A 230,686-nucleotide genomic window follows, 5' to 3' on the forward strand; every position below is an offset into this window, starting at 1 on the left:
CCTCCGGCGTGAACGTTTACCGGAATCTGAAATTAACGAAGCAAGTGAAACACGTTAAGCACGGCCAGACGTTGAAAGTGACGGCCATCAAGCAATACCATTTGACGACCCGCTTCACGTTAAGCAATGGCCAGTACGTTACGGCCAATAAGAAGTTGGTCATGCGCGTGAAATAAAAAGAACACCAAACAGCGACGCAGAATCGACCTGATTGTCGAACCGGCGTCGCTGTTTTTGTGTCTAATCAGTTCTAAGCTAAGGGTTGGAGACAGAGATAACGCGTTGGCTTTTGAAATGGCAGGGCGTTGGTTACTAAGGTTAGTTAAGCCTGGGTGCGTTTCAGCCCATATTGGGCGTGACAGTGGGCGGCCAGTAAAGTCCCATCGTTTGTCGAATAGGGGGGGTAGCCTCGAGGCAGTATTTGACGTCGTGTTAGTGGTGATTGGTTTAGGACGTAGTGACTGTGAATTTTTGGTTTAATCTTGACTAACACAATTATCTTGATAATCACGAATTTACCGGAGGCAGCTAGGGTGGAGCTGGCTGTGTCGACCCAGTTAGCTGGCGTCTTTTGCCAGGTTACTGGGTGGGACGACTTGAGAGACTGGCGAACTTAGCCAGGCTTTCAAGCGAACCGGAAGACCGCTCTTCAGGCTGGAGGTGTTCCCCAGAGCAGGCGGAACCCTAGCTGACGTAGGGGCCTGGGTTGCCAATTTTAAGAGTGAGAACACTGTTTTTCAAGGCTTTTTTAAACCAAAAATCCCCCGTCGCGACCAACGACGGGGGAGACAGTTATTTCATTTATGAAGTGTGGAACTGTGGGTGAGACTTAATTATTCAACGTTACCTACGCGGGCGTAACCCACTGCGTGCCACCATGGGGCGTGAACGGCTTCCGTCACAACGCCACGGTTTTGAGAATCGATCATCCGACCGTTACCAACGTACAGCCCAACGTGAGAGATAGACCGCTTGGAACCACCGAAGAAGACCAAATCACCCTTCTTGATGTTCTTGTAGCTAACGTGCTTGTACTTGTTGTATTGTGCTTGAGCGGTCCGGGGAATCTTCTTGGAAGCACCCTTCTTGTAGACGTAGCTGGTAAAACCAGAGCAGTCGAAGCGGGAAGGACCAGTTGCGCCCCAACCGTAAGGCTTCCCTAATTGGGCCTTGGCAACCTTGTGGATCTTGTCGTAAGACATGGTAGCGGCACTGGCATCAGTTGGTTGCGTGATGGCAAAGCCGGCAATGGCAAAGGCCACAGTGGCCATCAAAGTTAAAATAATATCAGTCAACGTCTTCTTCATAAATGTAAACAAACTCCCTTTTTTCAAATAGTTTTTAGTAGTGATGATTTCGTCTTGCGTTTCAACATGACTAATACTATCAGGGAGTTGTTACAGAAATGTCTCAAAGAAATATCAATCGGATTAAAGGTAACTTTAAGCTTTGCAACATTTGACCTCAGTCAGCAGGATAGGCGTGCGGAAAATGCCGGTGGGCCGCCATTTCAGGGGTCAAGGTGATTTGTTGCAAGTGGTGGGTCGTGCGCGGAATGAAGTGGTAGGTGAGGCGGTCTAAATCAATCACGCCGCGATAATGGGTGTAATTGTGGTTGCCTTCATGCCGCCGCGTCGGGTCGTAGGGCAGCTGGACCTCCGCTAACCAGCGAAAAAGTTGGGTCACGGCCGCATCGCTGGTCGGTGCCAGTGGGGTGCCCCAGCGCCGCACCGCCGTGTGGACGAAGCGACGGGTGGGGACGGGACCGGCCGGCAGTGAAGCGCCACTGGCGATGTAGGCTTGAGCGGCACGCTGCGTGGCGGCGGTAAAGGTGGCGCCGGGAACCTGGAGGAAATCGTTGAGGTTTTGCAGGTGGGCGGCTAAGACTGGCGTGTTGGTCAAGACCCCCGCGGCGTTGACCTGGGCCGTCAGGGGGCCGCCGGTGGGTTCGATCACGAGCGTTTGTCCCTGCCGGTCACTTAAAATCCAGTGGAAGGGGTAGACGTAGCGGTCAGCCCCCCATTTGCGGCCTACCAAGGTAACGCGAGGCAGGTCGGCCACGACTTCAGCGAGGGTGGCGTGTTCACCCAGAACCCAGTTGATGAAGTCTTGCGGGGTCAAGTTGACGCGGCCGGCTACCGGGTCATCGACGTAATCCACGGCGCCGGGCAAATAGAGTTCGGCACACGTGATACCGGTTTCATTTACGCCGTCAGCCATGAGGTAGGCGCTGAAATCACTGGCGATCCGACCACCGCCCAGCAGTGCGTATTGTGTCGTCCGCGAATCCCCCAGTGCCGTGCGCCAGCGGTAATGACGCGGCAGAAAGACGGGGCGCCAGGGCGTGGTCGTCGGAAAATCCATCGTCCGGGCAAAAAAGTGGTGGCCTGATGCGGCCGTATAGGTTAGACTAGTACACACGAGGGTTTCCTCCTTTGAAAACTAAAATGGGGTAATTAACGTTGCAGAATATCCATTTAAGTATACCATTATGGTGGGAACCGGTTCAGTGGGTCCGTCCCGGTGAATCATCAGCGAAAATAAGTACCATAATTAAGAGAATTATTTTTGGAAGGGAACTGGGAAAATGAAATCGACATGGAACTTGGTCGGGATGGCACTTTGGTTGCTGGTCCTGGTAACGCTGGTCTGGATGGTCCACGACATGCGCGTGCGCCGCATCCGATTGATCGTGAAAGAACACCACAGTTTTTCGTGGCGGAACTTGACCATTTCAACGATTGAGCTAGTGGTTTGGCTGTTATTCTTCGGGGGCATGAGCTACACGACGTTCTTCCAAAACGTCAACCAGCTAGGCGACCGGGTCACCCAAACGACGCGCTACGAGCCGTTGGTCATCAATACCGGCGATGGCAACGGGTCGGCGTACTACGTGACCGTCAACAACAGCACGGGCAAGAAGCCGGTTCAGACCTATACATACCTGACCGAAGGGGAAAAATACCAGGTCAGCAGTACGGACGCCACGGTATCGGCGGGTAAGAAGGCCATCAACTTGCCGGCGTCGGCCTACAAGTGGGACACCAAGAAGGTCGCCAAGTACGATCAACGCCACCAACGCGCTTGGGTCGGCGTCATCGAAACGACCTACAAGAAGTCGTTCGTCAACGGCATCGGCCTGCACGCCGGCCGCTTGGCCAACCGTTTCACGCTGATTCGCATTCCGGATCACTCATTCATGCAAAACAACTAAAAAATCGCCTGGTACGCACAAACTGATTGCGCACCAGGCGATTTTTGGTTGTCAGAAATGGTATAAACCAGGGCCTCCGTCAGCGGCATCGGCGTTCCGCCTGCTATGGGGAACGCCTCCAGCCTGAGGGGCGGTCTTCCGGCTCGCTTGGCAGCCCCGCCAAAGTCGCGGGTCTCCCAAGTCGTCCCACCCAGTAACCTGGCTAAGAACGCCAGCTAACTGGGCCGACACAGCTGGCTCCGCGCCCATCCCGCTGCCTCCGGCGAGGGTAGTTCATGCAGACAACCGTGCGTTTAGGGTGTGACCAGTAACTTCAAAGACTGCTGTCTGGGCTAATTGGATGACTTTGATGAGCACCACCGTAGTTGGCGTTCACTAGAGATGAGTTCAGCCATAGAAATTTCATTAGCGGCGCGACTCATGGCGCTTAGGGGACCGTCAAGTTGAAGACGTGAATTATCGGTTCCAACTTGTCAGTCTCAGATTGTCCTTTGGCTTGGACCGACGCCCTTAGCATTCCAAATTATTTCTGACGAATGGTCAGGCGCCAATCCCAGACTAGAAGTCGTTGGGGTCCGCGGCGGCGGGGGCGTAATCGTCCATCTGGGTGTCACGGTAATCCCACCATTCGTTCTCGTAGCCGAAGAAGCCGGCCGCCTCCATAGCCTGGTTCAGGATCTGGTAGTGCTTCTCCTGGATGGCCGTGCGGGGGTGGTCGCGGTGAGCGGCGGTCGTGAAGTCGTCAAACGGCGTCTGCATTTCCAGTTCGTTGCCGTCGCTGTCGCACAGGGTCACGTCAAAGGTCACGCCTTTTTGGTGAGAAAAATTGGGGTTGGGTTTGGCCACGAACGACGGATCCGGGTAGACTTCGTAGAGTTTTTCTTGGGCGGGTACGGGACGATAGGCGTCCCACACCTTGAGCCGGTAGCCTTGTTCGCGCAACAAGGCGCTGGCTTGGGCGAGTTTTTTCGCCGTGCCAGTCCGCGCGATGGCGGTCGTGAAATCATAGATCACGTGATGGGTAAAGTTGTCAGTGGTGGCATAGCGCAGGTCGACTAAGATGCTGGGGTCCAGCGCTTGAACGTTGGTAAAGCCAGTTTCGAGTTGTGACATGGGGCACCTCCGAAGTGTATTGCACAATCGGCTAAAAAGCGCGATTGCACCTTACTTCTAGTATACCGGGTTTGTTTTAGGAAAGCTTGTGAAGTGCCTCGGCAAAGTGCGGGTCAAATTTGTCCCAGAAAAAACGACCAGCCGCGCTAGGCGGTCAGTCGTTAGTCGGGAAACACGAAAGTCACTCAGCTCTCGCAAATCCCATTTTACTCGTATCATGGTCTTTCTCTAAGTTAATTCTCGCGGTTGGTTAGGCGACCGTCCAATCACCGTGCGTGTTCCAGCCGGTCTTGGGCGTAAATGCCGATGTCGGCCACGTGAACGGTGCCGGCGTGTTGCTTGCCCACCGTCGTTAAGAGGCCAATCTTGTTGTAGGCCATGGTCGTGGTGGAGTCCGCCATCACGGCGACCCCGAGCACGTCGCCGGTGTCCGCATTGATGCCAGAAGGTACGTCGATGGCGACGGTCTTGGCATCGGCCGCGTTAATGGCATTGATGGCGTCCGCAAATTTGCCGGTGACCGCTCGCGACAGGCCCACGCCGAAGATGGCGTCGACAATCACGGTCGCGTTGACGATGTGGTTGAGGTCGCTGGTGATGGGAATGTTGTAGTAGTTGGCAATCTTGAGCTGTTGCGTCGTTTGCGGCGTGGCTTTGGCCGGATCACCCAGCAGATAAATTTCAACGTCGATGCCGCGAATCTTCAGAAGCCGCGCGACCGCAATTCCGTCGCCACCATTGTTCCCGGTTGCGGCGACGACCACCACGCGGGTCAGGTCGAAATCATCATTTAAAATGTTGTTGAAGGTGGCCAGTGCCGCCCGTTCCATGAGCACCAACGCCGGGATGCCAATCACGTCAATCGTGTGGGCGTCGTAGCGTTGGGCTTCGGCAATCGTAATGGCTTTACTCATACAAATCCCTCCTCGTGAAAAATCGGGCTAGTGACTCTCCGTTTGGTCACGCAAAACGCGTGAGGACAGCAGCTGCAGTTGCGCGGTAATACCGGCGTAGTCGAAGTCGGCATCGGTGGGCGTGACCTGTTGCCACCAGTCGTGTAACACGGTAATGGCCTGTTTCACCAGCGCTTGACCATCGGTAGTGAGCGTCAGTCGGCGATTGCGCCGGTCATCCGGGTCCGTTTCCTTTTGTAACAGTTTCAGGTCGACCAGGTGATGCACCATGCGGGCCATTAAGCCCTCGTCGACCGCCATGGTCCAAGCGGCCTTGCGTTGATTGAGTTGGCTGGTTTCGGAGACCAGCACTAGCAGGTAAAATTCTGTGATGTTGATGGGCATTTCGTCGGCTTCCAGAATTTGGTTCATTGCCCGCTGAAATTGCCGGTGGAGGATGGCCAAATTCGTGGTAAAGTCCAGTATCGAGTCTTCCATGAGTCGCCCCACCTCCTAAAGTCATAGTCGTTTACATACCCCTAGTTTACACCAGATTTGTGAGAAGGATAACGCTTTGCCTCTATTCTTTGCCGGAACGTGCTAGAATAGCAATAAAACTAATTATGGGAGGTACCATGATGTTTATTCAAGTACCAACAGATATGGATGAGGTACAGCTGCGCCAGTTACAGTTAAAGCAACACGGTGAAGACGTGACGGAGGACGCCATCATTCGCCAGGCCGTGCTGGACATTTTCCAAAATGTCTTGGACCAAATCGAAGACGGCCACTACGATACGGCGACCTGGGCGGGGGAACAGCTGACGGTCACCGACATCAACGGCGAACAAACTGCCACGGTAGCGCCTCAGGGCGACACGTTTATCGCCGATTTCCGGCAAAATGCGGACGCCACGGAAGATTATTTGGAGCAACAGGCCATCAAGGCATCGGGTGCACGGTAAGTGAAATTATTTGGTCATCGAACTAATATTGCGCTAAAATAAAGGCGTTGGGCGCCCTTAGTGTAATGGATAGCACATGAGATTTCGGTCCTCATGATCCGAGTTCGACTCTCGGGGGGCGCATAAATTGGATAGTGTTGGGGATGAGGTGCCGGTTGATGGGCACCTTTTCTTTTGGGATGAAAGATAGTCAAAAAATCCAGCGGCGCACCGAATTAAGGTGGCCGCTGGATTTTTGAGTTGAACCTATTTTACTAGTTTGACCGCATGCGTCGTGTAGACCACGTGCCAGCCCGTTGGTAAGCCGGTGACGTGGGTGAACTTTCCTTGATGATGCCGGAAAGTCAGTAGTTTAGCACCATTCTTCAGTTGGCCACCAGTTAGCTTTAATGTGCCGGCTAATTTGGCCGTCTTCTTAATGGTTAAGTGGGCATTCTTGGCCAGGGTCAATTGACCGCTCTTAGCCTGTTGGTAGCGGCCCTTGACGGTGACTTTTTGCGCGCACAACTGGAGCTGACCGCGATTGATCTGAACGTTGCCCTTACCAGCGGCCGTTGCCGAGGCCAATTGCAGGGTTCCCCCCGTGACGGTCGCGCCACCAGCGTAAGTGTTGTCGCCGCTCAATTGGAGTGCGCCACTACCGGCTTTGATCAAAGCCCCTTTACCGGAGATATCGTTACGCCAATTGTCTTGGGCATTGAAGCCACCCTTGGCAGCGTTCATCTTGACCGTTACGGCATCGTTGAATTTCCCATAACCACTGGCGGCGGAGAAAAGGTCTAAGCGGCCCCAACCTTCGGCGTCATCCATCAACGGATAGCCAGAAGGCATTCCCGTCGTAAAGAGAACATCACGACGTTGCGTGTCAGTCAGGTAAGGCAGTCGGGTAGCCAGCAAGGCTTCGGCCCCCTTGGGTACGTGCATATCAACGTTAGGGTTGCCGATTTGCTTGAAGCCGTAAGTCATGCGGTAACGGTAGTCTTCCCGGTTCTTTTGGTAATCGGCAAAGTCATCGTGGGCCGCTGAATCCTTGCTCCCTAGTAAGGCGTCGGAATGCGCGGCATCGTAGGCTTGCTTCATCATTTGTTGGTTGCTGGGGTTATTCAAGGCCGAGGCAACGACGGCGGTACCGGCCATTCGTCCGCCCATGACGGCAAGCGGGGAGTGGCGGCCGGCAATGACGCGGTCGAGGCCGATTTCCGAGGAACGTGTGAGGAGTTCTTGGAATCTTTCAGGGAAGGCGTAGGCTAGCGACAGGCCGTCCTCGAAGCCGGTGGTGGTGTGGCCGCTGGCAAAGTCAAAATCAGTGGCGGGTGCTGCGGCCATAATCTTTGACAGGGCGGGCAACGGTTTAACCTCGTTGCTCCAACGATAAGGCCGTTTGTAGCGAACGATACTCTTGACGATCCCGGTGTTGGAGTAGGCCGTGTAGGAGTTGTGGTTCATGAAAGCCACAATGGGGCCTAGCTTTGAGTATTCATCGGCCCAATTAACGTGGGCGTGCTTTTGGTTGACCGGTTCGGGTGTACTGGGCATGGTGTGGTAAGGCGTTTGGGCGCTTGCGTTTTTGATGAATGCGGGTGCATAGGGACCGAGGGCGTTGATAACGCTGTATCGGAGGTCACGACGGTCGGTTAAGTAGGAACGTTCTTCTTCTGCTGGGGTCCGTGTTTGCGTGATTTGGGCTGACTTGTCAATGTTTTCTTTCATTAACGCTTTGTTCAGATTTTTGCCATCGGCATAGTAGTTGGAAAATTCGGCGAGCATGCCAATCATGGGATTGTTGGCCGCCGTCTTGTAGGTCGAGACGTTTTGTTTATATGTATCCATAAAGTAGCCGTAGATTGCCCGTTGCGGCGCTAATTGTGCGGCCGTGCTGGCGTGGGCCACGTTGGTTGCCAGGGGGAGGGTGACGGCGACCAGTGAGATAATGGCCGCGGCACGTTTGGTCCAAGGACGTTGTCTGATTTTCATGGAAATTTTCCGCCTTTCACATTGAGAGGTATGATTTTCATTTCGTGTTGCAGATACCATCATACCTGACTTGCGGCGTGATATGGGCGGCTTAACCAAACCTGTACGTGAACGATACAAAATCGATACATACCGTTAAATATATTTATAACTGATTATTGTTGGATTAATAACAGGTGATATTCATTAAATTTCAAATAGTTTTAGGAAGTTCTTAGATGCTGGCGTATACTGATGGCATGGGAACAGAATGACGAAGTGCGAGATTGCGGAGGTCAGTGATCATTATGAGTAATACAATTGAATGCAAGGACCTGATTGCTTTTCACCCCGGAGCCTACGTGGAAGAAATTATTGATGCGTTAAATTTTACGCAATCGGAATTTGCCGAGCAACTTGGTGTTTCAGGTGAATTGATCAGTAGAATTATTGCTGGTCGAAACGGCATCAATACTTTAACTGCGGGAAAACTCGCAAAAGTAACGGGTGTTTCTAGGGAAACGTGGCTTAATCTACAAGCACAGTATGATGCCGAGATAGTTAAACTTCGGAATATTTAAGCGAATAGGTTTGACGCGACGCCAGTAACTCACTGGCGTCGTTTTTTATTTTAATGACGAAAAAACGCTGACAAATTTTTCCGAGCGACAAATGGTGACACCCCCACACGGTATACTGAATTTATTCAAGCGGAAATGGCAGTTACGAGCTGACAGCCGGGCCGTTTCGGCAACAATTTAGGAGGGTGACGATGAAGAGTCAAGAGCGTGTGATCAATATCTTACTTAAACTAATCAATGGTGAAAAAATTACGATTGATGCGGCCACCACGGACCATTACCAGGTCACGGAACGGACGCTACAACGCGACATCAAGGTGATTCGCGACGCAGTCAATGTAGGCGAGGCGGACTACCAGATGCAGCACGATACCACAACCGGTAGCTATCATTTGGCCAAGGGCAGTACGCTGGCGACCGAAGAAGTCCTGGCGCTGCTCAAGATGGTGATTGGCACGCGCTCGTTGACGACAACGGAGCTGCTGCGGGTCAAGGACCATTTGGTGGCACTGGTCACGGCCGACGATCAGCCGTTGGTGGAAAAACTGATCGATCAGACCTTGAAGGACTACACGCCGTTGTTTTCCAACGGTGACCGCGAAATCTTGCCACGGTTGCGGAGTTTTTCCAAATGGATCGCGCACCAAACACCGATTGCCTTCAGTTACCGCAGTAGCGTGCCCAATCGGCAGGGCGAAACGATTGCCCAGTCCGGCGCCGGGATTCCGTTGAGCGTGTACTTTGCTGATTTCTACTTTTACGTGGTGATGTATCTGCCGGACCGCGACAAGAGCCTGAACTATCGCTTGGATCGCTTTGAGGAGGCCCACGTGGCCCAGGATAGCGGCATGACAGCGCCGAATGCCCAACGGTTGGCGGCCGGTTCCTTGACGCACTTGCTGACCGGGACGACGGATACGCCGTACGAATTCCGGTACTGGGGCTACCCGCAAACGGCGCTGGATCAGCTGCCTAACGCGCGCATCACCAGCTGGGAAGATGACGGTAGCGTCATCATCAAGGGCGACCATCTGGCTTCACGGGGAACCTTGTTGTGGGTCATGAGCCAGGGCGCCCAGATTCAGGTCAAGGCGCCCCAGAAGCTGGCCTTGGCGGTGAAACGCGAGCTGGCGAAGGCGTTGCGGTATTATTAAACTAAAAATGGCACCGGCCAACCGCCAGTGTCATCAAGAAACGTTAGGGACTGAACACAATGTTCGGTCTCTTTTATTTAGGGACAGTAAGTTTATGGATAAAGTCAACGATCGCGCTAGTCTGAACGCCCTGGGCGTCGTGGCCCCAGAGGCTGACCAACGTGCCGGTCGTGGTGACGCGGGGTTCGTAGGTCCGGTCCTGGTTTTGGCCGGCGGCGTTGATTTCATTGAAAAAGTACGGGCGGTACGCATCACGCAGGTAGTCGATGAAGTACTGGTCGTTGGCCGCGTTGCCGATGAACTGCAGTTGGTAATAAGTCGCGTAGCTGTTGGCATTGACGATGGTCCGTTTGGCATTCAGAAGGTCGCTCACGGAAACGCGCTTGGTGCGGCGATTGGTGAGCGCCTTGGTCGTGGCGCGGTTGCCAGATTGCGACCAATAGTTGACCACGATGTTGCGGTTGAGCTTTTTGAGCTGGCTTTTGAGCAGCGAGTCGTTCCAGATGATGGTCGTGTAGCCGCGTTTATTCTGAAATTGATTGAGTTGATTGATAAATGTGGTCAGCTGCCGATACATGTTGTCCGTACCCGGTACTTCGTCGGCACCTAGCAACAGGGCCCGTTGGGGTTGATTTTTAAAACTGGTGTCGAGTTCCTGATAGAGCTTTTTGACCAGCGTGACGGTGGCCTTGTGGGTGTAGTCCAAGGATTGACTGTCGAGCTTGACGCGGCGGTAGATCTTGGGATGGGCCTTCTTCAGTTGCCGCAATAACGCCCCGGTGTGGGCGGGCACGTCTAGCGCCGGAATCAACTGAACGTGACGTGCGCTGGCGAATTTCACCAAGCGCTTGAGGGCCGCGGGCGACAGGACGGTTTTAGTCGCCTTATTTTTGAGGTATTTGGATTGAAAACTCAGGTGCTCGTTGTCGCTCAGGTGTAAAACGACGTAATGGAATTTTTGATCCGCCGCGGCCTGAATGACCCGCTGGAGGTCCGGTTCTGACAGCGGATGGCGCCCAAGGTCGATCAACAGCCCCTGCCGGTTGGCAAAGGCACTGGGATTAGCGGCAGCCTGGGCTTGCGTCGGTCGAGCGAAGACCAACAGAACGCTGAGCACCGCCACCAGCCAGATTCCGAAACGTAATTTGTTGTGCATGGTGAACCCCCTCCAAAGTGAATTTGATTGATGAGATTAGCATAGCTTTTTTAAGTACGCCAGGTCAACGAGATAGCTTGCCCACGGTCAGATTTCGAGGGGATGGCTTGGAAATTTGACCGGGGTGGTGGAAATGACTTGTCAGGGGGGTGGTTGGGTTGAATAATGGGAAGCTGAACGCAAAGCAAAAGCTATTCTCAAACCGATCCCGCCAATGGTATAATTTGACCAACTAATCAAACTGACAGGGGGACGCGCAACATGGCTGATTTAGACTATTCGCAGGTGATTCAGGAATTACGGGACTTTCGGCATCAACGGGGTTGGGAAAAGTACCATACGTTACCGGCCTTGGCCCGAGCGTTGTCAGTGGAAGTAGCAGAGGTCAACGAGTTATTTCTCTGGCAAGATAGTCGACAGACTTTCAGCGACCAGCAAATCGCTGACCTGAAGCTGGAGCTAGGGGATGTCCTGACCTACGCGTATTACATGTGTGACCAGCTCGGCGTCACGCCCAACGAGTTAGTCCAACAGAAACACGAGATCAACGTGCATCGCCATTGGAAATTTGACCAAGACTAGGGGTGGCAGTATGGCAAAGGTGGAAAGACCTGAAGTTCAAAAAGTTGATTTTGACGGACAGGTATCGACTGAGATTAAAAAGAAGGTCTCGGGTCAGCGGGTCGAACTGTTGTTGGAATACCCGACAGTCTACATCGTTTACGACAAGCAAAAAGCACACGACTATCAAGTTTACGTGGGGGAGACCAACGACATTGTGCAGCGGACTTGGCAACATCTGGAAATCGACCCAGCGACGCGTCAGGATTGGAAATATCTAGCGGAAAGTCCGAATTCGCAGCTAGTCGTCATCGGCCATCCGCATTTCAATAAATCACTGACCATGGATATCGAAAATAGCATGATGCTGTACATGTCAGGGGTGCCCAGCGTTAAACGCCTAAATAATCGGCGAGAAAACCAGCAAAATAAGTACTACACTGCCAACGAAAAGAACGCCATCTTCTCGGTAATTTGGCGGAAACTGCATGATTACGACGCCGACTTATTTCCGATTGAAGCCATCGTCCGGGATTCGGCACTGTTCAAAGCCTCGCCGTTTCATAGCCTGACGCGCGAACAAGACCATGCGCGTGAAAAAATCCTGCGCAAGATTCAGGCGGCCTTCAAAGCAACGCAGGGCCACCAGCTGATTTTGGTGGAAGGCGAGGCGGGGTCCGGCAAGACGGTCCTGCTGAGTTCGCTGTTCTATCAGCTCTGGCAGCTGGGGCAAGACCAGAATTACACGGCTTATCATGCCGCACAAAATTACCTACTGGTCAATCACGATGAGCAGGTCAAGGTTTACCAAAACATCGCGGAGAAACTTGGTATCCCGGTCACCCACGTCAGCAAGCCCACGACCTTCATCAATGATCCTAAAAATACCCAAGTCGATGTGGTCTTAGTCGACGAGGCACATCTCTTGTGGACACAAGGTAAGCAATCTTATCGTGGTAAGAATCAGTGGGACGACATTTTGTCGCGAGCTAAGGTGGTCGTGGCGGTCTTTGACAAGCGCCAGATTCTCAGTCGAGAAGGCTATATTTCGGCCGACCAGGTGCAGCAATTGGAGCGTCGCGCGGACCAGCAGGGCGGTCTTATCACCCTCAAACATCAATTACGCATGAACGCCAATCAGGCGACGCAGGACTGGTTGATCCATTTTGTACAAGATGGCGTCGTGGGTCCCGTGCCCGCGGACGAGAACTATGATTTGCAGGTGTTCACGGATCCCGTAGCCATGTATGACGCCATTCGAACCAAGGCTCAGGACCAAACGCACGGCCTGTCACGGATGCTGGCGACCTTTGATTGGCCGTACTCATCTACGAATAAGCAGATCGATTACGTGACGGTCGGTAAGTTGAAATTGCCGTGGAACAAACAACTCAAAGCGCCCAAGGGTCAGCCGCGGTGGACCAAGCATTTGGCCTGGGCGGAACAGGAACAGACGCTGGGCGAAGTCGGGTCAACGTTTACGATTCAAGGATTCGACCTGAACTACAGTGGCGTCATCATTGGGCCATCCGTGAAGTATCGCGACGGCCACGTGGTATTTGATCCGAGTGCCAGTCAAAATAGCAAAGTGACTAAGAAACGTACGGTGCAGGATGCCAACGGCCAGCAGCAAAAAATCTCCGTGGCCGACCAACTCTTGCCCCATGAGTTGAACGTCTTACTCACGCGGGGCGTCAATGGCTTGTATATTTATGCCGTCGATGAAGCTTTGCAGGCCGCGTTACTGGCTGCTCAGGCACAACGCTAGCTGTTACGCCCCAGCTTTAATAACTATCGGATTCCCCAAAAACAAGGTATCATGGACCTAAAAGGGAAGTGTTTCACGTGGAACAAGAGTCGCTATTTGCGAATAATCAGAACACGCCGCTGGCGAGTCGGGTGCGGCCGCGGACGCTGGACCAGTTCGTGGGGCAGACGCACTTGTTGGGGACCGGGAAGATTCTGCGGGAACTGATTGAAAATGACCAAGTCTCGTCGATGATCTTCTGGGGGCCGCCGGGTGTTGGCAAGACCACGTTGGCCGAGATCATTGCCCGGCAGACGCAGGCCAATTTTCTCAGTTTCAGTGCCGTTGATAGCAGCATCAGTAAGATCAAGAAGATCATGCACCAGGCCGAAAGCGACCGGGAGATCGGCGAGCAGACCATCGTCTTCGTCGACGAGATCCACCGCTTCAACAAGGCCCAACAGGACGCCTTTTTGCCGTACGTTGAGCGGGGGAGCATCATCCTAATAGGCGCCACGACCGAGAATCCGTCCTTTGAGGTCAATTCGGCGCTGTTGTCTCGCTGCAAGGTGTTCGTGCTCAAAGCCTTAGAGACCAGCGACATCGAGCAGCTATTGACCAACGCCCTCAACAATCCGGACGGGTTCGACGTCACCGTGAAGATTGGTGGCGACGAACTGCGGGCGATTGCGGAGTTTGCCAATGGAGATGCGCGCAACGCCTTGAACACGCTGGAAATGGCCGTGTTGAACGGGCAGAAGTCCGGCCAACAGGTCACCGTGACCATGGATGACTTAAAACAGCTGATTACGCAGAAATTCGTCCTCTACGACAAGACCGGCGAGGAACACTACAACATCATTTCCGCGCTACACAAGTCGATGCGCAACTCCGACGTGGACGCGGCCATTTACTGGCTGTCGCGGATGCTGGAAGGCGGCGAAGATCCACTGTACATTGCGCGGCGCCTGGTCCGCTTTGCCAGCGAAGACATTGGTCTGGCCGACACCAACGCGCTCAACGTGGCCGTCAACGTGTTTCAGGCCTGTCAATTTCTAGGGATGCCGGAGTGCGACGTTCATTTGACCGAGGCCGTAGCCTACCTATCGCTGGCGCCCAAGTCTAACGCCATTTACAAGGCGCGGCTGGCCGCCAAGAAGGACGTCAAGGAGACCCGCGACGAGCCGGTACCGCTACAGATTCGCAATGCGCCGACCAAGCTGATGAAGAACCTGGACTACGGTAAGGGCTACCAGTACGCCCACGATACCCAGGACAAATTGACCAACATGCAGACGATGCCGGACGATTTGCAGGGCCACGTGTACTACGAACCGACCGAACAGGGGCGTGAGGGTCGCTTCAAGGAACGGCTGGCCTATATCAAACGCTGGCATCAAGAACATCAAAGTTAAATAAAGGAGTGATCATCATGTCGCAACAACTTTACTTTCTGTGTACGGGCAATGCCTGTCGCAGCCAAATGGCAGAAGGCTTCGCTCGAGCGCTGGCACCCAGTGATTGGGTGATTGCCAGTGCGGGGGTGGAAACGCACGGATTAGATCCGCGGGCGGTCCAAGTCATGGCCGAGGTGGGCATCGACATTTCCCAACACACCTCGAAATTAATTGATCGCGCCTACCTGGACAGCAGCGACGTGGTAGTCACGCTGTGTGGGGATGCGCGCGATAAATGCCCCATGACGCCGCCCACCGTGGAGCGGCGTCACTGGCCGCTGGCCGATCCGGCGCAGGCGACCGGCGATGAGGCCGCGGTGTTGACCACTTTCCGGCAGGTCCGTGACGATATCCAGACCCGGGTGACGCACCTGCTTCGCGAATTGGGGGCGGCACCGCAATGACCGTGACCTTAAACAACGGCGTCACCATGCCCCAACTGGGTCTAGGCGTCTTTCAGGTCTGGGATTTGGCCGAAACGCAGGCCACCGTGGAGACCGCGCTGCAGCTGGGATACCGGCTGATCGACACGGCTGCGGCCTATCACAATGAGACCGCAGTCGGGGCCGCCATTCAAGCCAGCGGCGTGCCGCGCGAAGACCTCTTCGTGACCTCTAAGCTGTGGGTGCAGGACATGACGTACGACGGCGCACAGCGCGGCTTTCAAGATTCACTCGACAAGTTGGGGTTAGACTACCTGGACCTATACCTGATCCACCAGCCCATCGGCGACGTCTATGGCGCCTGGCGCGCCTTAGAGGAACTTTACGCGGCCGGAAAAATTCGGGCCATCGGCGTGTCCAATTTCACCCCGGCGTTGTTGGCGGCGTTTACCCACTTCAATCACGTGGTACCCGCGGTCAACCAGATTCCCATCAACGTCTTTCGCCAACAAACCGCCGCGGTCAGCTACCTGCAAGCCCACCAGATGCAACCGGAGGCCTGGGGACCGTTCGCGGAGGGACAAAACGGGTTGTTCACCAATCCGGTCTTGCAAAGGATTGGTCGCAAGTATGGCAAAACACCCGCGCAAATTGCCTTGCGTTGGCTCCTGCAGCGGGGCATCGTGGTGATTCCCAAGTCCACGCACGCCGACCGTCTGCAAGAAAACCTGGCCGTCAGAGACTTCGAGCTACTGCCGACCGACATGGTGGCCATTACGGCACTGGAAATGCACCAGGTGCCAGTGCAAACGGCCGCCGATGTGGACCGGATCTTACAGATTAAGGTGCATGATGATTAAGTGAATAGTTGTGGGGCCTGGGATGGGATAAACCTTCCTGGGCTCTTCGTTTTCCCTTCACATAGCCGAAACGTGCGCCAACAGGCAACTGGTTCCGCTTAACACTGCTAGGCAAATAATCCAGAACCGGGATTATCCGCCTAGCACCGTTAATGCTCGCCAGTTAACCGCCTGTTGGCGCACTCTTTTTCTGAGAAATTACCCAAAAACTGTTGAATTTTACGTTTCAGTAGGTGATACTGGAGTTGGTTGGTTCACTAAACCAGAGTAAGCGAAATGTTACCGCTTGCAAAACAGGCTAACGCTAGCTTGTTTTAAAAATCGGTTAGTTGGTTTAGTTAAACGTCCAACCAAATTAATCGTCTGACCTGAGGAGGGGACCACATGGTTCGTCGCAGTATGAATCGTAACGAGTTGCATGACCAGAATTTGAGCCTGGTGCTGCAACAAATTTTTAATAACCATCCCACCTCGCGGATCGCGATTTCTCACCAGTTAAACTTGAACAAGTCCACGATCTCATCACTGTACAACACCCTGATGGCCGCCGGTTACTTGACAGAGTTGGGGTTAGGTGAGGCGTCGACCGCGGGGGGCCGCAAGCCCACGTTGGTGGAAATCAACCGGGATTACGGGTTCACGTTAACGTTTGACCTGGGGTACCGGCATTTGCACGCGCTGGCAACCTTTTTGGACGGGCACGTCTGGAAATATGACCGCATCGAAACCAAAGGGCAGTCGATCCACGAGATGTTGGCCCAGATCAAGGCCTACATCGCCCAGCGTCAGCAAGAAGACCAGACCAGCCACGGCCTGTTGGGCATCTGCTTTTCCATTCACGGCATCGTGTTCAACAATCAGGTCCAAACGTCGCCATTCATCGATATGGACGGCATCGACCTGGAACAGACCTTTAGTGCGGCTTATCACGTTCCGGTGGTTTTGGAAAACGAAGCCAATCTGGCTGCCGTATACGAACGCGACTTCAACGGCGCGCGCGACCTCAATAGCACCGTGACCGTCAGCATTCACCGCGGGATTGGGGCCGGGATCATCTTACGGCGTGACCTGTTTCGTGGTGAACACGGCGATGCCGGCGAAATCGGCCAGACCGTCGTCAGCATTGCCATGGACGGCGCCGGCAACGCCCACCCGGTCCACGCCGAAGACATCAGTTCCGAAGATGCCATCATTCAGCAGATTGAAGACAAGAAGGGGCTGACCAACCTCGACCGCGCCGGCTTAGTCCAGCTGTATCAAGACCGCGACGTGGACACGGTGGTGGTCTTACGCCAATTCACCACGGCCATCGGCGGGCTGATCTACAACCTGATGCGCTCGCTCGATCCGGACGCCTTCTTCTTGAACTCACCTTTAGTAGAAGAAATTCCCGACCTGTTGACGCAGATTCGGGAGGTCTACCACAGTCTGGCGCAAAATGACCTGTCCATCGACGTGACGCAAAACGCCCGCCTGGCAACGTTATTGGGTGGCTGCTCGCTGATCACGCACCGGGTCTTACACCTGGATCATTATGAATTGAATTTTGAACGGCCGACTGCCGATGAAACTGACTAACAAAAAAATCCGACTCTCCGTTTGGGGGAGCCGGATTTTTTAATGGGCTTAGTGTTGCTTACGTTTCAGACCAAAGCCAATCAGCGTGCCCACCAGCAGGGCCAGGCCAATGAGTGGCGAGCGGGTCTGGTCGTTGGTTTGCGGCAGGGTAGTCTTGGCGGTGGATTGGGTGGGTGCCGGAGAAGTCGTCCCAGCAGGCGCGGTGCTGGTGGTCGTCACCTGGGCCGGCTGACCAGTGGTGGTCGTTAAATCGGCGATGGTAGCGCCTTGCCCGGCATGGCTGACGAGGGTGGCGACGTCAGCCACTTGCGGATTGACCTGCGCAGCCTGTTGCCCGGTCGTGGTGCCAGTGTCAGAGGTGGCGTTATCATCAGAGCTATCAGTAGTCGGCGCTGGCGTCGTTGGCTGGTCTGGGTCATCCAGCTGGTGGTAAACGTAGGTGACGACGACATCGGCCGTGCCCAAGGTTCCGCTAGCGTTGGCTGGCGTAGCGGTGAGCGTGTAGTTAGGAAGCGCTAAAGCCGCCGTGGTGTAGTGGTCGCCCGCTTGACCGGTTTGAATCTGGTCGGCGTGTAGTGACTGACCGTTTTGATCCACGTAATGCGTCGTCACGGTAACGGTCGTGGTTGGCGTCACAACCGGTGGCGTAACCGGGGTGACCGGCTTGGTGGCGTCCTTGGTTAAGTACAGGGAAATCGTCTGCGGCTCGGTGGTGTAAGCACCAGTCAGGTCGCCGCCGTCCACGTGGTCGTAGGTGTAGCCGGTAAGACTGGTGGTTTCCGCTGTTAGGTCGTAGGTGTCGCTGGTTAGTTTGCCAGTGATGACCTGGTCGGCTTGAATGGGGGTGCCGTCGATGTTGAGGTACTTGACGGTGAGGTCGCCGGCGGTTTGCAAATTGTCATAAGGGATGAATATTTTGAAGAAGGCATTCTGTGTTTTAGTGCTATTACTTGCAAGCGTGTATCTGAGAGATAAATCAGCCCGTAAATAGAATTTGTGATCCTGCTTAATAATTGCAACGGCAGGGAGGGTGTTGATTTCATAGTCATCGTTAGCATCTTTCCAGTCGTTTTCAGAGACTGTTCCGAAAGGTTCTTGCGAAAAAATGTCAGAGAATTGAATATTTCCGTTATCAAGTAATTGATAGTTAGCCATGGTTGTGCCAGATTGAAGGAATAGAACATTTCCAGTTAGACGGTTATTGTCATGAATTGTACTATTTTTCAGTTCAAGCAATTTGTCATAACTAGGATCTTGTTCGAACGTTTTGGTGAATTTCCCAACAAAATTTTGAGGGAGCTTAAGTGGTTGTGGCATAGTGAGTGTTGGATGTTGCGGATCAATGAATTGTGTGTCATTGGTCATGACGAGTTGGTCGTTAATCAGTAAGCTAGAAAATTGGGATGCGTCTAGCATTGAGAAATTTAAAATATTGTTGTTTTTTAAGTCCAATGTCTTTAGTTTCTTCAAGTTAGCTAATGGCGAAATGTCTGATATGCGGTTGTTGGCGAGTATGAGGGTTTGTAGATTAGTTAAGCCGGATAGAGCATCCAAGGAGGTGACATCCCCCCAGTGTGAACGGTTTCCTTCTGATAGGCCTACGTAGTCAACGCTTGGATCAAACGATAAATCCAAATAAGTCAGATTAGTCGCTAACTCTAACCCCGTAAGGTCAAAAGAGCTAGTGCCATCAACAAAGACATTGGGACTGTACTGCACGTGGGTAGCTTCAAGGCGGGTCAGACTGGTGATGTCTTCCTTAGTTAGGCTAGCAACATCCTTATGCAATTGGTTAGCGACCATTTGCTGCAGCGTCTTATTCGGCATCCAAGTATCAATCGACGCATCGCTAGCGGTAACGGGTGCAGCTTCTGGTACCGCAGCGGGTGTGGCGACGGGAGCTGGTGTAGTCGGCGCTGGCGTGGCGGGATTCTGTGGTGTCGGCGCCGCCATCTTAGCCAATCTGCCGGGATGCCTGGTCGGTGTCACCGGCGCAGTGGGTTCCGCAGTATGACCATCGTTGTCGACCGGGTCTTGATTTTGCGGATCATCCGTGGGTGCTGGCGATGTTGGGTCGTCGGGAACCGTATCCGGCGTAGTATCCGCGGCCGTGGGCGTCGTGTCGGGTTGTTGGTCATCAGGGGCGACATCGTCAGAGTTTGCAGCGCCTGGCAATGAAGCATCAGCCTTCGACGTATCGGTCACTGAACCGTCAGCTGGTGTCGGCTGTTTTTCCGCCATAACTTGTCCAGCCGGGTCGTCGGAAGTAGTCGGGGCAGTGTCCGCCGAAGCGGTAACGCCCCCAAAGCCCACTAGCAGACCGACCGAAACGATTCCGGCGAAAACCCAGGATTTACCACTCTTGTACATCTTATAATGCAGCGATTCGTTGTGCCCCTTAAACATGACGATTCCCCCTCAAATGGTTGATTAGCGATTGCTCAGTTTCTTAGTGTTGGGTGATAACTTGAAGTCTTACTCACGACGTATATTGTCATCAAGGTCTATTATAGCCGCCTGCTAGGCTAAAATCTATAAGATACGCAATAAAGTTAATAACCATAATTGTACGGTTATACTGTGAAACAACCATCACGTTGGTTGACCCTGATGATTAATCACCTGAAAGAACCGACAAATCAACGGCTCTGTAAAATTTCCCAACATTTTTAAAGAAAACGCTTGCAAAAACAGAAAAACCTTGTATACTGATATTTGTAAGTTGGTTGTCGCAACGAACTAACTAGGAGGGTATTATAAATTATGACTGAAGAATACTGGAAAGGCGTCGACAAGATTCAATACGTCGGCCATCAAGATAAAAAATCAGGTTTAGGTTTTCAATACTACAATCCAGAAGAAGTAATTGCTGGTAAAAAGATGAAGGACTGGTTACGGTTTGCCGTCGCTTACTGGCACACCTTCGATCAACGGTTGGTTGACCCCTTCGGTGATGGGACTGCGCAACGGCCATATGACAAGTACACGGATCCAATGGACCAAGCCTTAGCCAAGGTTGATGCTGCCTTTGAATTCTACAACAAATTAGGCGTTGACTACTTGTGCTTCCACGACCGCGACTTGGCACCAGAAGGCGACACGTTACGGGAAACCAACGCGAACCTCGACAAGGTGGTCGACAAGATTGTTGAAAACCAAAAGACTTCTGGCATGAAGGTGCTGTGGAACACGTCTAACATGTTCACCAACCCCCGTTTCGTTGAAGGGGCCGGCACTTCACCATACGCTGACATTTACGCTTACAGTGCTGCTCAACTCAAGCACAGCTTGGAAATTGGGAAGCGCGTTGGCTCTGAAAACTATGTCTTCTGGGGTGGCCGTGAAGGTTACGAATCACTCTGGAACACCAACATGAAGCAAGAACAAGAACACGCCGCTAAGTTGTTCCACATGGCCAAGGACTACGCCAACGAAATCGGCTTCGACGCTCAAATGCTGCTCGAACCAAAGCCTAAGGAACCAACGACGCACCAATACGACTTTGATGCTGCTACTACGATTGCCTTCATGAAGGAATACGACTTGGACAAAGACTTCAAGTTGAACTTGGAAGGTAACCACGCTAACTTGGCTGGCCACACTTACCAACACGAAATTCGCGTGGCCCGTGAAGCCGGCTTACTGGGTTCATTGGATGCCAACCAAGGCGACAAGCTGATTGGCTGGGACATCGACGAATACCCATCTAACTTATACGAAACCACGGCTGCAATGTACGAAGTCGTTGAAAACGGCAGCATTGGCCCTCGTGGTGGGTTGAACTTTGACGCCAAGCCACGTCGTTCCTCATTTGCCCCAGAAGACCTCTTCTTAGGCCACATCGTAGGGATGGATAGCTTCGCCGCTGGTTTGCGGGTTGCCGCAGCCATGAAGGCTGATGGGTTCTTAGATAACCTGAAGGCCGACCGTTACAGCTCATACCAGTCTGGTATCGGTGCCGACATCGAAAGCGGTAAGGCTGACTTGAAGTCACTGGAAGCCTACGCCATCGACAAGCCACAATCTGAATTGATCGCCGCAACGCATTCCGATCACTTGGAAGAAGTTAAGGACACGATCAACCATTACATCATCGAAACCCTTAGCAAGTAATCGTTTCGTGACGCGAAATAACTGACCAGCAAATGGCGGACGAACGGTGGGTTCGTCCGCCAATTTGCGTGGCCGTGAAACCGTGATTTACGGTAAACTAGAACAGAGAACATCTAGGAGGAATGACTGATGGGGAAGTACGTACTGGGCGTCGACCTGGGCACGAGTGCCGTGAAGGTGTCCGCCCTCGACCACAGCGGGCAGATTGTGGCCCAAGAAAGTTTTGACTACGATTTGATCCAAAAACAACCGGGCTACAATGAACAGAACCCAGAAGACTGGGTCTCCGGCACGACCGTCGCCATCGTGCGGCTGATCTTAAACGACCATCTGGCCGCCGAAGACATCGAGGGGCTGAGCTATTCCGGGCAAATGCACGGGTTGGTCTTGTTGGACGCCAACAAGAAGGTCTTGCGGCCGGCTATTTTGTGGAACGATACCCGAAGCACGCCGCAACGCGAAGAAATCGAGGCCAAGCTGGGCGACGAATTTATCGACATCACCCGCAACCAACCGCTGGAAGGCTTCACGCTGACCAAGCTGTTGTGGGTCAAGGAAAATGAACCCGACATCTGGGCTCAGGCCAAGTATTTCGTCTTGCCGAAAGACTACGTGCGTTACCGGATGACCGGCAACCTGGCCATGGACTACTCCGATGCTACCGGGACGGTCTTACTGGACGTCGCCAAGGGTGAATGGAGCGAAAAAATCTGTGACGCCTTCGACATTCCGTTGTCGATGTGCCCACCGCTGATCAAGTCGGTGGACTTCGCTGGGACGGTCACGGACGCTTACGCCGAATTCTCCGGTTTGACGCCCGCCACCAAGGTCTTTGGTGGCGCGGCTGATAACGCTGCGGGTGCCGTGGGAGCGGGTATTTTACAGCCCAACATGGTACTGTCCAGCATCGGGACGTCCGGTGTGGTTTTGAAATACGAAGACAACGCTGACGTCAATTATCACGGTGTTCTACAGTTCGAGGACCACGCGATTCCCGACAAGTTCTACTCCATGGGCGTTACGCTAGCGGCCGGCTATTCGCTGAGCTGGTTCAAGAAGACCTTCGCGCCTAGCGAGGACTTCACGGCCTTCGTGGCCAGCGCCGCCAACTCCACGGTCGGCGCCAACGGCCTGCTGTACACGCCGTACATCGTGGGCGAACGGGCACCGTATGCGGACGCCGACATCCGGGGGAGCTTTACCGGTGTCGATGGCACCCATCAACGCTACGACTTCGTGCGGGCCGTGCTGGAAGGCATCAGCTTCTCGTTCAGAGACCTCTTTGACATTTATGAGGAAAACGGCGCGGACTTTGACACCGTCGTTTCCATCGGTGGTGGGGCCAAGAGCCCGCTGTGGCTACAAATTCAGGCCGACATCTTTAACCGTAAAGTGGTCAGCCTGACCAACGAACAGGGACCAGGCATGGGTGCCGCCATGATTGCGGCCACCGGTCTGGGCTGGTTCGACTCGCTGCAGGACTGCGCCAAGACCTTCGTGCACTTCGGCAAGGCCTACGAACCAAACCCCGAGAACGTGAAGAAATACGCGAAAATGCACGCCATTTACAAGCAGGTCTACCAACAGACCAAGGGCATCAGTGCCCAGCTGTTAGCTTACCGGAAGGCGGAACTTTAGCCAGCCGGTCAACGTTGATTGGCAATGTTTTTGAAATACCTGAACTGACAACGGCGTCAGTTTGGGTATTTTGCGTGGGCGCAACTAGTGATATTTGAAAATAAAGGTAGTGCATTGATCGTCGTAATGACGGTGTTCTGTCCACTCAAGTTGGTAAAACCAGGCGCCTGCGTCAGCCAGGGTTCACCTGCTCTGGGGAACACCTCCAGCCTGCGAAAGGGTCTTCCGGCTCGCTTGGGAGCCTGGCAAAACCGGCCATGTAGGCTGAGAAAAAGCCTCAGCCAACACTGCCGACCCAGATGGGGCTATCCCTGGTTGATTCCGGCAAGGTTGATGTCTTTCAGCCTTTAGTAAGGTAAAACGATAAAGCTCGGTGCGCTCAGGAGTGCCGGTGAGTCGGGGCCTTTCAGAAACTAGACAAATTAACAAAAAAGTTCTATTTTTAAAGAAAACGCTTTCAAAATAATGACAATCGTGCTATCCTACTCTCAGGGTTGGTTTATCTGGCCAACCAACGTGAACAAAACCAACTTACACATTCAGCTATACTTCCACATATTTTGTCACACGTGAATTCTGGCGAAAGCCACATAAGGAGCGAGATCTATGCGAAAAGTTTCGACCGGATTTGTTTATTTCTTTGGGGCACTAGGGGGCCTACTCTTCGGTTACGATACCGGGGTCATCTCTGGCGCCATTTTGTTTATTCAAAAGCAGATGCACCTGGGTTCCTGGCAACAGGGCTGGGTCGTGAGTGCCGTGTTGCTCGGCGCGATTCTGGGGGCTGCCATCATTGGGCCATCGTCTGACCGGTATGGTCGGCGCAAATTGTTATTGTTATCTGCCATTATTTTCTTCGTCGGGGCCGTGGGGTCCGGGCTGGCACCGGAATTTTGGACGCTGATCATCTCACGGGTCGTCTTAGGGATGGCCGTGGGAGCCGCGTCAGCGCTGATCCCGACGTATTTAGCCGAGTTATCGCCCGCTGATAAACGGGGGACGGTCTCCAGTCTGTTCCAGCTGATGGTCATGACCGGGATCCTGTTGGCGTACGTGACCAACTATGCTTGGGCCGGCTTCTACACCGGCTGGCGCTGGATGCTCGGGTTCGCCGCGATTCCAGCCGCGCTGTTGTTCTTGGGTGGGTTGATTTTGCCCGAAAGTCCGCGGTTCCTGGTCAAGACCGGTCACGCCGACCAAGCGCGCGCCGTGTTAGACACCATGAACAAGCACGACACGGCGGCCGTTGAGACCGAATTGGCGCAAATCAAGGAACAGGCGCAAATGAAAAATGGCGGCTGGTCTGAATTATTTGGCAAGATGGTGCGGCCATCCCTGATCATTGGGATCGGGCTAGCCATTTTCCAACAGGTCATGGGTTGTAACACCGTGTTGTACTACGCCCCAACCATCTTCACCGACGTGGGCTTTGGCGTGAACGCCGCCTTATTGGCTCACATCGGGATCGGGGTGTTCAACGTGATCGTGACGGCGATTGCCGTGGCCATCATGGATAAGATCGACCGTAAGAAGATGTTGAATATCGGTGCCGTGGGGATGGGGATTTCTCTGTTCGTCATGAGCATTGGGATGAAATTCTCCGGTGGGTCGCAGGCCGCGGCTATCATTTCCGTGATTGCCCTGACCATCTACATTGCCTTCTTCTCCGCCACCTGGGGTCCCGTGATGTGGGTCATGATTGGGGAAGTCTTCCCATTGAACATTCGGGGCTTGGGCAACTCGTTTGCCAGTGTCATCAACTGGTCAGCCAACATGATCGTGTCCTTGACGTTCCCAACCCTGTTGAACTTCTTCGGGACCGGGAGCCTGTTCATCGGCTACGGTGTGCTGTGCTTTGCCTCCATCTGGTTCGTGCAAAAGAAGGTCTTCGAAACGCGGAACCGTTCGTTAGAAGACATCGAAGCCACGCTCCGGGCCAAGGCCGGCGAAACGGCTCAGGACTTGAGTACGGTGAAATAAGCATCAAATTAGTTAAGGTCGCTCCGGTGAGGGCGGCCTTTTCTAATAGACAAAATCCCGTTTGTGACGAAAACTGCAAGCCTGCTTTAGAAAACGCTTTCAAATGGCAGCTAAAAGTGTTAAAATAATTGTCATGGTTGGTTGCGACAATCAACCAACTGAAAGTACCAACTTACACTTATTCACATACACAGTGTGGACTGCCGAACTACCGAAGTCAAAAGCGTTCCTCTAGGTGGGGAACGACTCTTCTCATTCCTTAGCTGACGCCCACTCAGCCGGTTTCTGAATTTTAAAGTCTACGGCGCAGACCGTATAAGGAGCGAGAGTTATGCGAAAAGTTTCAACCGGATTTGTCTATTTCTTTGGCGCCCTCGGCGGCTTATTGTTTGGGTATGACACAGGGGTCATCTCAGGGGCCATCCTGTTCATCCAACGCCAAATGCACCTGGGGTCTTGGCAACAAGGCTGGGTCGTGAGTGCCGTGTTGCTCGGGGCCATTTTAGGGGCCGCTATCATTGGGCCATCGTCTGACCGGTTTGGTCGGCGTAAATTATTACTGTTATCTGCCATTATTTTCTTCGTGGGGGCCTTGGGGTCCGCGTTTTCACCGGAATTTTGGACGTTGATCATCTCCCGGATCATTTTGGGGATGGCCGTCGGGGCCGCTTCGGCCTTGATTCCGACGTACCTGGCCGAACTGGCGCCTGCCGATAAGCGGGGGACGGTCTCCAGCCTGTTCCAGTTGATGGTCATGACCGGTATTTTACTGGCCTACATCACCAACTACAGCTTCTCCGGGATGTACACCGGCTGGCGCTGGATGCTCGGGTTTGCCGCGATTCCAGCTGCCATGTTGTTCTTGGGCGGGCTGATCTTACCGGAAAGTCCCCGGTTCTTAGTCAAGTCGGGCCACATGGACCAGGCGCGGGCCGTACTGGAAACCATGAACAAGCACGATGAACAGGCGGTCAATCAAGAAGTTGCCGCGATTCAGGAATCTGCCAAAATCGTGAGCGGTGGCTGGTCCGAATTATTCGGTAAAATGGTGCGGCCATCCTTGATCATCGGGATTGGCTTAGCCATCTTCCAACAGGTCATGGGGTGCAACACGGTGCTTTACTATGCACCAACCATTTTCACCGACGTGGGCTTTGGTGTGAGTGCTGCTTTGCTGGCCCACATCGGTATCGGGATCTTTAACGTGATCGTCACGGCGGTAGCGGTGGCCATCATGGACAAGATCGACCGGAAAAAGATGTTGAACATTGGTGCTATCGGGATGGGGATCTCCTTGTTCGTCATGAGCTTTGGGATGAAATTCTCTGGCGGTTCCCAAACGGCAGCCATCATTTCCGTGATTGCCCTGACCGTCTACATCGCCTTCTTCTCCGCAACTTGGGGCCCCGTGATGTGGGTCATGATCGGGGAAGTCTTCCCGTTGAACATTCGGGGGTTAGGAAACTCCTTTGCCAGTGTCATCAACTGGACGGCGAACATGATCGTTTCCCTGACGTTCCCATCCTTGCTGGACTTCTTCGGAACTGGGAGCCTGTTCATCGGTTACGGTGTGCTGTGCTTCCTCTCCATCTGGTTCGTGCAAAAGAAGGTTTTCGAAACCCGGAACCGGTCATTGGAAGACATCGAAGCTACCTTACGGGAAAAGGCGGGGACCGAAGCCGCTTCTTCCTTGAGTACGATGAAGTAAGTTATTAATTGAAGATTTTTTCAGAAAAGGCTATCCGGAAAAGGGTGGTCTTTTTAGTGAGCAAACCACCATTTTCGCAAATGATTAAGGGGTCATAAACCTAATAGGCTGTAGTGTTGTCGCGGCCGGGGACCCAATCTTGTGATAAATGAACATTTTTTCACAAAATATGGGGTAATCGCTTTCTTTTTCATAATTTTTCCGTTATGATAGACACGTACCTGGAAATTTACTTATTCTGAAGGAGTGAATGGCACATGGCATCAAATGGAAAAGTAGCAATGGTTACTGGCGGCGGACAAGGAATTGGTGAAGCCATTTCCAAGCGCTTAGCTAGCGATGGATTCGCAGTTGCAATTGCTGATTTGAACTTAGATAATGCCAACAAGGTGGTTTCTGCTATCGAAGCTGATGGTGGGAAAGCCATTGCAGTCAAGACGGATGTCTCTGACCGCGACAGTGTCTTTGCGGCAGTTAACGAAGCTGCAGACAAGCTCGGCGGATTTGACGTAATCGTCAACAACGCCGGCCTTGGCCCAACTACCCCAATTGACACAATCACCCAAGAACAATTCGACACGGTTTACCACGTTAACGTTGGTGGTGTACTGTGGGGGATTCAAGCTGCTCACGCCAAATTCAAGGAACTCGGCCACGGTGGGAAGATCATTTCTGCAACTTCTCAAGCCGGGGTTGTCGGGAACCCGAACTTGGCACTCTACAGTGGGACTAAGTTTGCCATTCGGGGGGTTACGCAAGTTGCTGCCCGTGACTTAGCCGCTGAAGGTATCACGGTTAACGCCTATGCACCAGGAATCGTTAAGACGCCAATGATGTTTGACATTGCCCACAAGGTTGGTCAAAACGCTGGTAAGGACGACGAATGGGGTATGCAAACCTTTGCTAAGGACATCACCTTAGGCCGTCTGTCAGAACCAGAAGACGTCGCTAACGGGGTTGCCTTCTTAGCAGGCCCAGATTCAAATTACATCACCGGCCAAACGCTTGAAGTTGATGGCGGGATGCAATTCCACTAAACCTTAAACAATAATCATAGATTGATTGGTAGGTCGCCGCTCAGAGATGGGTGGCGATTTTTTTGCGTTCGCGCTATTAAAAAGATAAGCTGCCGAGAACCGAATTTAGAAATCGTGGGTAAACAAAAGCGCGTAGAAGCGGAGGGTAAGGACGTTTCTGCGTGCTCTTGGCACTACTTAGATTGGAGTTCTTGGACGGCGGCAGCTAGACTGGGACTGCCAAAGCCGACCAGGAGAAGGGACAACAAAACTAGGTTACTGAGATTGGGTGTGTTGCGTTGAGACATTGACGAGACCTCCTTAGGTTTCATCTTTGTCATTGTAGCAAGCGCGTTTATCAGTTTCGTATGGGTTACGTATCATTGTTGTAAAGGTCTGAAAAACCGCTGGAAAATGGTGCCCGTCATAAATACCAACGAAATTGCGCGCTGATTTGTCACCCCCATTTGCCAGTCTTTAGAAAATTTTAAGCGAGCGACGAACCGGCTCATTCAGGGGGTTCATGGTACAATGGGGGTAACGACATGAGCATGGGGTGATAAGATGATTACGGAATTCGAAAACTACTTGGCAAAAATTGATGACCCAGACCAGCAAATGCGCGTGCGGACGGTGCTGAACTGGGTCCAAGAGACCTTTCCGCAGCTCGAACAGCGCTACGCCTGGAACCAGCCGATGTTCACGGATCACGGCACCTTCATCATTGGCTTCAGCGTGGCCAAACCTCACATGGCCTTTGCCCCCGAAGGTCCGGCCATGGAACAGTTTGCCGATCAGATCGCGGCGAATAAATATAATCCGGGTAAGATGTACGCCCGCATCAAGTGGACCCAAGAAGTGGACTACGAGCTATTGCGGCAGATTATTGCCTTTAACATCGCTGACAAGGCTGACGTGACCACGTTTTGGCGGAAATAACGGCAATTTAAAGCGAGATTGTGACAGCCTCACAGTGAAAAGCCGCCGCCTTACCGTTCGCCAAATATGGGTTGGAACGCTGGGGCGGGTCGAGCCAAAAGCCGGTCTCGACACCTCGCTTTGAGCCGAAAAACACGTCTCAAAGTGGCCTCATAGCCGAAACGTGCGCCAACAGGCAACTGGTTCCGCTTAACACTGCTAGGCAAATAATCCAGGACCAGGATTATCCGCCTAGCACCGTTAATGCTCGCCAGTTAACCGCCTGTCGTCACACTCTTGTTAAGCGGCTGAACCCATATTTGGCGAACTCTCGGCTACGGTGGTGCATGCCAGTAACAATCGTCTTAACCCCAGGTAGTAGCTACACTGACAGCTATCATTAACACAGTGTTACTGATAGGCATCACTTTGCCGGAGGCAGCCAGGGATGGCCCCATCTGGGTCGGCGGTGTTGGCTGAGGTTTTGTCTCAGCCTACAGCGCGGGACGACTTGAGAGACTGACGGGCTTTGCCAGGCTTTCAAGCGAACTGGAAGACTGCTCCTCAGTCCGGAGGTGTTCCCCAGAGCTGGCCCCACCCTGGCTGACGCAAGCTCCTGGTTTCACCAATTTTAAGTGGTCAGCTCAATCTAGCAGAAGTATCATTAAACCAAAAGCATGGGACCCGCCATTTTCGGCAGGTCCCATGCTTTTTAAGCGACACAATTAAAAGAACTTCGGTTGATCCTTGTTTTCTGCGGCCATCTGACTGGCGTCGATTTGCTTGCCGTCTTCGTCAGTCCGGACCACGTAAACGTCGACGGCCGCCATCCGGCTAACGTAGGCCGTGACGGAGCCTTCTACCATTCGGGCCACGGCGCTCATCCCGGTGGCGCCCAGTACGATCAGATCGTTTTGGTGGTCGCGCACGAATTCGTGGGAAATGACAGTCTTGGGATTGCCGAACCGCACGTGAATGGCCATGTCCTTGAAGCCGGTGGCCGCCCGGGTCGTTTGGACCAGCGAGTCGAGGTATGACGTCGCATCTTGGGCCAAGTCATGGATCACACCGCCGGGCATCGAGCCGCTGACGTAAAAGCCGTAATGGTTGATGCGCAAGACATTCAGTAGGTCAACGTGGGCGTCATTTTGTTGCGCCACCGCGACCGCCTTTTTTAACGCTAATTCCGCTTGAACGGAGCCGTCCACGGGAACTAGGATGTTTGCATAGTTCTTTTCCATAATTAGCCTTCTTTTTTAGTTTAGACGCGACCACGCAGCGTAATCGTTGCGGTGTCTAAGACGTGACCGCTGATCTGATGCAGCAGGTCGTTGAGCCAAAAGCCGTCCTCTAAGTCGAGTTTGGTATTCAATGCGTAAACGGTCAGGCTGTAGTCGTGATCGGCGTTGGGTGGGAAGGGTCCCGTGTAATTTTGAAAGACCGCGGGATCCGTGTTGCCAATCAAGGAACCGGCATTACTGTTGCGGCCGTGAACGTGAGGAATGGCGTTGGTTCGTGATACGTCCGCGGTGATTTCGCGCGTGGTGCCCGGGAAATTGGCTGCTACCCAGTGGATCCACGGGAACCCGCTTACCGGCACGGCGTCAAAATCGATGAGGTTCAGCGCAATCGTCTGCGTTTTCTTGGGAATCTTCGACAGGCTAATGGGAAACGACTTCACGGGTTGGCCCGCATAAACGTCGTCGCCAGTCGCGTGTTTACTGTATTCGTCGGCCAAGTAGCCGTTGTCGGTTGGCACAAAAATTCTCATAAAATCCCTCCTATGATCAGTCCTTAACATTATTATACCGCAGGCGACCCCCATTCTGCGAATATTCATTAATAATGTATAAAAATACGTGTAAAATAGATATTCCTCATAAAATTGCAAAAAGTGGTTGCCTTTCTGATAAATGAGCGTATGATTAGAACCATTAAGTTTGTCACAAAGAAAGGATGACGCCCATGACGCCCCAAGATAAGATTGCAATTCTTCAACACCTGATTCAGATTCAGTCGGTCAATGCCAACGAGACGGCGGTCGCTGACTACATTGCCAGTTTATTTGCCCCGTACCCGCAGGCTGAGATCGTCAAGGTTCCCTTTGCGCCGGGCCGCGATAACTTAGTCGTCACGATTGGTAATCCGACCGGTCCCATGTTGGGGTTGTCGGGGCACATGGACGTCGTGGCCGCGGGGGATGCAGCCGCTTGGCACCACGATCCGTTTGGCGGTGAAGTGGTGGGCGACCAACTCTTTGGTCGGGGCGCCTCGGACATGAAGAGCGGGCTGGCCGCCATCGTCATCACCATGCTGGAGTTGCTGGAAGCCCAGACACCGCTGGCGGGGAGCATTCGGTTGCTGGCCACGGTGGGGGAAGAGACCGGCGAATACGGTGCGGCAACGCTGACCGATGCCGGGTATGCGGACCCGTTGGCCGGTCTGGTGATTGCCGAACCCAGTGGCTTGAACAACGTGGTCTACACGGCGCGGGGCGTCATCGACTACAAGGTCGTCTCGACCGGGAAGGCCAGTCACAGTGCCCGTCCGGAAAATGGCGTCAATGCGATTACGAATTTGATGAAATTTTATAATGCGGTCGGGCCGTTGATGGCCAAACACACCCAGGTCGATCCCGTGTTGGGGGGCCTGTTGCACAACGTGGATCTGATTTCTGGGGGCGAGCAGATCAATTCGATTCCCGCCCACGCCGAGCTGATGGCGAACATGCGGACGATTCCGGCCTACCCCAATCAGGTAATTTACGATGAATTGGCCGCGCTGATTGCCCAGTTAAATCAAGAAGACGGGGTACAGTTGGACCTGAGCTACAGCTATCCTGAAGAGGCGATCCCGGGCGATCCCCAGGCGCCGCTGGTTCAACTGGCCAAGCAGATCAGCGACCAAGTCTGCGGTCACGACACCCAAATCGTTGGGTCGGGCGGAGCCAACGATGGTGCGGAATTCCTGCGGGCGAAGGGCGAATTCACCAGCATTGAATTAGGACCGGGCAACGACTCGTCGCATCAGGTCGATGAGTACGTGTCCGTGACCGAGTATTTGCAAGCCATCACGGTCTACGAGGCCCTGGTACCGGCCTTCTTCGCGCAGGTGGCGGCCACGGTCGGTGAATAAGGGATTATAAATATAGCGTCTGAGCAGTGGTGTTGAAACTGTTCAGACGCTATTTGATTTGTTGGGGAATCAGGTTAGTGGCTAATGACGAATAGTTACATTTTGATATACAGGTGCTAGGCTGGTCGGGTATACTGAAACGATAGTGGCAGACATCAATTCTTAAGTTTCTGCCGCGATGCTTACTAAATCTCTAAAATTAACCATTAATCCTGGAAAAAATCGCAATTCTGACTATATTAGAAGGTAACTTATCAATTGGGGGAAGGGTAGTGTCATGGCCAAGCAATCTGCGGGCTTGATTGCCTATCACGTCGGGGTCACGACCCTCACGTTAGGCTCGGTTTTCAATGTGTGCTTGATTTTCTTAAAGGTGGGCAACCGGTCGTTAGAGTTGGGACTAGCCAACGGATTACTGGCGATCTTTGCCGTGGACTATTTGGTGCGCCTGCTGATCACCAAGAACCGGAAGATCTTTTTGATTCAATCGGCGTTTGACCTGCTGGGCATTATTCCGCTTCACCCGGTCTTTGCCTTTTTCCGGTTGGCGCGGCTGGTCCGGCTGATGCGGTTCCACCACCTTTTTTGGCGTTGGGGCATTGCCGGCAAATGGACGCAGGCGTACCACCGCTTTATTTATAAGACCGGTTTCATCTACCTATTTTCCATCAGTGTGGCCATCATCGTGCTCAGTGCGTTTCTCTTTTCGTTGACGGAAAAACAGAGCCTGGCCAATTCCTTGTGGTGGGCAATCACGACCGCAACGACCGTGGGGTATGGGGATGAGACACCCCACACCGCGGTGGGTAAGATCATCGCCAGTTTCCTGATGGTCGGCGGCGTGGGCTTCATTGGGTTGTTGACCAGTACGATCACGGACTTCGTGGCCAGCCGCACCGAACAGGCGACTACCACCCAAGAGGCGCAACAATTGGCCGATATGGCCCAGCTGTTGGCCAAGATCGATACGCTCACGGATAAGGTCGACCAACTCCAAACACAGGTCGACCGGTTGACACCCAAGCACGCCAAGCGAGACAACAAAAAACGGCCGTGACCGAGGTCGCGACCGTCTGGATAATACCATAAACGAAAAGTTAGCGGACAAACTGTAGGTTGTAATTGCCTTGTCCGTCAGAGGTGATGGTGTAGGTGGAGTAGCCGGCTTGCAACCACTGGTCTTTGGAAGCCTGGGCCCAGTTTTGGGCGTCGGCGACCGACGAAAAAGTGTGCGTGGTGGCGAAGGTTGAATCCGCGCTACTCTTGCTACTGGAACTAGCAGATTGACTCGAACTGGTGGCGCTTTGCTTGGTTTGGGCCTGGTCGAGCAACTTTTGCTCGCGGTCCTGCACGGCGTCATTCGATTCGTTGTTGATGATATTCTGTAATTTTTGCTTTTGCGTGACGGTTAACCCGTTATCATTATAGCTGCTGTACGTTGATTTGAAGCTCTCGAAAGCGGCCTGTTCCGAAGCCGATGAAGCCTTGGCCACGACAGAGGCACTGGTGCTCGATGAAGCGCTGGTGTCATTCCCAGAGTTGTTGTGATGGTTAATCGCTAAGACCAGCAAAATGGCGATTGCCAGCGTGATCAACGTCATCAGCCATGGCCACCACCGCCGCGGCTTACGTTGCCGACGACGGGTGGGTTGGTCCGATCCCTGGTTAAAGTTATACCGTTGTACGCGTGATTTTGGTTCTTGGTTGTTCAACTGAAAAACCTCCATGTCCAGAACGGTGTGAAAAAACAAGCTTGCCGCCGAGACGACAAACTACCACACCCTCCATAATACCGCAAAATGCCAACAGAAGAAAATTTTCACCCTGATTTTTACCATTTTCCAATCATTCTCATCACGAAATGGCGAAACCTATTGTATGATGGTAGTGGAACTAAGATTGAAAGGTGGTTTTACTTTTGCATAATGATATTCCCGAATTACCGTTAAACAACGGCAACCGGATTCCCCAACTGGGGTTAGGGGTCTTTCAAGTTGATAATGCATCAGATACCAAAAATGCCATCAAATGGGCGTTAGCTGCGGGTTACCGGCACATTGATACGGCCGCATACTACGGCAACGAGCAGTGGGTCGGCGAAGCAATTCGCGAAAGTGACGTCAAGCGCGAAGACGTTTTTGTCACATCGAAACTGTGGAACAGCGTGCGCGGGTATGATGAGACTAAGGCGGCGTTCCAAGCAACGCTCGACAAATTAGGCTTTGATTACCTGGACATGTACCTGATCCACTGGCCAGCTCCTGGTTATCTGGACAGCTGGCGGGCCATGGAAGACCTGTACAAGGCTGGCAAGATCAGAAACATTGGGGTCTCCAACTTCAATCAAAAGCAGATGGATGACATTTTGACCAACGGCACCATCAAACCCGTCGTTGACCAAATCGAAACCCACCCGTACTTCCAACAAGCTGAGATGCACGCCTACTTGGAAAGCAAGGGTATCTTGCACGAGGCCTGGAGCCCACTGGGTGGCGGCAATAACAACGCCTTATCCGACCCCGTCATCAACGAATTGGCCGCAGCCCACGATGTTAGTGCGGCCCAAATCATCTTACGGTGGCACGTACAACGCGAAGAAATCGTGATCCCTAAGTCGATTCACGAAGCCCGCGTTCAACAAAACCGCGACATCTTTGCCTTTGGTCTGGACGAAGATGAAATGAAGGCCATCGCCGACCTCGACGCTGGCAAACGCGTCGGTCCAGATCCCGACGATGCCGCCTGGTTAAAGAAGTCCCAGACGTACTCCAGCCGGAAATAACCACAGATAACCAACAAGACGTTCCCGCCCAATCCAACGGTGGCAACGCCTTGTTTTTTTTGTTTTGCGTAAACCAGTGCCTGCGTCCGCCAGAGGTTCCGCCTGCTATGGCACGCTGAATGGCAACGTGGTGCTAAGCTGGCCGCCTTACAGTTGGTGGGAGCACTATCTACTATACTGGACAAACCAGTTGCCTGCGGCTGCCAGGGGTTCCGCCTGCTATGGGGGACACCTCCAGCCAAAGTACGGGCTTCCGGTTCGCTTTGAAGCCTGGCACAAGTCGCCAGTCTCCAAAGTCGCCCCACGCTGTAGGCCGAGAAAAAACCTCGGCCAACACCGTCGACACAGCTGGCTCCACCCCTGTCCTCCTCCGGCATAGATGGCGAGGTCAGGCCACTTAGCGTTGAACCGCGATAAGCAATACCGTTAGCCATTGTTGGCCACAACGGCTCGCTTTTTCTGTCGTCTAGCGTCATAAGTATGGTTATTTCAGTACTGGCACACGTCGAGATTCCGGCTACCCTGGCGGTCACATCTGTACCACGGACGATTGCGAACCAACTCGACTGGCAACCACCACCGGAGCCGTGAGTTCGCTAGAGATGAGTTCAGCTGTGGGAGTTCCCTTAGCGGCGCGGTTTTCGGCGCTTAGGGAACTGGCAACTTGGAGACGCGGTCTTCCGGCTCCAAGTTGAGGGTCAAGACCGCATTTTGGCTTGGCCCGGCGCCCTCAGCGTTCCAACTCATCTCTAGCGAACGGTAAGGCGTCCAGCCCCCACTATGTCGTCAGCCAAGCCTACCGGTACAGCGGAATGCCGGCGTCTTTGGCCATGGGTACCAGCTTGTCGGTCAAGACGTTGACCACGTTGATGGGCACCTTGGCGAAGGGGCTGAAGAAGTCCGGATGATCCGGGTTGGGCACGTCTTGGGTCTCCTTTAAGTTGGGGACCATGGCCTTCAAGTCGTCCTGATGCAGGCCAAGTTGCGTGGCGTAGTAGACGACCTCGCGATAACTGACATTTTTAAAGTAAAAGTAGTAACACAAAGCGGCAACGACAAAATACCAGAAGATAGTCCATTGTAGACCAATTTGACTGGGGTCCAAGAAGCCAATCACGATGGCGGCCACCACAAAGATAATGTAGATGGCCACGGAAATGGCGGCCCAGCGCTGTTTGTGCGTCAAAATAGAGCACCTCGTTTTTCTTTTAGAGTTGTTCCCAGTGTACGGGGTTTTAGGGGCGAAATTCAAGCAATTTCTTTAAAATTGACGCGGAAGTTTCGACTTTTACGGCTAGTCGTGTATAATAACACGGTAATGTTGTCAATCGCTTAAGAAATGAGAGGTAGACGAAGTGAGTTTAAGTTTTGAAACGATCCAGCCTGAAGACTTCAAACAGGTAGACCAATTAGTTTCAGCGGCGTTTGCACCCGTCGAGGAAAGTGACGGCAGTGAGGTGGGGTTGATCCACCAGCTGCGGTCGACGTATGATTATCAGAGTAGCTTTGAGGTCGTCGCCAAGCCCAGCATTGACCAAGTGGTCGGTCACGGCCTATTGAGTCCCATCACGGTGCGCGGTGACCGTCACACCACGACCATCGTGGCCCTGGCGCCGCTGGCCGTTGCGCCAGATTGGCAGGGCCAAGGTGTGGGGAGTCAACTACTTAGTGAGTTAGAGACCCGCGCCCGCTTAGCCGGTTTTCCCGCCATCAGTGTGGTCGGCGACATGAACTACTACGGCAGCCGGGGCTACGTGATGGCCGAGGACTTTGCCATCCACAACAGCCTGCCAGTGCCGATGGGCAGTCACTTGATCAAGCCGCTGACGGCCGGGTCGCTGGCCCACGTGGGTGGGATGATCGAGTACCCGAACGCCTTTTACCGCGATTAGGTTGGTTAAGAATTGCTGAGTGGCCGGGTGATTTCACAAACTAAAAAAATGTGAAGGTTGCTGAAACGTTGATTTGGCAGTGATAGAGTCGCACGGCAAAAGATTAAAATTAAATTAGAGGTTGACGGGTACGCAGCAGCGTGCTAATATCAAAGTCAATCAAATACAGAACGCTAATTTCCATTACCAAGTAGCGTGTCATCTGGGTGTCAGAAAGTCGGTGGTTGCTGCGAACCGATCAGGGTGATTACGACGAAATACAGTGGAATGTCCTGGTACGCCAGGCGGAAAGACTAGAGCCGTTACCTTCTAGAGAGTGGAGTTACTGGGTCTAGAACCAGTGACCCAAGTTGGGTGGTACCACGGTTTAGTCTAAATCGTCCCTGTTGCAGAATTGCAGCAGGGGCGATTTTTTTATACATACTTGGCAAAATAAGAGGGAGCGATTTTTATGCAAGAACACACACCATCAGAAAAAAAGCCAATCAAGTTTGGCGAAGCGATGACCATCTTACTGGTCATGTTACTCATCATGGGCTTAGGCGTCATCAAATTTGGTCTGTCACCAACCACGCCGGTCCTGCTGGTGATTGCCTTGGTGATTTTGTGGGCGAAGGTTCGTGGCGCTGATTGGGACACCATCCACAGTGGCATCATTGACGGTATCAAGACCGGGATCATCCCCATCTTCATCTTCCTGTTGATTGGGGCCTTGATCAGTGTCTGGATCGCCGCCGGGATCATTCCATCCATGATGGTCTTCGGGTTTCATTTGATTTCTGCCAAATGGTTCGTGCCATCCGTCTTCTTGGTTTGCGCCATCGTCGGGACGTCCATCGGGAGTGCGTTTACCATCATCTCTACGATTGGGATCGCCCTGTTCGGGATGGGGACCACGATGGGCTTCAACCCCGCCTTGGTCGCTGGGGCCATCATCTCCGGAGCCATCTTCGGTGATAAGACTTCACCACTGTCTGACTCCACCAACCTGGCCTCGGCCATCGCGGAATCCGAATTATTTGCGCACATCAAAAACTTAATGTGGTCGACGATTCCCGCCTTCATCGTCTCGCTGATTCTCTACTTCTTCATGGGTACGGGCGCTTCCAATGCCAATGCTTTGAGCAAGATCAACAGTACGGTCGCCACGTTAAACGCCAACTTCTCCATTACTTGGTGGGCCGCCTTACCAATCATCGTGATGTTCGTCTGTGCTTGGCGGAAGATTCCGGCCATTGAAACCTTGTTGTTAAACGTAGGCTTGGGCATCGTGATGTTGTTCATCGAAAAGCCCAGCACCTCTGTCAGCAGCATTGCCACGATGATCGAATCCGGCTTCGTGTCTAAGACCGGCAACACTAGCGTCGATGCCTTACTGACGCGGGGCGGCATCAGTGCCATGATGGCCACGGTTTCTTTGATCATCTTGACCCTGACCTTAGGGGGCCTGTTGATGAAGTTCGACGTCATCCAAACCGCCATGGTGCCCCTGGCAAAACGCTTGAAGAGCACTGGTGCTCTGGTCACGGCCGCAATCCTGTCCGGGATTGGCGTCAACGTCTTCGTTGGGGAACAGTACCTTTCCGTCATCTTACCTGGGAAGGCCTTCAAACAGACCTTTAACCAACGGGGCCTGGACAACCTAGCCTTGAGTCGGGTCTTAGAAGATGGTGGGACCGTCATCAACTACTTGGTTCCTTGGGGAGTTGCCGCGGTCTTTGCCGCCAACACGCTGGGCGTTTCGACCCTGGCTTACCTGCCATTTTGTTTCTTCAGCCTCTTGTCCCCAGTCTTCTCCATCTTGAGTGGCTTCACCGGCGTCGGCTTGAAGCGCCTGCCATCATCTGACGACAGTAGCGCCACCGCAGCCACGATGGCCGCTGATGGGCGGTAGTCAGTCACAACGGTCAAACGATAGTCATAGAGAGCATCCCCGTGGGTGGCCGACAGCCTGTGTTGGCCGGGGGTGACACGATAAAATAAGACGTAAAAACGCGTGAACACTGGCCAAACGATGGCGGTGTTCACGCGTTTTTTGGTTAGCACCTGAAGGTTGAAAGACAAAAATCAACTGGAACTACTGTTAGCATGCGACTCATGGCGTCAAAGATAGTTGTTTACAGCCACACAATGCGAACTGGCCGCCTACCGTTCGCCAAATATGGGTTGGAACGCTGGGGCGGACGGGTCGAGCCAAAGGGTGGTCTCAAAGTGGCCTCATGGCCGAAACGTGCGCCAACAGGCAACTGGTTCCGCTTAACACTGCTAGACAAATAATCCAAGACCGGGATTATCCGCCTAGCACCGTTAATGCTCGCCAGTTAACCGCCTGTCGGCACACTCTTTTCAAGCGGCTGAACCCATATTTGGCGAACTCTCGGCTACAGAAGTGCTTACCAACAGCAATTGGCTTACCCCTTGGTAGTAACCAATTTGTCAGTTAGCTCTCAGCTAACACAATGTTACTGATAGCCGTCAACCTTGCCGGAGGCAGACAGGGTGGAGCCAGCTGTGTCGGTGGTGTTGGCTGAGGTTTTTTCTCAGCCTACAGCGCGGGGCGACTTTGGAGACTTACGGGATTTGTAAGGCTTCAAAGCGAACCGGAAGCCCGCTTCTCAGGCTGGAGGTGTCCCCCAGAGCAGGCGGAATCCTGGCTGATGTAGGCGCCTGGTTTCACCAATTTTAGGTGTCGGAACACCGTCGTTACAGCAATCAGCGCGTTAATTTTATGTTCAACCTTCAGTTAGCACTGAGAGGTTATCGATTAAGTCGAAATTAAAAAGGCAGTGGACCCGTTTGAGACAGGCCGGATCCGCTACCTTTAACTGACGCCAAATGGTTAGTTCTCAACGGGGACAACTACCGGCTCCGTGTACAAATAAGTCGCTACCAGCCCGTTGACCGTGATCTCGCGCTGGTCCGGTAGCTGGAGATACAGCAAGTGCAGCTCGTCGTCACGGGCGGTCACCGTGACCGGCGTGTCTAGCGGCAGGCACAGGTGCGTCACGTAGGCCACCAGGTTGGCCGTTTCCAGGTATCCACACAGCGTGACCGTCGTATTGACGGGAACGTCGCTGAGTCGGGTAACGCGGCTGTCATCGAGCATCAGATCCGGTTTCAAGGCGCCGCCGAACGGACTGCGTTGGGGATGGTCGAGGTAATCGGCCAACGCCGCCACGGTGGCTAGCGTCAGACTATCGGCCATTTGCCAGGCCTGATCTGGAATTTGGGCCAGGGGCAAATGCAGCTGGCGGTCCAAGAACACCTCGCACAACCGATAGGCGAACAGCAGTCGGCGCGCCTGGTCACGGCCTTGTTCAGTCAGCGTGACGCCCGTGTAGCGCCGGCGATTGACCAACCCTTGGGCCTGTAGCTGCCGGGTGGCCTCGGTCACGGTCGCTGGCGTTACGTTGGCAAAGTGAATGATCTGCTTATTACTGACGCGCGCACGGGCAAAACTACACTCGGCGATAATTTTTAAATACGTATTTTGATGATTCGACATCTAATCAACTCCCCAGAAAATGGTGCAATAGTTCAGCGCCCCTAAAAATTATTTTTTACGATTTAAATTCTACTGGTCTTGGCGACAGGTTGCAAATTTTTCTGACAATTAACATTTTGATAATCGTTTCATAAGGAAATTATAAAATAAAATGCCGACAAAAGGGCATTTTACCCGGCAAAGTTTTGTGGACCGAAAAAAGTTTCTGTATTTTTCACAAAATCAGTTCACCGCCGGCCAACCGATAAAACCAGGAATGAAACCGCTTTAGTTGTAGACAATTTTATTAATAAGTTCATATTTTAAAGTTAATTGCACCTAAAAATCTATTTGATTTAAGTGAACTTTAGGGTACAATGGGCCTTGTAGGAAACAGAAGGGGGTCTTGATTTTGAGTGATACACCAAAGAAACACAAACTCATTGAATATGCCAATGGGCGGTCACTTGAAGAAATTAACGGTACGGTTAGAGTACCAAAGGGGAAAGGGTTCTGGAAAACGTTATTCATGTATTCCGGTCCTGGCGCATTAGTTGCGGTCGGTTACATGGATCCAGGTAACTGGTCAACGTCCATCACGGGTGGGCAAAATTTCCAATACTTATTGATGTCGATTATCTTGATCTCAAGTTTGATTGCGATGTTACTGCAATACATGGCAGCTAAACTTGGTATCGTGAGCCAAATGGACTTAGCCCAGGCGATTCGGGCCCGGACCAGTAAGTCACTAGGCATCGTGTTGTGGATCCTAACGGAATTTGCCATTATGGCGACGGATATTGCGGAAGTTATCGGGGCAGCGATTGCCTTGTATTTGCTCTTCCACATTCCGTTGGTGATTGCCGTCTTCATTACGGTTTTAGATGTTCTGCTCTTATTGTTATTGACTAAGATTGGATTCCGTAAGATTGAAGCCATTGTGGTTTGCTTGATTTTAGTGATCTTGGCAGTCTTTGCCTACGAAGTTGCCTTATCTAACCCAGACTGGGGCGGCGTTTTCGGTGGCTTGATTCCAAGCGCCAAGACGATTGCCTCCACGCCTAAGATTGGTGGCCAAACGCCAATCAGTGGGGCCTTGGGGATTATCGGGGCCACGGTCATGCCCCATAACTTGTACCTGCATTCAGCGATTTCGCAAACGCGGGAAATTGACCACAACGATGAAGATGATGTGGCACGCACGGTGAAGTTCACCAGCTGGGACTCCAACATTCAATTAACGTTGGCCTTCTTCGTGAACGCCTTACTGTTGATCATGGGGGTTGCCGTCTTCAAGAGTGGGTCCGTTAAAGACCCTTCATTCTTCGGCTTGTTCCAAGCCTTGTCGGATACCAGCACCATGAGTAACGGTGTGTTGGCTGGCGTGGCCCGGACCGGGGTGCTGTCCACGCTGTTTGCGGTGGCCTTGTTAGCTTCAGGGCAAAACTCCACGATTACTGGGACTTTGACTGGGCAAGTCATCATGGAAGGCTTCGTGCACATGCGGATGCCGCTGTGGTTACGGCGGTTAGTCACCCGGCTGATCTCTGTGATTCCCGTGCTGATCTGTGTCATGTTGACCAGTGGTAAGAGTGCCATTGACGAACACGAAGCGTTGAATGATTTGATGAACAACTCGCAGGTCTTCTTGGCCTTTGCCTTACCGTTCTCCATGTTACCGTTGTTGATGATGACGGATAGTAAGGTAGAAATGGGCAAGCGGTTCAAGAACTCCATGTGGGTCAAGATTTTAGGTTGGATCTCTGTCTTAGCCTTGACCTACCTGAACCTGATCAACATGCCGACTTCCATCCAAGGCTTCTACGGGGATGGCATTACGGCCAGCCAAACGGCGATGGCCAATGGCATTGCCTACGTCTTAGATGCTGCCATCTTGATCTTATTAGCTTGGACGATTATTGAGCTCCACAAGGGAAGCAAGCGGTTGGAAGCACAACTGGCAGCGGACCATGCGGATAGCGCGATCGAAGACGAGGAGGCCTAGTCATGGCAACGACATTTAAACGAATTCTAGTAGGGGTCGATGACTCGGCCGACGCACTGTTGGCATTTGACTATGCCATTCACCAAGCCAAGCGCGACCAGGCGGAACTGATTATCGTGTCCGTCTTGGAACATGACGACATGAACGTGTACCAAGCTTTGGACAGCGACTACGTCCACGGGGAGCGCGACGAGTTGCGTGACCACGTGAAGAGCTACCAAAAGCAAGCCCAAGACGCCGGTGTGACCGACGTTAAACTGGTGATTGCGGAAGGTGAACCAGGGGAAACCATCGTGCGCGATGTGATTCCGCACGTGCAACCGGACCTGTTAGTCATCGGGTCGATTGCCAAAAAAGGCGTTAGCCGATACTTCGGGAGCCAAGCAGCCTACATGGCCAAATACGCCCCCATCTCGGTAATGGTCGTCCGGTAGGTTAGATTGTTAGGGGAAACTCGGTGCCGGTATTCTGACCGCTAAACTAGTGAAACCAGGGCCTGCGTCGGCCAGGGTTCCGCCTGCTATGGGGGACACCTCCAGCCAAAGTACAGGCTTCCGGTTCGCTTTGAAGCCTGGCACAACCCGCCAGTCTCCCAAGTCGCCCCACGCTGTAGGCCGAGAAACAACCTCGGCCAACACCGTCGACACAGCTGGCTCCACCCTGGCCGCCTCCGGCAAGTCGGTACTCATCAGTAATATTGCTTAGCCATCGGTTGACAATTGCGTGCTACCGAAGGCTAAGCAATATTATTGCCGACCAGTTCCGTAGCCGAGAGTTCGCCAAATATGGGTTCAGCCGCTGAACAGAGTGTGACGACAGGCGGTTAACTGGCGAGCATTAACGGTGCTAGGCGGATAATCCCGGTCTTGGATTATTTGCCTAGCAGTGTTAAGCGGAACCAGTTGCCTGTTGGCGCACGTTTCGGCTATGTGGCGGATATAGACGTGTTCTTCGGCTCAAAGCGAGGCGTCGAGACCGTTCTTTGGCTCGACCCGTCCGCCCCAGCGTTCCAACCCATATTTGGCGAACGGTAGGCGGACAGTTTCTACCATGAAGCGGTCAACAACGAAGCTTATCGCCATGAGACACGTGATAAGATGCAACGGGGAATGCAGTTAGATAGTAAAGTGAGATATGTGAAGTCGCTGGGCCGTGAAACTGCGGTCTGGCGGCTTTTTGCGTGGCTGGATTTTTTTGAAATCAGCCGTGTCGAACTTTTTGAGCCCTTTAGCGACAATGGCCGTGGTGATTGCCTTACACTGATGCTGGTCGGAGAATGCGACCAGAGGAGGGCGAGTCTATGGCTGACGAAAAGAAGCACAAGTTGATCGAATATGCGAATGGCCGGTCGCTAGAAGAGATTAATGGGTCAGTGAAGGTACCGAAAGATATTGGTTTTTGGAAAACGTTGTTTGCGTATTCGGGGCCTGGTGCGTTAGTCGCAGTGGGGTACATGGATCCCGGGAACTGGTCAACGTCAATTACCGGGGGGCAAAACTTCCAGTACCTTTTGATGTCTGTTATCTTGATGTCAAGTTTGATTGCGATGTTGTTGCAGTACATGGCAGCTAAACTTGGCATCGTGAGTCAGATGGATTTGGCCCAAGCGATTCGGGCCCGAACCAGTAAATCGTTGGGCGTGGTTTTGTGGCTCCTGACGGAACTGGCCATCATGGCCACGGATATTGCGGAAGTCATTGGGGCAGCGATTGCGTTATACCTGCTGTTCCACATTCCGTTGATCATCGCCGTTTTTATCACGGTCTTTGATGTCTTGTTACTGTTGTTACTGACGAAGGTCGGCTTCCGGAAGATCGAAGCCATCGTGGTCTGCTTGATCATGGTGATCCTGTTCGTCTTCGTTTACCAAGTCGCCTTGTCCGAACCTGATTGGGGCGGCGTGTTCAAGGGCTTGATCCCAACCGGTGAGACCTTCTCGACTAGTCACGCGGTTGCCGGCATGACACCATTGAACGGGGCCTTAGGTATCATTGGGGCCACGGTCATGCCGCACAATTTGTACCTGCACTCGGCGATTTCGCAAACGCGGGCCGTCGACCACAACGATGAAGAAGACGTGGCGCGGACGGTGAAGTTTGCCGGCCTGGATTCCAACATCCAACTGACCTTTGCCTTCTTCGTCAACGCCTTACTGTTGATCATGGGAGTTGCGGTGTTCAAGACCGGTGCGGTCAAGGACCCATCGTTCTTCGGGCTGTTCCACGCGCTGTCAGATACCAGCACCATGAGTAACGGTGTGCTGGCGGGCGTGGCGCGGACCGGGGTCTTGTCCACGCTGTTTGCGGTGGCCTTACTGGCTTCCGGGCAAAATTCCACGATCACCGGGACGCTGACCGGGCAAGTCATCATGGAAGGCTTCGTGCACATGCGGATGCCACTGTGGTTACGGCGGTTGGTCACTCGGCTGATCTCCGTGATTCCCGTGCTGATCTGTGTCATGTTGACGCGGGGCAAGAGTGCCATTGCGGAACACGAAGCGTTGAATGATTTGATGAACAACTCGCAAGTCTTCTTGGCGTTCGCCCTGCCATTTTCCATGTTGCCGTTGTTGATGATGACGGATAGCAAGCTGGAAATGGGCGCGCGGTTCAAGAACTCTTGGTGGGTCAAGATTCTCGGCTGGTTCTCCGTCATTGCGTTGACGGCGCTGAACCTGGAAGGCATGCCGGGTCAAGTCCAAGCCTTCTTCGGCGATAACGTTACCGGGGACAAATTGGTATTGGCTAACGGCATTGCGTACGGTTTGATCATCATCGTGTTGGCCCTCTTAGCCTGGACGGTCATCGAGTTACACCATGGCAACCAACGGCTAGCGAAGGAACTGGCCACCAAGTCTGAGGAGGCGACGTCCGATGAAAATGATCGCTAAAAAGATCCTCGTCGGGGTCGACGATTCGCCGGATGCCCTGTTGGCCTTTAAGTACGCGATTCATCAAGCGAAACGGGACCAGGCCACGCTGGTCATCGTCTCGATTCTGGAAAGCCAGAACATGAACGTATATCAAGTGCTGGACACGGATTTCGTGCACGGTGAATACGCTGCCCTGAAGGAACACCTGCGTGATTACCAAAAGCAAGCGCAAGACGCGGGCGTGTCGGACGTGCAGGTCGTGGTCAGCGAGGGCGAACCCGGTGAGACCATGGTCAAGGACGTGATTCCCCGGGTTAAACCGGATCTGTTGATCATCGGGTCAATCGCCAAGCAAGGCGTCAGCCGCCATTTCGGCAGCCAGGCCGCCTACATGGCGAAGTACGCGCCGATTTCGGTGCTGGTGGTGCGGTAAGTGACGGTAGTGTGTTAATGAGTCAGCACGTGAGAGTGGGACGAAAGGCGATTAGCCGGCGAGCATTAAGGCTGCTAACCGAATAATCCGGGTCTTGGATTGTTTGGCTAGCAGTTTTAAGCGAAGTCGGCTGCCTTTGGGCGCACGTTTCAGCGATGTAAAGGTAATGAAAACGGGCCTGGGATTTTTTCCAGGCTCGTTTTGTTTGGCCAATCGTTGAGTCAGTAAGGCAGGGTAACTATCGAAGCTAGCGCTTAGCGTTGCAAGCCCCAAGCCGTCTCGCCATAATGAAAGCGAGGAATCGTGAGCGGGTGGCCGCTCAATTTGCGAGTAAGGTTAGGGGGCGTCGTGATGAGCGATGACAAAGGATGTATTTACACCGTGGTCTTGCATGCCGAAGCGGGGCGGTATTGCGTGACCATTCCAGAAATCGGTCTCACTTGGGGAACGACAGCGGAAGCGGCCTTGGCAATGGCGGCTAAATTGATAGACACGCAATACCGGGTGAGCGCGAACGTCCCCGAGCCGCGGTCGTTTGCGGAAGTGACCGCACCCGCGGGTGATACCAAAATCAGCCTGCAAGTTGGCGGGCCGGCGGAACAACGACCAACGTCGAAGAAGCGGTCGCCGTGGTGGAGACGATTAAGCAGACTGGGGAAACGGCGGTTGGCCATTTCGTCAAAGGACGAATGACTTTCACGTCGATGCCTGAGGACCGCTAATTAATTGGGAACGAAGGATCAAGAGCCTGGGAGGGTGCCCCAGGCTCTTTACATAACTGAAACGTGTGCCCAAAGGGGGTCTCGATTCCGCTCATGGCTTCGGGTCTATATAACTGGTGAGGTGAGCGGCAAGTCATTATCAAAATCTGCTAGTTTCAGGCAGCGTTTCATCATATACTAGAAGATACGGAGGATGATACCCATGTCGGTTAATTACACCAATCGTGGCGAGTACCGCACTTATAAATTATTAAAAGAATTAAGCAATAAATATCCAGAAGATAAATTTCATATATTTGCCAATTTATATCTAGATTCAGATGACAGTCGGTTTCCCAACCGGCAAGTCGATCACCTGGTGATTTGTCGTAAGGGCATCTTCATGATTGAGACCAAATATTGGACGGGGACGGTCTACCATGATGTGCGGCTACGGGATCTGCTAAAAATGGTTGGTGGCAACGAAGCGGGTAAGACCCTGTTATCGCGGCTGTTACCGCAAGAGGTCATGAACCAAGGCAACCAGAGTTTTACGATGTGCATTAAGAGTCCAGAAAATGTTCAGGTATATACCGGGGATGAAAATCCGATTCGGCAGGTGGAACTGTCCGGGTTGAGCCTGAACAGTTTGATTCAAGATAAGTTAAACGAGTTAGGGATCAAGCCCTACATTCACGAATTTGTCTTTTATAACTATGTCAGTCGGGCGGTAGACGACCAGGTCGTGGACCCCAACGGCGTGTTGAATCGTCCCTACAGCAATAATTACAACGACTGGGGCGAGGGCTTCACCAAGCCACAACACTTCCGGGAGTTCTACGACGCCGTCCACGAGCGACTGCCCCGGCAGTTGGAACTCAGAGACGACCAGGTCGATGCGATTACCCGGCTGATCCACCGGACGATTTTGTTTGATTAGCGGGTTACCCAAAAGTCAGCGAGAAACATTGGTGTCAAAAATGGTCGTTTACAACCTCGCAATGCGAACTGGCCGCCTACCGTTCGCCAAATATGGGTTGGAACGCTGGGGCAGATGTACTAGCCAAAGAACGGTCTCGGCACCTCGCTTTGAGCCGAAGTTCGCGTCTCAAAGACGCCAGTTCCCTAAGCGCCATGAACCGTGTCGCTAAGGGAACTCCCACGGCTGAACCCATATTTAGCGAACTCTCGGCTACGGTAGTGCGTGTTAGTAACAGTTGCCTTAACCCCAGATAGTTGCTGTATTGAAGACTAGTCTTTGGTTATCACAATGTCACTGATAACCTCCACCTTTCCGGAGGCAGCCAGGGTGGAACCAGCTGTGTCGGCGGTGTTGGCTGAGGTCCTTTCTCAGCCTACAGCGCGGGACGACTTGAGAGACTGGCTGCTTTTGCCAGGCTTTCAAGCGAACCGGAAGACCGCTTCTCAGGCTGGAGGTGTTCCCCAGAGCAGGTGGAACCCTGGCTGACGCAGGCGTCTGGTTTCACCAATTTTAGGTGTCAGAACACCGTCATTACGGCAATCAGTGCGCTAATTGTACAGTTTTAGACACAAAACAGGCTTCAACTCACGTAAAAATGAGTTGAAGCCTGTTTATTTTAAGTCATCGTTAGTAATTGTCGCCATTCATGATGGAACTCTTCACGATCACGTAGTCCACAGTCCGAATGTCCAGCAGATTCCGGCCACCGGCGTAGGAGATTGAGGATTGCAAGTCTTCTTGCATGGCGTTTAATGTGTTGGCGATGTCGCCGCGGTAAGGGACCAGCATTTGCTTGCCCTCAACGTTACGGTAGGCGCCCTTTTGCTTCTCGGAGGCAGAACCCCAGTATTGCTTGAAGGTCCGCCCGTCGATGGTCAATTTGTTACCAGGAGATTGTTCGTGGCCCGCTAACATGGAGCCAATCATGACCATGCTGGCGCCGAAACGAACGGACTTGGCGATGTCACCGTTGTAGCGAATCCCGCCGTCCGCGATGATCGGCTTGCGAGCGGCCTTGGCGCAGAGGCGCACGGCGGCCAGTTGCCAACCCCCGGTCCCAAAACCGGTCTTGAGCTTGGTGATGCAGGCCTTACCCGGGCCAATGCCAACCTTGGTGGCGTCCGCACCGGCGTTTTCCAGTTCCCGCACGGCTTCGGGCGTACCGACGTTACCGGCGATCACAAAGCTATCCGGTAATTTGGTCTTGATCTGCTTGATCATCTGAATGACTGCGTCGCTGTGGCCGTGGGCGATGTCGATGGTGATGTATTCCGGCACCAATTTTGCGGCAGCCAGTTCGTCGATGAAGGCGTGTTCGTCTGGCTTGACGCCCACACTAATGGAAGCAAACAGCGATTTTTCGTGCATGCGTTCGATGAAACCGCGCCGTTCTTCCGGATGGAAGCGGTGCATGACGTAGAAATAGTCGTTTTGCGCTAACCAGACGGCGAGCGGTTCGTTGATGACCGTTTCCATGTTGGCGGGCACGACCGGAATCTTGAAGCGATGGGGGCCAAATGCGATGCTGGTATCGGCCTCACTGCGGCTGTCGATGATACATTTATTGGGAACGAGTTGAATATCTTCGTAATCAAATACTTCTGCGGGATGCATGAGCAGTCACTCCTTGTTCGTGGGGTTAGGCGTTCCAGACGTCACGTAAGATGTTCGTCTGTTCGCGGTCTGGGCCGACGGACAACGTGGCAATATCCACGCCGACCAGTTCGGCTAAGCGTTTAACGTAATTTTGGGCGTTGACGGGCAGTTCAGCGACCGAGTGGCAACCGGTGATGTCTTCCGTCCAACCGGGCAGTTCATCATAGATTGGTTGGCAGGCGTCCAGGTCGACCAGGCTAGCAGGGTAATGGTAAATGGTTTCCCCGTTCAGCGCGTAGGCCTTGCAAATCTTGACGGTCTTTAAGCCGGTCAACACGTCCAAGCAGTTCAGCGATAAGCTGGTCAAACCAGAAACACGCTTGGCGTGGCGTAACACGACGCTGTCGAACCAACCGATCCGCCGGGGCCGCTTGGTAACGGTGCCGTATTCGTGGCCCGTTTCGCGAATCGTGTCGCCAATTTCATCGAAGAGTTCCGTTGGGAAGGGACCATCACCCACACGAGAGGTGTAGGCCTTGCAGACCCCAACCACGTGGTCAATCTTAGTGGGACCTACCCCAGCACCGATGGTCACGCCACCAGCCACGGGGTTCGAGGAGGTGACAAACGGATAAGTGCCGTGGTCAATATCCAACATGACGCCTTGCGCGCCTTCGAAGAGGACGTTCTTGCCGGCATCGATGGCATCGTTGATGACCACCGACGTGTCGGTCACGTGTTGCTTGATCTGTTGGCCTAGGGCATAGTATTCGTTGAAAATCGTGTCGAAGTCTAATGGTTCAACACCGTAAAGTTTGGTTAAAACATTGTTCTTTTCAATTAAGTTCTGGCGTAATTTGTCCGCAAAGATATCATGATCCAATAAATCGGCAATGCGAATCCCGATTCGTTCGGCTTTATCCATGTAAGCCGGGCCGATACCCTTGTTGGTGGTCCCAATCTTGTTTTCCTTGGCCTTTTCTTGGGCTTGGTCCAACAAGATGTGGTAGGGCAAGATGACGTGTGCCCGGTCGGAAATCCGTAAATTATCCGTCGAAACGCCGTTGTCATGAAGATAAGTTAACTCTTCAATCAAAGACTTCGGGTTGACCACGACACCGTTGCCAATCACGCTCAATTTATCGGCGTAGAAGATCCCCGAAGGAATCAGGCGCAACTTGAACGTTTGACCATTGAAGACGATGGTGTGGCCGGCATTGTCACCACCTTGGTAGCGGGCAATGACATCAGCCTTCTCACTCAGAAAATCCGTGATCTTTCCTTTACCTTCATCGCCCCATTGACTACCAACTACTACTGTTGATGACATTGCAAACACCTCATCGTTATTTTTTACTAGGCCGAACACCCAGCAAGAATCATTGTATCAAGTTCGTAATTGAATTGCAAGCGAAAAGCGAACAATTATTTAAATATCCCGTATAAAAGTTCTTTTAATTATGGGTAGAAACTAATTAATAATGGATATAACGGTGAAATGTCTGGTAAAACTAGGATGTTCTATGCTAAAATAGATAGCAGAGCAAGAGACGAATTTTAAAAATAATGTTCGGATTTTACCTATTACTGAGGAGGAAACTTGATGTTAGAACGCTACACCCGACCAGAAATGGGCCAGATTTGGTCCCTGGAAAATCAGTATCAGTCTTGGCTTGCCGTTGAAGTGGCAATTGACGAAGCCTGGGCGAAATTAGGTGAGGTCCCCGTGGCAGATGCCCAGAAAATTCGGGAAAACGCCACGTTTGACGTCGACCGCATCGCCGAGATTGAAGCCGTGACGCACCACGATATGGTGGCCTTCACCCGCAACGTCTCGGAATCTCTGGGGGCCGAACGCAAGTGGATCCACTTTGGCGTCACCAGTACCGATGTCGTGGATACGGCGCAGGGGTACCGGCTGAAGCAGGCCAACGTGGTGATTCGGCAGAGCTTGGTGGCGTTGATTGCCACGCTCAAGGACCTGGCCTTAAAGTATAAGAAAACAGTCATGATTGGCCGGACGCACGGGGTGCAAGCCGAACCGACCACCTTTGGGTTGAAATTAGCGCGCTTCTACGCCGAAATGCAACGGAACCTGGAACGCTTCGACCGGGCCGCCGCTGGGGTGGAGACCGGGAAGATCAGTGGCGCAGTCGGTACCTTTGCCAATGTGCCGCCCGAGGTAGAAGCCTTCGTCTGCGACCAATTGGGCATCAGTGCGCAACCAATCGCCAGTCAGGTGTTGCCGCGAGACCTGCACGCCGACTACATTGCGACGCTGGCCTTGATTGGCACGGGCGTGGAAAACATTGCCACGGAGATCCGGAGCCTTCAGCGCTCGGAGATTCATGAGGTCGAAGAACATTTCAATCCCGGGCAAAAGGGCTCGTCGGCGATGCCGCACAAGCGCAACCCCATCGGCTCGGAAAACGTAACTGGCCTGGCCCGCGTCTTACGGGGCACCATGGTCACGGCCTACGAAAATGTCAGCCTCTGGCACGAACGCGATATTTCCCATTCATCGGCGGAACGGATGATCTTGCCAGAAAGCACAACGTTGTTGGACTACATGCTGCACCGCATTAACCGGATCCTCACCAATTTGGACGTATTCCCGGAAACCATGAAGGCCAACATGGGGCGCACTTACGGCTTGATCTACAGTCAACGACTCTTATTGAAGCTGATTGAGACCGGTTTAAGTCGTGAAGCTGCCTACGATTTGGTCCAACCACTGACGGCACAGGCTTGGGACCAACAGACCCAGTTCCGGCCATTGGTGGAAGCCAATGCGGAAATTACGGCCCGGTTAACGCCGGCGCAGATCGACGACGCGTTTGATTATCACTATCACTTACGCCGCGTGGACTTTATTTTTAAACGTCTAGGTTTGGACTAACACGCGAAAACTTGGGGGGAATGAACAATGGAAAAAGTGTATTCACCGGCTGATGCGCAGCAAAATCTCCAGCGTTTATTGCAAGAGGTCAAAGATGGTAAGGCAGTTCGCATTGAGGATCAAACCACGGATGCAATTTTGGTGAGTGAGCAACAGTGGGCAGCGGTGCAAAAACAATTGGCCGCGGCCGCCCAACACCAAACGGTCCAACAGCGCGAGGACCTGTATAAGGCTTGGCGCTGGCTGTAGAGTGTGCGGGTAAGTCAAGGGGTTCTAAAATGGCAGATTATCGTGCAACACCTACGGACGAACCCCTGTTGAAATTGTTGCGACAGGTGAACGCGAGTCATGAGCCGATGCACATTCAAGTGAACCGGAAGACCGCTCCTTAGGCTGGAGGTGTTCCCCAGAGCAGGCGTCTGGTTTCACCAATTTCAAATGTCAAAACACCGTCATTACGACAATTAGCGCGCTAATTTTAACTTTCAGCCCAAAACAAAAAAAGTTCGGCGTCACTCTCGGGGAAGAGCGATGCCGAACTTTTTTCATGAGGAGTACATTCACATTAGGGGGTGTAAATGTATTTTAGAGGAGTGGCTAGGCTTGAGGGAACCTAACCATGGGGATGATTCTCTTAGGGGGAGAGAATCAAAAGGGATTGGAATAGAATTTAGTAGTAATCGGTATTGGCTAATTACTATGGTTATTACTATACCCGGAGTTTGTGAATAGAATCGGGGCAAAGTCATGATGACTTTTTGATTAATTGGTAAAGAAAAACTAAAGTGTGAAGGAATTGCGATAGCCGGCCAAATGCCGTTAAGTTAAGCTTAAGGTTCACTCACCGTCGAAGTATGTTTGGAGAAATTCCGTCACGTGTTGCTGGTAACGGGCCGGGTTGATCCAAAAACTTTCGGCGTGCGACGCATTTTTCACAATCCACAATTGCTTGGGGGCATGGGTGGCCGCGTAATTTTCGTAGGCCATCCCCACCGGCACGTACACGTCCTTTTCCCCGTGAATGAAGAGAATGGGCCGCTTGTTTTTCTGCAACTGTTCCGTGGCGGTCACGTCGCCCAGATAATAGCCCAATCGGCGCTTGGAAATGGTGCTGACCAGCGGTTCGATGGGGTACTTGGGCAGGTGGAATTGGCGCTTCAACAGGTAGGTCAGCTCGGCCTCGATGCTGGAGTAGCCACAGTCGGCGATGATGGCCTTGACCTGGTCCGGCAACGTTTCCCCGGAGAGCATTTCCATCGTTGCGCCCCCCATGCTGACGCCGAACAGAAGGATCTTGACGTCGTTGTCCGCCCGGTCGATGACCTGTTGGATCCATTGTAAGTAGTCGAGGCGATCGAGCCAACCAAAGCTGATGTACTTGCCGGCGCTTTCGCCGTGGCCCCGGTCGTCCGGAAGCAAGACATTGAAGCCGAGGCGGTGATACATTTGGGCAAAGTTGGCCATGGTCTCGCCGTTGCCCTTGTAGCCGTGTGAAATGATAACGGTCTGGCGGCTGGGCGTTTCGGCGGGGATGTATTCAGCCACCATGCGGTTTTGCGGGTCGTGTTCGTGCAGATACCATTTTTCCTTAGGAATCTGCTGGTACCAGTCCACGTAGGCGTAATAGGCATCGGCGTATTTCTGCTTGTCCGCGGAGGTCTCCGGGACGTAGTTGACGCGCTTGAAGGCGAAATTAAAAAGGTGTTCGCTGGCGGCCAGTGAGGTCAGGGCGATTCCCGCCAGTGGCAAGGCCCAGGTCAGTGTTTTTTTCTTCATCTTATCCAGTCCTTTCCAGTTAAAAAACCAGACTACCCGTAAAGCGGTTAGCCTGGTAAGGAGTTCTAGTCCAAATAGAGTTTGCGTAAATTGGTTAAGTCAGTGTGCGACAAGTCCAAGACGTCGTGCAAGTAATCCTGCACCCCGCCGTACTGGGTGTTGATGACCTTGGTTGCGGCGGCGAGATAATCGGGATTGACGGTCGATAGCGCCCGGATGTTGGTGACAAACGCCTCCGAGTGACCGCTTTGTCGGGCCTGCTCGCTTTGCTTATCCACCAGCGGCATCACGTTGGCGTTGGTCAACAGGTAATCCTGCTGAATGGTTTGGGGGTCAACGTTTAGGGCATTCAAGGTCAAAAACGCGCCCATCCCGGTCCGGTCCTTGCCGGCGGTACAGTGGAACAACACGGATTTTTCCGTTTGTTCGTTGGTCAACAGCGTCGCGAAGAAGTCGTGGTAGGCGGCTTGGGCGCTGGGCAACGTCACCATTTTGCGGTAAACGTCGAGCATGTGCTGGTAGCCGGCCTGATCATTGCTGTTGAAGCGCTGTTCCAACTCTTCTTGGGTGGCGGAGGCGTCGGTCTCGTCGCCTTCAGGGAAGACCGGGAGAAAATGATACTTGACCCCGGCCGGAACCTTGTCGGGCGCTTGCTGGCGTTCGGCATTGGAACGGAAGTCAACGTCCGCTACGACCCCGTAGTCTTGCAGTAACGTCTGGTCATCCGGGGTAAGCCGTGCCAACCCGTCCGTCCGCAGTAACTTGTGCCACTTGACGGTGTGTCCGTCAACGGTTGAATAGCCACCTAGTTCCCGGAAATTCCAGCCGCCAGTCACGTTTAGTTTTCGGTTATTTGTCATTGGCTTTTTGCCACCCTTTCATCGCAATCGTTACGTCTTCTATTCTAACGGTTTTGGGGAAAATTACCTAGTAATTCACTCTAAGGGAGGCGTTTTTTCCCGAAACGCTGTATACTGGCAATATAAGTCGAGAGAATTTGATGAAGGCAAAAAGATAGGGTGATAGTCGTGAGTTTGCGTGGGAAATGGTTACTCTTCAAGACCCAGCATAGTCAGCTCAAACAGCAGATTCAACAAGCATTTTTACAGCCCAGTCGGCAAAACCGGGCCGTGGTGCCCGAGAAGTTTCCGGCTACCATCGTGACGAAGGAACGACAAGTCTTTGGTGGGCGTATTTTAACGGCGGCTTCGGGCGCACCGTTGCGGCAACACGTGTTGTTGTTTCACGGTGGGGCCTACACGATGCAGGGCATCGACAGCCACCGGGAATTGATGGAAACGCTGATCCAGCAGGCCAATCTGCGGGTCTCGTACGTCGATTATCCGCTGGTGCCGGAAGCCACGGTCGATGAAACCGTGATTTTCGCCATGAACGCCTATGATTACTTGCTGGCGCAGTATCCGGATGACCAGTTCTTCTTGATGGGCGATTCCGCGGGCGGCGGGCTGGCGTTAACGCTGCTGCAACAGCTGAAGATCCACCAAAAGCCATTGCCGGCGGGGTCCGTGTTGATCTCACCGTGGGCGGACCTGAGCATGATGAATCCCGATTTAAAGGCCGCCGCAAAAAATGACCCGTATTTGACGCTGGCGACCTTAAAAAAGATCGGCTTCGATTATGCCGGCGACCATCCGGTGACCGATCCGCTGGTCAGCCCCATTTACGGCGATTTCGACGACCTGGGGCCAATCCTGTTGTACTACGGCACCAACGAACTACTGGCGGCCGATGACCAACGGCTGGTCCAAAAGCTAGCCGAAGCCAGCGGCACCCCGTACAAGGCCCGCGAGGTCAAGTCGATGCTGCATGATTACATCTTATGGGGCAAGCTCCCCGAGACCAAACGGACGTTGAAGGAAATTAAGCAGTTTATCTTGACCCAAAATATCGAATCGTAAGTGATTGTGGGAGATGAGGCAGTGTGGCCTGGTCTCCTTTTTGGTTTGTCTTGGGAGTGGGCACGCTGGGTGTTTCGCTAAGGAAAAGACTTCGGCTGAGTGGTATTTAAAGATATTGTCGAATTTTTTGAGAGCACTGACTTCGGATAGAGTGGTCAGGGTAATTGACGAGTGGTTTGAACAAGGGGCGCTGTCAATCACTACCGTAGTCGATAGTTCGCCAAATATGAGTTCAGCTGTGGGAGTTTGCTTAGCGGCAAGACCGTCCTTTGGTCCGGCGCCCTCAGCGTTCCAACTCATATTTGGCGAATGGCAAGGCGACCAGTGCGGACTAGTTTGGCGGTTAGGAGGGTAACATCGATGATTGTATTGGGTAGTGGTCGACTGGCTAATCGGTGAGTGGCTTAAACAACAGTCGTTGATAGCCACTACCGTAGCCGAGAGTGGAGCGAAAGATGAGCTCAGCCGTGGGAGTTTGCTTAGCGGCACGGGCCTGGCCGCTTAGCAAACTGGCGCCTTTGAGACGTGGGTTTCGGCTCAAAGCGAGGTGCCGAGACCGCTTCTCAGGCTCGGCCCGTCCGCCCACAGCGAACCAGCTCATCTTTCGCGCAACGGCAGGCGGCCAGTCAAACACCAACGTAGACTGTGTTTAGCCACATCGCCGAAATTGCCCGACCGTTTACCCTAAGAACTACCACAACTACGGTCCGGTCCAACCATCCGTAACGGCAGCAGCGTGATTGGCCATCCCCTCGTTAGCGGGCACTTGATTCGGCCATTTAGTTATGTTGCTTAACGGAAGAATTGGGGCCACCGTTTGCCGAGACGACAGCGTATAATAATGCTAAATGGAGGGGATGTCCTATGAAGATTCGTTTTCTCGTGGCCGGCCTGATTGTGGGGCTGGGGGGCTTTGGTGGTCTGCAAGCCACCGCGGCCACTACCAGCACGGTCGCCACGCCGTATCGTGAAGGCCAATTGGCCGGATTAACCAATGTCAAACAAGTCTCATCTAGCAAGACGGTGACCTTAGATTTGGTCTTGAACACCCGGAATTCAGCGAAATTGACCCAGACAGCCTACGCCGTCAACACGGCGGGCAATCGGCAGTTCAAGTCCTACCTAACACCCAAACAGTTCCGCCAAAAGTTCGGTCAGTCCACGACCACAACCAAGCGGTTAGCCAAATATTTTAAAGCACATAAGTTTAAAGTAACGACCTTTAATGATGGCCTGATCATGCAGATCAAGGGGAGTGCCAGTGCGGTCGACAAGACCTTTGCCACCAAATTAAAGACGGCGCGCTACCACGGCACCAAGATTCAGTATTCCAAGAAGACACCGAAGCTGCCGAAGAACGTGGCCAAGCCCATCAAGGCCGTGGTCGGGATCACGAACTTAGTCAAGCTGTCCAGTCTCGCGGACACGGCCAGCACCACGACGGACGGTCCCACCAGCGATGGTGCACCGCAAAACTTCTTGAAGCAATATAATGCCACCGGCCTGACCAGTGGCAATAACGGTAGCGGGCAAACCATCGGTATCATCAGCTTTAGCAAGGTCAACAAGTCAGACATCACCCATTTCTGGTCCGCTGAAGGCGTGCCCGCTTCGGCTAATCGCATCAGTGTCAAGTCAACGGGTGGCATGAATATTTGGGGCAATGTCGATCCCGGCAATGCCGAAACGTCGCTGGACGTGGAACAGGCTGGGGCCTTAGCGCCCAAGGCCAAGATTCGTGTTTACACGGCTTCGTTGAGCGATGTTGGTTGGCTCAATGCCTTTGCGACCGCGTTTGGTGAAAATAAAGCCAGCACGTTGTCGTTGAGCTGGGGCTTGTCGGAAGGCGTGCTGCAAAGCCTCAATCAATATCACGTCTTGACCCCGCTATACGGCAGCATCATGAACACGTTGCTGGCACAAGGAGCCGTGCAAGGTGTCTCCACGTTTGCGGCCAGTGGTGACACCGGTGCTTACGGCGAAGAATTGGCTAAAAATGGGGATGTCGATGAGGGCATCTACGCCAATTTCCCCGCCAACAACCCGTGGGTCACGGCGACCGGGGGGACCACGTTGCCGGTTGAAGGCACGTTGGCCGATGGCGCCGAGGTCAAGATTACCAAGGAACGGACCTGGGGTGGCGACGCCTTATTTGACGCCTACGCCCAAGACCGGGCCTTCTTCCAAAAGAATTCTGATCTGATGAGCATGCTGCAGAGTGGTAGTGGCGGCGGAATTTCCACGCTGTATGCGACGCCACAATACCAAAAGGGCGTTTCCGGGGTGAACACCTACAACGCACGGCAGTATCTGAATAGCGACGGCCTGCCCCAGCTGAATGCCAGCCTGATCACGGGCAAGGCCAGTGGGCGGAATTATCCGGATGTCGTGGCCGATGCTGATCCGTTGACCGGTTATGACGACTACAACAGTAGCGACGGCTGGAGCACGGTCGGTGGGACCAGCGTGGTTGCGCCACAGTTTGCCGCCATGGCCGCCGTCATCAACAGTGACCGCAGCAAGCGCATGGGGCTGTGGAACCCGCAACTGTACGCGTTAGCCCAGACCAGTCAATCGCCGTTTACCAAATTGGATTCTGACACGAACAACGGCAATCTCTACTACGTTGGCCAACCCGGCAAGACTTACAATCAAGCCGCCGGACTGGGAACCGTGGACTTTGACCAGTTGGCCAAGGTCTTTAAGTAAAGACGTTAGCGACTGTGTGTTGACTCCAAACATCACCTAAAAAAGCAGTAGCCCCGACTTCTCAGTCGTTGCTACTGCTTTTGTTGTGGTTAAAGATCTGAAGGTTGAACCTAAAATTAAGACGCTGATTGCTGTAACGACGGTGTTCTGTCCACTCAAATTGGTGAAACCAGACGCCTGCGTCAGCCAGGGTTCCACCTGCTCTGGGGAACACCTCCAGCCTGAGGAGCGGTCTTCCGGTTCGCTTGAAAGCCTGGCAAAGACCGCCAGTCTCTCAAGTCGTCCCGCGCTGTAGGCTGAGACAAAACCTCAGCCAACACCGCCGACACAGCTGGCTCCACCCAGGCTGCCTCCGGCAAGGTTGACGGCTATCAGTAACACTGTGTTACTGAAAGACTAGTCGTCAGTTTAGCTACTACCTGGGGTTAAGGCAACTGTTACTTAACCACGCGCACCAAGTGCTTATTAGCGGTGATGTAGCCGCCCGCCACGTGGTACCGGAGGGTGTCGCGCTTATTGAAGTTGTTAGCGTTTGAGTAGGCCCAGCCGGTGACCTTGAGCGTCGTGTGATTGGCGATATGGCGATTCTTTCGGGTCAGGTTCGCCGTGGTGTAACGGTTGATGGCATGCTTGGTTTTGATCCGCTTCGGCATTTGGACCTTGCCGGCTTGGACCAGTTGCTTGTTGGCCGTGACGTAGCGGCCGTTAGTCAAGACGAAACGGGTCGTCAGGTTGTGGCGCACGATGCGTTTGACCTTCAGAACCTGGCCTTGCCGGTAGTGCGCCCGTTTCTGGGTGAGATTTTGTTTGGCATAGCCGTTGACCCCGGCCGGATTGATGACCGTGATCTTGGCGTGCTTCTTGGCGTAGTAAACCGGTGCGGTGTAGGCCCGTTTGGTCGTGACGTAGCCGGTCTTGCCAGCCGTCTTACTGTGGTGATTGACGTCCTTGACGTGGTAGCGTTTGACGCCGTTCTTGGATTTGGCGTAGCCGGTGACCACAAACATGGGCCGGTTTGTCCGCGACTTCTTGGCGTACCAGCGTTTTACCTGTTTCTTACTAAAGGTAGCCGTGCGGTAGAGACCGATCTTCTTGGTGGCGTAGATCACGGTTCCCTTAGGCGCAACCGGGTCGACGGTGGCGGCAGCGCTCCCAGTTTGCAGGGCTGGCTTGGCGTAAACGTAGGTTACCGTCTGAGCGTCACTGGTAAAGGTCCCCGTGGCGTTGGCGGGCGTTTTCGTCAGCGTGTAGTTGGGGATGTCTAAAGCGTCACTGTGGTAGCTCGCGCCCAGTTCGCCGGTCAACAGTTGGTCCGGTGCCAGCGTTTTTCCTTGTTCATCGACGTAGCGGACCGTTACCGGTTGTGCTTTTGCAGGCGTCGGAGTGGGAGTCGGCGTTGGCGTGACCTCGGGTGGTAGACCGGTGCTGATGAAGATGAACATATTTAATACGCTACCGCTTAGTCGGTAAGACCCATCTCGAAGTTTGGTGAGGTAATCGCTCATGGGAGCCAGTAGGAGTCTCTTTTGTTCAGCGACACTTTCCACCGGATCAATTTTATGAGCCTCCGCGGAAGACAACTCAGCCAAGGCAGGGAGTTGGGTAATAAGCTGATCATATTTTTGTTGGAAAACTAGCCAAATATGGGTTTCAAAGTCCTTTGCCGAGAATATTGCCGGGTTATAGGCGTTGATGATGGTTTCGGAAAGATTCAACCGTTTTAGTTCTGGAATCATGTTTTCTGCATAGTCTTGGGCCATCGCTGCTTGATCGATTGTTCCAGTTTGGCGGGTGATCATCACCATTTTGGTCATCCAAAGATCCATGAGTGTTCCAGTAGTAAGTGTGTCAACGTATTCGGTATCAGATACGGCAATGTTCTCTGCATCAAGCAGATTGGCAAGGAAAGACTTTTGTAAATCAAAACTGGACACCGATTCGGCCATAGTCAACATGCCGTCGCGGATGTCATTGAGATTTAATGTATCATCTATGGGATGACTAGCTTGCAGTTTTTGCATGTAGTCATCGTCTTTGAGCTGGTCAACCGTTAAACTCTCCGGCCAGCCCGTTAGCGTTGACAAGCGTTTGATGCCGCTAGTCGTACTGAAGTAAGCGTACGGTGTTTCGACCGCACTGATTTTGATAGCGCTTTCACTCTTGGCCTGTTTCGTCGTCGTGACAGTATCTGTCGTTGTATCTGCTTGTGCCAGTGCTGGCGCTGCGAGGCCGGTCAATAAAATTACCGTTAATCCGGCCGTCATCAGTTTGCTAATTACCCTAGTCATTTAGCACACCCCTTTTACTTTTAGTCCTCTAATTAGCTGTAGTATAGCATAATTATTGTTGTAAAAGCTACTCTAAATGGGATGATAACGGGATTTATCAATTTTCATTAATAGAGTGATAATTGAAAAATGCCGTTTACACAGATTTTAAAAAGTGACCCCATGGCAAGACGGTTTCAACCAGAAATGGTTACGCCAGAAAGTTTATTGAGCCAAAAAACTGGCGCTAAGCCGGTCTGACAAGGGTTGTCACCGACGGTAGTTGTCGGCGATTTTGTTCAGGGGGCGTTGGATGACGCCAGATTTAGACACAAAAACAGCGACTAGCTCCTGAAAACATGGAGCCACTCGCTGTGGTAATTGCTCATTAAATTTTAAACGTCGACGTGGTGTTTTAACCGCGGAAAGACGTGATAGTCGGCCCAGCCCATGACGATGCCCTGGGTGACCAAGGCCCAAATCGTCCCAAAACCAATGGCGTGCAGCTCACCGGTGAAGAGATAAGACAGGATGATGATCAACAGCGGCGGCGCGTAACTGGCCCACTGGGCGATGATGGCGGAGCCGCGGAGGTATTTGAACCGCAGAATGTACGCCAGGTCATCGTTGGGGTGCATGATGATGTTGCACCGGTTGTAAATGGACACGGCAAAGGCAACGCCGAACAAACCAATGATGTCGACGATGACGCGGCCAGTTAGGGACAGTTGTCCCACCCCTAGCCAGTTCCAGAAATAGCCGATCCATTCGACCAGGTAGCTGAAGGGGATGATGTACAGCAGGTTGGAGACGAACCGTCGCCGGTCGAATTGTCCCAGTAACAGTTGGTTCAACAGCGTAATGACGATGCCGTAGATAAACAGCGTCGTTCCTAGGGGTACGTGAATCCAGTTGGCCAGGTTCACGGACGACCCGGTCCACACGGCACTCCCCAGGTTGGTGGAGATGGTTAAGGCGTTGGCCGCCGAGTTCAGGACGATGGAGAAGCCTAAAAAACGCATCCGTTGCCCAAAGTCCTTCATTTTCGCCACGACCACACACCTCCTAGTTTTCTGTCACAAACTCTAGTGTAATGGAAGTGCCGGCCAATGAAAAGGCCCTTTACCAACTTTTTACATGCGGCTCGCCGCACGGTCGACGAAATTTTGGAAAATCTGGCGCGATTCGGCGTGGTGCTTGTACATGTTTTCCGGATGCCACTGGACACCCAGGATCTGATCATCGGCCTTGGATTCGAGCGCTTCAATGACCTGGTCGTCGGCGCTGGCGGTCACCCGCAGACTGGGGGCGACGTCCTTGATGGCCTGATGGTGGCGCGAATTGACGTAGGGCCGCTTGCCGGTCAGGGTGGCCAGCGTGCTGTCGGGCACGACCGTAACGTGGTGGCTAGGCTGATTGCCCATGGCGGCCTGGCTGTGTTTGAGCTGGGCCAGCGGATCTTCGCTCAGGTCTTGGTACAGCGTGCCGCCCAAGCCCACATTGATCAGCTGCAGGCCGCGGCAAATGCCCAAGATAGCCTTGTTGGCGGCGACGGCCTGTTTTAGCAGTTCGATTTCAAATAAATCCCGCTTGCGGTAGGTCTTGCCGAGTCGCATGTGGGGTTCCTCGCCAAAGAAGGTCGGATCCACGTCGGCCCCGCCGAGAAAGGCGACCCCATCAAATAGGGGCAGGTAGTCGGCCACGTCTTCCGGGTCGATGCTGGGTAAAATAATGGGTAGGCCGCCGGTTTTGACAATGGCTTCGACGGCCGGTCGCGGGGCAAAAGCCGCGTTTCTTTCGTTGATGATATTAGTGGCCTCGTCGAGTGTATCGGCGGGCAAAGCAATGCGAGGACGCATGGCGTCGCTTCCTTTCCCAAGTGCTTGTTGACCAGTATACCCATTTTAAAGGAAATTTGTCACCAGAACTAACGGAACTTGTAACGAAATAGTTAACAAATTTTCTAAATAACTTTACAATGAGGAAGTAGACTAAATTTAAGCGAGGTAAACATGATGACAGAACGGCAGTTGATTCAAGAAATTTTGAATTCCGAAGCGATTGAGTATCGTTTTGAAAACGTCGATGAGGATTCAAAGGAATACACGCTTTTATTGAAACGGCAAGACAAAGACGTGCGCGCCGTCGAGACAATCAACGATGAAATCAAGAAGTACTTCCAAAGCGCGAACTTCGATTACAAAGAGGAGCTGCACCCAGAAGGCACGGATGAAGATATCCGCTTGGTCATCAAGCGCAACAATGGTGCTAAATAAAGAGAAGCGTTAAGGGCTAGTCACGTATCGCGCGCGGCTAGCTTTTTTGACGGGTGGATAGGGGGAGCGCCTGCGGCTGACAGGGGTTCCGCCTGTTCTGGGGAACGCCTCCAGCCTGAGGGGCGGTCTGCCGGCTCGCTTCCAAGCCTCGCGCAAACGGCCAGGCGGCCAGCACGGACCGTGTCGCCCAAAACAACTTAACCATAAACAAGGAGGACACGCATGACGATTGAAGAACTGTACCACCGCATGGCCGCAGAAATGGGGCCGCAACCTTGGCTGAAACCGGGGACACCGTGGGCGGAGACGCCCGTGGAAATCATGCTGGGCGCCATCTTGGTCCAAAACACCAACTGGCGCAACGTGGAGCCTTCACTGATCAATTTGAAACGCGTCACGGGCTTTGACCCGGCCAAATTGCGGGCACTGACGCCGACAACCATCACGCCACTGATTCGCTCCAGCGGTTTCTACAATCGCAAGGGTCCCGCCATTTTGGCGCTGGCCACCTGGTTGGGGCAGGCCAATGATGATTTGGCCGCGCTCAAGCAACGTTCCGGCAGTAGTCTGCGCGCGGATCTCATGGCCATTACCGGTATCGGCAACGAAACGGCCGACTACATCTTGATGTACACGCTGGACCACGGCACCTTCATGGTCGATACCTACGCGCGCCGCCTGTTTGCCTGGCTCGGCGCGACCATGCCCAAGACGTACCCGGCTTTTCAAAAACAAGTTCTGCGCCAGTTTCCATTGGGCCTAGCCGATTGCCAAGAGTTCCACGCGCTGATCGACGAATTCGGCAAGCAAGTCAAAGACGACGCCGACTTTGCGCAGTCATTTTTGGCGGGGCAACGGTTGGTGGTGTAAAGCTGCCTGCTTCGATTTGATAGCCAAGACCGGCCCTCAGCGTGTCGACTCATAGTTGGCGAACGGCAAGGCGGTCAGACTCACCAGTTTCAAAAATGAGCGGCTGATTTCTTAAGAAAGTTTCAAACGCACCCGGCGCCGGGACAAACTCTGGCATTTTTCACAAGGGTCGTGCTATGATTAATGCAATTGAGTTGGAACCGCTTACTGTAACGCTAATTTTGGAGGGAGTTTTACATATGGCATTGAAGAAGCCGGAAAACTATCTGTTAGCCATTGACCAAGGGACCAGTAGCACGCGGGCACTGATCTTTGATCACACGGGGCGTAAGGTCATTGAGGGGTACAAGGAAGTGCCACAGTACTATCCGCATCCCGGTTGGGTCGAATCTGACGCCAACGAGATCTGGAACAGCGTGCTATCGGTGATTGCTAGCGCCCTGATCGACGCCTCGATTCACCCGGAAAACATCCAGGCCATCGGCATCAGTAGCCAACGGGAAACCACCATCGTGTGGGACAAGGTCACCGGCGAACCCATTTACCATGCCATTGGTTGGCAAAGTCAACAGACGGCCAGTCTCGCCAAGGAATTGGTCGCGGCCGGTCGGGCGGAAACGATTAAGGAAAAGACCGGACTGGTGGTCGACGCTTACTTCAGTGCCACCAAGGTACGCTGGATCTTAGATCACGTGCCCGGTGCCCAGGAACGCGCCGAAAAGGGCGAGCTGTTATTTGGGACGGTCGACAGTTGGCTGGCGTGGAAATTGTCGGGCGGCAACATTCACGTGACCGACTACAGTAACGCCAGCCGGACCATGTTGTTTAATATCCACACGCTCCAGTGGGATACGGACATTTTGAAATGGCTCAACATCCCGGCCGCCATGTTGCCAGAGGTCAAATCCAGTTCTGAGGTCTACGGCGTGACGCAGAATTTCCAATTCTATGGCGTCGAAGTGCCAATTGCGGGCATCGTCGGGGACCAATCCGCCGCGCTGCTGGGGCAGTTGGCGCTGGAACCCGGGACCGTCAAGAACACGTACGGTGACGGGGCCTTCGTCATGATGAATACCGGCCATGAGCCGCAATTGTCCAAACACAACCTGTTGACGACGATTGCCTATCAGCTGGACGGTCAGGTGACCTATGCGCTTGAAGGGTCCATCCTGGTGGCTGGTACCGCGCTGGCGTGGCTGCACGAGAGCATGAAGATCATCAGCAGTGTGCCGGAGTCGCGGCAGGCGGCCATGGCCTCGACCGATGAGGATGAAGTCTACGTGGTACCCGCCTTCAACGGCTTGGGTGCGCCGTACTGGGATCCCGACGCCAAGGGGGCCGTCTTTGGCCTGACGCGGGGAACTGACCGCAACGACTTCGTGAAGGCGACGTTACAGTCGATTGCCTACCAAACGCGCGACGTCTTGCGAACCATGAAGCAAGACACCGGCATCGACATCCCTGAATTAATGGCCGATGGCGGGGCGTCGCGGAACCGCTATTTGATGCAGTTTCAAGCGGACATCCTCAATATTCCCGTGCAACGGGCGGCTGATGAGGAAACCACTGCCATGGGGGCCGCCATCGCGGCGGGTCTGGCCGTGGGCTTCTGGCAAAGCCTGGACGAGATCAAGGAGATCCGCAATGCCGGCCGCGTCTTCACGCCGGACATGGCCGAAGACCGCCGTAACCACCTGTACGCCGGTTGGCAACAGGCCGTTGCCGCCACGCGGGCGTTTAAACCGAATCAAGACTAATTAAATGAGACGTAAAGAAGTCCCAGCCACCGGTAATTGATGGTTGGGACTTTTGTGTGGTTAAGTGAATTGAAGAATGACTTTTTTATTGACGGCGGCAGCAATTTCGCTTAATACTTTAACGGAGACGTTCATTTGGCCTTCTTCAATACGGGCAATTGTAGATTGAGGTTTACCAACTAATTTACCAAATTCACGTTGTGTTAACTGCTTCTCTTCACGAAGTTTACGAACGGCAACGGCAACTTCAAGATTGATTGCGGTTTGATTAGCCTGTGCTGCAAATTCAGCACTTTTAGCACTTTGCTGAGCGATGTACTCATCGATTTTACTAGTCATGTTGGTCACTCCTTTTTGTTGTGTAAAGCGTACGGCGATGGCGTCCTCGTTGAATTTCTCTTTGAGGAGTCTTTTGCGTTTTTTTAGTAAATCCGTGTGTAATGACATAATGATCATTTTCGAAATGAAAATAAATGACTCGCTGAATATTGTTAGCCTGGCGTGAACGGATTTCAAAAAGGTTATGTTCTAGTTCTCGCACCCATTTCTGTTTTCTTGAGTTGAGCATACCAAATTTTTGAATCTTAGATAAAGTTTCTGCTAACTGTGCAGCATCTTTTTTGGGTAAAGACGATAGAAATGATTGAAATTCTTCCCAATCGTAGTAACTGAATTCTAACACATTATCTCCTTTATTGATAGCGAATTCGCTATCAGAACAATTTTTTGTATTACATAGAATAACTACGCGAAGAAGTGAGGATTATTTTTTGAATCGAAATCTTTGCGCAAATCTTTGAAAGAAAATGTGTTTGTATGGGTTTAAGGCCAATAAAGTATCATCGAATTTCTTCGTTATCGACTGGAAGAATTGAATGCTTTTAGGTACCGTAACAGTAACCGCGGTAGCAAAAAACCGCCAGTAACGTTGACCGTTCCTGGCGGTTGAAGCGTGTCTATTTATATTTTTCTTCCAACCGGCTCATCCAAAACCCCAAGGCAGCGCCGGCCACCAGTGCCAATGCGCTCCAGACCAGCGTCACCCAGGTGGCCCCGGCGTACGAGATGCTTTCGGCGGCGTGGCTGTCGGGCACCAGGATCAAGATGGTGCTGGCGGTCACGATCCCCAAAATGAAGTGGTACACCCGCGAATGGAAGCGGTGGATGAGGTAGTCCATCCCCTTGGAAAAGAGCGCCATGGCCAACACGCCACCGATGGCGATGGGTAAGTAGACGCCCAGCAGGTCGAAATTTTTAAAGCCGGTCAGCATGGGCGTGAACAGGCCTAAAATCAACAAGAGATTCGACGGACTCAGGCCCGGCACCAATACGCCCAGGGCAATCAGGGCCCCGGCGACCACGAAGCCACCAAAGTTTGCCGGCAACGTGCCGAACAGGTCGCTCATGAAGTACAGCAGGCCGCCGCTGATCAGCAGGGTGCCCCAGAACCACAGGTGGTCGATGGCGTCACGCGGACTTTGGGCGATGGCCGTTTGGTTCAATGACGGCAACGTGCCCACGATGGCGCCGGCAAAGCCCCACAACACAATGACTTGCCAGCGGTCCAGCAGATATTCCAGCGGCGCGGACAACAGGGCGATCCCCACGATGCCACCCAGGCCGACCGGCACAAAGTACCAGAAGTCCCGTTTGAAATTTTGACGAAAATGGGCCATGAAGCCTAATAAGCGTTCGTAAATGCCTAAGATAGCGGCGAGAACCCCGCCGGAAACACCGGGTAAAATAAAGCCCAGGGCAATGATGACGCCTTTGAAGAAGCGTTTCACCGGGCTGTCAGGACGCGTCGTTTGCATAGATTTCTCCTTCGTCGTGCGGTTAGCGTTTTCCCTAAGATACCAGAATTAGGGGGAACGGGCAATCCGGTCGGGAAAAAGTACAGGATTATTTAAGAATTAATTTTAAAAAGAGGGGTCACGGTCCTTGACTTAGAGTCGCTCGAACCGCTTATACTGGCAACATTCATTTAAGAATAGGAGCGATTTTATTATGACTGTTAAAAACAAAGTAGTTGTGATCACGGGCGCCTCTTCGGGCATCGGTGCCGCGACCGCCAAGCTGTTGGCCAGCAATGGTGCCAAGGTCGTCTTGGGAGCCCGTCGTGCGGATCGGCTAGAAGCGTTGGTCACTGACATCACCAACGCCGGCGGCCAGGCCGTTTACCAGGTGACGGACGTGCGGGATGCTGCCGAGGTCCAAGGCTTAGTTGATTTGGCAAAGGCTAAATTTGGCGGCATCGACGTCATCTTCAACAACGCTGGCATCATGCCGACCTCGCCCATCAGTGCGCTGCACACGCAGGAATGGAACGATATGATCGACATCAACTTGCGTGGTGTACTCAATGGAGTGGCGGCCGTCATGCCTGATTTCACGACCCAAAAGCACGGTCAAATCATCACGACGTCTTCCGTTGCCGGCATCAAGAGCTTCCCCGGTGCCGGGGTGTATGGCGCCACCAAGTTCGCCGTTCGGAACCTAATGGAAGTCATCCGGACGGAAAGCGCCCAGGAAGGGACCAACATCCGCACGGCCACGCTGTATCCAGCAGCCATCAATACGGAATTATTGCACACCATCACCGATGAAGCCGCCAAGCAAGGCATGGACCAGTTGTACGATGCGGTCGGCATCACGCCAGACGCCATCGCCCGAGTCGTCAACTTCGCCATTGACCAACCGGCTGAAGTCAACGTTAATGAATTCACGATTTACCCCACGAAACAAGCCTAGTCTAACTGGCTTGACTAAAAAACCGCAACCACGGCCGACTGCCACTGGTTGCGGTTTTTGGCTTGGGAAAAGAGGCAACGATAAATAAAAGGGCAACTAAAAAGCCGACCAGCAACAACGGCCAGTCGACTCATGACTTATTCTTTTGGTTGTGACCAATAGTGGGCGCGCGCTAACAGGTCGCGGGACCGCTCATCGGCGGGGATGAACCCCTTATTGAACAGGTGTTTGAAGTACATCAGGTTGTACAGCGACCCCCACAGTAGGCCTTGAAGCAGTGGCCAAACGGAAATCGTGAATTGGGCGGTTTGGGCAGCGGGGACCGTCATCATCAGTAACATGGATGCGCCTAGGTCGACCCCTAAGATACACAGTAAGTTATACCAGTCGGCACGGAAGATGGCTGGAAATGGGGGGAAGAAGAACATGGTCCATGAGAACCCCACCTTAGCGATCCGCATGTTTCCCGTCTCGGGGTTCACGACGGTCGCGTAATTAGGCGGTAACGGCAGTCCTTGAGGGCCGTTACCATTTTGATTATTTTGATCATCGTCGTTGAAGCCCTTAAAAGGATCTTGCATGTCATTTGCCAACTTTCTAAAAAATTCGTTCGTCAATCGTTATCTAAAAGTCTAACACGAAAAGCAGTTGCTGCCTATTAATCTATTGACGGCGGCTTAGTTTAACCACTGCTTCACAGCGGGCGGTCTGCGGCATCATGTCCACGGACTGGATGTAATCGACCTGATAATCGTGGGTCAACTCGACTAAGTCCTTGGCCAGCGTCGAGGGGTTGCAGGAAATGTAGACGAACTTTTCGGGGCGGACGGCCAGGATGGTTTCAATCAAGGTCGCGTCCAAACCGGTGCGTGGTGGGTCGACCACGATGGCGTCCGGCCGGAATCCGGCCATGATCCACTTCGGCAACAGGTCTTCGGCGGTACCCACTTCATAATGGGCGTTGGTGATGCTGTTGGCGGCCGCATTGGCGTTGGCATCGGCGACGGCTTCGGGGATGACGTCCATCCCGCGGACCTCTTCGGCCACGTCGGCCAGCGACAGGCCGATCGTGCCGATCCCGGCATAGGCGTCGACCACCGTTTCGCCCGGTTGTAGGTCCAAGGCCTTCTTGGCTTCGGCGTACAACACGGTCATTTGTGCGGGGTTCAGTTGTAAGAAGGCCCGCGCGGAGAGCTTGAAGGCCAGGCCGTCAAGCTTTTCCGTGATGGCTTCGGCGCCAGCCAAATGGATCGTCTCGTCACCCCAGACCAGTGAGGTTTCACCGGGGTTGATGTTTTGCATGACGGAGGTCACCTGGGGCAGCTCGCTAGCGATGCGTTCGAGCAGTTCGCGTTTGTGCGGCAGCTTTTGGGAGTTGGTGATGAAGACCAACTGCACGTCGTCGGTATTGGCGGCCGCGCGCACGACCAGCGTTTTGACGATGCCGGACTTGGCTTCTTCGTCGTAGATGGGCATGTCCAAATCCTGAAGCATGGCCACCACGGCGCGCATGACCGTCATGGTAACGGGCATCTGCACGGAACAGGTGGCCAGGTCGACTAAATCATGGCTGCGTTCGGCGTACAGGCCGGCTTCAACTTGGCCAGCGGCGTTGCGGCGAACCTGAAATTGGGCCTTGTTGCGGTAGCCATAGGGATTGTCCATCCCCAGCGTCGGCCGCAAGTCGTAGTGGCGGAAGCCTTGGGGTTGGTAGCGCTCCAGCGATTGGGCCACGATGTCGCGTTTGAATTTTAATTGTTCGGGGTAGTCTAAATGTTCCAGCTCGAACCCGCCGACGGCATCGGCGTAGCTGTCTCGCGGTTCGACGCGGTGGGGGCTGGCCTTGCGGATGCGGTGGACCTTGGCCCGTAGGTAACGGGTGGCCACGCTAGTCACTTCGACGACGGCCTCTTCACCGGTCAAGGCACCGGGCACAAAGACGGCCATGCGCTTGTAATAGCCGATGCCTTCGCCGTTGATGCCCATGCGCTTGATGGTCAATGGGAAACGTTGGCCGACTTCCACGGTCACGCTCGGAGCTTCGCGTTCCTGCCGGCGGCGGTCATTGTAGCCGCGGCTGGTCGGGTGATTGCCGTGAGTGTTGCGGTGGCGGTCCCGGTAGCTGTGCCGGTCGTTACGGTCATTGTGGGCGTAGCGGTCGCGGCCGCCACGGTGATTCTGTGAGTCAAATTTTGCCATGTTTTCTCCTGTGATACGGGTCCCGGTCGCTACCAGACACCCGCGTCGTTCTTTAGAAATTCAGTCATTAAGCCCGTTAAGACTTACGGTCTAGAACATTATACCAAACTTTCGCGGTCGCCGGGGCCAGAGACCCTGACCAACCAAAATTAGAAGCCGTTTTCGTAGGCGATTGGCCGGGGTTTCGGTACAATGGAAGCAGATGTTTTTGGTGGTGGGTTGGCTGGCGCTTCGGGATGTTGGCTGGTGTTACGAGTTAATCCGATTTTAGGTGATTTTGTTAATTCAATCTGTGGTCACAGCCAGTCGTATTGCCGTTTGAGACTTTTTACGGATGATCAGTGGCATCCTTGTTGGCTGAAATTCGACTGGATGACGCTTGCATCAAACCGGTGACTACTTGAAGCTACCACTGTAGCCGATAGTCCGCCAAATAGGGGTTCAGCCGTGGGAGTTGCCTTAGCGGCGCGGTTCATGCCGCTTAGGCAACTGGCGTCTTTGAGACGTGAACTTCGGCTCAAAGCGAGGACCGAGACCGCTTTTCAGGCTCGGACCGGTCCGCCCACCGCGTTCCAATCCCTATTTGGTGGACGGCAAGGCGGCCAGCCTCATCGTCATTCAACGCCAACCACCACCCGCCAACCACCAAAACTAATTTCAGAAAGGAGCGACAGCATGAGTTTGATTGCACTCGAGCACGTGGGTTACCAGGTCGATGACACGGCGATTCTCACCGACATCAACCTGACGATTGACAAGGAGGAATGGGTGACGCTGACCGGGCCATCCGGCGGGGGCAAATCCACGCTGGTTCGCATCATCGCCTCGCTGCTCAGTAAGACCAGCGGGACCCTGACCTTTGCCGGGCAACCCATTGAAAGCTATGATCCGGTGGCTTACCGGCGGCGGGTGTCGTACAGTTTCCAACAGCCGACGCTCTTCGGTGAGACCGTCCGGGACAATTTACAATTTCCTTACCAGATTCGCCAGCGGCCGTTTGACCAGGACCGCGCCGTGGAAGGCCTCGAAGTCGTCGGGCTGGCGGCCAGTGATTTGGACAAGGCGGTGACGGACCTGTCCGGGGGTCAACGCCAGCGCGTGGCCTTACTGCGCAACGTGATGATCTACCCAGAAGTCTTGATCTTAGACGAGGTCACGGCCGGACTGGATGCCGAAAACAAGGCGTTCGTTTGGTCGCTCATCCAGCGTTTCAACCAGCAAGACCACCTGACCATCATCGCCATCACCCATGACCAAGCGGAAATCGACGCGGCCAGCCGGTTGGTCACCATCAAAGACGGCCGCATCGTGGGAGGTGCCAAATGAATTTAGCTGTGAATAATCAATCCTTGTTGTTGGCCCTCGGCCTGGTCGTGATTGCGTTAGCGATTGGCTGGAAGGAAAAATTGGGCATCGACCGCGACATGATCATCGGCGTCATCCGCGCCGTCGTTCAGCTGTTTGTAGTCGGGTATCTGTTGAAATACGTCTTTCGCGTCGACCACATTTGGCTGACGACCATTTTGATTTTAATCATTATTTTTAACGCCGGCTACAACGCCAAGCAGCGTAGTAACGGCATTCCGCGGGCTTTGCCAATTTCCATTGGCGCCATTCTCATCAGTACCGGCGTCACGCTGGGCGTTTTGATGTTGGCCGGCGCGATTAAATTCATCCCGTCGCAAATGATTCCGATTTCCGGGATGATTGCTTCCAATTCGATGGTCGCTATCGGCCTGTGTTATCGCAACCTCAACGCCCAGTTCAAGCAGGAGCGCCAGGCTGTGCTGGAAAAATTGGCGTTGGGGGCGGACTTGAAGGATGCGTCTAAGGAAATCGTGCGCGACAGCATCAAGACGGGCATGCAGCCGACGATTGACTCGGCCAAGACCGTGGGTATCGTGAGTTTGCCGGGGATGATGTCCGGGCTGATCTTCGCTGGCGTCGATCCGGTGCGGGCCATTAAGTATCAGATCATGGTCACGTTCATGTTGATGTCGGCGACCAGCATTGGCTCGGTGCTGGCCTGTTACTGGGCCTACCGCGGCTTCTACAACGACCGCAAGCAGCTGCTGATTTAGCTTTGATTCCGCCTGGTCAGCCAGACGCGGCCATCCCATGACGTCAAAAGTAGTCGTTTACAGCCTCACAAGGCGAACTGGCCGCCTACCGTTCGCCAAATATGGGTTGGAACGCTGGGCGGACGGGTCGAGCCAAAGGACGGTCTCGGCGCCTCGCTTTGAGCCGAAGCCCACGTCTCAAAGACGCCAGTTGCCTAAGCGGCATAAACCGTACCGCTAAGGCAACTCCCACGGCTGAACCCATATTTGGCGAACTCTCGGCTACTGTGGTGCATGCCAGTAACAGTTGCCTTAACCCTGGCTGACGCAGGCGTCTGGTTTCACTAGATTTAGTTTCCAGAACACCATCATTACGACAATCGGCGCGTTAATTTTAGCCGCAACCTTTGCCAGATTAATTGCAATCGCTTACACCTATTCGCTATGCTAGGGGTAACGGATTTTAAAATTAGATAGGAAAACCCAATTGGAGGGATAAGTATGACACACAGAAAAGTAGCTTTGGTCACCGGGGCCTCGTCCGGGATTGGCAACGCGATTGCCCGCAGCCTGCACCGTAATGGCGTCACCGTTTATGCCGGTGCGCGGCGGGTCAGTCGGATGAATGATTTGGACGACCTGGGTATCACGACGCTGGCGCTGGACGTGACGGACCCCATCAGCGTGGAAAAGGTGGTGGACCGCATCGTTAGTGAGACCGGCCGCGTGGATATTTTGGTCAACAATGCCGGCTACGGCCTGCTGGGGGCCTTGGAAGAGGTGCCGATGGATCAGGCCCGCGACCAATTCGACGTGAACTTGTTCGGGGCGGCGCGGTTGATCCAATCTGTCCTGCCGATGATGCGCCAACAACACAGCGGCCGCATCATCAACATCACCTCCGTGGACGGCAAGATTGCCCAACCCATGGCCAGCTGGTACGTGGCGTCCAAATTTGCGCTGGAAGGTCTGTCGGATACCTTGCGCTTAGAACTGGAACCGTTGGGGATTCAAACAATCGTCGTTGAACCGGGGTCCATTCAATCCGAGTGGGCCGACATCGCCGCCGACCATTTGAAAGCCACCTCGGCGCAGGGTCCTTACCGGCCAACGGCGAACCGGGCTGCGGCCGTCTTGACGGTGGCCAAACAGTTTGCCAGTCAGCCGCGCGTGATTGCTCGCTTGGTCGACCGCGCTGCCTTGTCGCGCCGGCCCAAGACCCGCTATCATGCGGGGGCCGGTAGTCAGGTGCTGCTGGCGCGCCGGTTTATGTCCGACAAGATGATCGACCACATGTGGCACGTCGTTGGTGAGGCGGCTCAACGTTTTACCCATTAATATGAGAAGCGTTGCGTCGACAGCTAAACCTGCTATACTTAACTTAAACCAACACTAGGGGTGTCCACACTGGGCTGAGATACGGGCGACCGTGATCCCTTGGAACCTGTCAAGTTCAGACTTGCGAAGGGAACGTGTCGTGGCACCCACAACGGGCCACCGGTTCACTGAACGTGAGGCGGGGCCCGCTTTTTGTTTGGTGGAAAATTAAAGCGCTCACATAGTGGTTCGTTAGGTGGCCGTTAAATGCATGGCGTACCCCGCAGGTTTGTGTCACCGGCCGGGTATGCTAGAAGTGGCCGTTTACGGGACCAATTCAAGGGAGGAATTACCAATGAAAGTGGCTTTGCTAGATGAATTACGGGCACAAAACCCGATTGTCTTTAACGTGTCGAATTTCGTGACCGTCCAGGACGTGGCTAACGGCATCAACGCGATTGGCGCGTCGCCCATCATGTCCGAAGAGGTGGCCGAGGCGGACGAAATGGTTGGCCTGGCGGGGGCGGTGTGCCTGAACCTGGGGGCCGTCACCGCCACGCAGGTCACCCAGATTCGCGCCGTGGGGCAGTCCGCCAACCGGCAACACCGGCCGCTGGTGATCGACCCAGTGGCTGTCGGCGCCGTAAAATACCGGATGCAAATGGCGACCGGCCTGTTAAACGATTTTCATCCCGACGTGATTCGGGGCAATGCCGGTGAAATTGCGGCACTGGCGGGAGTCGACTGGCAGGCCAAGGGCATTGACGCCGGCGAAGGCACCGGTGACCGGACGGCGATTGCCAAGGCCTGCGCGCAGAAATTAAAGTGCGTAGTCATCCTCTCTGGCCCCACGGACGTCATCACGGATGGTGAGCGGGCGGTCAAGGTCTTGAACGGGACGAAATTGTTCCAGATCCACGTTGGCTCGGGCGACATGCTCTCCAGCATCGTGGCGGCCTTCTGCGCGGTCACGGACGACTACTTTGAAGCGGCCCAAACGGCCTGCCTGGTCTTTGCGGCCATCGGCCAACTGGTCGCGGAAGCCACGCCTAATCTGGGAGCGGGGACCTTTATCGTGAAGCTCCTCGACAAGCTCCAAACCACCACCGTCGCGGAAATCGAAGGCATTGCGGCTTTCGAATAATAAATGTTTCGGGGCTGGCCGCCTTATCCAGAAAATGGCGGAAACCAGTGCCTACGCCTGCCGGGGTTCCGCTTGCTATGGGGAACGGCTCCAGCCGAAGGGCGGTCTGCCGCCTCGCTTTGAAGCCTGGCGCAACCCACCAGTCTCCAAAGTCGTCCCACGCTGTAGGCTGGCAAACGACGCCAGCCAACACCGTCGACACAGCCGGCTCCACCCCGGCGATCTCCGGCAGGGTAGTGACCTTGTTGTTGGATAGCGTAACGCCCAGCTTTGGGGGAGATGGTTGTCGTTCTCGTTGACGGCATGTTGATTATTCAAGTAAGGGTGATTGATAAGCAACAATCGGAGCCGTGAGTGGCGCGAAATCTAGGTTCAGCCGGGGAATTTGCCAGTGGGCTTTGCTGGCAAATTGGTGACTTTGAGACAGCGAATTTCTGGCTCAAAGCAAGCACCGAGACCGCATTTTGGCTCGGGGCGTCCTCCCCCAGCGTTCCAACCTAGATTTCGTGCCGCGGTAGGCGGACAGTTTCCACAACCTATCAATAATTTAATCATCAAAGAAGTAGAACCAGAAGGGATGAGTAACAATGGCAAATGAATTTCCACAAACCTTAACGATTGCTGGGACCGACAGCGGGGGTGGGGCCGGCGTGATGGCCGACCTGAAGACGATGCAAGAGCGCAACGTCTTCGCCACCGCCGTCATCGTCGCGGTGACCGCGCAAAATACACTGGGTGTGCAGGACTTTATGGCCTTGCCGCAAAAATTAATTGACGAACAATTTGCCTCACTAGCGGCAGACCTGAAGATTCGGGCCTGCAAGACGGGGATGTTGGCCGATGCAGCTCACGTGCATGGCGTCGTGGAAAATTTGAAAAAATACCAGTTCGGTCCATTGACGGTCGATCCGGTCATGATTGCCAAGGGCGGGGCGGCGTTGTTGGCCGACGATGCCGTGGCCACGGTGCGTGAAGAGCTGGTGCCGCTGGCGGATGTGTTGACGCCTAACTTGCCGGAAGCCGAACGTTTGACCGGGCAAAAGATTACGACGGCGGCTGATATGGAACGGGCTGCCGTGGCACTCCAAGACCTGGGGGCCAAGAACATCATCATCAAGGGCGGCCACGAAGCCACGCCGGATAAGGCCAGTGACTTCGTGTTACTAGATGACGGGCGGTCATTTTGGCTGACGGCACCGCGCTATGATACTGTGCGGACTCACGGCACGGGCGACACGCTGTCGTCTTGCATCACCGCCGAACTGGCGAAGGGCAAGGATTTCGAATCGGCCATTCGCCTGGGCAAGGACTACGTGACAGCGGCCATCGCCAATCCCATCGCGGTCGGCCACGGTCACGGACCATTGAACCATTGGGCTTACAATCAAGGAGGCGCTGAATAATGTCAGTGACGTTTGAACCAGGCCTGTTACGGGCCTACTTTGTGGCGGGGAGCCAAGACGTTCCCGGTCAAGATTTGCGTAAGGTGTTGGCGACCATGCTGGATGCCGGTATCACGGCGTTTCAGTTCAGAGACAAGGGTGCCAGTACGTTAAATGAGGAGCAGCGGTTGGCGCTGGGCAGCGATTTGCGGGTGCAGTGTCACGAGGCCAACATCCCGTTTATCGTGGATGACGACGTGGATCTGGCCATCTTGCTAAATGCGGACGGCATCCACGTGGGCCAAAGCGACCAGAAGATTCAGCAGGTCATCGAAAAGGTCGATGATCGACGGATGTTCGTGGGCTTGTCGTGCAACACGGCGGCTCAGGTGGCGGCGGCCAACCAGATTGACGGTATCGACTACATCGGTAGCGGTCCCATCTACCCGACTGTTTCCAAGGATGACGCCGATCCGGCCATGGGTGTCGACGGTCTGGCCGCGCTGGTCAAGCAGGCCAACGTGCCCATCGTGGCAATCGGCGGCGTGACGGTCGACTCTCTGCCAGCCATCGCGGCGACAGGAGCCGCGGGGGTCGCAGTCATCACCCTGTTGACGCGCAGTGATGACCCCTTGGCCGACACGCAGGCCATGCGGCGCGCTTTTCAAAAGTAATGGTCGTGGTAGTTTAGCAGACTGTTCCCACAAACCTGTGACTTTAGTCGAGGGTGGTCGATGAATACCGGCCGCTCCTGAATAGCTTCTATCACAAAAGACCTAGCTCCGAGAATCATTCGGAACTAGGTCTTTTTTTAAATACACACGGGTTGAAAAGATTCGATTGGTAAGCGCATACATTTGGACACACCCAAAAAGCTGTAACAGCCTGGTTTGGTCCGGTAAAACCAAAAAACAGGTCCGATTTCACCGTGTTTAAGTGCGGCAAATCGAAACCTGCTTAAAAGTTGAGGAAGCTAGTTGACTAGGGCTAACTTCACAAGTACATTCTAACACGACTACCAAATAAAAGCCACTAAAATAAGGTAATCCCACAATCTGTTAGTTAATTTAATGGCATAACCGGACTGTTAAATTGGTGGTTTAGTTAGTTTAAAGGGTGGCGGGTTGGTGGACAAAATCGGTCTATGTTCACGGCCGCTAATCAGGGGATAAGCAAGTGAATCTTTTCCTGAATGATTCTGGAAAACGAGGCCAGTGGGTTGCCCAAAAAGTTAGCGATTAATTTCGCTGTTCCCCTTGCAAATTAGAACAAGTGTTCGTATAATGAGAACAACGAAGGGAGGAAACGTGCCATGGACTACAGCCACGAACCACACGGGATGTTCTTTATGATCGACAACAAGTCGTTTTACGCCAGCGTCGAGAGCGTGGAGCGGGGGTTGAACCCGCTGAAATCCGTGATCGTCGTGATGTCGGAAGCGGACAATACCGGTTCGGGGCTGGTCTTGGCCGCGTCGCCGATGGCCAAAAAGCTCTTTGGCATCAGCAATGTCTCCCGGCAATACGAGGTCCCCCGTGACCCGCGCATTTTGGTGGTGCCGCCGCGGATGAACCTTTACATTCAAAAAAATCTGGCCATCAATAAGATTTTTCGCGAGTACGTGACCGATGCCGATTTATTTCCGTATTCCATCGATGAGTCCATCTTGGACATGACCAAGTCGTGGCGGTTGTTTGGCCGCACGCCAGAGGAGGTCGCCCGCAAGATTCAGTTGCGGATTCGTCATGAGCTGGGCCTGTACACGACGGTCGGCATTGGGGAGAACCCCGTTCAAGCCAAGCTGGCCTTGGATCTGCAGGCCAAACACGACCGCGAGTTGATCGGCCGTCTGACCTACGAGACGGTTCCGCAATATATCTGGCCCATCACGCAGCTGACCAAGGTGTGGAGCATCGGTCACCGCACCGCCGCGCACCTGCAGCGACTGGGGATCCACAGCATGGGTGAGCTGGCCCACGTGAACCCGTATGAGTTGCAGCAAACGATGGGGCTGATGGGTGCGCAACTCTTTGCGCTGGCCTGGGGCATCGACCGCAGTCATTTCACCCAGGTGCGCCCGCCCAAGGAGAAGAGCTGGAGCAATTCGCAGGTCTTGCCGCGCGATTACCGCGTGCAAAGTGAAATCGAGCTGGTCTTGCGTGAAATCGGCCTGCAGACCACGGCCCGCATGCGCCACCACCAGCAACAGACCAGTTGTATCAGCCTGTACGTCGGCTTTGCTTGGGATGGCCAAGCCGACGATGGCCGCAGCGGCTTACACCACAGCCGGCGCATCGACCCGACCGACAACGCCCAAACGATTATCCGGGAATTGGTGACGTTGTTTCGGGAGAATTGGGACGGCCAACCGGTCCGCAACCTAGGGGTCGGTCTGTCACGTCTGAGCCCCAGCGGCCGGCTGCAACTGGACTTGTTTCAAGACCCCCAACGCCAGATCAAGGACGATAAATTTGACCGGGTCATCGACGAACTGCGGGACCGCTTTGGCAAGACCGCCGTCATTCCGGCCAGCAGCCTCTTGAAGGGCGGCACCATGTTACGCCGGGCCGCGCTGGTCGGGGGCCACAATGGGGGGAATAGCTTTGATTGATGAGACCAAGGAAGCTGAGTTGATTTTACGTCGCTTGCAGCCCCTGTTTACGGCCCAGTGGCACTGTCAATACCGCCTGGATGTGGTCAATAATCAGTACGGCCACGTCTTCAATTTCTTCTTGGACATTCAACGAAAAAATCATCGCGAACGGTCGATTCCGCTGCATTCACTGCGCACCACCGACCTGGCCGTCTTGGAGCGAGTCCTCAACCAGGTCCGACAGGGAACGGCGCTTACGCTGCATTTTGTCGACTTCGGTCGCGTGCGCTGGCCACTGAGTCAGCGCTGGATTCGTTAGGAAGTGACGCGTCATGATCTTGCACCAAACTGACAACGACGACCTCGCCCAGAACTTCTTTCACCGCGATTATCACGACCGCGGCATGTTGAAGTGGGGCGGGTTCTACTTGTCCGATCACACCAGCGCCTTGGCCAAAATGCATGCGGCCGAGCAGGTGGAACGGCCCTTGCCTGAACAAACTGCGGCGGTCGTCAGTGAGCGCCTCGCCGCAGCCTGGCGCAGTCAACAGCCGGTCCACCTGCAATTAAACGTGGTGGATGACAATCAGACCATTCAGCTTTTGGATGGGGTGATTGCCGGGGTATTTGACGATCAAATCATTTGCCAGCTGCCTACCGGTAAATGCCAATCGGTAGCGCTAGCCGCAATTCGATGCGTTGTTTCACCGAAAAACGTGCACTGACCACAGAGAGGGTCGGTGCACGTTTTTGGTTTAGCAAAGGGACCATCGATGCCGACCGCGACATCAGTGTTCCCTTTGTTGGAGATTGAGTTATGGTGTGTTTCACAGATGGGTTGAAGCCCACCTCGGTGCCAGTATAACATTGCGGCGACCGTTTGTTTACTCGTTCGGTACCGATTGTGAAATTAACTGCTTTGTTAAGCGGAACCAGTTGCCTGTTGGCGCACGTTTCAGCTATCTAAAGTTGGCGCAGTTGGTGCTGGCCGCCTACCGTGGCGCGAAATCTAGGTTGGAACGCTGGGGGAGGACGGCCTGAGCCCAAGCCCGGTCTCAGCCCTTGCTTTGAGCCGAAAACCACGTCTCAAAGTCACCAATTTACCAGCAAAGCCCACTGGCAAATTCCCCGGCTGAACCTAGATTTCGCGCCACTCTCGGCTACAATGATGGTTGTCAGCAGCGGTTGATTTATCGGTACCGTCAACGTGGCTGTGTCGTAGTGGGGGTGTGTGGCGATAGTGCCTGCGACCGTCAGGGATTCAGGTTGCTCAACGTTGGGTCGTGATGACTGGCGGCAGTAGTGGATGACGGCCACAACGTTTGTGACTGTCATCCACGCAATCAGTGTCAGCAGCGTGGTCCCCGGCGGCTACCTGAAATTTTCAGCTACATTAAGGGCAACTGTTGGCTCAACCGTCATGGACAACCACTACCAAAGCCGAGAGTTCGCTAGAGATGAGTTCAGCTGTGGGAGTTCCCTTAGTGCCACGGGCCAGGGCACTTAGGGAACTGGCAACTTGGAGACGCGGGCCATCGGCTCCAAGTTGAGGTCCGAGACCGCTCTGTGGCTCGGGCCGACGCCCTCAGCGTTCCGACTCATCTCTAGCGAACGGTAAGGCGGCCAGCACACACCGTGTAACCAACGGATAAGGTAGGCGCAAGCAGCGGCAGGCTTTCACCAAGTAACCAACATAAAACGGAAGAACGCAAAAAAGGTAGTCACCGTGGACCACTCGCGGCGACTACCCAATTTGATTATAAGCTAAAATTTATTAGTTGTGGTCTTCATCAACTCGGCACCCTTGTTGGTCATCAGGTAACCCGCACCGTTCTTGGTGAACTGGATACCTTCAAACTCACGCTTGCCGCTCAAGTTGGTGGCTTCGACCTGCTTAGCCTTCAAATGGCCCAGCTTGGAAACGGGCACGGATGAAATGCTACTGTCGGAGACGAAGTACAACCGGTTACGTTTAACGTTGTACGCGATGGACTGTGGCTTGGTACCTGGACGGTAACGCAGACCTTGCATAACCAAGTGGAACTTCACTGACTTCTTGTTGATCTTACCCTTGTAGATCTTGACTGCGCCCTTAGGTGCCCAGCCGCCGTTGGAGTAGGTAAAGAAGTAGGCATTGCCCTTTTTGTCAAACGTCAGGTTGGACCCCATGGTAACGGTGTTCTTCAACATGAACTTGATCTTCTTGGTTGGCTTCAACGTCTTGGTTGAGACCTGTTGGACATTGGAGTGAATCTTAACGGGTGCGCCGATGAACCAGAGTTGGCCGTTCTTAGGGTTCATGGCCAGTGATTGACCGTGACCGGTGTTAAATTTCGGCCCAATCTTGATGTACTTCATGATGGCCTTGTCGGTGCTGGTCATTTGGTTGACGGAGTGGTCGTAAGTGGCGCGACGCAGGGCGTCCATGTGAGACGTGCTGATGCCAAATTTACTCCGGAGTGCGCCCAAGTTGTAACGGACGATCCAGCCTTCCGTGCTTTGCGAACTGGTGGTGATCAGTTCGTACAAGGTCTTGCCATCCTTGGTCAGCACTTCGCTTTGGGGGTTGCCCCAGTCAGCGGAGCGGTTGTACGTCACTGGCAGGAAAACGTTGGATTTGAACGTGACCTTCTTGCCCTTGGTGCTGGAAATGCTGGTAGGACTGGTCTGGAAGATGTTCGAGTAACTCTGCTGGAAGGTGTAGCGCTTGACGAACATATTCTTGTTTTTCACGGTTTTATACTTGTTGACATTGTAGTTGGCCAATGCGTTACCGTGTTGTGTATAGGTCTTGGCGTGGGCCAGCGTCGTCCCGCCAAAGAGCAGGGCAGCCGTGGCTGCGGCCGTTAACAAAACTGCTTTTCTCATGACTCAAAGTCCCCTCAAATAAGTATTGTTGTAACTGGTTACATAATCATTTATACCACAAATTTTAACGCTCTGAACATAAACAGACAAAATTTTTTCGCAGTTAAGCGGATTAATCGGGGTAAAAAAACAGACTGGGGGCGAGAAATCGGGGGTGGCGTGGCTCCTAGCAATCGGCAAAAATTTTTTAAAATAAATTTCCCGGCCAAAATAAAAATACCCCACAAAATCCCAAATTCGTTATTTTGACGAAAGCCAGTTCCACCGCGGCTGAGTAAAGTTGCGGCCCACAAGCACCGGAAAATAGGGGCAAAATACCGGGGTTTTGGCGAAATATTCGACAGTGGCGCGGGCCGGCCACGTCCGGTAATGTAGGGGCTAATCCATGGCCATGGATCATCAGAATTGAGAGGATGATTCATTTATGAAACCTACACCGCACGCTGCTGCTTATAAATTTCTATATACCGGCGACCACGAGATGATTTTGTACGCCACGCTCAAGCGCCTGCACATTCGCCCGGCGCACCCCGATTACGAGGACTATCTGCAAGAGGCACGGCTGTTGTTCCCGGAGGTCTACGTCGATTTTCCCGACGACCCGGAGGCCAAGCCGCACCAATTTTTAGCCTACGCCCAGCGCAAGATCTACTGGGCCTTGCTGGACCGGTTGCGCCGGGACCGCAAGCAAAATGACCGCCAGGAGGACGGCGACCAGACGGAACTGCTGGAGACCGTCGCCAGTGACGCGGACATTTTAGACGCCATCGGCCAGCAGGATTTCCGCCGCTACCTGTTACGGGTCATCGGCGCGTCCGGCAGTACCGGCGAGTGGCGCTTTCTAGTGGGCACGCTGGTCGATCAACTGACGGCCGACGAAATCGCCGCCAGACACGGCGTCAGCCACAATACGGTGTACAAATGGCGGCGCACGCTCATCCGCCGTTTGGTCAATCATTTGACGCCGCCCGAAAACTTTTTAAATTAATTTGCCCTCAGGGGGTTACAAATTCCGTTTGGATTTCGTTAGTAAGAGTATAAGGGTTGGCCAATCACTTATAAAAATTCGCAACATGAGAGGAGCACCACCATGCAAACCAACTGGAAGAAGACCACCATCACTTTTATCTTAGGCAACGATGTCGACCACCCCGTTAAGATCGTTTTGCAAAACGCGGTTGCCGCACCGGAAGCCAAACAGATCGAAGCCTTTGGCGGCTACCTCGCTGGCTTGACCGGCCTGCCATTTCACGCCGCAACCGTGGCCACGCAAACGGCCGTTGCCTAACGTCACTCACTCAGCCAACCGAAAGGAAGTTATTAAATGAAAGCATTAGAATTGAGTTTTAAGGGTTCCGACCTGCGGATCAAGCACCTGCGGTTGAAGTACGTCAACACGGAGCTGACCACCCCGGAAGTGGAAAATCTGATGAAGCAGATCGCCGCTGCCAAGCTCTTTAACAAGGATGGCGTGGACCTGTACGCTACGCCCGTACGCGCCGACATCATCGAAACGACCAAGACGACCTTGATGGGCGACCCAGCACCAATCGCCTAACACAACCGAATTCAACTGAACTGTCAACCTGAAGGTGGCCGGCTTCCCCGCGAGGAGGCCGGCCATTTTTGGCTACATAATTGGTAAATGTGTGCGGTGCCTGCGGCTGACAGGCGTTCTGCCTGCTATGGGGAACGGCTCCAGCCCAAGAGCGGGCTTCCACCTCGCTTGAAAGCCTTGCCTAAATCGCAAGTCTCTCAAGTCGTCCCACCCAGTAACCTGGCCCAAAACGCCAGCTAACTGGGTCGACACAGCTGGCGCCGCGCCTGTCATCCTTCGGCGGGGAGTGTATGCGTATCATATGCCAACATTTAGGGTGAGGGGGTATAGGCATAGTGATCAATTTTCCAATGGGGTACCTGCTTGCCGCCAAAAGATTCGTGGTCGTCCGTCCCGTCCGCCGCAGGGGCGTCCCATCTTCGGATGATGACCTTGCGCGATTGAAAACGTTATACACGGATAAATGAAACTTACGTGAAACTCACGCCTCAAAAAGATTGATTCAATTTCTTAACCGTTTTCCCCGTAGCTCAGCCGAGCCGCTATACTGAATCTCGTTAGTAACGGTAGGCGATGTCGCAGACACGCCACCGTTACTGAGGACTATTCAGATAAGCGCCATTGGGAGGAAGATGATTGTGAGAAAAGAAATGACGACTAAAACCCATTATAAGATGTATAAAAGTGGCAAACACTGGGTATTCGCTGGGCTGATCAGCGGTGCCTTATTCCTATCGGCGGGGGTGACGGCCCAGGCCGATGAGCAACCTGGTGCGGCGACAGCAGCTACCGTGACGGCGGTGGGGTCTAGTGAGAGTGCGCCGAGCGCCGCGACCGCAGCGACTGACACCCCGGCCACAACCAGTGAGGCGCCCGCAGCGTCAACTGCCGTGGAATCTGTCGGCACGACCAAACCCGCGGGAACGGTTGACGACGTGGTGCCATCACCGGTAACGCCGGATGAGACGACGACCACGACTGCGGTGCCGGCAGTCCCGGCCACCCCGGCGGTCACCGTGACGGCGGATAACGTTGCGGATACTGTGACCATGCCAGCCCCCGCCGCTGACTCGGGCGCAACGACCACTTCTACGACCGCTGACCCTGTGGGCACGACCAAGCCGACCGGGGAGGCTGACCCAGTCGTTGCACCAATTGACCCGGCGACGCCCACTACTGACGAACCGCTGGGCACGACCAAGCCCGCGGCGACCGTTGATCCCGTGACGCCGGCTACCGATGACGGACAGGCTATCGACGCCGTCCCAACGGCAACGACCAGCGCCACGCCAACAGTTACCGTCGACCCAATCGTGGAAACGGCAGTGGTGCCGACCGTCGCCCACCCAACGCTGGAGACGGCCGCCACGACTCGACCAGCCCTGGACGTGACCCCGGTCGCCACCGCGGACTCGGTGAGTGTTTCGACTACGCGCCCCGACCCGACGACTTTACCAGACGTTCTGACAACTGGATGGACCCAGCCGGCCGTTGCGTTAGTCCAAGCCGAACTGGCGAAGCCCGCGACTGTGGCCACGGTGGCCCACACCAAGGAGACGCCGGCCATCGACCTGTGGATGCCCAATAAGCGGCTACAACAGATGGTCTTGTTGGCGCTACAGAAGTTACATGCCAGCGACAAGACCTGGAGCACGGTCGATGATATTACCCAAGAGGACCTGGCGCGGCTGAAGAAATTGGTTGCCGTGGGCCACAACGGCATGGGCACCTACATCGACGGCCACACGGCATTTTCGCTGGTGGGTCTGGAGCACGCGGTCAATTTGGAAACGTTGATGTTGACCAACACGTTGAACGTGGCGCCGGGGGCCTTCTTCGGCGACATTGAAGACGTGACGCCGTTGGCTAATTTGCAACAGCTGACCGTCTTGGACCTGCAACACAACCGGATCAAAGACGTGACGCCACTGGCCAATTTGAAACACCTCAAGCAGTTGGCGTTGGCCTACAATGCCATCCAAGACTTTTCGCCGCTGAAAGACACCGTGCCGCGGGAACCCGGCAGCTTTACCGATACCGGTCAGTTCATCTTCCTCGATCCGGTATTGATCAATGAGGCGGATCGCACCGGCCACCTCCAAGCGGCTTGTACCACGATCGATGGCGAAGTGGTCCAATTGACTGCCACCGCCGCCGTTGCCCAGCCACTCTTCCATGTGAACGAGCAGTCCACGTATCACGTGTACTTCACGGGCGGCAATCCGCAGCCGGACGGTCAGGGGGGCGTGAACTACACCTATATTCAGGATCAAAAGCCGGGGGCCACGTCTTGGCCAGGCGATGACAGCATCCACGTCGACCCGCTGACGGACTACTATTACCTGACCGGCGTTTACAAGCCCTTTGGGTCAATCGACTTTGCGGTGATTCAACCCTACGCGATTGCCCACAACGCAGCCAACGTGACGGTGCATCACGTGGACGAAACGGGGGAGGAAATTGCCCCGGCAGAAACGTTGAAGCCAGGGCTGGTCGGTGAAACGTACACGACGACGCCAGTCACGGTGCCGCACTACGTCTTACAAACGACGCCGGCCAACGCCACGGGCGTGTACGGGGAGACCGCCATCGACGTGACCTACATTTACGCGGAAGAGGAGGCCGATACGGAAGAGGGCGGCAACACGACGCCGCCAGGAACGGATGGTGGTGGCAACACAACGACGCCGGGGCAACCGGGACAGCCAGGTGAACCAGGGCAACCGAGTCAACCAGGTCAGCCAGAACAACCAGGCCAACCGAGTCAGCCGGAGCAACCGGGCCAACCAGCACCAGCACCGGGCGGCGAGACACCTGGTGGCGACCATGATCAACAACCGGGTGACCCAGGCGACGGTCAAAGCGACGGCAACCAGGGCGGTAGTCAAGGCAACCAGCCGGGCACTCAGGGAACCGGTGATCAGGTCACGGGTTCGCACCCCGGGTCGACCACGCCGGGCACTGCGCCACAACCGGGCACCACTGGAACTGCGGTCACGGATGATGCCGCCGAGGACACGGCCTTGCCAGGGTTGACCGCGCCAAGTACGCCGGACGATCAGGCCCCGGGTCAGACGAGTCAAGTCACTGCACTGGCCCACAGCCACGCGCGGCCAACGCTGCCGACTGGCACCTCCGTGGCGGCTGCATCAACGTCACCGACCGCGACGACCTTGCCGCAGACTAGCGACCACGCAACGTCGGCCATTTGGGGCGTGGCCTTATTAACGGGGATGTTAGGCTGGTTAGGCGTCAAACTGAAACGTCAGCGTCACTAAGCACGAGGTCCCACAGCCACACCGTTTCGGCGGGGTGGCCTACATAGAAGATGCGTGATGGAAAACGTTATCTTGGCATAAGTGAAACTAACGTGAAACTCACGCCTCAAAAAGATTGATTCAATTTCTTAACCATTCCCCACAGCGTTAATCTGACCAGTTATACTGAATCTCGTTAGCGTTGGTTGAACGTGAAGAGACCGCCTGGCCAACCTAGAAACACCAAGCTTAACGCAACTGGGAGGAAGATGATTGTGAGAAAACCAATGGGAACCAAGACACACTATAAGATGTACAAAAGTGGCAAACGCTGGGTATTTGCCGGCTTAGTCTGCGGCGCCCTGTTACTATCGGCGGGCGTGACCGCACAGGCCGATGAACAGACCGCTACGACCACGGCTTCGACCGTGACGGCGGTGGCCCCGAGTGAAAGCACGCCGACCGTCGCCGCGCCGACCGAACCAGACGCGGCGGCGACTAGTGCCGCACTGACCAGCACTGCGACCCTGGCCGATACCACACCGGCCGCGACCGCGGATACAACCGCAACCCCCGCGCCAGCGACCAGCCCGGAGCCAATCGGCACGACCAAACCCGCGGGAACGGTCGATGACGTCACCACCCCCGATGACGCCGCAGCATTACCAGTGGTGCCCGCGACCCCGACCACACCAGCGGTAACCGTGACGCCGGCTAGTGCCGCGGACCCGGTGACGGCCGCGCCGACGACTGAAGACCCAGCCACGCCAACGACCGACAACGCCGTGGGCACCACCAAGCCAGCGGGCACCGTCGACCCGGTCACGGTATCCACCCCGGCCACCGATGCCGAACCGGTGGGGACGACCAAACCCGCGGCCACCGTCGATCCCGTGACGCCGGCCACTGCCACCCCGGCGGTCACAACCGCCACGCCAACGACCGACGATCTCGTGGGCACCACGAAACCGGTGGGCCTGCCAGACTTGGTGCTGACGGATGCGCCAACGCTGACCAAACCGGTGCCGGGGTTGAGCACGGCGGTGACGACCGCGCCTCTGGCAGCGACTAGCCTGGCTGCGGTGCCGCTGGTCCAAACGGAAGTGGCCAAACCCGCGACTACACACCAGTCGCGGTACCCCGACCTGATGTTGATCGACCTGTGGATGCCCAACCGTCAGCTCCAGCTCGCCGTTTTCCGGGCGTTGAAGCAGCTGCCGAACCCGGGGAAGACCTGGAAGCACCTGTCGGACATTGACCAAGAGGACATGTTGTTACTGAAGAAATTGGTGGTAAACGGTCAAAATGGCGTCGACACCCACATCGACGGCCACACGCCATTTTCACTGTTGGGGCTGGAATTTGCCACGAACCTGGAAGAACTGGTCATGACGGTGGACCGCACGCAAAATCCCGGGTGGACGCACGGTGACATCGTGGACGTGACGCCGCTAATGATGTTGACGCAGTTGAAAAAATTAGACCTGCGCAACAACCGCATCAACAACGTGTGGCCACTGAGCACGCTGGTCAATCTGACCTCGCTCAAGCTCGCCAACAACGCCATCAACGATTTTCGGCCGTTGAACAAGATCCCGGGTATCGCGCATTCAGTTAAGAAACACCCCGGCCAGCTGATCTTCATGCCGCACTTGACGGTCGAGCCTAGCAATACCGAGCCGGAAATGCACATCACCTGTTATGACTTTGACGGCAGTCTGCTCCAGCTGTTCCATCTCGGGGAATACCAAGAACTCCTGTCATCGTGGGACGGCCAGGAAACGTATCACGTGTACCATGCGGCGGATACGTCGGTCGATGCGTCGACCATGGGCTTCCCCACGGGGTCGGGCGGACTCTTGTATTTCCAATTGCCGACGCAAAAACCCGGCAACACGACCTGGGAAAATCCTAACGAGCCCAACAAGCACGTGGAGCCGCTGGCCAATTACTACTATATGATTGGTCAAGGCGGCCTGGGCGGCGTCACTTGTTTCACGGTCATCCGTCCGTATGACGTGCAGACCGCGCCGGAAACGGTGGGGACAATCACGGTCCATCACGTCGACCAGGAAGGCGAAACGATTGCGCCGGACCAGGTCCTGCCGACCGGTAATCTGGGGGACAAATACACCACGGCTCCGGTCACAGTCAACGGCTACGTTTTACAAAGCCGACCGACCAACGCCACCGGGGTCTGGGGCACCGACGACATTAGCGTGACCTACGTCTATGCCTTGGAAGAGTCTGACGCGGAGATTCCGGAAGAGCCCGAAATTCCAGAAGAACCAGAAGAACCAGAAGAACCAGAAGAACCAGAAGAACCAGAAGAACCCAGCGTGCCAGAGAAGCCAGAAGTGCCTGGTGAGCCGGACAAACCGGAAGCTCCAAGTGAACCAAGCGACCCAGAAAAGCCGGTCGACCCAGATGCACCGGAAACGCCAGGTGGCGGGGACACCGATACCGACCCGGGTGCGCCAGGAGATGGCGATGGCGGTGCCACAGAACCTGGGAAGCCGGGTGAGCCGGGGAAACCTGGGGATGGCGGCACGATGCCGACCCCACAGCCGACGCCAAACCCACAGCCGGGCAATCCCGATGGTGGCAATGGGGGGACGGTCACCACGCCAGGTGGCGGTGGTGATACGTCAACCACCCCAGCGCCGAACCCGCAACCTGGGACGCCGAGTGGCGATGGGACCACCACGACGCCGACCCCACCAAGTACGCCCGGGGGCAGTGGTGACCAGGGCGTGGGACAACCCACACCAACTCCTGCACCGACGCCCACACCGGTAGCGCCGACGCCAAGTCAACCGACCGCCCCAACGGCACCCGTGACAACGGGCGACGCAGGTGATCAGCCGGCGACACCGCAACCGATGCCAACGACCACGGGGACCAGTGCGCCAGCGACCCCAACGTCACTGGGCAGTGGCGTCAGTCACCCTGCGACGCCAGCCACCAGCCCGGTCCAATCAACGGTCGATTTGACTGCGCCACTCAGCGGACCGGTGGCGGACCAACCTGCCCCAACGGCCGCGACGACCCTGCCGCAAACGGACGACCAACCGACGTCTGCGGTCTGGGGCGTGGCGTTGTTGACGGGGATGCTGGGGTGGCTTGGCTTGAAATTGAAACGCAAGCACCGCTAAGGACTAGTTGATGGTCAGCCTTTGATTGACCGCAGCCACACTGTTTTGGCGGTGTGGCTTACATAGAATTAAAAAAATACCACCAACGTCCCGCCAATCCTGGCAGTAACGTTGATGGTATTTGTGTGAATCGGTAATCCTTTTAGCGAGATTAGTCTAACGTCTCAACGGCATCGGCCAGAGTATCTGCGAGGTTATTGCTTGCTTCGCGGATGTCCCAATCGTCATTGGGGTCGTCGCTTGCCGCAATCGTTTCAGCGAGTTGGTCGCTCATGGCGGCTAACTTAGCGTTGGTCACAGAGCTGAACCGACCTTTGAAGCTAGCTGTGGCCTGAAGGATAGCCTGTCCATCTTTGGCGGTGTAACCGGTGATTTCTTGAATAGCGGACGGTAGGCCACTGGAAGAATAAGCATTGCTAGTCGTAATATCCTTAAACGCCTCTAAAGCGTACGATTGGTCGTCAGAAGACATCGACCGCACCGCCGCTAAGACGTGCTTGATGTCTGACTTCCGCCGGGCCAAGGCCTTGGTGTTGACCTTCTTCAGGTTGCCCTTCCAGATCCAGCCCTTCACGTTGCCACGCTTGTTCTTGACGTAGTAGTAAGTGGCCGTCTTGCCGTTACGCTTCTTGAGCTTCACGGACTTGGTGGCGTAGAAGGTGGTCTTCAGGTACTTGAAGGCTTTGTGGGCCTTCTTGGTCAGCTTCTTGTTGGCGTAAATGTAACCACCCTTGGCGTGGTAAGCCGTCTTCTTCAGCTTCTTGGTGCTGAGGACCTTGGCTGCCTTGGTCTTAGCCAGTGCGGGTAAGGTCGTGGTCGGCAAAGATGAGACGCCCAGGCTGAGGGCAACAAGACTCACGGCGGTGGTTTTGATTAATTTATTCATGATTTCTCCCTTCATTTATGTAGACGTGAAATTACTTTTTAATTATATCATTATAAAGCGGGGAGGGGACGACTTTTTTGCGGGATATCTGTTAAATTAATGGCGGAGAGTGGTGGGGCGGGATGGCGATGGTTGATGGGCAGTCGGCCGGACGCAAAGCCCAATCGAAAAAGCCACCAGCAACCACGTGTCAGCTAAACGGGTGGTTGCCGGTGACTTTAATGTTAGTCAAGATATTATGCTAATTCTTCGTAAATAGCTGATTGACGGTTCGCATGTCGGTGGTGCCAGTAGCAAGGCGGCCAGTATGAACAACGTAAGACGGCCAGCCCAACCTAGCTACCCCACATGCGGATGTTCCAGCACCTTATCCGGATAGGCCTGGGCCACGTAGGCCGTGATGGCGTCGATCATCTTCGCCGTCGATGGCGCTTTGGCCTGCTCGGAGTTGACGACCAGACAAATCGTCCGGTAGAAGCGCGTGTCGAACGGGTAGACGTTGACGTTACCACTGACGCGTTCCAGGGCCAGTTCGGGTAAAATGCCCATGCCCATGCCGGCCTCGACCATGGCCAAGATGGACTGGTCGTCGATGGAAAAGCGCAGGGCGTTGGGCCGAATCTGGTAGTGGTCGAGGGCAGCCTTGGTGTCCTTGTCGTAGTCGCCGCGTTGGAGGATGAAATTTTGATCGACCAAGTCGGCGGCCGTGACTGTAGTCCGGTTGGCGGGGATGAAATCGGCTGGCGTGATGCAGTAGATCTCGTCTTTGACCAGTGGCAGGACCGTGAGCTTTTCGGCTACTGGCAACGCGGATAGTCCCAGGTCGAGTCGCCCGGTCTTGACCGCCGCGGCGATGTCACTGAAGCCGGCCTGTTCCAGGTTGATGGCAATCTGCGGATAGTCTTGCTTGAACTGGCGGATGATGGGTGGCAGCCAGGTGATGCAGACCGAGGAGAAGGCGCCCAGTCGCACGGACCCAGCGTTGAGGCCGTTAATGTTGGCGGCGGCCTGTTGGAGCCGGTCCTCGGCGTTGATGACGCCCTGAATCAGCGGGAGGACATTTTCCCCGTCCGGTGTCAGTTCCACGCCGGTCCGGTTGCGGATGAACAATGGAAAGCCCAGTTCCTTTTCCAGTTGGTTGACGGAGTGGCTGATGGCTGAGGGCGTGACGTTCAGCGTTTGGGCCGCTCGGTAAAAGGTTTGTTCTTGCACGATAGCTTGAAAGACGCGGTAAGCAAAAGGTAACATCGACGACACCCCCGAATTTAGTCAGATGAATGAGATTCAAGTAAATTGAAAATAGGTGAACACGCTTGTTCATTACCCGTATTTTAGCATAAGCGCGGGGCCAGGGGAACGGTCGACTGGTGGTTGGGGCGGTGAATTATCGGTGGGGCCACTGCGGTAAAGGGGGCACACCGGTGAGTCGAAACGCTGCGGGTCACGGGTTATCGCCCGCGCCAGTATGAATCCGCAGCGTGCGCAAAATTACCGTGAGGAGCGCAATGCCCGGCCCATTGATAACGCCCCCACCACCCTTGGTAAAGATGAATAACATTCACGTAATTTCCAGATAGTTGACCCAGCTTTTCGCGCACCGATATTCTATCATGAACGCAAGGTTAGCGGCAGGGGTTTGGCCCCGCCCACCAAAAATTTCGAGAAAGTTGCGGCAGCCGTGGCTGTCAGAAAGGTGTGATGACCATGTTGAAAGATTTGTTGGCGACCCGGGCGAACCCGGATGTGCCGTCTGCGTTGAGTGGCTTGTTTACCCAGGATGCGGATCCCAGCGCGATTTCCTTTGCGGCGGGGAGCCCGAACGAAAGTCTGTTTCCGGTGGCGGCGGTCCAGCGGGCCTTCAATACGGCGATTGCCAAGCAGGGCGCGCACCTGTTTCAGTACCAAAATCCCCAGGGCAACCCGGCGTTGCGGGCGAAGTTAGCGGCGCGAATCGGCAAATGGGGCCAGGTGACGACCACCGCCGAGCACGTGGTCTTAACGGTCGGCGGGCAACAGGCCATTGAGCTGGTCGCCAAGGCCCTGTTGAATCCGGGCGACGAGGTAGCCGTGGAGGTGCCGACCTACGTGGGCGCGCTGGCGGCCTTAGACCTCTATCAGCCGACATATTACGGGGTGGGCCTCCAATCGGATGGCATCGACTTAGATGCGCTGGAAACGACCTTAAAACGCCATCCTGGCATCAAGCTGTTGTACACGGTGCCAGACTTCCACAACCCGACCGGCATCACCATGAGCGTGGCCAAGCGCGAACAGCTAGTCGCCCTGGCCAACCGCTATGATTTCATTATCTTAGAGGACTCGCCATACCGGGACCTGGGCTACGAGCAAACGCCGCTGCCAGCCATCAAGAGCTTTGACACCGAGGGCCGCGTGGTCTTCATCTCCAGTTTGTCAAAAATCCTGATGCCCGCCTTACGGACCGGGTGGTTGGTGGCCGACGACACGCTGCTGGCCGCTATCATGAAGGTGCGGCTGGCCAGCGACCTGGAGGCAACTGGCGTGACTCATGCGGCCATCGACGCCTACCTGACGGCGAACGACCTGGACGCTCACGTCGACGTGCTCAAGGACCACTACCGCGTCCAGTGCGCGGCGATGGTGGCGGCGCTGGGCAAATACTTCCCGGATGAGGCGACGTTTACCACGCCCGCGGGCGGCTTCTTCGATTGGGTTACCTTGCCTAAAGACATCGACACCGGGGCCTTGCTGCGCGAACAAATCTCGCCGACGGCCCACGTCAGTTACGTGCCCGGCACCAACTTCTACCCGAACCGCGACGTCCACAATAGCCTGCGCCTGTGCTTCAGCGGCCTGACGCCCACGGTCATCGACGCCGGCATCCACCGGCTAGGCGACCAGGTCAAGGCCGCCGTGCATGAAGCGAAGCCCGTCGTGTAAAAATAAGGAGCACCGCGGCAGTGATTGTCGGGGTGCTCCATACATAGCGTAACTAGATATTCAGAACATCGTGATTGCCAGTCTGAATAAGGGTTAAGACGAGTTCATCTTCTTCAGTAATGTTGTAGATCATAATCCAGTTGTCATTCTTCCCTGTGGGATGTAATTCGCGAAATCCGGCCCAATTGTTGGTAAGCGCATGATCACGGAGTTGCTGGAGCTTAGTGGTGTCTTGTACGACAATGGCCTGCACAGCTGTCTTGATTAATGCAATCGGGTAATGTTTTTTCTGCATTTTTTTGTATTGGCGGCGAAAGAGCGGGGAGACTTTAATCTTCATGATCTAAATCCTGCCACAAATCGTCGAGACTATCATACGTTTTAAGTTGGTCTGAATGAACGATTTGGCGAGCCTCTTCTGGTGTGTATGAATCTTCATTTTCAAAGTTAGGACGAAAGGGGAGCCCTTTGTCGATAACACTTTGCTTTAAGAATAAAGTGACAGCAGTAGACATATCGAGGCCTAGATGATGATAGACCTGTTGTGCTTCTGTTTTTAAATCGCTATCGATACGAATATTTAGACGCTGAGACTTGCTGGGATTTTGAGATGACGTTTTCATACGTGACCCCTCCTTTGCATGTTAGTTTACCACGTTTATCCCGTTGGTAACAGAATTATGATTAAATATATCTTTTGTGAGTACATTGGGATGCCACAACTATTAGGGAAAATTGTGAGTCTATTGAGGGACTTTGCCCAACTGGCTGAGCACGGACCAAGTAAAAGGGCGCTCCAGAGAGACATTGGCGTGCCCTTTGCAGAACTTTATTTCTTAATGACGAGCGTCTTATTACCAGTGATGTAGTGGCCATTGGCTAAAATCAGCCGCGTGGTCAGGTGGTGTCTTTCAATGCCCTTGATCTTAAGGACGCTGCCGCGGCGGTAGTGTTGAGTGGCCCGCCCGGACAGATCGACGTGGCGGTAGGCGTTGATGCCCCGCGGACTGATCACGCGCACGGTCGTCGGCTGTTTCTGGTAGTAGGTCGGCGTCACGTAGGCATCCTTGGCGGTGATGTAGCCGCGTTGGCCGTCAGTCTTGGCGGTGCGAGTAACGTCGCGCACCTGGTAGCGTAACAGGCCGTTCTTAGAATGAGCGTAGCCGGTCACGACAAATTGCGGCCTCCTTGTGTCGCTAGTGTACCACGGTCGCCACCCTACCTGGGAAGATTTAGCCGCAGACTCTCTGAAACCACGATTGATTCAGCCGCCACACCTAGCAGCGGCATAACGATACCCGGCCACCATCACCCCAACACCAATCTATCCACCAGCAACACAATCCACCCACTAATAAGGAAAGAACCCGCCACAAAAAGTCCCGTCACCCAACCAACCGCCTCGCTCCAGCACCCCCAAACTACCAGGCACTGCCCAACGTGCTAGAGTAGTCCCAGTACCAGAAAGAAGGCAGCCACATGGCCCAAAACTTTGAAATCAGTCCGGATCCCTACGCATTCGGCATCTGGAACTACCGGGAATTGCCCTTGATCTACAGCCGGTATCGGCAGTACTGTTGCCTGAACTACCCGCGCGACTGCCAGGCCTTCGCCGCGTATGATACCTACTTTACGCGGATGCACTACGCTAGCGATGCGGTGCCCGTCCTCGACGATGACCGCCGCCGCGACTGGCCGCCCAGCGCCGCCAACAGCCTCTTCAGTGAGTGGGACCTCCCATATCTGCAGCAGACGGGGAAGGTGACCAGCAAAACGGAACCGCAGATCATTCAGTACCGCGTTTGGCACCTGACCATTTGGGACTACTGGTTGACCCTGCAGCCGGAAAATGACACCTGGGAAGACGCCGAGAACACGGACTTCATGGTGGGGGATGCCGACGCCTTGCCCTTGCCGGAGGTGGCCAATCGCATGTCGGCGTACCTGGCGTGGCTGCAGCACCAAGACCAGCCGTTCCCCAACTACGACAACTTCCTGTACTGGTACTGCCAAGCCAGCGTCTTCATGATGTTGACGGGGTGGCAGTACCAGTTGCGAGATCACACGCCGGCGACCTTCGCCAAGTTTCTGTCCCGGCAACAGGCCACCTTCATCGACCACGTCCGCACCTACCTCAGCGTCGTGAACACCGATGTGAAAATCTGGAAATGAGCGCACGCAAAAAGGCCGACGAATAAAATTTCGCCGGCCTTTACCTTAAAGAAGTTAGTCGTTTCCGTTCTCCGCGGAAGCGATCACTTTAAGGTAACAATTTCCTGTTGCCAAAAAGCATCACCCCCTTTCATTTGATGCCTCGAGTATGGACCCCCGGCCACGAGAATGCAAGGATTGTGTCTTGACCCAACGAACCGGCCATTGATGAAGCCCCCAACCTTAATCGCGCATTAATCTTTACCACTTCTAAACAGTTTAAATCGACCTTAAGTCAGCCATAACCTTGTGGTTGAGCTGTTCACAGTAAATTTTTTCATGTGACAAAAACATTACAGAAGACCGTTTATTGTTTCAATCCAACGACAAAAAGGGCATAATCCTTGTTTCTCCGCAACTAACAGGCTATACTAATAGTCGTAGTTAGGGGATAGCTAAACGAGTTAGCGAACTTAAGAAATAAAATTCTTAACAAAAGCGCTAACTTCGGTTATACTATTCTTGCTTGATAAATTACATATTTTATGTTTGGAGGAAGAAATACTATGCAATCAAGTTTAAAGAAATCTCTTTACTTGGGTCTCGCTGCATTAAGCTTTGTCTCAGTTGCTGCCGTTTCAACTAACGCATCAGCTAAGTCATATGCCAAGGCTGGCGCTTACACCACGTTAAAGGCTGATCCTACTGAACGTAACGTCGAAGCAACTGGTACTAACGCTTTATACACTAAGCCAGGTACTGTTAAGGGTGCTAAGATTGTTGCTTCAAAGAAGACCATGACTACTTTGGCAACTTCCAAGAAGTCAGCTAACTACTTCCGTGCTTACGGCCAAAAGGTTACTAACCGTGGTTCTGTTTACTACCGTGTTGTAACGATGGACGGTAAGTACCGTGGTTACGTTTACGGTGGTAAGACTGAAGGCACTTTCGCTGCTGGCGTTAAGAAGGCCGACACTACTGTTGACAAGACGGCTACTGACTCAATGGTTGGTAAGACTGTTTACTTCGCTAACCCTGGTACTAAGAATGTTACTTGGACTGCTCCTAAGTACACTCAATACAAGGCTTCTAAGCAAATCAAAGACACTTCTGCTTACGCTAGCGATGTTTTGACGGTTACCGACGCCGTTAAGAAGACCCGCGAAGGTTCCGTTTACTACTACGTCAAGGACGCTAAGAACCCTGCCATCAGTGGCTGGATCTACGCTAAGGCTGTTACCCCAGCTAAGAGCGACACTGCCAAGGCTGAAAACGGGATTACGTTCAACTTCGTAAACAAGGCCAATGGTGCGCAAGTTTCTTCAGCTGTTTATGAATTCCCTACAGGGGACACGCTTACGTCAGCTCAAGCTTACACGCAGGCCAAGGCTTTGGTGCCAGCTGGTTACACGATTGCCGGTTCTGACGCAGCTTCTGCCTTCGGTACGACGACGGCCAACTACGCTAAGAAGTCAACGGAAACGGTTTACGTTACCGAAAACAATGCGATTACGTTGGGCACAACGCTGAAGGTTTACAATGCTGATATGACTGAAGCACAATCCTCATTAGCATTCCCAGCTGATGTTGTTGCTAAGATCCAAGCAGACACCTTCTTTAAGCAAGCCAATGGCTTAACTGCGAAGGCAAGTGATATTGAAACTCACTTGAAGGCCGATGGCGCTGGTGAATTCACTGTTGTTACCGACACTAAGAATAATACTGACGGTACCTTTGTTGCTTACAAGTTCACGCTTCAAAGTGCCACTGATGGTGTCTTCGGTGGAAACAAAGCCACTATCTACTACACAGCTGAAAAGGGTTCAGTTACTTCAACTACGACGACTGGTACGTTCACCCCAGCCAACTAGTCAACAACTAACCTAAGTGAAACGAAAATCCTCGTCCAATCCGGGCGGGGATTTTTTGCGCACAAAAACATCTAGCAACCGGGCAACCGCAACTGCACCGGCAGACTCTTCTTGCAGAGATCCAAGTGTTGGCAAATGGCTGTGTACAGGTCGTCTGCGTGAAGGAATGGCGTCAAATCGTCACATTCTAGTCGGTACCCCAACAGCTGCTTGACCTCGGGCGTTACGGCGAGCTGGGCGGCTTCCATTTGCCAATAGGCCATCGGAGAAACGCGGTAGTAGAGGGCCGAGACCAAGATGGGGCACCATTCGATCCGTTGGCGGACGCACCTCAAAATATCGGCGTAGCTGTGCTTAGCTGCTGGGTCGCTCATCTGAATGACCGATTCAGTGGCGGCTGTAGTGGCGCTGTCGGGCCAGCTCATCATGCGTTGGCGCAAACGAGTGGCTAATTCGTGATCACGAGCACGGGCAATTTGGGCAATGGCAGCTGCGAGGTGGGGGGCCTGACGCAAGTTCCCCACGGTTTGTTCGCTCAGTTCGTAAGCTTGGCAAATCAACGCCAACAATTCATCGTTGGGCCGCGTAATGTGGTCGCGTTCCAGCTCGGTCAAATACCAGGCCGGAACATCCGCGTCACACAAGACTTCCGCGGCCGTTGCGCCGTCTGCGAGAATGCAGCGGATCTGCGTTAAAACCGTGCCCAAACTGTGCCGTGTTGTCATCATCGACTACCTCCTTTTCTCATCTTTGCCCAGTATACCAACCTTTTATGGCACCTAAGTGAAAGATTCGTGAGAATATCCGAATAAATTCGATATTAAAATAATTATAGTTCGACTTATACAGAAATAATAATTGTCCCCCACAACGGGTTATTGGGATTTTAATTGCGGTATAACAGTATTTATAGAAAAATCCGGCCAATGCATCTTTCTTGCTATTATTCGTGTTTTGTGAGAATCTATAGCCGGGTCAAGGGAAACCCAGATAGTATCGCCGTTGAAATAACTCTTGGGTGAACAGATGATGGAAGCGTCTTATTTAGAGGGGTTAACCGACCAGTGGCGACTACAAGCCCGGGCAACGGCAACGGTTGATTTTACTAAGTTGCGCCCCGCCGACGTGACCCGCGTGGTCAACGAGCGGCCGTGGGACCTGGATTGGTCTGCGGTCTTGTTCATTAAGAACTTCCGCACACCGCATCAGCTGGCGGACACCGTCGTTTGGACTAAAAGCGAGGGCTTCTTCCGGACGTCTGCGTCAGCCAACAAGTTGTTGACGAAGCTTTGCACCCTGAGTGCCGTCAATTGGTCTGACCTGGACTTGGAATTAGAGCGCTGTCGGTTGAGTGGGCCCACGCCATTTGTCGATGGGAACCTGCAGTTGATCACCACGGAACGACCGGCGAGCGCCAACAATACTAGCTGGGTCAATGGTCAGCACATCAAGCACATTGTTGCGGGCCCGCGGCGGGGAACCGTCCGTGTGTTGATTGACGACGGCGTGTCGTTGATCTTTCGGGATACACCGCCCCGGTTACAGAAGAAACTTCATGAAGCGCGGGAACTGCAGGGCTTTCAGCAGCGCTTGTGGCAGTTTATGCAAGCGAAGCATGACGGCAAAGACCTGCGTGAATCGAGCTTCGGACGTGATGTGCGGGAGTTCGCCGACTACCGGGACCTGATGCTTTGCTGGCAAGTGGTCCGCAAGGCGAACATCCCAATGGGATTGGCAGAGATCGAAGCTATTTTACGCGATCTCGCTCAGAGAGACGCCCATCCGTGGCATTTGACCGACGACCGCTGAAACGACTGTTATGACGGGGAGTGACAGGGGTTCATGACATGCAAATACAATCAAATTTATAATGAATTTTAGCTAAGATGTAATTTGTTTATAATATAGTCAGTCATTTATGCTAGTATAGTTAGAAGAGATGCGTTAGGGGTCAACCTTTTTGGCCACTAACGAATTATTTCGAACGAGGACTATGTTAGGGCTTGCCAGTGGAGCATAAGCCGCTGGCAGTCACGAGGAGGAAGAGAGTCATGATCGAAGCGCACAAATTAGCTGAGGACGTGCAGCGCATCCATCAATTGAATTCGTTGTTACGACCGTTCATCAAACGACCAAGCAGCGGGGATGCCCTCACGTTTGAACAGTATCGGATTTTACATGAGTTAGTCACGGAAAAGGTCAGCACCAGTGAGTTGTCCCGCCGGTTAAACGTTGGCCAGTCGATGGTATCGATTCAAATCAGCCGCTTGTTAAATGGCGGTTACATTCAGGACGAGACCTTGCCGACTGATCGGCGGTATCACGTGTTCCAAGTTACGGCGCGGGGCCGGAAGATTGAGGAGCACGTGAATGAATCCTTGGCGGCCGAACTGCCAGTCTTAATGGGGCAGCTGGCTGAGATTTTGAAGTAAGCTTGAGAAGGGATGGGAACGTTTTAGCACCCATTCCTTTTTTAGCGGCCAATGGCTAAGCCTCTTAGTGAGTGATTGGCTGATTCATTTGGCAGTTAAAATGAAAATCCTTGGCGGCAAGCGCGGGGCATGGTATTCTGGGCAAACCGAGCCTAGGATAAACCCTCCCAGGCTCGGTTCCTTCACCTTTACGCAGCTGAAACGTGCGCCAAAAGACAGCCGGTTCCGCTTAAAACTGATAACCAAACAATTCCAGACCAGGATTCTTCGGGTATCAGCCTTAATGTTCGCCGGCTAATCGCCTTTTTTCCCACTCCCAAACAAAAAAGACCGGGATCAGTCCCAGTCTTCACCGTATTTATTCAGCTGCTTCTAATTCTTCAGCCGGTTCCTTGAGCGGCTTGCCCGCTGCGTCGACCAATTGTAATTCGCTCAGCCGAATCACAACGAGGTCGCCGAAGGAATCGATTTTGTCAGTTTCCTTCTTGGAGAGTTGGTCAGGTTCAACCTTCACCAGTGCGGAATGTTCGTAGATCTTGGTAATCGTACCGTAGAAAGCGTCGGAAAAGAGTTCCGTTTTTTCGCAAAATACGCGATTGTCTTCATGTAAAGCCATTGGCGTCGTCCCCCATAAAAGTAATTTATAACAGAGTAAGGGTTGGATGACTAAAAGTCAAGAACTTTCCGACAAAACGATGGGATTTGCGCAAATACTGGGGGAAACCCTTAGGTGACTTGCCTAACCGCGGCGCAAATGGTCGATCTTGGATTGGGTAGCAAAGTTTTGCAACAGTTCGCCTTGCTTAGCGACCTGCGCGGCAAAGTCGGTCAAGAAGTTCAGTTCCAAATCACTGAGGGGGCGTTGTCGTTCGGCGGCAGCCAACAAGTCATCGATAGCTTGGCTCAGGTGTTGATTGGTAGTCACGACCTGGGCGAACGCTGGGGTACCAGCGAGGCCGGGGGCCGGTTGACTAAACCGGGCCGTCGTTGGGGCCACCGTCACGGCAGGGCTGGCCGCCGTAGCGGGGGTCGCAGCAACTGAGGATGTGGCGGCTGAATCCGTTTCGCCAGCATCAAAATAATAATAAACCTCGCGCGGCTTCACAGCGGCCTTCTTGATGCGTTCGTCAATCGACGGTGCGGCCGAGATGGCGCCCATGACCACGGACGACTTGTAGCCGAGGTCGCCCAGCATTTGCCGTAGCTTAACGGCCCGAATCCCCCGGATCCCCGGGAATTTCTCCGCTGACACCACCTCTGCTTGCTGGTCATCTTGCAGCCACGCGATAATTTGCTGCCGAATCTTAGCAGCCTGACTATTTTTCGTATTTGCCATTTCAGAGCCTCCATCTGCCCATCGTTGGGATTAATCATTAAACGACGTTGTTATTAATCATTGAAGCATTTTAAGCCAGGACTGGCAAGGGTGCGACCGAAATTAGCCGTGATTATTGACTGATTTTTGGCTAATTATTAGCATATTCATACCGGCTGATTCTGGTGATACAAGCCGAAACCGCCCACCCAACACCCGTCGCCAGGATATTTCGCAGGAAGCTAATCTTTTCAAGGTAAGTATGGTACAATCAAGATACATAGAGGAATTATCTGGTGATACCAAGCTGGACGTGGTTTGGCCAGGCTAACATCACTGTGCGCATGGCGGTTGATCATTGGTTTAACGACCGTGGTTGTCGAAATAAGTCGCGGCGGGTTTCCAAAATCTTTGATTGAGCGAATGTCGATATCGAGGGAGGGGACGCGGTGGCGGCTCTTCCTTTTTGTTTGTCATCCTTGCGGCAGCTGAAGTTCTAATCAATATAGGAGTGAACACATTTTGCATATCTTTAGAGATGAAAACGGAATTCGGCTGATTGTTTCTCATCAGCTGGGCGTTTACGCCGTTCGTTTCGCTGACTACGCCCCTGAACAAGAATTCGTGAACTATGAATTAAAGCGCGATCGGCATGGCCGTTATCATCTGACCATTAAGAACACGAACTTAACTGAATTAGACCAACCAGTTTTCAAGAAAGAACTGGTCTTCGGCGACTTGGGCGACAGCCTGACGCCCATCAACGGTGTTACGTTGATGTTGATCTAAGCGTCTATCAGTTAGCGAAAATAAACGCAATCTGCGAGACTATGGCGGCTGGCCATGGTCTTTTTTTGTGGGCTTTTTTCAGTAACTGGGGTGTGAGTTATCGGCTAACACTGGCTGTGCTCACTTAAATTGGCTGAAAGCAAACAGGTTGCGACACTGCGGCATCACAGTAGTGCGAGTTAGACTGTTGATTTTTGGCCCCGCGCTAACGTAAGCCGAGAGTGGAGCGAAACTAGGCTCAGCCGGGGAATTTGCCAGTGGGTTTTGCTGGCAAATTGGTGACTTTGAGACAGTGGTTTTCTGGCTCAAAGCGAGGCCGAGACCGCTTCTCAGGCTCGGTCCGGTCCGCCCACCGCGTTCCAGGCCATATTTAGCGAACGGCAAGGCGGCCAGCTAAACCAATGTTGTCAGAAAAAGTTCAAGCCCTTTGACTTGCTAAATGTAACTATGAGTATTACAGTATAACCGTAAACAAAAATGAAAAGGGGTTCTTCAGATGACGAATGTATTAGTTTTAGGTGCGAACGGAAAGATTGCTAGACTGGCCACGACCCAATTGCTGGCCGACCAGAACAACCACCTCACGCTATTTCTGCGCAACAGTCAGCGCTTAGCGGATGCCGCCAGTGACCGGGTCGAGGTGGTCGACGGCGACGCGGCCAACGAAGCCGACTTGACCGCTGCCATGGCGGGCATCGACGTGGTTTACGCTAACCTAGCCGGTAGCAACATCGAAGACGAGGCTAAGGCCGTGGTGGCAGCCATGGACGCCAGTGGGCTGAAGCGCTTGATCTGGATTTCCACGCTGGGCATTTACGACGAGGTACCGGGCGCATTTGGCCAGTGGAATCACCAGATGTTAGACGGCGGCTACCTGCAGACGTACGCGGCGGCAGCCAAGGTCATCGAGGACTCCGACCTGGACTACACCATCGTGCGGCCCGCTTGGCTCTCCAACAAAAATGAAGTGGCCTACGAGACGACGCAAAAAGGCGAACCGTTCAAGGGCACCGAGGTTTCACGCAAGAGTATCGCGGCATTAGTTGCCAAATTGGTAGCGGCCCCAACGAAGGCTATCCGCGAATCCTTAGGCGTTAACAAGCCCAACACGGACGGCGACAAACCCGCTTGGGTCAAGTAACCAGTGCATCATTGAAAAATTGCGATTCAAAAAAGGTGCAATCCACGTCATTTCGCGGTATAACTAAAGTGTGCGTTGAGAAGAGCTCCGCACGACCGTGTAACATTTTAAATTAGGAATCAATTTGCTAAGCTCATTCTGTGAAACTTTTCCTCCAAACAAGAACCCATAGATTTTGCCGGGAATTGATTCATACGTTGCGGAAATACTGTTGGCTGCGGTCAACAGTATTTTTTTCGGCTAATTTGTTCGGAAATGAACAAAAAATCGGGTGTTTCTGTTGCAAACGCTTACAGCCTATGATAATATGATGGTGCGGAAAGGAATTAAGAGTTGTGATGTTCCAGATGCTTTAAGTACCAAGTTCCAAGAAACCGATTTCCGTTTTGACGTGAGTCAGGTTTTAAGAATTAGCTCCAAGATACTGAAAGATAGATGACAACTCCGGTAAACCTTCTAACGAACTCTGGCAGATCCAGGTTTTGGTTTCACGAATGTTCCACTGAAAATTGAATAGGGTTTGAAACTTAATGCTTGTAAGTTAAGCGTAGATGTTTGAAGACTTGTAAACAGTTCCAGGTAGTAGCTAGAGCTCGGATGTTACGGCAACAAGGGTCATGCAAGGATTTCAAGAAGAATCGTTAAAGCGTGTCTTGTGTTAGTAATGAGGGAATTAAGTTCCACTGGTAAGACGTTGAAACGGCAGCCAGAAACTAATCCAAAAATTGATTTGATTGGCTGCGGCCGCTCGACGAGAATTTTAGTTATGAGGCGATCAAGAATTACAATGATTACGAAACGGAAATTTAGTAATCACAACCTCCTTTCCGAGAGTTAGCGGACTTCAAGTGATTGATTAACACCCAACTTGAAGCCCGTTTTTTATGCTTTAAAGCTCGGGAAGTTCGGTTACCTCAGATTTTACGGTTTTAGTTATACAGATATCACTTGGCAACTTAGTGTCGCCCTCCACATAGAGGCGGGCGGCGTAGCTTCTTTTTGTTCTTTGAAAATTAGGGAAAATGTTAAAGGTAAATCCTTTTAGCAAAAACAGCCGGTCGTTCGGTTAGCCCCCGAATAGACCGGTTCCCGTGAGTAATTAAGTGTCATAATGTTCGGAAATAGCCTTTATACGATTTTCTTAAATCGACCATTTACAGGGCGCTTGGGAAAAGGTATATTATTACTAGACCGAAAAAATCCTTGGGGGACTTCTGACCAAGGGTTGACCTAAGGAGTGAGAAACAGTGGCCTTTCATCGCATATTCGTGATTGATTTTGCCGGCTTGGGATTGGGGGAAGCCCCCGACGCAAACCGCTTTCAATCGGTCGACGCTGACACGCTAGGCCACGTCGCGGTTAGTTGGACGGGTAAACTAAACCTCCCAACATTACAACGGCTGGGACTCGGAAATATTCGGGTTGACCACCAACTTGTCGGCATCGCACCCGTTGATCATCCGGTCGGCTTCTTTGGCCGCCTGCACGTGCAGGCTCAAGGAAATCGCCGGGCCACGGGGCTCCGCGAGATGTGGGATTATGCCGGGGTCAACAGCACGCAGACCGTCTTTACGACGTTGCCCTTAGCTGGGTACGCCGTGACATTGGCAGGGCCATTTCAAAGCTACCTGCAAACGCAAAGCGCGGCCCAACGCCACCAGGTTGGCAGCAACCAAGATGCGTTTCGCATTCTCTTTGAACAGCTGAACCAAAAGGCGTCCGGACTCACCTACGTGATGTTACCGGACTTCCGGTTCGCTGGCGAGCAGCAGGATAGCCAGGCCTTTGGTGAAGCGCTGATGGCCGCTGACAAGTACTTGGCCCAGTTCCAACATGACTTGGAAGCCAACGACTTGTTGCTGATCACGGCGACGCACGCCGATGATCCGGCTAGCGACACCACCCCGACCCGCGAGTACTTGCCCCTGTTGGCGTACTCGCCGTCGCGGCCCAGTGTTCACGCGCTGGGGATTCGGCGGACGCTTGCCGACGTGGGCGCCACAGTCCTAGAGAATTTCGGTTTGGCTAGTCACACGGCCGGACATAGTTTTTTAAATGAGATTACGCAATAAAAATTCAAATCGCACGAACCTTGAAGGGAGGTGAGGGGGTACCAAGCTCCGCTGCACAACAGTTGGGTTGCAAAGGTCAGTTAGGCATCACAGTATCAGATATTATTCACCGTTAATTTCACCATTTAATGGTCCCTAACTGAAATCCAGCTGTTGTGACGGGAGTTATCGTTCGTTCGTAACAGAAGTTATGCGTTACATAATTTCTGCAGCCACATCGTGTCAACTTTTGTATGGCAAACGTCCATACATCAAAGAATAATATCGGAAAGAGGTATTTTGACCAATGCTAGTCGCAGTCAATATTTTAGGGGTAATTGTTTACCTCGCAATCGCATTCCTGTTCTCCAAGAACAAGAAAAAAATCAACTGGAAGTCCACTGGGATCGTGTTAGTGCTTAACTTGGTTCTGGCTTGGTTCTTCACGAGTTTCTCCATCGGGCAAGACATCGTTAAGGGTGCTGCCGATGGGTTCAACTGGTTAGTCCAAGTGGCCTACCAAGGGATTGTCTTCGCCTTACCTAACTGGGTTACCCCAGAATTCGGTGGGACGGCCAAGTCAATGAACTTCGTTACCAGTTCATTGCTGCCAATCTTATTAGTTGTGCCAATGTTCGATATCTTGACTTACATCGGGGTATTGCCTTGGATCATCAAGTGGGTTGGGCGTGGCCTTTCCTACATCACCGGTCAACCTAAGTTCGAATCTTTCTTCTCTGTTGAAATGATGTTCTTAGGGAACACTGAAGCCTTAGCCGTTTCTCAATTACAATTAAAGAGCATGCGTAAGGAACGTAACTTGACCCTTGCCATGATGTCCATGTCATGTATCACTGCCTCCATTCTGGGTGCATATACCCAAATGGTTCCAGGTCAATTTGTTTTGACGGCCGTTCCAATTAACATCTTGAACGCCATCATTGTTACCAACATGTTGAACCCTGTTGAAGTGGCCCCAGAAGAAGATACCATCGCCAAAATCGGTGGGTCCAACACTGCTGCCGCTGAAGAAGGCGACGTTGAAGACGATGGCAAGAAGGAAGCCTTCTTCTCCTTCTTGGGTGACTCTATCTTGGGTGCCGGTCGTCTGATCTTGATCATTGCCGCTAACGTTATCGCTTTCGTTGCCTTAGCTGCCTTGATCGATAAGTTGCTTGGTTTATTCAACCCATGGTTATCCTTGGAACACATCTTAGGGATCATCATGTTCCCATTTGCATGGTTAATGGGTCTGAACGTCTCAGACGCCTTCCAATTCGCCCAATACATGGGGACTAAGTTGGTTACGAACGAATTCGTTGTTATGGGTAAGATTGCTTCAACCATTAACACGGGTGCCTTCTCCGATCACTACCGGGCCATCTTAACTGTCTTCTTGACTTCATTCGCTAACTTCTCAACTACTGGGATGATTATCGGTTGTTTCAAGGGGATCGTTGACCGTGAAAACAACGAACTTATTTCTAAGAACGTTGGTTACATGTTACTTTCCGGGATCCTGGTTTCCTTGCTATCAGCCGGAATTGTTGGTCTGTTCGTTTGGTAAAAAAATAACGCCTCATCACGTATGGGGCTGACGCGATAGCCCGGGGGCTTCTGTTCCTGGGCTATCTGTGTCACTTACGACTGACGGGAATCAACCTGGCCAGTCCGAAACGGGTGCCGACCTCTCCTAATCGGGGAGTGAAACCCAGCCGGGTGCGTGAGACCATCCGGTTGCAAAGCCCGGGAAGTCTGTATGTCGCGAACTGACGTACCGAAAGATAGGGATTTTTATGAGTAAGCAACAATCGCAGGTTGATATCGCCAATGACTTAACGTTACGCGAAGCCCTGCGGCATAAGGATGTCGTCCGCAACGAACTGATTGCTGGTGTGACTGGCTTTTTCGCCATCTCGTACATCATCATTGTTAACCCGCTGATTTTAAAGGATGCGGGCATTCCGACCGACCTCAGCGTCTTTGCCACCATCTTCTCGTCGGTGATTGGGTGTCTGATCATGGGCCTGTGGGCCAACGCACCAGTCATCCTCACCCCGGGGATGGGGGTCAACGCCTTCTTCACGTACACAATTGTCGTGAACATGGGGTTGAGTTGGCAAGAAGCTTTAGGGATCGCTGCGGTCGCTAGTTTCATTTACATGTTAATCGCCTTCACCAAGATCTCCACGATTCTCTCCGAAGCCATACCAGATTCGCTGAAGAGTGGGATCACCGCCGGCATTGGGCTCTTCTTGGTCGAAATCGGCCTGGAAAAGGCGGGCCTGATCGTGGCCGGGAAGTCCTCGTTGATTGTGTTGGGGGATTTGACCAAACCCACGCCGTTACTGGCTTTGTTTGGCCTGGTCCTCAGCCTCATCTTGTACATTCGCAAGATCAAAGGGAACTTCTTTATCGCCATCATCGCCACCAGCCTGCTGGCCTTCTTCTGCGGTGTGAAAGACGCTGACACCCCAACTGTTGATTTGGCGCGGTTAGGGCAGTACCACAAAATCGTCTTCCAAAACGACTTCAGTCACTGGCTGAGCACGCCCTTTATCCTAGCGGCCTTCTCGATGACCATGATTCTGGTCTTCGAATCCATGGGCCTGCTGCAAGGGTTGTTGCCCAACCACAAGAAGTTCAAGAAGACGTTCGAGGGCAGTTCCGTGACGACTTTCCTGTCCAGTTTCTTGGGCACGAGTCCGACCGTGGCTGCCGCCGAAAGTGCTTCCGGCATTGAGAGTGGGGGCCGGACCGGGATCATGGCATTGACTGCCGCCGTCCTGTTCGCGATGTCCCTCATCTTCGTGCCCCTGTTGGCCTACGTGCCGTCCGCTGCCATTGCGCCCGTGATCATTATCACTGGGGCGTTGATGATGGCAGCCATCGGCGGCATCAAGATGGCCGACTTTTCTGAATGGTTCCCAGCCTTTCTGATCATTGTGCTGATTCCGTTCACCAACAGTATCTCCACTGGGTTAGCCTTTGGTTTCGTGTGCTACCCAGTTATGAAATTGGCGTTAGGAAAGGGCAAAGAACTTTCCTGGCCCGTCTACTTGTTAGGCGTGTTATTCTTGCTAGACCTCATCTTCAGTGCAATGCTCTAGCAAAATGTCACAGTGAGTTTTACTGGCGGCGGGTCCGCCCCGCGGCTAAACGAAAACGAATTCATTTAGGAGGATATTTATCATGACAATTAAAATTCTTATGGATACTGACCCAGGTATTGACGATGCAGCGGCCTTGACCATGGCCATCAACGACCCGAAGATCGACTTGAAGCTGATCACGACGGTTGCTGGTAACGTGACGGTTGACAAGACCACCATCAACGCCTTGAAGATCGTGCGTTTCTTCAACCAAGATATTCCAGTCGCAGCCGGTGCTGAACAACCATTGTTCAAGGACTTTGAAGATGCCGCTCGGATTCACGGGGCTTCCGGGATGCCAGGTTACGAATTCCCAACCGACTTACCAAAGCCATTACACAAGACGGCCGTTGAAGCCTTACATGATGAAATCATGGCTAGTCCAGACCCAATCACCTTGGTGCCAACCGGTTCATACACCAACATTGCGCTGCTCTTCTCCGAATACCCAGAAGTGAAGAGCCACATCGACCGGATCGTTGCCATGGGTGGTGCCCTGGGCAAAGGGAACATGACCAGTGCCGCCGAATTTAACGTCTTCACCGACCCAGACGCTGCCGCAATCGTTTACAAGTCAGGGATTCCGATTGTCATGGTTGGTTTGGACATCACCATGAAGGCCCTCTTGACCCACGAAAGCATCGAAGAACTGCCAAAGATCAGCGAAACTGGGAAGATGCTGCATGACATCATCGTCAACGATGGTGACAACAGTGACAAGGGGATTGCCATGCATGATGTGAACACCATCTTCTACCTCTTGCACCCAGAAGCTATCAAGACCGAAGATATGTGGATCGACGTCGTTACCGATGGCCCAGCTATTGGGGAAACGGTCGGCGACATCCGCGGGGCTTACCACGATGGCAAGACCAACGCTAAGGTATCTACGGATATCGACGCTGAAGCCTTCAACAAGTGGTTCCTCGAAGAAGTTCGTGCCATTAAGAACTAGTTTGTAAAATTGAAGAGACGCCCGCCGTTTGGTTGGGGGGTCTCTTTTCTTTTGGCCAAAATTGCGGGAATTGGCCGCCTACAGCTCGCCCAATAGGGGTTGGAACGCGGTGGGCTCAGGCGCATGAAAAATTTTACACAAATGTGTAGGTATTCCATACAGAAACGATACATCACTCTGGTATGCTGAAGAAAATCAGGGAAAGAGGATGATTGCATGTCTGCCATGGATACGGATACACTGCTCCTATTGATTGTCACGTGGCTACCGATGCTGTACTTTGTCCGGAAACCCAAGCGGCCTTAATTGATTCATTCGCTAAAATACCACGGAAGCCGACCCCTTACCGTGGTATTTTTTCGGTCAGTAAACCAATGGCTGACTTTGCTCAGCAGTGGCGAAAATTTTACAAGATGTTGACAGGTCCGACATCAAACATTTACATCAATCCGGTATGCTAGACCTAACTTAGTGATAGTCGGGGACTGTTACCGGGTGGTGTCCCGGTGGTTGCGACTTACTTTTGATGGGGGCCACGGGGGTATGAATAAATTCACAATCGTTCATTTATCTGATCCACAATTATCGGCAGGGCGGGAGCCGCAGTACCATCAGCAATTACCGCCTGCCGTGAAATTACAGCGTATTTTTGACGACGTGTTAGACCGGCAGATTGAACCGGACCTGATCGTGATTAGCGGGGACTTGCTCACGGACGGGACCAGCCAGGACTATACACAGCTGCGCCAATACTTGCAGCAGCAGGGAGCCCGACTTCACGCGCCAATTCAGGTGATTCTCGGCGACCAGGACGACCGGGAAGCCTTTAACGTCGGCTACTTAGAAGAACCGCACCAACCGTACTATGCTTATAAGCAGGTCTACCAGAACATGGACTTTTACTTCCTGGATTCCAAGTGGGAGGCCCACAAGGAGGCCGGGTGGCTAGACCGCAAGCAACTGGACTGGTTGAATAAAAATCTGCACCTCGCCCCACGACGCCGGGCCTTCTTATTCCTTCACCATCCGCTGGACGCACCGGCACTGCGAGGGATGCGCTACGCCTTGTTGCAAAATAACCGGGAACTGCTGGCCATTTTACACGGGCACAACATCGGCGGCATCTTCACGGGCCACCTCCACTTCGGGGCCAGCTACCTGGTCGATACCACGATTCCGGTGACGACGGTGGCCTCGGCGTCGACCTACATCGACTGCCAAGACCCGCACCACCACGAGGTCCACGACGCGACCAGCTATAACGTCATCACGATTCAGCGGGGGATGGCCAGCGTCACCAACCACCCCCTGTTGCTGGGCCAACCGGTGATCGACACGATCACGGTCGGCAACACGGGCTTCGCCAAGCACCGTCCGCGGCTGAGTCCTCAGCGCCGAACCAGCAATGGGTTACCTTTAATCTAAACCAAAAACCAGACACGCCTCAACGTGAGTTCAACGAGGACGTGTCTGTTTTACTGTCTGCCGAGATAGCCGCTGTGTTAGAGGTTCATGCCAGCCCTGGTTGTCTCCGATGAGTCAGCATGAATTAGTGATAATTGATTGTCCATATTCTAATTAGCAATTGCGGTGGTTTTAGATTCCACGAACCAGTTGCGAGATGGGGGCTTTAACTAACAATTAGATAAACCGCTCACCTATCAACCACAGAAATGGCTACCATCCGTCGCGGCAGTGTTGACTGGGCTGAAAGTTGCCTGTTGGCGCACGTTTCGGCTGTGAGGCCATTTGAGACGTGGACTTCGGCTCAAAGCAAGCTCCGAGACCGCTCCATCAGGCTTGGGGCGGTCCTTCCCCAGCGTTCCAGCCCAGAGTTTCACGTAACGGTAAGGCGGCCAGCCCAATCCCCAGCAGCCACCAAAAACCAGCTTATCACCCCGCCAACAATCCCGGAATGTTTCCCGATAGACGTTTCATGTGACGGCGATTTTCGGTATAATAGGAAACGACGCTAGGGCGAGGGGCAATTGGGCGTATCAGTTCGGTTGCGTTTCGTCCGTAAGTAAGGTAAAGTATACTCAAACGTGAAACAATTGTGTTTCACAAAGAACTGAACAGGGAGATATTGCATGAATCCTGAAGAATTTCGTGCCGCGCTGTCGGCGCAAGGCATCGAATTAAACGCAACACAGCAGCAACAATTTGCTGACTACTATCAGTTCTTGGTTGCCACGAACGAACACGTGAATTTAACGACCATTACGGCGGAGCCCGAAGTCTACCTGAAACATTTTTACGACTCGTTGACCCCCGCTTTTTACGTGCCCGCAATGCGGACGGCACCGCTCACGTTGTGTGACGTGGGGGCCGGGGCTGGTTTCCCGTCATTGCCGTTGAAGATCGTCTTCCCGCAGCTTCAGGTGACCATCGTGGATTCCCTGAACAAGCGGATCACGTTTTTAAATGAGCTGGCAGCCAAGTTGAATTTGACCGGCGTGGCGTTCCATCACGCCCGGGCCGAGGAATTTGGCAACAAACGGGCCGAGTGCCGTGAGGGCTTTGATTTGGTCACGGCTCGTGCGGTGGCCCGGATGTCCGTTCTCAGTGAACTGTGCCTGCCACTAGTTAAGGTCGGTGGCCAGTTCGTCGCCTTGAAGGCAGCTCAAACGGCTAACGAGTTGGCCGTCAGTCAAACGGCCATCACGACACTGGGTGGTCAGGTGAACGCCGATTACGCGTTCAACCTGCCGCAGTCCAATGACCCGCGCCACATCGTGGTCATCGACAAGGTCAAGCACACGCCGAAGCGTTATCCACGGAAGGCCGGGACACCCAACCGGGAACCGTTAGAAGATTAATGGGATGGGGGTAAGATAATTGCCATTTTCATTATTTGGAAATAACCGGGAGAAGGCCACACGTCCGGCCCATCCCGTGAAGCAAAACGTGGTGATGATTCCGGTCGCCCAGATCATTCCGAACCGGTTCCAACCACGGCAACGGTTTGACCAAACGGCGATTGCCGAGTTGGCCCAGACGATTCAAGAACACGGCCTCCTGCAGCCCATCGTGTTGCGGGAGTACGAGGCCGATCACTACGAGATCATCGCGGGTGAGCGGCGGTTCCGGGCCGTTTCCAGTCTCAAATGGGACACCGTGCCCGCCATCTTAGAGAAGATGGATGACGACGAAACGGCTTCCATGGCGCTGATCGAAAACCTCCAACGTGAGGAATTGTCGGCCGTGGAAGAAGCCCACGCCTACCAGAAGTTGATGGACCTCAATCACTTGACGCAGGCCCAATTGGCGGAAGGAATTGGCAAGAGCCAAGGGTTCGTGGCCAACAAGCTGCGGCTGTTGAAATTGGCTGAACCTGTGCGGACGGCCATTTTGAACCGCCAGATTTCGGAACGGCACGGGCGCGCGTTGTTGGCCTTGGCCGATGCGGATCAAGTGACCATGCTGCAAACGGTGCTCGCTGACCAGCTGACCGTCAAAGAGACCGAAGCGCTGATTGCCAAGCACCAGCGGCCGAAGAAACGACGGCGCAAGGTCACCAAACACAGCGTGTCCGGCGATACCCGCGTGGCCGTCAACACCATTCGTCAATCGGTGAAGATGGTCAGCGATGCCGGGATGACGCTCACCACCAAAGAAGAAGAAACCGCGGACGGTTACCGCATTATTATTGATATTCCCAAAGAAAGCTAGAGGTGAAACGACATATGGGTTACATTATTGCATTAGCCAATCAGAAGGGTGGCGTGGGTAAGACCACGACCGGCGTGAACCTGGGCGCGGCGTTAGCGACCGATGGCAAGCAGGTCTTGTTAGTCGACACCGATGCGCAGGGTAACGCGACGAGTGGCGTCGGTGTCCAAAAGGCGACCATCGACCAAGAGATCTATGATGTGTTGGTCAACGAAACGCCGATTCAAGATGCCATTTTACACACCGAACACCCGGGCTTAGATATCGTGCCGGCGACCATTCAGCTTTCTGGGGCCGAAATCGAGTTGACCCCGATGATGGCCCGCGAGACGCGCTTGAAGGCCGCCTTGGACGAGGTCCGGGACCAATACGATTACATTTTGATCGATTGCCCGCCGTCGTTAGGGTTGCTGACCATCAACGCGTTCACGGCCGCCGATTCCATTTTGATTCCCGTACAGAGCGAATACTATGCGCTGGAAGGGTTGACGCAGCTATTGAACACGGTCAAGTTGGTGCAAAAGCACTTCAACCGTGACCTGAAGATCGAAGGGGTCCTCTTGACCCTGTACGATGCCCGGACCAATCTGGGGAAGCAGGTCAATGAAGAAGTGAAGAAGTATTTCCAAAACAAGGTCTACGCCACGATTATTCCGCGCAACGTTCAGTTAGCGGAGGCCCCGAGTCACGGGATGCCAATCATTGATTACGCGCCGAAATCCAAAGGTGCGGAAGTTTACTCTGAACTCGCAAAGGAAGTGCTAGCTGCCCATGGCAAGTAAGAAAGAGAAAAGTTTAGGACGGGGAATTGACGCGCTGTTTGCGGAAAATGGCGTGGATACCGCCGAAGAAACCGTCGTTGATCTGACGTTGGCTGACATTCGGCCCAACCCGTATCAGCCACGGCAGAAGTTCGACAAGAAGGGCCTCGATGATTTGGCCGCGTCGATTGAAAAGACCGGCGTGTTCCAACCCATCATCGTCCGGCAACCCGATAAGAAGATGGAACGCTACGAGATCTTGGCGGGCGAACGGCGCTTCCGGGCGTCCAAATTGGCCGGCAAGACCACGATTCCGGGTATCATTCGCGATGTGACCGAAGAACAGATGATGGAGATCGCGGTGTTGGAAAACCTCCAACGCGAAGACCTGACCCCACTGGAAGAAGCCGAAGCCTACGACACCTTGATGACCAAGCTCACCTTGACGCAGGCCCAAGTCTCCGAACGGTTGGGGAAGAGTCGGCCGTACATCGCCAACTACCTGCGTTTGCTCGGGCTACCCAAGGCCGTCAAAGACATGTTGCAGCACAACGAGCTGTCGATGGGCCAGGCCCGGACGTTGCTGTCCTTGAAGGATAAGACCAAATTGGTGGCCTTAGCCAAGAAGGCAGTTGCCGAGGGAATGACGGTGCGGACCGTCGAAGCCGAGGTCAACAAGCTCAACGGCGCGGCCAAGAAGTCAGCCAAGAAGCCGGCCAAAAAGAAGTCGCCATTCTTACGTTCGACGGAAAACCAACTCCAAGAACGCTTTGGCACGCAGGTCTCCATCAACGAGACGGCCAACAAGGACCATCAAGGCCACATCGAAATCGAGTACCTGTCCAACGATGATTTGAACCGCATTTTAGACCTGTTAGACATCCACTTGGATTAGCCAACATTGGAGGGAACGCCATGTATGATTTAGGTGATTTGGTCGAAATGAAAAAGCCCCATCCTTGCGGTACCAACCGCTGGGAAATTACCCGGATGGGCGCGGATATTAAAATTAAGTGTACCAATTGCGGCCACGTGGTCATGCTATCACGCCGCGAATTTGAGAAGAAGCTAAAAAAGGTGCTGGTCAAGGCCGACGCCAATAATGGAAAGAGTGAATAATTGTTATGTCATTAACTGCAGGGATCGTTGGGCTACCAAACGTTGGGAAGTCCACGTTATTTAACGCGATTACGAAGGCTGGGGCCGAAATGGCCAACTACCCATTCGCCACGATCGACCCGAACGTCGGTATGGTGGAAGTCCCAGACAGCCGGTTAGACCGCATTCAAGAACTAATTCCAGCCAAAAAAGTGGTACCGACGACGTTTGAATTTACCGATATCGCCGGGATCGTCAAGGGTGCCAGCAAGGGTGAAGGTCTCGGGAACCAATTCCTCGAAAACATTCGCCAAGTGGACGCCATCGTGCACGTCGTTCGGGCCTTTGACGACGACAACATCACCCACGTCTCCGGGAAGATCGACCCCATCGATGATATCGAAACCATCAACCTGGAACTCGGTCTGTCCGATTTAGCCGCCGTTGACAAGCGTTTAGCCAAGGTCGAACGCGCAGCCAAGGGCAGCGACAAGGAAGCCAAGGCCGAATTGGCCGTCTTACAAAAAATCAAGCCCGTCCTCGAAGCCGGTGGAGCCGTGCGGACGATTGCCTTTGACGAAGACGAAATGAAGATCGTGAAGGGCTTGTTCCTCCTGACCTCCAAGCCCGTCTTGTACGTGGCCAACATCGCCGAAGACGACATGGCCGATCCCGAAGACTCCAAGTACTTTGGCGTCATCAAGGACTACGCCGCTAAGGAAGGCGCCGAAGCCATTGCCGTGGCCGCCGAAGCCGAAGAAGAAATCGCCCAATTGGACGATGACGAAAAGCAAGACTTCCTGGAAGCTGAAGGGGTCGAGGAACCAGGGTTGAATCGCTTGATCCGGGCCTCATACCACCTCTTGGGCCTGCAGACGTTCTTCACGGCCGGGGGCAAGGAAACCCGCGCCTGGACATTTAAGACCGGCACCAAGGCACCCCAAGCCGCTGGAATCATCCATTCCGATTTCGAACGCGGCTTTATCCGGGCCGAAGTCATGGCTTTTGATGATTTAGACCAATACAAGACTGAAGCGGCCGTGAAGGAAGCCGGCAAGCTGCGGGTCGAAGGGAAAGACTACGTGATGGAAGACGGCGACATCGTCGAATTCCGGTTCAACGTTTAGAAGGGAAACAACGATAAATGAGTGATAACAAGCAAACGCCGCGAAATGCGGGTGTTCACCAGGACCGCAACAACGTGGCTTCCAGTGAACGGGCAGCCTTCGACAATGTCGGGCTGACCAAACGTAACGCGGACTACATGTTCCGCTTTAACAGGGCGCTCGACAAGACCAAGTTGGCGCCAGAAAAGAAGGCCAAGGCCGTCCAAGACATGGTCAACGAACTGGTCGACGGCCAAAAGAGTGGGAAGACGGCCAAGAACCTCTACGGTGACATCGACGCGCGCGTCAAGTACGTGGTCGAAGGACCCGTGACCGATGCGCCCGTCATTGGCGGCCCCAACTACTGGCCTAACATGATCTACAACGCGCTGACGTTCTTTATGATCTTCAACTTGATGTTTGGGATCATGTACCTCTTTAGTCCCAAATTGATGACCAGCAGTCAACCCGTGGGGATCACGGCCATCACCATCAGTGCCTTGGTCGCTGGGTTTATCCTGCCGATCATGCCACGGCTGTTCGATCCGAAGGTCAAGCATAAATATAACGGGTGGATTCGGGCCCTGTTCGTTTTGCTCGGGTTCCTGGTCTGGATGATCCTGTTCTACGCAGCCCAAATGTTGCCGAGCGTCATCAACCCAGTCCTGATGCCATGGCCAAGCATCATCCTCGGCGTCGTATCGATCGCCCTGATGTTCTGGTTACGGCGGACCTACAAGATCCGCGGTGGCTTCTTCGGGTAAACTGCTAGGTTGCTGACGAGATTGATTGGGCTGGCCGCCTGCCGTTGCGCACCAGATACGCTGGAACGCGGTGGGCGGACGGGTCGAGCCAAAAGGCGGTCTCGACACCTCGCTTTGAGCCGAAGCCCACGTCTCAAAGTCGCCATTCTTCTAACCGGCTAGCGCCGCTAAGAAGAATCCCACGGCTGAGCGTATCTGGTGCTCCACTCTCGGCTACAAGACGATTGTTCAGCAACATGGGTTAAGCCCGAGCCACCGCGAATCTAGTGGTCGGTGCCTTGGGTAAGCTACTGGAATGCGCCAACATCAGCGCCACAGCTGGTGCCATCCCTGGCCTCCTTCGGCAGGTTGGCACACGACCTGGCAGTCTTGTTCGGCCGCTATGCTGATGGTGTGGGAGAACGCGGTGATTAGCCATCGGCGCCTACCATCGCCGAGAGTGGCGCAACGGCAGGCGGACAGTTACGACCACAGTTATTGAAGTCAAACAAACGAACCGGCACTCCCCAGCACTTAGCGGGAACTGCCGGTTCGTTTTGGTTTGCAAGCAAAAATACTTGGGGGACGGTCACTTAGTTTGCCAATTAATCAAAGCGAAAAAAGTTTTTAACGGCGATTTTTGACCCGTTGTGGCCAGTTGGTCAGGGGGGCATTTTGGTGAGGCCTAGGGAGTCAACGGGTGGCGGAAACGGCCGAAACTTAAGGCCTGACGCCGTTTACGGTCGCACTTTCATAAATGGCGCTGAAAGTGAAAACCCCATTCTTGACCCCGAGCGTCTCTGGAATTATGATGCTCACGAGTAGTCGAGGTAGTGTGTGACTCGACGAAAAAAATTTCATTTTTCGGGGAGGATTTTTTATGAAAAAAATCTTTGGGTATGTCTTAGGTTTAGTGGCGACGTTAACCTTTGCCGGCGCAATTGCGACGACTGCCAACGCCGATGGGAGTAGTGCAGATGCAGCGAGCGGCAGTTCAGGCAGTGGCGCCGACAGCGGCTTAGTCGTTCCCCGGGGCGGCACGGACACTGGCGCCGGTGCGGATTCCGGTGCGGCTAGTTCCAGTGTCATCGACATGACCGGGAGCAGCTCTAGTAGCGCCATGAGCAGCAGTGAATCGGCTGCCAACAGCTCATCGGCCACCACGCACAAGCCACAAAAGCCGCAAAAGCCAGCCAAGGATAAAGTCCTGGCTAAGTCCAAGCGGGCCAAGTTACGTAAGCACTACCGCAAGTACGCGCGTGTCGTTTACCTCGACAAGGGTCGCAAGGACGAACGAGTTTCCGTTTTGACCAAGAAGGGGAAGTTAGTCAAGAAGTTCACGGTCAAGAAGAATGGCCGCTTCGATATTCGTTTGACCAAGAAGGAAGCTAAGAAGTTGGCCAAGGGCGCTAAGTCCTTCACCATCCGCATCAAGGCCAAGGGTTACCGGGCTTTTGATTTAACCGTTAAGTTGTACAAGTAGAATTGTAAAGGAAGAGGCGCGGGTGACCGCGTCTTTTCTTATGGAGTCAGATTGATTGTTAAGCAAACTAATGGGGAGGGGCAACCATTTTGGAACGCATTAAATTAATCCTACATCGACGCAATCTTCAGGTGCTCGGACTCTTCACGATTGTCGGGGCGTTTATCATGACGTTTTGTTCATACACCTCCCCGGCCTACTATTTTGACACGTCGCCGGACAACAACGCCTTCTTCACGGTCGGCAAGGCCATGATGCACGGCATCGTTCCGTATAAAGATATTTTTGAACAGAAGGGCCCCTTCGTGTACTTCCTCCACGGGCTGGCCTACCTGGTGAGTCCCCGCAGTTTCACGCTGATTTTTCTGTATGAAATTGCGACGCTAGTGGCGGCCATGTTTTTGGTCTACCAGATTGCCAAGGTATTCAATACCCGTGAGCTGCCGGCCCTGTTGACGGGGCTGTTGTCGCCGGCGCTGTTCTTGTACCACCCGTATTACGACTACGGCGATACGGTGGAATTCTTCACGTTGCCATTTTTACTGTCGCTGATTTATCTGATTGTTTTGCTCGACCGGCGGCACTTGACCGTCAGTCACTGGTGGTACGTGGCCCAAGGGGCGCTGGTCGGCGTCGTCTTCTTGTCGAAATACACCTTGCTGGGCGCGTGGATCGTGTTCTACCTGGTCTTGATGGGGTATCGACTGGTCAAACGTCAGTGGCGCGCGCTCGGTCAATTGGTCGGTTGGAGTGCCTTGGGATTTGCCGTGACGACGGTGCCGTGGCTGATTTATTTTCTGGCGACCAAGAGTCTGGGGGCCTTCGTCAACGTCTACATTCTTTTCAACACCAAGGTCTACTTGACGTCTTCGGTGGCCTTCTTCGCCAACCTGATCCAGTCGATGGCGTTGGTCTCGCAATTCTACCTGAGCAACGTGCTGTTCTTCGTGCTGGGCGTGGTGGGCACGCTGGTCGTGACCTTTTGGCCCGGCGTGTTCCAGCACAACTTCACCCGCGGCCTGTATTTACTCGCCACGCTGGGCAGTGACATGTTGGCGCTGTACGGCTACCAGGCGGGCGCCGTTTACCAGTATTATGAATTGATTTATTTTGCCGGCTTCGTATTGCCATTCATCCTGGGCTGCCGGTTGCTGTTCCGGCGGCTGAGCGTACCAGCCGGGGATGACAGCTTCGTGGTCTTAGCGGCGCTGGTCATCAGCTGGTTCCTGGTCCTCGGTGTCAACAACAACGTGACCAACTCCAAGGTCTTTCCCAACAACGAGGCCATCACCGAGGAAAATACCAGCCGGCCACAACAGCCCGCCCAAGTCGACTTCGGCAATTACATGCGGGCAAGTGGCCTGCCACTGACGCTGTTAAATTACGGGTCGATCGACATGGGCTTCTACACCGCCTCGGGCGCCGTCCCGACCAGCTATTACTTCCAAAACTACAACATCGCCCAAAGCGCTGACCCGCAAATATTGCGCTCGCAAGTCGACCAGATTCGCCAGCACAAGGTCGAATGGGTCGTGCTCAATACGCCAGCCGGCAAGACCGTCCGGCAATGGCAGGGCGGTAGCGGCCGCATCACTAGCGGCAACCTGAATCCCGGTACCAGCAAGCTGGCCCACGTGTTGTACCGCAATTACGTGCCGGTCGGCCGCCACACCCAGGTGTTTGAAGGCGTGAGTGTGACTTATTGGTTGTTTGAGCGAAAGTAAAAAAGAGTGGGCCAACAGGCGGTTAACTGGCGAGCATTAACGGTGCTAGGCAGATAATCCCGGGCCTGGATTATTTGTCTAGCAGTGTTAAGCGGAACCAGTTGCCTGTTGGCGCACGTTTCGGCCATCTAGGGTGGGTGCGCGAGAAGCTGGCCGCCTTACCGTTGCGCAAAATCCAGGTTAGAGCGCAGGGCTTCGGTCGACTTTGAAGCTTGAAGTAGCCCGTCAATTTTCCAAAGTCACGCCTCGATTTCACTGGGTGTAAATGCCAGGTGATATCGCTGCTACAGATAGTCCCACCCGATTTGATTCCGGCGAGGTGGTGGTTATCAGTAGTGAAACTGGTTGAAAAATTAACAACTGCCAAGGGCTAAGCAATTGTTGCTGACGAGTATCCTTGTAGCCGAGAGTTCGCCAAATATGGGTTCAGCCGTGGGAGTTGTCTTAGTGGCGCGGTTCATGCCGCTTAGACAACTGGCGTCTTTGAGACGCGGGTCATCGGCTCAAAGCGAGGCCGAGACCGCTTCTCAGGCTCGGTCCGGTCCGCCCACCGCGTTCCAACCCATATTTGGCGAACGGTAAGGCGGCCAGTCCCCACCACGAAGCGGCGAACAGCTTACCCCAAGTCTCAGCCAATTTTCAGCCACTTTACAGGGGAAAAGCAGTTGAATCGCAACAGCTAAGGACGGTCCGTGTACCACTACGGCCGTCCTTTTAACGACCTATCAGCTAACGCTTACAACAATTGTCACTATCACTGAAAATGCCCCTTGACGAATGTGAGGGAAAGAACTACGATTATTTAGTAATAAAATTATTTGATAGTTTTATTAGAATTACATATCTGGGAGGGTATTTTTCATGAAGAAAGTATTTGGTTACGTCTTAAGTTTACTGGCTGCCTTGACCTTTGCCGGGGTTATTGCCACGACTGCTAACGCTGCTGGTAGCAGTGCAACTGCCACTAGTGGTAGCGGGGTTTCTAGCAGTGTTGTTGCTTCCAGCAGCTCCAAGAAAACTGTTAAGAAGGCTACTAAGAAGGCCAAGAAAGCTGTTAAGAAGACGGTCAAGAAGTCAAAGCGTGTTAAGTTAAGCAAGAAGTACAAGAAGAACGCACGTAAGGTCTACCTCAAGAAGGCCATGAAGGGCTCCAAGATCAACTTCAAGAACAGCAAGAACAAGTCTGTCAAGAAGGTCTCCATCAAGAAGGCCGGCAAGAAGACGGTTAAGTTCAGCAAGAAGCAAGCCAAGAAGCTCAACAAGGGTAAGAAGTTCAAGATGACTGTTACCAAGAAGGGCTACAAGACTTACACGGTCAATGTTACCATCAAGAAGTAAGCAATTGCTTTAACGTAAATCGGAAGGACGTGGCTGAACCACGTCTTTTCTTTTTGAGTTTTTTAGGAAAAGGAGCAGGGTCCCGTGTACTTACGAATCAAGGAAAAATTGCAAAGCCACGAAGCTCAGTATTTTGTGTTACTCGCCATCATTGGGGTATTTATGATGGCGTTTTGTTCATACACCTCGCCGGCCTTTTATTTTGACACCTCACCAGATAATAACGCCTTCTTCACGGTCGGCAAGGCCATGATGCACGGTATCGTGCCGTATAAAGATATTTTTGAACAGAAGGGGCCGTACGTGTACTTCTGGCACGGTCTGGCTTACTTGGTCAGTCACCGCAGCTTTATTTTTATTTTTATTTCCGAAATCGCGGTCTTGATTGCGGCGATGATTTTAACGTATAAATTGGCACGACTCCTCAAGTTGGCCGAGCTACCGGCCTTTCTGGCGGCGGTGCTGTCGCCCATGTTGTTTTTGTACCATCCTTACTACAACTATGGTGACACGGTGGAGTTCTTCGCGCTGCCATTATTGTTGTCGCTGATCTACTTGGTGTTTTTATTGGACCGGCAAACGTCGGTCAGTCACTGGTGGTACTTCGCTCAGGGCCTGTTCGTGGGCATTATTTTCTTGTCCAAGTACACGTTGCTGGGCGGGTGGATCGCCTTTTACCTGGCCGACGGCGTCTACTTGTTGCTGAAGAAACGCTGGCACGAACTGGGCCGACTGGTGCTCTGGAGTGGTCTGGGTTTCTTGTTGGCCACGGTGCCGTGGTTGCTGTACTTTTTGGCGACCGGCTCGCTGAAGGCATTCATTAACGTTTATATTTTATTTAATACCAAGGTCTACATGACGTCGTCGGTCTCGTTTTTCTCCAACCTGATCCAGTCGGCAATCCTAGTGGCCCATTTCTATCTAAGTGACGTGCTGTTCTTCATCCTGGGGATCGGTGGCACGCTGCTGATCATGTTCCGCCAGACCGTGTTGACGACCAAGTTCGCGCGGACCTTGTACCTGGTGGTGTTTTTGGGGTGCGACCTGCTGGCGTTGTACGGGTATCAGGCCGGGTCGTTGTATCAGTACTACCAGCTGGTCTACTTTGCCTTCTTCGTGGTGCCGTTCATCTACCTACTGAACGCGTTTTTTACCTGGGTCCATTTACCGGCAGCCGACGACCCGTTTGTCATCTTGGGGACGCTGATTTTGAGTGTGTTTTTAGTCCTCGGGGTCAACAACAACGTGGTCAGCTCGCGGCTGTTCCCGAACAACCAGGCGATTACCAAACGCAACACGACCAAGCCGCAACAGCCCGCCCAAGTCGAATTTGGCCGCATCATGCGTCAACACAGCGCCCAGCCGACTTTACTCAACTACGGGTCGATTGACATGGGCTTCTACACCGCCTCGGGCGCGGTACCGACCACGTATTATTTCCAAAATTATAATATTCCCGAAAAGGCCGCGCCGCAGATCTTGCGGGCGCAACGCAACGTCATTCGCCGCCACCAGGTCCAATGGGTCGTCGTCAACACGCCGGCCAAGCAGTCCGTGCGCGAATGGGACGGCGATAGCGACATTCCCGGCCGCATCACCAGCGGGAATCTGAATCCGGGGACGTCCAAGCTGGCGCATCAGCTGTACCGCCACTACCGCGTGGTCAAGGTCCACCGGCAGATGTTCGAGCAGGTCGACGTCAAGTACTGGTTGTTTGAACGGAAGGGGTAAACGCACGTGAAAAACCACCAAGCAGCAACGGCCGGCCTCACCCGGTACCGCTGGTTATGGGAACTGGCGCTCTTTAGTGTCCTGAGTGTCTTTTGGCTATTTTTGTGGGCGTCGCAGGGTAAAATTTACACCGGCGACGACTTGAGTTTTCACCTGAACCGCGTCCAAGGCTTAGTCGCCCAACTGACCAGCGGCCACTGGGGGCTGGGGCACATCGCCACGACCACCTTTAGTGGGTGGGGCTATCCCATCAATCTGTTTTACCCGGCCTACACCCTGGTGCCACTGGCCGTGTTGCAAATTGTGCTCGGCGGCGTGCGGGCTTATACGGTATTTTTATTTTTGATCACCTTACTGACGCTGTACGTGACCCGCTTCGTCGGTCAACGGCTGCTGGGTAGCTACTTTCAGGGGGTCTTGATGGCCATCTTGTACAGCTTCTCGCAGTACCGCATCCTCGACTTCTTTGCACGCGGGGCCCTGGCAGAGGGCATGGTCTTTGCCTGCTTGCCGCTGGTGCTGTACGGCACCTATGAGCTGGCGATCGGCGACGTGCGCCACGGTGTTTGGTTGGTCGTGGGAATGACCCTGATTGCCCTGACGCACGTGGTGTCGCTATTGCTGGCGGCGGTATTGGTACTGTTAACGTTGGGGATATTCTTCTTACAACGGACCGCGCTGAAACGCCGGTTGGGTGCGCTGGTACTGGTGGTGGGGGCGACGGTTTTGTTGACGCTGACGTTTTTGGCGCCACTGGTCGAGCAACTCCACGCGCTGTCCGGGCTGAGCATTTTACAATTTAAATTGTCACAGAGTGCGATGTCCATGGGCGACTTTCTGCTGAACTCGGCGGTGAATCAGATGGGGTCGGGGCAGATCAATTTGGGCTGGCTGATGTTGATGCTCCTGCTGTTGTCACTGGTGATGTGGCGGGAGCTGACGCCGGCGCTACGCTACTTACTGGGGCTCGCCGTGGTCTTCGTCTGGATGGTCACCAACTGGTTTCCGTGGTCGCTGTTCCAGGGCGTGTTGGGGATGATCCAATTTCCATCACGCTTCTTGGCGATTGCCAGTCTGCTGATCGCCTTGGTCGGGGCGCGGGCCTTGACGTTGGTGCTGCCGCGGCTGACGCGACGGGGCCAAGGGGGCCTGCTGATGGTCGTGGCGGCGTTTGGCATCATCTTGAGTACGACCAGTTTCTTGGCCTTTTATCAAAATCCTTATGGAAACGCCATTACCCAGGCGGATTACCACCGCGTCGCCACCACCAGTGACAGTACCGATTACGTGCGGCCGCAGTCGTTGGACGCCATGCCGGCGTTGCGCACCCACTCGGTGGCGGTCATGAATCCCGGGGCCGGGCTACACCAGCTGAGTCGCCGCGTGGGGCCGGACCGGTTCACGTATCTGGTGCACAGCCGTCGCGCGCAAACCGTCAAGCTGCCGCACCTCTACTATCCGGGCTACCAGGTTGCGGTCAACGGTCATCAGCAGCGGCTTCAGTGGAATCACATGGCTATTTTACGGTCCCGTCTGAGTGCTGGCACTAACCGGCTACAGGTGACGTATCAGCCGACCCGAATCCAACGCGTCAGTGCCTGGATTTCAGCGTTAGCCTGGCTGGGGGCCGGTGTTGGGTTAACGGTCCGTTGGGTGATTGCCCGGCGCAACCATCGTTTCACCAAGTAGTTTTGGCCACAACCATTTCAATCAGTGTGAATAATTAAACCATGATAGTTCCATGAGAAACCTTGACCTGAGTGGCCTAGACTGGTAAATTAAGAAACAATATCTCCCAGGATTCCTAACCGAGCCTGAGACTAAAATCAAGAGGAGCGATATCAACTATGTCTAATTGGGACACGAAGTTTGCTAAAGAAGGATTCACGTTTGATGATGTTTTGTTAATACCCGCTGAAAGCCACGTTTTGCCGAATGAAGTTGACTTGAGTACCCAATTAGCACCGAACCTAAAGCTGAACGTTCCGTTTTTAAGTGCCTCGATGGATACGGTCACCGAGACCAAGATGGCCACCGCCATGGCCCGTAACGGGGGCCTCGGGGTCATCCACAAGAACATGAGTGCCGACAGCCAAGCGCAAATGGTCGCCGACGTGAAGGCCATTGAAAATGATGCCAGCCAATTCCCGAACGCCGCCGTCGATGCCAACAACCACTTGTTGGTCGCCGCTGCCGTCGGGGTGACCTCCGACACGTTTGACCGGGCCAGCGCCTTACTTAAGGCTGGTGCCGACGCCATCATCATCGATACGGCGCACGGTCACTCCGCTGGGGTCCTGCGCAAGGTTGCCGAGATTCGCCAACAATTGCCAGACGCTACCCTGATCGCCGGTAACGTGGCCACGGGCGAAGGCACGCGGGCATTGTTCGAAGCCGGTGTCGACGTGGTCAAAGTGGGCATTGGCCCTGGTTCCATCTGCACGACGCGGGTGGTTGCCGGTGTCGGCGTGCCGCAATTGACGGCCATTTACGACGCTGCGCAGGTGGCGCGTGAATTTGGCAAGCCCATCATCGCTGATGGCGGGATGAAGTACTCCGGCGACATCGTCAAGGCCCTGGCCGCCGGTGGCAACGCCGTGATGTTCGGGTCGATGTTCTCCGGGACCGACGAAGCCCCTGGCGACATCATCGAAGACAACGGTAAGAAATACAAGACGTACCGGGGGATGGGCAGCTTGGCGTCCATGTCCCATGGCTCCGCTGACCGCTACTTCCAAGGCGGCGTCAACGAAGCGGACAAGCTGGTGCCTGAAGGCATCGAAGCTCGCGTAGAATACAAGGGCAGTGTCAACGACATCATCTTCCAAATGGTCGGCGGCTTGCGGTCCGGCATGGGCTACACCGGCAGTGCCACGATCCAAGACCTGATCGACAACGCCCAATTCGTCCGCATCTCCAACGCTGGCTTGATCGAATCTCATCCACATGATGTGCAGATCACGAAGGCGGCACCTAACTACAAGTAAAATATGTGGTCACCGCCTGCGTCAGCTAGGGGTTCCGCCTGCTATGGGGAACGCCTCCAGCCAAAGGGCGGGCTTCCGGCTCGCTTTGAAGCCTGGCGAAACCCACCAGTCTCCCAAGTCGTCCCACGCTGTAAGCTGAGAGAAAACCTCAGCTAACACCGCTGTCACAGCTGGCTCCACCCCTAGCTGACTCCGGCGAGATGGTGACTCATCCAAAAGGCGTGTTAATACGATTTGTGTTAGCACCATTTGCTAAATTAAAATTACGATAAAGGCTATTTACCTGGCATGGTTGCTAGGTGGATGGCCTTTTTAGCGTGATTGAAAAGAATACGGTGTTGTTAATATTGGGGGTATTAGTTTGTTACGATTGCTGCCGTAGATGAGTGGTGCAGGCGGTCTAAATCACGGTTGCTGGCAACCACTACAGTAGCCGAGAGTGGAGCGAAACTAGGCTCAGCCGGGGAATTTGCCAGTGGGGTTTGCTGGCAAATTGGTGTCTTTGAGACAGCGATTTTCTGGCTCAAAGCAAGCCGCGAGACCGGTTCTCAGGCTCGGGGCGGTCCTCCCCCAGCGTTCCGGCCTAGCTTTCGCGCAACGGCAGGCGGAATCCTCCTCAATCTCGTCAGCCAGCAACAAGATTTAACCCCAGCTTAAACGCTAGGTTGGCGACTGGCCCGCAAATAGTGTAAGATTAAGGAATGGTAAAGTGCCTTACGCCCGACTAAAGGTTCGGGTTTTCCGGTCACGCTACGGGATTTATTTGCTAAAATAGACGTAAACCTACGGGGAAGACCGCTAGTGATATGACCTAGCTGGTAAAGGAGATTAGCACGTTATGAAAATTTTAGTTGTCGATGATGATAAAGAAATTGCCCAATTACTTGAAATCTACATTAAAAATGAAGGCTACGAACCCCTGACCGCTTACAACGGGAAGGAAGCCTTGACCAAATTACACACCACGCCAGACATTGCCTTGATGATTTTGGACATCATGATGCCTGAAATGAGCGGGATCGAAGTCGTTAAGGAAGTGCGGAAGGATTCGCAGATTCCGATCTTGATCCTGTCGGCCAAGACCGGCGACATGGATAAGATCCAAGGACTGATCACCGGGGCCGATGATTACGTCACCAAGCCATTTAACCCGCTAGAAGTTATGGCCCGGGTCAAATCACTGTTGCGGCGGAGTCAAGACCAAGTGACCGATGACAGCCCAGACATCTTGGACATCGGCACGTTGACCATCAACAAGGATTCCCACGAGGTCAAGACGATTGCCGGCAAGACGGTGTCTCTGACGGCCTTAGAGTTCGGGATTTTATACCTGCTGGCGAGTCACCCCAACCGGGTCTTTTCGGCCGACGAGATTTTCGAGCGCGTTTGGCGCCAAGAAAGCATCGTTTCGGCCAAGACGGTCATGGTCCACGTGAGTCACTTGCGGGATAAGATTGAAGACGCCACCAACGGCGAAAAGGTCATTCAAACCGTTTGGGGCGTGGGGTACAAGATCGAATCACACTAAGCGGTTACGCCGGTGAGCGCCTGCTTTAAGGTGGAACCCTGGTAGCCGCGGGCGAGGCGTTTAGCGGCAAGCAAACAAAGACCCAATCTAGAGAGGGAATTATATGGTTAAAACAAAAAAATCCCCAGCGCAACGCCGCCAGGGGGCCCGAGCATGAAGCTGACCACCCGCGAAAAAAGTGCGTTGTTCATGGAGGGTGTCGTCACCGTTATTTTACTGTTGATGCTGAACCTGGCGCTGCTGGTGCTGATCAGTCAGGCCATCGAAAGCAACCCGGGCTTGCGGGACGGAATCTTCATCATTAAACGGTCCGTGGTGTTTGGCCCGAATCACTTTCAGTTGTGGAGCTGGGAAAATGTCTTCATCGGCTTCATGATGGTGGCCGACGCGGTCGTCGTTTGGTGGCGGCTGATTCGGCGGTACCGGCAAATGCAGCTGCACCACATCATTGAAGAACTGCACTACATTGCCAACGGCCATTTTGACCACCGCATCCCGTTTCGGGTCAGCGGCGACGTGCAACGGGTCGTGGACTCGGTCAACGCGTTGGTCGATTCCGTCATTCATTCGATGGATGAGGAGCGGGCCATCGAGAAGTCCAAAGACGAGCTGATCACCAACGTCAGCCACGATATCCGGACGCCGTTAACGTCCATTATCGGCTATCTGGGGCTGATTGAAGACCAGCAGTATCACAGTCAAGACGACCTGTTAAAGTACACGCACACGGCATTTTTGAAGTCTAAACAGATGAAATCACTGGTCGATGACCTGTTCGAGTACACCAAGGTCCGCCAGACCGATACGCCGCTGAGTCTGACGACGATCGATTTGGCCGCCATGCTGGAACAACTGGGCGCCAGCTTCGAGTTGGAGGCCCAAAAGAAGGGCATGACCATCGGCGCGTCCAGCGACCCGGCCAGTCTGATGATGGAGGCCGACCCCGAGAAATTGGTCCGCGTCTTCAACAATCTGGTCGCCAACGCCCTGAAATACGGCGACGGCGGCAAGCAGATCAATTTGATTGCCAAGCGCGTCAGTGAAAATGAGTTGGAGGTCCGCGTGACCAACGACGGCCCCAAGATTCCGCAAGAGTCACTGGCCCTCATCTTCGAGCGGTTCTACCGCGTCGAGGAGTCGCGCTCCAAGGAGACTGGCGGGACCGGGTTGGGATTGGCGATTGCTCAAAGCATCGTTGCCCTGCACGGCGGCTACATTTACGTCGAGTCCGATGACGATTTGACCAGTTTCGTGATCCATTTGCCAGTCAAACACGACCAGCCACTGGCGATTCCCCAGCGGTTAAAGATGGCGGGGACCCAGTAAGGCGCACGGTTCAGTTAGGTAAGGTTGATGCACCAGCGTCTGGGAAATTTTATCCCAGGCATTACATAAGATAGAGGAGTTTTGATGACATGAAACGTTTAAAGCAACTTGTGATGGGCCTGGTGACGGCGATGACGCTGTTTGCCGGTGGCCTCAGTGGATTCAGCGCGCCGGTGACGGCTCAGGCGGCCACGACCGCCAGCAACAGCACCACGGTCAACCTGAAGGCCAAGGCCGGTATCGCGGTCGACGCCAAGACCGGTCAGATTTTGTACGATAAAAATAGTGATCAGGTCTTGCCGGTAGCTTCCATGACCAAGCTGTTGTCGATCTATTTGGTTCTAGACGCGGTTCACAGTGGCAAGTTAAAGTGGGACCAAAAGATCACCATCAATCAGGCCACGGCCAAGGTCGCCCAGGACACCAACTTGTCCAACGTGCCACTGCGGGCGGGGCACAAGTACACGGTCAAGGCACTGTACCAAGCATCTTTGATCTACTCAGCTAACGGCGCCGTGGAAGCGCTGGGGACGGCGGTCGCCGGTTCACCGCACGCCTTTGTGACGATGATGCGTGCCCAAGCCAAGAAGCTGGGGATGACCAACGCCAAGATTTACAACGCCTGTGGGCTGACCAACAAGCAGGTCGGCAAGCTGGGTTACAGTAACGAGGCTGGTTCCGCAGAAAATGAATGGTCCGCGGCCGACCAAGCCAAGTTGGCGGTGGCTTTACTCGACAAGTATCCCGAAGTCCTGAAGACCACCAGCATCAAGAAGCTGTGGTTTGAAAAGGGCACGGCTGATGCTACCAAGATGGAGAACTGGAACTGGATGCTCAAGGGCTTGTCTGCGTCCTATGCGAAATTACACGTGGACGGCTTGAAGACTGGGACCTCCGATGCGGCCGGCGCCAACTTTACCGGGACCGCCAACAACAATGGCAACCGCATCATCACGGTCGTGCTCCACGCGGCCCACAAGTCCGACACGGATCCCTCACGATTCCAACAGACGCAAAAAATGATGTCTTACGTCTACAACAACTTCAAGACCGTTAACCTAAAGGCTGGCAGTCAAGTCGCTGGGAGTAAAACCGTCAAGACTAACGATGCCAAGCAACCGACTGCCAAGACGGTCTTAACCGATGGCTTGAAGCTGTGGATCCGTAACGACCAGGTCGCCAGCAACGTGCAATCGACCACGACACTGAAGCAAAAGCTGACCAAAAACAAGGCGTTGGAGGCTCCCGTGGCCAAGAACACCCAGGTCGGCACGGCCAACATTTCTTTGAAGGGCGATCAGCTGGGCTTCTTAGGCAACACCAAGACGACCCAAGTGCCGTTGAAGGTCACCCAGACCGTGGAGAAGGCCAACGTCTTCGTCCGCATCTGGCGGTCCATCGTCGCGTTATTTTAAGTAAACAATCACCGAAGCCTGAGCCGCGTGCTCGGGCTTTTTGTTTGCCAGTTGATTTAAATCAAGGCCTCAGGGGACGCCCCATGATAAGCTAGGTTTCGTCAGCCGGACCTGACTTTAGCGAATCTAGAAAATTAATTTATTTTGTAAATGAACGCTGAAACGCTGCAGTGACGGCCTTGGTAGCGATTTTGTGAATTGATTGATGGCGTGTTGTTATTTTGACAAGTCAAGTATTAATGTGCGAAGATACTTTTAATATTAGCTGAGAACGCGCAATTTTAAGATTATTTTGAGGAAAAAGGGAGTTGGCATTCGTGAACATGATTAAAGGCGAATGGAATTACATCCGGCACAATCGGTTGATCTTGATCTCCGTATTGGCCATTATGTTTATTCCATTCCTCTACAGTATCTTCTTTCTGAAGTCGGTCTGGGACCCGTATGGGGAGACCGGCGAACTGCCCGTGGCGGTCGTGAACCAGGATAAGCCGGTCACGTATCAGGGGCAGAAATTAAATGTTGGGGACCAAACCGTTACCAATTTGAAAAAGAACCATCAATTGGGATGGAAATTCGTGTCCGCTAAAACGGCGGCAGACGGCCTGAAGCACCACAAGTACTACACCGTCATCACGATTCCCAAGAACTTCTCGGCCAACGCGGCGACCGCGCTGGATAACCATCCGAAGAAGATGACGTTTACCTACAAGACCAATGGCTCGGCCAACTACATTGCCCAAGTCATGAGTGAAGTCGGGTCCTCTAAGCTGGATAGCCAGATTCGCGCCAAGGTGACGAAGGCCTACGCCCAAGCCACGTTTAAGCAGATCTACGCTGTCGGCAAGGGGATGGACAAGGCAGCCAAGGGGTCCGCGAAGTTGAAGAACGGGACCGTGACCCTGACGGATGGCCTGAACACCTACACGACCGGGGTCCACACGTTGAACAACGGCTTACAAGAAATGAAGACCTCCGTGACGCCACTGGCAACCGGCATTCAAAAGCTGACCAGTGGGGCCTCGACCCTGCAAAGCGGACTGTCGACCTACACGTCTGGTGTGGGGCAATTCGCTAGTGGGGTGGATACCTACACGAGTGGGGTTTCTCAGTTGAGCGCTGGGATGCCAACGATGCAGTCTGGCGCAAGTCAATTGGCAACAGGTGCTAAGACACTAAATGCAGGAACCTACACTTATGTGAATGGTGTCTATCAATTAAATTCTGGTTTAGGTAAGATGACCACCAAGGTTGGACCTTTAGCCTCTGGTGTAACTAAACTAACTGAAGGAAGTAAGCAACTCAGTTCTGGGTTGAAGCAACTAGATGCTAATTCTGGTGCACTGACTTCTGGAGCTACCCAGGTATCCGATGGCGTTTCTCAGATTCAAACAATGATGAACTCGTTAGCGCCAAGTCTTACGGCTTTGACGACGCTGACTAAGAATCCTGGTAAACTAAGTGCTATGCAAGAATTACTCTCGCAACTTCGAGATAGTGGTATGGCTGATCCAACTGCTTTGGAGGATTTGAATGATCAATTAACAACCCTTGGAGGTTTTGATGCAACTAGTTTGACAACAAGTATCACAGGCATGCAAACTAAATTAGAAAATGATATTGTTGCAATTAAGCAGGCGCAGGCCGGGGCAACCACAACCTCTGAAATATCTGCAGGCTCATCAGATTCGGCAGACAATAGCAATCAAGTCCAAATGGCTCAGAATGCAGCGGAAGATGCAAAAGCAAAGTCTGACGTGTTACAGGAAGCTATCAAATCTGGCGATGAGAAGAAAATTTCAGGTGCAGCTACAGAAGTAGAAAATGCTACGGCCAAGGCAAAGGCAAGTGCTGATGCGATTGAAAGTACTAAATCGTCTAATGATTCAACTTCTGTAACCAAAAATGCGCAGTCTGACGAATATGAAAATGCCGTCAATCAATTAATTACGGATGTTTCGAATTTAAATGATACACTTAGTGGAATGACCGGGACTCTTAGTGCGCTGCAGAGTCTTCAAGCATTAGTGCCTGAGATGCAAAACTTGATACAGGCATTACAAGGATCAGGATTAACCAGTGGCGATTTAACTGCCATGTCTGGTGCCTTAGCAACGTTACAAGCGAATAGTGCGGCCATTAATAACCTCACTTCATCCAGCGCTCAACTGTCTAAATTGGCTACAGGGGCTAAACAGCTCAGTACAGGTCTGGACACATACACTGCTGGTGTTTCAAGTGCTTTGACTGGTTCCAATACGTTGACAGCAGGACTAAACACGATGAATAAGAGTGTGCCAACTTTAACGGCTGGTGTTGCGCAATTGGCCAATGGGTCCAAGAAACTTGCTAAGAATGGGCCTTCACTGAAAAATGGCGCAAGCAAGCTATCATCAGGGGCTTCACAGCTTAGTTCAGGTGTGAATCAGGCAGCAACTGGTGTAAACAAGCTCAACGCCAACACGCCGAAGTTAACCGCCGCTGGCAACAAGTTGATGAGTGCTTCCAGTCAACTGAACAATGGTGCTGGCCAATTGTCTTCTGGGCTGAACACCTTGAACGGCAAGATTCCGACGCTGACCAGTGGGGTCAACCAACTGGCCGACGGGTCACAACAATTGGACAACAACAGCAACAAGCTCATGCAGGGTGCCAAGCAGTTGAAGAACGGCAACGGCACGTTAGCCAAGTCACTGAAGAGTGGGGCTGATCAGATTCAGAACCAACCACTGACCAGCAAGACGGCTGACATGTTCGCGGCACCAACGCATTTGAAGCATGAAAGCTACAGCTACGTACCAAACTACGGTCACGCCCTGGCACCTTACGTGCTATCCGTTGCCCTGTACGTGGGGGCCTTGGTCTTCAACTTTGCCTTCCCAATTCGGAAGGTCTCACGCGAAGGCGGCACCGCTACGGGCTGGTACTTGAGTAAGATCTCCATTGGCGCGGTGGAAGCACTGGCCATGGGTCTGATCGAACCTGTCTTGATGATGTTAGGGGGCTTGAGTGTTGATCACCCAGGTCAAATGATTCTGATTTCAATCTTCTTCGCGGAAGCGTCGATGTTTATCGTCATGTTCCTGTCGATGTTGCTGGACAACCCGGGTCGATTCATCGCCATGGTTCTCCTGATGCTTCAATTAGGGGGCTCCGGTGGGACGTTCCCAATGGAAGTCACCAACCACTTCTACAACGTCGTGCACCCATTCCTGCCAATGACTTACTCGATCCTCGGATTCCGGCAAGCCATTACCTCAGGGATGCAGGGCATGGTCGGTCAAGCGCTGTGGGTCTTAGCACTCTTTACCGTTATTGGTTTAGCCCTGTTATGGCCAACAATGGCTTGGCTCCAAAAGAAGCACCTCATGGGTGTCTCTCAATTGGATGATAACCAAAAGCTCCAAGCGGTTGAAGATCCAAATACGAATGCTCATTCCTAAAAATAACGAAGGCGTCGTGAAACCACTGGTTTTGCGGCGCTTTTCGCGTATAATTGAGGCCATTGAGAGAAAAGAGGAATCGAAATGTCAGTTACTTTTCGTTTAGCGACCGTCGCGGACCAGCCGCGCATCGTTGAGATCTATAACCAGGCCATTGCCACCAAAGGGAGTACCGCGGACTTGGATTTGACCACGGTCGCCCAGCGGCAGGGGTGGTTTGCGGAATTTTCCGCCGATCACTTCCCGTTGTGGGTGATGGAACTGAATGACCAGGTCGTGGGCTATGTTGGCTTGGAACCTTACAGTGACCGCGTAGCCTACGCGCAAACGGCCGAAATTGCCCTGTATCTGGCGACGGAGGCCCAGGGCCACCACTTGGGTGGGCAAGCCATTCAATGGGCTGAGAGCGCCGGAAAACAGCTAGGGCTGCATACGATAATTTCGCGCATCTTTGGCCACAATCAGGCCAGTCGTCATTTGTTCGAGAAAAACGGATTTGAACACTGGGGTCACTTGCCAGCAATCGCCGACATGCGGGGCTTTAGCGCCGATTTGGAAGTCTACGGCAAGCATTTCTAGGCCGGTAATTGGCATGAAAAATCGCTGGCTTTTTTCACAAACTTTTAATCAAACCGGGGTAGATTGCGGATTCTCTTTGCTAAATATCAGAAGTGTTATATGAAAATAGCATGAAACATGTTAAAATATCATCGTGTGGTTTTATCATGTAAACCCATTAACTTGCTTCATATCTCAGAGTATTCGACGGAGGCAAACATTCTTGAATAAACGACGGCCAAACCCCAAGCAGGTGCCAGACCCCAATGAACCCTTATGGCGGTCGACACTGCGGGTAGCCATGCCCCTTAATTTGAGTTACATTCCGATTGGGCTGGCTTGTGGGATTTTGCTACACGCGGCAGGGTTCAATACCTTACTGACTGGATTGGTTTCAATCTTGATCTTTTCTGGTGGGGCACAATTTTTAATTGCCACGATGTTGACCATTAATTCCCCACTACTTTCAATTGTTTTGATGTTGTTCTTTTTGGAATTACGGTATGCATTACTGAGTTCGAGTTTATCGCCTTACTTAAAAGGCCAGTCCAATCGCTTCTTATTTGCGTTTGCGATTTCTTTAAACGATGAAAATTACGCCATTAATTACTTAAAATTTGCCACGGATAAAAAGTGGACCGGTAAGGAAGCCCTAATGGTGGAGCATTATTCCTTGCTGTTCTGGGCCGTCAGCAACGTTATCGGCAGTCTGATCGGTAGCGCGTTGAAGATTGACCTAGGTGTTGTCAACTTTGCGTTAACGGCCTTGTTCTTGTACATGATCGTCATGCAAATCAAGAACCGCTTGACCATTGTGATCTGTTTGGTCTCAGGGGTCTTAGCGGCGGTCTGCATGATGCTCACCAAGAGTACGTTAGGGCTCGTTATTTCGACGATTATCGCTTCATTGATTGGGTTCTTCTTGGAAACCACACTGCGCAAGCATTTGCCGGCGAGTCATTGGCTGTGGAAGTTGCGCAGTCCCGGATCTAAGAAGTCGACCGTGGAAAGCGAATCGGATGCTAATTAGGATACAGGAGACGCTATATGAGTGCAGTTAATACGTGGAACAGTACGCAACACTTTTGGTTGATCATTCTCGGTTTTTGCGTTGCCTTCGTGCCGCGCTACCTTCCCTTGATGTTATTCACCAAGCGGGCCATTCCCGAGTGGTTCAACGAATGGATGAAGTTTGTGCCGGTATCACTCTTTACGGCGCTGGTCGTGAAGGATATCTTCATTGACAGTGCCACGTACCAGATTATCTTTACCCATTTTTCCGAAATGATAGCGGCCGTGATTGTCGTCGTCATTGCTTATCGCACGCGATCTATGGCCATTTCGGTGATTACAGGATTGATTGCTGTCTTCCTGTTGTCTATGTTTATTGCGTGAGTGAATTGAATGAGACTATGTAGGGCGGAGCCGGTTTTTGGCTTCGCCTTTTTTTGTTGGGAAAAGTGATGTGGTTATCTGCAGGTAATCTGCAGGTGATTTTGGAGAAGTTGCTGTAAATGGCTTGGTTGAGCCAATCACGTACTCAAAATTGGGAGAGTATCTGCAGGTTATTTGCAGGTTGGAGCGCAGATAGCATTATTAATACGGAGAACCATATATAAAATGTATAGTTTGAGGGTGGCAACGGGGGATTACGTCTGATCGTATTTTCGTTGAGGATGAGCATTGAAAATATGGAGGAGCATACGTTCCAAGCAGAGGGAATCAACGATTATCAGCAGATCTTGGATGATTTCTGGGCGACAATCAATAATGATAGCTTGAGGGCAAATTTAGTTGAATGAGTCTATGTAGGGCGGAGCCGGTTTTTGCTTCGCTTTTTTAATGTATCACGTAAAAGTTTGGCTGATATTTCCGGCTCACTTGGAATTTGCCTATGCGTTTTGCGGTTGACCTTGTTGAACGGGGTCCTTCGGGGCGTTGGTGGCAATTAAGGCTTTGAGTGCCTCCTCTGCATTTTTCAGTCTTTTGGCGGCGGCTAAAATTTGAGCATAATTTTTCGAATTTTTGATTTTCTTACCTGCGTCGGCATAGGCATTGTTATTATTTGCATTGTTTACTTTAGAATCTAGGGCCGCACCAAAAGAAGAGGTAGCAGTTGGATCTTTTTGGGGAGTTTCAGTCTTTGCTTTATCAATCTGTCCTTTGATAAGCTCCAAGTAAATGGCACGAGTATTTTGCTGGTTGTGTGTCGTTTTCTCATCCGGATCTTTAGGGTTTCCAATCAGACTGTCAAAACGTGATTGTGCCTTTTCAAATTCAGTCTGTGCAGTCGTAGTCATGTAGACATACTGAGTGTGTGGAACTTCATGTGGCTTCTCTTTATCCGCTGGCTTCTCCGGCTTCTTCCCCTCATCAGGCTTAACCGGGGTAGTCGAAGCAGGCGTCTCGGTAGTCACACTGTTATCGATTGCTTGCACGGCCTTCTTCACCTTGTGGGTGTAAGTCCGCGCCTTCAGACCAGGCTTGGTTGCCTTGATCTTGAATTTCAGCTTGGTTAAGTTATTGTTCTTGACCTTAACCGTGAACTTACCTTTCTTGTTAGCCGTGGCTGAAGCCTTTTCCCCGTGCTTCAGCTTCATCAGCTTGATGTGGGACTTGGCCGTGGTGTAACCCGTGACCTTGTGCTTGGTAACTTTAACGTGGGTGATTTTGGCAACTGACTGGTGCGTGGTCTTGGCCGCTAAGGCACTGACTTCCCCACCGGTAACAATTGAGAGCAACGTTGCGGCCATAACAATCTTCTTCATGTCCATAACAAATATAATCCCCTTTATAAGTTGGTGTACCAACATCTCTGCCGGTGCAATCACTATATCATGTTGGCAAGCCCAGCAAAAGAAGAGATGTAAATCAGTCACAAAGGTTCATATCATATACAGCGTTAATCGCCTATGGTGACAGTATTCCTGGGGCATCACCTTTCAACCATAAATTTGGTAATATAAGCAATCGTCACTTTTCGGTGTCAGAGTGGGGCTGGTGGGGATCGAAAAAACGAGCTTGGGACAAAACCTCCCAGGCTCGTTCGCTTTACCTTTTACCTAGCTGAAACGTGCGCCAAAAGGCAGCCGGCTCCGCTTAAAACTGCTAACCAAACAATCCAAACCCGGGATTGTTCGATTAGCAGCCTTAATGCTCACCGGCTAATCGCCTTTTGTCCCACTCTCCGAAACGTCTAATTTAATTCTTCAGGGATATAACTGTTGTCCAGCACCCACAACTCATCCATCAGGGCACTGACCTGGGTCCGCGCGTTGTCCAGTGGTAACAACTTCGGATACAGGTTAGCACGTTGGTCTTGGAGACCGTTGATGACATCCGTCAGGTACTTTTCTTGGGCGGCCGCAGCGGCCATAGCCTGTTGATCACCTTTTGCTTCAGCCACCGCATAATCTTGGTGCACCACCTGCAAGTTGATGCGCTGCTTGTGGATCTGCGTCGTCAGGTCATCGATCTGATTCGAAATCGGCTGGAGTTGGTCCTTCACCCGGTAGTAGTTTTTCTTAGCCGCGTCGATTTGGGCCTTCTTAGCCGCAATTTGTCGGTCCTTAGCCGATAGGGTTGCCCCCGGGCGACTCGGCGTGGATGGCGTGGGCTTGGCCGGGTTTGCCGGACTGGCCGGCGTGCTTGGTTTTACCGGTTTACTTGGCTTCACCGGTTTAGTGGGGCTCGTCGGCTTATTTGGCTTGGTTGGCGTGTTGGGCTTGACCGGTGTTGGCTTGGCTGGTTTGTCCGGTTGACTTGGTGCCGGAGTGGTGGTCACCGAGTGACTCGGCTTAGCCTGAGCGGCGTGTTTGATCTGCTTATTGGAGAACTTGCGCGCCTTGTAGCCGGGCTTGGAAGCGGCGAGCTTGAAGGTTAATTTACTCAGATTTTGTTTCTTCACCGTGAGCTTGAATTTGCCCACGCGGTTCGTCTTGCCGCTAGCCAACTGCTTCCCCTGAGCAGTGACCAGCTTGATGCGGGCGTACTTGGTGGTCTTGCCGGCAATGGTGTGCTTGGTCAACTTGACCTGCGTCAACTTGCCGATCGTCTTGCTCTTGGCCATGGCGCCGATCTCGCCACCGGCGACCACGGTGAGGGCGGTCGCGACCAGTACTGCTTGCTTAATCCCCAGTTTCATGATGAAATTTTCTCCCCATTCTCTTTAGTTAGCACAATTTGATTGCGTACAAGCAGTTTAACATGAACCAATTCAGAAAAAAAGCAGAGATGAAAATCACAAATAAAGATTGAGGGGCAACAGTGCATAAATTTTAAACGATTGGTGACGCTGGTTATTCAATGAATGAACCGCTTACACAAAACGCTAAATTCACAATCAGATATTAAAAAGATTGTGAAAACTAACCGCCGTCGACCTAGACCACCGGTTATCAACCTAAGCTAATCAGTCGACAGAAATTATTTAAGCTAGTCTCCATAACCAGTAAAATTAGCCCGCAAAAAAAACGCCCAACCACCGGTGATCAATCCGGCCGTCAGGCGTTTTTTGAAGTGAGTGATCCGCGGTCACTCAACTGATTTGAATTAATCCGCTACCTTGGCGTGGGTATCGTCGTACATGTAATCCCGCGTCATTGGTAACATCCGGGCAGACGGGCCCTTGGAGATCAAATACTGAATCACGTCAATATTACCAGACTTGAAGGAAGCTGCGCAAGCTTGTAGGTAAAGATCCCACATGCGCACGAAGTTTTCGTCAAACATCTTAGCGACCTCGTCACGGTGTTGGTTGAAGTTTTGATCCCAGATCTCCACGGTCTTTTGGTAGTGACGACGCAGGGGTTCCATGTCGTCGATCTGCAGGCCGTTTTCGATGATGTGGGTCGTGTTTTCAATCAAGCCGGGCACGTAGCCACCGGGGAAGATCCACTTGTTCAACCAACCGTTGTTGGCGCCACCCTGTTGCCGGGTGATTCCGTGAATCAAGGCGACCCCGTCGTTCATCAGGTACTTTTGAACGCAGTCGAAGTATTGGCCCAAGTTTTCTTGGCCCACGTGTTCGAACATGCCGACGGAGGTGATATAATCCCACTGTTCGTTGCCTAGTTCGCGGTAGTCTTCCAGGCGGACTTCGGCGACGTTTTGGAGGCCTTCGTCTTGGATGCGTTGGTTCACGTAGTCGTATTGTTCCTGGCTTAACGTGATCCCGGTGACGTGCAGACCGTAGTCCTTGGCCGCCGTGAGCATCAGCGTGCCCCAGCCACAACCGATATCCAGCAACGTTTTGCCGGGTTGCGGGTTGAGCTTCTTGATGATGTGGTGGACCTTGTTCATTTGCGCCGTGTAGAGGCTGTCTTCCGGCGTTTCAAAGTAGGCACAGGAGTAAGTCATGGTGTCGTCCAACCAGAGCTTGTAGAAGTCATTACCGATGTCGTAATGGTTCTGGACGTCAGCCTTGCTTTCCTTTTCCGTGTGCTTTTGCTTCGGTAAGAAATGAATGAACTTCTTGTTGTGGAAGAAACTGTCGGCGTTTTCGTAGGCCGCCGTCAGCAGGTCTTCGATACTACCGTCAATCTCAATGCGTCCATCCATGATGGCTTCTCCCAACGCAATGGAGGCGTTGCGGGAGATTTCCTTGACCGGAATGGCCTCGTGAATGGTAATCGTGATGTCGGGAGTGCCAGTCCCATAAACATCGGAAGTGCCGTCCCAGTAGTTGACGCGGACGGGGATGTTAAAGGTGTGGCTCAGAAACGTTTTGTAGAATGTTTTTTCAAGCATGTCAGGAGTCCTTTCCGGTTTTCTATTAAATTTGGACACAAGAAAACGAAATTTACTTAGCCATTATACGCCTTTAATGGAAGAAAGGGTAAGGGGCGACTTCATGTAACCGCTTAACATTAATTTGCCAAGAGGAAACGGCAAAAAAGGCGGATTCTCAAAACTGGCATGGTATAATGAAGTTACAATTAACCAGCGGAGGTCTTTCATTTGAAAAAATGGGTATGGGTCGTGGCAACAATCGTTGTGGCACTGCTGATTGGCGGGTACGCGTATTCCAATCATCACGCGACAGCCAAAGAGTACCAAGCGGCAATGGCCAACGGGCGTACTGCCATTCAAGCTAAACACTACACGCAAGCGGAAAGTTATTTCCAAAACGCTCTGAAGCGGCGGCTGAACGATAAGCCCGCCCAGCGTTATTTGACGCAAACGCAACGGTTCGTGTCGGCGGAAAATGCCTTGAGCGACTTGAAATTCGCCAGCGCACAAAGCCACTACACGGCGGTGCAGAATACGACCAACGCCTCAGACGTGTTGGTCACGCGGGCCAAGGCCAAGGTCAAGCTGGTCAAGGGGATCCGCGCCAACGTTAAGCAATTCAAGAAGATCTTGAAGACGGCTAGCGGGCAAAATCTGGCCTTGAACTACGGGCAATCCAACACCACGCTAGACGAGCTCTTCAATAACGCCAAGTTCCGTCAGAAGTACTACAAGAACTTGTATGATCAAGCCTTAGCACTACGTAAGGCCAACAATGCCGGTCAATCCGCGGCCACGTCGAGCGCAAGTAGCACCAGCAGCAGTAGCGCGGCTGCCAGCTCCTCGAGCACCGGCACGTCGACCAACAGTTCCAGCGCCTCACTGACGTCTTCCGAACAATCGGCGGCCAACAACTACTCCGGTAGCAACGAGTACACGGTCACCCAAAAGGAAAAGGAACTGAACGGCAAGACCATCACGGCGGCACAAATCAACAACGCCCGCAAGACCATCAATGCGGCGGGCGGTCAAGCCGACGCGATGAGTGATCAAGACGTGCGGGTTGCCTTACAGACGGCCAACAAGAAGAACATGTCTTTGACGCAGTACACGAAAGAATATTTGAAATAGCTTTGTGGCAGGTCACTGGCCCCTTGAGGGGTGGTGGCCTGCTTTTTCGTACCGGGGGTTGACAAATTTGCCGAGCTTGCATAACCCTTCACATAGTGTGGCAGTTCAGTTTTTCCGCGGTCGAAAACGGTCGTGGTTGAACGATTGGGGGGCGTGGCCAGGTGCTTTTGGTCGGGACCAGCCGATGCGGGTGAAATTAGATTGCCCGTTAAAGAGTTCAGTCGATTAAGTAAGAAACCTTACCTTTTACAACGTTTTGAGGTAAAAACTTGACATGTAAGGTAGGTTAGTAAACAAATCGGTTAATCAACTGAGCGAGCAAATTACTAACGGATTTCGCTATTTTCGGGCCGCAAACCCGGTCATAACGGCGTTTTCCCGAAAATTGGCCGAAAAATCGTCCAGAAAATTCGCGAGTCATAATCCGAGCACTATTTGTTAAGAGGAATTACTATATAGTTAGAATCAGAATCTACAAGGGGGGTTAGGTAACACGGCCCCACAATATGCGGGTGAGCACCAACCTTGGGGGATGGGGCAACCTAAACTGATTTGATTCCCGAATCACCACAAGCTATTGGGGGAGCAGTGTTACCAAGAAAATTATGATTATCAACAAACACATTATGCGCACCACCAATGAAAAACAGGTTTTGCAGCAGATTGTGAATGCTGGCCCAATTTCGCGGAGCCAGATATCACGAAATCTTAGTCTGAATAAGGTAACGGTCTCGGATATTTATAGTCAGTTATTACACGAAGGGTTGATCCGTGAGGTTGGTCACGGTGTCAGCACCCGGAATGGCGGTCGGAAACCAGTGATGGCATTGCTAAACGTGGGGTATGGCTATGTTATCAGTATTAACATCTTGCGGTCGCGCTTCTCGATGATCACCTGTCGGTTGGACGGGCGTTCTGAGAATTACGAAAGCGTGTCGACGCGCAACGTAGACTTGACCTCGGTCTTAGACATGATCGATGAACGCATCAATCACACGGTCTCCGCTAGTCCTAACCGGTTGCTCGGAATTGCGTTTGGTCTGGATGGCACGATTTATGACAATCAAATCTTGGGGGCGTCACTGAAAGGCTTTAAGAACTTTGATCTGGCAAAATACTTCAGTGATAAATTTCAGGTCCCCGTTGTGTTGGAAAACTTAGCCAACGAGTCCGCTATTTATGAACGGGACTTTGCGGGCGAAGGCGTCTACCGTAACTTGATCTCGGTAACGATCCGTGACCAAGTGGCGGCGGGCATTGTGACGGAAGGCCACCTCTACCGGGGCCACAACGGCGAAGCTGGCAATATCGGCTGTTGCCCACTGGCGGACCGGTATCAAGAAGATAATACCGAGACCGTGAACCATTACGTTGCGGAGGGCAATGTGCTGCAACGGATCATGGCCTATCAACACTTAGACCGCGTCGATGTGAACCGGATTCGGCGGGACTACTTAGGTCACCGGCCAGAACTGTTGAGCATTTTGGATGAATTTGCCTACTACCTGGGCAAAGTCTTGGGCAACCTGTCCAGCACGTTTGCGCCGGATGCCATCGTGGTCAACGCACCGATTCTGGAGCTATTGCCGGAATTGATGGACCAAGTACGGGAATACGTGGGGCAAATGGACATTTGCCGCAAGGCCCCGTTACTCTTGACCAAGAACTCCAAGGAAGCGTCCCTGCTGGGTGGCGCTTCGGCCATCATTCACCGCGCCTTAGCGTTGGATGACCTCCAACTGACTTTTGGCAATCAACGGTCGGCAGTATTAGAGGAAGTTGAATCGTAACTTAGGATGGAAGCCTGGGCTTGGTGCCTGGGTTTTTTTGTTGCAAGAGTGCGTCTTCAGGCGGTTAGCTGGGAGCATTAAGGCGGTTGACCCAAGAATCCTGGTCCTGGATTGTTGGGTCAGCAGTTTTAAGCGGAACCGGCTGCCTGAGGACGCACGTTTCGGCTAGGTAAGGTTGGTGCATCAGGGTTGGGGGAGCTTCTCCAGCTCATTTTGTGTTGCCTTCGGATTGGTTAAAATTGCCGCCTCCCGTCCGCTAACTGAGTAGACACAGCTGGTAGTATCTCAGACGTTCTTGGTACGCTGAACTAGATGGTATCGCTAACTACTTGAGATGGGACTGGTAGACGTCTGCTTGGCTGGCGTAACAGTGGTGAACGCTGTGGGGCGTACATCGCAGCCGATTTACACAATCGTAGCCGGAGTCCGCTAACTATGAGCTCAGCCGTGGGAGTTCCCTTAGCGGCTGGGCTGGGGCCGCTTAGGAAACTGGCGTCTTTGAGACGTGGTCTGCGGCTCAAAGCGAGGCGTCGAGACCGTACTTTGGCTCGGCCCGTCCGCCCACCGCGTTCCAGTCTCATAGTTAGCGGGCGGAGGCACTGGGTGATCACAATGAATTGGTTCGCCCTAGTATTTCGCGCAACGGCAGTAACTGCTAGTCTAATTTCGAATTTTGACCGAGATTCACCGAAACTATTAGGGATTTAGCCGAGATACGGTATAATAAAGCTATTACGAGATGGAGGAATTTATCATTGAGTTTATGGCAACGCTTCGTTGAAAATATTCGACTCCGGCGCTTTACCGTGCTGGCGTTGATGATCTTTGTGCTCTGGCTGATTCGCGCGGAAATGAACATGATTCTGCTGACGTTTATTTTCACGTTTTTGGTCCTGCAATTAGTTAAGGCGATTCGCAAGGTCGTCAAGCTGCCGCCAGCACTGATTGTGACGGTCACCTACGTCGTCGTGATTGGCGCGCTCTATTGGGCGGTGACCACGTATCTGCCGCAGATTCTGAATTCCTCGATTCACGGGATTGAGAACCTGTACAAGTTCTATCAAAATCCGAAAAATAACAGTAATGAGATTATCAGTTATGTCACAAATTATATTCAGACGTCCGACATCGTCAATCAGCTGCAAAACGGAGCCAAATTGGTTCTGACCTACGTGTCGACGATTGGCTCATTTGGGGCCACGGTGTTCATGTCCATGATCTTGAGCTTCTTCTTCACGATTGAAAGTAAGCAGATGGGTGAGTTCTCCAAGCGCTTCTTGACCAGTACCTACGGGTGGTTCTTTCAAGACATTAACTTTTTTGCCACGAAATTTGTCAACACTTTTGGGGTCGTCTTGGAGGCCCAGTTCTTCATTGCCTTGTGCAATACCGTGATTACCACGATTGTGCTGGCCATCATGGGGATGCCACAACTGCCGACGCTGGCCATTATGATTTTTATTTTAAGCCTGATTCCCGTGGCTGGGGTCATCGTGTCCATCGTGCCGTTGACGATTCTGGGCTATTCCGTGGGCGGCTTCCGCTATGTCGTGTACATTCTGGTCATGATCGTTGTGGTCCACGCGCTGGAAGCCTACGTGCTCAATCCCAAGTTCATGTCGAGCCGCACCGAATTGCCCATCTTCTACACGTTCGTCGTGTTGTTAGCGGGTGAGCAACTGTTTGGTGTCTGGGGCTTGATCGTCGGGGTGCCAATTTTCACATTCTTCTTGGATATCCTGGGCGTACGACCGGTCCACGGTCTGCATCCGGCGCCCCACGTCGACGTGAAAAAATTGCGGGAGATACGCCGCAACCATAGTCAAAATAACGAGAAATAACCGCAGTTACCTAACGGCCGTCCCGAAAATGGGGATGGCCGTTTTCGTTTGACCAGCTTCTCAGGATTCTCACAGAAGAAAGCGATTACATGCAAAGAACCGCACAATTTAGCTGAAATCCGCGGCTAGATGGTGTAAAATGACAAGGTATTCTACGACAGAAAGAGGTTATAAGTGATGGCAAAATTAGTATTGATTCGCCACGGCCAAAGCGAATGGAACTTGGCTAACAAGTTCACTGGTTGGGTTGACGTTGATTTAAGCGAAAAGGGTGTTGAAGAAGCTAAGTCCGCTGGTCAAAAGATCAAGGAATCTGGCTTGAAGTTCGACTACGCTTACACGTCAGTTCTGAAGCGGGCCATCAAGACGTTACACTACGTTTTGGAAGAATCCGACCAACTTTGGATTCCAGAAACCAAGACTTGGCGTTTGAACGAACGTCACTACGGTGCTTTACAAGGCTTGAACAAGAAGGAAACCGCTGAAAAGTACGGTGACGACCAAGTCCACATCTGGCGTCGTTCTTACGATGTCTTGCCACCACTCTTGGACGCAGACGCTGAAGGTTCAGCTGTTAAGGATCCACGTTACGCTAACTTGGACCCGAACATCGTGCCTGGTGGGGAAAACTTAAAGGTTACCCTGGAACGTGTTATGCCATTCTGGGAAGACCAAATCGCACCAAAGCTGCTTGACGGCAAGAACGTCATCATCGCCGCTCACGGTAACTCACTGCGTGCTCTTTCCAAGTACATCGAACGGATCAGTGATGATGACATCATGAACCTTGAAATGGCAACCGGTGAACCAGTTGTCTACGACTTCGATGACAAGTTAAACATGACTAACAAGACGAAGTTGGGCAAGTAATTCACAACCGACTCGAAGCCGCCTCGTTTGTGGGGGCGGCTTTTTCGTGGGAAAAATTGAGAGTGTGGCGAAGAGCGATTAGGCAGTGAGCATTAACGGCAGTGGGCGGATTAGGCAGCATGGCTGATGCGACCGCTGGGGTTAAGCGCAACTGCCTGCTCGGTAGCTGCACGTTTAGTCACTAGCGGTCACTAGCGGTCACTAGCGGGGCCGCTAGCAACCGAAAATTTAGATGAGAGAAAAGAGATTGAATTGGCAGACAAAGAAGTATCACAGATTGAAATGATGAAGATTATCGCCTTGTTCCGCAAAGAAGGGTTCAAGGGTGAATACGAAGACTTCCAACGCGTCAGCGGCACTGACCGGGAATTCTTCGTGGTCATGAGCAATGAACAAGGCATCAAGGCTTTGTTTCGGGCAAGCTTGATGTTGAACTCCGTGGTGTTCCAGTATGTGCTGGATGACAAGCATACGTTTGTACAAGAAGACGCGGACGCTAGCTAATTTGAATCAGGGTGTGACCACTAAAATGGTTACATCCTTTTTTGATGGAAATAACGTGTATTGTTCAATGATAAGTGCATGGTGTTATGCTGTTGATATAGGAAGTTAAATGGTATATCATACAATTGGTACCGCTATCAATATGTGATTTTTGAGGGGAGAGTTAGTGATGAAAAAACGTTTCTTGCTAGTGATAATGAGTTTGCTGTTGGTTATGCCATTATTAGTGACACCGGTTTCAGCACAAGCTGCTGGTTCACCTAAGTCAGTTCGTGGTGCATGGAAGCATAAGAATAGTATCATGCGTATTTACAAAGGTAAAAAAATTACGTACTTAAACAAAGGGTTGAATAAATTTACAGATAAGGTTAATTGGCAGAATACGAGTATAGGTTATAGCTTTACTCCGGTAGGTGCTTCTACACCCCAGTATGCCAATAAAACTAAAAATGGAAAATTAAAGGTTTCATTATCGACGGCATTTCACCCAAATGCCAAACCAACCTATTATACAAAAATTAGTATTAAAAAATTTAATCATTATAAAGCAATTTGGCATTAGAATCTTAATTTTTTGATGTTGAACGATGTGGTATACATCAGAGTCTGCTTGATTATTTTCCTTGTCACTACCTGGCGCCTATTCAAGGAAAGTATAGTTACGAAAGGCTGGTCTGACAATTATTTTACCATACCGCCCTCAACCCATTCTGGGAAGACCAAATCGCACCAAAGCTGCTTGACGGCAAGAACGTAATCATCGCCGCTCACGGTAACTCACTGCGTGCCCTTTCCAAGTACATCGAACGGATCAGTGATGATGACATCATGAACCTTGAAATGGCAACCGGTGAACCAGTTGTCTACGACTTCGATGACAAGTTAAACATGACTAACAAGACGAAGTTGGGCAAGTAATTCCCAGCTGACTCGAAGCCGCCTCGTTTGTGGGGGCGGCTTTTTCGTGGGAAAAATTGAGAGTGTGGCGAAGAGCGATTAGGCAGTGAGCATTAACGGCAGTGGGCGGATTAGCCAGCATGGCTGATGCGACCGCTGGAGTTAAGCGCAACTGGCTGCTCGGTAGCTGCACGTTTAGTCACTAGTGGTTACTAGGACGCCGAAAGTCGGGTGAAAGTTTGATTGAGCTACAGGAGTATCGTGTAGAGAACTTGGAAGCCGTGATGCGGCTATTTCGAGAAACTGTCTCACGAGTGAATGCCAAGGACTATACGATAAGGCAGATAGAGGCGTGGCTAGGGTCCGACACCGCGGATGTTCGGGCCAAGTGGCAGACGTCCTTGTTAGCTCATTGCACTTATTTAGCTTGGTTGGACGAAGACTTGGTGGGTTTCGCTGATATGACGACTACGGGCTATTTAGACCGCTTGTTTGTTAGTGCCGATCTCAAGGTGAAGGCATCGCAACGAGGCTGCTGGTGGCCTTAGAACAGGCTATTCCGGTTGATTTATATACAACTAATGCTTCAATTACGGCACGCCCGTTCTTTGAAGCACGAGGCTTTCGGGTGGTAAGACGAAACTTGGTTGTCCGGGATGGTATCGAATTGATTAATTTCACAATGAAAAAGACAAAATAAACACTAGCTAATTTTAAAAAGCACGGTCAAACTCTAAGATGGGAGGTTGACCGTTTTTTTGTACAATATTTTCCGTTTGACATTTTTACCCAAAGTCACCTGACAATTGGCTTGGGAACAATGCGTCGACTGAGTCAGGAACACGCACAGGATAGGGAAAAGCGCGGCACGCCAATCCCATCATCGAGAAATAACGTGGAGACACTGACAGTGCACCTGGTTCACGTCCAGCAGACAAGTATGACAATTAGCTACACAAATTATTAGCATAAACTATAAAATATAAAAACGAAAAATGCACAATAAAATCAATCCTATTTTTGGTTAAATAAGTATACCAAATGTGATAAACTAAAGGTGTCATAATGACGACTATAACTTGTTTTAGGGAGGGAAATCTCTTGAAAAGAAGATGCGTTATATACTTACAGATCAGCCTAATGGCCATCCTACTGATTGCGACATTTTGGCTAGTGTGTCCAACCACAGTAGGTCATGCGGATACTGCTGCGGATATCAATCCGGTTACCCAAAAGCCAATTACTTTTTCAGACCAGCTGGATGATCTCTTGCCCCAAGGTGACTCTAACGCTGATATTGTCCGAGCGGCCTTGGAGCAATATAACATACGCAATAAATACGGCCAAGAGCGTTACGTTAAGATTTCCGGTGAACCATTGGCCTTTCTGGCGGAGGACAGCTACTCAATTTACATTGACCAGCCGATGACCGACTACACGCCGTTGTTGCGGATTGCTAGGGGCTTGTCCGGGCTGCATCTCTACAATCAGCCAGCCCTTAAATCAACGGACATCGCTACGATCACCAATGCCATGATGAGTCATCGCCAGACCTCTAGGGGCGAGGTTGTTTCCTTTCCGGCGGAGATCGATTTTTCTAAAAATAACTTAGGCAATTCAGAATTTACGACCTTTGTGCACACGGTTCAGTCGAACATCGACGTGATGACTTTTCGGTCGATACTCAAGCTGGGGTTTGCCCAAAATCGGGTGACTGATTTTAGTCCGTACTTGACCTATAAGCAAGCTTTGCTAAGCGAATCCGAGAATCAACAGTTTTCAGCCGCCAACCTGACGCTTGCGGCCCATTTCCAACAGGGGCACGGCAGTATCAGGCTCCCCGATACCAGTGCCGTGAAATTGGTCGGCAATACGCTCACGGTTCCCTTTGCGGCCTTTCCCGAAAATAAGATTCAGATGCAGCAAGATCCCAACCAAGAGGTGCCCACGGTGATTGGCTACCGGGTGGATCATGGCGAGTCGGATTATTTTGACGACCCCCAAAATGTTCAAACACATGTCGCTGCTAATCGATATCAAAAGAGTCAAGAAGGGGTGGCCCAGGATCAAGATGGTTTCGAAGAGTCATATGGGCTGGTTGTCGATCCGGAACACCCCATTCTCGAACTGGGGAGCAATGACCTGACGCTGGTGAATCAGTTGGATGCGCAACAACGAGTGACCAAGTATACGACGCGGTTAAGCACGGGCGAGCTGGATGACTTGAAGCAGCTGGTCCAGAGCTATCCGGGGTACTTTACCGGAGCGCTGTCCGACTTAGATACCTTACGAATCACCAACGTACCAGCTGGTAGCACGTCGGTTAAGGTTCGCGTGCTGTATTTTGCGGTTCCAGTTTCTAATTCTCCACTCAGCAGTGTCTTCTCTTATGCGCAAACGTATCAGATTCCGATTCCCAAGAAAACGACCGGTAACGCGGGTGCTTCAGGGGAAGCGACTGCACCCCAGCCGCATCCGGTAGCCCCACAACCGGACGCTGTGACCTCACGACCGGCCAAGGTAACCCAGAAGCTGGTCTGGTCCACGCGCAAGATTGGCTTGTATCGGCGACCAACTTTTATGACCAAGAATCGCTTGCGCTGGTACCAGAAGCAACCTCGCATCAAGCGGCCAATGTTTAAGGTCATTGGTTATGCCCGTTCCAAGCATGGCGTGTTGCGCTATCGCGTGCGCGAGGTCACCCCGGGGACTGCTGGACGCAAGGGCTACATCACCGCGAGAAAAGCCTTCGTCGACCGGGCCTACTACCAAACTACCGCCAAGAAAATCAAGGTTCTGAAGGGACTAAACGGCTATCGAACCACGGACCATTTGGGTAAACGGGCCCACTACAAGAAAGGACAGATCCTCCGGGTAAAGCGGCTGGTCAAATGCAAGCTGACGGCGCGTTACCAGTTGACGAACGGCCAATATGTCTCGGCGGCAAAGCGATTGGTTCTCAAGGTGAAATAGGTTAGACAGTGAGCGCTGAGCGGACAGACTGTTTTTGGCAATTGACATGACGACAGACAAAATACGGTTAGGCGTTGTTGCGGGCCCAGCCGTATTTTTACTGTCAGTTAAGTTAACGGGTGACTATTTTTTTCGATGAAAGCCGCAAGCTTGAGCATTTCTTTTTCAGTATCTTTGGCGAGAGTGGCTTCCATGACTAAGTCCTTCGCTATTTCTTTCGGCAGACTCAGCTGGAACCCATTAAGCTTAAGGAAAAGAAACATGCTCAAGTAAGCTGTCCGCTTGTTACCGTCAAAAAAACGTGTTTTTGTGTTATTTTTTGTAGCATGCAGGCCGCCTTTAACCAAATGGTTGGGTAAGCTTCGCGACCAAAAAAGGCAGCCTGGGGCTGATTAACAATGGCATCAAGTCCGTTGTTGTCAGCGATACCAATAGTACCTTCACCCGCACCGGTGATAACGCGCCGGTTGACCATGGTAAGTAAATATCTCATAGCTCTTTAAGTAAATCCATGACGCCCTTATTTTCAGCATAGGCCTCATTGAGAAGTTGATTAAAGTCATCACTGACAGCCATCCGGGGCTCTTCTTGCTTAATGATGACAGATTTCGAAGCGGGGTCGTACTTAACAATTAATTCATCACCAGGTCGAACATTTAAAGCCCGACTGATTTCCTTGTTCAAACGAATGGCGTTGGAACTACCTGATTTGAAAAGTTTTGTTTTAGCTTCTAACATGAAATAGCCTCCTTACGTACGTACAGTATAATATCTCGTATATACATCGAAAAGGGAAACGTCTGCTGAGGGGGGAGCTAGTTTTTAGTCAACGCAATCGCGTGCATTAGGGATTGTGGCGGAAAAGGAAAATGGTTGGTAAAGTTGATTTATTAACACTATTTATTATAGTTCGATAAGCTAGAAGCGGTACCAAGTCACTAATATCGATTTCTCCAGTTATCTCGTTTACAGGATACTCAGTTTTGGGTAAAAGCGATTACCTAAAAGGCGGATTGCTAAATGGGATTAACCTTGTTATACTTAAATTAAGTTTATCACAAATGAATCAAGTTGGTCATTTCACAGGCAAATATATCAAGGAGGAGTCCTCATGTATTTCAACCGGCATCAAATGGCAAACGTACACTATAAAATGTATAAGGTGGGTAAAAATTGGGCAGTAGGGTTGATTGCCGGTGTGGCCGTGACGGTCGGGCTGGGGATGGGACAAGCAATGCCCGCCGCGGCCGCTACTAACGACCCACCGCAAGCGGAATTGGCGGAGAACGGTGCAGACAAGGTGGCGCCAGCAACGGTGCCAGAAGCCACGGAAACTAGCGAAGAGCCGGCTGAACCGGTAGCTGATCCGAAACTAGAAGATACTTATGATGATGCGCAGACACAGGTTGATGAGGCTAATGACAAGTCGGCGGCCGTCAACGAGAGTCAGGAAAAATTGCAGGAGTTATTAGATCAGGCGGATTTGACTTCGCAAGCCGATTGGCAGAATCAACTGCAGAAAGCCTTAGATGAGTACCAGCAAAATGCGAACGGTTTCAACGACGCGGCCACAAAGGCCCAAGAACTGATCGATGCTTACCAGGCTAAGATTAATGGCACTATCAAGGAGCAACCCAACGCCGTCAAGGAAGTTACGCATCCGGACGGCACTACCGGAAGCGATTATCAGCAGGCCGTCACGGATTTTCAGGCTGGCGTGACTAAGCAGGTAGCGGCGGTACAAGACAGTATTGCCAATTATGACGTTTCCGTTCAGGTTAATCAGGTTGGTGCGGATTTGACCGATGCGGCTGGTGAGTTAACAGCTGCCCTCAAGGATTTTACGATCACGGATGAGGATCTACAAGGCTTGAAAGAAACTTATGACGATGCGCTTACGGCGTATAATTCAGCCGTTGCGGCATATAATGACCAGACAGGTGGCGACATCGCCGTTATTAAATCAGAGGATATTGCTGATTGGGACCAGGTCTTAGCCGACCGCCAAGTTCAACGGGCCTACGCCGCAGCTAACGCCCGCTATGTGGATATTTCCGCAGCGATTACGGCCTATCAAAATGCGGTTAGCAACAGTCGAAAAGCCATTGACGCCTACAATGACGCGTTACGGGAGCTATCTAAGACGGTGGATAACACGGATCTGAAGACCAAGCAACAGGCCATTGTGGACGCGATTGATCAGGTGGCTAAGGCGCAAAATGCCTACAAAGACTTTGTGAACAGTGAGGATAACCAACAAATCATTCAGGCTTATCTGACAGCAATTAATGAGCAGTCCTCCGACCTGGCAACCTACCAGGCAGCCTATGAGCAACTCAACATGGGCAAAGAATCGATTTTAAGCGCTGCTAACGAGGCATTGGCAAACTTACAGGGACAGTTAGTAGATTGGCAGGAAACGTATCAAGCGTATCTGGACGCCGTAATCGCGGCAGAAACCCAATCACTACCCGATTTTGGGAACCTGGCGACTGCAGTTGAAGACCAGCAAACGGCAGTGGCAACTGCGATTGAGGGGCTGGTGACGAGCCAGGATGCTTATCAAGCCGCGTTAACCGCTTATCAGACGGCACTAACGGCTAGTGGCCAGGCCACGCAAGCTAGTGATAAGGAGTTGCCAGATTTGTCAGCATTGCGGCAGAGCTTAGAGGCAAACCAGGCCAGTCTAGCTGCCGCTGAGACCTTGGCGGCGGATTTCCGACTGCAGCAGCGCCTGGCCCGCCTGAATACGATCATTGACGTCATCAACGGGGAACAAGCCATGTTGAAGACACTCTACAATGCCGCTTTTAAGGCGGATACGTGGTCAGTCTTAACCCAGAGTTTTTCGGCCATCGGTGATGACTTGGCTAACAAGGCAGCTGATTTTGCGCAAGCGATTAATGGGGGAAATGGTGAGTTGAGTTACGCGGACTTGCTGGCTGCTAGTTCGGATGACGATGCCTATCCAGCCGCAAAAGATGTCGCTGACCGGTACCAGGGTTTCTCTGACAAATTGACGGCATTTAAGGAGACCTATGACAAGTTTGTGGCAGAGCTGGCGGTGAGTGCACCGGATGAAGCCAATAATCAAGCCATCGCGGAGTCTATGAGAGATCCCAAACGCTTCTCGACTAATGGCTGGACGACAGGAGTGGAGGATGGAAGCGATTTTGTTTATGGGTCTGGCAGTAATATTTCCTTATTATTCTACTTTGGCGATAATTTAGATTATTTCACGGCACCCGCGCGTGATCATAAGATTACTAATCAGCAAGTCCATTTTTTCACCAATGGTTCCGATTCGGATAGCAACGACTTAGAATTTAAGTTTAGAGAAGGAGAGTCCGAAGAAAACGGCGACGTCCCTCTTTACGCGGTATTTAGTTCGGAGAAACGGGCTGAAATTGAAGCGGTGTTGCGGAACGTGGGACCTTACCGCAAAAATCCGTACAATAAAGAAGATAACCAAACGTATTACCTTACAGGATTTTGGTCGTCTGGTCAGGCTAAAGACGAATCGGAAGGCTGGTTTGAGCAGAGCTTTCCGCAAGGTGAGGCTGAACGCCAAGACTTTTACGTGTTTACCAGCCTTGATCCGATAGCTGAATTTATGGATCTATTGACGGGGACGACACCAGATTCAACTCATAATCAGCACTATTACTTCATGTATACAGCATCCCCGAAAATCACAACCAACTTCGTTGACGACGACGCTTTACCTGAAGTAGCCGAGCTGACAGTTGAAATTTCGACCCCTGATGAGCTGAAGACGGCTGATGTGCCAGTGATTTCAGCGCCAAATGGGGTGAAACAGGAGACGATAACCTTACCGGGTGGTGAGCAGGTTGAAACGGAAATTTCGACCCCGACCCTGCCGCAGGCGCCGACGGTCACGCTCAATCACATTCAAGAGTCCGCCACTAATCCGGGAACGCTTGGCGTAACGCCAACTGATCCAGGTGATTCGCAGTCGGAGAACCCGGACGCCGGTCAACCGGATGTGACGCCACCATCTGCAACAGCAGACGAAGGGACTCCCACGACGACGCCTATCAAGGCCCCTGGCAATGACACAGTAGCCAACGGCAAGGTGCAGAAGTTAGGCCTGAAGGCGGCTGGTGTCAAAGTCCACCAACAAGCGACGAGTGGTTCAGACCAGCCAGTCACGACGGGGTGGGCTGGCGACCAACAGGCCGGACGTATGGCCGCAAATGATGTTCGTTCGGCCGGGGCCGCTGATGCGTTGGCCACGAAGGCTAGCAATTCTGCAGCAACGTCCTTGCCACAAACCGACGAACAACGGTCGGGCCTGGCAGCCTGGATTGGCAGCTGGTTGTTGGCATTGGCCGGCGTTTCGCTAATCAAACGGCGGAAGAAACAAGACTAGCTGGCCAAACCTAGTGTTGCCGTACGTGCCGACTGGTTGGTTGTGTTGGAAGACTAGTGTTAATGTGTAAAATGCGGTTAGACTCTACGGGAGAGCCTAGCCGTATTTTGGATATCGGTTAAGTTAGTGGATAGCTGTACATTTGAGTGTCAATGTTTGACTATACTCCAGTAGCGCTGTGGGTGGTGCTTTCGGGTGGTGTGACCTGGCTGAGCGCTTCAATTATTGGAGCTTAAACGTTTTTTATGAATAGAGGATTGCCATGGATAGGGGGTGTGGTAAAATTAAGAAAATATTTTCCAGTTTAGGTATTGGTTGCGTTGAGCATAAAGGTGTTGAGCTTGAGGAAGCTATGTTGAGCTGAACGGAGAAGTGTTGAGCTTGAGGGAGCGATGTTGAGCTGAACGGAGAAGTGTTGAGCTTGAGAAAGCGATGTTGAGCTAAACGGAGAAGTGTTGAGCTTGAGAAAGTGATGTTGAGCTGAACGGAGAAGTGTTGAGCTTGAGAAAGTGATGTTGAGCTGAACGGAGAAGTGTTGAGCTTGAGAAAGTGATGTTGAGCTGAACGGAGAAGTGTTGAGCTTGAGGAAGCGATGTTGAGCTAAACAGAGAAGTGTTGAGCTTGGGAGAGCTATGTTGAGCTTGAGGGAGCTATAACTATACGGGGGATGATATTCGGATAGTGATGTTTGATGATAGGTTGGAGATTCATAGTCCAGGCTCACTTCCGGCTGTCGTGACAACTGCGAATATAAGACATACGCATTATTCTCGTAATCCATATATTGCAGGGGCCCTTACTGATTTTGGATGGGTAAGAGAATTTGGCGAAGGTGTCGATAGAATCTATAAAGATATGAGTGAGTTTTTTCTTGATGAACCAGTGTATGATGTTGATGCAAATAGTGTTAACTTAACTTTGAAGAATAATATTGTAATGAGGTCATTTAGAAAAAATAATGATCTGGAGTCTAGGATTGGATCAGATTGGGACTCCTCGAACTTTATTGAGCAAGCTGCAATCGGAATGGCATATGAACAAGGAAACATCAAAACGAAAGATGTGTTAAAACAGGTGGAAAATTACAGTGCAACTTCGGTGAGAAAAGCGCTGAAACATTTGACCGAGATGGGAATTTTAGAAAGAATTGCTTCAGCACCGACGTCTCCTAATCAGTACTATAAATTAATCAAATAAATATAGCGGTTAATCCCAAGCAAACTTAGGGATTAACCGCTTTTTAATGCCCGCTATCGGTGGGGATGCTGACATGACTATCCTACAAAAACCAATCCCGCAAGTGATCGGCCACCGACCGCTGGAAATTCTCGAACCAGTTGGGATTTTCCGTGTGAATCTCGTCGTACAGGCTGTTGTTGATCTTGGTTAAAATCGCAATCAGCTGGTCCAATTCAGTATCCGTCAGGTCGTCTAAATAGGCGGGAATCTTGGCGGATTCCTTGCTGGCGGTTCGACGACCGTGGTCGGTCAAGCGGATGATGGTCTTGCGCCGGTCGACCGTAGATTTTTCCTTAGAGACCAGGTTTTTCTTGACCAGCTTATTGACGAACTCGGCCGTGGATTGGGCCGTCATGTTCAAACGGTTGGCCAGCTCCTTTTGGGAGAGGCCGTCCGTTTGCGACAGTGCCAGCAGAATCTTTCCCTGGCCCTGAAATGGCGATTGCTGGTCGCCCTTGTTGGCGTGGCGGCGGTGAGCGAGGTCATCGGCCATGTGCTGGACCATGCCGTACTCGATGAGCTTGCCGGCCGCGTTTCTTTTTTTCGTTAAATTAGGCATGCTATCGCCCTCCATACAGCCATTATACCTGACATCGCCGTCGTGACCAGCGAAACTTGTGGCAAGATTGTTGACAAATTAATCAGGGGGCCTTATGATATTTTTTAATCAGGGGGACCTGATTAATAAATCAGCTAAGAGGGAATGAACATGTCTGAAGAAAATGCGATTGAAGTGCGGCACCTATCGAAACGCTTTGGGGATAATTTAGCGGTCGCTGACCTGTCGTTTAACGTTCACCGCGGTGAGGTGTTCGGTCTGTTGGGGCCCAATGGTGCCGGCAAGACCACGACGTTGCGGATGATCACCACGTTACTCAAGCCCGATGCCGGGCAGGTCAAGATCTTTGGCCACGACACCGCGACAGAGGGGCGCTTGGCGCGGTCATTGTTTGGATTGACCGGGCAATACGCCTCGGTCGACGAGGACATCTCGGCACGGGAGAACCTGATGATCTTTGCGCGGTTGAACGGGTTGTCCCGGGCGGATGCCAAGACGCGCACGGCGGAATTGTTGGCCGAGTTCTCGCTGGAACAGTCCGCGGATAAGGCCTTGAAACATTTTTCCGGCGGGATGCGGCGGCGCTTGGATTTGGCCGTCAGTCTGATCACGCGTCCGGCATTGATTTTTCTGGATGAACCCACGACCGGCTTGGATCCGCGGACGCGCACGCAGATGTGGACCACCATTCGGGGGTTAGTGGCCCAGGGGTCGACCATCGTGCTGACCACGCAGTATCTGGAGGAAGCCGATCAATTGGCCGACCGGTTGGCGGTCATTGACCATGGCAAATTGGTCAAGCTGGGCACGCCGGCCGAACTTAAGCAACAGGTCGGCGGCACGGTTCTAACGTTTACCGTGAACCAGGATAGTCAGGTCAAAGCGGCGTTGCGCATTTTAGCCCAAACCGTCGCCGGCAAAGTTCGGCAGAGCGGTCAACAACTCAGCGTCACCTTGTCCCAACTCACGCAGCTGACGCCGGTGTTAGAAACGCTGAAACGCGCCCAAGTGGCCGTCAGTCGGTTGTCTGTCACGGAGCCCTCACTGGACGACGCTTTCATGGCGTTGACCGTGGGGCAGAATTAGGAGGCTTGAAAATATGGATGTCCAAACACACAGTGGTAACGTGGTCATGAACACGGCCACGATGGCTTATCGCAATTTATTGAAGACGGTGCACAATCCGGACCGGTTCATGGATGTCATCATCCAGCCCGTCTTGTTCATGGTGATGTTCGGTTACCTGTTCGGCGGCGCGATTGCCGGCAACGTGCAGGCGTATTTGCCGACGATTGTCCCCGGTATCTTGGCACAAACGATGTTGTCGGCGGCGTCCGGGTCGGGGTCCCAGCTCCGCGAAGACCTGGACTCCGGCATCTTTGACCGGTTCAAATCGCTGCCAATGGCCCACATTGCACCGTTAGCCGGCCAGCTGTTCGCCGACAGTCTGCGGCTGGTGATTGCGGCCATAACCTCACTGACCACCGGCTTCTTGATGGGCTGGCGGCCCGCCGCGGGGTTCGGCTGGGTCCTGGTTTGCGGCCTACTGGCGATCTTTACTGGCTGGGCGCTGTCCTGGGTCTTTGCTTTATTGGGGCTGTTAGCCAAGCAGGCCACGACCGTCCAGAGCTTTTCGTTGATCACCATGCTGGTCCTGTCCTTCGTGTCCAACGCCTTCGTGCCGCTCAAATCGCTGACCAAACCATTGCGGGTGCTGGCGGACCTGAATCCCGTGACCTACGTGATCACCGCGATTCGCCAGATCTTAGCCACGGGTGGCTGGACGCACGAATCCCTGTTGGTGCTGGTCGCCGGTGTGATCATCGTGCTGGTCTTTGCGCCATTGACGGTGTGGGCTTATGACCGTAACTGAGGGGTAAAAGACGAAAATCGGCTAGAACAAGTGTTATCAGGCAATTTATGGCATCAAAAGTAGTCGTCTTCAGCCTCACAAGGCAACCCGGCCGCCTACCGTTCGTTAAATACGGGGTGGCGCGCTGGGACGAGTCGAGCCGAAGAACGGTCTCGCCGTCTCGCTTTGCGCCGAAAAATACGTCTATATCCGCCACATAGCCGAAACGTGCGCCAACAGGCAACTGGTTGCGCTTAACACTGCTAGACAAATAATCCAGACCCGGGATTATCCGCCTAGCACCGTTAATGCTCGCCAGTTAACCGCCTGTTGGCACACGCTTTTTAAAGGCAAAAGAAAACGCGTCTGGGAGGTTTGTCCCAGGCGCGTTTGGCGTTGATTGGCGCGGCCCACAGCTTCGGCAGGTGGGGTTCACAGGCCCAGGTCGCCCCGACTGCCCGGTTGAGCGCTGTTTAGCCCACGCGTGGTTTTGCTTACTGTTTAACTTGCCCCAACCCCAACTGGACATCGTGGACGTTCAGCTCGCGCAGGCGCTGGTCATTTTTTTAAAAGAAGTTCAGCAAGGCCTGTTGGACATCAGCCAATTCAGAGGTCGTCAACTGGGCAATGGGCGCAGAAGTTATCCGTTGCCTAGGATCAATGGAACGGAGATGCTGTGTCAATATGGTTCCTTGCACGTCCTGGTGGTTGGCCAGCTGAATAAAGAGTGGGGACTTGATGAACCGAGTTTCTTCTAAAAACTTCTTGCTTGAGCTGATAGGAACCACGATGATCGTATTGAAATAGTGATTGTAGTGGGCATTGCTGACCACAACACACGGGCGCTTTTTTCTTTGCGCGGTCCCTTTAGCTGGGTCGGAATCAACATAGTAGATTTCGCCGGGATTATAAGTCATTCAGGAATAACCTCGTCTCCCTGGTCATTCCCCCAAGCTAATTCATTGGTATCGAGATTGCCATAAACTTGTGCCTGCTGATTGACTTCATGCCAAAAATCAGTGTCCTTTTTAAGGGTAACAGTACCGTCGCTGAGTTGGAAAATAACTTTGTCCTGATTGGTTAGGCCTAATGAGTCCCGAACAGCCTTGGGAATGGTTAGCTGATTTTTTGAAGATAATTTGGCCTTAACGTTAACGACGTTCTTCATATGACCATCTCCTTACTTTTTCTTACTCAGATTACCATGTTAAAATCCATTTATCGACAAATTTAACCCGAGCGTGAGAGAAAACTAAAACCCGCGTCGATTGACAAATATCCTGGTCAGGCGGGCGTAAAAACTAGGGATTAAAACGGAAATTGGGGGACGTGGTTGCGTTTGCTATCCAGTAAGAAAATAAATAAAAAACCGGTCAGCCACCCACTTGAGCGCTTGACCGGTTTTGCTTACTGTTTCACCTGCCCCAACCCAAACTGGACATCGTGGACGTTCAGCTCGCGCAGGCGCTGGTCGCCCCAGTCGTACATGGCGTCGATGATGGGCAGTAGCGAGCGGCCTAGCGGCGTCAGGGAATAGGCGACCTTGACCCGCGGGCCATTGTCTTCGATCTCGCGGTCGATCAGGCTGTCTTCTTGGAGCTCCTTGAGCTTTTTAGCCAACTCCTTGTGCGAGGCGTGGGGCAACAGCGCCTGGAGTTCGTGAAAGTAGTAGCTGCCTTCGTGGCCCAGGTGATAAATGATATTGACTTTCCATTTGCCATTGAACATGGCCAGGGTGAACTCCTTGCGGCAGGTGTAATCGCCGTCACGGAGCCGTTGTTGGACGAGTTTGCGAACTGAATCAGTCATGTGATTTCCTCCTTGTAGAATGGGTAACTAAAAAGTGCGTTATTGAGAATGTATCCGTTTCCATTATACTAAGAGTATCAAAGCTTTAGGAGGCAAATTATGAAAAAAGTCTATTTAACCGCCCAGTTTCCGCAAGTTGCACTTGATGAATTGCAGCAAAACAATCTAGAGTTCGCCAGCTATACGGGTGAGGGCTTGATTTCACATGCCGAGTTGTTGCGCCAGGCGGCCAGCGCCGATTACCTGATCACCACGCTGTCCACCCAGGTCGACCGCGAGATTATTGACGCGGCACCCAAGCTCAAGTTGATCGCCAACTTTGGAGCCGGCTTCAACAACATTGATACCGACTACGCCAAATCCAAGGGCATTCAGGTCACCAACACGCCAGCGGTCTCCACGAATTCCGTGACGGAAGTGACCATGGGCCTGATGCTGGCGTTGAGTCACCGGATGGTCGAAGGTGACAAGCTGATGCGGACCAAGGGCTTTGCCGGTTGGGCCCCACTGTTCTTCTTGGGCCACGAGATTGCGGGCAAGCAGCTCGGGGTCGTAGGTCTGGGCAGTATCGGTAAGGAAGTTGCCAAACGCGCGCTGGCCATGGGGATGACCGTGGCTTACTACGGGCCACATCCTCTGTCAGACGCGGATGCCCAGGCACTCAACGTCCACTATCTGCCGTTAGAAGAGCTGATCAAGACCAGTGACTTCATCAGTATCAACGCACCGGGCACGCCACAGACGCACCACATGTTTGACGCGGCCGCCTTCGACAACATGAAGGACACGGCCTATCTGATCAACGTCGGCCGGGGACCAATCGTCGACGAGACGGCCCTGCTGGCAGCGTTGAAGGCTGGTAAATTGGCCGGAGCTGCTTTGGACGTTTACGAAAACGAACCCGAAGTTGACGACGGCTTCAAGGCCTTGGACAACGTGATTTTAGTGCCACACATTGGTAACGCCACCGTCGAAGCCCGGGACGCCATGGCCAACATCGTCGCGCACAACGTGGTCTTGCTGGACCAAGGTCAAGCACCAAAGTTCGTGGTCAACGCTTAGCGGACTTGATTTTAGCAAATTAAAGACAATGCGGAAGTCCATCGACTGGTGATTATCAGTTAGATGGACTTTTTTTGTAATGAATCATTTGAAATGACAAGTTGTGACACCCCCAATCGCTATAATGAAATTTAGTTAGTGGGATACATAAGCAACTGACGTGAACGACCACTAACAGAATGTAATTAGGAGGAACAGATTATGCGAGTGAATCATCTTTTAGGCGCCCTCTTAGTGGCGACCACGATCGGCATCGGTGGCACGACGCTGAATGCCCCGACCACGGCTCAGGCCAAGGCGAAGAGTAGTTTGGCGACCTTCCCCAAAAATATGCGGGGGACTTGGTACCACTATGAGGAGAACAATGGGTATTACTACAAGAGCATGAAGTTTACGACGAAGAAATTGGTTTTGCGGAACTACTTTGCTTTTGGTGACATCTCTACGACTAAGCGGACATTGAAATACGTTAAGGTGAAGAGTCTTTCAAGCTATGCCGAAACTGCCGACTTTACTCGTAAGAGTCGCAATCGTGTCAGTGCGTTTGCGGCTAAGAATGGCTATACCAGAATAGTGCCGGGTGGTCTATTGGTCACAGATGGCGGTGGAACTTACAAGGTAATTCACAAAAATTACAAAGGTAAGTCAGTAAAAGTGCTATATATGAAGGCTTATGAAGCGTTTAACTCCAGCTCCACAGATCACTTCTACCAAACCAAGGCGCAGGCTAAGCACTTCAATCCAGTTGGCGCAATGCACAAATAAGCAAGGAGGACGAAATCAATGAAATTCACAAATATGATGGGCGCATTACTGGCGACCGTTAGCTTGGGCGCGGCTTTAGCCGTGACGACGCCAACGACGGATGCGCAAGCCAGCACCAAGACGACCATGGCCAGTTTCCCCAAGAAATTTCAGGGAACCTGGTATTACTACCAGAAGGGCCACTACAACCGCTACACGATCAAGGCCAAGCAGACTTCGTTTCGGAACTTCAGTGGCAAGAAGTGGCGTACAGGGTATAGCCCAGTTAAGGTAACACCGCTGAACAAGAAAACTAAAAATGTGAAGAAATATCAGGGGGATACGGTTCTATTTATGAGTAAGGGCTGGTTGATGGATCATCCCTGGGAATACTATTCCAAAGGCATTAAGATCAATGATCCAGGAACAGAGGGCTATAAGATTGTGACGCGGCATTACCGGGGTAAAAAAATTAAATCACTATTCATTAATCGCGTGTGGGATGCTAGCAACGGCGAACTCCATCTGCAACACTACTACAAGACCAAAGCTCAGGCTAAGGCGTTTAACCCAACCGGTTTGATCGAAGACTATCCGGATTAGGAGGAAATTTCGTGAAAAAACTCACGCGGCTATTGGCCGTCAGCGCGTTGACCGTTCTGGTCGGTGGTGGGGTCGTTGAGACCGTGACACCACAGACGACGGTTCAAGCGGCGAAGAAGACCAAAGCCAAGAAGGCGAAGCAGCAAAAAGCCAAAAAGACTAAAAAAGCCAAGAAGACTAAAAAGGCCAAGAAGACTGCCAAAGAAAAGAAATACTACACGGCTAAGCAGTGGTCCCAGGTCTTGCGTTACCGCAAGCAAGCCAAACGGATTGGCGTGACGACCAAGGGGATGTACGCGCAAAAGCCGCGGCTGAAGAAGCCCTTTCGTCCCGGTAAACTGAGTGCCAGCTACATCAACCGGACCGTCAACTGGATCAATTTCTACCGGACCATGTTTGGCCTGAGCAAGGTTCAGGCTGATAGTGACTGGAACACCTCAGCCCAGTACGGTGCAGCCACGTTGGCCGCTGCGGATAAGGGCTTGTCCCACGGCTTGGTTGGATTTAAGCGGCCTAGCTTTGTTTCTAAGGCTAATTGGCAGAAAGGAGCCGACGCAACCAAGCAGAGTAATCTTTATCAGGGAGCGACCGCCCCTTATGATATTGTGACGGGATATCTCAGTGATGATGCTGATCTTAGTGGCTTAGAACCTGGCCACCGGTTGTGGCTCCTGGGAGGCATCGATCGCGTTGGTGTCGGTCAGGCTGGTGGTTACAACGATTTAAGAGTTTTTGCTGATAATAGCTATGACGCAGCAACGCCTGTTAAGAAGACCGCCTTTCCGCGGGCAGGCCTGATGCCGTATGCACTAGTTAGCCAGGGAGCACCATGGTCGGTCTCATGGCCTGACGAAGACACGGGTGATAGTCATTCAACCCCCCAAGTGCGGGTCTATGATAAGACTGCCAAGAAGACGGTGAAAGTGACGCACGTCAATGCCAATCAAACAGGTTATGGCTTTTTCGGGACCACAGTTTACTTCTTACCCAAGAAGAGTCAACTAAAAGTCAACCACGCCTACGTGATTAACATTTCTGGCGTTGAAGATCAAGCAGACATGTCGTACACAACCCGACTATTTGATTTAAAAGTTAATGGAGGGTTCTACTGATGAAAAGATTTGGCAAACAGTTAATGATTCTGGCGAGCGTGGGCATTCTGGGATTAGTCGTCCTCCCGGCACTTCCCGCCCAAGCCGCGACGAAGACGGTCAAGGTCACGAAGGTGAAGCGGGCCGCCTATCATGCCACGAAGGGTACTATCTATACGTCAAAGAAGCTGAATAAGGTGCGGGGCAAAGCCCAATCCTATCAGCACTTGACGCTGTATGTGACCAAGCATGCGACTATCAAGCAAAATGGTAAGAAGAAAGTTTATTACTACATCAATACGAGTAAGGTCAAAGGCTGGCTTTGGCGGGGATACCTCAAGTCCGGTAAAGCAACGCCTGCCGTGGCCACAATGAATGCGGCCATGGCGAAGCGCTTCGTGAAACAAGCCAATATTTACCGGGCCGCCAAGGGGATTGCACCATTGCGTCTGGACTCGACGCGCGTCAAAATGTTAAAGACGCACGCCAGTTGGCTAACAGTCGGGAAAAATGCTGAAACCAAAGTTAACTGGAAAGCTTATGATCAGGAGACTGCTAAGTTGGGATTACCCACCGATAGCAATGTGATGGAAATTGGGAGCACCAGCAGTAAGGCCGACCTGAAGAACAGTCAACGGTTAAGCCAAGCGACGATTGATTTTTACATGATTACGGGTCACAACCAACCGGACTATACCCAAACGGTCTTACGGGCGACGACCACTAAGATTGGCATTTACTGGTTTGACAACCACGGAACGGTGTGGTTCATCCTGTTGTCCGACTAATTATTTTTCCAAAATGAAGCGGAACCGGCTGCCTGTTGGCCCAGATTACGCAAGCTTATCAACAGAAGTATGCGGGAGACGCCTCACTAGCACGGATGATTTCGACCGAACCGACCGGAGCCACGATTGAAGTGCTGCCGGCATAAATTGAACTCGTATTATAAAAGCGCTTGGGGTGCAAACTACCTCAAGCGCTTTTGCGTAGTTATTAAATTAGCCAAGACGGCCGGCCAAAGACAACCGCGGCTTAAACCGACTAGCCCGACCAACCAAGTCTGGAAGTCTGCGGCTATCGACTCTAAGGCTCATCGGCTAATCGTCTTTTGGCTCACTTTCCTTTGCTTGTTGCTGTTCACCCCAGTTGCAGAGGCCTTCCATGACGGGGATGAGCGACTCGCCCAGCGCCGTCAGACTGTATTCGACCTTGGGCGGAATCTGGGGGTATTCCTCGCGACGGATGAGCCCGTCTGCCTCGAGCTCGCGTAAGGTGTTGGTCAGTGTTTTAAATGAAATAGGCACTAGTAGCCGTTTTAAGGCGTTGTAGCGCAACGGGGCGTGGTTGAGGTACAGGGCGTAGAGTGCCTGCATCTTGTATTTGCCCCCGATGAGCCGCAGGGTGTAGGCGAAGCCAGTGTCTTCCAAACGATTTTCCTTGATGTAGTCAATGTCAGCCATGGACACACTCCTTTGGGTGAGTACCGCACTTTGATTTGCGTACTTGTTTGTCTACTGAGTATAGCATAGACTCTAGGCAACACCTTAAAGGAGGTCCGTTTCATGAAGACGATTGTTTACGCTCACCCCTATGCCGGTAGCCTCAATCACGGCATTTTGACGCAACTCACGGACTATTTTACCCAGACCCAGCAGGCCTTTCAGGTCATCGACTTGTATCAAGACGGCTTTGACCCGCGGTATTCACCGGAGGAGCTGCGCTTGTTCAGTCGCGGTGAGACGCCGTACCCGTTGGTCAAGCACTACCAGCAGCTGCTCGGCCAGTCCACGGAATTGGTAGTCATCACGCCAATTTGGTGGTTCCAGTTGCCCGCCGAACTCAAGGGATTTTTCGACAAGGTCATGCTCAAGGGGTTCGCCTACGAGGAGACTCCCGCGTGGCGCGGCTTATTGACCAATATCCAAAAGACCACGGTCATCACAACGGCCACGGTGACGAAAGATTACCTGCGGACCCAGGCCGGCGACCCCATTCAGGGCAACCTGATCAACCGCGTCTTCGCCGACATTGGCATTGATCCGCAGCACACCAACTGGATTCACTTGGGAGAGGCCAACACTACCACCGATGACGTGCGGGAACGGTTTTTGGCGACGCTACCGCAGCGGGTTTTGACTGGGCAAGCTTAACGACAAGTCATCATCTGAGTTTGAAACTGGCCAACAGGAGGGGCGTTGTCCTGTATTTGGCGAACTCTCGGCTGAAGCAGTCAGTCGGCTCAACTCCAGATAGTAGCCACATTGACGACGATTCTTTCATTGGAAAAGTAACTAAAAGGCTGACCAGGCGCGGAATTTCTCCCGGCTGGTCAGCCTTTAATGTCTATAAAATTATCGTTCACCGCCCACCAACGTGATCCGTTGGCGCACGTAGCGGCCACTTTCCAGCAAATCAATCATGCCGGTCGCGTAGTCGGCGTAGCTAATATAGCTGTCGGCATCGTCGGTGGCCAGGTAATCCTCGCCGTCGACGTGGTAGTGGCCGGTTGCCGCGCCGGTCGCATCGTAATTGAAGGCCGGAGTCACGTAGGTCCACGCCAAGTTGGAATAGGACCGGAGTCGGTTGAGGCTGGCCACTAAGACGTCGGCCAAGGGCAGCCAGTCGGCCGGATAGTCGGCGCGGTCCTTTAGCATCTGGGTGTGTTCGGCGTTGATGTACAGCGTGCCGGCCCCACCGACCTTGAGATAACGGGTCGCCGTGCCCGCCAGCAATGAGGCGAGATGGGAAATCCCGGTGGTGTGGACGGCAAAGGTTGCCGGCGTCCAGGCACTGACGGCATCGATCACGGCGTCAACGTCGGCCAGGTCGGCTTTCGTCAGGTCAAAGAGGTCCTTGATCAATAGGCGATCCGCTCCCAAGGTGATGTCGGGATGGTCGCGATGGGCGATGGCCAACACGGTGTGCCCGCGTTGCTTGGCTTCATGGATAATGGCCTGACCAGATTTACCAAAGGCGCCAATAACAGCAATTTTCATCAGATAACTTCCTTTCAATTAGTAACGGTCCTCACGCATCGACTGCGGCCAATCCTTGATGGAATGGTGGCGGTCAAATTGGCGGAGGCTGGCGATTTCGGCTGGCGTCAAATCAAAGTCTAGTGACGCCAGGTTGGTTGCGAGGTGATCAACGTTGGTGGACTTGGGGATGGTGACGATGCCCTGTTGGGTCAACCAGCGAAGCAGCACCTGCGCAGGCGTAACGCCGTGGGCTTGGGCGATGGTCGTCACGGCCGGTAACGCCATCATTTCGGGCCCAAAGTTTTCCCCCAGTGGCGCCCAGGATTCGTGAATGATGTCGTGGGCAGTGAGGTAGGGCCGTAGCTTGGCCTGTTGCCAGAAAAGGTGGGTCTCCACTTGGTCGATGACCGGCTTGACGTGGCTGTTGGCCAGGAGGTCATCGAGTTGCTGGGGGTTGAAATTACTGAGGCCGATGGCACGGACCTTGCCGGCTTGGTAGGCGTCTTCTAGGGCGCGATAGGTCTCCAAGCGATGGGCCGTGGGCCAGTGGATCAGCACCAGGTCGAAGTAGTCGCCGCCCAAGCGTTGCAGCGACTCGTCCAGGCCGTGAGCGGTCGCTTCGTAGCCGTCCGTTTGCGTCTTGGTGGTGACGAAAAATTGGTCGCGGGCTAGCCCGCTGTTGGCAATCGCGGTGCCGACGCCGGGTTCCGTACCGTAGACCTGAGCAGTATCAATGCTGCGATAGCCCAGATTGATGGCGTTGGTCACGTTTTGCGCGGTGACAGCCGGTGGCGTTTGAAAGGTGCCGTAGCCCAAGATGGGCATCTGGACACCGTTATTGAAGGTCACGTATTCCATGGATTAAAACTTCCTTTCATCGTCAAATCAACTTTAGGCACTAGCCTACACGTGTTTGGGCGATTCGTAAAATACTTAGTTTACATGTTGACGATACAAAAACTGAATAGTTGTGCTAGAATCAGGGAAATGAGGAAATTGGAGGGCGTTACCATGGATTTACGCGTCTTGAATTACTTTTTAATGACGGCCAAGGAGGGCAACGTCACTCGTGCAGCGGCACTACTGCACGTGACGCAACCCACGCTATCACGTCAACTCAAGGGGGTGGAACAGGAAATGGGCGTGGCGTTATTTGACCGCAGCGGCCACAGCTTCACGTTGACGCCGGCCGGGCAGCTATTTCGGCAACGCGCCCAGGACATGGTCAACCTGATGACGCGGACCCAGGCTGACCTGCAGGCGAGTGAGGTGTTGATGGGAACGGTGGCAATCGGTTGTAGCGAGTTGCAGAGCATGGCAGAGGTGGCCGACCTGATGGATACCTTCCAGCAGTGCCATCCCCAAGTGAAGTTTGCCCTGCACAGCGGCAATACCGATGACATCAAGGCCGGCATCGACCGCGGCGTGATTGACGTCGGCCTGTTGATCGAACCTATCGCAATGGACCGGTATGATTTCGTCCGGATGGCCAGCAAAGAGACCTGGGGCATTTTGGCCCACGAGACGTCTAAATTTGCCGACTATGAGGCGATTCACCCCGGCGATTTGGTCGGCACTCCGGTCATCACGGTCTTGGACAAGCTGGGTCACGACGAGCTGACAAATTGGTCGGGCAAGTACGCGGCGGAAATGGGCAACCTGGCCCAGTACAATCTGTTGTACAACGCGGCCATGCTGGCCCAGCACAACCGCGGCGTCGTGGTGTGTTTGAAATTGAATCAACACTTTGACCACTTGAAATTCATTCCCCTAGTCCCCAAGCTAGAACTCCGCTCCGCTTTGGTCTGGCGCGCCCAACAGGTTCACTCACGCGCGGCGGCAGCCTTTGTGGAATTCTTGCGGGAGAAGAAGGGGCAGGTGAAGTAGGGTCAGCAGGCCGTGTGTTTCCGGCGCTAGGCTGGTATAGTAGAAACAACTACACGAAAGGGGATGGGGACGATGGACTGGGAAACGTTATTTGAGCCACAAATCATTAAGCGGGGCTGGGACTATTATCAGCAGGACCTGGTGACAAATTTTCGGCACCGCGATGGGCAGATCACGGCGACAGTGTTGGGGAGTAAACGCTATCAAGTCACGCTCGACGTAGATGGCGAACGGCTACTGGCGGGCAATTGTACCTGCCCGTATGCCGCGGGGGATCACTACTGCAAGCACATGGCCGCGGTCTTGTTTATGGCCGATGACGTGGCTGCCAGCATCCCTGACGAAACGACCGTCGCTGGCCTCTTAAAGCGCGCGACGGATCAGCAGGTGCGCGACTTCTTGGCCCAAATGATGCAGGTCGATCCCGGATTAATGCCCCGGTTTGCGCAACAGTTGGGCCGTGATCCCCACAAGCCGGGCACGGATCTGAGCGACTACCAACACCAGCTGGACCAAATCATACTAAAGTACACGGGCGGCACCTATTTCGTTGACTATCCCCAGGGGGACGCACTTACCACGGCTATTGGCGATTTCTTGGCGCAAACGGTGCGGCGATTGTTGGCGGCAAAACAGGTGAAGCTGGCCGTTGAGGTAGTTAACCAGGTGGCCTTGAACATCGCCGAGTTGGTGTTCGATGACGGTCTGGAAGACGAGACCATGTGGCTGGTCGATGCGTGTGCGCACGCCTGGCGCCGGGTGCTTAAATCAGCCGACTACCGGGTGAAAAAAGCCGCGTTCGACTGGTTCTTAGCGGACGTGTTGCGGCTGGGAGTAGTCACAACGGATGCGCTGACCGTGATGTTTGATACCTTTCTAGAGCCGGACTTTCTTCAGGAAAAAGTCGACTGGACTGCCCATCAGTTGACTATCGTGCCCCAGATTCGGGATCGGCGGGAACGCCAGCGGCAGCGCAATCGCTGGGTGAAGCTGCATTTATTGGCCATGCAACAGCTCAAGCTGCCACCGGCCAAGATCGAACGGTTCTGTGTGGGCTATCTCAGCACCAAGCAGGCGCGGTTGGCGTACGTGGCGCTGCGGCTGGACCAGCAGGATTACACAACGGCCGTGCGCCAATTGATCCTGGGCCAACAGGCTGCCTCGTCGTGGGACAAAGCGGATTTTAGCGACCCACTGCGCCAGTTGTACCGGCAGTTGGCTCGGACCGCCACGTTAGAATTGCAACGGTCCCTATTGGTCCTGAGCTACAGTCTGGGAGATACGGGCTTTTACCAGGCCTTGAAGCGCCAGTGTGCGCCTGAACAATGGCCACAGCGGCGTCAATACCTGTTGGCCGGATTGCCGCAAGACACGGATTGGTTGCCCTTGTTGGCCGTGGACCAGTCGACCACCGCCTTACTAGCGGGGGTCCTGGCCCGACCGGGATTACAGGCGGTGCGGGCCTATCAACGGCTCTTGTTGCCGCAATTTGCTCCGCAGCTGGTTGAAAAATACGTGCAAGAGCTGCATCAGGCGGCCCAGTCGGCGAAGTCCCGCACCCAGTACCACCAGTTGGTCGCCTGGCTGACTGACCTGTTCAAGTTGCCTGGTGGCCGACCGGCTGCCAATCAGGTGGCAAGAGACTGGCGGCAGCGTTATCACCGGCGCTCGGCCATGATGGATGAGCTGAATGTTTACTTTTAAAAAACGAGGAGGAATTATCATGCCAGAGAAACCCATTGCAATGGAAATCACGATTAAATTAAAGGATGTTCGTCCGGCGACGTGGCGGACGTTGTTGGTCCCTATCGACATCCGTTACGACCAACTACACGTGTTGTTACAGCTGGCGTTTGGCTGGGAAAATGAGCACCTCTACGGCTTCTGGCCCAAGGGAAAACGCGAGCAAATGTACGTGCAATCGGTCGATGAATGGGGTGACTCGGCGGACATGCCCGCGTCCCAGGGGCATCTGTACACCGATGTTGCGGTCGGGCCGGTGATTTACGAATACGACTTCGGCGATAGCTGGGAGCACGTGATCACCTTAAAGCACCTCTTGACGGCGACCCAACTGGCGGGGCGGCAGCTGCCCAGTTGTGTGCGGGGCTCCGGTGCTAACCGCTTAGAAGACGCGCGAGGAAAGGGTGTCGACGGCCAGGGTGACCGTTACAACCGGGAGGCAGTGAATCTTCTGCTGGCCCACTGGAAGACGGCTGAGAAGGCGATGAATGCTGAGAAATGGCATTTTTGACGGGGGATTGGCGTTGGGCCGAAACGGTTAAAAATAGCAATAGCGGTAGCGGCGACTGGCCTGTGAGAGGGAATCATCGCGACCGCTTTTTTTGATTAGCTCAGGTTTTCGAGGTTAGGTGCTTCAGAAATCTTAAGCTGGGCCCGGATACGCCGGACAATCACTGGCACAAACGGCTAATTGTGGTCTCGCCACATTTAAAATGGTGCTATACTAAAACGTGTAAAACCGTTAATAGAATCGTTTTCAAGATTATTCGTTTTGTAAAATGTTCGATAAAGAAAATTTTATAAAACGTTTCAATGACCGGAGTAGCACAATTTACATAGAAGGGAGTTCGGGAGCAACTTGTCGGCCGGGGTTACTTTCGCGTGAAGAAAAATGAAGATGAAAACAGGATTATTAGCTTCTGCAGTGGTATTGGGCATGGTGTTGCCATTGGCGTTATCGACGGGGGCCAGTGCCGCGGATACGGATACGACAGCGGACAGTGCTAGCAAGTCTGCTAGTGTGACGGTAACGGGAGGCGACCTTCAATTCACCAAGGACGAGAATAGTATGCAAGAAGCACCTTCATTTCAGTTTGGGGATGCTAAGGTGTCAACAGGAGAGCAGACAGGCCTGAAAGCCACAGGGTTTAGTAATAAGAATACGGCTGATACTTATACAGGCTCAGTTCTTTCAGTTGACGACGACCGGGGAACTGGTGCCGGTTGGACAGTTTCAGCTGCATTAGGGGCTTTCTCCGATGATGCCAATCATATTTTGACGGGGGCACAGCTGAAGATGAATGCGGCTATCCCATCAGGGACTGCTACAGCACCAGCTGCTACGCTTACGGCTGCAGACTCGGCCTCGGACACAGCTACGGCGGTTCCTGTATTTACTGCAGCTAAGGATGCAGGGATGGGGACTTCAACCACTGATTTAAAAGGGGCCACTCTGGATTTGCCTTCAGCAGAGTATGCTGGGACTTATACGGCGCCGTTAACCTACACGCTTACGGCTGGCCCAACCGAATAGCGGGAAGTCTATCCACTAGCAACAGAGGGGGCTAGAAGATGGCAACGCAAAAATCGGTTGGCGTGACGATTGGACAGGAATCTAGCCATAGCGCCAGTCAGTCCTCGCGTCAAAGCACCAGCAATCGGGGATCCAGTGAAGCGACGAGTCAGTTGTCCAGCAGTCAGTCGGGGCAACAACCGGCGACACAGCCCAGTCGAGCGGCCAGTCAACGGTCTCGACAACCGGCAGTTCAACCGCAGAAGTTGACCCAGATCCCCAATCAAGCCTTGGTGGTCTCGGGGTCTAAGTTGCCGCGGATGCCCATCTTTAACTCCGTGTCGACCGGCTCCGTCGCCAGTGACCGGCGCGCAACCATCGTACGGCCACGACAGACGCCACCCAAGCGGCCGACGTCGACGTTAACCGTGGCCTGGGGGCGGTTGCCGCAGACGGGTGAAGTGGCCGTTGGGTCCACGGTATTCCTAGGGGTCATCTTGCTGGTGGCCGTGACCGTGCATTATTTCATTAAAAAGTTAAGTTAACTTTCAACCACATCATGTGGTGAGAGCTCCAAAAAGTCTAAACGAACGTGTGCCTAGAGGCGATTAACCGGCAAGCAAGGCTGATAGCCGAATGATCCTGGATTGGGGTCATCAGGTTTAAGCAAAGCTGGTTGCCTATGGGCACACGTTTTGGCTAGTTCAACTAGCCGTAGGGCCTGGGATGGTTTGTCCCCGGCCTGTTGGGCTTTTGGGGATACATATTTGTCAGTTAGGGGAGAAAGATTCGATGATGAAACTGCAAAGAAAATGGGCGCTCGTCTTAGCCCTCGTCTGCTTCACGATTCTGGGACTGGGGGTCTCCGTCACCGCGCAGGCTGCCAGTAACGGCACGCCCGCCAGCTTCACGGTGGCACCGGAACTGCCAACGGACAACGCCAAGCGCGTGGACTATTTTGATTTCAAGGTCACGCCGGGTCAGAAACGGGTCTTGGTCTTATCGGTCACTAACAATGGCCAAAAGACCAACACATTTGACATCACGCCGCGCATCGCGTCGACCAACACCAACGGCATCCTGGACTATGGCACCAACAATACCAATGCCCAACTCCCGGCACAGCTCAAGCAGATCATGACACCAGCGCGGACCAAATCGGTCAAGGTGCTGGGCAAGCACACGGTCAAGGTGCCGTTCAAATTCACGGCGCCAGCTAAGCGGTTTAGTGGGGTGATGCTGGGCGGCTTCACGATTGCGGAGCACGGTGCCAATCGGCGGTCTCAAGCGAAGCACAAAGCGACCGGGGTCGTGGCCCACGTGCAGTACGTGATTGGCTTGGAATTTTATAACCAACGCAGTCGCACCGTCACGGCACCCGTCGTGAAATTTCGCCAAGCCCACTACGGCTTAGCGCAAGCGCGGCCGACATTGCGTTTAGGGATGGCCAACCAAACGCGTGGTCTGGTGGGTCAAGGTAAGTTGCGGGCCAAGCTCACGAACAGTCAACAAAAAGTCGTGAAGCAGTTTACCAAGGAACAGATGACGTTCGCGCCACAAAGTAATTTCAACCTGAACCTGGATTTGGAAAACAAACAACTGGCCGCGGGCACGTACACGTTGGCGGGCACGCTGACGGCGAAGGGCGGGTACTCCTGGCGGTTCCAAAAGCAGTTCACCGTTACCAATGCGCAGGTGGCCAACGTCAAGAAGCACGCCGCCAACTTTGGGCCACAAAAGACTTGGAAGGACTACCTGATGGACGCCATTGTCGTCTTGGCTGTGCTGGTCCTGTTGTACGAACTGTACAAGTGGCTCAGAAAACACCTGGGAAAGAACCAAGCAAATCAAGCGTAAACGGATCATGGGGATGAGGAGGTGCGCTTTTGCCAAATAAGTCGAAAAAATTACAGCAATGTGTCACGTTGTGGCTAGTCCTAATCATTTCGCTGGTCGTACCGCTTCAGGCAGTGAGCGCGACCGCGATGGCGGCAAGTAGTGCGACTACCGCCAGTTCGGCGACTAGTGATGAGTCGATTGATGATTGGATGCCGGATAAGAATCTGCAGAAGCTAGTTTACACAGCGCTACATAGTTGGGACTACTCGAATGATGATCATGGTGGCCATGAAACGACTGCTGTCTCACAAGTAACGCCAGCCATGATGGCGGATATTCTCTATCTGAATATCATTAATAGCGACGGTACTCATGCCAGTGACCATGTGACGGGGATTACCGATCTAACCGGGCTGCAGTACGCTACGGGTTTACAACAGGTTAATTTTACAGGTTCAACGATTAAAAAGGCGCCAGGAGACTGGTCGGTCCTTAACGGAATATCTGTGCAAAGTACGCTCGATGGAAAGGATGATGGCGCGAATGATGGCTTGGTGGTAGATGCGAGTTCTGCTGGAGCTGATTTAAAGGATTTGGCTAAGTCGACAGTGTCGTACAAATTAACTAATGACAACGACATTGGTATGCCCAATCATGCCGACAATCCTGATGCACCTAAGGCGGGAATTGCGGTCACAACATTAACGCCAGGTCAGAATATTTCGTACAATTTAGCTGATAAAACGGCGTACATCCCATTGTCTAATTGGTACAAGGGGTTCGTTTCGACAGACGAAGGCACGGCGGACGCACCTAAGTATGTCTATGGCGACAGCGTCACCACAGGCGCTACGATGCCCAAAGGCGTGACGTGGGATGCGACCAACCATCGCTTCGTCGTTGACCTTAGTGTCTGTGGTGGAAAAGAACTGAAACTCCCCAGCTTTGACATTAAAGATGGCACTTATTACAATGCAGGAAATACGTTAGATGCCACCGTACCGATGACTTCGGCTTCGCAAACCATTACGGTTAATCGTGCGACACCGACTGGCACAATCGATGCGTCGACGTTAGGCTTTAGCCAGACAGATAGCCCTAGCTTTGCAGTTTCGGGTGGTTTGGACAATCAAGATATCACGTTTACGTCCAACTTGGCTGCCAATCAAATTAACTTTACGTTAACGGCGAGTGGCCTGCAAAAGCTTGAGAATGGGGATTTGACTGCGGATGTCATGATGTTAGCTGATAATAAGCTGGTTGATTTGACACTGAACTTGCAAGAGCCCGAAACCTCTTGGCTGCCAGATAAAAATCTACAGGCAGCTTTGCAAGCGGCGTTGGGAACACAGAAGCTGACCAAAGCCAATCTTGCTAACATCAAGAAGCTGGATGTATCAAATGTTAGTAATCTGTCGGGGTTAGCGTATGCGACTAATCTCACTGAACTTAAACTAACTGACTGTGATTTAGCTGCAGATGGTGATGTTGATCTCAAACCGACAAACAGTGCTGTCTTGGGCCAACTGACCTCATTACAATCCCTTGAAATTGATAGTTCCGATTTAGGCGGATCTCTGGCGGGTTGGGGGTTGAACAAGCTCACCAACTTGACTAGTTTAATTGCTAATTCGGATGCACTATCTGAAGCTGGGGTCACTGATTATGCAGATGATAAGCTAACGGTGCTCAATCTATCAGATAACGACTTGAAGGGTGCCTTGAGTCAATTCTCAGCGGCTGCTTGGTCTGGGTTGACTCAACTCCAGTTAAGAAGCAATAAGTTAACCGGAACTATCCCAGCTGATTGGGCCGACCTGAAGAATTTGTCGATTTTAGACCTTAATTCTAATCAGTTGTCAGGAACGCTTGGCAATATTTCTCAGTTGACTAATTTGACTCAGGTGTACCTTAGCAATAATGGCTTTACTGGTGAGTTGCCGGCTGCCTGGTTTGATTCTAGCCTAACTTATCTTGAAGCCGAGCGTAATCAGCTTAGCGGTAGTCTCCCCGAGTTGCGTGCAGCGACGAATTTGGCCAGTTTAGATGTATCTTATAATGCCTTGACTGGCGACTTACCTGATTTGTCCAAGACAGTCAAATTGACCAAAATGGCTTATGGTGCAAATCAAATCACCAGTGGGACCACCATTTCTGGGGCCTCGGGTAACTACCAAACTTGGTCGATTGCTGATCCAGATTGGCAAACGTCTCGTGATGGGCGGACCATGACCCTAGATTTAAGCCAGTACTATCATGGTGAGCCAGGACAGGACTATCGATACTTAGGTATTGATATGAATGGTGGTACGCAAACCGGGATTACTTTAAATAAGACGGACCCGGATCATCCCTTGCTGACGATTGATACGGCCAATACCAATCTAACTAACGGGGACTTTACCTTCAACTTGTTTGACCAAGTAGGAAAGCAAGCAACCAACGGTGAGATGAATTACCTAGCTACGGTGACTGTGCCAGTGACTCTTGCCCTCCCCAAGTCGTATGCGATTGATACAGGTTCGGACACGGGAAGTGAAGCCACCATCGACTTCGGTTCGCCTAAGGTCGGTGCCGGCATGGTTCCGGCAAACAATTTTAAATTGGGCGTCAGTTCGACCAATGCGGCCGGAGACTCGTATCAGTTAACGGCCCAGACGGATGGGTTGACGGCTAACGGCCGGACCTTGCCGTTGTATTACGGTAACGGTCAACATCAAACATTACTGACGACTGCTGCGCAAGCAATTTACGATTATCAACCGACGACCAACGACGGCTCCGAAACAATCGTGGGCAATAGCCAGGATGACACCAAAGGCAATCTGCACACGGACGTTCCAGTGACGACCTATACGGGGACTTACACAGGGACAGTGACGTACACGTTGGCCAGTGCTCCGGCAGAGGATACCGCCACGGCGGCGCAGGATGCGGACCTGACTAAAATCAGTTCGCTTAGCGGCCTTAGTCCGACGTTGTCTGGACTCGATGCAACTGCAGAGAGTACACGGGCGGGTTTGGAAAAGAACATGACTAGCTTTGTGAAGTCGGGATTAGCCGATGCTGACGGCGTGCTGTACTCAAGCTACAAAGCGGGACAAACCGGTGGCTCATATGAACAACTGAGTGAAACCACGAGTTTGTGGCTACTAGCCTTGGCCAATCAAGGGGATGTCACGGACTTTGATACGGCATTTTCCGGAATGGTTAAACGGTTCTATGATAGCGACAAGGGCATTTTTAATTGGCGCGCTGAAGGTGCCGACCATACCCTTACACAGGGAAGTGCCTCAATCGATGATCTGCGAATCATTCAGGCGCTATTGATTATGAACCAAAAGGATCCTGGCAACAATGACCGCGTTACTTGGATCAAGAACCTGATGAATGGGTTTGCGAAATACGATTTGAATGCGTACTACCAAATGATCAATGGGTACAATTCAAACGGACAAGAAAAGCGCATTCGTTTGGACTACTTGGACCTAGCGACGTTGAAAGCCGTTTATGAAGCTAAGGGCTTGTATGCTTCTGGCAACACCGCCGGAGAAACGGCCTATCAGCAACAGCTAAAGCTGATTAAGGACAGCTACATCAGTGACCAGTTCCCGTTCTTTGCCACGTACTATGACTACAGCACGGGAAACTATCAGGTGGCGGCGGACGCTAGCGAGGACCCGAGCATTTCGGAAGGCCACATCAATATTACCGATGCCTTGCTCACCATGTTGAATCTCGCTAAGGTACATGAGCTCCCGGCGGCTTCCCTGAACTGGCTGAAAGCGAACACGGCTGACCGCCACATTTATAACAATTACAAATTGGATGGGACGCCGGTCGACACCAACGATGCGCCGTCCAACTATGGTTACGTCGCCCAGATTGCGGCTGCGGTGGGAGATACCGACCTTTATCAGCAGGTCTTAACCGTCATGAATACCATGACGTCTACGGATACGACCAGCCCGCTATATGGGTCGACGGCATATGCTGGCGAGTCCTATGCCTTTAACGACTTGAACATGTTACTGGGTTACACGTCGGTGCTTTCCGCAAATTCGTAATGACTAGGTACCACGCTTGCTCCTCATGAGGGGCGAGGGTGGTACTTTTTGTGGTGGTTAACGGATTGTAAGTCAGGATAGTTAATTCAGCCTGATACGTTGCATGAACCGTCGATATCGTGATAGATTTAGGCCAAGAGATAACGTTGCGCCTTTAGATTTTGGGGGACTGAGGATGCGTAGGGAGACATCAGTTCTAAGCGTGATTTTTCAGGCGGCAAGGTTTAAAGACGAACGCGTGTGAGTGTTGGTCAGCGGAGTTGTGATAAGGAATAGGGGGAGATCACAATGACATTGCAAGTACTGCTGGAAAATTTGGGGACCCTGTTGGGCTTATTTTTCTTGATCTATGGCCTCGTACAGTTCTGTTATCAAGTCTGGGAGCTGCACAAGAAGCACCGCGACTACCGCAAGTGGTGCCAAAGCGTTAAGCCCAGTGGGGTGCAAATGGACATCCAAAAACGGGGCGGCAAGTATCGGATGCAGTAAGATTGCGGGAACAAGCGGGAGACGGAGTAACGTTAATCGCTGAGAAGGTAAATCAATTGACTTAGTATTGAAAACGACCGATTCCGGTTAATGGGATTGGTCGTTTTTGTTTGGTTGAAGATAAAAAATACGGCTAAACCGTCAATGGCTTAGCCGTACTGGAAGCTTATTTCCAAGCGATAAATTGCTTATTGGCCGTAATGTAATCACCATTACGCAATTGATAACGCGTCACGTGGCCGGTCTTCACCAGTCGCTTGATCTTCAGCACCCGTCCCGGCTTGATATAGCGTTGCCGTTGCGCGTGCTTGAGGGTTTTGCCCGAATAGGCGTAGATGCCTTGCAGCGTCTTGACCTTGCTGGTCGGGTGTTGGTAGTACAGGGGCGTGACCGCGGCCGCTTTGATGTAGCCGCCACTCACCCGATACCACAGGTGGCCGTGGGCGCGGACCGTGCCGAGCACGTTAAAGACGTGGGCAGCGGACTGCTGGTGTTTGGCGTAAGTCTTGGCGACCTTAGTTCCTGTTAAATTACGGTAGACAATGACCTTTTTCGTCACCAGGACCTTGCGCGGCGTGGTCTTCGTCACTGGCCGAACGGTCGACTTCGTCTGACTAGGTTTTGCCGGCTTGGGAGTCGACGTTGCCGGTTTAGTCGCCGGCTTTTTTTGGGTTTCCGGGGTTTCCGGGGTTGCTGGCGTCGTTGGGGTCGGCGCTTGCCGGTCCTGCAGCAACTTGAACAGATGGTGACTTTCGAAGAGGTCGCCCATCTTGAGCAACAGGTCGTCGCCGCCCTTCGCGGCATTGAACTGAATCCCCAGAGGCATCCCGTTGCGTGGCGAGACGTAGGTCGGCAAGCTGATGGCGGGTTCCCCAGTCAGGTTGGCCTGCTGGGTAAAGGGCGACTTGCTGAGGCCGTGAAGCCAGGCATCGTAAATCAACTGGAGCTGGTCTTCGCTGGTGGGCAACTGGTCAATCTTGGCCAGCTTGGCCTCGTAGGCCGGCAAGACGCTCGGATCACTGTTGGCCGGTGCCGTGGTGGCGGTCGTCGGCGTCAAATACAGCGGGTATTGTTCATGGAAGCGGGCCATTTGATCCTTGGCCTGGGCAATCGTGTCGCGGGCCGCGGCTACTTGGTCGGCGGTCAGGCGTTTGCTGGCTTGGTAGAGGGCCCAGTCCAGGGTGCTGACGTCATTGGTGGTAATGGCGTGGCCCAATTTTGGTGCTGAGGTAATGTTGGCAAAACTACCGGCGCTGGTGTCCAGAAGGTAGTAGGCCTTCATCAAGGCGACGCCATCAGTGGGCACGTTGACCTCTTTAACGGTAAAGCCCTGTGCCTTGAGAAAATTAACGGCCTGGTGGACCGCGTCAACGGCGTCTTGACTCACCGGGGTGCCGACGGGGGACTTGGTGGAGTAGGCGATCGGTGTGTCTTTTAGCTGCGCGGGAACGGCGTTGAGTTTAAAATTGGCATTCTTGAGCCCGGCAAATAGGGCCGCGGTATCCGCCATGGTCTTGGTTTCCACGAAGTTGACCGTTGTGGCAGTGTCGGCAGAACTGTCTCTGCTGATGGCACCTTGGGTGGGTTTCAAACCGATCACGCCGGACCAGGAAGCCGGAATCCGCACGGAACCACCAGCGTCGCTGCCACTGGCTACGGGCGTCATCCCATCGGCGACACTGGCGGTACTGCCGCCGGAAGAGCCACCGGGATTATCAGCCAAGTTCCAGGGGTTGCTGGCAGGACCGTAGAGCTTGGAGTTCGTGATGTTCAGCAGTCCCATTTCGGGAAAATTGGTCTGGCCGATGACGATGAAGCCTTGGGCCTGCAGGTTTTTCACGATAAAACTAGTAGATTTGGTAATGTTGTCACGAGAAGCGAGTAGCCCATTGGTATTGGGCATGCCGGCTATCGTATGGCCCAGACCTTTGATTAGAATCGGCACGCCGAGAAATTTCTGCCCGGTGTCTTGGAGATCCGCGGCCTCTTTGAGCGCGGCGTCTTCGCGGAGCGTGATAACGCTATTCAACCGCGGATTGTCTGCCTTGACCTTGGCGATGGCCTGCTTGACCAATTGCGTGCTGGTCGTCTGGCCGCTGCGGACGGCTTGGGCCAGCTGCAGGGCACTCTGTGTTTCGTAAGCATGTTCACTGATACCAGCTGGTTGCGCGACGGTTGTCGGGACATTAGCGGTAGCGGTGCTGTCTGCGGCGCTGGCTGTAACCGGCAGCAGCGTTCCCAGACTCAAAATGAGTACCAGGGCCAACGTTAACCAGCGTTGACCGTGGCGTGAGGTGTTCTTAACCAATAAAAACAACTTCTTTCATATTATTTTTCCACCAACACCCATTTTACGTGTTTAGAGTATTTATGAAAAGGCTTCCATCTAATTATTTGCTGCGCGAATGATTGGGACCTGAACGCTAGCCAGTGGGGATGCGGGATTTTCACTGGGCATGTCAGTTTTGTGTGGTCCGTCTTGGGGGGGATAGCAAATGGCCAAGCACCGATGTCACCAACGAATCCTGAAGCATTTTGGTTCTGGCGGTCGTGGCGCCACGGGACTAAAACAGAAAACCGCGAGAAGAGACGCTCATTTTCAGCTGAGAAAAAAGTTTTTGGCGTGGCGAGTAAACGGTCGGGGGTGCAATTTAAAGCAAGAGGAGACGCTGGCATTTGAGGAATCGTGGGGCTTACCGGGGTCTGTGCACCGCCGAGCGCCAACCGGTTGCGCTAATCCCTCACATCGGCCGGCTTGGCTAAGGGCTAGGCATTTCCATAGATTTTCAGAAAATTTTTTGATAGGATTGCCTCCAAGCATTGCGCTTAACTATTTTTGGGAGGAATTGCTTGTGGCATCAGATTTACAATACACGCAATATTTAGACTCGATTCGGTCCTACACGGAACAGGACCAACTCACCAAGGCGATGATTTTGATTGGCTACGTGGAGCGGGATTTCATCCGGTTTTACCGTGCGGGGCGCATCGCCGAGGGCCTGAAATTTGCGACGGAAAACCTGGCGCGTTCGCGGGACCTGTTGAACCGGTTGACGCCGGAACAGAAAGTGGCGCAACTCCACGCGCTGGTGGATATTCTCTCGTTTGAGGGCATTCAAAATCACGTGAAAATTTTCAAATTTGTCCAGCTACGCACCCAATATCACCAGCAGTTACTGGCGTTGCCGGTGACGACGGCTAAGTACATTCCTTGGATGAAACGTATCATCGAGGACTTCGGCCAGTTGGCCCAAACGGACGGTCTGGCCTACGCCGACCACCTGGAGTCCACGCTGGACGTGATCTACTACATCAACGCCCACGTGCGCGAAAAGCTGACGGTCAAGCAGGTGTTAACCCACGTGAATCAGCGCTGCAATCCCATTGGCGTGCAGCGGGGCTTTAACGAGGAGATGCACATGTCGATCCGTGATTACATCAACGTCAAGAAGATCCGCGAGGCCCAACGCATCCTGTTGCTGACCACGATGCGGGTCGGCCAGATTGCTCAAGAACTGAATTTTTACGACGCGGCCGATTTTTCCAAACGGTTCAAACGTGAACTCGGGATGACCCCACTGGAATATCGGCAACAGAACAGTGAAGTAGATTAACTTTATTCGCCGACAGCACCCCAGTTGCCGGGGGTTAACGCCAGAATATGCAGTACTTGTATTTTTGGGGGTGACTTGAAAAAATTAAATACAAATTCGCGTTTGGCCCGGCCTTCTCCCGTTATACTCAATACCGATTAGTTGAGTGGATTGAAGTTATGGGGGTAAAAACAGTGATGCAGAGACGAAATTATCGACAGCTATGGTTGTTTTCGGGAGTTGTCTTGTTGGGAATCAGCCTACAGGTAGTTCAGGCTGAGGGGGCAGTTGAGCCCCAAGCGACGACGGATCAGGTTACGGCTACGTCCGTAAAACACGAGTCTCCGGTGGGGGACGACCCGACCACCACTGAAGCGCCGGCCACGCCCCAAGCTACCGATGAGCCAGCCAAGACGCCGGAGGACCAGGTGGTGGCAGAGTCTCCGACACCGGTTGAGGAAGCGACGCCTAACCCACCTGTGCAACCCGCGACGGTGGCGCAACAGGCCGCGACCCAAGTCCCCACCGACGTGACGGTCCGCAAGAATGTGGTGCCGACCGTGACCAAGGCCGTCCAGAAAGTCGGTCAGTCACACGTGGATGCCCAGAATTTCACGGATTACTTTGCGCTGAACGGTGACGCGACCTACGACCAGCAGACCGGGATCGTGACGTTGACGCCGGATGAAAATGATCGAGTCGGTAATTTTTCGCTGAAGAGTAAGATTGATATGAACACCAGCTTTTCGCTAGAAGGTCAGGTGAATTTGGGAGATAAGACGTCTCAGCAAGGCGGCGCAGACGGAATCGGGTTCGCCTTTCATAACGGTAACGTGAGCGATGTCGGCAATGCCGGAGGCAACCTGGGCATTGGTGGCTTGGTCGACGCCTTGGGATTTAAGCTGGATACTTGGCACAACGACGCCGCTCGACCAACGGCTGATCTGCCGGGGGCACAGATCGCTGCGAGTGATTCCAATGGGTTTGGATGGTCGGCCGACCCGGACACGCCGCAGTTTGGCGCCTTTGTGACGACTAATAAGCGCTTGGTCCAAACGGAAAGTCGTCAGTTTCACGACCGGTGGTGGGCGGAAACGGACCAGTCCACCGTCCAAGCCTTGGCCGCTGCCGATTTGGATGGCAAATTCCATGATTTCAGCGTCGATTATGACGGGGACAGTCGGGAGTTGACGATTCGCTATACGCAGGCCGATGGTACGCCACTAGTCTGGCGCAAGACCGTGCCGACAACGGACGAGGCGCTAGCGATGATCGTCAGCGCCTCGACCGGTGGCGCCAAGAATCTGCAGCAGTTCAAGCTCACCCGGTTTGATTATCAGCAGGCGGCGACGGTGAATGTCAAATACGTGGATCTCCAGGACCAGCAAATTGGCCAGGCGGCGGTCACTTATCCGGACGGGCCCACGGTGGGAGCGACTTATGCCACGACGCAACTGACGATTCCCCACTACCGGTTCGTACAGCTGGATACGGGCACCGTCACGGGACAGGCGAGTCTCCCCGCGACGGGCGAGCTGACGCAGCCAGGGGACAACGGGACCGTCGTTTACGTTTACGCACCGGACTATCAGGTCAGCCGACACGTGGTCCACGAAACGATTCATTACGTCGATGAGCAGGGTCAGCCGGTGGCGTCCACTTATCAGGCGCAGCCGATTACCTTTGTGACCATTACCGACCCAACGACTGGGGACCAGCGAATTTACTACACGACTGGCGATGCGGCCCAGCCGACAGTGACGTCGACTGGTGAACCCGTCGATACGGCGACGACCAAATGGACTCCGGGCGCGGCCAGCCAATTTGCGGCCCGCTCCCACCCGACGGTGCCTAATTACACGGTGGTGGCCAACGATGCGCCGGATGGCAGTCTGACGGCGGTGAGTGCCCAGCAGGTGTGGTCGGACAATGCGGACTTGGTGTTCACGGTCGTTTATCGGCCGACGGCAACGGATCCCGAGAAACCGACGGACCCGGACAAGCCGGTGGATCCCGAGCGGCCGGTCGACCCGGATAAGCCGACGAATCCTGAGAAGCCGACAAATCCGGATCAACCAGTCGACCCCGACCAACCAGACACACCAGCAGAATCGGTGACGAAGCCGGAACGACCGTTGGGTGACCGACCGAGTCCTTTTCAGACGACGGACCCCCACACCCCACTGCGGGGCGCCGTGGTTTCCGGCCCCTTTAGCACCGAAACACCAACCAGCACGGTTACACAGTTGCCGCAGACTGGTGAACAGGCGACCAGTTGGGCCCAGTGGTTGGGCGCAATCTGTCTTCTGGTCTTAGGCGGGGGTGGTCTGCGTTGGTGGCGCCGACACTAAATGACAGTGAACCAGTAGAATAGACAAAACCTCAATGTGATCGGGACCTTTAAGGGGTCTCAATCACATTTTTTTAATGGGTGAATCAATTGGAATCGAATGTTTTGCTACAATTTTGTAGCAATGCTATAATCCATCTATCAATAGATGATGGGGGAAGTAAATGGGGGACATGCGGTCGCAGGCAGCACGGATTTTCTTAAGGCAGTTTAAACGGGCACTGGTTCGTGGTGATTGGGAAATCGTGCAACGACGCGTAAAGTACGCGCAGATTACGGAAATGTCACCAACAATAATTAAGCAAGTTTTGTTGAGTTTGACACCAGATAATTATGTGAAGGGTCCAGAGGTGGACCGGGACCGCCGGGGAGAATATCTTTGGGTATTCTTTAAAGATGATGCCACGATTGCCAATCTGTATATTAAATTGAAAATCGTAGACGGGCACGCCAAGGTGATTTCGTTTCACCGTTCGTTATTTAATTGAAAGGAGTGAGCCCAATGACTTTTGAAATTCGAGAAGTTGAAGAGACCTACCGGGTCCGGGGGGAGCAGATCAAAGTCATGGCACCAGCCAAGTTTGATTCAGATACACAGCAACAGGTCTTTGATGAAAAGCTGGATGACGCTGCCATCAATCAAGCGCTTGATATTTATCGGCGCGACAATCAGATGATCACAGTTGAACGGATTAAGCAGCTTCGTCAACGCCTGGGCCTCAGTCAACGTGACTTTGCGGCGTTATTGAGCTGGAGCCCGACGACCGTCGCTACCTATGAAACTGGGGCGTTGCCGTCGTTGGCCAATAATAGTCGCTTGCTGGCGTTAGAAAATAATCCGCTGCTGGCCAATGAATTATTGGCTCACACGAGTCGACCACTGTCGAAAAGCGGTCGACTAGCTTTACAGCAACATTTAACAGACCACGCAACGGTCGATGCGCGGCAGCTCCTGACGTCCGGGGTGGCGTTATTGTTCAAGTCAGTCGCTTACACGGCTGATGCCGGTTACGTGGCGTTTGATCAGGAAAAATTTACGAACATGGTGCTTTTCTTCGCCAAACAATTGCCGCGACTGACTCCCGCAATCCTCAATCAACTGCTGTTCTACACGGATTTTACGCACTTTTGGCGAAACACGGTGGCCGTCAGCGGCGTCGCTTACGTGCGGTCGGCAGTTGGTCCGGTTCCCGATAATTACGGCCTGTTGTACGGGGTGATTGTGGCAACCGGCCAACTGAAAGCACGGGAAGTCTCGATTGATGGGGGGATTCAATCGCATCTGGTAGCCCAGGAAAATCCTGATCTAACGGTGTTTACCGCGAGTGAACAGACGGCCTTACAGGAGACAGCGCGGTACTTTGCCAAGCTGAGTAATCACCAGATTCTTGAACTGGCGCAAACCGAAGCCAGCCAACTGTCAATGCAAGTGGGCCAGCGGATTTCCTATGAGTTAGCCGATAAGCTCGTCAGTCCTGAACAGTCCGACTGGGCTTCGCTCGATGAATAACCGTGTGGCTTGAGAAACGTGGCCAATGGTCAAGTACAGATGCTGCCAATCTGTGCTTAGTCCAAACGAGGAGCCGTGGTTTTTAGCACCGAAACGCCGACCAGCACGACTACACAGTTGCCGCAGACTGGTGAACGGGCGACCAGTTGGGCCCAGTGGTTGGGCGCGGTCTGCCTCCTAGTCTTAGGCGGGGGGTGGCCTGCGTTGGTGGCGCCGACACTAAATGACAGTGAATCAGTAGAATAGACGGCAAAACGGTCAGACCATTAACGTGGTTTGGCCGTTTTTTAGTCTTAGCGGGAAATGACCAATTTGAATCTCTAATAGGAAAGCTTATCGTAAGCTTAAAATTTGCAGGAATTTTTCACGCGCTTTCTTCCCGACAAAATGTGACGTGAAAAGTTCGCTACCGGCGACAAAACCTAGTACAATGGAGGTGGTTAAGGGCCGTCATGGTGACGCCTGGGTGGGATGAGCCCCAGCCATTAAGCCAGGGGTTACCGAACGATTAGAAACTATATGTTGTATAAAAATGTTAGCTTGCTTAATGGACAATGATGGCATAGTATAGCGGTAGATGAAACATTTGATAGTTGCACAGGTAGCAGCCGGTTTAGATAACAGGCTGTTTTGCCTTCTTGGAGGGAGGATTTGACCTCATGAAGTTGTGGAAGTTAATGATGACAGGTGTAGTTGCGTTAGGACTAGCTGGCGCAGCGACCGTGAGCGCGACACCGGTGACGGCCCACGCGAGCGATAACATCACGATTGATGGAAAGTTTTCGGATTGGAAAGGTGCCGACCTGACGATTGGCTATAGCGGAGCCTTGGCTGCCGAGAGTAAGGGGCAGTATCTAGATGTCTATATCAGGATGCAGAACGGGGCAGTACCTGGTTATGGCGATTATCATATTAAAGTTGATGGGAAAACCTTTCATGTGTGGACTGGCGATGATTTAAGCGTCAATAAGGGTGAGACCAAGTCATTTAATTTAACAGGTGGCGCGAATGATAATGGGCATGAGTACGGAACCGTTGGGTCTGGATACGTTGGCGTTGAGGGGGCTCATCAAAGTGGTGAATTTCGAATTGACCTCAGTAAGTTTGGCCTGACCGATTCGGCTAACGGCAAAAAAGTGACGATCTCTAATCCTAGCATTGCTGCTGACGGCGCAACCGCAACGATTGATGACATTAGTGACGCCAACCAAAGTGGGACTTCTGGTGTTATCGATGGTAAGGCCGACAGCAGTTCTAAAGCGACAACCACTACGGATACTAATGCCAGCAATGATAACGATAACCTGAATATCACGATTGACGGGAAGTTTGCGGACTGGAAAGGGGTCACCTTAACAAGTGGCAATAATGGATATACGGCCATGGTTAGCGACGGCGACAAGGTGTACGTCTATGTCCGAATGATAAAGGGAAATGGGCAGGTACCCGGCTATGGTGATTATAATTTTGATTTCAATGGTAAAAAGATCTATATCTGGTCGAAGGACATGCCCAGTTCCACAGTTAGTTCAGGAAGTGCTAAGGCGGTAACGTTCACTGGCGGTGACTGGAATGAAGGGAATCAGTACGGGACCGTTGGAAATGGCTACGTTTCTAGCAATAGTAATGGCGAACCGATTGCCGAATTTCAAATCGACCTCAGTAAGCTCAATCTATCGAGCATGACTGGTCAGACCATCACGATGTACAACCCCAACATTGGAAATGAAAAGGTCACCGTCGCCGGTGGGTCCACCGGCCCCTACGTCATCTCTGGCATTGGTCTGGGCATTGCTGGTCTGGGTTACTGGCGGTTACGCAAGTCCGGTAAGCTGAAGCGTCGCGAGCATAAAACAGCGGGCAAGTAACTCAGTAATGGCCAATCGTTGGCCCCGTAACGTTCGGTAAGTTAATTAATAGGACTGGTGCGAATGAAAATAAGTATCCTGATTGGGACGGTGGTGTGGTTGTACGCGCTATCGGTATTGAAACGAGCTCGGCTGTCTGCCTACTTCTTTATTGTGGGGAGTGCCGGACTCTTCTTTATCCTGTCAGCCATCAGTCGGCCGTACTGGGTCTGGTTCTTCACCCACGCCGTCATCCATGGTGTCGCGTTATTTCACGACCTGACGGGGTGGTGTACCATCATGTACAACACCGGGCTGGTCTACATCACCAACGGCGCCAATCCGGTCATCATGTCGATCGATTACGAGTGTTCGGGCATCATTGAGACCTGCGCGTTTGTGGCGCTGGTGGTCTTCTTTCCGATGTATCAACGCAAGGAAAAGGTCTTCTACGCGCTGTTTGGTTTGGTTTACATCTACGCTATCAACGTGATTCGCCTGTGTCTGGTGATTATCATCGTGCACTTCGGGGGTGGGCAGACCTTCTTCATTGCCCACTCAATCGTCGGTCGGCTGGTCTTTTATGTTTTGGTGATTGCCTTGTACTACAACGTCTTTACCTATTCACAGTTGGCGCACGGTATTTATCGGGAGTTCATCGATTGGAGGCAAGATAAACTTTGATGTACTGGATTAATTTAGCATTGACCCGCATGGGGTTCTGGATCACCTGGGCGTTGATTCCCATCGTGGTGGAAATTATTCCAGCCATCGTCTCGACCATCAAGCTGATGCGGATTCATCTGCATGAGCCGAAGTTGACGCCGCCGGGCAAATGGCCGTGGGTCACCATCATCGTGCCGGTGTACAATTCGGAGGATACCTTATTCGAGTGCATCCGTTCGATCAACAATCAGACCTACCCCAAGAGCGCCATGCAAGTGGTCCTGGCTAACAATCAAAGTACTGACAATAGCTTTGGCGCCTACGCCCGGGCGCAAAACACCTTTCCCGAGCTGATCTTGCGCTACGTCAACACAGACAAGGGGAAGGCGCGGGCGCTCAATACCGCCATTTATGAAAGTATCGGCATCTACGTCATCAACATTGACAGTGACGGCCTGTTAGAGAAGAATGCCGTCAAGAACATGGTCCTACGCTTTGAAAATGACAGCAGCATCGCTGCCATGACGGGCGCCATTTTACCCAAGCGAGAAATGGTCGAAAACGTCAAGGGATTCTGGCACAAGATGCTGGCCAAAAATGAGTACTACGAATACGCCCAGGCCTTCCTGTCGGGGCGGACGATCGAGTCGTCCAAAGACCAGCTATTTACCATGTCGGGGGCCTTTTCCGCCTTTCGTCGCGAGGTCTTGATGGAGACCTTTCTCTATGACATTGACACGATTGGCGAGGACACCGACATGACCTTTCAGATTCGCACCCGGCTGGGCAAGAAGGTCGTCATCTGTGCCGACGCCATCTTCTACGTCGAGCCAATCTCGGGCTTTTCCGAGCTCTACACCCAGCGACAGCGCTGGCAACGCGGGGAGTTGGAGGTCACCGAAAGCTATATGTCGCAGACCGCGAGTTTGAAGCGGTTCTTCAAGAACTTCTTGGTGCGGCGGATGATCATCGACCACACCTTCACGTTTCCGCGGATGATCTGGACGTTTGCCAGCTTTGTCCTGGTGGCCTTCGGGTATGCGCCGTTGATCTTGATCCTGTCGTATGCCCTGATCTACGTGCTCTACGTATTCGTGGCCATCGTGAACTTCGCCAGTGTTTGCGTGATTCTGCGCAAGTACCCGGATGAGCAGCGGTTTTATTCTCATCTGTGGTGGGTGACCCTACTGTTGCCGCTGTACATGTTTGTCAATTCGTGGATTCGGCTGATCGGCATCATCAACGCCATGACCACCCAGGCCACCTGGCACATGCGGGGCGTCGGCGAGGAATTTCACCGCATCACGGCGGTGTTACGCGACGACGTGGAAACGATTCAAGAACAACGGCGCCGGGACCGGAAAGGAAAATGAGGATGCAAAAACAACGCACTTACAAGATTAAATCATACGTCAATGCCAGCCACGCGGTCCGCTGGAAGTCAGGGACCGGCAAGAAGCACAATCATACCTGGGAAATCGTGTGTGAACTGCACGTGTTCGAGGGGATGGTTTCCTTCTTTGATATTGAAAAGTCGTTGAATAAGGCCATCGATGCCTTGTCCGGAAAATACTTGAATGACCTGCCAGAATTCAAGGTGATCAACCCCACCGTGGAAAACGTCACGGAATACCTCTTCAATCAAATTGACGGCATCCTGCGGCAAAATAACGCGGTGCTCCTGCGTATCGAAGTCAGTGATTCGCCGACCCGGTCGTATTGCATCGATATCACGGAGCGGCAGTTCCCGACTCAAGAGGAAGTCCTCGCCCAACAGGCTCAAGGTGACGCGAAACCCCAGGCGGACGACCATGCGTAGGTTCTACAACTTCAGCCAAAGCGTCATCAATTTCTTCTGGCGGATTCTGTTTTTCCTGACGCTGTTTTTCGCGCTGACGTCGCCGAACATTATTTTGGGAGACAATGCCACGTTTGGCACCAGTACCACGCTATTGACGACGGGATTGGTGATTGGCATCGTGGCGATTTTGGTCATGAACTATGCCTATCCACGGGTTCATGCGTGGTTGGTGAAAGTACTAATTACGGAACAGTTGCGAACGGGACGCTGGTTGTTGCTACTGATATTGGTGGGGCAGATTTTCTTCGTCTACTTTGTGCATCCCAATAGTGGGTTTGATTCGGGGATGTTGTTGCACACAGCGACAGATCCCACGAGTGTTTTAGATCCAGATGTGACCTCATATTTTAGTTTGAACGTGAACAACTTGCCCATTATGTTGTTTATGCATTGGCTATCAACAACCTTTAATCAAACCACCTGGGAATTTTTTGACTTTGTCACGTTATTTTTTGTAGACCTATCGGCGATTTTTAACCTGTTGAGTGTTCGGCTGGTTCAGAAGAGAGCCCTGGGCACGGCGATGTACATTCAGGCAGCCTGGCTGGCGGTCTTTCCCAGCATTATCATGCCCTATACTGATGCCTGGGGGTTACCGTTAGTGTCGTTCTATCTGCTGTGCTATTTCACGATGCGCAAGTCGACCATGCCGTCGTTGATTCGGGCGGCCGCGGCCAATGGCTTCGGTATCAGTGTGATGCTGACCTACTTTATGAAGCCATCATCAATCATTCCAGTGATTGCGATTGCTATTATTGAAATGTTGGTTGCACTGGTCAATCACAAACGTCTGGGTCTTGAAACACTGTTCATTGCCTTTGCGATGTTGCTGTTTATCGGTCGGAGTGGCTATGAGACCTATCAGTACGTCAATCACAAAGTTGAAAATCAAACGTACATTCAGGTTGATCGGTCGCGTGCCATTCCGGCTATTCACTTTGCAGCGATGGGTGTTTATGGCCAGGGCGGTTACAGTTGGTGGCAAGCGGTAGAGATGACCTTTTTGCCGACGAAAAAGCAAAAGACGGATTACTCCGTGATGATGCTAAAAAAACGACTGAAAAAATTAGGACCAGTAGGTTATCTGAAGTTTTTAGTCATGAAGCAACGGAACAATACGGCTGATGGAACCTTTGGCTGGCTCAAGGAAGGGCACTTCTTCTTAGAAAATCAAAAACCAAATAATAACGGAATTACCAACAAGCTGAAAAATTTCATTTACTTGTACGGGAGACATATCGCTGACTTCAGATTTGCGGCGCAGCTGTGGTGGATTTGCTTGCTGGTCATCATCGCGCTGGGATTCGGTCCCGAGCGTCGCGTAATTCAAATTTTACGGCTAGCTATGGTTGGCGGTTTTATGTTTTTGTTGCTCTTTGAAGGTGGTCGGAGCCGGTACTTGATACAGTACCTACCGTGCTTACTACTGCTGGCAACCTTTTCTTATGAACGGGTCGTCATTAACGTTAAGCGCCTGGCCGGTGTGTATGAACGTAAGCTTGATGCGGCTATTGCGGCAGATGAGCAGGAACAAAATTCATAGCAATTAAGCGAGTGGGACAGACGGCAATCAGCGGTCTTAAGCGGAACCGGCTGGTTTTTGGCGCACGTTTCAGCTGTGTAAAAGAGAAGCAAATGAACCTGGGAGATTTTCCCAGGTTTTTTTCTATCATGATGCTTTGTTACTAGGCGCGATAGGCGGCCAGTGCGGATCGCGGTGGTGGGCGACGCCGTCTCATTGACAGACAGAAATCCTAAAGAAAACCGTAAGCTCACCGCCAGCCTGACCAATCACGAGCACCCAGCTAGGGCCTCTGCTATACTCAAGCCACCGTTGCAGTCAGTTTTCATCGGGATTTTGACGAAAAATGGCGATTGCTGAGCAAACTCGACCGTGTTGGTTCGGAAGTTTGCTATACTATGAACGGAAATGGGTTAATTTAAGAAAACTTGTCAGGACAACCACAAGGAAGGATGTGCCTGCCACGAAGTTCTGAAATTACCGCGCAATTTTTCCAACTGGCGCCATTTGAAAACCAATTAATTTTATAATTGGGACGAACCAATTATAAAAAAGGTTGACTTTTCGAAAAAGTTTAGTATGATTAAAGAATACAAATTAGCTACGGCTGATTGACGTTAATTGTTGCAAAGCAAGTTACCTAACGAAGGAGTGTAAGAATTCATGGCAGTAGATTACGATTCCAAGTCTTACTTGGAAAAAGTTGACGCTTGGTGGCGTGCCACGACGTACCTTTCCGGTGGTATGATCTTCCTGAAGAGCAACCCATTGTTCTCAGTAACGAACACACCAATCCAAAAAGATGACGTTAAGGTGAAGCCTATCGGGCACTGGGGTACGATCTCAGGACAAACGTTCCTGTACGCCCACGCCAACCGTTTGATCAACAAGTACGGCTTGAACATGTTCTATATCGGTGGTCCCGGTCACGGTGGCCAAGTTATGGTAACGAACTCTTACTTGGATGGGACTTACACGGATGCATATCCAGAAATCACCCAAGACCTTGAAGGGATGTCTCGCTTATACAAGCGCTTCTCCTTCCCTGGTGGTATCGGTTCCCACATGACTGCCCAAACGCCTGGTTCACTCCACGAAGGTGGGGAACTTGGTTACTCCCTTTCCCACGCAACTGGTGCTGTCTTAGACAACCCAGACCAAATCGCCTTCACTGTTGTCGGTGATGGGGAAGTTGAAACTGGTCCAGCCATGACTGCTTGGAACTCCATCAAGTTCTTGAACCCTAAGAACGACGGTGCTGTTTTACCAATCCTTGACTTAAACGGCTTCAAGATTTCTAACCCAACGCTGTTCTCACGGATGAGCGATGACAAGATTGCTAAGTTCTTCGAAGGCTTAGGCTGGTCACCACGTTTCCTTGAAAACGACGATATCCACGATTACATGACTTATCACGAAAAGGCTGCGCAATTATTTGACCAAGCCATCGCTGATATTCAACAAATCCAAAAGGATGCTCGCGAAAACGGCAAGTACGAAGATGGGACTATCCCAGCTTGGCCAGTTGTTATCGCACGTTTGCCTAAGGGTTGGGGCGGTCCTCAAAAGAACCCAGCCGGCGAACCAATCGAAGGCTCCTTCCGTGCTCACCAAGTTCCGCTTGGCTTGAGCCAAAACAACTTTGATGAATTACCAGAATTCGAAGCTTGGATGAACTCATACAAGCCAGCCGAATTATTCAACACGGATGGTTCATTGAAGGCAGAAGTCGCTGACTTTGCGCCTAAGGGCGACAAGCGGATGGCTGCTAACCCAGTTGCTAACGGTGGCCGTGCTCGCGGTGCCAAGGCCGACATGCTCGACTTGCCTAACTGGAAAGACTTCGCTAACGACATCAACGAAAACAACCGTGGGACGCAATTGCCAGATGGCAACAAGAACATGGACATGAACGTTCTGTCAACCTTCTTCGCTGGCGTTGCTACGAAGAACCCATCATCATTCCGTGTATTCGGCCCTGATGAAACGATGTCTAACCGTCTTTGGGAAATGTTCAAGATTACCAACCGTCAATGGATGAGTAAGGTCAAGGAACCAAATGACCAATACGAAGCTCCTGAAGGTCGTATCTTGGATGCCCAATTATCAGAACACCAAGCTGAAGGTTGGCTTGAAGGTTACACCTTAACTGGTCGTACCGGTGTGTTCACGTCTTACGAATCATTCTTGCGGGTTGTTGACTCCATGACGACGCAACACTTCAAGTGGATCCGTCAGGCTGCCGCAGAACCATGGCGTAACGATTACCCATCCCTGAACTTGGTTTCGACTTCCACTGTGTTCCAACAAGACCACAACGGTTACACTCACCAAGATCCAGGTATGCTGACGCACTTGGCTGAAAAGAAGTCTAACTTCATCCGCCAATACCTGCCAGCCGATGGGAACACGTTATTGGCTGTCTTTGACCGGGCCTTCAAGGACCGTCAAAAGGTCAACCACATCGTTGCTTCCAAGCAACCTCGTCAACAATGGTTCTCAATCGACGAAGCTGAAGAACTGGCTACGACCGGTTTGAAGACGATCGACTGGGCTTCTACTGTTGCTGAAGGCGAAGATGCTGATATCGTCTTTGCTTCTGCTGGTGTTGAACCAACCATCGAAACGTTGGCTGCTGTTGACTTGATCAACGATGCTTTCCCAGCTGTTAAGATGCGTTACGTCAACGTGGTTGAATTAGAACGTCTGCAAAAGAAGAACGGGCCTTTAAACGACGACCGTGCTTTGAGCGATGCTGAATTCACTTCACTCTTCGGCGAATCCGGGACTCCTGTTGTCTTTGCTTTCCACGGTTACGAAGACTTGATCGAATCCTTCTTCTACGAACGTCAACACTTAGGCTTACACGTTCACGGTTACCGTGAAGACGGTGATATCACGACTGCTTACGACATGCGTGTATACTCCGAACTTGACCGGTTCCACCAAGCCAAGGATGCTGCGAACACCTTAGCTGCTAAGGGTGTTATTGACGAAGCTGCCGCTAAGGCCTTCGACAAGAAGATGGATGACATCTTAGCTAAGCACTTCAAGGTTACCCGTGACGAAGGTCATGATATTGAAGAATTCACGAAGTGGGCATGGACTCCACTGAAGAAGTAATTCTTCGATTCAATTAACTTAACATTTCGCGCGTCATGCGCAGAAAAGGATCAACTCCGTTGGGGGTTGGTCCTTTTTGTTTTGGGGGAGGGGTTGCTGGTGATGGGGTGGGACGGCGGCAGATATGAAACCGAAATAAATATCATGATTGAGTGGTAAATCGAACCACTTATTTTACGAAAAAATATTGAAAACGTTTTCTATGCCCTATATAATAAATTTAGATTGTTAACCATTTTGCTGCTAGATTTGGATTAGACTAGGAGGCGAGGTAATGAAGTTCCGCTGGAAATTATTGATCACGGGTGCCATTATTTGTGTGAGCATCATCGTGGGTGGTGTTCGGGGACAGGCTGATGAGCTATCAGTAGCTATGGTACTTGAAGATAACGCCATTAACAGGTCAGTTCATCTAACCGCTCGGGGTTCAATAACTGAGCGTACATTTGAACACGGTACAGTGCAAAACCTACTTAATCAAGATATTGAAGGATCTGAAGATTTTGCGACTACGCTATCTTTGCTTGAAGATATCTCCGGATTAAGCAATGGAATTATCGATAAGGATTATTTACAGGAAAATTATACTCCAGATGTGCAGGAAACATTGCGGGAGTACAGCAAAGAATTGGATTCAGAATCTATCGCAGTTATGGCCCGCGAGTACGGCGCCAATACTGATGGTAATCCAGATAAAAATATCATCATCAGTGAAAAATCTTACAGTATAGAAGAATTCTTAAATACGAAACTGAAAGATGTGACTGGATTTCTTCAGCGATATCCATCAGGAGATATCGCACGGTACATGTTTTACTGGGAAGACTACGATAAGAAAAACGATGGTTCCCAAATGACTGTCACCTATACTAGCTCTGATAACCAGGCTGCTGTTCCGGAGACAAAGACAATTACCGGATATGCGGGGGAGGTCTTGCCGACAGACAAAATAATCCCGAAAATTCCTGGTTATGTGGCTGATAGACAGACACTTCAAATGGCGGATCCAGCCAATTCTAACCAATCAGTGACGGTCCACTACCAAAAGATTCCGGCTACCATTGTAACGCCCACCCAACCGATATCAACGGAACAGCCAGTTGAGTTTCAACCGTTTGCCGTGTATGGTAAGCAGAAGCTTTATCGTTATAGTCGGCCGACCTTCACACACGCAACACGCCTGCAAGGATATGCGAAGAAGGCTAAGGCCTATGCACCACAATTTAAAGTGGTTGGAACGGCTCAGTCGACGCAAGGACGGTTACGATACCGGTTGGATGATGGGACTTATATTACCGCACAACCAGAGTATGTGGCGAAGCTTCATTGGCAAAGTCTTTATCATCGGCTGTATGTGACGCATCCACAAGGCTTGCGGGTATATGCAGATGCTAAGATGAGCCAGCCAGCGCAGTGGTTGAAGCAGGGAACGGCAGTGACAGTTTCTCAAATTGTCCGGCGAGGCACAGAAACGCGCTTTGTTTTATCAGATGGAACTTATATTTCTGGCAGTAAGCAGTGGGTCTCAACAACGCAGCCGCGGCAGGTTACCGGACTTAAGGTGAGACGCCCTGTTCGCCTTTCTAGGGATGTTGATGGCAAAAATGTCCTGCAAACACTGAAACGAGGAGCAATACTAAAAGTTACTGGCTGGGATTATACTCGGCGGACGGATACTCAACAGCAAGGCGTTAAACGCTACCGCACAACGCAGGGATATGTAACGGCGAATTCCAAGTTTGTTACGGTAATGATGGCAAAATAATAGTAGATAGCAAAGAGTGGGACCACACCCACTCTTTTTCACGTTCGGCCGCGAAAAAAATCCAACAGGCGGTTTACTTTTACAGAGTAACGCTCCATAATGGTGGATATAGTCTTGGTTAAATTAGGGCTGAACTAGTAACATTGTGACAGAACGAGCGAGGTGAGAGTGGTGCAAAGTAATCAGCGGATAGCGGAATTAATGGTGCGGCTAATGTCCGGCGAAACCCTGAGGCAAAGCGATTTAGAAGCCAAATACGGGGTCAGTCGGCGGACTTGTCAGCGGGATTTTGCTTATATTCGCAGTGCCTTATCGGAATACGTGGCCGGCAATCTGCTGGAAGAGCAGGGGACGTACCGGTTGGCGCGGCAAAGCGAGGAGACCGACTTTGAAATGGCCCTGACCACCAGCAACATTCTCATCGGTTCGCGGGCCCTGGACCAAGACGAGCTGAACGGCACGTTGAACTTTTTGGTGGACAGCCTCTCGCCGCAAATGCAAGAAGCCGTCCGCCAACAGCTGACGTTATCGCGCGGCAGTTACGTTCCACTATCACGCGCCAAGCCCCTGTTGAAGCGCCTAAAGGACATGACGGAAAGCATCGCCCAGATGCAGCGGCTAGTCTTCACGTATCGCGGCAGTAGTGGCGACGACCAACAGCCCCAAGTCCATCACGCCCAGCCGGTGGCGATATTTTTTGAAACGTACTACTTCTACGTGGCCATGTTGAGCGAAGAACACGGCGGCTATTGGTTATATCGGCTCGACCGCATCGTGGAGATCTTGGCGCAATTACCCGGTGAAAAGCTGGACTACGCCAAGCGTTTTTCGCTGCAAGAGCACCGCAACTACACGTATTTGCTGGACACCGGCGAACTCACGCAGATTCGCTTCCTGTACCGTAATTACCCGCAAACGGCGCTGGACCATTTTCCGGGGTCACGGATCATCAAGCAAAATGCCGATGGTAGCTGCGTCATCGAGGCCTACGTCAAAACGGACGGGGCCATGCTGTGGTTGCTGAGTCAGGGTGCCGGTCTGCGCGTGTTGTCACCGGTGTCGCTGGTCCGCCGGGTGCGCAATGCGCTGGCAGCGGCGCGAGATCAGTATGATGATTAATGTGATGATAGGGAAATGCACTAAATTGGATAGATTCGAGGGCCTGGGACAAAACCTCCCAGGCCCGTTCGCGTCACCTTTACCTAGCCGAAACGTGCGCCAAAAGGCAGCCGGTTCCGCTTAAAACTGCTAACCAAACAATCCAAGCCCGGGATTATTCGGTTAGCAGCCTTAATGCTCGCCAGCTAATCGCCTTTTGCCCCACTCTCTTTTTATTTTGCCTATTTTTAGCGGACAGCGCGCTAGTGACAAATTGTGGCACCCCCATTTTGTATAATCAAGGTAGCACCTGGTCATTTAACCGGGTCAACTAAGGAGGATGCATACATATGAAAATGGTTAAATTTGTTAGTGCACTGTTAGTGGCGGTGGGATGTGGCCTGTTGGCTAGTGGCACGCTCACCACGCCCACATCCGCTCAAGCAGCGGTTAAGACCCACAAGGTGACGAAACTGCCGAAGACCTTTCGGGGAACTTGGTACAACAAAGGCCACAAGTTTAAGGTGACAGCCAAGAAGTTCGGGCCATCGACTTACCGGAAGAAACATGATACTAATGCGATTGCCAGCAGCGAGCGGTACTTCATGCCATACACCTTGAGCAAACCCAAGCACACTATGTATTTGGTCACCAGCATGGGAATCAACACGATTCGGCGGACTAAAATCGGTGGCCGCGCTGTATTGATCCGTTATGATGAGCAAGAACACGGCAATCAGCTGACTATCTATACCAAAGCGAAGAAGGCCAAGCAACAAAAGAATGTTTTCGCCACCAATCCCTTTGGTATCAACATTACGACCCGCAAGGACGCCTTAAACAATCAAAAAGGGTATCGCAAGATGAATCCCACTGTGAAAAAGTACTTACGTCAAGCAATGAAAAAGAAAGTTGATCAAATCAAGTTCAAACCGTTTAAGGGCATTAAGATTACGTCGTACACAGCTTATGGATTCTTTAATAAAGTTGCTCATTGATAATCGTTTTCACTAGTTGTATGACAAAGGCGGACTAACACGTCGATAGGACTTATCGGTGTGCTAGTCCGCCTTTTTATAGATAAACTTATTCACCATCCGTTTGCAAGGCCGTCAACTTTCGCTGCAGCTGGGCCAATCCCTGTTTGGGAGTCGTTTGGAGCGTTGCCAGCTCGTCGGCGACTTGAGTAGCGGCGTTTTGCGTTTCACTATACCCGTAGAAGGCGGTGTCTGGTTTGCCATACGGCAGGGACTTGACGGTGGCCTGGGCGGCGGGGTTCTTGGCCAGGTAATTGCGGTAATCTTGGCTCCGCAAGGCCTTGGTGGTCAATGGTAGGTAGCCCGTGGCCTTGGCCCATTTGAGCGTCTGTTTTTCGGCCAGCAGGAATTTCATCAGCGCTGCAGCCCCGCGGCGTTGGGCCGGAGAAGCCGAGTTGAACATGACCAGTTCGTTGCCTTGTACGGCGTAGACCCGCGGATTGCCGCGGAAGCTAGGCATCTTGGCGGCCGACCAGTGAAGCCCCTTGGGTGTGTTGGTCTGCATGATGCCAATGGCCGCGGAAGTTCCCGTGTAAAAGAGCGTCTTGCCCTTGAGAAAACGGACGTTACCGAAGCCATCCGTTCCTGCCGTGGCGGCCGTTTGGTGCTTGATCATTTGGTAGATCACGTCGGTCGCGGCCAACATCTGGGGGCTCGATAGCCGCGGGTGCTTGGCGACCAGCGGCGTGCCAGCTTGACAGGCCAAGGCACTCCATTGCGGCCGGAAGGTTTGGTCGAGGGCGAGTCCGGTGTAGCCGTGGGCGTGGGCCTTCGCCGCGTCACGTACCAGGTCGTGCCAGGTCCGTGGGACGGTCAGGTGAAGCTGCCGCAAGAGGTCTTGGTTATAGAAGAGCAAACCAATCGACTTGGAAAAAGGCATGGCGTAAGTTTTCCCCTGATACTGGCTGACCTGGCGCAACGTGGGGTCGATGCGATTGAGCGTGCGTTTAGAAATATAGCCGTTGAGCGGGACGATAAATTTGCCGTGTAAATAATCAGGGACGTTGGTATAAGTCGTCTGGGCTAACGTTGGCAGCGTCTGTGATTTGGCTGCGGCCGTAATTTTTTGCTGGACGTTGGCGAAGTTGCCCTGACCGCTGGCGACCACGCGATACTGGGTCTGCGAATGGTTGAAATCGCGAATCATGGCGTTGAGCGTCTGCTGGCTGGTGCCGGTCATACCGTGCCAGAAGGTCACCGTAGTCCGTTTGGCCGGCGTGGGTGTTGCCGTTTGGCGACCACAGGCACCGAGCACACCTAAGAGGCTGAGCGTGGCCATGAGTAGGAGATAGCGCGAAAATTTTTTCATTGGGTTGATCCTTTCCACCGGGATTGCGTGATTCCCAGCATCAGATATTTTTGCAAGCATACGTAAAGAATCAGTAGCGGTAAAATGACACAGACCGAGGCCGCCATTAAGAGCGGGTAGTTGGTCCCTTGTTCACTGGTAAAGGCCATCAAGCCGACCGGTAGCGTGCGGAACTGATCGCTGTTGGTCATGATTAGGGGCCACATGAAGGCGTTCCACGAGGCAATCACTTGGAGGACCGCCACGGCCGTGATGATGGGCCGGTTGGTCGGCACCAGAATGTGCCAGAGGTATTGCCAATCGCTGGCGCCGTCGATGTGAGCCGCATAGTAGAGCGACCGGGGCTGTGACTGAAAGGCCTGGTGGAGCGTGACCACCATGAAGACGCTGGCTAGCCAGGGGATGATCAGCGCGGCGTAGGTGTTGACCCAGTGAAGTTGCGCAATCGTCACGAAGTTGGGAATCAGCAGCAGTTCACCGGGAACCAGCATCAAGGCGACGAGCAGGCCGAATAGAAAGCGGCGACCGTAGAACTGCAGGTGGGTGAAGGCAAAGGCGGCCAGCAGACTGCTGAAGAGTTGTCCCAGCGTGGTGGTCGTCGTGACCAGCAGCGAGTTGAGCCAGTACTGGGTAAACGGCGCCAGTTGCCAGACGTGCTGATAATTGACCCACTGCAAGGTTCGCGGCAGCCAGTTGGTCGGCATCGTCAAGGTGGTCGTCGCCGGTTGAAGGCTAGTCAGAATCATCCAGGCAAACGGCAGCAGCATCAAAGTGGCGCCACAGATGAGTAGGAGGTACCACAGGAAAGTTGTCAGCACCCGCATTAGGACCGCCCCCCTAACCGACGACGTTGCCAGCGAAAGTAGCCGTAAGTCAGCAAGGTCAGTAAGCCGACCAAGCAGAACAGGACCACACCGCTAGCCGCCGCCACCGTGAATTGGTTATCGACATAAAATTTTTGATACAGATAAAACATCAGCGTTAAGGCGGAATTGCCGGGACCCGCGGCACCGTGAAATAGCGCGAAGGCCTGGTCGAAGACTTTAAAGTTGGTGACGGCCGTGTTGATGACGATCAGGACCGTCATTGGCAACAGGAGTGGCCAGGTCACGTTGGTGAATCGCTGCCAAGCGTTGGCGCCATCGAGTTGCGCCACGCGCGTGTATTTAGCATCGATCCGGTTGAGTCCGGCGAGAAACAAGACGACATTGAAGCCAAGTCCCTGCCAGACGCAGACCACGATGAGGGCCAGTAAGGCGACGTGCGGGTCGTTGAGCCAGTCGATGGGGGAAATGCCCAGGTGCTGCAGGCTGACATTTAACAGGCCGCCGTCCAGGCGAAAGATCCAGTTCCAAACTAGTCCCGTGGCAATCGTGGCGGTAACGAAGGGAAGAAAATAGATGGTCTGAAAGAAGCGGGCCAGCCGGGGGATACGGTTGAGTCCCAGCGCAATCACCAAGGCCAAAGCCACGGTCACGGGCATCGCCACGAAGACCAGGCAGAGGGTGTTGCGCAGCGCCAGATGAAAGAGGGGGTCGTGCCAGAGGTAGGCGAAGTTGGCCCAGCCGATTGCGCCAACGTGATTGGTGAAATAGTTGTAGCGCACGTAGCTACTCATGAGGAGGGCGTGAATTAGCGGCCACACGGTAAACACCAGCGTGATGATGAGTAGCGGTGCCAGATACAGCAGGGCCTTGCGGGTGGATTTTAAAGTCGGTTTGGTGTTAAGCAAGGTCGTCACCTCCCGACCACAGACAAGCGCCCTGGGCGTCGAACAGCAGGCAGCCTTGCCGGTCGATCGTGAGCGGCACAGCGGTTGCTGTGGTTGGCGCGATGGCAGTACTGATGAAGTCGCCGTAGCTGGTATGTAAATGAGATTGCGTATCGCGGCCCAGCCGGACTTGCGCGGTGAGCGCTGCGGTCAGCGGTGACGGGGTCGTCGCCACGTGCACGGCTTCGCTCCGGATACCCAGGGTCGTGGCTTGGGCCAATTGTGCGGCTGGCAATAGTGTGCGCAGCGTTGCTGGCAATTTGGTAACCGCACAGAGATTGATCTGTGGTCGGCCGATGAACTGGGCCACGGTCAGATTGTGTGGCGATTGGTAGAGGGCTTGTCCCGTGCCAATTTGTTGCAAACGCCCGTGGGCCAACACCATGATTTCATCGGCAATTTGTAGCGCGTCTTCTTGGTCATGAGTCACGAGCAAGGTCGTCACGCCGGTCTGTCGTTGAATGTGGCGGATGACCGTGCGGAGCTCTTCGCGCAGGGCGGTGTCGAGACTGGATAAGGGTTCATCCAGTAAGAGGAGTGCCGGGTGTTTTGCCAGCGCCCGGGCAATGGCGACGCGTTGCTGCTGGCCGCCGGAAAGCTCTTGGGGAAATTTTCCCAGTTGGTCGGTCAATTGGACCAGGTCAGCCAGCTCGGCGACGCGTTGGTAGCGCGCGGCCTTTTTGAAGCGGGCCATTTTTAAAGGAAAAGCAATGTTATCGCGAACGGTTAGATGCGGATACAGCGCATAGTCTTGAAAGACCATGCCGATGTTGCGTTGGCGACTGTCATAGGTGGTGACGTCGGTTTGGTCAAAGAAAATCTGTCCGGCTTGCGGGGTGAGTAGCCCCGCAAGTAAGTTTAAGATCGTCGACTTCCCACTACCGCTGGGGCCCAAGAGCGCCACCAACCTGCCATCGGGCAACGTACAGCTGAAGTGGTCGAGCAGTGCGGGCTGACGGTCATATGCCAATGTAATCTCGTGAAGCGTGACCTGCATGAAGCCAGTTCCTCCTTTACTTAAAAACGCACGCTTAACGACATTATACGTCGTTAAAAGTAGCTATTGTTCCTTAATTATAGCCTATTCCGACAGCCGGTGGTATCAATAATTTTTCTGGCAGATGGTTGGGGAGTGACCTTTTCTTTGGTGGGTGGTCGCCGGTCAAATTGCCAACCTTTCATTAAAAATTTTTTCCCGCTACGGCTAGACCGGCCAACCGTGCTAAACTAAGGCCACTAAGGTTAAGGGGAGTGGCGTTTTGAAAGTAACGATTTTGTTAGTCGAAGACGAGGAAGGCCTGCGCACGCTGTTGAGCGCCGAGTTGAGGTTTGAAGACTACACCGTGATTCCGTGTGCCAGTGGGGAAGCCGCCTTGACGCAACGCGAATTCGACCTGCTCGTCACGTTCATGCAACACCCGGGCGAGGTCCTGACCCGCGACAACCAGCCGCAAGGCAGCATCTTCGAGGTCACCTGGCCCCGCAAGCTGACAACGACGACAGCGCCACGTTAAAGGGGCCTGAATGGCGGTTAACGGCTCAAAACGATTGGACACAACTAAACGGACCTGTTCGGCTTAAAACGCCGTGACGGGTCTATTTTTAGCTGTTTTCTGAAGGCTGAAAGTAGACTTAACGCGTTGATTGCCGGAGAGGTGGTGTCCTGTCCATTCAAATTGCGGAAACCAGAAGCCTGCGTCAGCCTGGGTGACGGAAATCAGTAACACCGGTCTGTCCCCCATAGCAGGCGGCCCCCCTGGCAGTCGCTGGCAACTGGTTTACACAATTCCGCTGTAAAATGAAACAATTTAATGGCAAACTCTGAGAATTTCTCAGACAAACTTCTTTTAGTTTAGCTAGCAGCCATCGGCGTCGCCCGGTAAAATAAGGACAGTTGATCAGGAAACAACTTGATTAACTGAGGGGTCGGGGAGTAAACAGAATAGAAGTTTTCAGGTTATCGGAGTAAAATGAAAGTAAGCAATGTTAGAAGGACAAATTGGCAGTGACGGGTTGGGGAACCCGTCCGCAGATAAGGAGGCAGCCTCATTGATTAACAAATTTGACATCAGGGCCATGCGGTACGAAGATGTGCCGGCATTGGCAAACATTGTCGGCCGCCTGTGGCGATTTGACCGGACAGATGACCAGCGCAACAATCTGGCTGCCCAGGTTTACTTTCGCCGCTGCATGACCCAACAGAATTACGTGCGGGTCGCGGTTTGGGATCACCAGGTGGTGGGGGCCATCTTGGCGGATACCAAGTACCAAAAGAAGGAACGTTCCTATGATGTATGGCAGTTGTTGGTGGCCAAAGCGGCTTTAGCCGTGCGGCCAGGGGGCTGGCAACTGTTGAAGCAACTCAATGAGCGTAGCGAGATCGATGAACGCTTGCTGGCAAACCTGCAACGGCGCGAGTTCTTGGGGGAAATCGTGCTGTTGATGGTCGACCCGGAATATCAAAATCTGGGGATTGGCCGCGAGCTCATGCACACGGTGGCCACGTACTGGGATGCGGCACCCGTGGACAAGGTTTACTTGTTCACCGCGGTGGCGGGTACGGACCGGTTTTACCGCCAGCATGGTTTTCGCGAAAGCACCCATGAACAGATCGACTGGCAAACAGCGCATCAACAGCGCCGACTGTCCGGGTATCTGTACACGGGGCACGTGCATGATTTGGCGACGGACACCGCGCATCATTTATTGGTAGACTGATTGACACTTCCGAATCCGCTTGAGTTCGGGGGCGTCGCGAGAGACTGGCTGTGGCCAGTCTTTTTTCGTCTAAATGAAGCCGGTGGTTGATGTCGGTGATGACAATTACGCGCGAAGTAATAAGCCGTGCAGACTGTGTGCGATTACCGCTGAGCTTAAATGAAATTAGGACAGCCGTCCATGGATAGCCGACAACTTTCTGCCAATAAGCTGTGACTCTCAGGATAGTGACATCTGTGGGAGGGGGATGGTTATCGAGATGGAGAAAAGACGGTCTGGCCTGGCAAAATTGTTGATCATTAAGTAGCTAACAAACTAAGGTGTGACGGGTGTTCAGCCTCCATCGAGTTTACCCGCAACCAATCCAACCAATGGATTATTAGTTAACCATCAACTTATAAACGTAAACAGAATTGTTCACACAATTCAGCACTTTGCCACATCTGGATATGGTTTTTAAGGGTTAGGCGGTCTATGATGAGACACATGTAATGAATTGGGGTCAAATTGATTGTCGCAAATACATTTTTTGCGGCAAGGTAAACCGTTTCGGTCAATTGCGACCGAACGCTATCGTTGACTTGAACCAGGGCCGGTATCCGGTGCCTGGCTATTCCCGTAAACTTTAAAAGAAGAGGGTTAATTTATGACTTGGTCTCATTGGCAGGTACCGCCGTTTGTTACCAGCGTGTTCTTTGTCCTCGGGGTCTTCACACTCTATTGGGTTTCGTACAATTGGATTGCGTCATGGGCACGGACGCATCGCCTGAGGATTGCGGAGGAAACCATCAACACTTGGTATGGTATTTTGTACATGGTCGTCTTTGCCTTTAGCATTCAGACGTTGGTCGTGGGCACGCACATTTCCTGGCAGTTCATGAATTTCCAGCTGATTGCGATCATTTTCTGTGCGTATTTCTTAAAAATTCATATGCCGGTCTACTCGCTGTTTCCGATTCTGCTGGTCTACATGGTTTTCAACGGGTCACTGGTCTACTGGCAATCCTGGGGGCACGCGCTGACGTTGATGACGTTCTTCATCGTGTTAAATCGGGTGCGCAATAGATTTTACAGCAAGCGGTACGCCGCGTTGATGTATATGGCCGTTGGTATTCCGTTCGGGGGATTGTTATGGCTGTGGATGAAGTTGAAATTCGACTTCTCCTGGATGACCTTCTGGCAAGAATGGCTCTACCTGGTGATTTTCGAAGCGTTGCTATACGTGTACGTCTCCATGTTGATGCACGACACGGAGCTGAAATTGCGGCTGGCGAAATTTGCCAGTCACGACGCGTTGACCCAGACGCGCAACTTTGCCGCCTACACGGAATCCGTCAGCTACCTGTTCAAGGAAAGCCAGACTTCCAACCGGCCGATGGCGATGATGATGTTTGACATCGACCATTTCAAGCACTTCAACGACACCTATGGCCATGCCGTGGGTGACGAGGTGCTACAGCAGGTGGCCACCACGGTCCAGACAGTCCTGGCAGAAAACGATCCGCGCTTGCGGCTGTACCGCACGGGGGGCGAGGAATTCAACGTGTTGTTCCCTGGCTACGACCTGGAAGCCACGCAGCGCATCGTCAACCAAGCCTTCCAGGCGGTCAATCACATGAACATTCACACGGCTAAGACCGTGATCCACGTTTCCATCTCCGTGGGTGTGTCCGAAATCATCGACAAGGACCAGTCGCCGCTGGACTTCTACAACCGCGTCGACCACAACCTGTACCAGTCGAAACGCAATGGCCGAATGCAGATCACGGCGGGGTAGGCTGGGCTGGCCGCCTCCGGTCAAATGGTTTTTGAGTGCTATTAAACAATTACGTGAAAAAAACAAGAAAACATTCCTCAGTGAGTCGGCGGTTGTCGGCGATTCTGGGGAATGTTTTTTTGTGGTGTTCAGTGAGTTTAGCCGCCAGTGTTGCTGGTAGCCGCCAGCAATCAGCTAGGGGCTACCGACAAAGTCCAGGTCATGACGCTCTGGTAGTCGCCGGCCACGATTTGCGGCGCCGGCGGCAGGTTCAGCTCGCTGTCGGTGACGTCGAAGTCCTGGCCGTCGTAGTCACTGGACGTGTAGATTTTCGTGGCCGTTGACGTGTCCGGCACGTTTTCATCCAGCCGCGATGTCGGGTCGTACAGATCCAAAATGGTGGTGCCCAGATTGCCGTCGCTGCCGTCGTCTAGCGTGAAGGGCGCCAGGCTAGCGGTTAGCGTCCAGTCGCCACCGGTCGTGCGACTGTCCATGACGGATAATTCGCCGTTATCGTTGCCGTCATAAGCGCTGCCAGCAGTACCGTAGTCGTGGTTTTCCAGCGTCGTGCTGTCCGCACACAGGGCGTCCACGTCGACGCTGTCAAAATTGAAGTTGGGTACCGCCGTTAAAGCGAGGAGCCCACTCTTGTTGACGGTCAGTAGCGCCGAATTGGTGTTGACCGATTTGGTACTGCCGTTGACCGTGTAGTTGAGCGTCGCGTAGTACGACGTGCCGTTGTCGCCACCCACCGTGGTTTTCGCAACGGTGTAGCTGGTGCTGGTCGAGTTCAGGGCCGTAGCGGTGCCATCCTCCACCCGATACCAGTTGGCAACGCTCATGCCATCTGGCAGGTCCTTGAGGGTGAAGGTGGCATCACTGCCTTCGTTGACCGTGACGTTTTGCAGCGCCCCAATCGCAATCTTGACCGAATCACTATGGCCGTTGCTGGTCCCGGTGATGGTGACGATGCCGTGGTCGTTAGCCGTGCCGCTGGTGTCGCTGGACGTATTCGTGGCGGTAACGTTGCCGTAGTCGTCGACGCTCGCCAGCGACGGATTGCTGCTGGTCCAGGTGATGGGGTCGGTCGCGGTGCTAGGCGTCAGTGTGGCGTGGACCGTGGTCGACTCGCCGTTGTACAGCCCCGGACTGTCGCTAGTGACCTGAATGTCCGTGGTTGGGACCCGGCTGGGCGTGATGGTAACGGTCGCGATGCGTGACCATTCGCTGTAAAATAGGCCGATACCGGTAAAATCATATTCACATTGAAAATACAGCTGGGTGGGACTGGAGACCTGCGGCGCGGTAAACGTATAGGTCGTGCTGTTGGACCCCACGGTGCTGTAAGTGTCGCCACCGTCCGTGGATTCCCACCAAACGTATTTCCGACTGCCAAAGGGGTTGGTAATGGCTTCCAAAATGTTCCGTGTCCCCTGAGCGGCTAGCGTCACGGTATCGCCGGAAACGTGGTTTGAATCGATGGGCTCTTGAGTGAAGCCACCGGCGAGGTTGATGCCCATGATCGACGTGGGTGGCGAGGTCGGTGTCTGGGGCGCGCTCGCGGCGTGGGCGGAGACGCCAATGCTGAGGCCGGCAATCAGGACGAAGAGGCTGACACCGGCGCGTTTGAGAAACTGTGTAATCGCCATGTCTATGGCCTCCTTGCCTAATTGTCTTGGTCCGAATCGGCATCATCGGCATCATCGTCGCGTCGGCGTTTGCCCAACCAGTACGCCCCAAAGCAGAGCAGTAGGGCGAGCAACAACGCTAACAGCCACAACCACCAGTAGTTGGGCTGATGGGCGGCATGTGTCAACGAGTTGTGCTGCGCTGATTGTTGTCGTGTCAGAGTGAAGGCGCCGCTGAAATTCCAGGTGCGCTTGCCGCTGGTGATGTGCAGCTTCAGGAGATATTTACCGGCGGCCAGGCGATTGTTGCCCAGGCTGATGTTGTCGTCAAACCAGCTGTTGGGCGCCATTGAGCCGTTGCGCAGCGTTTGGCTAGCCACCTGTTGGCCGGTGCTGGCCCGCATGACACGCGCGTCGATCTGCAGGTCGCCGAAGAGCGCGGGCGTCAGGTTACGGATGCGCGCGAAGGCGGTGGGTTGGGTGTCGGGCTGATGGACGCCCACCGCCGCCAACTTCAGGTTCGTCTTAAAGGTTTGGCCCGGATGGCATTGCAGGGCCACGGCCGTGACTTCGGCGTAGCGGTTGTTCAGCTGAAAGTCCGAGCTGTCACCATTTTCTTGCTTGGACAAGGTAGCGTGCGGATCGGTCACGAACAGGCCACCCAGCACTTCACCGGTGAAACCGCTTGTGGGAATCCGCGTGTAAAACGTGACCGTCTTGCCTTGCCGCGGAGCCAAGGACACCGTGACGGGGCCGGACGTCATTTTGGTAAACGTGGTCTGCGCCGAGGCGTCGGCCGGCCGCTTCGTGGGGATGTAGACCGCGTGGCCGCTGTCGGCGGTGGTGGCGTTGACGGGGATGACCTTCAGTGTGCGGGCTGAGTTGCTGGGGTTGGTCACCGCTAATTTCAGCACCTGCGTCGCCCCCGGCGTGACTTTCAAATCAAAGTACCCCGCCTTAGAAGACAGCTGGTTCTTCGGCAACAGGGGTGTCGCTGCGAAGTTGGCGGGGACCTTCGCAGCGTTCACGGGTGCCACTCCGCCCAGCAAGCCGATGAACAGGATGCCGGCGATTAGCCAACCACAAATCCGTTTTAATCTCATGATTATCCCACCTTTGATTGCGTTTCAAAACTGTTCTGAAGTGTGCGCATGTTGGCCGCCTTGCCGTCCATCCGGCGTTCCAACTTATGTTTGGCGAACGGTAGGTGGTCAGTTCCCGCAGTGAAGCGGCCAACACTTAATCCTAACGCGCACGTTTCGTGTCAACGGTCACTAACCAGATGGCTAATTGAACTGATTAACGACGAAATAGATTTGCCAGCTAGGGATTGGGTCGAAGGAAAAGGTAGTCTGCTCCCGAACCGCGCTGTTCAGACAACCGCGCGGATGACGGGGAGAAACTACCTTTTCATTTGACGGTGAACTTAGCGATTAATGGTGAAGCAACTGGCGATTACGTCGCTGGCGTAGTTGCGGCTGGGGCGTTTTGCAAGGCCCAGTACAGCGTAGCGTCGTAGGTGCCGGCCACAATGTCGGCTTGCTTGGTGATGGCCAAATTGCTGCTGGATGCCGTGGTGGCGGTGTTGTTGCCCTCACCGGTGTTGACAGCGGCGGACCACAACAATTGTGGACTGCTAATCCAGCCGTTGGTGACGGGTGATTGCGTTAATTTAATGCTGTTGGGTACCGCCGTGGCGCTGTTATCCAGCGTACCAGCGGTTTGATCCAAGGTTAACGTTGCGTCCGTGATGGTCGCTGTGCCCGAAGTGAAGGGGCTCAACCCGACCGTTAGTGACCAGCCGGCATTGTTGCCCCGGTAGTCCGTGATGTTTAACGTGCCAGTGTTGTTGCCATCATAGGCCGTGCCCGCGGTTGGTGCATTGCTGGTGACGGCCAGATTGGTGTCGCCAGAGGCAATGGCCTTAACATCGGTGTTGGCCAACGTGATGTTAGGCACCTGATTCAAGCTCAGCGTCCCGGGCGTGACCGTAAATTCGGCGTTAGACGTCGCTTCGGCATTACCAGTACTATCGGCGACGTAACCACCGGAAACGTTGGTCAGGTTGCTGGTTGCCGTGCCAGGACCTGAGGCGTCAGCGATAACGGCACTGAAGCCGAGTACGGCGATTGCAACCGCCGCGGTGGCCCCGATACCGCGAAATAACTTTAAAGCTCGCATGGTATTCTCCTCCTATCCTAAATGCCATGAAACGCCGAGGCAGGTGACGAACCAGAAGCAAAGGCGCTGCCCAAGTCGTTAAGGGCTCAGTCAGTTGCGCTGTCAGGAATTTGACTGCCTAATGCGCTCTGGCAGTTCTCTCTACCTCGTTGACACCGTTAGCATATCAGGCTTTTGTCAACGAGTGATACGGAAATGCTGGGTTTAGAACGGACTGTATACCAACTGCTAAAGATGAGGTGCGTTTTGCTGGTAAATGTGGGAATTTTATTATGGTTACGATAGGGCCACACTCAAAAAGCGACCAATCCATTTTATTCGGATTTGGTCGCTTACGTGGATTAATGAGTGGGTAAGTCTAATTGACTGCAGGTTGCTAGTAAGATTAAACGTGTTGATTGCCGTAACAGCGGTGTTCTGACAAGCAAAATTAGTGAAACCAGACGCCTGCGGTAGCCAGAGTTCCGCCTGCTCTGGGGAACACCTCCAGCCCGAAAAGCGAGCTTCCGGTTCGCTTTGAAAGCCTGGCAAAGTCCGCCAGTCTCTCAAGTCGTCCCGCGCTGTAGGCGGCCAGTCCCTACTATGACGCGGTCAACAACTAATCCTAACCTAACGTCATGAGTCGCATGCTGGTCAGCGCCTAAGTGAGGCGGTCCAGCAGCGTGACGTCGTTCAAGAGGTCTTGTAGAGTAATCTTAGCCATCTTGGCTTCGGCCGCGGCCTGGATCTCCTGGTAATAATGGGTCAACACCTGGGGCACGGCGCGGCCGACGGGACAGTTTTGTGAGGTGTGAGTGTCAACGTTGAGCAGGGGCGCTTGCCCGGGCAAAATGGCGTAGATGTCGCGTAACGTAATGTCGGCGGGGTCCCGCGCCAAAGCCAGTTGGGTCGGTCCGTGGGTCGGGGCTAAGAGTCCGTGGCGTTTCAGGTTCGCCATGATTTTTCGAATCAAACTGGGTGAGGTTTCCAGACTGCTGGCAATCTCTGGACTGGTCATCTTGTGCCCCTTGAAGTAGGCAATGTAGACCAGAACGTGGATGGTATCACTGAATTGCGTATTGGCCATGGGGACGGCCTCCTTTTTTACTTATATTCTGTATCTTATTTTATAACACTTTATACGAAAAATCAGGTAAAATGTTTTTTAAACAGCTATAGCAAAATTAGTAAGCAAACGAATTGACTTTTAACGATTGATGACGTATATTAAAAGTGTACTTAAAACTAATACAAGAATATTAATCACAGGGGGTCTGCATTATGGCAGCAATCACAATTTTTGGTAAGGGTAACATGGGTCAAGCAATCGGTGACGTTTTCCAGCAGGGCGGCAACCAGGTCAGCTTCATCGATTCCGGCGATCCCGTTGAAAACTTAGGCGACATCGTGGTTTTAGCGGTGCCTTACAACGCCGCGTTGAGCATTGCCAAGGCCAACCAAGCCGCACTGGCCGGCAAGGTGGTCGTGGACATCACCAACCCATTGAATTTTGACACTTGGGATGAACTGGTCGTGCCCGCCGACAGTTCGGCCGCAGCCCAAATCGCTGCCTTACTGCCAGATTCTAAGGTGGTCAAGGCCTTCAACACGACCTTCGCCGCCACTCTGCAGAGTCGCAAGGTCAGTGACCAAGCACAGACCACGGTGATGGCCGCCGGGGATGACGATGACGCCAAGCAAGCATTAGCCGCAGCGTTGACCAACAGTGGCGTGGCTGTCGTCGATGCCGGTGCCTTGAAGCGGGCCCGCGAATTGGAAAGCTTTGGCTTCTTGCAAATGACGCTGGCCGCCAAGGAGAAAATTGGCTGGACCGGTGGTTTCGCGGTCTTGAAGTAAGACAAAGTAGAATAGAAGTGTAAACAAAAGGGCGCTCAGCCGGCAATTTGCCAGTTGGGCGCCTTTTGATCAGGCAGTTTTAAAAGTTAATCCACAACGATCAGTGACTTGATGGCTTCACGCTTGGTCATGGCTTGGTAAGCATCATCGATCTCATCCAGTTTGAAGGACTTCGTGAAGACCTTACCAGGGTGAATGTCGCCGTCCAGCACGGCCTTCAGCAAGACCTGCTTGTCATAGGTGGTCACGGAAGCGGGACCACCGGCAATGATGGTGTTGCTGTAGAAGGATTCGCTCATGTCCATCTTCGGTTCGTGAGGTAGGCCGACCCGACCGACGATGGCACCGGGACGGGCAACCTTCATGGCCGTGTCGTTGGATTGTTCCGTACCGACACATTCCAACACGGCATCGGCACCGGCGTTGTTGGTCAAGGCCATCACCTTGGCTACGGCGTCGTCGCCACGTTCGGCGATGATGTCAGTGGCGCCAAATTCAGTGGCCAGCTTTTGCCGGTCTTCATGACGACTCATGGCGATAATCCGCTTGGCACCGCGCATTTGCGCCGCGATGACCCCACAGAGACCCACGGCACCGTCACCCACGACGACCACCGTGTCACCGGCGGAAACGTTGGCAACCCGAGCGGCGTGATAACCGGTGGCCATGACGTCAGCCAAGGTCAACAGGGACTTTAACATGGCTTCACTGTAGTCTTGGGGTTGGCCAGGAATCTTGACCAGGGCCCATTCGCCGTGTTGGAACCGGATGTATTCGGCTTGCACGCCGTTACTGAAGTTGTCGGTGTGGTTTTGGCAATCGCCTTCAAAGCCGGCGCGGCAGGCAGCACAGTGTCCACAGCCGTGAGTGAATGGCGCAATGACAAAGTCGCCGGGTTGAACGGTCGTGATGTCGCTGCCGACTTCCTCGACGATTCCAATGGCCTCGTGCCCACTGTTTTCCGAGTGAGCGGCCTTGTCTTCTAACCCGCGGTAAGCCCACAGGTCAGACCCACAAACACAGGTCCGGACCACGTGAATAATGACGTCGTCGGGCGCTTGGATCGTAGGTTTATCAATATCTTCAATCTGAACCTTACCAGGTTTCATAAACATCGTTGTTTTCAAGATTGTGACCTCCTAAACATGTCTAAATGAATTCTAAGCGTTTGCAAAATGAAAGTAAAGTAAGTACCCTTTCAAACGCCTGAGGCCCATTGAAAAGAGTGGTTTACTCGGGCCAAATGGCGATGACCTGGTCGATTACCGGCTGGACGCGGGTGGCTTCGTTGGTGAGGTAATTGGCGTACACCGGCATTTGCGCGGCGGCATCCGTGATGGGTAGGCGACGGCGGTTGTCAGCGGACGTGGCCTGTGCGGGCGTCGGGTCGAGGGGGGTGATGTTGGTGCTGAAGTAGGGGAAGTCGGAAAATTGGGTGATGGCGGCCAGGGCGTCGCGTTGTTCCTGATAGAAGAACTTGGCGTTGGGGATGTGTTGTTGAATGACGGCGCGCCACGGACCGATGTCGTCAAGAACCACGAAACTTAGGTCCTTGAGTTGCGCGAAGGTGATACTGGGCTGGTTGGCCTGGCTCATGAATTGGTTGAGGTTGACGGCCAGTCGCTCCGTGCCCACACGTTGCGCAGTCACGGTAGGGTCTGATAGCGGGACATTGGTAAAGACTAGCCCGGCGGCGTACGTCGTCAAGGCGACTAACGGGTCGGTCGTCAGGGCGTGAGTGGGCCACTGCACCTGTGCCGGTAGCTGGTCGCGCAGGGCGTCGAGCACAATGAGGGCGCCAGGAAGCGTGGACGTGACCGTGAGGTTTTTTTGGCTGCGGGCAAAATTTTGGATGCGGTGGACGGCTTGGTCATTGGCCTGAAGTAAGCGCTCGGCTTCACGAGCGGCCAGTTCACCAGTCGGCGTCAGGCTGAGCCGGTTGGGCTGCCGGATAAAGAGTGACACGCCCAATTCCGTTTCTAATTTTTGCATACCGCGGGTGACGGTCGGTTGGGTGACGTGCAGGGCCGCGGCCGTTTCAGCCAAGGTACCACAGCGCGCAAAGGTGACGAGTTCTTCGAGTAGGTAGTTGGCAAGCATAGGGGGACTCCTTTCGTGAGCATACGTTAACCGTATACTAGCATGAACAAGTGGTAATTTTCAACCGCGACAAGTGGCGGTATAGTAGACCCAACACATGCAAAGGAAAGGTGAATGCTATGGTGACTGTGCCAACTGTTAACTTAAATAATGGCGTCGAGATGCCGCAACTGGGCTTTGGCGTCTTCCAAATTCCGGACCTGGCGGCGTGTGAAGCTGCCGTGACGGCGGCCCTGAATGCCGGCTACCGCCTGATTGACACCGCGGCGGCTTACCACAACGAAGAAGCCGTGGGTCGTGCGATTCACAAGAGCAACATTCCCCGCGAGGACCTGTTTATCACGTCCAAGCTGTGGGTGTCCGACTTCACGTATGACCGCGCCAAGCAAGGCATTGACGAGTCGCTGAAACGATTGGGCCTGGATTACTTAGACCTATACCTCTTACACCAACCATACGGCGACACCATGGGGGCTTGGCGAGCCTTATCTGAGGCCTACCAGGCGGGGAAGATTCGGGCCATCGGCGTCTCCAATTTCTACGCCGACCAACTGAAAAACTTAGAATTGACCATGCCAATCCAGCCCGCGTTGAACCAAATTGAGGTCAACCCGTGGTATCAACAGCCAGCTGAGGTGACGTTTAACCAGGGTGAAAATGTCCGCGTCGAGGCCTGGGCGCCATTTGCGGAAGGCAAGCAGGGGATTTTTGCCAACCCGACGTTGCAGACGATTGCGCAGGCCCACCATAAGACGGTCGGCCAAGTCATCTTGCGCTGGCTGTTGCAACGCGGCATTACCGTGATTCCCAAGTCGGTCCATCCCGAACGGATTCAGGAGAATATTGATGTCTTTGATTTTGAACTGACGGCCGCTGACATGCAGACGATTACCGACTTAGACCAGCGGACCAGCCAGTTCTTCGACCACCGTGACCCCGTAACGATTGAACAAATTTTCGGGTCAAGTTTGAAGCAATTAAAGGAGTAATGATATGACAAATCAACCAACGATTCATTTAAATGATGGTCATGATATCCCAGCCGTTGGTTTCGGGACGTTCCAGATTCCCAGCGACGGGTCGACCAAACAGGCCGTGACCGCGGCCTTAGACGCCGGTTACCGGCACATCGATACGGCCGTGGCCTACTTCAATGAAGCCGAGGTCGGCCAGGCCATCGCTGCCAGTGCCGTTCCCCGCGACCAAATTTGGGTCACCAGCAAGCTGTGGCTGCAGGATTACGGTTACGAAGCGGCCAAGCGCGCCATTGACACGTCTTTGACTAAGTTGGACTTGGATTATTTGGACCTATATTTGATTCACCAACCCTACGGCGACGTGCCGGGTGCTTGGCGAGCTATGACCGAGGCCCAACAGGCCGGCAAGCTCAAGTCCATCGGGGTTTCCAACATGACGCCTAAGATCTGGCAACAATTTGTGCCGGACTTCACCGTCAAGCCAGCCGTCAACCAAGTCGAGTTCAACCCGACCTTCCAGCAACGGCCATTGCGCGACCTGATGGCGGCCGACGATGTGAAGCTGGAAGCCTGGGCACCACTGGGACAAGGCAATCAAGACTTGCTTCAAAATCCAGTCGTAACGGCATTGGCGGCCAAGTACGGTAAGGATGTCGGCCAAATCATCTTGCGGTTTGAAAACCAACTGGGTGTGGTCGTCTTACCGAAGTCCGTGCACGCGGCGCGGATCAAGAGTAACTTGGACATCTTTGACTTCACTTTGACTGCCGAGGAGATGCAGCAATTGGCCGCATTGGACACCGGCAAGGGCCGGCATGATCCGGACGCACCGGGCGTTCAGGACATGTTGTTGGGCGCCTTTGATGTACATGCTAATGATTAGTTAAACACCACCAAATCGGTCGCAGCCTCGTGCTGCGGCCGTTTTGGTGCTTAGCCGATTTGGTCACTAATTCAGTGAGGGAACATGTTATAATAGAATCCATTGTGACACTAAGCAACGGAGGAAAACATGCGTGAGAAAGACTTTCAATTAAATATCCCCGCGGAGATTGGGGAACAACTCCAGCTGCGGCAGAACACGCCGGTCAAGCTGGTTGTGAAACGTAACCGGCTGGTCGTGCAGCTGGAGGAACCCCGCCAACAATTATTTCAGGGTCGGGTCTTCTTGTGGCCCGTGCTGACGGCATTGCTGGTGAGCCTGGGCTTCTACATTTTTTGTCTGCAACAAAATCTGAAAACGATTCGCTTGGTCGGTGACTATTCCTTAGCCACCGCCATTATTGTCCTGGGGGTGGTCATGGGGACGGCGTTGTTTGCCGGCTTCTTCATCCGGGGGCGCCACGATCCAGAAAATCACTTTAGCCAAAACGTTTACTGGCGAAACTTCCCCGTGATTGTGTTGTCGTTTGCCCTGATCTTAGGCCTGCTGTTGACCGGAAGCATGTGGCTGTTAGGCGTCCTGTTCAAGGGGGCCAGCTTCGGGAACGTCACGGCCAGCATCATCTTATTTGCGTTTGGGGTGGTGACCAACGCCGTCATGATCTACTTTGCGCTGGTCGTGGACGCCGGCGTGCTATCGACGGTGTTGCTGCTGGTCATCATTAGCGGGGTCATCATCGCCATGGCTGTGAATAATCAGAAATATTGGTGGCAACACAACTTGAGTTTTCTGGGAACCAACGGCGCTTCTAGTGGGTGGCAGTTCAACGCGACCCTGATTTTTTCGGCGTTGTTGATGATTGCGCTGATCGATTACCTGTTCGTGCGCCTGCAGGAATCTTGGCCGCAGACCCGGCGCTTGCTGGTCCTGCGCGGCTTGTTGACATTAACGGCCATTGACCTGGGGTTGGTGGGGGTCTTTCCCAACAACATCAGCTCCCACGCGCTGCATGACCAGGTGTCGGTCTTTCTGGTCTACTTCATCATCGCCCTGATTGTCGGCGTGCGCTGGCTATTGCCGCAAGTGACCCAAGACTTTTTGTATTTGTCGTACGGCATCGGCGCGGCCCTGGTCGTTGCCGCCGTGCTGTTCCAGGTCGTCGGCTACTTTTCGTTGACGGCGTTTGAAATGATTGCATTCGTGCTGGCGTTTGGCTGGATACTCATGCTGCTGGACCGCATTGAAGCGTTGATCAATGTGGGGACGGAAGGGTTGATTACGCGGCAGGAGTGAGCGGGATTGGCTGACTTGGATCCAAAGATATGTGCTTAATGAGTGTAGTTAAAAACTAGCTTCGATGATTGGTGGTAATCCCCGCATCATCGAAGCTAGTTTTATTGTGCATGATTTAAAACGGTCATCTTCGTCGGCATTCGCCGCACCTTTTGCGCCGCGTGGTTGGCATTGATACGGGCCACGATTTTACGCAACGTGGTCGCAGCTGTTTGGTCCTTGCGAAATGAATGGACGATCATGCTGTCATAGGTGACCCGGTTGCCTTGAAGCGTGAACCAGTTGGGGGCGAGGTTCTTGTTCGCCGCCGTGATGTTTTGGTCCGGCCAGACCAAGTAGCGGGTCGGGTGCTTGGTCGCGTAGTGTTCGACCTGCCAGCCAGCCTGAAAATCGTTGACTTCCTGCCAACGCTGAAGCTTAGGGTCCTTGATGGCGTAGTAAATGATGGCGCTGTAAGTGAGCTTGGGGTGGTGAGCCAAGTCGGCGGTGGTTAAGTTGGTCGTGTGGTGGTGAGCCGGACGGGTGGTCGCTGGTTTAGTGGCCGGGTTGGTGGTGAGCGTGAAATTGCGGTGAGTCAGAACCACTAGCAAACCACCCAGTAACAACAGACCAGCGAGGCCAATCAGCCATTTGGTTAGTTTTGACATAAGGTGCCTCCAGAACGGGATATCCCCAGTGTAGCGGTTGGGAGCGTTGGCGTAAAGGCAATTGGTGAGAGTTGACCTTTGGCGCCACGACTAAAAAACCACCCAAGCGCAGTCTACACTCGGGTGGTCATGGCTAAATTCAGTTGTTGGTTTAGTACCAGTGGTGATGTTGCCAGAAAGACTTGGCCTTGGTCCAAGTACCGTAACGACCGGCCACGTACTTGTTGGCAGTCTTTTCTTGGTTGACGGCGGATAAGTCACCGTGCAAGTAGGATTTCAGTAATTGGTAACGACCATAACAGTTACCGTTACGAGCGGTATAACTGTAGCGGGATTCGCGGTAAGCAATCCACTTCTTGGCCGCCTTTTGCTTCTTGGATAAGCCAGAGTTGATCTTGGCGATTTTCTTCTTTTGGCTAGCAGACAGCGTAGCAGCTTCTGCGGTCACAGTTGGTTCCGAATTAAAACTGGTGGCAACGTTGGTGATCATCCCAAAGGAGATCCCAAATACTAATAAAATTGCAGCTAATTTGATTTTAAATTTAGTCATATTTTTTTAAACACTCTTCCTCGTTTGTTAATCTCTACCTAGTAGCATACGCGAGGAATGTTGCAGGCATGTTACTACGCAATTAAAAGGCCGTCACAACGAGGTAAAGTTATATGACATTGTTGGGGGTATTAATCCTTATGCGACTACACCAAAACCGCATGGTGATGGGAATGGCAGCGGATTTAAGTAAATATTTCAATAGTCCATAGTCATGTTTATTCGCAGGTCACGAAAAAAGGTGTTGCCAACCAAAATAGACTATGACAATGAGTCCCAGCGCAATTCGGTACCATCCGAAGAGTTTGAAATCATTATTGCGGATGTAGCTCAACAGGAATTTAATCGCCAAGTAAGCCACGATGTAGGAGACGATGACGCCGGTCAGTAGGATGATCACCTGGCTGTAGGTGAAGGTATTGCCGTGAATCAGGTATTTGACGATCTTAAGTGACGAGGCGCCGAACATGGTTGGAATCGCCAGGAAAAAGGAAAATTCGGTCGCCACGTAGCGGGAGGTTCCCAGCAGAATGGCCCCGAGGATGGTTGCCCCCGAACGGGAGGTGCCGGGCACCATGGCGAGGACCTGAAAGCAACCGATGAGGATGGCCAGTTTGATTGGCAGGGTATTGAGGTCGGTGAAGTGGGGGGCCTTGGTGCGGTTGTAATTTTCAATCACGATAAATAAAGTCCCGTACAGAATCAGTGTAGTCGCAATGACCGGCCAACTGGTCAGGTGGGCGTCCATCCAGTCGTTGAGCGGCAGTCCCACGATGACGGCGGGCAGGATGGCTAGCACGACCTTGACCCACAGCGACCAAGTTTGCCGACGGGCCAGCCGGGATTTATTGGCAGCCCATGGATTGAGTTTGTTGAAATACAGAACTAACACGGCCAGAATGGCGCCCAGTTGGATGACCACCATAAACATATTAATGAAAGCGGTGGGTTCGTTGAGCTTGATGAATTCGTCGGCCAAGTACAGGTGACCCGTGGAACTGATCGGTAGAAATTCGGTGACCCCTTCGATGATGCCTAGGATGATGGCTTTAATGATGTCTAACACAAGAAATTCCCCTTTGTAAGTAGCAGTAAGCTCTAGCTTATCAGAGCAACGTAAAAGGGCTGTCTTGGTTGTGTAAAATCTCTGTAAATTAAAAGAGCCGACGACGGTCGACCCTTGGTACCACTGGATTCAGTGGCTTTTTTGAAAGATTTGAAGGTTGAAACTGAAATTAACGTGCTGATTGCCGTAACGACGGTGTTCTGACACCTAAAATTGGTGAAACCAGACGCCTGCGTCAGGCTAGGGTGGGGCCTGCTCTGGGGAACACCTCCAGCCTGAGAAGCGGTCTTCCGGTTCGCTTGAGAGACTGGCAAAGGCCGCCAGTCTCTCAAGTCGTCCCGCGCTGTAGGCTGAGACAAGACCTCAGCCAACACCGCCGACCCAGATGGGGCCATCCCTGGCTGCCTCCGGCAAGTTGGCAGTTATCAGCAACACTGTGTTAATGAAAGACTAGTCGTCAATGTAACTCCTATCTGGGGTTAAAACAACTGTTACTAACACGTACTACCGTAGCCGAGAGTTCGTCAAATATGGGTTCAGCCGTGGGAGTTGCCTTAGCGGCGCGGTTCATGCCGCTTAGGCAACTGGCGTCTTTGAGACGCGATTTTCGGCTCAAAGCGAGGCGTCGAGACCGTCTTTTGGCTCGACCCGTCCGCCCCAGCGTTCCAACCCATATTTGGCGAACGGTAGGCGGCCAGCTCGCATTGTGAGGCTGAAATCGACTATTTTTAAAGTCATGAGTCGCATGATAACAATAATTCCAGCTGATTTTGTTTTTCAACCTTCAGTTGAAAGATGAGCTAGCCGTTATTTTCCGAAGCCAAGCCGTGTTGGTGCGCCAGAACCTTGCGGAAGACAAAGACGGTGCCCAGAAAGAAGCAGGCGGCCAGGCTCGCGGCAATCGGCAGCGTGTGAAACATGTTGGCTGGTAGGACCAGTGCCAACAGTGGAAAGGCGTAGGCTGCGGGCAGCTTGATGTGTAACAGCTGCAGGAGCACAAAAACCAGTGGCAATGCCAGTAGCGTGGTCAACAGCCATGAGGCCAGCAGCGTGTGAATCAGTACGCCCAACGTCGCGGCGCCGGCTAAGGCGATAATTTGGCGAATGGCCAGTTTGCCGGGATAGTCGGGCAACTGCGAGACCTCGAAGAAGACCACCAGTACCGGCGGAATTCCCGCCATCTGGGGAAAACCGGCTAGCCACACGGCCGCGACCCACACGGAAGCGACCAGCGTGAAGCCCAGCATGTGGGAGACGTGGAGCGGTTGGCCCGCGGGTTTGCCGCGATAGTGGCCCTGTAACAGCACGCCCACGGTCAGCGTCAACGTGAAGACCAGGATGGCAATGATGAAGGACCAGTGCGTGGCATCAATGATGATGGGCAACAGCCCGGTCGCAAATGAAGGCGCCAGCGTGGAGCGCAACACGCTGAGCAGCAGTAAGATGAGAATCAGAGTCAGGTAGACCTTTTCGGCGTAGGTGATGCCCAACTGGTTGACCAGAAAGCCAATCACTGCGGTGCCGGACGGGGCCAGGAAGATCTTAAACGGCTGCGCAATCCAACTGCTATTGTGATAGATCCAGGTGCCGGCCGTCAGCGCGCCAATCTCGGGGAGAATGATTTCGTAGTCGCCGAGAAGCGTTGCTGCCGCGACCATCAAGAGGACAAATGCAAAGCCAATCAGGTAGTCGCGGCGTTCAAGTGGGGATAATGACATGGAACTCAGGTACCTCCTTATAATTATTTATATAAAATCGGATTTTTTGCTTAAGCGGTTTTGATTATAACACGATGCTGACGAGATTTCAGGTTGAAAATGTTGTGAAAACGTTGCCACTACTGGCATTGCGGTCCTGAGAAATTTGACTGACCGTTGGCGGTGGGGCGGACTGTCATCTTGCAGCGGACTGGCCAGAATTGGTCATTTCTTTTCGACTAGCTTGGGGTATACTAAAGAAACAACCAAACCTCAGGAGGCACAGCATGATTGCATTAAAATCACCACGCGAGATCGATGGCATGCAGGCGGCGGGCGACATCTTAGTCGGCCTCTTCCACGAACTCGAAGACTACATTAAACCCGGGATCACTACCTGGGATATCGACCACTTTTCCTACAACTATATCGTGGGTCACGGCGCCACGCCTGGTGAACTGAATTTCGAAGGGTACCGGTACTCGACCTGCGTCAGCGTTAACGACATGATTTGCCACGGCTGCCCCAGCAAGGACATCGTGTTGCATGACGGCGATTTGGTCAAAATGGACACGGTCATCGACTATCACGGCTACCTGAGCGACGCCTGCCATGCCTTTGTGGCGGGCACCCCGTCGGCCGAAACGCAAACGCTGATGGACGTCACGCTTAAGGCACTGTACAAGGGCATCGACCAGGCTGTGGTGGGCAACCGTATCGGCGATATTGGCTTTGCCATCCAGGACTACGCGGAAAATCAGCTGGGGTACGGCGTGGTGCGCGACTACATCGGCCACGGCATTGGCCCGACCATGCATGAGGATCCAGACGTGCCACACTATGGTCGCGCCGGTCATGGCACGCGGTTGAAGGCGGGGATGACCATTACCATCGAACCGATGATCAATGTTGGGAGCTACGAGTGCAGTGCCCCGGCCGATGACGGTTGGACGATTCGCACGGTCGACGGCAGTTGGAGCTGCCAATACGAGCACACGATTGTTATCACGGACGACGGTCCTAAGATTTTGACGTCGTTTGACCACGCGTTGGATGCGCAGTATTTATTAAAATAGCTAGCAAAAAGGGGTCCGCGAACAAGTCGCAGACCCCTTTGATATTCTATGATGTTGGGAAAGAGTCATGATCGGTTAGTGCACCCTTGTGTTTTTTGATGGCTTGCTCATCCGTGAATGGATTGGGCTTTTTGGGTAAGACAACGATGGCACCATCGCGACCAGCGGTGACTTCGTATTGTTCAAACGGACTGTTGCTATTTTCCGGAACTGGCAGGACGCCTTCTTGACCGATTCGTTGCTTTTTGACAACTGTCATGGCATTCTCTTTCTGGTTAAACCGCTGTGTACCCGCCGTCGACCGTGAATTCAGACCCGGTCACGTAGTTGGATTCATCGGAACCCAGGTAGACGCAGATCTCGCCGATGTCTTGTGGTTGGCCGACGCGTTTCATGGGGATGGCCGCGGAGACTTGGGCGACCTGGTCGTTCGGACCACTGGTCATCGGGGTGTTGATGACGCCAGGGTGGACCGAGTTGACGCGGATGTTGTAGCCCTTAGTCGTGGCGTCGATGGCGGCGGCCTTGGTCAGCATGCGCGTGCCACCCTTGGACGCCGAGTACGACGAGATGAGGGGACTGGCCACCATGCCAGCAATTGAAGAAATGTCGATGATGGACCCACCAGCTGCCTTCATGGCCTTGATGGCGTGTTTCATGCCTAAGAAGTTCCCGGTCAAATTAATGTCCATGACCCGTTGCCATTCGGGCAGGGTGATCTCATCCAGCGGCTTCATTTCCGGCAAAATGCCCGCGCAGTTGACCAGAATATCGAGCTGGCCAAATTGGTCGCCGATGTTGCCAATTGTGGTTTGCCAAGCCGTCTCGTCCGTCACGTCTAGGGTGACGAAACTAGCGGTGTCGTGGTCGCGGACCAAGGCCCGTTCGCCATCGCTTTCTTGTAGGTCAGACAAGATTACGCGGGCGCCCTCCCGTAAGTAGCATTTGGCAATGCCGATACCGATTCCGCCGGCACCACCCGTGATCAAGGCCGTCTTGTTTTGTAAACGTGCAGTCATCCAAATTACCTCCTTGTAGATTCTAAGTTCATGGTATCACAAATTGTGAGCGGGGGTGTCGCCGTTTATTGGCCAATTGGTTGGTAGGCAAAAGCGTTGCGGTGCTTGGGGTGTGGGGTGCAATGATAAATATAATTGTATAACGTCTACCAAAATTTTACGTAACTGATACGGAAAATCTACAGTGGCCTGCTATCCTAGTTAAGAATTAAATTCTAGGAGGGATTCTCTTGAAATCCAAATTACGTTTAGGCTTATCAGTAGGTGCACTCATCATGACCCTGGGACTGGGTGCCCAGACCGTTGCGACCCCCGTTCAGGCAGCGACTCACGCCACGACCGTGCAGGCGGGTAAGCAGATCAAGTTACAAGGTGCGGAAAATGTCCGTGACTTAGGCGGCTACCGGACCAAGACGGGTAAGACCGTTAAGCGGCACGTGTTACTGCGGGCAGCGGCCTTGAATAAGCTGACCAAAGCAGATGCGCAAAAACTTAAGAAGGTCTACCACGTCCGTACCGACGTCGACTTACGGTCCAAGGCCGAAGCAGCCAAGGCACCCGACGTGAAGATTTCTGGTGTGACCTACAAATTCGATCCCGTGGTCAAGGATGTTTCTCAGCAATTTTCCATGACCAGTAAGGATGGCGTGAAGATCATGGAAAACGGCTACAAGGCTATGGTGACGAGTGTCCAAGGCAAGAAGGCCTACAAGCAGCTGTTCAAGATTCTCTTGAAGAATCCCAAAGGGCAAGCGGTACTCTGGCACTGCACGGCTGGTAAGGACCGTACTGGGATTGGCACGGCGTTAGTGCTGTCCGCGCTGGGCGTTAGCCGCAAGACGGTCATGAGTGATTACCTGTTGTCGAACAAGTATCTGGCGGCCAGCAATAAGGCGGCTATCAAGCAGCTGAAGGACAAGGGTGCCGATGCCGCGACTATCAAGCTGATGACGGATATGATGGTCGTCAAGAAGTCTTACTTGAACGCGGCCTTCTCCGCCATCAATAAGAAGTACGGTTCCGTCGACAAGTACCTGCAAAAGGGCCTGGGCCTGACGAAGGCGGATCGGACGAAGTTGCAGAAACTGTATTTGAAGTAAGCGGATTTCTTTTAGGGAATCTCTGATGAAGACGGAACAGTGACGCGTCATAGTCTTGGCTGTCGTAAAAGCGGCCAAAAAATGATAGTTACCGGTAGCTGAATCCGGCACCCCCCTTCCCAGATTGGTCTACACCATGGTACACTAGGTCTAAACCACAGAGGGAGCGAATCAGTTTGTACAAGATTATTACCAGTGATTTAGACGAGACGTTGTTGCGGACGGATGGCAGTATCTCACAGGCCAACATCGATGCCATTGCGGCCGCTTCGGCACGCGGGGTCAAGTTTGTCCCCAACACCGGGCGCAGTTTCTTGACCGTACAGAACCTCTTGAAGAAGTTGCATCTGTACCAGCAGCCGGGCGAATACGTCGTGTCGTACAACGGTGGGGTGGTTGTTGAAAACCAAGACAACCGAGTCATCGTCAGCAATCAAATGCCGTTTGCCGAAGCCAAGAAAGCCTTTGACATCATGACGCAGTTCGATGTGGACATTCACGTCTATACGCTGGATCACTTGTACATTTACCGGCCCCGGGCAGATGACATGGCCTACCTGAAGACGCGCGGGGTGACCTTTGATGAGCTGACTGGGTCATTTGATCAGTTTGCCGACGACCGCATCATGAAAGTCATCGTGATGAATCCGGATCTGGCCGTGCGGCGTGCCGTGTATGACGCCATCACCGCGGCCTTTGACCAGATCAACTGCACTTATTCCTCCGGCATTTACATGGAAGTCAATCACGCCGGCGTGGATAAGGGCACGGCTATCTTGGATCTGGGTCGGCAATTGGGCGTCAGCGCCGATGAGATCATGGCCATCGGGGACAACGCCAATGACTTGGGGATGTTGACCAAAGTCGGCATGCCAGTCTCCGTGGCTAACGGGATTCCTGAGGTCAAACAAGTCGCTAAGTTCGTGACACCGCACGACTTTGAGTCGGGTGTGGCGGATGCGATTCAACAATTTGTGTTGTAAGTCGAAGCTGGGACTGCGGTCCTGGCTTTTTTGAGTTGACAACTTCAATGGAATCCCGTATGGTAAAGGGACTTTAAACGAAAGGGGTGACAACCCATGGAACTGAATAACTTAATGGCGTGTGTCCCCGCAAACGGCCAAGGACGTTTTTCCCTAGATTAACTTTTAAAGGAGAAAACTTGTGAAAAACGTCCGTCAAACCGTCCCGTCTTTGGGACTGATCATTACGCTGGTGGGGTTTCCCCAGATCAGCGAATCTATTTTCACCCCAGTCTTGCCGCAACTACAATCGGCCTTGCAGGTGAGTGCCAACCGGGTCCAATTGACCATGAGCAGTTACTTTGTGGCCTTTGCCATCGGTGTCTTGATTTGGGGCCAGCTGGCCGATAAATGGGGCCGGCGTCCGGCCATGTTAGCCGGAATAGGGGTGTACTTGCTGGGAAATGTGGGCCTCTTTTGGAGTCCTAGTTTTACCTGGCTATTGGCCAGTCGGCTGATTCAAGCCTTTGGTGCCAGCGCCGGGTCCGTGGTGACGCAGACCATCATGCGCGAAAGCTTTAGTGGACTGACCGGCGCGCGGGTCTTTGCCCGTACCAGTGCCGCCATGGCGTTGGCGCCGGCCTTGGGGCCCCTGATTGGTGGTATCATGCAGACCTATTTTGGGTATCGTAGCGTCTTTGGCACGTTGGTAGTCATGGCAGTTGCGGTGGGGCTGTATGCCCTCAGCCGCTTGCCGGAGACCCAGCCCACAACGGTGGCGGCTGCACCCGTCAATCAGGTTGCCGTGGTTCGGCGTCTGTTGACCGACCGCGTCGTTTGGGGGTATGGGCTATTGATCGGTGGCATCAACGGTGTGTTGTTTAGTTACTACGCCGAAGCACCATTCATCTTCATGACCCATTTTGGCTATTCGGCCGTGCACTATGGCTGGCTGGGCCTGATCCTAGCGAGCGCGAGCCTCTTGGGGGCCGTGTTGGTCAACTGGTTGCTCAACTGGTGGTCACCGGAACGGGTGGCCTTGGTCGGCTTGGGATTTAGCGTGCTGGCTAGCGGCGGTTTAGTCGTCGCGGCGTATGGGCAAAGCGCCCGCGCCATGTTGGTGACCATCTTTCTGACCTTTCTCGGGCTAAACGTGACCCTGCCCAACGCCTTGAATCGGGCCTTAATCGGTTACGAAGACGTCATGGGCAGTGCCAGTGGCTGGTTCAGCCTGGGTTACTACCTGCTGGTCAGCGGCTTCACTTATGGCATGAGCTGGTTGCACAACGGCACGGTCCAAACGCTGCCGTGGTACATGTTGGCCCTGTGTGCGGGCATGTTGCTGAGCCTGGTGGGGTTGGTGATGCGCCACTCGCGAGTGGTTGCTGAAAATTAAACTTAAATTGCAACGGACGTGGGGGCGACCCTGCGTCTTTTTTTGATAAGAAAATTTGTCAGACGACCGGGCCGCGTCAAGGCTTAGGCGGTGCTCCGCTTCATGGCCGGCCAAGATAAATGGCACCTAGCAGTCGAAAACCAAGCTCCAGCCAGTGTCTTTAGAACTAAATCCAGAAAAATCTGCGCTTGAAAATTCCCGGGGCAAAGTAGTTGCGGCCCACAACTAGATAGCCTAGAATCAAACTAATTAGAAGCGGCTTACGGCAAAGCGAGTTGGAAGGGAAGGTCACGCTGTGAAACTTGTCAGACGGGTGTTACTCGCCCTAATTTTAGGAATCGCGATTTTTGTGGGGGTCAATTGGCAGCCATTATCGACCCAGTTTCAGTATTACCGGGCGGCCATTTGGGCCACGGTCACGGGGCGGTCCGAGACGGCGGCGAGCCAGGGGACGGGGAATTACCAGGCGAGTGGCTACATTTTGCGCAATCTCAAGGATGCCACTACCCAGACCGGTGCCGATGATACGCCGTTGGAGGAGGCCATGCAGGGGTTGTTGTTGCAAAAAAAGTACTACTATCACTTCGCGGCCAACACGCCGGCCAAGGTGAAACAGGTCTTCGCCTATGCCGTCAACACTTACAATCAAACGGGTATCGTCCAGCTGGTGGCGGGCCAGGGCAGTGATCAGACCAACCGAATCACCTTTGGCATCTACCATAAGCGCGAGCCACGCGGTCAGGCGACCGTTGAATATGGCCACGGTGGCCCACAGATCACCCAGCGCATCAGCTGGCGCGGTATTCTGACCACCAACACGGCCACCGCCAAGCTCAACGCTACGTATCCGCAGGCGTTCAAAAAATCCGTGGCTGTCCACGAACTGGGGCACGCGTTGGGGTTGGATCACAGCTCGGATAAGCGCTCGGTCATGACACCCATCGACCAGGGCAAGACGCAGCTATCGGCGGCGGACCTCAAGAGTTTGCGGGCCATTTACCAAAAATAAAGCCTGGCAAATCAGCGGCAACGGGGACCTATTTGGTGTATGATTGGGTTGCATACAACTAATTGATACTAAATTGGTCCAGGACGTTAATCAGAAGGGACGCGGTCTTATGGCAACGATTTACGATTTTACCGAAACGGAAATGAGTGGGCAATCCATTGATTTTAAGGACTACCAGGGCAAGGTGTTGTTGATTGTGAATACCGCCAGCAAGTGTGGGTTGGCACCACAGTTGGCGGGCATCGAAGCCCTTTACCAGAAATATCATGATCAGGGTTTTGAGGTCCTCGGCCTGCCGTCCAACCAGTTTCACCAGGAACTGGCAACGGATGAGGAAGCCAATGACTTTTGCCAGCTGCACTACGGCGTGACCTTTCCCATGACCCAGCGCGTGGTGGTCAACGGCGACGATGAGGATCCACTGTTTACCTACCTCAAGGAAACGGCGGGGCACGGTCGCATCAAATGGAACTTCACCAAGTTTCTGATTGGACGTGACGGCCAGTTGATCGACCGCTATGCGCCGGTGACCAAACCGGAAAAGGTGGAACCCGACATCGTGACGGCCTTGGCCCAGTCGCAAAACTAGACAAGTCGGGTGGGCTAGATGGACCCTTTAACGTAGACAAAAAATAGGCGTCCGGGAAAGTTCCCAGACGCCTGTTTTTTTTGTCAATGTTAAAGTTAATGCCCCACAATCAGGGCCCCAATGCCGGTAGCGACCACTACGTAAATGGCGCCAACCAGCACGGTTAACCAGGTGCTTTTACTCCAGAATTTTTCTGACATCACGATGACCTCCTAAGCCACACGCGTGGTTGGCGTGGACGTTAATTTGGACTTATTTAAGAGTAACGAGCTGGCCACGACGGACAGGGAACTGAGCGCCATGCCCAGGCCGGCCAATTCAGGACTTAGTGACAGACCGAAGACGGCGAAGACCCCAGCGGCCACCGGAATGCCCAGGGTGTTGTAGATGAACGCCCAGAATAGGTTGAGTTTGATGCGATTGAAGGTCTTTTGACTGAGTTCCAGGGCCCGAACCACATCCATCAGGTCATTTTTGACCAGGACGATGCCGCCGGATTCAATGGCGATGTCCGTGCCGGAACCCATGGCGATCCCCACATCGGCGGTCGTCAACGCCGGGGCGTCGTTGATACCGTCCCCCACGAAGGCGACGGGGCCGTCAGCTTGGAGTTGCTTGACGTGGTCGGCCTTGTCGCCGGGTAAGACATCGGCAATGACCGTGTCGATACCGACCTCATTGGCAATGGCTTGGGCCACCCGTTGGTTATCGCCAGTCAACATGACGGTCCGTAACCCGCGGTGTTTCAAAGCGGCGATGGCTGCGGCTGAGCTGGCCTTGGGGGCGTCTTGAATGGCAATCAGGCCAATGATGCGTTCGGCGACACCGACCAGGACCACGGTCTTGGCCTCACCTTGTAGTTGGGTCATGCGGTCGCGTAAGTCGGCGGACAACTGGTAGTCGGCAATCAGCTTGTCGTTACCGATAAAGGCGGGTTGCCCGTCAACGGTGGCCTGCACACCCTTACCCTCGATGGCTTGGAAATTTTGGGCGGCGGTAACGGCCACGTTTTCGGCCTGGGCCTTAGCCAAAATAGCGGCGGCTAACGGGTGTTCCGAAGCGACTTCAAGGTTAGCCGCGATTTGTAAGACCTGGGCGTCCCCCACGATGTCCGTGACTTGGGGATGACCGGCCGTAATAGTCCCGGTTTTGTCGAAAACGACGGTCTTGACGCGGTTGGCGGCCTCGAGGACCTCACCATTTTTGATCAGGATGCCCATCTTGGCGCTCCGGCCGGTGCCGACCATGAGGGCTGTCGGCGTCGCGATACCCAGTGCACACGGGCAGGCAATGATGACGACGGACACGGCAAAGAGCATGGCACTAACCAGTGAGGCGTTTAAGAAGACGTACCAAATAGTAAAGGTGGCAATGGCCACGATCAAGACGGCGGGCACAAAGATATCGGCCACCTTGTCCACGGTCTTTTGAATCGGCGCGTGGCTGGTCTGGGCCTTCTTGACCATGTCGACGATCTGCGACAACAGCGTGTCGTTACCGACCTTGCTGGCCTTGAAGGTGAAGGTCCCGGTGTTATTCATGGTGGCGCCGATGACCTTGTCGCCGGCCTGCTTGGTGACGGGCATACTTTCGCCCGTGACCATGGATTCGTCGATGGTTGAACTCCCATCCACGATGACGCCGTCGACGGCAATTTTTTGGCCGGGGCGTACGCGGATGACGTCATTGACGACCACTTGGGCCAGCGGAATCTTCGTCCAGTGACCGTCGCGTTGGACTTCGGCGTCCTTGGCCTGTAAGTCGACTAGCTTGCTGACGGCGCCGGAAGCGGAGTGCTTCATTTTCTCTTCGAAATATTGGCCCAACAGGATAAAGGTGACCACGAAGGCCGCGCTTTCAAAGAAAACGTCCTTGCCAGCCAGCATGGCGTAGAAACTGTAGAGATAGGCCGTGATCGTCCCAATGGCGACCAACGTGTCCATGTTGGCGTGGTGGTGGCGAAAGGCGGCCCAGGCGCTTTGGATGAACGGCCCTGCGGAAACGGCCATTACCGCCGTTGCCAGGAGAAACATGGTCCAAGCGCCACCGGGGAGCATCAGGCCCAAGGGCTTGGTGAACATTTCAATCAGCATGGGTAACGATACGACAAGCGAAAAGACGAATCGATTCTTGATACTCATGGTTGAACGACCACCTTTCCAAAGAACATGTCCATCCCACAGCTAAACGGGAATTCGCCGGGGGTGCTGGTATCGACCGTCACGGTTTGCGGCTGGTTCAGCGGCAAGTCACGCGAGAACTTCAAAGCAGCGGAGTGGACTTGGTCCAAACAGCCGGCGTCACTGACGCGGGTGAAGGTCAAGTCGGCGGGGACACCGGCCTTTAAGACGATTTCAGCGGGTTGGTAGCCGCCATCAACGGTAATGTTGGCAGATTGTTTGATTGTCATGAGTGTAGACCTCCATAAATTATTTGATAATGACTTTGCCGTGGAACATGTTCATGCCGCAAGCGTAATCGAATTCGCCGGACTTGCTGGTGTCGATGGGAATTGCGTGCGCCTGGTTTTGCGGGAGAAATTCGTTGATCCCAAAATCGGGGAAGACGACTTGTTCCAAACAACTGGATGGGTCTTTGCGGTTAAACGTCAAGGTCGCGGGCACGCCCTTCTTCAAGACGACGGTGCTGGGTGAGTAGCCACCGCTGACTTCAACGCCCACGTCTTGGGTGTTGTCACTCACGGCGGCATCAACGGCCGCAGTGGCGTGATTGCCAAAGAACCACCAGGCAATAAAGCCAATGAGTAAGAGGGCAACGATGAGAATAATGAGTTTAAGCATAAGGCGGATCTCCTTTTTTGTTTACATTTGTAATCCTTAACTGATGAATTAAGCATACCGCCATCGTTTACGTTTGTCAACGATAAAAATTCGGTATGCCAAGATGATATATTTCACGGGGAATATGGTACTGGTCGCCCT

200 protein-coding genes, 1 tRNA gene, 2 pseudogenes and 1 riboswitch (1 of these 204 running past the window's edge) are annotated in these 230,686 nt (G+C 52.9%); of the genes and pseudogenes, 137 read left to right on the top strand and 66 right to left on the bottom strand.

Features of this window, described 5'->3' with window-relative positions; all coding sequences use genetic code 11:
- On the top strand, positions 1–176 hold the 3' end of the coding sequence (locus LKH74_RS03315; RefSeq protein ID WP_287788148.1) for a DUF5776 domain-containing protein. Its footprint begins 1,177 nt before the window's first position; only the last 176 of its 1,353 coding nucleotides appear in the window; its start codon lies off the left edge, out of view; its stop codon occupies positions 174–176.
- Positions 177–833: 657 nt separating this feature from the next.
- Here LKH74_RS03315 and LKH74_RS03320 read toward each other — a convergent pair.
- Both LKH74_RS03320 and LKH74_RS03325 read right to left on the bottom strand, forming a co-directional pair.
- Positions 834–1,307: a C40 family peptidase gene (locus LKH74_RS03320; protein WP_125575497.1), complete on the bottom strand. Its 474-nt coding sequence runs from the start codon at positions 1,305–1,307 to the stop codon at positions 834–836.
- Positions 1,308–1,464: 157 nt separating this feature from the next.
- Positions 1,465–2,421: a linear amide C-N hydrolase gene (locus LKH74_RS03325; RefSeq protein ID WP_287788150.1), complete on the bottom strand. Its 957-nt coding sequence runs from the start codon at positions 2,419–2,421 to the stop codon at positions 1,465–1,467.
- A gap of 166 nt (positions 2,422–2,587) precedes the next feature.
- Between LKH74_RS03325 and LKH74_RS03330 the strand changes: the two genes are divergently transcribed.
- Complete coding sequence (locus tag LKH74_RS03330; protein WP_135367147.1) at positions 2,588–3,214, top strand: LVIS_2131 family protein; 627 nt, start codon at positions 2,588–2,590, stop codon at positions 3,212–3,214.
- Positions 3,215–3,772: 558 nt separating this feature from the next.
- On the opposite strand, the gene LKH74_RS03335 is transcribed toward LKH74_RS03330, so the two are convergent.
- From LKH74_RS03335 to LKH74_RS03345, 3 genes are all read right to left on the bottom strand, one after another.
- Positions 3,773–4,327, bottom strand: a complete 555-nt coding sequence (locus LKH74_RS03335; protein ID WP_287788153.1) for a M15 family metallopeptidase — start codon at positions 4,325–4,327, stop codon at positions 3,773–3,775.
- 266 nt (positions 4,328–4,593) lie between these two features.
- Positions 4,594–5,241: an NAD(P)H-hydrate epimerase gene (locus LKH74_RS03340; protein ID WP_287788155.1), complete on the bottom strand. Its 648-nt coding sequence runs from the start codon at positions 5,239–5,241 to the stop codon at positions 4,594–4,596.
- A gap of 27 nt (positions 5,242–5,268) precedes the next feature.
- Positions 5,269–5,718, bottom strand: a complete 450-nt coding sequence (locus LKH74_RS03345) for a MarR family winged helix-turn-helix transcriptional regulator (RefSeq protein ID WP_135367144.1) — start codon at positions 5,716–5,718, stop codon at positions 5,269–5,271.
- A gap of 140 nt (positions 5,719–5,858) precedes the next feature.
- Here LKH74_RS03345 and LKH74_RS03350 point away from each other — a divergent pair, with 140 nt between their 5' ends.
- Positions 5,859–6,185, top strand: a complete 327-nt coding sequence (locus LKH74_RS03350) for a hypothetical protein (RefSeq protein WP_135367143.1) — start codon at positions 5,859–5,861, stop codon at positions 6,183–6,185.
- A 51-nt stretch (positions 6,186–6,236) separates the two neighbouring features.
- Positions 6,237–6,308: transfer RNA gene (locus tag LKH74_RS03355), tRNA-Arg, on the top strand.
- A gap of 123 nt (positions 6,309–6,431) precedes the next feature.
- On the opposite strand, the gene LKH74_RS03360 is transcribed toward LKH74_RS03355, so the two are convergent.
- Positions 6,432–8,159, bottom strand: coding sequence for a phosphatase PAP2 family protein (locus LKH74_RS03360; RefSeq protein ID WP_287788157.1), 1,728 nt, complete (start codon positions 8,157–8,159; stop codon positions 6,432–6,434).
- 287 nt (positions 8,160–8,446) lie between these two features.
- Between LKH74_RS03360 and LKH74_RS03365 the strand changes: the two genes are divergently transcribed.
- Entirely contained in the window at positions 8,447–8,719 is a 273-nt protein-coding gene (locus tag LKH74_RS03365; protein ID WP_287788158.1) for a HigA family addiction module antitoxin, read from the top strand.
- A gap of 191 nt (positions 8,720–8,910) precedes the next feature.
- Positions 8,911–9,873 carry a helix-turn-helix transcriptional regulator gene (locus tag LKH74_RS03370; RefSeq protein WP_287788160.1) on the top strand — a complete coding sequence of 321 codons (963 nt, stop codon included), beginning with the start codon at positions 8,911–8,913 and terminating at the stop codon, positions 9,871–9,873.
- A gap of 73 nt (positions 9,874–9,946) precedes the next feature.
- On the opposite strand, the gene LKH74_RS03375 is transcribed toward LKH74_RS03370, so the two are convergent.
- Entirely contained in the window at positions 9,947–11,029 is a 1,083-nt protein-coding gene (locus tag LKH74_RS03375; protein WP_287788161.1) for a family 20 glycosylhydrolase, read from the bottom strand.
- A 261-nt stretch (positions 11,030–11,290) separates the two neighbouring features.
- On the opposite strand from LKH74_RS03375, the gene LKH74_RS03380 reads away from it, so the two are divergent.
- From LKH74_RS03380 to LKH74_RS03405, 6 genes are all read left to right on the top strand, one after another.
- Complete coding sequence (locus LKH74_RS03380) at positions 11,291–11,611, top strand: nucleotide pyrophosphohydrolase (protein WP_287788163.1); 321 nt, start codon at positions 11,291–11,293, stop codon at positions 11,609–11,611.
- Between the two features lie 10 nt (positions 11,612–11,621).
- The gene (locus LKH74_RS03385) at positions 11,622–13,358 is read left to right on the top strand and encodes a DUF2075 domain-containing protein (RefSeq protein WP_287788164.1); all 1,737 of its coding nucleotides are present in this window, start codon (positions 11,622–11,624) and stop codon (positions 13,356–13,358) included.
- Between the two features lie 77 nt (positions 13,359–13,435).
- On the top strand, positions 13,436–14,752 hold the full coding sequence (locus tag LKH74_RS03390; RefSeq protein ID WP_287788167.1) for a replication-associated recombination protein A: 1,317 nt from the start codon (positions 13,436–13,438) through the stop codon (positions 14,750–14,752).
- A 17-nt stretch (positions 14,753–14,769) separates the two neighbouring features.
- Positions 14,770–15,198 (top strand): arsenate reductase (thioredoxin), encoded by a 429-nt coding sequence (arsC, locus tag LKH74_RS03395; RefSeq protein WP_287788168.1) that lies wholly within the window; start codon positions 14,770–14,772, stop codon positions 15,196–15,198.
- Entirely contained in the window at positions 15,195–16,037 is an 843-nt protein-coding gene (locus LKH74_RS03400) for an aldo/keto reductase (protein WP_287788171.1), read from the top strand. Before arsC ends, LKH74_RS03400 begins: the two co-directional genes overlap by 4 nt.
- Before the next feature lie 384 nt (positions 16,038–16,421).
- Positions 16,422–17,615, top strand: coding sequence for an ROK family protein (locus tag LKH74_RS03405; protein WP_287788173.1), 1,194 nt, complete (start codon positions 16,422–16,424; stop codon positions 17,613–17,615).
- A gap of 48 nt (positions 17,616–17,663) precedes the next feature.
- Here the strand turns inward: LKH74_RS03405 and LKH74_RS03410 are convergent, their stop codons facing one another.
- Positions 17,664–20,021 (bottom strand): MucBP domain-containing protein, encoded by a 2,358-nt coding sequence (locus tag LKH74_RS03410; RefSeq protein WP_287788175.1) that lies wholly within the window; start codon positions 20,019–20,021, stop codon positions 17,664–17,666.
- A 357-nt stretch (positions 20,022–20,378) separates the two neighbouring features.
- On the opposite strand from LKH74_RS03410, the gene xylA reads away from it, so the two are divergent.
- The 6 genes from xylA to LKH74_RS03440 all read left to right on the top strand — a co-directional run bounded on the left by xylA (position 20,379) and on the right by LKH74_RS03440 (position 29,009).
- Positions 20,379–21,728 (top strand): xylose isomerase, encoded by a 1,350-nt coding sequence (xylA, locus tag LKH74_RS03415; protein ID WP_135367131.1) that lies wholly within the window; start codon positions 20,379–20,381, stop codon positions 21,726–21,728.
- A 129-nt stretch (positions 21,729–21,857) separates the two neighbouring features.
- Positions 21,858–23,366 (top strand): xylulokinase, encoded by a 1,509-nt coding sequence (xylB, locus tag LKH74_RS03420; protein WP_135367130.1) that lies wholly within the window; start codon positions 21,858–21,860, stop codon positions 23,364–23,366.
- 606 nt (positions 23,367–23,972) lie between these two features.
- Positions 23,973–25,346 carry a sugar porter family MFS transporter gene (locus tag LKH74_RS03425; protein WP_287788180.1) on the top strand — a complete coding sequence of 458 codons (1,374 nt, stop codon included), beginning with the start codon at positions 23,973–23,975 and terminating at the stop codon, positions 25,344–25,346.
- 331 nt (positions 25,347–25,677) lie between these two features.
- Entirely contained in the window at positions 25,678–27,054 is a 1,377-nt protein-coding gene (locus LKH74_RS03430; RefSeq protein WP_287788182.1) for a sugar porter family MFS transporter, read from the top strand.
- 257 nt (positions 27,055–27,311) lie between these two features.
- Positions 27,312–28,091: a (S)-acetoin forming diacetyl reductase gene (locus tag LKH74_RS03435; RefSeq protein ID WP_125575470.1), complete on the top strand. Its 780-nt coding sequence runs from the start codon at positions 27,312–27,314 to the stop codon at positions 28,089–28,091.
- Positions 28,092–28,634: 543 nt separating this feature from the next.
- Complete coding sequence (locus LKH74_RS03440) at positions 28,635–29,009, top strand: iron chaperone (protein WP_287788184.1); 375 nt, start codon at positions 28,635–28,637, stop codon at positions 29,007–29,009.
- 704 nt (positions 29,010–29,713) lie between these two features.
- On the opposite strand, the gene LKH74_RS03445 is transcribed toward LKH74_RS03440, so the two are convergent.
- On the bottom strand, positions 29,714–30,229 hold the full coding sequence (locus tag LKH74_RS03445) for a universal stress protein (RefSeq protein ID WP_167850120.1): 516 nt from the start codon (positions 30,227–30,229) through the stop codon (positions 29,714–29,716).
- A gap of 20 nt (positions 30,230–30,249) precedes the next feature.
- Entirely contained in the window at positions 30,250–30,759 is a 510-nt protein-coding gene (locus LKH74_RS03450; protein WP_135367126.1) for a YbhB/YbcL family Raf kinase inhibitor-like protein, read from the bottom strand.
- A 194-nt stretch (positions 30,760–30,953) separates the two neighbouring features.
- On the opposite strand from LKH74_RS03450, the gene LKH74_RS03455 reads away from it, so the two are divergent.
- Both LKH74_RS03455 and LKH74_RS03460 read left to right on the top strand, forming a co-directional pair.
- Positions 30,954–32,123, top strand: coding sequence for an ArgE/DapE family deacylase (locus tag LKH74_RS03455; RefSeq protein WP_287788187.1), 1,170 nt, complete (start codon positions 30,954–30,956; stop codon positions 32,121–32,123).
- A 277-nt stretch (positions 32,124–32,400) separates the two neighbouring features.
- The gene (locus LKH74_RS03460; RefSeq protein WP_287788189.1) at positions 32,401–33,180 is read left to right on the top strand and encodes a potassium channel family protein; all 780 of its coding nucleotides are present in this window, start codon (positions 32,401–32,403) and stop codon (positions 33,178–33,180) included.
- Between the two features lie 40 nt (positions 33,181–33,220).
- On the opposite strand, the gene LKH74_RS03465 is transcribed toward LKH74_RS03460, so the two are convergent.
- Positions 33,221–33,835, bottom strand: a complete 615-nt coding sequence (locus LKH74_RS03465) for a hypothetical protein (protein WP_135367123.1) — start codon at positions 33,833–33,835, stop codon at positions 33,221–33,223.
- 206 nt (positions 33,836–34,041) lie between these two features.
- On the opposite strand from LKH74_RS03465, the gene LKH74_RS03470 reads away from it, so the two are divergent.
- A complete protein-coding gene (locus tag LKH74_RS03470; protein ID WP_135367122.1) occupies positions 34,042–34,905 on the top strand; it encodes an aldo/keto reductase in 864 nt (287 codons plus the stop codon).
- 796 nt (positions 34,906–35,701) lie between these two features.
- On the opposite strand, the gene LKH74_RS03475 is transcribed toward LKH74_RS03470, so the two are convergent.
- Complete coding sequence (locus LKH74_RS03475; RefSeq protein ID WP_135367121.1) at positions 35,702–36,091, bottom strand: hypothetical protein; 390 nt, start codon at positions 36,089–36,091, stop codon at positions 35,702–35,704.
- A gap of 169 nt (positions 36,092–36,260) precedes the next feature.
- On the opposite strand from LKH74_RS03475, the gene LKH74_RS03480 reads away from it, so the two are divergent.
- Both LKH74_RS03480 and nhaC read left to right on the top strand, forming a co-directional pair.
- On the top strand, positions 36,261–36,797 hold the full coding sequence (locus tag LKH74_RS03480) for a GNAT family N-acetyltransferase (protein ID WP_135367120.1): 537 nt from the start codon (positions 36,261–36,263) through the stop codon (positions 36,795–36,797).
- Positions 36,798–37,248: 451 nt separating this feature from the next.
- The gene (gene nhaC, locus LKH74_RS03485) at positions 37,249–38,691 is read left to right on the top strand and encodes a Na+/H+ antiporter NhaC (RefSeq protein ID WP_287788193.1); all 1,443 of its coding nucleotides are present in this window, start codon (positions 37,249–37,251) and stop codon (positions 38,689–38,691) included.
- Between the two features lie 945 nt (positions 38,692–39,636).
- On the opposite strand, the gene LKH74_RS03490 is transcribed toward nhaC, so the two are convergent.
- Entirely contained in the window at positions 39,637–40,302 is a 666-nt protein-coding gene (locus LKH74_RS03490; RefSeq protein ID WP_135367118.1) for a metal-dependent transcriptional regulator, read from the bottom strand.
- A 391-nt stretch (positions 40,303–40,693) separates the two neighbouring features.
- Here LKH74_RS03490 and LKH74_RS03495 point away from each other — a divergent pair, with 391 nt between their 5' ends.
- The 6 genes from LKH74_RS03495 (at position 40,694) to LKH74_RS03520 (ending at position 47,232) form a co-directional block, all read left to right on the top strand.
- A complete protein-coding gene (locus LKH74_RS03495) occupies positions 40,694–42,286 on the top strand; it encodes an Nramp family divalent metal transporter (RefSeq protein WP_287788195.1) in 1,593 nt (530 codons plus the stop codon).
- A gap of 2 nt (positions 42,287–42,288) precedes the next feature.
- A complete protein-coding gene (locus LKH74_RS03500) occupies positions 42,289–42,720 on the top strand; it encodes a universal stress protein (RefSeq protein ID WP_135367116.1) in 432 nt (143 codons plus the stop codon).
- An 866-nt stretch (positions 42,721–43,586) separates the two neighbouring features.
- Entirely contained in the window at positions 43,587–45,176 is a 1,590-nt protein-coding gene (locus tag LKH74_RS03505; RefSeq protein ID WP_287788197.1) for an Nramp family divalent metal transporter, read from the top strand.
- Complete coding sequence (locus LKH74_RS03510) at positions 45,160–45,591, top strand: universal stress protein (protein WP_434737644.1); 432 nt, start codon at positions 45,160–45,162, stop codon at positions 45,589–45,591. Before LKH74_RS03505 ends, LKH74_RS03510 begins: the two co-directional genes overlap by 17 nt.
- A gap of 351 nt (positions 45,592–45,942) precedes the next feature.
- Entirely contained in the window at positions 45,943–46,284 is a 342-nt protein-coding gene (locus LKH74_RS03515) for a hypothetical protein (protein ID WP_287788199.1), read from the top strand.
- Between the two features lie 231 nt (positions 46,285–46,515).
- Positions 46,516–47,232, top strand: coding sequence for a nuclease-related domain-containing protein (locus LKH74_RS03520; protein ID WP_287788201.1), 717 nt, complete (start codon positions 46,516–46,518; stop codon positions 47,230–47,232).
- 669 nt (positions 47,233–47,901) lie between these two features.
- Here the strand turns inward: LKH74_RS03520 and LKH74_RS03525 are convergent.
- Positions 47,902–48,888 carry a GMP reductase gene (locus LKH74_RS03525; RefSeq protein ID WP_135367112.1) on the bottom strand — a complete coding sequence of 329 codons (987 nt, stop codon included), beginning with the start codon at positions 48,886–48,888 and terminating at the stop codon, positions 47,902–47,904.
- A 25-nt stretch (positions 48,889–48,913) separates the two neighbouring features.
- Positions 48,914–50,200 (bottom strand): adenylosuccinate synthase, encoded by a 1,287-nt coding sequence (locus tag LKH74_RS03530; RefSeq protein WP_135367111.1) that lies wholly within the window; start codon positions 50,198–50,200, stop codon positions 48,914–48,916.
- A gap of 273 nt (positions 50,201–50,473) precedes the next feature.
- On the opposite strand from LKH74_RS03530, the gene purB reads away from it, so the two are divergent.
- Both purB and LKH74_RS03540 read left to right on the top strand, forming a co-directional pair.
- Positions 50,474–51,769 (top strand): adenylosuccinate lyase, encoded by a 1,296-nt coding sequence (purB, locus tag LKH74_RS03535; RefSeq protein WP_287788204.1) that lies wholly within the window; start codon positions 50,474–50,476, stop codon positions 51,767–51,769.
- A gap of 27 nt (positions 51,770–51,796) precedes the next feature.
- Positions 51,797–52,018, top strand: a complete 222-nt coding sequence (locus LKH74_RS03540; RefSeq protein ID WP_287788206.1) for a type II toxin-antitoxin system Phd/YefM family antitoxin — start codon at positions 51,797–51,799, stop codon at positions 52,016–52,018.
- A gap of 588 nt (positions 52,019–52,606) precedes the next feature.
- Here LKH74_RS03540 and LKH74_RS03545 read toward each other — a convergent pair.
- Positions 52,607–53,545: an alpha/beta hydrolase gene (locus LKH74_RS03545; protein ID WP_135367107.1), complete on the bottom strand. Its 939-nt coding sequence runs from the start codon at positions 53,543–53,545 to the stop codon at positions 52,607–52,609.
- A gap of 65 nt (positions 53,546–53,610) precedes the next feature.
- The gene (locus LKH74_RS03550) at positions 53,611–54,405 is read right to left on the bottom strand and encodes a tyrosine-protein phosphatase (protein ID WP_135367106.1); all 795 of its coding nucleotides are present in this window, start codon (positions 54,403–54,405) and stop codon (positions 53,611–53,613) included.
- Between the two features lie 168 nt (positions 54,406–54,573).
- On the opposite strand from LKH74_RS03550, the gene LKH74_RS03555 reads away from it, so the two are divergent.
- The gene (locus LKH74_RS03555; RefSeq protein ID WP_135367105.1) at positions 54,574–55,464 is read left to right on the top strand and encodes an alpha/beta hydrolase; all 891 of its coding nucleotides are present in this window, start codon (positions 54,574–54,576) and stop codon (positions 55,462–55,464) included.
- Positions 55,465–56,328: 864 nt separating this feature from the next.
- A complete protein-coding gene (locus tag LKH74_RS03560; protein WP_287788210.1) occupies positions 56,329–58,173 on the top strand; it encodes a S53 family peptidase in 1,845 nt (614 codons plus the stop codon).
- Between the two features lie 437 nt (positions 58,174–58,610).
- Here the strand turns inward: LKH74_RS03560 and LKH74_RS03565 are convergent, their stop codons facing one another.
- The 3 genes from LKH74_RS03565 to LKH74_RS03575 form a co-directional block, all read right to left on the bottom strand.
- On the bottom strand, positions 58,611–60,461 hold the full coding sequence (locus LKH74_RS03565; RefSeq protein ID WP_287788212.1) for a DUF5776 domain-containing protein: 1,851 nt from the start codon (positions 60,459–60,461) through the stop codon (positions 58,611–58,613).
- Between the two features lie 374 nt (positions 60,462–60,835).
- A complete protein-coding gene (locus tag LKH74_RS03570) occupies positions 60,836–61,492 on the bottom strand; it encodes a YczE/YyaS/YitT family protein (RefSeq protein ID WP_135367102.1) in 657 nt (218 codons plus the stop codon).
- 81 nt (positions 61,493–61,573) lie between these two features.
- The gene (locus LKH74_RS03575) at positions 61,574–62,299 is read right to left on the bottom strand and encodes a gamma-glutamyl-gamma-aminobutyrate hydrolase family protein (protein ID WP_287788215.1); all 726 of its coding nucleotides are present in this window, start codon (positions 62,297–62,299) and stop codon (positions 61,574–61,576) included.
- Between the two features lie 156 nt (positions 62,300–62,455).
- Between LKH74_RS03575 and LKH74_RS03580 the strand changes: the two genes are divergently transcribed.
- The 3 genes from LKH74_RS03580 (at position 62,456) to glpK (ending at position 65,343) form a co-directional block, all read left to right on the top strand.
- Positions 62,456–62,716 (top strand): hypothetical protein, encoded by a 261-nt coding sequence (locus tag LKH74_RS03580; protein WP_135367100.1) that lies wholly within the window; start codon positions 62,456–62,458, stop codon positions 62,714–62,716.
- 222 nt (positions 62,717–62,938) lie between these two features.
- Positions 62,939–63,586, top strand: coding sequence for an endonuclease III domain-containing protein (locus tag LKH74_RS03585; RefSeq protein WP_287788217.1), 648 nt, complete (start codon positions 62,939–62,941; stop codon positions 63,584–63,586).
- A gap of 239 nt (positions 63,587–63,825) precedes the next feature.
- Positions 63,826–65,343: a glycerol kinase GlpK gene (glpK, locus tag LKH74_RS03590; RefSeq protein WP_135367098.1), complete on the top strand. Its 1,518-nt coding sequence runs from the start codon at positions 63,826–63,828 to the stop codon at positions 65,341–65,343.
- A gap of 60 nt (positions 65,344–65,403) precedes the next feature.
- Here the strand turns inward: glpK and LKH74_RS03595 are convergent, their stop codons facing one another.
- The 3 genes from LKH74_RS03595 to LKH74_RS03605 all read right to left on the bottom strand — a co-directional run bounded on the left by LKH74_RS03595 (position 65,404) and on the right by LKH74_RS03605 (position 67,157).
- Positions 65,404–65,682, bottom strand: coding sequence for a helix-turn-helix domain-containing protein (locus LKH74_RS03595; RefSeq protein ID WP_287788219.1), 279 nt, complete (start codon positions 65,680–65,682; stop codon positions 65,404–65,406).
- The gene (locus LKH74_RS03600; RefSeq protein WP_287788220.1) at positions 65,675–66,025 is read right to left on the bottom strand and encodes a type II toxin-antitoxin system RelE/ParE family toxin; all 351 of its coding nucleotides are present in this window, start codon (positions 66,023–66,025) and stop codon (positions 65,675–65,677) included. The genes LKH74_RS03595 and LKH74_RS03600 overlap by 8 nt, the downstream gene beginning before the upstream one ends.
- Positions 66,026–66,299: 274 nt before the next feature.
- Positions 66,300–67,157, bottom strand: coding sequence for a DUF368 domain-containing protein (locus tag LKH74_RS03605; RefSeq protein ID WP_287788222.1), 858 nt, complete (start codon positions 67,155–67,157; stop codon positions 66,300–66,302).
- A 193-nt stretch (positions 67,158–67,350) separates the two neighbouring features.
- On the opposite strand from LKH74_RS03605, the gene LKH74_RS03610 reads away from it, so the two are divergent.
- Positions 67,351–68,094, top strand: a complete 744-nt coding sequence (locus LKH74_RS03610) for an SDR family oxidoreductase (protein WP_287788223.1) — start codon at positions 67,351–67,353, stop codon at positions 68,092–68,094.
- A gap of 137 nt (positions 68,095–68,231) precedes the next feature.
- On the opposite strand, the gene LKH74_RS03615 is transcribed toward LKH74_RS03610, so the two are convergent.
- Positions 68,232–68,675 (bottom strand): hypothetical protein, encoded by a 444-nt coding sequence (locus LKH74_RS03615; protein WP_135367094.1) that lies wholly within the window; start codon positions 68,673–68,675, stop codon positions 68,232–68,234.
- An 82-nt stretch (positions 68,676–68,757) separates the two neighbouring features.
- Positions 68,758–70,293: a 23S rRNA (uracil(1939)-C(5))-methyltransferase RlmD gene (gene rlmD / locus LKH74_RS03620; RefSeq protein ID WP_287788224.1), complete on the bottom strand. Its 1,536-nt coding sequence runs from the start codon at positions 70,291–70,293 to the stop codon at positions 68,758–68,760.
- A 675-nt stretch (positions 70,294–70,968) separates the two neighbouring features.
- Between rlmD and LKH74_RS03625 the strand changes: the two genes are divergently transcribed.
- The 9 genes from LKH74_RS03625 to LKH74_RS03665 all read left to right on the top strand — a co-directional run bounded on the left by LKH74_RS03625 (position 70,969) and on the right by LKH74_RS03665 (position 79,514).
- Positions 70,969–71,619: an ABC transporter ATP-binding protein gene (locus LKH74_RS03625; RefSeq protein ID WP_135367092.1), complete on the top strand. Its 651-nt coding sequence runs from the start codon at positions 70,969–70,971 to the stop codon at positions 71,617–71,619.
- Positions 71,616–72,374 (top strand): ABC transporter permease, encoded by a 759-nt coding sequence (locus LKH74_RS03630; RefSeq protein ID WP_135367091.1) that lies wholly within the window; start codon positions 71,616–71,618, stop codon positions 72,372–72,374. The genes LKH74_RS03625 and LKH74_RS03630 overlap by 4 nt, the downstream gene beginning before the upstream one ends.
- 480 nt (positions 72,375–72,854) lie before the next feature.
- The gene (locus tag LKH74_RS03635; protein ID WP_287788225.1) at positions 72,855–73,691 is read left to right on the top strand and encodes an oxidoreductase; all 837 of its coding nucleotides are present in this window, start codon (positions 72,855–72,857) and stop codon (positions 73,689–73,691) included.
- A 46-nt stretch (positions 73,692–73,737) separates the two neighbouring features.
- Positions 73,738–73,841: riboswitch (TPP riboswitch) on the top strand.
- Between the two features lie 184 nt (positions 73,842–74,025).
- Complete coding sequence (gene thiM / locus LKH74_RS03640) at positions 74,026–74,814, top strand: hydroxyethylthiazole kinase (protein WP_287788226.1); 789 nt, start codon at positions 74,026–74,028, stop codon at positions 74,812–74,814.
- 587 nt (positions 74,815–75,401) lie between these two features.
- The gene (gene thiD, locus LKH74_RS03645) at positions 75,402–76,217 is read left to right on the top strand and encodes a bifunctional hydroxymethylpyrimidine kinase/phosphomethylpyrimidine kinase (RefSeq protein ID WP_135367088.1); all 816 of its coding nucleotides are present in this window, start codon (positions 75,402–75,404) and stop codon (positions 76,215–76,217) included.
- Complete coding sequence (gene thiE / locus LKH74_RS03650) at positions 76,217–76,870, top strand: thiamine phosphate synthase (RefSeq protein WP_287788228.1); 654 nt, start codon at positions 76,217–76,219, stop codon at positions 76,868–76,870. The genes thiD and thiE overlap by 1 nt, the downstream gene beginning before the upstream one ends.
- A gap of 638 nt (positions 76,871–77,508) precedes the next feature.
- On the top strand, positions 77,509–78,807 hold the full coding sequence (locus LKH74_RS03655; RefSeq protein WP_287788230.1) for a Y-family DNA polymerase: 1,299 nt from the start codon (positions 77,509–77,511) through the stop codon (positions 78,805–78,807).
- Positions 78,800–79,108: a hypothetical protein gene (locus LKH74_RS03660; protein ID WP_135367085.1), complete on the top strand. Its 309-nt coding sequence runs from the start codon at positions 78,800–78,802 to the stop codon at positions 79,106–79,108. The genes LKH74_RS03655 and LKH74_RS03660 overlap by 8 nt, the downstream gene beginning before the upstream one ends.
- Before the next feature lie 13 nt (positions 79,109–79,121).
- Complete coding sequence (locus LKH74_RS03665) at positions 79,122–79,514, top strand: hypothetical protein (protein WP_287788231.1); 393 nt, start codon at positions 79,122–79,124, stop codon at positions 79,512–79,514.
- Positions 79,515–80,553: 1,039 nt separating this feature from the next.
- Here LKH74_RS03665 and LKH74_RS03670 read toward each other — a convergent pair.
- Positions 80,554–81,657 (bottom strand): hypothetical protein, encoded by a 1,104-nt coding sequence (locus LKH74_RS03670; protein WP_287788232.1) that lies wholly within the window; start codon positions 81,655–81,657, stop codon positions 80,554–80,556.
- Positions 81,658–82,081: 424 nt separating this feature from the next.
- Between LKH74_RS03670 and LKH74_RS03675 the strand changes: the two genes are divergently transcribed.
- The 5 genes from LKH74_RS03675 to LKH74_RS03695 all read left to right on the top strand — a co-directional run bounded on the left by LKH74_RS03675 (position 82,082) and on the right by LKH74_RS03695 (position 89,627).
- Positions 82,082–82,645, top strand: a complete 564-nt coding sequence (locus tag LKH74_RS03675; RefSeq protein ID WP_287788234.1) for a sigma-70 family RNA polymerase sigma factor — start codon at positions 82,082–82,084, stop codon at positions 82,643–82,645.
- Between the two features lie 102 nt (positions 82,646–82,747).
- On the top strand, positions 82,748–82,945 hold the full coding sequence (locus LKH74_RS03680) for a hypothetical protein (protein ID WP_135367081.1): 198 nt from the start codon (positions 82,748–82,750) through the stop codon (positions 82,943–82,945).
- 36 nt (positions 82,946–82,981) lie between these two features.
- Positions 82,982–83,215, top strand: a complete 234-nt coding sequence (locus LKH74_RS03685) for a DUF2922 domain-containing protein (RefSeq protein ID WP_287788236.1) — start codon at positions 82,982–82,984, stop codon at positions 83,213–83,215.
- A gap of 638 nt (positions 83,216–83,853) precedes the next feature.
- On the top strand, positions 83,854–86,493 hold the full coding sequence (locus tag LKH74_RS03690) for a MucBP domain-containing protein (protein ID WP_287788237.1): 2,640 nt from the start codon (positions 83,854–83,856) through the stop codon (positions 86,491–86,493).
- Between the two features lie 254 nt (positions 86,494–86,747).
- Positions 86,748–89,627, top strand: coding sequence for a MucBP domain-containing protein (locus LKH74_RS03695; protein ID WP_287788238.1), 2,880 nt, complete (start codon positions 86,748–86,750; stop codon positions 89,625–89,627).
- A 151-nt stretch (positions 89,628–89,778) separates the two neighbouring features.
- Here LKH74_RS03695 and LKH74_RS03700 read toward each other — a convergent pair whose 3' ends face one another.
- Positions 89,779–90,513 carry a hypothetical protein gene (locus LKH74_RS03700; RefSeq protein ID WP_287788239.1) on the bottom strand — a complete coding sequence of 245 codons (735 nt, stop codon included), beginning with the start codon at positions 90,511–90,513 and terminating at the stop codon, positions 89,779–89,781.
- A gap of 339 nt (positions 90,514–90,852) precedes the next feature.
- Positions 90,853–91,761, bottom strand: coding sequence for a LysR family transcriptional regulator (locus tag LKH74_RS03705; protein ID WP_135367076.1), 909 nt, complete (start codon positions 91,759–91,761; stop codon positions 90,853–90,855).
- Positions 91,762–92,217: 456 nt separating this feature from the next.
- Here LKH74_RS03705 and LKH74_RS03710 point away from each other — a divergent pair, with 456 nt between their 5' ends.
- On the top strand, positions 92,218–93,432 hold the full coding sequence (locus tag LKH74_RS03710) for an aminotransferase-like domain-containing protein (RefSeq protein ID WP_287788241.1): 1,215 nt from the start codon (positions 92,218–92,220) through the stop codon (positions 93,430–93,432).
- 52 nt (positions 93,433–93,484) lie between these two features.
- Here the strand turns inward: LKH74_RS03710 and LKH74_RS03715 are convergent, their stop codons facing one another.
- The 3 genes from LKH74_RS03715 to LKH74_RS03725 form a co-directional block, all read right to left on the bottom strand.
- Complete coding sequence (locus tag LKH74_RS03715) at positions 93,485–93,772, bottom strand: type II toxin-antitoxin system RelE/ParE family toxin (protein WP_287788243.1); 288 nt, start codon at positions 93,770–93,772, stop codon at positions 93,485–93,487.
- Positions 93,762–94,055: a type II toxin-antitoxin system RelB/DinJ family antitoxin gene (locus LKH74_RS03720; protein WP_287788244.1), complete on the bottom strand. Its 294-nt coding sequence runs from the start codon at positions 94,053–94,055 to the stop codon at positions 93,762–93,764. Before LKH74_RS03720 ends, LKH74_RS03715 begins: the two co-directional genes overlap by 11 nt.
- Positions 94,056–94,261: 206 nt before the next feature.
- Positions 94,262–94,603: a DUF5776 domain-containing protein gene (locus LKH74_RS03725; RefSeq protein ID WP_287788245.1), complete on the bottom strand. Its 342-nt coding sequence runs from the start codon at positions 94,601–94,603 to the stop codon at positions 94,262–94,264.
- 308 nt (positions 94,604–94,911) lie between these two features.
- Here LKH74_RS03725 and LKH74_RS03730 point away from each other — a divergent pair, with 308 nt between their 5' ends.
- Positions 94,912–95,604, top strand: coding sequence for a hypothetical protein (locus LKH74_RS03730; RefSeq protein WP_287788247.1), 693 nt, complete (start codon positions 94,912–94,914; stop codon positions 95,602–95,604).
- A 545-nt stretch (positions 95,605–96,149) separates the two neighbouring features.
- The gene (locus LKH74_RS03735) at positions 96,150–97,454 is read left to right on the top strand and encodes a hypothetical protein (protein ID WP_287788248.1); all 1,305 of its coding nucleotides are present in this window, start codon (positions 96,150–96,152) and stop codon (positions 97,452–97,454) included.
- A gap of 71 nt (positions 97,455–97,525) precedes the next feature.
- On the opposite strand, the gene LKH74_RS03740 is transcribed toward LKH74_RS03735, so the two are convergent.
- Complete coding sequence (locus tag LKH74_RS03740; RefSeq protein ID WP_287788249.1) at positions 97,526–98,182, bottom strand: hypothetical protein; 657 nt, start codon at positions 98,180–98,182, stop codon at positions 97,526–97,528.
- Positions 98,183–98,483: 301 nt separating this feature from the next.
- Between LKH74_RS03740 and LKH74_RS03745 the strand changes: the two genes are divergently transcribed.
- Positions 98,484–99,263, top strand: coding sequence for a hypothetical protein (locus LKH74_RS03745; RefSeq protein ID WP_287788250.1), 780 nt, complete (start codon positions 98,484–98,486; stop codon positions 99,261–99,263).
- A 242-nt stretch (positions 99,264–99,505) separates the two neighbouring features.
- Positions 99,506–99,886: a MarR family winged helix-turn-helix transcriptional regulator gene (locus LKH74_RS03750; RefSeq protein WP_135368566.1), complete on the top strand. Its 381-nt coding sequence runs from the start codon at positions 99,506–99,508 to the stop codon at positions 99,884–99,886.
- Between the two features lie 358 nt (positions 99,887–100,244).
- Here LKH74_RS03750 and LKH74_RS03755 read toward each other — a convergent pair whose 3' ends face one another.
- Positions 100,245–100,502: a hypothetical protein gene (locus LKH74_RS03755; RefSeq protein ID WP_135368565.1), complete on the bottom strand. Its 258-nt coding sequence runs from the start codon at positions 100,500–100,502 to the stop codon at positions 100,245–100,247.
- Between the two features lie 123 nt (positions 100,503–100,625).
- Positions 100,626–101,222 (bottom strand): hypothetical protein, encoded by a 597-nt coding sequence (locus LKH74_RS03760; RefSeq protein WP_135368564.1) that lies wholly within the window; start codon positions 101,220–101,222, stop codon positions 100,626–100,628.
- A gap of 501 nt (positions 101,223–101,723) precedes the next feature.
- On the opposite strand from LKH74_RS03760, the gene LKH74_RS03765 reads away from it, so the two are divergent.
- From LKH74_RS03765 to LKH74_RS03895, 27 genes are all read left to right on the top strand, one after another.
- Positions 101,724–101,990 carry a hypothetical protein gene (locus LKH74_RS03765; RefSeq protein WP_287788252.1) on the top strand — a complete coding sequence of 89 codons (267 nt, stop codon included), beginning with the start codon at positions 101,724–101,726 and terminating at the stop codon, positions 101,988–101,990.
- A gap of 496 nt (positions 101,991–102,486) precedes the next feature.
- Positions 102,487–103,131, top strand: coding sequence for an SDR family oxidoreductase (locus tag LKH74_RS03770; RefSeq protein ID WP_287788253.1), 645 nt, complete (start codon positions 102,487–102,489; stop codon positions 103,129–103,131).
- A gap of 1,247 nt (positions 103,132–104,378) precedes the next feature.
- Positions 104,379–105,203: a phosphopentomutase gene (locus tag LKH74_RS03775; protein ID WP_287788254.1), complete on the top strand. Its 825-nt coding sequence runs from the start codon at positions 104,379–104,381 to the stop codon at positions 105,201–105,203.
- A 286-nt stretch (positions 105,204–105,489) separates the two neighbouring features.
- Positions 105,490–106,749 carry a NupC/NupG family nucleoside CNT transporter gene (locus tag LKH74_RS03780; RefSeq protein WP_135368560.1) on the top strand — a complete coding sequence of 420 codons (1,260 nt, stop codon included), beginning with the start codon at positions 105,490–105,492 and terminating at the stop codon, positions 106,747–106,749.
- A gap of 229 nt (positions 106,750–106,978) precedes the next feature.
- On the top strand, positions 106,979–108,292 hold the full coding sequence (locus tag LKH74_RS03785) for an NCS2 family permease (protein ID WP_287788256.1): 1,314 nt from the start codon (positions 106,979–106,981) through the stop codon (positions 108,290–108,292).
- 82 nt (positions 108,293–108,374) lie between these two features.
- On the top strand, positions 108,375–109,289 hold the full coding sequence (rihC, locus tag LKH74_RS03790; RefSeq protein WP_135368558.1) for a ribonucleoside hydrolase RihC: 915 nt from the start codon (positions 108,375–108,377) through the stop codon (positions 109,287–109,289).
- 543 nt (positions 109,290–109,832) lie between these two features.
- Complete coding sequence (locus LKH74_RS03795; RefSeq protein ID WP_287788257.1) at positions 109,833–110,714, top strand: metallophosphoesterase family protein; 882 nt, start codon at positions 109,833–109,835, stop codon at positions 110,712–110,714.
- A gap of 665 nt (positions 110,715–111,379) precedes the next feature.
- Positions 111,380–112,108 carry a 16S rRNA (guanine(527)-N(7))-methyltransferase RsmG gene (gene rsmG / locus LKH74_RS03800; protein ID WP_287788258.1) on the top strand — a complete coding sequence of 243 codons (729 nt, stop codon included), beginning with the start codon at positions 111,380–111,382 and terminating at the stop codon, positions 112,106–112,108.
- Between the two features lie 19 nt (positions 112,109–112,127).
- Positions 112,128–112,961 (top strand): nucleoid occlusion protein, encoded by an 834-nt coding sequence (gene noc, locus LKH74_RS03805; RefSeq protein ID WP_135368555.1) that lies wholly within the window; start codon positions 112,128–112,130, stop codon positions 112,959–112,961.
- Between the two features lie 14 nt (positions 112,962–112,975).
- Positions 112,976–113,743, top strand: coding sequence for a ParA family protein (locus LKH74_RS03810; RefSeq protein ID WP_135368554.1), 768 nt, complete (start codon positions 112,976–112,978; stop codon positions 113,741–113,743).
- On the top strand, positions 113,733–114,617 hold the full coding sequence (locus LKH74_RS03815) for a ParB/RepB/Spo0J family partition protein (protein ID WP_135368553.1): 885 nt from the start codon (positions 113,733–113,735) through the stop codon (positions 114,615–114,617). The genes LKH74_RS03810 and LKH74_RS03815 overlap by 11 nt, the downstream gene beginning before the upstream one ends.
- A gap of 20 nt (positions 114,618–114,637) precedes the next feature.
- On the top strand, positions 114,638–114,841 hold the full coding sequence (locus LKH74_RS03820; RefSeq protein ID WP_011668841.1) for a DUF951 domain-containing protein: 204 nt from the start codon (positions 114,638–114,640) through the stop codon (positions 114,839–114,841).
- 5 nt (positions 114,842–114,846) lie between these two features.
- Positions 114,847–115,947: a redox-regulated ATPase YchF gene (gene ychF, locus LKH74_RS03825; RefSeq protein WP_135368552.1), complete on the top strand. Its 1,101-nt coding sequence runs from the start codon at positions 114,847–114,849 to the stop codon at positions 115,945–115,947.
- A gap of 17 nt (positions 115,948–115,964) precedes the next feature.
- On the top strand, positions 115,965–116,690 hold the full coding sequence (locus LKH74_RS03830) for a DUF1129 domain-containing protein (RefSeq protein ID WP_135368551.1): 726 nt from the start codon (positions 115,965–115,967) through the stop codon (positions 116,688–116,690).
- An 859-nt stretch (positions 116,691–117,549) separates the two neighbouring features.
- A complete protein-coding gene (locus tag LKH74_RS03835; RefSeq protein ID WP_287788272.1) occupies positions 117,550–118,152 on the top strand; it encodes a hypothetical protein in 603 nt (200 codons plus the stop codon).
- An 89-nt stretch (positions 118,153–118,241) separates the two neighbouring features.
- Complete coding sequence (locus LKH74_RS03840; protein ID WP_287788273.1) at positions 118,242–119,876, top strand: ArnT family glycosyltransferase; 1,635 nt, start codon at positions 118,242–118,244, stop codon at positions 119,874–119,876.
- 861 nt (positions 119,877–120,737) lie between these two features.
- A complete protein-coding gene (locus LKH74_RS03845; RefSeq protein WP_287788275.1) occupies positions 120,738–121,214 on the top strand; it encodes a hypothetical protein in 477 nt (158 codons plus the stop codon).
- A gap of 84 nt (positions 121,215–121,298) precedes the next feature.
- Complete coding sequence (locus LKH74_RS03850) at positions 121,299–122,945, top strand: teichoic acid glycosyl transferase (RefSeq protein ID WP_287788277.1); 1,647 nt, start codon at positions 121,299–121,301, stop codon at positions 122,943–122,945.
- A gap of 6 nt (positions 122,946–122,951) precedes the next feature.
- A complete protein-coding gene (locus tag LKH74_RS03855) occupies positions 122,952–124,634 on the top strand; it encodes a hypothetical protein (RefSeq protein ID WP_287788279.1) in 1,683 nt (560 codons plus the stop codon).
- A gap of 158 nt (positions 124,635–124,792) precedes the next feature.
- A complete protein-coding gene (gene guaB / locus LKH74_RS03860) occupies positions 124,793–125,932 on the top strand; it encodes an IMP dehydrogenase (RefSeq protein WP_287788280.1) in 1,140 nt (379 codons plus the stop codon).
- Between the two features lie 838 nt (positions 125,933–126,770).
- On the top strand, positions 126,771–127,460 hold the full coding sequence (locus tag LKH74_RS03865; RefSeq protein ID WP_125575717.1) for a response regulator transcription factor: 690 nt from the start codon (positions 126,771–126,773) through the stop codon (positions 127,458–127,460).
- Between the two features lie 153 nt (positions 127,461–127,613).
- Positions 127,614–128,786 carry a sensor histidine kinase gene (locus LKH74_RS03870; RefSeq protein ID WP_135368544.1) on the top strand — a complete coding sequence of 391 codons (1,173 nt, stop codon included), beginning with the start codon at positions 127,614–127,616 and terminating at the stop codon, positions 128,784–128,786.
- Positions 128,787–128,875: 89 nt separating this feature from the next.
- Complete coding sequence (locus LKH74_RS03875) at positions 128,876–130,201, top strand: D-alanyl-D-alanine carboxypeptidase family protein (protein ID WP_287788282.1); 1,326 nt, start codon at positions 128,876–128,878, stop codon at positions 130,199–130,201.
- A gap of 317 nt (positions 130,202–130,518) precedes the next feature.
- Positions 130,519–133,644 (top strand): YhgE/Pip family protein, encoded by a 3,126-nt coding sequence (locus LKH74_RS03880; protein ID WP_434737645.1) that lies wholly within the window; start codon positions 130,519–130,521, stop codon positions 133,642–133,644.
- Between the two features lie 84 nt (positions 133,645–133,728).
- Positions 133,729–134,223: a GNAT family N-acetyltransferase gene (locus tag LKH74_RS03885; RefSeq protein WP_287788283.1), complete on the top strand. Its 495-nt coding sequence runs from the start codon at positions 133,729–133,731 to the stop codon at positions 134,221–134,223.
- 202 nt (positions 134,224–134,425) lie between these two features.
- The gene (locus LKH74_RS03890; RefSeq protein ID WP_208908031.1) at positions 134,426–135,232 is read left to right on the top strand and encodes an AzlC family ABC transporter permease; all 807 of its coding nucleotides are present in this window, start codon (positions 134,426–134,428) and stop codon (positions 135,230–135,232) included.
- 17 nt (positions 135,233–135,249) lie between these two features.
- A complete protein-coding gene (locus LKH74_RS03895) occupies positions 135,250–135,597 on the top strand; it encodes an AzlD domain-containing protein (protein WP_135368540.1) in 348 nt (115 codons plus the stop codon).
- A gap of 497 nt (positions 135,598–136,094) precedes the next feature.
- Here the strand turns inward: LKH74_RS03895 and LKH74_RS03900 are convergent, their stop codons facing one another.
- The 3 genes from LKH74_RS03900 to LKH74_RS03910 all read right to left on the bottom strand — a co-directional run bounded on the left by LKH74_RS03900 (position 136,095) and on the right by LKH74_RS03910 (position 139,950).
- A complete protein-coding gene (locus LKH74_RS03900) occupies positions 136,095–137,081 on the bottom strand; it encodes a hypothetical protein (RefSeq protein ID WP_287788284.1) in 987 nt (328 codons plus the stop codon).
- A gap of 317 nt (positions 137,082–137,398) precedes the next feature.
- Positions 137,399–138,346 carry a hypothetical protein gene (locus LKH74_RS03905; protein ID WP_287788285.1) on the bottom strand — a complete coding sequence of 316 codons (948 nt, stop codon included), beginning with the start codon at positions 138,344–138,346 and terminating at the stop codon, positions 137,399–137,401.
- Between the two features lie 407 nt (positions 138,347–138,753).
- Entirely contained in the window at positions 138,754–139,950 is a 1,197-nt protein-coding gene (locus tag LKH74_RS03910; RefSeq protein ID WP_287788286.1) for an SAM-dependent methyltransferase, read from the bottom strand.
- Positions 139,951–140,160: 210 nt separating this feature from the next.
- Here LKH74_RS03910 and LKH74_RS03915 point away from each other — a divergent pair, with 210 nt between their 5' ends.
- From LKH74_RS03915 to LKH74_RS03955, 9 genes and pseudogenes are all read left to right on the top strand, one after another.
- Complete coding sequence (locus LKH74_RS03915) at positions 140,161–141,063, top strand: hypothetical protein (protein WP_287788287.1); 903 nt, start codon at positions 140,161–140,163, stop codon at positions 141,061–141,063.
- An 821-nt stretch (positions 141,064–141,884) separates the two neighbouring features.
- Positions 141,885–142,853 carry an ROK family protein gene (locus LKH74_RS03920; RefSeq protein WP_225428740.1) on the top strand — a complete coding sequence of 323 codons (969 nt, stop codon included), beginning with the start codon at positions 141,885–141,887 and terminating at the stop codon, positions 142,851–142,853.
- Between the two features lie 755 nt (positions 142,854–143,608).
- A complete protein-coding gene (locus tag LKH74_RS03925; RefSeq protein ID WP_135368894.1) occupies positions 143,609–144,694 on the top strand; it encodes an AI-2E family transporter in 1,086 nt (361 codons plus the stop codon).
- A 177-nt stretch (positions 144,695–144,871) separates the two neighbouring features.
- On the top strand, positions 144,872–145,564 hold the full coding sequence (locus LKH74_RS03930) for a 2,3-diphosphoglycerate-dependent phosphoglycerate mutase (protein ID WP_125575731.1): 693 nt from the start codon (positions 144,872–144,874) through the stop codon (positions 145,562–145,564).
- 252 nt (positions 145,565–145,816) lie between these two features.
- A complete protein-coding gene (locus tag LKH74_RS03935) occupies positions 145,817–146,068 on the top strand; it encodes a hypothetical protein (RefSeq protein WP_287788289.1) in 252 nt (83 codons plus the stop codon).
- 169 nt (positions 146,069–146,237) lie between these two features.
- Positions 146,238–146,630 carry a hypothetical protein gene (locus LKH74_RS03940; protein WP_287788290.1) on the top strand — a complete coding sequence of 131 codons (393 nt, stop codon included), beginning with the start codon at positions 146,238–146,240 and terminating at the stop codon, positions 146,628–146,630.
- Between the two features lie 143 nt (positions 146,631–146,773).
- Positions 146,774–146,986, top strand: a pseudogene (locus LKH74_RS03945) (2,3-bisphosphoglycerate-dependent phosphoglycerate mutase); the annotation flags it as partial.
- 517 nt (positions 146,987–147,503) lie between these two features.
- Positions 147,504–147,665 carry a GNAT family N-acetyltransferase gene (locus LKH74_RS03950; RefSeq protein WP_287788292.1) on the top strand — a complete coding sequence of 54 codons (162 nt, stop codon included), beginning with the start codon at positions 147,504–147,506 and terminating at the stop codon, positions 147,663–147,665.
- A gap of 401 nt (positions 147,666–148,066) precedes the next feature.
- Complete coding sequence (locus LKH74_RS03955; RefSeq protein WP_287788293.1) at positions 148,067–149,938, top strand: DUF5776 domain-containing protein; 1,872 nt, start codon at positions 148,067–148,069, stop codon at positions 149,936–149,938.
- A 265-nt stretch (positions 149,939–150,203) separates the two neighbouring features.
- Here LKH74_RS03955 and LKH74_RS03960 read toward each other — a convergent pair whose 3' ends face one another.
- Positions 150,204–150,431 (bottom strand): hypothetical protein, encoded by a 228-nt coding sequence (locus LKH74_RS03960; protein WP_287788295.1) that lies wholly within the window; start codon positions 150,429–150,431, stop codon positions 150,204–150,206.
- Positions 150,428–150,676, bottom strand: coding sequence for an AbrB/MazE/SpoVT family DNA-binding domain-containing protein (locus LKH74_RS03965; RefSeq protein WP_287788297.1), 249 nt, complete (start codon positions 150,674–150,676; stop codon positions 150,428–150,430). Before LKH74_RS03965 ends, LKH74_RS03960 begins: the two co-directional genes overlap by 4 nt.
- Before the next feature lie 373 nt (positions 150,677–151,049).
- On the opposite strand from LKH74_RS03965, the gene LKH74_RS03970 reads away from it, so the two are divergent.
- Together LKH74_RS03970 and LKH74_RS03975 are read left to right on the top strand one after the other, a co-directional pair.
- Positions 151,050–154,331 (top strand): KxYKxGKxW signal peptide domain-containing protein, encoded by a 3,282-nt coding sequence (locus tag LKH74_RS03970; protein ID WP_287788299.1) that lies wholly within the window; start codon positions 151,050–151,052, stop codon positions 154,329–154,331.
- A gap of 672 nt (positions 154,332–155,003) precedes the next feature.
- The gene (locus LKH74_RS03975; RefSeq protein ID WP_287788505.1) at positions 155,004–155,528 is read left to right on the top strand and encodes an ATP-binding protein; all 525 of its coding nucleotides are present in this window, start codon (positions 155,004–155,006) and stop codon (positions 155,526–155,528) included.
- Positions 155,529–155,610: 82 nt separating this feature from the next.
- Here the strand turns inward: LKH74_RS03975 and LKH74_RS03980 are convergent, their stop codons facing one another.
- A complete protein-coding gene (locus tag LKH74_RS03980; protein ID WP_167850112.1) occupies positions 155,611–156,129 on the bottom strand; it encodes a MarR family winged helix-turn-helix transcriptional regulator in 519 nt (172 codons plus the stop codon).
- Positions 156,130–156,279: 150 nt separating this feature from the next.
- On the opposite strand from LKH74_RS03980, the gene LKH74_RS03985 reads away from it, so the two are divergent.
- Both LKH74_RS03985 and LKH74_RS03990 read left to right on the top strand, forming a co-directional pair.
- The gene (locus LKH74_RS03985; protein ID WP_287788301.1) at positions 156,280–157,215 is read left to right on the top strand and encodes an ATP-binding cassette domain-containing protein; all 936 of its coding nucleotides are present in this window, start codon (positions 156,280–156,282) and stop codon (positions 157,213–157,215) included.
- A 13-nt stretch (positions 157,216–157,228) separates the two neighbouring features.
- On the top strand, positions 157,229–158,002 hold the full coding sequence (locus tag LKH74_RS03990) for an ABC transporter permease (RefSeq protein ID WP_135367049.1): 774 nt from the start codon (positions 157,229–157,231) through the stop codon (positions 158,000–158,002).
- 545 nt (positions 158,003–158,547) lie between these two features.
- Here the strand turns inward: LKH74_RS03990 and LKH74_RS03995 are convergent.
- The 3 genes from LKH74_RS03995 to LKH74_RS04005 all read right to left on the bottom strand — a co-directional run bounded on the left by LKH74_RS03995 (position 158,548) and on the right by LKH74_RS04005 (position 159,790).
- Positions 158,548–158,898: a type II toxin-antitoxin system PemK/MazF family toxin gene (locus LKH74_RS03995; RefSeq protein WP_287788302.1), complete on the bottom strand. Its 351-nt coding sequence runs from the start codon at positions 158,896–158,898 to the stop codon at positions 158,548–158,550.
- Positions 158,895–159,149: an AbrB/MazE/SpoVT family DNA-binding domain-containing protein gene (locus LKH74_RS04000; RefSeq protein ID WP_135367047.1), complete on the bottom strand. Its 255-nt coding sequence runs from the start codon at positions 159,147–159,149 to the stop codon at positions 158,895–158,897. The genes LKH74_RS03995 and LKH74_RS04000 overlap by 4 nt, the downstream gene beginning before the upstream one ends.
- A gap of 239 nt (positions 159,150–159,388) precedes the next feature.
- The gene (locus LKH74_RS04005; protein ID WP_135367046.1) at positions 159,389–159,790 is read right to left on the bottom strand and encodes a winged helix-turn-helix transcriptional regulator; all 402 of its coding nucleotides are present in this window, start codon (positions 159,788–159,790) and stop codon (positions 159,389–159,391) included.
- A 99-nt stretch (positions 159,791–159,889) separates the two neighbouring features.
- Here LKH74_RS04005 and LKH74_RS04010 point away from each other — a divergent pair, with 99 nt between their 5' ends.
- The 5 genes from LKH74_RS04010 to LKH74_RS04030 all read left to right on the top strand — a co-directional run bounded on the left by LKH74_RS04010 (position 159,890) and on the right by LKH74_RS04030 (position 164,078).
- Positions 159,890–160,852: a 2-hydroxyacid dehydrogenase family protein gene (locus tag LKH74_RS04010; RefSeq protein ID WP_135367045.1), complete on the top strand. Its 963-nt coding sequence runs from the start codon at positions 159,890–159,892 to the stop codon at positions 160,850–160,852.
- 201 nt (positions 160,853–161,053) lie between these two features.
- The gene (locus LKH74_RS04015; RefSeq protein WP_287788303.1) at positions 161,054–161,617 is read left to right on the top strand and encodes a hypothetical protein; all 564 of its coding nucleotides are present in this window, start codon (positions 161,054–161,056) and stop codon (positions 161,615–161,617) included.
- 18 nt (positions 161,618–161,635) lie between these two features.
- On the top strand, positions 161,636–162,199 hold the full coding sequence (locus tag LKH74_RS04020) for a hypothetical protein (RefSeq protein WP_287788305.1): 564 nt from the start codon (positions 161,636–161,638) through the stop codon (positions 162,197–162,199).
- Between the two features lie 11 nt (positions 162,200–162,210).
- Positions 162,211–163,311 (top strand): CAP domain-containing protein, encoded by a 1,101-nt coding sequence (locus LKH74_RS04025; protein ID WP_287788307.1) that lies wholly within the window; start codon positions 162,211–162,213, stop codon positions 163,309–163,311.
- Positions 163,311–164,078, top strand: a complete 768-nt coding sequence (locus LKH74_RS04030) for a hypothetical protein (protein ID WP_287788309.1) — start codon at positions 163,311–163,313, stop codon at positions 164,076–164,078. Before LKH74_RS04025 ends, LKH74_RS04030 begins: the two co-directional genes overlap by 1 nt.
- A gap of 312 nt (positions 164,079–164,390) precedes the next feature.
- Here LKH74_RS04030 and LKH74_RS04035 read toward each other — a convergent pair whose 3' ends face one another.
- Positions 164,391–164,753: a winged helix-turn-helix transcriptional regulator gene (locus tag LKH74_RS04035; protein WP_287788310.1), complete on the bottom strand. Its 363-nt coding sequence runs from the start codon at positions 164,751–164,753 to the stop codon at positions 164,391–164,393.
- A 102-nt stretch (positions 164,754–164,855) separates the two neighbouring features.
- On the opposite strand from LKH74_RS04035, the gene LKH74_RS04040 reads away from it, so the two are divergent.
- Entirely contained in the window at positions 164,856–165,443 is a 588-nt protein-coding gene (locus LKH74_RS04040) for an NAD(P)H-dependent oxidoreductase (protein WP_287788312.1), read from the top strand.
- A gap of 201 nt (positions 165,444–165,644) precedes the next feature.
- Here LKH74_RS04040 and LKH74_RS04045 read toward each other — a convergent pair whose 3' ends face one another.
- Both LKH74_RS04045 and LKH74_RS04050 read right to left on the bottom strand, forming a co-directional pair.
- A complete protein-coding gene (locus tag LKH74_RS04045) occupies positions 165,645–166,289 on the bottom strand; it encodes an NAD(P)-dependent oxidoreductase (protein WP_287788314.1) in 645 nt (214 codons plus the stop codon).
- Between the two features lie 18 nt (positions 166,290–166,307).
- Positions 166,308–167,129 (bottom strand): aldo/keto reductase, encoded by an 822-nt coding sequence (locus LKH74_RS04050; RefSeq protein ID WP_287788315.1) that lies wholly within the window; start codon positions 167,127–167,129, stop codon positions 166,308–166,310.
- A 153-nt stretch (positions 167,130–167,282) separates the two neighbouring features.
- Here LKH74_RS04050 and LKH74_RS04055 point away from each other — a divergent pair, with 153 nt between their 5' ends.
- The 8 genes from LKH74_RS04055 (at position 167,283) to LKH74_RS04090 (ending at position 177,809) form a co-directional block, all read left to right on the top strand.
- A complete protein-coding gene (locus LKH74_RS04055; RefSeq protein WP_287788317.1) occupies positions 167,283–168,158 on the top strand; it encodes a LysR family transcriptional regulator in 876 nt (291 codons plus the stop codon).
- Between the two features lie 72 nt (positions 168,159–168,230).
- On the top strand, positions 168,231–169,862 hold the full coding sequence (locus LKH74_RS04060) for an SWIM zinc finger family protein (RefSeq protein ID WP_287788318.1): 1,632 nt from the start codon (positions 168,231–168,233) through the stop codon (positions 169,860–169,862).
- Positions 169,863–169,881: 19 nt separating this feature from the next.
- Complete coding sequence (locus LKH74_RS04065; RefSeq protein WP_287788319.1) at positions 169,882–170,412, top strand: plasmid pRiA4b ORF-3 family protein; 531 nt, start codon at positions 169,882–169,884, stop codon at positions 170,410–170,412.
- A 387-nt stretch (positions 170,413–170,799) separates the two neighbouring features.
- Positions 170,800–171,435: a WxL domain-containing protein gene (locus tag LKH74_RS04070; protein WP_287788320.1), complete on the top strand. Its 636-nt coding sequence runs from the start codon at positions 170,800–170,802 to the stop codon at positions 171,433–171,435.
- A 38-nt stretch (positions 171,436–171,473) separates the two neighbouring features.
- Complete coding sequence (locus LKH74_RS04075) at positions 171,474–171,959, top strand: LPXTG cell wall anchor domain-containing protein (RefSeq protein WP_287788321.1); 486 nt, start codon at positions 171,474–171,476, stop codon at positions 171,957–171,959.
- Between the two features lie 247 nt (positions 171,960–172,206).
- Positions 172,207–173,271 carry a DUF916 domain-containing protein gene (locus LKH74_RS04080; protein ID WP_287788322.1) on the top strand — a complete coding sequence of 355 codons (1,065 nt, stop codon included), beginning with the start codon at positions 172,207–172,209 and terminating at the stop codon, positions 173,269–173,271.
- 29 nt (positions 173,272–173,300) lie between these two features.
- Positions 173,301–177,320, top strand: coding sequence for a leucine-rich repeat domain-containing protein (locus LKH74_RS04085; RefSeq protein ID WP_287788323.1), 4,020 nt, complete (start codon positions 173,301–173,303; stop codon positions 177,318–177,320).
- A gap of 288 nt (positions 177,321–177,608) precedes the next feature.
- On the top strand, positions 177,609–177,809 hold the full coding sequence (locus LKH74_RS04090) for a hypothetical protein (RefSeq protein ID WP_135367035.1): 201 nt from the start codon (positions 177,609–177,611) through the stop codon (positions 177,807–177,809).
- A 166-nt stretch (positions 177,810–177,975) separates the two neighbouring features.
- Here LKH74_RS04090 and LKH74_RS04095 read toward each other — a convergent pair whose 3' ends face one another.
- Entirely contained in the window at positions 177,976–180,117 is a 2,142-nt protein-coding gene (locus LKH74_RS04095; RefSeq protein ID WP_287788324.1) for an amidase family protein, read from the bottom strand.
- 544 nt (positions 180,118–180,661) lie between these two features.
- Between LKH74_RS04095 and LKH74_RS04100 the strand changes: the two genes are divergently transcribed.
- The 14 genes and pseudogenes from LKH74_RS04100 (at position 180,662) to LKH74_RS04160 (ending at position 198,142) form a co-directional block, all read left to right on the top strand.
- Entirely contained in the window at positions 180,662–181,423 is a 762-nt protein-coding gene (locus LKH74_RS04100) for a helix-turn-helix transcriptional regulator (protein WP_135367033.1), read from the top strand.
- A 176-nt stretch (positions 181,424–181,599) separates the two neighbouring features.
- A complete protein-coding gene (locus LKH74_RS04105; RefSeq protein WP_287788325.1) occupies positions 181,600–183,753 on the top strand; it encodes a lectin-like domain-containing protein in 2,154 nt (717 codons plus the stop codon).
- A 163-nt stretch (positions 183,754–183,916) separates the two neighbouring features.
- A complete protein-coding gene (locus LKH74_RS04110; RefSeq protein ID WP_287788327.1) occupies positions 183,917–184,240 on the top strand; it encodes a type II toxin-antitoxin system MqsR family toxin in 324 nt (107 codons plus the stop codon).
- A 14-nt stretch (positions 184,241–184,254) separates the two neighbouring features.
- Positions 184,255–185,262 (top strand): helix-turn-helix domain-containing protein, encoded by a 1,008-nt coding sequence (locus tag LKH74_RS04115; protein WP_287788328.1) that lies wholly within the window; start codon positions 184,255–184,257, stop codon positions 185,260–185,262.
- 75 nt (positions 185,263–185,337) lie between these two features.
- On the top strand, positions 185,338–185,508 hold the full coding sequence (locus tag LKH74_RS11930) for an LPXTG cell wall anchor domain-containing protein (protein ID WP_353845637.1): 171 nt from the start codon (positions 185,338–185,340) through the stop codon (positions 185,506–185,508).
- A gap of 434 nt (positions 185,509–185,942) precedes the next feature.
- A complete protein-coding gene (locus tag LKH74_RS04120; RefSeq protein WP_287788329.1) occupies positions 185,943–187,130 on the top strand; it encodes a Firmicu-CTERM sorting domain-containing protein in 1,188 nt (395 codons plus the stop codon).
- Positions 187,131–187,193: 63 nt separating this feature from the next.
- The gene (gene xrtG / locus LKH74_RS04125) at positions 187,194–187,793 is read left to right on the top strand and encodes an exosortase family protein XrtG (protein WP_135367029.1); all 600 of its coding nucleotides are present in this window, start codon (positions 187,194–187,196) and stop codon (positions 187,791–187,793) included.
- Complete coding sequence (locus LKH74_RS04130) at positions 187,793–189,148, top strand: TIGR03111 family XrtG-associated glycosyltransferase (protein WP_135367067.1); 1,356 nt, start codon at positions 187,793–187,795, stop codon at positions 189,146–189,148. Before xrtG ends, LKH74_RS04130 begins: the two co-directional genes overlap by 1 nt.
- 2 nt (positions 189,149–189,150) lie before the next feature.
- A pseudogene (locus LKH74_RS04135) lies at positions 189,151–189,513 on the top strand (6-carboxytetrahydropterin synthase); the annotation flags it as partial.
- 73 nt (positions 189,514–189,586) lie between these two features.
- The gene (locus tag LKH74_RS04140) at positions 189,587–191,179 is read left to right on the top strand and encodes a TIGR03766 family XrtG-associated glycosyltransferase (RefSeq protein WP_287788331.1); all 1,593 of its coding nucleotides are present in this window, start codon (positions 189,587–189,589) and stop codon (positions 191,177–191,179) included.
- A 642-nt stretch (positions 191,180–191,821) separates the two neighbouring features.
- A complete protein-coding gene (locus LKH74_RS04145; protein ID WP_287788332.1) occupies positions 191,822–194,281 on the top strand; it encodes a phosphoketolase family protein in 2,460 nt (819 codons plus the stop codon).
- Positions 194,282–194,555: 274 nt separating this feature from the next.
- Positions 194,556–196,046, top strand: a complete 1,491-nt coding sequence (locus LKH74_RS04150; RefSeq protein WP_287788334.1) for a DUF5776 domain-containing protein — start codon at positions 194,556–194,558, stop codon at positions 196,044–196,046.
- 171 nt (positions 196,047–196,217) lie between these two features.
- Complete coding sequence (locus LKH74_RS04155; RefSeq protein ID WP_287788335.1) at positions 196,218–197,165, top strand: helix-turn-helix transcriptional regulator; 948 nt, start codon at positions 196,218–196,220, stop codon at positions 197,163–197,165.
- A gap of 329 nt (positions 197,166–197,494) precedes the next feature.
- Positions 197,495–198,142, top strand: coding sequence for a hypothetical protein (locus tag LKH74_RS04160; protein ID WP_287788337.1), 648 nt, complete (start codon positions 197,495–197,497; stop codon positions 198,140–198,142).
- Between the two features lie 88 nt (positions 198,143–198,230).
- Here the strand turns inward: LKH74_RS04160 and LKH74_RS04165 are convergent, their stop codons facing one another.
- From LKH74_RS04165 to LKH74_RS04180, 4 genes are read right to left on the bottom strand one after another with little or no spacing between them, the layout of a single operon-like run.
- Positions 198,231–199,490, bottom strand: a complete 1,260-nt coding sequence (locus LKH74_RS04165; protein ID WP_167850107.1) for an extracellular solute-binding protein — start codon at positions 199,488–199,490, stop codon at positions 198,231–198,233.
- A complete protein-coding gene (locus tag LKH74_RS04170) occupies positions 199,487–200,314 on the bottom strand; it encodes a carbohydrate ABC transporter permease (RefSeq protein ID WP_287788338.1) in 828 nt (275 codons plus the stop codon). The genes LKH74_RS04165 and LKH74_RS04170 overlap by 4 nt, the downstream gene beginning before the upstream one ends.
- The gene (locus tag LKH74_RS04175; RefSeq protein ID WP_287788339.1) at positions 200,314–201,222 is read right to left on the bottom strand and encodes a carbohydrate ABC transporter permease; all 909 of its coding nucleotides are present in this window, start codon (positions 201,220–201,222) and stop codon (positions 200,314–200,316) included. Before LKH74_RS04175 ends, LKH74_RS04170 begins: the two co-directional genes overlap by 1 nt.
- On the bottom strand, positions 201,215–202,258 hold the full coding sequence (locus tag LKH74_RS04180; RefSeq protein ID WP_287788341.1) for an ABC transporter ATP-binding protein: 1,044 nt from the start codon (positions 202,256–202,258) through the stop codon (positions 201,215–201,217). The genes LKH74_RS04175 and LKH74_RS04180 overlap by 8 nt, the downstream gene beginning before the upstream one ends.
- 262 nt (positions 202,259–202,520) lie before the next feature.
- On the opposite strand from LKH74_RS04180, the gene LKH74_RS04185 reads away from it, so the two are divergent.
- The 3 genes from LKH74_RS04185 (at position 202,521) to LKH74_RS04195 (ending at position 205,756) form a co-directional block, all read left to right on the top strand.
- Entirely contained in the window at positions 202,521–202,775 is a 255-nt protein-coding gene (locus LKH74_RS04185) for a winged helix-turn-helix domain-containing protein (RefSeq protein WP_287788343.1), read from the top strand.
- Between the two features lie 535 nt (positions 202,776–203,310).
- The gene (locus tag LKH74_RS04190) at positions 203,311–203,979 is read left to right on the top strand and encodes a GNAT family N-acetyltransferase (protein ID WP_167850105.1); all 669 of its coding nucleotides are present in this window, start codon (positions 203,311–203,313) and stop codon (positions 203,977–203,979) included.
- Between the two features lie 646 nt (positions 203,980–204,625).
- On the top strand, positions 204,626–205,756 hold the full coding sequence (locus LKH74_RS04195) for a GGDEF domain-containing protein (protein ID WP_287788344.1): 1,131 nt from the start codon (positions 204,626–204,628) through the stop codon (positions 205,754–205,756).
- Between the two features lie 170 nt (positions 205,757–205,926).
- Here LKH74_RS04195 and LKH74_RS04200 read toward each other — a convergent pair whose 3' ends face one another.
- From LKH74_RS04200 to LKH74_RS04215, 4 genes are all read right to left on the bottom strand, one after another.
- Positions 205,927–207,384, bottom strand: a complete 1,458-nt coding sequence (locus tag LKH74_RS04200) for an Ig-like domain-containing protein (RefSeq protein ID WP_225428660.1) — start codon at positions 207,382–207,384, stop codon at positions 205,927–205,929.
- A gap of 17 nt (positions 207,385–207,401) precedes the next feature.
- Positions 207,402–208,466, bottom strand: a complete 1,065-nt coding sequence (locus LKH74_RS04205) for a DUF916 and DUF3324 domain-containing protein (RefSeq protein ID WP_287788346.1) — start codon at positions 208,464–208,466, stop codon at positions 207,402–207,404.
- Between the two features lie 352 nt (positions 208,467–208,818).
- Positions 208,819–209,544, bottom strand: a complete 726-nt coding sequence (locus LKH74_RS04210) for a WxL domain-containing protein (protein WP_287788347.1) — start codon at positions 209,542–209,544, stop codon at positions 208,819–208,821.
- Positions 209,545–210,184: 640 nt separating this feature from the next.
- On the bottom strand, positions 210,185–210,610 hold the full coding sequence (locus LKH74_RS04215) for an Rrf2 family transcriptional regulator (protein ID WP_135367015.1): 426 nt from the start codon (positions 210,608–210,610) through the stop codon (positions 210,185–210,187).
- Between the two features lie 194 nt (positions 210,611–210,804).
- On the opposite strand from LKH74_RS04215, the gene LKH74_RS04220 reads away from it, so the two are divergent.
- A complete protein-coding gene (locus LKH74_RS04220) occupies positions 210,805–211,380 on the top strand; it encodes an NADPH-dependent F420 reductase (protein WP_287788348.1) in 576 nt (191 codons plus the stop codon).
- Positions 211,381–211,466: 86 nt separating this feature from the next.
- Here LKH74_RS04220 and LKH74_RS04225 read toward each other — a convergent pair whose 3' ends face one another.
- Both LKH74_RS04225 and LKH74_RS04230 read right to left on the bottom strand, forming a co-directional pair.
- A complete protein-coding gene (locus tag LKH74_RS04225) occupies positions 211,467–212,507 on the bottom strand; it encodes a zinc-binding dehydrogenase (protein WP_287788349.1) in 1,041 nt (346 codons plus the stop codon).
- A gap of 103 nt (positions 212,508–212,610) precedes the next feature.
- Complete coding sequence (locus LKH74_RS04230; RefSeq protein WP_287788350.1) at positions 212,611–213,480, bottom strand: LysR family transcriptional regulator; 870 nt, start codon at positions 213,478–213,480, stop codon at positions 212,611–212,613.
- A gap of 119 nt (positions 213,481–213,599) precedes the next feature.
- Here LKH74_RS04230 and LKH74_RS04235 point away from each other — a divergent pair, with 119 nt between their 5' ends.
- The 3 genes from LKH74_RS04235 to LKH74_RS04245 all read left to right on the top strand — a co-directional run bounded on the left by LKH74_RS04235 (position 213,600) and on the right by LKH74_RS04245 (position 216,633).
- The gene (locus tag LKH74_RS04235) at positions 213,600–214,469 is read left to right on the top strand and encodes an aldo/keto reductase (RefSeq protein ID WP_287788351.1); all 870 of its coding nucleotides are present in this window, start codon (positions 213,600–213,602) and stop codon (positions 214,467–214,469) included.
- Positions 214,470–214,473: 4 nt separating this feature from the next.
- Positions 214,474–215,340 (top strand): aldo/keto reductase, encoded by an 867-nt coding sequence (locus LKH74_RS04240; RefSeq protein WP_287788352.1) that lies wholly within the window; start codon positions 214,474–214,476, stop codon positions 215,338–215,340.
- A 129-nt stretch (positions 215,341–215,469) separates the two neighbouring features.
- Entirely contained in the window at positions 215,470–216,633 is a 1,164-nt protein-coding gene (locus LKH74_RS04245; RefSeq protein WP_135367010.1) for a DUF998 domain-containing protein, read from the top strand.
- Positions 216,634–216,734: 101 nt separating this feature from the next.
- Here LKH74_RS04245 and LKH74_RS04250 read toward each other — a convergent pair whose 3' ends face one another.
- The 4 genes from LKH74_RS04250 to LKH74_RS04265 all read right to left on the bottom strand — a co-directional run bounded on the left by LKH74_RS04250 (position 216,735) and on the right by LKH74_RS04265 (position 220,614).
- Positions 216,735–217,280 carry a hypothetical protein gene (locus tag LKH74_RS04250; RefSeq protein ID WP_287788353.1) on the bottom strand — a complete coding sequence of 182 codons (546 nt, stop codon included), beginning with the start codon at positions 217,278–217,280 and terminating at the stop codon, positions 216,735–216,737.
- Between the two features lie 151 nt (positions 217,281–217,431).
- The gene (locus tag LKH74_RS04255) at positions 217,432–217,830 is read right to left on the bottom strand and encodes a transglycosylase (RefSeq protein WP_135367007.1); all 399 of its coding nucleotides are present in this window, start codon (positions 217,828–217,830) and stop codon (positions 217,432–217,434) included.
- A gap of 229 nt (positions 217,831–218,059) precedes the next feature.
- Positions 218,060–218,896, bottom strand: coding sequence for an undecaprenyl-diphosphate phosphatase (locus LKH74_RS04260; RefSeq protein ID WP_287788354.1), 837 nt, complete (start codon positions 218,894–218,896; stop codon positions 218,060–218,062).
- A gap of 800 nt (positions 218,897–219,696) precedes the next feature.
- The gene (locus LKH74_RS04265) at positions 219,697–220,614 is read right to left on the bottom strand and encodes a hypothetical protein (protein ID WP_287788355.1); all 918 of its coding nucleotides are present in this window, start codon (positions 220,612–220,614) and stop codon (positions 219,697–219,699) included.
- A 266-nt stretch (positions 220,615–220,880) separates the two neighbouring features.
- Here LKH74_RS04265 and map point away from each other — a divergent pair, with 266 nt between their 5' ends.
- Positions 220,881–221,669, top strand: a complete 789-nt coding sequence (gene map, locus LKH74_RS04270) for a type I methionyl aminopeptidase (RefSeq protein ID WP_135367004.1) — start codon at positions 220,881–220,883, stop codon at positions 221,667–221,669.
- A 46-nt stretch (positions 221,670–221,715) separates the two neighbouring features.
- On the opposite strand, the gene LKH74_RS04275 is transcribed toward map, so the two are convergent.
- Together LKH74_RS04275 and LKH74_RS04280 are read right to left on the bottom strand one after the other, a co-directional pair.
- Positions 221,716–221,928 (bottom strand): antitoxin of toxin-antitoxin stability system, encoded by a 213-nt coding sequence (locus LKH74_RS04275; RefSeq protein ID WP_287788356.1) that lies wholly within the window; start codon positions 221,926–221,928, stop codon positions 221,716–221,718.
- A 16-nt stretch (positions 221,929–221,944) separates the two neighbouring features.
- Positions 221,945–222,688: a glucose 1-dehydrogenase gene (locus LKH74_RS04280; RefSeq protein WP_287788357.1), complete on the bottom strand. Its 744-nt coding sequence runs from the start codon at positions 222,686–222,688 to the stop codon at positions 221,945–221,947.
- Positions 222,689–222,918: 230 nt separating this feature from the next.
- On the opposite strand from LKH74_RS04280, the gene LKH74_RS04285 reads away from it, so the two are divergent.
- The 5 genes from LKH74_RS04285 (at position 222,919) to LKH74_RS04305 (ending at position 227,744) form a co-directional block, all read left to right on the top strand.
- A complete protein-coding gene (locus LKH74_RS04285) occupies positions 222,919–223,788 on the top strand; it encodes a tyrosine-protein phosphatase (RefSeq protein ID WP_287788358.1) in 870 nt (289 codons plus the stop codon).
- 176 nt (positions 223,789–223,964) lie between these two features.
- Positions 223,965–224,771, top strand: a complete 807-nt coding sequence (locus tag LKH74_RS04290; protein WP_287788359.1) for a Cof-type HAD-IIB family hydrolase — start codon at positions 223,965–223,967, stop codon at positions 224,769–224,771.
- A gap of 181 nt (positions 224,772–224,952) precedes the next feature.
- A complete protein-coding gene (locus LKH74_RS04295) occupies positions 224,953–226,146 on the top strand; it encodes a multidrug effflux MFS transporter (RefSeq protein ID WP_135366999.1) in 1,194 nt (397 codons plus the stop codon).
- A gap of 295 nt (positions 226,147–226,441) precedes the next feature.
- On the top strand, positions 226,442–227,155 hold the full coding sequence (locus LKH74_RS04300; protein WP_287788360.1) for a matrixin family metalloprotease: 714 nt from the start codon (positions 226,442–226,444) through the stop codon (positions 227,153–227,155).
- A gap of 109 nt (positions 227,156–227,264) precedes the next feature.
- Complete coding sequence (locus LKH74_RS04305) at positions 227,265–227,744, top strand: glutathione peroxidase (protein WP_287788361.1); 480 nt, start codon at positions 227,265–227,267, stop codon at positions 227,742–227,744.
- Positions 227,745–227,956: 212 nt separating this feature from the next.
- Here the strand turns inward: LKH74_RS04305 and LKH74_RS04310 are convergent, their stop codons facing one another.
- From LKH74_RS04310 to LKH74_RS04320, 3 genes are read right to left on the bottom strand one after another with little or no spacing between them, the layout of a single operon-like run.
- Positions 227,957–229,885, bottom strand: coding sequence for a copper-translocating P-type ATPase (locus tag LKH74_RS04310; RefSeq protein WP_287788362.1), 1,929 nt, complete (start codon positions 229,883–229,885; stop codon positions 227,957–227,959).
- Positions 229,882–230,154 (bottom strand): cupredoxin domain-containing protein, encoded by a 273-nt coding sequence (locus LKH74_RS04315; protein WP_287788363.1) that lies wholly within the window; start codon positions 230,152–230,154, stop codon positions 229,882–229,884. Before LKH74_RS04315 ends, LKH74_RS04310 begins: the two co-directional genes overlap by 4 nt.
- Before the next feature lie 19 nt (positions 230,155–230,173).
- Positions 230,174–230,545 carry a cupredoxin domain-containing protein gene (locus LKH74_RS04320; protein WP_135366994.1) on the bottom strand — a complete coding sequence of 124 codons (372 nt, stop codon included), beginning with the start codon at positions 230,543–230,545 and terminating at the stop codon, positions 230,174–230,176.
- Between the last annotated feature and the right edge of the window lie 141 nt (positions 230,546–230,686).

The sequence above is a fragment of the Levilactobacillus sp. genome (assembly GCF_022646225.1).
Taxonomy (GTDB): Bacteria; Bacillota; Bacilli; order Lactobacillales; family Lactobacillaceae; genus Levilactobacillus; species Levilactobacillus suantsaiihabitans.

What these genes read in the sequence shown, in the direction of transcription:
- LKH74_RS03320 (WP_125575497.1), bottom strand. Translation starts at nt 1,307, where the DNA reads ATGAAGAAGACGTTGACTGATATTATTTTAACTTTGATGGCCACTGTG.
- LKH74_RS03330 (WP_135367147.1), top strand. Translation starts at nt 2,588, where the DNA reads ATGAAATCGACATGGAACTTGGTCGGGATGGCACTTTGGTTGCTGGTC.
- LKH74_RS03335 (WP_287788153.1), bottom strand. Translation starts at nt 4,327, where the DNA reads ATGTCACAACTCGAAACTGGCTTTACCAACGTTCAAGCGCTGGACCCC.
- LKH74_RS03340 (WP_287788155.1), bottom strand. Translation starts at nt 5,241, where the DNA reads ATGAGTAAAGCCATTACGATTGCCGAAGCCCAACGCTACGACGCCCAC.
- LKH74_RS03345 (WP_135367144.1), bottom strand. Translation starts at nt 5,718, where the DNA reads ATGGAAGACTCGATACTGGACTTTACCACGAATTTGGCCATCCTCCAC.
- LKH74_RS03350 (WP_135367143.1), top strand. Translation starts at nt 5,859, where the DNA reads ATGTTTATTCAAGTACCAACAGATATGGATGAGGTACAGCTGCGCCAG.
- LKH74_RS03360 (WP_287788157.1), bottom strand. Translation starts at nt 8,159, where the DNA reads ATGAAAATCAGACAACGTCCTTGGACCAAACGTGCCGCGGCCATTATC.
- LKH74_RS03365 (WP_287788158.1), top strand. Translation starts at nt 8,447, where the DNA reads ATGAGTAATACAATTGAATGCAAGGACCTGATTGCTTTTCACCCCGGA.
- LKH74_RS03370 (WP_287788160.1), top strand. Translation starts at nt 8,911, where the DNA reads ATGAAGAGTCAAGAGCGTGTGATCAATATCTTACTTAAACTAATCAAT.
- LKH74_RS03375 (WP_287788161.1), bottom strand. Translation starts at nt 11,029, where the DNA reads ATGCACAACAAATTACGTTTCGGAATCTGGCTGGTGGCGGTGCTCAGC.
- LKH74_RS03380 (WP_287788163.1), top strand. Translation starts at nt 11,291, where the DNA reads ATGGCTGATTTAGACTATTCGCAGGTGATTCAGGAATTACGGGACTTT.
- LKH74_RS03385 (WP_287788164.1), top strand. Translation starts at nt 11,622, where the DNA reads ATGGCAAAGGTGGAAAGACCTGAAGTTCAAAAAGTTGATTTTGACGGA.
- arsC (WP_287788168.1), top strand. Translation starts at nt 14,770, where the DNA reads ATGTCGCAACAACTTTACTTTCTGTGTACGGGCAATGCCTGTCGCAGC.
- LKH74_RS03400 (WP_287788171.1), top strand. Translation starts at nt 15,195, where the DNA reads ATGACCGTGACCTTAAACAACGGCGTCACCATGCCCCAACTGGGTCTA.
- LKH74_RS03405 (WP_287788173.1), top strand. Translation starts at nt 16,422, where the DNA reads ATGGTTCGTCGCAGTATGAATCGTAACGAGTTGCATGACCAGAATTTG.
- LKH74_RS03410 (WP_287788175.1), bottom strand. Translation starts at nt 20,021, where the DNA reads ATGTTTAAGGGGCACAACGAATCGCTGCATTATAAGATGTACAAGAGT.
- xylA (WP_135367131.1), top strand. Translation starts at nt 20,379, where the DNA reads ATGACTGAAGAATACTGGAAAGGCGTCGACAAGATTCAATACGTCGGC.
- xylB (WP_135367130.1), top strand. Translation starts at nt 21,858, where the DNA reads ATGGGGAAGTACGTACTGGGCGTCGACCTGGGCACGAGTGCCGTGAAG.
- LKH74_RS03425 (WP_287788180.1), top strand. Translation starts at nt 23,973, where the DNA reads ATGCGAAAAGTTTCGACCGGATTTGTTTATTTCTTTGGGGCACTAGGG.
- LKH74_RS03430 (WP_287788182.1), top strand. Translation starts at nt 25,678, where the DNA reads ATGCGAAAAGTTTCAACCGGATTTGTCTATTTCTTTGGCGCCCTCGGC.
- LKH74_RS03435 (WP_125575470.1), top strand. Translation starts at nt 27,312, where the DNA reads ATGGCATCAAATGGAAAAGTAGCAATGGTTACTGGCGGCGGACAAGGA.
- LKH74_RS03440 (WP_287788184.1), top strand. Translation starts at nt 28,635, where the DNA reads ATGATTACGGAATTCGAAAACTACTTGGCAAAAATTGATGACCCAGAC.
- LKH74_RS03445 (WP_167850120.1), bottom strand. Translation starts at nt 30,229, where the DNA reads ATGGAAAAGAACTATGCAAACATCCTAGTTCCCGTGGACGGCTCCGTT.
- LKH74_RS03450 (WP_135367126.1), bottom strand. Translation starts at nt 30,759, where the DNA reads ATGAGAATTTTTGTGCCAACCGACAACGGCTACTTGGCCGACGAATAC.
- LKH74_RS03455 (WP_287788187.1), top strand. Translation starts at nt 30,954, where the DNA reads ATGACGCCCCAAGATAAGATTGCAATTCTTCAACACCTGATTCAGATT.
- LKH74_RS03460 (WP_287788189.1), top strand. Translation starts at nt 32,401, where the DNA reads ATGGCCAAGCAATCTGCGGGCTTGATTGCCTATCACGTCGGGGTCACG.
- nhaC (WP_287788193.1), top strand. Translation starts at nt 37,249, where the DNA reads ATGCAAGAACACACACCATCAGAAAAAAAGCCAATCAAGTTTGGCGAA.
- LKH74_RS03490 (WP_135367118.1), bottom strand. Translation starts at nt 40,302, where the DNA reads ATGTCGAATCATCAAAATACGTATTTAAAAATTATCGCCGAGTGTAGT.
- LKH74_RS03500 (WP_135367116.1), top strand. Translation starts at nt 42,289, where the DNA reads ATGGCAACGACATTTAAACGAATTCTAGTAGGGGTCGATGACTCGGCC.
- LKH74_RS03505 (WP_287788197.1), top strand. Translation starts at nt 43,587, where the DNA reads ATGGCTGACGAAAAGAAGCACAAGTTGATCGAATATGCGAATGGCCGG.
- LKH74_RS03510 (WP_434737644.1), top strand. Translation starts at nt 45,160, where the DNA reads ATGAAAATGATCGCTAAAAAGATCCTCGTCGGGGTCGACGATTCGCCG.
- LKH74_RS03515 (WP_287788199.1), top strand. Translation starts at nt 45,943, where the DNA reads ATGAGCGATGACAAAGGATGTATTTACACCGTGGTCTTGCATGCCGAA.
- LKH74_RS03520 (WP_287788201.1), top strand. Translation starts at nt 46,516, where the DNA reads ATGTCGGTTAATTACACCAATCGTGGCGAGTACCGCACTTATAAATTA.
- LKH74_RS03525 (WP_135367112.1), bottom strand. Translation starts at nt 48,888, where the DNA reads ATGCATCCCGCAGAAGTATTTGATTACGAAGATATTCAACTCGTTCCC.
- LKH74_RS03530 (WP_135367111.1), bottom strand. Translation starts at nt 50,200, where the DNA reads ATGTCATCAACAGTAGTAGTTGGTAGTCAATGGGGCGATGAAGGTAAA.
- purB (WP_287788204.1), top strand. Translation starts at nt 50,474, where the DNA reads ATGTTAGAACGCTACACCCGACCAGAAATGGGCCAGATTTGGTCCCTG.
- LKH74_RS03540 (WP_287788206.1), top strand. Translation starts at nt 51,797, where the DNA reads ATGGAAAAAGTGTATTCACCGGCTGATGCGCAGCAAAATCTCCAGCGT.
- LKH74_RS03545 (WP_135367107.1), bottom strand. Translation starts at nt 53,545, where the DNA reads ATGAAGAAAAAAACACTGACCTGGGCCTTGCCACTGGCGGGAATCGCC.
- LKH74_RS03550 (WP_135367106.1), bottom strand. Translation starts at nt 54,405, where the DNA reads ATGACAAATAACCGAAAACTAAACGTGACTGGCGGCTGGAATTTCCGG.
- LKH74_RS03560 (WP_287788210.1), top strand. Translation starts at nt 56,329, where the DNA reads ATGAAGATTCGTTTTCTCGTGGCCGGCCTGATTGTGGGGCTGGGGGGC.
- LKH74_RS03565 (WP_287788212.1), bottom strand. Translation starts at nt 60,461, where the DNA reads ATGACTAGGGTAATTAGCAAACTGATGACGGCCGGATTAACGGTAATT.
- LKH74_RS03575 (WP_287788215.1), bottom strand. Translation starts at nt 62,299, where the DNA reads ATGCGTCCTCGCATTGCTTTGCCCGCCGATACACTCGACGAGGCCACT.
- LKH74_RS03580 (WP_135367100.1), top strand. Translation starts at nt 62,456, where the DNA reads ATGACAGAACGGCAGTTGATTCAAGAAATTTTGAATTCCGAAGCGATT.
- LKH74_RS03585 (WP_287788217.1), top strand. Translation starts at nt 62,939, where the DNA reads ATGACGATTGAAGAACTGTACCACCGCATGGCCGCAGAAATGGGGCCG.
- glpK (WP_135367098.1), top strand. Translation starts at nt 63,826, where the DNA reads ATGGCATTGAAGAAGCCGGAAAACTATCTGTTAGCCATTGACCAAGGG.
- LKH74_RS03595 (WP_287788219.1), bottom strand. Translation starts at nt 65,682, where the DNA reads ATGACTAGTAAAATCGATGAGTACATCGCTCAGCAAAGTGCTAAAAGT.
- LKH74_RS03605 (WP_287788222.1), bottom strand. Translation starts at nt 67,157, where the DNA reads ATGCAAACGACGCGTCCTGACAGCCCGGTGAAACGCTTCTTCAAAGGC.
- LKH74_RS03610 (WP_287788223.1), top strand. Translation starts at nt 67,351, where the DNA reads ATGACTGTTAAAAACAAAGTAGTTGTGATCACGGGCGCCTCTTCGGGC.
- LKH74_RS03615 (WP_135367094.1), bottom strand. Translation starts at nt 68,675, where the DNA reads ATGCAAGATCCTTTTAAGGGCTTCAACGACGATGATCAAAATAATCAA.
- rlmD (WP_287788224.1), bottom strand. Translation starts at nt 70,293, where the DNA reads ATGGCAAAATTTGACTCACAGAATCACCGTGGCGGCCGCGACCGCTAC.
- LKH74_RS03625 (WP_135367092.1), top strand. Translation starts at nt 70,969, where the DNA reads ATGAGTTTGATTGCACTCGAGCACGTGGGTTACCAGGTCGATGACACG.
- LKH74_RS03630 (WP_135367091.1), top strand. Translation starts at nt 71,616, where the DNA reads ATGAATTTAGCTGTGAATAATCAATCCTTGTTGTTGGCCCTCGGCCTG.
- LKH74_RS03635 (WP_287788225.1), top strand. Translation starts at nt 72,855, where the DNA reads ATGACACACAGAAAAGTAGCTTTGGTCACCGGGGCCTCGTCCGGGATT.
- thiM (WP_287788226.1), top strand. Translation starts at nt 74,026, where the DNA reads ATGAAAGTGGCTTTGCTAGATGAATTACGGGCACAAAACCCGATTGTC.
- thiD (WP_135367088.1), top strand. Translation starts at nt 75,402, where the DNA reads ATGGCAAATGAATTTCCACAAACCTTAACGATTGCTGGGACCGACAGC.
- thiE (WP_287788228.1), top strand. Translation starts at nt 76,217, where the DNA reads ATGTCAGTGACGTTTGAACCAGGCCTGTTACGGGCCTACTTTGTGGCG.
- LKH74_RS03655 (WP_287788230.1), top strand. Translation starts at nt 77,509, where the DNA reads ATGGACTACAGCCACGAACCACACGGGATGTTCTTTATGATCGACAAC.
- LKH74_RS03665 (WP_287788231.1), top strand. Translation starts at nt 79,122, where the DNA reads ATGATCTTGCACCAAACTGACAACGACGACCTCGCCCAGAACTTCTTT.
- LKH74_RS03670 (WP_287788232.1), bottom strand. Translation starts at nt 81,657, where the DNA reads ATGAGAAAAGCAGTTTTGTTAACGGCCGCAGCCACGGCTGCCCTGCTC.
- LKH74_RS03675 (WP_287788234.1), top strand. Translation starts at nt 82,082, where the DNA reads ATGAAACCTACACCGCACGCTGCTGCTTATAAATTTCTATATACCGGC.
- LKH74_RS03680 (WP_135367081.1), top strand. Translation starts at nt 82,748, where the DNA reads ATGCAAACCAACTGGAAGAAGACCACCATCACTTTTATCTTAGGCAAC.
- LKH74_RS03685 (WP_287788236.1), top strand. Translation starts at nt 82,982, where the DNA reads ATGAAAGCATTAGAATTGAGTTTTAAGGGTTCCGACCTGCGGATCAAG.
- LKH74_RS03700 (WP_287788239.1), bottom strand. Translation starts at nt 90,513, where the DNA reads ATGAATAAATTAATCAAAACCACCGCCGTGAGTCTTGTTGCCCTCAGC.
- LKH74_RS03705 (WP_135367076.1), bottom strand. Translation starts at nt 91,761, where the DNA reads ATGTTACCTTTTGCTTACCGCGTCTTTCAAGCTATCGTGCAAGAACAA.
- LKH74_RS03710 (WP_287788241.1), top strand. Translation starts at nt 92,218, where the DNA reads ATGTTGAAAGATTTGTTGGCGACCCGGGCGAACCCGGATGTGCCGTCT.
- LKH74_RS03715 (WP_287788243.1), bottom strand. Translation starts at nt 93,772, where the DNA reads ATGAAGATTAAAGTCTCCCCGCTCTTTCGCCGCCAATACAAAAAAATG.
- LKH74_RS03720 (WP_287788244.1), bottom strand. Translation starts at nt 94,055, where the DNA reads ATGAAAACGTCATCTCAAAATCCCAGCAAGTCTCAGCGTCTAAATATT.
- LKH74_RS03730 (WP_287788247.1), top strand. Translation starts at nt 94,912, where the DNA reads ATGGCCCAAAACTTTGAAATCAGTCCGGATCCCTACGCATTCGGCATC.
- LKH74_RS03735 (WP_287788248.1), top strand. Translation starts at nt 96,150, where the DNA reads ATGCAATCAAGTTTAAAGAAATCTCTTTACTTGGGTCTCGCTGCATTA.
- LKH74_RS03740 (WP_287788249.1), bottom strand. Translation starts at nt 98,182, where the DNA reads ATGATGACAACACGGCACAGTTTGGGCACGGTTTTAACGCAGATCCGC.
- LKH74_RS03745 (WP_287788250.1), top strand. Translation starts at nt 98,484, where the DNA reads ATGGAAGCGTCTTATTTAGAGGGGTTAACCGACCAGTGGCGACTACAA.
- LKH74_RS03750 (WP_135368566.1), top strand. Translation starts at nt 99,506, where the DNA reads ATGATCGAAGCGCACAAATTAGCTGAGGACGTGCAGCGCATCCATCAA.
- LKH74_RS03755 (WP_135368565.1), bottom strand. Translation starts at nt 100,502, where the DNA reads ATGGCTTTACATGAAGACAATCGCGTATTTTGCGAAAAAACGGAACTC.
- LKH74_RS03760 (WP_135368564.1), bottom strand. Translation starts at nt 101,222, where the DNA reads ATGGCAAATACGAAAAATAGTCAGGCTGCTAAGATTCGGCAGCAAATT.
- LKH74_RS03770 (WP_287788253.1), top strand. Translation starts at nt 102,487, where the DNA reads ATGACGAATGTATTAGTTTTAGGTGCGAACGGAAAGATTGCTAGACTG.
- LKH74_RS03780 (WP_135368560.1), top strand. Translation starts at nt 105,490, where the DNA reads ATGCTAGTCGCAGTCAATATTTTAGGGGTAATTGTTTACCTCGCAATC.
- LKH74_RS03785 (WP_287788256.1), top strand. Translation starts at nt 106,979, where the DNA reads ATGAGTAAGCAACAATCGCAGGTTGATATCGCCAATGACTTAACGTTA.
- rihC (WP_135368558.1), top strand. Translation starts at nt 108,375, where the DNA reads ATGACAATTAAAATTCTTATGGATACTGACCCAGGTATTGACGATGCA.
- LKH74_RS03795 (WP_287788257.1), top strand. Translation starts at nt 109,833, where the DNA reads ATGAATAAATTCACAATCGTTCATTTATCTGATCCACAATTATCGGCA.
- rsmG (WP_287788258.1), top strand. Translation starts at nt 111,380, where the DNA reads ATGAATCCTGAAGAATTTCGTGCCGCGCTGTCGGCGCAAGGCATCGAA.
- LKH74_RS03810 (WP_135368554.1), top strand. Translation starts at nt 112,976, where the DNA reads ATGGGTTACATTATTGCATTAGCCAATCAGAAGGGTGGCGTGGGTAAG.
- LKH74_RS03815 (WP_135368553.1), top strand. Translation starts at nt 113,733, where the DNA reads ATGGCAAGTAAGAAAGAGAAAAGTTTAGGACGGGGAATTGACGCGCTG.
- LKH74_RS03820 (WP_011668841.1), top strand. Translation starts at nt 114,638, where the DNA reads ATGTATGATTTAGGTGATTTGGTCGAAATGAAAAAGCCCCATCCTTGC.
- ychF (WP_135368552.1), top strand. Translation starts at nt 114,847, where the DNA reads ATGTCATTAACTGCAGGGATCGTTGGGCTACCAAACGTTGGGAAGTCC.
- LKH74_RS03830 (WP_135368551.1), top strand. Translation starts at nt 115,965, where the DNA reads ATGAGTGATAACAAGCAAACGCCGCGAAATGCGGGTGTTCACCAGGAC.
- LKH74_RS03835 (WP_287788272.1), top strand. Translation starts at nt 117,550, where the DNA reads ATGAAAAAAATCTTTGGGTATGTCTTAGGTTTAGTGGCGACGTTAACC.
- LKH74_RS03845 (WP_287788275.1), top strand. Translation starts at nt 120,738, where the DNA reads ATGAAGAAAGTATTTGGTTACGTCTTAAGTTTACTGGCTGCCTTGACC.
- guaB (WP_287788280.1), top strand. Translation starts at nt 124,793, where the DNA reads ATGTCTAATTGGGACACGAAGTTTGCTAAAGAAGGATTCACGTTTGAT.
- LKH74_RS03865 (WP_125575717.1), top strand. Translation starts at nt 126,771, where the DNA reads ATGAAAATTTTAGTTGTCGATGATGATAAAGAAATTGCCCAATTACTT.
- LKH74_RS03870 (WP_135368544.1), top strand. Translation starts at nt 127,614, where the DNA reads ATGAAGCTGACCACCCGCGAAAAAAGTGCGTTGTTCATGGAGGGTGTC.
- LKH74_RS03875 (WP_287788282.1), top strand. Translation starts at nt 128,876, where the DNA reads ATGAAACGTTTAAAGCAACTTGTGATGGGCCTGGTGACGGCGATGACG.
- LKH74_RS03885 (WP_287788283.1), top strand. Translation starts at nt 133,729, where the DNA reads ATGTCAGTTACTTTTCGTTTAGCGACCGTCGCGGACCAGCCGCGCATC.
- LKH74_RS03895 (WP_135368540.1), top strand. Translation starts at nt 135,250, where the DNA reads ATGAGTGCAGTTAATACGTGGAACAGTACGCAACACTTTTGGTTGATC.
- LKH74_RS03905 (WP_287788285.1), bottom strand. Translation starts at nt 138,346, where the DNA reads ATGAAACTGGGGATTAAGCAAGCAGTACTGGTCGCGACCGCCCTCACC.
- LKH74_RS03910 (WP_287788286.1), bottom strand. Translation starts at nt 139,950, where the DNA reads ATGCTTGAAAAAACATTCTACAAAACGTTTCTGAGCCACACCTTTAAC.
- LKH74_RS03920 (WP_225428740.1), top strand. Translation starts at nt 141,885, where the DNA reads ATGGCATTGCTAAACGTGGGGTATGGCTATGTTATCAGTATTAACATC.
- LKH74_RS03930 (WP_125575731.1), top strand. Translation starts at nt 144,872, where the DNA reads ATGGCAAAATTAGTATTGATTCGCCACGGCCAAAGCGAATGGAACTTG.
- LKH74_RS03940 (WP_287788290.1), top strand. Translation starts at nt 146,238, where the DNA reads ATGAAAAAACGTTTCTTGCTAGTGATAATGAGTTTGCTGTTGGTTATG.
- LKH74_RS03960 (WP_287788295.1), bottom strand. Translation starts at nt 150,431, where the DNA reads ATGAGATATTTACTTACCATGGTCAACCGGCGCGTTATCACCGGTGCG.
- LKH74_RS03965 (WP_287788297.1), bottom strand. Translation starts at nt 150,676, where the DNA reads ATGTTAGAAGCTAAAACAAAACTTTTCAAATCAGGTAGTTCCAACGCC.
- LKH74_RS03970 (WP_287788299.1), top strand. Translation starts at nt 151,050, where the DNA reads ATGTATTTCAACCGGCATCAAATGGCAAACGTACACTATAAAATGTAT.
- LKH74_RS03980 (WP_167850112.1), bottom strand. Translation starts at nt 156,129, where the DNA reads ATGCCTAATTTAACGAAAAAAAGAAACGCGGCCGGCAAGCTCATCGAG.
- LKH74_RS03985 (WP_287788301.1), top strand. Translation starts at nt 156,280, where the DNA reads ATGTCTGAAGAAAATGCGATTGAAGTGCGGCACCTATCGAAACGCTTT.
- LKH74_RS03990 (WP_135367049.1), top strand. Translation starts at nt 157,229, where the DNA reads ATGGATGTCCAAACACACAGTGGTAACGTGGTCATGAACACGGCCACG.
- LKH74_RS03995 (WP_287788302.1), bottom strand. Translation starts at nt 158,898, where the DNA reads ATGACTTATAATCCCGGCGAAATCTACTATGTTGATTCCGACCCAGCT.
- LKH74_RS04000 (WP_135367047.1), bottom strand. Translation starts at nt 159,149, where the DNA reads ATGAAGAACGTCGTTAACGTTAAGGCCAAATTATCTTCAAAAAATCAG.
- LKH74_RS04005 (WP_135367046.1), bottom strand. Translation starts at nt 159,790, where the DNA reads ATGACTGATTCAGTTCGCAAACTCGTCCAACAACGGCTCCGTGACGGC.
- LKH74_RS04010 (WP_135367045.1), top strand. Translation starts at nt 159,890, where the DNA reads ATGAAAAAAGTCTATTTAACCGCCCAGTTTCCGCAAGTTGCACTTGAT.
- LKH74_RS04015 (WP_287788303.1), top strand. Translation starts at nt 161,054, where the DNA reads ATGCGAGTGAATCATCTTTTAGGCGCCCTCTTAGTGGCGACCACGATC.
- LKH74_RS04020 (WP_287788305.1), top strand. Translation starts at nt 161,636, where the DNA reads ATGAAATTCACAAATATGATGGGCGCATTACTGGCGACCGTTAGCTTG.
- LKH74_RS04030 (WP_287788309.1), top strand. Translation starts at nt 163,311, where the DNA reads ATGAAAAGATTTGGCAAACAGTTAATGATTCTGGCGAGCGTGGGCATT.
- LKH74_RS04035 (WP_287788310.1), bottom strand. Translation starts at nt 164,753, where the DNA reads ATGGCTGACATTGACTACATCAAGGAAAATCGTTTGGAAGACACTGGC.
- LKH74_RS04040 (WP_287788312.1), top strand. Translation starts at nt 164,856, where the DNA reads ATGAAGACGATTGTTTACGCTCACCCCTATGCCGGTAGCCTCAATCAC.
- LKH74_RS04045 (WP_287788314.1), bottom strand. Translation starts at nt 166,289, where the DNA reads ATGAAAATTGCTGTTATTGGCGCCTTTGGTAAATCTGGTCAGGCCATT.
- LKH74_RS04050 (WP_287788315.1), bottom strand. Translation starts at nt 167,129, where the DNA reads ATGGAATACGTGACCTTCAATAACGGTGTCCAGATGCCCATCTTGGGC.
- LKH74_RS04055 (WP_287788317.1), top strand. Translation starts at nt 167,283, where the DNA reads ATGGATTTACGCGTCTTGAATTACTTTTTAATGACGGCCAAGGAGGGC.
- LKH74_RS04060 (WP_287788318.1), top strand. Translation starts at nt 168,231, where the DNA reads ATGGACTGGGAAACGTTATTTGAGCCACAAATCATTAAGCGGGGCTGG.
- LKH74_RS04065 (WP_287788319.1), top strand. Translation starts at nt 169,882, where the DNA reads ATGCCAGAGAAACCCATTGCAATGGAAATCACGATTAAATTAAAGGAT.
- LKH74_RS04070 (WP_287788320.1), top strand. Translation starts at nt 170,800, where the DNA reads ATGAAAACAGGATTATTAGCTTCTGCAGTGGTATTGGGCATGGTGTTG.
- LKH74_RS04075 (WP_287788321.1), top strand. Translation starts at nt 171,474, where the DNA reads ATGGCAACGCAAAAATCGGTTGGCGTGACGATTGGACAGGAATCTAGC.
- LKH74_RS04080 (WP_287788322.1), top strand. Translation starts at nt 172,207, where the DNA reads ATGATGAAACTGCAAAGAAAATGGGCGCTCGTCTTAGCCCTCGTCTGC.
- LKH74_RS04090 (WP_135367035.1), top strand. Translation starts at nt 177,609, where the DNA reads ATGACATTGCAAGTACTGCTGGAAAATTTGGGGACCCTGTTGGGCTTA.
- LKH74_RS04105 (WP_287788325.1), top strand. Translation starts at nt 181,600, where the DNA reads ATGCAGAGACGAAATTATCGACAGCTATGGTTGTTTTCGGGAGTTGTC.
- LKH74_RS04110 (WP_287788327.1), top strand. Translation starts at nt 183,917, where the DNA reads ATGGGGGACATGCGGTCGCAGGCAGCACGGATTTTCTTAAGGCAGTTT.
- LKH74_RS04115 (WP_287788328.1), top strand. Translation starts at nt 184,255, where the DNA reads ATGACTTTTGAAATTCGAGAAGTTGAAGAGACCTACCGGGTCCGGGGG.
- LKH74_RS04120 (WP_287788329.1), top strand. Translation starts at nt 185,943, where the DNA reads ATGACAGGTGTAGTTGCGTTAGGACTAGCTGGCGCAGCGACCGTGAGC.
- xrtG (WP_135367029.1), top strand. Translation starts at nt 187,194, where the DNA reads ATGAAAATAAGTATCCTGATTGGGACGGTGGTGTGGTTGTACGCGCTA.
- LKH74_RS04130 (WP_135367067.1), top strand. Translation starts at nt 187,793, where the DNA reads ATGTACTGGATTAATTTAGCATTGACCCGCATGGGGTTCTGGATCACC.
- LKH74_RS04140 (WP_287788331.1), top strand. Translation starts at nt 189,587, where the DNA reads ATGCGTAGGTTCTACAACTTCAGCCAAAGCGTCATCAATTTCTTCTGG.
- LKH74_RS04145 (WP_287788332.1), top strand. Translation starts at nt 191,822, where the DNA reads ATGGCAGTAGATTACGATTCCAAGTCTTACTTGGAAAAAGTTGACGCT.
- LKH74_RS04150 (WP_287788334.1), top strand. Translation starts at nt 194,556, where the DNA reads ATGAAGTTCCGCTGGAAATTATTGATCACGGGTGCCATTATTTGTGTG.
- LKH74_RS04160 (WP_287788337.1), top strand. Translation starts at nt 197,495, where the DNA reads ATGAAAATGGTTAAATTTGTTAGTGCACTGTTAGTGGCGGTGGGATGT.
- LKH74_RS04165 (WP_167850107.1), bottom strand. Translation starts at nt 199,490, where the DNA reads ATGAAAAAATTTTCGCGCTATCTCCTACTCATGGCCACGCTCAGCCTC.
- LKH74_RS04170 (WP_287788338.1), bottom strand. Translation starts at nt 200,314, where the DNA reads ATGCGGGTGCTGACAACTTTCCTGTGGTACCTCCTACTCATCTGTGGC.
- LKH74_RS04180 (WP_287788341.1), bottom strand. Translation starts at nt 202,258, where the DNA reads ATGCAGGTCACGCTTCACGAGATTACATTGGCATATGACCGTCAGCCC.
- LKH74_RS04195 (WP_287788344.1), top strand. Translation starts at nt 204,626, where the DNA reads ATGACTTGGTCTCATTGGCAGGTACCGCCGTTTGTTACCAGCGTGTTC.
- LKH74_RS04200 (WP_225428660.1), bottom strand. Translation starts at nt 207,384, where the DNA reads ATGGCGATTACACAGTTTCTCAAACGCGCCGGTGTCAGCCTCTTCGTC.
- LKH74_RS04205 (WP_287788346.1), bottom strand. Translation starts at nt 208,466, where the DNA reads ATGAGATTAAAACGGATTTGTGGTTGGCTAATCGCCGGCATCCTGTTC.
- LKH74_RS04210 (WP_287788347.1), bottom strand. Translation starts at nt 209,544, where the DNA reads ATGCGAGCTTTAAAGTTATTTCGCGGTATCGGGGCCACCGCGGCGGTT.
- LKH74_RS04215 (WP_135367015.1), bottom strand. Translation starts at nt 210,610, where the DNA reads ATGGCCAATACGCAATTCAGTGATACCATCCACGTTCTGGTCTACATT.
- LKH74_RS04220 (WP_287788348.1), top strand. Translation starts at nt 210,805, where the DNA reads ATGGCAGCAATCACAATTTTTGGTAAGGGTAACATGGGTCAAGCAATC.
- LKH74_RS04230 (WP_287788350.1), bottom strand. Translation starts at nt 213,480, where the DNA reads ATGCTTGCCAACTACCTACTCGAAGAACTCGTCACCTTTGCGCGCTGT.
- LKH74_RS04235 (WP_287788351.1), top strand. Translation starts at nt 213,600, where the DNA reads ATGGTGACTGTGCCAACTGTTAACTTAAATAATGGCGTCGAGATGCCG.
- LKH74_RS04240 (WP_287788352.1), top strand. Translation starts at nt 214,474, where the DNA reads ATGACAAATCAACCAACGATTCATTTAAATGATGGTCATGATATCCCA.
- LKH74_RS04245 (WP_135367010.1), top strand. Translation starts at nt 215,470, where the DNA reads ATGCGTGAGAAAGACTTTCAATTAAATATCCCCGCGGAGATTGGGGAA.
- LKH74_RS04250 (WP_287788353.1), bottom strand. Translation starts at nt 217,280, where the DNA reads ATGTCAAAACTAACCAAATGGCTGATTGGCCTCGCTGGTCTGTTGTTA.
- LKH74_RS04255 (WP_135367007.1), bottom strand. Translation starts at nt 217,830, where the DNA reads ATGACTAAATTTAAAATCAAATTAGCTGCAATTTTATTAGTATTTGGG.
- LKH74_RS04265 (WP_287788355.1), bottom strand. Translation starts at nt 220,614, where the DNA reads ATGTCATTATCCCCACTTGAACGCCGCGACTACCTGATTGGCTTTGCA.
- map (WP_135367004.1), top strand. Translation starts at nt 220,881, where the DNA reads ATGATTGCATTAAAATCACCACGCGAGATCGATGGCATGCAGGCGGCG.
- LKH74_RS04275 (WP_287788356.1), bottom strand. Translation starts at nt 221,928, where the DNA reads ATGACAGTTGTCAAAAAGCAACGAATCGGTCAAGAAGGCGTCCTGCCA.
- LKH74_RS04280 (WP_287788357.1), bottom strand. Translation starts at nt 222,688, where the DNA reads ATGACTGCACGTTTACAAAACAAGACGGCCTTGATCACGGGTGGTGCC.
- LKH74_RS04305 (WP_287788361.1), top strand. Translation starts at nt 227,265, where the DNA reads ATGGCAACGATTTACGATTTTACCGAAACGGAAATGAGTGGGCAATCC.
- LKH74_RS04310 (WP_287788362.1), bottom strand. Translation starts at nt 229,885, where the DNA reads ATGAGTATCAAGAATCGATTCGTCTTTTCGCTTGTCGTATCGTTACCC.
- LKH74_RS04315 (WP_287788363.1), bottom strand. Translation starts at nt 230,154, where the DNA reads ATGACAATCAAACAATCTGCCAACATTACCGTTGATGGCGGCTACCAA.
- LKH74_RS04320 (WP_135366994.1), bottom strand. Translation starts at nt 230,545, where the DNA reads ATGCTTAAACTCATTATTCTCATCGTTGCCCTCTTACTCATTGGCTTT.